The sequence below is a fragment of the Shewanella putrefaciens genome, from assembly GCF_016406325.1.
Lineage (GTDB): Bacteria > Pseudomonadota > Gammaproteobacteria > Enterobacterales > Shewanellaceae > Shewanella > Shewanella putrefaciens.
In genome coordinates this window covers 1153429-1384114 of sequence record NZ_CP066370.1, presented here as the reverse complement: position 1 = coordinate 1384114, position 230686 = coordinate 1153429, and the positions used below count along the sequence as shown (strand labels likewise).

At 43.8% G+C, this 230686-nt stretch carries 195 protein-coding genes, 1 other RNA gene, 7 pseudogenes and 1 other annotated feature (2 of these 204 running past the window's edge); of the genes and pseudogenes, 84 read left to right on the top strand and 119 right to left on the bottom strand.

Going from position 1 to position 230686, the window contains the following annotated elements:
- Positions 1-519 carry the 3' portion of a BON domain-containing protein gene (locus tag JEZ96_RS06225; RefSeq protein ID WP_011790059.1) on the top strand. Its footprint begins 27 nt before the window's first position, so only the last 519 of its 546 coding nucleotides appear in the window; the start codon falls outside the window, past its left edge; its stop codon occupies positions 517-519.
- 161 nt (positions 520-680) lie between these two features.
- On the opposite strand, the gene JEZ96_RS06220 is transcribed toward JEZ96_RS06225, so the two are convergent.
- Complete coding sequence (locus tag JEZ96_RS06220) at positions 681-1469, bottom strand: hypothetical protein (protein ID WP_025007436.1); 789 nt, start codon at positions 1467-1469, stop codon at positions 681-683.
- A 330-nt stretch (positions 1470-1799) separates the two neighbouring features.
- On the opposite strand from JEZ96_RS06220, the gene JEZ96_RS06215 reads away from it, so the two are divergent.
- Positions 1800-2042, top strand: coding sequence for a hypothetical protein (locus tag JEZ96_RS06215; protein ID WP_011790061.1), 243 nt, complete (start codon positions 1800-1802; stop codon positions 2040-2042).
- Positions 2043-2152: 110 nt separating this feature from the next.
- On the opposite strand, the gene JEZ96_RS06210 is transcribed toward JEZ96_RS06215, so the two are convergent.
- Positions 2153-2779: a fumarylacetoacetate hydrolase family protein gene (locus JEZ96_RS06210; RefSeq protein WP_011790062.1), complete on the bottom strand. Its 627-nt coding sequence runs from the start codon at positions 2777-2779 to the stop codon at positions 2153-2155.
- Between the two features lie 171 nt (positions 2780-2950).
- Here JEZ96_RS06210 and JEZ96_RS06205 point away from each other — a divergent pair, with 171 nt between their 5' ends.
- A complete protein-coding gene (locus JEZ96_RS06205) occupies positions 2951-4978 on the top strand; it encodes a methyl-accepting chemotaxis protein (RefSeq protein ID WP_025007435.1) in 2028 nt (675 codons plus the stop codon).
- Between the two features lie 19 nt (positions 4979-4997).
- Here the strand turns inward: JEZ96_RS06205 and JEZ96_RS06200 are convergent, their stop codons facing one another.
- Together JEZ96_RS06200 and JEZ96_RS06195 are read right to left on the bottom strand one after the other, a co-directional pair.
- A complete protein-coding gene (locus tag JEZ96_RS06200) occupies positions 4998-6011 on the bottom strand; it encodes a succinylglutamate desuccinylase/aspartoacylase family protein (RefSeq protein WP_128090130.1) in 1014 nt (337 codons plus the stop codon).
- Positions 6012-6136: 125 nt separating this feature from the next.
- Complete coding sequence (locus JEZ96_RS06195; protein ID WP_025007434.1) at positions 6137-6715, bottom strand: MarR family winged helix-turn-helix transcriptional regulator; 579 nt, start codon at positions 6713-6715, stop codon at positions 6137-6139.
- A 230-nt stretch (positions 6716-6945) separates the two neighbouring features.
- Between JEZ96_RS06195 and JEZ96_RS06190 the strand changes: the two genes are divergently transcribed.
- A complete protein-coding gene (locus tag JEZ96_RS06190) occupies positions 6946-8151 on the top strand; it encodes an MFS transporter (protein WP_061783335.1) in 1206 nt (401 codons plus the stop codon).
- 97 nt (positions 8152-8248) lie between these two features.
- Here the strand turns inward: JEZ96_RS06190 and JEZ96_RS06185 are convergent, their stop codons facing one another.
- Together JEZ96_RS06185 and JEZ96_RS06180 are read right to left on the bottom strand one after the other, a co-directional pair.
- On the bottom strand, positions 8249-8812 hold the full coding sequence (locus tag JEZ96_RS06185) for a PhnA domain-containing protein (RefSeq protein ID WP_011790067.1): 564 nt from the start codon (positions 8810-8812) through the stop codon (positions 8249-8251).
- A 134-nt stretch (positions 8813-8946) separates the two neighbouring features.
- On the bottom strand, positions 8947-11160 hold the full coding sequence (locus tag JEZ96_RS06180; protein ID WP_025007432.1) for a TonB-dependent receptor domain-containing protein: 2214 nt from the start codon (positions 11158-11160) through the stop codon (positions 8947-8949).
- 314 nt (positions 11161-11474) lie between these two features.
- On the opposite strand from JEZ96_RS06180, the pseudogene JEZ96_RS06175 reads away from it, so the two are divergent.
- The 4 genes and pseudogenes from JEZ96_RS06175 (at position 11475) to JEZ96_RS06160 (ending at position 14951) form a co-directional block, all read left to right on the top strand.
- Positions 11475-12189 (top strand): annotated as a pseudogene (locus JEZ96_RS06175) (DUF2461 domain-containing protein).
- A 17-nt stretch (positions 12190-12206) separates the two neighbouring features.
- Positions 12207-12875, top strand: a complete 669-nt coding sequence (locus JEZ96_RS06170) for a glutathione S-transferase family protein (protein ID WP_014610189.1) — start codon at positions 12207-12209, stop codon at positions 12873-12875.
- A 237-nt stretch (positions 12876-13112) separates the two neighbouring features.
- On the top strand, positions 13113-14504 hold the full coding sequence (locus JEZ96_RS06165; protein WP_025007431.1) for an RsmB/NOP family class I SAM-dependent RNA methyltransferase: 1392 nt from the start codon (positions 13113-13115) through the stop codon (positions 14502-14504).
- Between the two features lie 288 nt (positions 14505-14792).
- Entirely contained in the window at positions 14793-14951 is a 159-nt protein-coding gene (locus JEZ96_RS06160; RefSeq protein ID WP_041408228.1) for a small highly charged protein, read from the top strand.
- A 297-nt stretch (positions 14952-15248) separates the two neighbouring features.
- Here the strand turns inward: JEZ96_RS06160 and JEZ96_RS06155 are convergent, their stop codons facing one another.
- The 3 genes from JEZ96_RS06155 to JEZ96_RS06145 form a co-directional block, all read right to left on the bottom strand.
- Positions 15249-15788 (bottom strand): YfaZ family protein, encoded by a 540-nt coding sequence (locus JEZ96_RS06155; protein WP_011918965.1) that lies wholly within the window; start codon positions 15786-15788, stop codon positions 15249-15251.
- Positions 15789-15952: 164 nt separating this feature from the next.
- Entirely contained in the window at positions 15953-16459 is a 507-nt protein-coding gene (locus tag JEZ96_RS06150; RefSeq protein ID WP_198779865.1) for a GNAT family N-acetyltransferase, read from the bottom strand.
- A gap of 59 nt (positions 16460-16518) precedes the next feature.
- Positions 16519-17889, bottom strand: coding sequence for a magnesium transporter (locus JEZ96_RS06145; protein WP_014610185.1), 1371 nt, complete (start codon positions 17887-17889; stop codon positions 16519-16521).
- Between the two features lie 147 nt (positions 17890-18036).
- On the opposite strand from JEZ96_RS06145, the gene JEZ96_RS06140 reads away from it, so the two are divergent.
- Complete coding sequence (locus tag JEZ96_RS06140) at positions 18037-18522, top strand: glutathione peroxidase (protein WP_014610184.1); 486 nt, start codon at positions 18037-18039, stop codon at positions 18520-18522.
- A 569-nt stretch (positions 18523-19091) separates the two neighbouring features.
- Here the strand turns inward: JEZ96_RS06140 and JEZ96_RS06135 are convergent.
- From JEZ96_RS06135 to JEZ96_RS06115, 5 genes are all read right to left on the bottom strand, one after another.
- The gene (locus tag JEZ96_RS06135) at positions 19092-20930 is read right to left on the bottom strand and encodes a M1 family metallopeptidase (protein WP_128090131.1); all 1839 of its coding nucleotides are present in this window, start codon (positions 20928-20930) and stop codon (positions 19092-19094) included.
- Between the two features lie 465 nt (positions 20931-21395).
- On the bottom strand, positions 21396-22367 hold the full coding sequence (locus JEZ96_RS06130) for a PstS family phosphate ABC transporter substrate-binding protein (protein ID WP_128090132.1): 972 nt from the start codon (positions 22365-22367) through the stop codon (positions 21396-21398).
- A gap of 226 nt (positions 22368-22593) precedes the next feature.
- Positions 22594-23892, bottom strand: coding sequence for a phosphate regulon sensor histidine kinase PhoR (phoR, locus tag JEZ96_RS06125; protein ID WP_128090133.1), 1299 nt, complete (start codon positions 23890-23892; stop codon positions 22594-22596).
- 79 nt (positions 23893-23971) lie between these two features.
- Positions 23972-24661, bottom strand: a complete 690-nt coding sequence (phoB, locus tag JEZ96_RS06120; protein WP_011623460.1) for a phosphate regulon transcriptional regulator PhoB — start codon at positions 24659-24661, stop codon at positions 23972-23974.
- A gap of 186 nt (positions 24662-24847) precedes the next feature.
- Positions 24848-25813, bottom strand: coding sequence for a porin (locus JEZ96_RS06115; protein ID WP_011790080.1), 966 nt, complete (start codon positions 25811-25813; stop codon positions 24848-24850).
- Between the two features lie 291 nt (positions 25814-26104).
- Between JEZ96_RS06115 and rdgC the strand changes: the two genes are divergently transcribed.
- Entirely contained in the window at positions 26105-27019 is a 915-nt protein-coding gene (gene rdgC, locus JEZ96_RS06110) for a recombination-associated protein RdgC (protein WP_014610181.1), read from the top strand.
- A gap of 81 nt (positions 27020-27100) precedes the next feature.
- Here the strand turns inward: rdgC and JEZ96_RS06105 are convergent, their stop codons facing one another.
- Positions 27101-28912 carry a M61 family metallopeptidase gene (locus JEZ96_RS06105; RefSeq protein WP_061782685.1) on the bottom strand — a complete coding sequence of 604 codons (1812 nt, stop codon included), beginning with the start codon at positions 28910-28912 and terminating at the stop codon, positions 27101-27103.
- Positions 28913-29046: 134 nt separating this feature from the next.
- On the opposite strand from JEZ96_RS06105, the gene JEZ96_RS06100 reads away from it, so the two are divergent.
- From JEZ96_RS06100 to JEZ96_RS06080, 5 genes are all read left to right on the top strand, one after another.
- Entirely contained in the window at positions 29047-31218 is a 2172-nt protein-coding gene (locus tag JEZ96_RS06100; protein WP_025007429.1) for a tetratricopeptide repeat protein, read from the top strand.
- Between the two features lie 152 nt (positions 31219-31370).
- Positions 31371-32927: a GGDEF domain-containing protein gene (locus JEZ96_RS06095; RefSeq protein WP_011790084.1), complete on the top strand. Its 1557-nt coding sequence runs from the start codon at positions 31371-31373 to the stop codon at positions 32925-32927.
- Between the two features lie 55 nt (positions 32928-32982).
- Positions 32983-34338, top strand: a complete 1356-nt coding sequence (gene ppnN, locus JEZ96_RS06090) for a nucleotide 5'-monophosphate nucleosidase PpnN (protein WP_128090134.1) — start codon at positions 32983-32985, stop codon at positions 34336-34338.
- A 21-nt stretch (positions 34339-34359) separates the two neighbouring features.
- Positions 34360-35148 carry a flap endonuclease Xni gene (gene xni / locus JEZ96_RS06085; protein ID WP_011918957.1) on the top strand — a complete coding sequence of 263 codons (789 nt, stop codon included), beginning with the start codon at positions 34360-34362 and terminating at the stop codon, positions 35146-35148.
- A 110-nt stretch (positions 35149-35258) separates the two neighbouring features.
- On the top strand, positions 35259-35684 hold the full coding sequence (locus JEZ96_RS06080; RefSeq protein WP_011790087.1) for a DUF3192 domain-containing protein: 426 nt from the start codon (positions 35259-35261) through the stop codon (positions 35682-35684).
- 82 nt (positions 35685-35766) lie between these two features.
- Here the strand turns inward: JEZ96_RS06080 and JEZ96_RS06075 are convergent, their stop codons facing one another.
- Positions 35767-38592, bottom strand: coding sequence for a S9 family peptidase (locus JEZ96_RS06075; protein WP_128090135.1), 2826 nt, complete (start codon positions 38590-38592; stop codon positions 35767-35769).
- Between the two features lie 253 nt (positions 38593-38845).
- Here JEZ96_RS06075 and JEZ96_RS06070 point away from each other — a divergent pair, with 253 nt between their 5' ends.
- Positions 38846-39856 carry an isocitrate dehydrogenase gene (locus JEZ96_RS06070; protein WP_011790092.1) on the top strand — a complete coding sequence of 337 codons (1011 nt, stop codon included), beginning with the start codon at positions 38846-38848 and terminating at the stop codon, positions 39854-39856.
- 97 nt (positions 39857-39953) lie between these two features.
- Here JEZ96_RS06070 and rlmM read toward each other — a convergent pair whose 3' ends face one another.
- From rlmM to JEZ96_RS06050, 4 genes are all read right to left on the bottom strand, one after another.
- Positions 39954-41039: a 23S rRNA (cytidine(2498)-2'-O)-methyltransferase RlmM gene (rlmM, locus tag JEZ96_RS06065; RefSeq protein ID WP_014610176.1), complete on the bottom strand. Its 1086-nt coding sequence runs from the start codon at positions 41037-41039 to the stop codon at positions 39954-39956.
- A 177-nt stretch (positions 41040-41216) separates the two neighbouring features.
- Positions 41217-41609 carry a DUF423 domain-containing protein gene (locus JEZ96_RS06060; RefSeq protein WP_011918954.1) on the bottom strand — a complete coding sequence of 131 codons (393 nt, stop codon included), beginning with the start codon at positions 41607-41609 and terminating at the stop codon, positions 41217-41219.
- 28 nt (positions 41610-41637) lie between these two features.
- On the bottom strand, positions 41638-42312 hold the full coding sequence (locus JEZ96_RS06055) for an alpha/beta fold hydrolase (RefSeq protein ID WP_025007427.1): 675 nt from the start codon (positions 42310-42312) through the stop codon (positions 41638-41640).
- Complete coding sequence (locus JEZ96_RS06050; protein ID WP_011790096.1) at positions 42293-43204, bottom strand: transcriptional regulator GcvA; 912 nt, start codon at positions 43202-43204, stop codon at positions 42293-42295. Before JEZ96_RS06050 ends, JEZ96_RS06055 begins: the two co-directional genes overlap by 20 nt.
- A gap of 177 nt (positions 43205-43381) precedes the next feature.
- Here JEZ96_RS06050 and JEZ96_RS06045 point away from each other — a divergent pair, with 177 nt between their 5' ends.
- Entirely contained in the window at positions 43382-43621 is a 240-nt protein-coding gene (locus tag JEZ96_RS06045) for a hypothetical protein (protein WP_011790097.1), read from the top strand.
- An 85-nt stretch (positions 43622-43706) separates the two neighbouring features.
- Here the strand turns inward: JEZ96_RS06045 and thiI are convergent, their stop codons facing one another.
- The 3 genes from thiI to pomA all read right to left on the bottom strand — a co-directional run bounded on the left by thiI (position 43707) and on the right by pomA (position 47072).
- Complete coding sequence (gene thiI / locus JEZ96_RS06040; RefSeq protein WP_011790098.1) at positions 43707-45161, bottom strand: tRNA uracil 4-sulfurtransferase ThiI; 1455 nt, start codon at positions 45159-45161, stop codon at positions 43707-43709.
- Between the two features lie 213 nt (positions 45162-45374).
- On the bottom strand, positions 45375-46301 hold the full coding sequence (locus tag JEZ96_RS06035) for a flagellar motor protein MotB (RefSeq protein ID WP_198779864.1): 927 nt from the start codon (positions 46299-46301) through the stop codon (positions 45375-45377).
- Between the two features lie 3 nt (positions 46302-46304).
- Positions 46305-47072, bottom strand: a complete 768-nt coding sequence (gene pomA, locus JEZ96_RS06030; RefSeq protein ID WP_011790100.1) for a flagellar motor protein PomA — start codon at positions 47070-47072, stop codon at positions 46305-46307.
- A gap of 311 nt (positions 47073-47383) precedes the next feature.
- Between pomA and xseB the strand changes: the two genes are divergently transcribed.
- Genes xseB through dxs form a run of 3 tightly spaced genes read left to right on the top strand, consistent with a single transcriptional unit; the run spans position 47384 to position 50397 of the window.
- Entirely contained in the window at positions 47384-47623 is a 240-nt protein-coding gene (gene xseB, locus JEZ96_RS06025) for an exodeoxyribonuclease VII small subunit (RefSeq protein WP_011790101.1), read from the top strand.
- A 2-nt stretch (positions 47624-47625) separates the two neighbouring features.
- Entirely contained in the window at positions 47626-48507 is an 882-nt protein-coding gene (ispA, locus tag JEZ96_RS06020; protein ID WP_061782683.1) for a (2E,6E)-farnesyl diphosphate synthase, read from the top strand.
- 21 nt (positions 48508-48528) lie between these two features.
- A complete protein-coding gene (gene dxs / locus JEZ96_RS06015) occupies positions 48529-50397 on the top strand; it encodes a 1-deoxy-D-xylulose-5-phosphate synthase (RefSeq protein WP_025007426.1) in 1869 nt (622 codons plus the stop codon).
- Positions 50398-50501: 104 nt separating this feature from the next.
- Here dxs and grpE read toward each other — a convergent pair whose 3' ends face one another.
- Complete coding sequence (grpE, locus tag JEZ96_RS06010) at positions 50502-51122, bottom strand: nucleotide exchange factor GrpE (protein ID WP_011790104.1); 621 nt, start codon at positions 51120-51122, stop codon at positions 50502-50504.
- A gap of 100 nt (positions 51123-51222) precedes the next feature.
- Here grpE and nadK point away from each other — a divergent pair, with 100 nt between their 5' ends.
- From nadK to JEZ96_RS05975, 7 genes are all read left to right on the top strand, one after another.
- Positions 51223-52101 carry an NAD(+) kinase gene (gene nadK / locus JEZ96_RS06005; protein WP_081429782.1) on the top strand — a complete coding sequence of 293 codons (879 nt, stop codon included), beginning with the start codon at positions 51223-51225 and terminating at the stop codon, positions 52099-52101.
- Between the two features lie 846 nt (positions 52102-52947).
- Entirely contained in the window at positions 52948-54591 is a 1644-nt protein-coding gene (locus tag JEZ96_RS06000) for an L-lactate permease (RefSeq protein ID WP_128090136.1), read from the top strand.
- Between the two features lie 79 nt (positions 54592-54670).
- Positions 54671-57475, top strand: coding sequence for an FAD-binding and (Fe-S)-binding domain-containing protein (locus tag JEZ96_RS05995; protein ID WP_011790107.1), 2805 nt, complete (start codon positions 54671-54673; stop codon positions 57473-57475).
- A 312-nt stretch (positions 57476-57787) separates the two neighbouring features.
- A complete protein-coding gene (locus tag JEZ96_RS05990; RefSeq protein WP_011790108.1) occupies positions 57788-58531 on the top strand; it encodes a (Fe-S)-binding protein in 744 nt (247 codons plus the stop codon).
- Positions 58532-58541: 10 nt separating this feature from the next.
- Complete coding sequence (locus JEZ96_RS05985; RefSeq protein WP_128090137.1) at positions 58542-59936, top strand: lactate utilization protein B; 1395 nt, start codon at positions 58542-58544, stop codon at positions 59934-59936.
- A 1-nt stretch (position 59937) separates the two neighbouring features.
- Entirely contained in the window at positions 59938-60507 is a 570-nt protein-coding gene (locus JEZ96_RS05980; RefSeq protein WP_014610169.1) for a LutC/YkgG family protein, read from the top strand.
- 564 nt (positions 60508-61071) lie between these two features.
- Positions 61072-62250: an AAA family ATPase gene (locus JEZ96_RS05975; protein WP_025007424.1), complete on the top strand. Its 1179-nt coding sequence runs from the start codon at positions 61072-61074 to the stop codon at positions 62248-62250.
- A 114-nt stretch (positions 62251-62364) separates the two neighbouring features.
- Here the strand turns inward: JEZ96_RS05975 and JEZ96_RS19660 are convergent.
- The 6 genes and pseudogenes from JEZ96_RS19660 to JEZ96_RS05950 form a co-directional block, all read right to left on the bottom strand.
- Positions 62365-62567: pseudogene (locus tag JEZ96_RS19660) on the bottom strand (hypothetical protein); the annotation flags it as partial.
- A gap of 152 nt (positions 62568-62719) precedes the next feature.
- Entirely contained in the window at positions 62720-63217 is a 498-nt protein-coding gene (locus JEZ96_RS05970) for a GNAT family N-acetyltransferase (RefSeq protein WP_011918950.1), read from the bottom strand.
- A 105-nt stretch (positions 63218-63322) separates the two neighbouring features.
- The gene (locus tag JEZ96_RS05965) at positions 63323-64189 is read right to left on the bottom strand and encodes an alpha/beta hydrolase (protein WP_229781401.1); all 867 of its coding nucleotides are present in this window, start codon (positions 64187-64189) and stop codon (positions 63323-63325) included.
- 559 nt (positions 64190-64748) lie between these two features.
- Positions 64749-65219, bottom strand: coding sequence for a DUF6386 family protein (locus JEZ96_RS05960; protein WP_128090138.1), 471 nt, complete (start codon positions 65217-65219; stop codon positions 64749-64751).
- Between the two features lie 118 nt (positions 65220-65337).
- Positions 65338-66849, bottom strand: a complete 1512-nt coding sequence (gene bdpA / locus JEZ96_RS05955) for a BAR domain-like protein A BdpA (RefSeq protein WP_011918944.1) — start codon at positions 66847-66849, stop codon at positions 65338-65340.
- 244 nt (positions 66850-67093) lie between these two features.
- Positions 67094-68443 (bottom strand): MATE family efflux transporter, encoded by a 1350-nt coding sequence (locus JEZ96_RS05950; protein WP_061782681.1) that lies wholly within the window; start codon positions 68441-68443, stop codon positions 67094-67096.
- A 399-nt stretch (positions 68444-68842) separates the two neighbouring features.
- On the opposite strand from JEZ96_RS05950, the gene JEZ96_RS05945 reads away from it, so the two are divergent.
- Positions 68843-70384 (top strand): MFS transporter, encoded by a 1542-nt coding sequence (locus tag JEZ96_RS05945; RefSeq protein WP_011790118.1) that lies wholly within the window; start codon positions 68843-68845, stop codon positions 70382-70384.
- A 78-nt stretch (positions 70385-70462) separates the two neighbouring features.
- Here the strand turns inward: JEZ96_RS05945 and JEZ96_RS05940 are convergent, their stop codons facing one another.
- Complete coding sequence (locus tag JEZ96_RS05940; protein ID WP_011918942.1) at positions 70463-70984, bottom strand: DUF3087 domain-containing protein; 522 nt, start codon at positions 70982-70984, stop codon at positions 70463-70465.
- A 364-nt stretch (positions 70985-71348) separates the two neighbouring features.
- Here JEZ96_RS05940 and JEZ96_RS05935 point away from each other — a divergent pair, with 364 nt between their 5' ends.
- Positions 71349-72110: a substrate-binding periplasmic protein gene (locus JEZ96_RS05935; protein WP_011918941.1), complete on the top strand. Its 762-nt coding sequence runs from the start codon at positions 71349-71351 to the stop codon at positions 72108-72110.
- Positions 72111-72123: 13 nt separating this feature from the next.
- On the opposite strand, the gene JEZ96_RS05930 is transcribed toward JEZ96_RS05935, so the two are convergent.
- The 9 genes from JEZ96_RS05930 to malQ form a co-directional block, all read right to left on the bottom strand.
- Positions 72124-73206: a CobW family GTP-binding protein gene (locus tag JEZ96_RS05930; RefSeq protein ID WP_025007422.1), complete on the bottom strand. Its 1083-nt coding sequence runs from the start codon at positions 73204-73206 to the stop codon at positions 72124-72126.
- A gap of 114 nt (positions 73207-73320) precedes the next feature.
- Positions 73321-74766: a DEAD/DEAH box helicase gene (locus tag JEZ96_RS05925; protein WP_025007421.1), complete on the bottom strand. Its 1446-nt coding sequence runs from the start codon at positions 74764-74766 to the stop codon at positions 73321-73323.
- 120 nt (positions 74767-74886) lie between these two features.
- Positions 74887-77943, bottom strand: a complete 3057-nt coding sequence (locus tag JEZ96_RS05920; RefSeq protein ID WP_061782679.1) for an EAL domain-containing protein — start codon at positions 77941-77943, stop codon at positions 74887-74889.
- A gap of 108 nt (positions 77944-78051) precedes the next feature.
- The gene (locus tag JEZ96_RS05915) at positions 78052-79659 is read right to left on the bottom strand and encodes a glycogen synthase (protein WP_061782678.1); all 1608 of its coding nucleotides are present in this window, start codon (positions 79657-79659) and stop codon (positions 78052-78054) included.
- Positions 79660-79729: 70 nt separating this feature from the next.
- Positions 79730-80992, bottom strand: coding sequence for a glucose-1-phosphate adenylyltransferase (gene glgC / locus JEZ96_RS05910; protein WP_011790125.1), 1263 nt, complete (start codon positions 80990-80992; stop codon positions 79730-79732).
- Between the two features lie 50 nt (positions 80993-81042).
- Positions 81043-83571, bottom strand: a complete 2529-nt coding sequence (locus tag JEZ96_RS05905) for a glycogen/starch/alpha-glucan phosphorylase (RefSeq protein WP_061782676.1) — start codon at positions 83569-83571, stop codon at positions 81043-81045.
- Positions 83572-83573: 2 nt separating this feature from the next.
- Positions 83574-85781, bottom strand: a complete 2208-nt coding sequence (gene glgX, locus JEZ96_RS05900; RefSeq protein ID WP_014610156.1) for a glycogen debranching protein GlgX — start codon at positions 85779-85781, stop codon at positions 83574-83576.
- Entirely contained in the window at positions 85778-88015 is a 2238-nt protein-coding gene (gene glgB / locus JEZ96_RS05895; protein WP_014610155.1) for a 1,4-alpha-glucan branching protein GlgB, read from the bottom strand. The genes glgX and glgB overlap by 4 nt, the downstream gene beginning before the upstream one ends.
- 64 nt (positions 88016-88079) lie before the next feature.
- The gene (gene malQ, locus JEZ96_RS05890) at positions 88080-90317 is read right to left on the bottom strand and encodes a 4-alpha-glucanotransferase (protein ID WP_128090139.1); all 2238 of its coding nucleotides are present in this window, start codon (positions 90315-90317) and stop codon (positions 88080-88082) included.
- Between the two features lie 512 nt (positions 90318-90829).
- On the opposite strand from malQ, the gene JEZ96_RS05885 reads away from it, so the two are divergent.
- A complete protein-coding gene (locus JEZ96_RS05885) occupies positions 90830-91462 on the top strand; it encodes a peptidylprolyl isomerase (protein WP_025007418.1) in 633 nt (210 codons plus the stop codon).
- A gap of 95 nt (positions 91463-91557) precedes the next feature.
- On the opposite strand, the gene JEZ96_RS05880 is transcribed toward JEZ96_RS05885, so the two are convergent.
- A complete protein-coding gene (locus JEZ96_RS05880; RefSeq protein ID WP_011790131.1) occupies positions 91558-92034 on the bottom strand; it encodes a MarR family winged helix-turn-helix transcriptional regulator in 477 nt (158 codons plus the stop codon).
- Positions 92035-92371: 337 nt separating this feature from the next.
- On the opposite strand from JEZ96_RS05880, the gene yiaY reads away from it, so the two are divergent.
- The 4 genes from yiaY (at position 92372) to JEZ96_RS05860 (ending at position 96641) form a co-directional block, all read left to right on the top strand.
- Positions 92372-93520, top strand: coding sequence for an L-threonine dehydrogenase (gene yiaY / locus JEZ96_RS05875; RefSeq protein WP_011790132.1), 1149 nt, complete (start codon positions 92372-92374; stop codon positions 93518-93520).
- 761 nt (positions 93521-94281) lie between these two features.
- Positions 94282-94653: a hypothetical protein gene (locus JEZ96_RS05870; RefSeq protein WP_011790133.1), complete on the top strand. Its 372-nt coding sequence runs from the start codon at positions 94282-94284 to the stop codon at positions 94651-94653.
- 377 nt (positions 94654-95030) lie between these two features.
- Positions 95031-96329, top strand: coding sequence for an NAD(P)/FAD-dependent oxidoreductase (locus tag JEZ96_RS05865; protein WP_025007417.1), 1299 nt, complete (start codon positions 95031-95033; stop codon positions 96327-96329).
- Positions 96330-96431: 102 nt separating this feature from the next.
- Positions 96432-96641: a hypothetical protein gene (locus JEZ96_RS05860; RefSeq protein ID WP_014610151.1), complete on the top strand. Its 210-nt coding sequence runs from the start codon at positions 96432-96434 to the stop codon at positions 96639-96641.
- Between the two features lie 67 nt (positions 96642-96708).
- Here the strand turns inward: JEZ96_RS05860 and JEZ96_RS05855 are convergent, their stop codons facing one another.
- From JEZ96_RS05855 to aceB, 3 genes are all read right to left on the bottom strand, one after another.
- On the bottom strand, positions 96709-97077 hold the full coding sequence (locus JEZ96_RS05855; protein ID WP_011790136.1) for an acyl-CoA thioesterase: 369 nt from the start codon (positions 97075-97077) through the stop codon (positions 96709-96711).
- Between the two features lie 391 nt (positions 97078-97468).
- Complete coding sequence (aceA, locus tag JEZ96_RS05850; RefSeq protein WP_011790137.1) at positions 97469-98791, bottom strand: isocitrate lyase; 1323 nt, start codon at positions 98789-98791, stop codon at positions 97469-97471.
- Between the two features lie 134 nt (positions 98792-98925).
- Entirely contained in the window at positions 98926-100575 is a 1650-nt protein-coding gene (gene aceB, locus JEZ96_RS05845) for a malate synthase A (RefSeq protein WP_128090140.1), read from the bottom strand.
- A gap of 861 nt (positions 100576-101436) precedes the next feature.
- Between aceB and JEZ96_RS05840 the strand changes: the two are divergent.
- A pseudogene (locus tag JEZ96_RS05840) lies at positions 101437-103881 on the top strand (TonB-dependent receptor).
- A gap of 72 nt (positions 103882-103953) precedes the next feature.
- Here the strand turns inward: JEZ96_RS05840 and JEZ96_RS05835 are convergent.
- The 4 genes and pseudogenes from JEZ96_RS05835 to JEZ96_RS05820 all read right to left on the bottom strand — a co-directional run bounded on the left by JEZ96_RS05835 (position 103954) and on the right by JEZ96_RS05820 (position 108818).
- Positions 103954-105723, bottom strand: a complete 1770-nt coding sequence (locus JEZ96_RS05835) for a monovalent cation:proton antiporter-2 (CPA2) family protein (RefSeq protein WP_011790140.1) — start codon at positions 105721-105723, stop codon at positions 103954-103956.
- Positions 105724-105970: 247 nt separating this feature from the next.
- Positions 105971-107705: pseudogene (locus JEZ96_RS05830) on the bottom strand (diguanylate cyclase).
- Between the two features lie 63 nt (positions 107706-107768).
- On the bottom strand, positions 107769-107981 hold the full coding sequence (locus JEZ96_RS05825; protein ID WP_025007416.1) for a hypothetical protein: 213 nt from the start codon (positions 107979-107981) through the stop codon (positions 107769-107771).
- Between the two features lie 45 nt (positions 107982-108026).
- Positions 108027-108818, bottom strand: a complete 792-nt coding sequence (locus JEZ96_RS05820; protein ID WP_128090141.1) for an SAM-dependent methyltransferase — start codon at positions 108816-108818, stop codon at positions 108027-108029.
- 619 nt (positions 108819-109437) lie between these two features.
- On the opposite strand from JEZ96_RS05820, the gene JEZ96_RS05815 reads away from it, so the two are divergent.
- Positions 109438-109929, top strand: a complete 492-nt coding sequence (locus tag JEZ96_RS05815) for an outer membrane protein assembly factor BamE (protein WP_025007415.1) — start codon at positions 109438-109440, stop codon at positions 109927-109929.
- Positions 109930-110007: 78 nt separating this feature from the next.
- Here the strand turns inward: JEZ96_RS05815 and JEZ96_RS05810 are convergent, their stop codons facing one another.
- Entirely contained in the window at positions 110008-110340 is a 333-nt protein-coding gene (locus tag JEZ96_RS05810; protein ID WP_011790145.1) for an RnfH family protein, read from the bottom strand.
- Positions 110330-110767 (bottom strand): type II toxin-antitoxin system RatA family toxin, encoded by a 438-nt coding sequence (locus JEZ96_RS05805; protein ID WP_011790146.1) that lies wholly within the window; start codon positions 110765-110767, stop codon positions 110330-110332. Before JEZ96_RS05805 ends, JEZ96_RS05810 begins: the two co-directional genes overlap by 11 nt.
- A gap of 274 nt (positions 110768-111041) precedes the next feature.
- Here JEZ96_RS05805 and smpB point away from each other — a divergent pair, with 274 nt between their 5' ends.
- The 7 genes from smpB (at position 111042) to JEZ96_RS05770 (ending at position 117089) form a co-directional block, all read left to right on the top strand.
- Complete coding sequence (gene smpB, locus JEZ96_RS05800) at positions 111042-111533, top strand: SsrA-binding protein SmpB (protein WP_011790147.1); 492 nt, start codon at positions 111042-111044, stop codon at positions 111531-111533.
- Between the two features lie 71 nt (positions 111534-111604).
- Positions 111605-111960: a transfer-messenger RNA gene (gene ssrA, locus JEZ96_RS05795) on the top strand.
- An 86-nt stretch (positions 111961-112046) separates the two neighbouring features.
- The gene (locus tag JEZ96_RS05790) at positions 112047-113837 is read left to right on the top strand and encodes a site-specific integrase (RefSeq protein ID WP_128090142.1); all 1791 of its coding nucleotides are present in this window, start codon (positions 112047-112049) and stop codon (positions 113835-113837) included.
- 1 nt (position 113838) lies between these two features.
- The gene (locus JEZ96_RS05785) at positions 113839-114834 is read left to right on the top strand and encodes a DUF559 domain-containing protein (protein WP_025007412.1); all 996 of its coding nucleotides are present in this window, start codon (positions 113839-113841) and stop codon (positions 114832-114834) included.
- A 372-nt stretch (positions 114835-115206) separates the two neighbouring features.
- Complete coding sequence (gene radC, locus JEZ96_RS05780) at positions 115207-115689, top strand: RadC family protein (RefSeq protein WP_061782667.1); 483 nt, start codon at positions 115207-115209, stop codon at positions 115687-115689.
- Positions 115686-116141: a DUF2787 family protein gene (locus JEZ96_RS05775; protein ID WP_061782666.1), complete on the top strand. Its 456-nt coding sequence runs from the start codon at positions 115686-115688 to the stop codon at positions 116139-116141. The genes radC and JEZ96_RS05775 overlap by 4 nt, the downstream gene beginning before the upstream one ends.
- Before the next feature lie 396 nt (positions 116142-116537).
- Positions 116538-117089 carry a recombinase family protein gene (locus JEZ96_RS05770; protein ID WP_025007409.1) on the top strand — a complete coding sequence of 184 codons (552 nt, stop codon included), beginning with the start codon at positions 116538-116540 and terminating at the stop codon, positions 117087-117089.
- Between the two features lie 8 nt (positions 117090-117097).
- Here JEZ96_RS05770 and JEZ96_RS05765 read toward each other — a convergent pair whose 3' ends face one another.
- The 11 genes from JEZ96_RS05765 to JEZ96_RS05715 form a co-directional block, all read right to left on the bottom strand.
- Positions 117098-118072: a hypothetical protein gene (locus JEZ96_RS05765; protein ID WP_128090145.1), complete on the bottom strand. Its 975-nt coding sequence runs from the start codon at positions 118070-118072 to the stop codon at positions 117098-117100.
- Positions 118073-118790: 718 nt separating this feature from the next.
- The gene (locus tag JEZ96_RS05760) at positions 118791-119645 is read right to left on the bottom strand and encodes a universal stress protein (RefSeq protein ID WP_014610149.1); all 855 of its coding nucleotides are present in this window, start codon (positions 119643-119645) and stop codon (positions 118791-118793) included.
- Positions 119646-119678: 33 nt separating this feature from the next.
- On the bottom strand, positions 119679-121169 hold the full coding sequence (locus tag JEZ96_RS05755) for a SulP family inorganic anion transporter (RefSeq protein ID WP_198779863.1): 1491 nt from the start codon (positions 121167-121169) through the stop codon (positions 119679-119681).
- A 419-nt stretch (positions 121170-121588) separates the two neighbouring features.
- Positions 121589-121864: a hypothetical protein gene (locus JEZ96_RS05750; protein ID WP_011790192.1), complete on the bottom strand. Its 276-nt coding sequence runs from the start codon at positions 121862-121864 to the stop codon at positions 121589-121591.
- 131 nt (positions 121865-121995) lie between these two features.
- The gene (arsJ, locus tag JEZ96_RS05745) at positions 121996-123234 is read right to left on the bottom strand and encodes an organoarsenical effux MFS transporter ArsJ (protein WP_025007406.1); all 1239 of its coding nucleotides are present in this window, start codon (positions 123232-123234) and stop codon (positions 121996-121998) included.
- 5 nt (positions 123235-123239) lie between these two features.
- Positions 123240-124250 (bottom strand): ArsJ-associated glyceraldehyde-3-phosphate dehydrogenase, encoded by a 1011-nt coding sequence (locus JEZ96_RS05740; protein WP_061782664.1) that lies wholly within the window; start codon positions 124248-124250, stop codon positions 123240-123242.
- A 138-nt stretch (positions 124251-124388) separates the two neighbouring features.
- A complete protein-coding gene (locus tag JEZ96_RS05735) occupies positions 124389-124625 on the bottom strand; it encodes a thioredoxin family protein (RefSeq protein WP_011790195.1) in 237 nt (78 codons plus the stop codon).
- Positions 124626-124636: 11 nt separating this feature from the next.
- The gene (locus tag JEZ96_RS05730; RefSeq protein WP_014610145.1) at positions 124637-125635 is read right to left on the bottom strand and encodes a permease; all 999 of its coding nucleotides are present in this window, start codon (positions 125633-125635) and stop codon (positions 124637-124639) included.
- A 91-nt stretch (positions 125636-125726) separates the two neighbouring features.
- The gene (locus JEZ96_RS05725) at positions 125727-126074 is read right to left on the bottom strand and encodes a metalloregulator ArsR/SmtB family transcription factor (RefSeq protein ID WP_011790197.1); all 348 of its coding nucleotides are present in this window, start codon (positions 126072-126074) and stop codon (positions 125727-125729) included.
- Positions 126067-126483, bottom strand: coding sequence for an arsenate reductase ArsC (locus JEZ96_RS05720; RefSeq protein WP_011918920.1), 417 nt, complete (start codon positions 126481-126483; stop codon positions 126067-126069). Before JEZ96_RS05720 ends, JEZ96_RS05725 begins: the two co-directional genes overlap by 8 nt.
- A 97-nt stretch (positions 126484-126580) precedes the next feature.
- Entirely contained in the window at positions 126581-126868 is a 288-nt protein-coding gene (locus JEZ96_RS05715) for an ArsR/SmtB family transcription factor (protein ID WP_025007404.1), read from the bottom strand.
- Between the two features lie 251 nt (positions 126869-127119).
- Here JEZ96_RS05715 and JEZ96_RS05710 point away from each other — a divergent pair, with 251 nt between their 5' ends.
- From JEZ96_RS05710 to arsC, 4 genes are all read left to right on the top strand, one after another.
- The gene (locus tag JEZ96_RS05710; RefSeq protein ID WP_014610144.1) at positions 127120-128118 is read left to right on the top strand and encodes a permease; all 999 of its coding nucleotides are present in this window, start codon (positions 127120-127122) and stop codon (positions 128116-128118) included.
- A 176-nt stretch (positions 128119-128294) separates the two neighbouring features.
- A complete protein-coding gene (locus JEZ96_RS05705; RefSeq protein ID WP_025007403.1) occupies positions 128295-129722 on the top strand; it encodes a glutathione synthase in 1428 nt (475 codons plus the stop codon).
- A gap of 202 nt (positions 129723-129924) precedes the next feature.
- Positions 129925-131208: an arsenic transporter gene (locus JEZ96_RS05700; RefSeq protein ID WP_025007402.1), complete on the top strand. Its 1284-nt coding sequence runs from the start codon at positions 129925-129927 to the stop codon at positions 131206-131208.
- An 80-nt stretch (positions 131209-131288) separates the two neighbouring features.
- Positions 131289-131744 (top strand): glutaredoxin-dependent arsenate reductase, encoded by a 456-nt coding sequence (gene arsC / locus JEZ96_RS05695; RefSeq protein WP_011790221.1) that lies wholly within the window; start codon positions 131289-131291, stop codon positions 131742-131744.
- A gap of 248 nt (positions 131745-131992) precedes the next feature.
- Here arsC and JEZ96_RS05690 read toward each other — a convergent pair whose 3' ends face one another.
- The 5 genes from JEZ96_RS05690 to JEZ96_RS05670 all read right to left on the bottom strand — a co-directional run bounded on the left by JEZ96_RS05690 (position 131993) and on the right by JEZ96_RS05670 (position 135684).
- Positions 131993-132886 (bottom strand): 3'-5' exonuclease, encoded by an 894-nt coding sequence (locus JEZ96_RS05690; protein WP_025007401.1) that lies wholly within the window; start codon positions 132884-132886, stop codon positions 131993-131995.
- 982 nt (positions 132887-133868) lie between these two features.
- Positions 133869-134573 carry an aromatic aminobenezylarsenical efflux permease ArsG family transporter gene (locus tag JEZ96_RS05685; protein WP_025007400.1) on the bottom strand — a complete coding sequence of 235 codons (705 nt, stop codon included), beginning with the start codon at positions 134571-134573 and terminating at the stop codon, positions 133869-133871.
- Positions 134566-135054, bottom strand: coding sequence for a nitrophenyl compound nitroreductase subunit ArsF family protein (locus JEZ96_RS05680; protein WP_025007399.1), 489 nt, complete (start codon positions 135052-135054; stop codon positions 134566-134568). The genes JEZ96_RS05685 and JEZ96_RS05680 overlap by 8 nt, the downstream gene beginning before the upstream one ends.
- Positions 135055-135072: 18 nt before the next feature.
- Entirely contained in the window at positions 135073-135315 is a 243-nt protein-coding gene (locus JEZ96_RS05675; protein WP_025007398.1) for a thioredoxin family protein, read from the bottom strand.
- Between the two features lie 60 nt (positions 135316-135375).
- Positions 135376-135684, bottom strand: coding sequence for an ArsR/SmtB family transcription factor (locus JEZ96_RS05670; RefSeq protein ID WP_011790225.1), 309 nt, complete (start codon positions 135682-135684; stop codon positions 135376-135378).
- Between the two features lie 234 nt (positions 135685-135918).
- Between JEZ96_RS05670 and JEZ96_RS05665 the strand changes: the two genes are divergently transcribed.
- Together JEZ96_RS05665 and JEZ96_RS05660 are read left to right on the top strand one after the other, a co-directional pair.
- Positions 135919-137193: an L-cysteine desulfidase family protein gene (locus tag JEZ96_RS05665; RefSeq protein WP_011790226.1), complete on the top strand. Its 1275-nt coding sequence runs from the start codon at positions 135919-135921 to the stop codon at positions 137191-137193.
- 50 nt (positions 137194-137243) lie between these two features.
- Complete coding sequence (locus JEZ96_RS05660) at positions 137244-137924, top strand: helix-turn-helix transcriptional regulator (RefSeq protein WP_128090317.1); 681 nt, start codon at positions 137244-137246, stop codon at positions 137922-137924.
- Between the two features lie 53 nt (positions 137925-137977).
- Here JEZ96_RS05660 and JEZ96_RS05655 read toward each other — a convergent pair whose 3' ends face one another.
- The gene (locus JEZ96_RS05655; RefSeq protein ID WP_011918912.1) at positions 137978-139579 is read right to left on the bottom strand and encodes an RCC1 domain-containing protein; all 1602 of its coding nucleotides are present in this window, start codon (positions 139577-139579) and stop codon (positions 137978-137980) included.
- Between the two features lie 228 nt (positions 139580-139807).
- Positions 139808-140722, bottom strand: a complete 915-nt coding sequence (locus JEZ96_RS05650) for a DUF368 domain-containing protein (RefSeq protein ID WP_011790229.1) — start codon at positions 140720-140722, stop codon at positions 139808-139810.
- A gap of 237 nt (positions 140723-140959) precedes the next feature.
- Here JEZ96_RS05650 and JEZ96_RS05645 point away from each other — a divergent pair, with 237 nt between their 5' ends.
- From JEZ96_RS05645 to JEZ96_RS05630, 4 genes are all read left to right on the top strand, one after another.
- A complete protein-coding gene (locus JEZ96_RS05645) occupies positions 140960-141451 on the top strand; it encodes a hotdog fold domain-containing protein (RefSeq protein WP_011790230.1) in 492 nt (163 codons plus the stop codon).
- A 134-nt stretch (positions 141452-141585) separates the two neighbouring features.
- Positions 141586-142023: a nucleoside deaminase gene (locus tag JEZ96_RS05640; protein WP_011918911.1), complete on the top strand. Its 438-nt coding sequence runs from the start codon at positions 141586-141588 to the stop codon at positions 142021-142023.
- Between the two features lie 149 nt (positions 142024-142172).
- On the top strand, positions 142173-143369 hold the full coding sequence (locus JEZ96_RS05635) for a DUF418 domain-containing protein (RefSeq protein ID WP_025007396.1): 1197 nt from the start codon (positions 142173-142175) through the stop codon (positions 143367-143369).
- Between the two features lie 27 nt (positions 143370-143396).
- The gene (locus tag JEZ96_RS05630; protein WP_229781397.1) at positions 143397-143825 is read left to right on the top strand and encodes a DUF1294 domain-containing protein; all 429 of its coding nucleotides are present in this window, start codon (positions 143397-143399) and stop codon (positions 143823-143825) included.
- Between the two features lie 81 nt (positions 143826-143906).
- On the opposite strand, the gene JEZ96_RS05625 is transcribed toward JEZ96_RS05630, so the two are convergent.
- Positions 143907-145250 carry a short-chain fatty acid transporter gene (locus tag JEZ96_RS05625; protein ID WP_011790234.1) on the bottom strand — a complete coding sequence of 448 codons (1344 nt, stop codon included), beginning with the start codon at positions 145248-145250 and terminating at the stop codon, positions 143907-143909.
- Positions 145251-145491: 241 nt separating this feature from the next.
- Between JEZ96_RS05625 and JEZ96_RS05620 the strand changes: the two genes are divergently transcribed.
- The gene (locus JEZ96_RS05620; protein ID WP_011790235.1) at positions 145492-145962 is read left to right on the top strand and encodes an FKBP-type peptidyl-prolyl cis-trans isomerase; all 471 of its coding nucleotides are present in this window, start codon (positions 145492-145494) and stop codon (positions 145960-145962) included.
- 70 nt (positions 145963-146032) lie between these two features.
- Here JEZ96_RS05620 and JEZ96_RS05615 read toward each other — a convergent pair whose 3' ends face one another.
- Positions 146033-146818 carry an ROK family protein gene (locus tag JEZ96_RS05615; RefSeq protein ID WP_011790236.1) on the bottom strand — a complete coding sequence of 262 codons (786 nt, stop codon included), beginning with the start codon at positions 146816-146818 and terminating at the stop codon, positions 146033-146035.
- Between the two features lie 365 nt (positions 146819-147183).
- Here JEZ96_RS05615 and JEZ96_RS05610 point away from each other — a divergent pair, with 365 nt between their 5' ends.
- Positions 147184-148971, top strand: coding sequence for an aminopeptidase P family protein (locus JEZ96_RS05610; protein ID WP_128090146.1), 1788 nt, complete (start codon positions 147184-147186; stop codon positions 148969-148971).
- A 143-nt stretch (positions 148972-149114) separates the two neighbouring features.
- Here the strand turns inward: JEZ96_RS05610 and JEZ96_RS05605 are convergent.
- A pseudogene (locus JEZ96_RS05605) lies at positions 149115-149306 on the bottom strand (HD-GYP domain-containing protein); the annotation flags it as partial.
- Between the two features lie 561 nt (positions 149307-149867).
- On the opposite strand from JEZ96_RS05605, the gene JEZ96_RS05600 reads away from it, so the two are divergent.
- Together JEZ96_RS05600 and JEZ96_RS05595 are read left to right on the top strand one after the other, a co-directional pair.
- Positions 149868-151436: a methyl-accepting chemotaxis protein gene (locus JEZ96_RS05600; protein WP_011790239.1), complete on the top strand. Its 1569-nt coding sequence runs from the start codon at positions 149868-149870 to the stop codon at positions 151434-151436.
- A 323-nt stretch (positions 151437-151759) separates the two neighbouring features.
- Complete coding sequence (locus JEZ96_RS05595) at positions 151760-153061, top strand: DEAD/DEAH box helicase (protein ID WP_011790240.1); 1302 nt, start codon at positions 151760-151762, stop codon at positions 153059-153061.
- A 118-nt stretch (positions 153062-153179) separates the two neighbouring features.
- Here the strand turns inward: JEZ96_RS05595 and JEZ96_RS05590 are convergent, their stop codons facing one another.
- Entirely contained in the window at positions 153180-154070 is an 891-nt protein-coding gene (locus JEZ96_RS05590) for a hypothetical protein (RefSeq protein ID WP_025007392.1), read from the bottom strand.
- Between the two features lie 214 nt (positions 154071-154284).
- Here JEZ96_RS05590 and JEZ96_RS05585 point away from each other — a divergent pair, with 214 nt between their 5' ends.
- Entirely contained in the window at positions 154285-154920 is a 636-nt protein-coding gene (locus tag JEZ96_RS05585; protein ID WP_025007391.1) for a DUF2913 family protein, read from the top strand.
- Positions 154921-155018: 98 nt separating this feature from the next.
- On the opposite strand, the gene JEZ96_RS05580 is transcribed toward JEZ96_RS05585, so the two are convergent.
- From JEZ96_RS05580 to JEZ96_RS05560, 5 genes are all read right to left on the bottom strand, one after another.
- Positions 155019-155336, bottom strand: a complete 318-nt coding sequence (locus JEZ96_RS05580) for a ribbon-helix-helix domain-containing protein (RefSeq protein ID WP_011790243.1) — start codon at positions 155334-155336, stop codon at positions 155019-155021.
- A 165-nt stretch (positions 155337-155501) separates the two neighbouring features.
- Positions 155502-156065, bottom strand: coding sequence for a DJ-1/PfpI family protein (locus JEZ96_RS05575; protein WP_011790244.1), 564 nt, complete (start codon positions 156063-156065; stop codon positions 155502-155504).
- Positions 156066-156241: 176 nt separating this feature from the next.
- A complete protein-coding gene (locus JEZ96_RS05570; RefSeq protein WP_011790245.1) occupies positions 156242-156763 on the bottom strand; it encodes a hypothetical protein in 522 nt (173 codons plus the stop codon).
- Between the two features lie 18 nt (positions 156764-156781).
- Complete coding sequence (locus tag JEZ96_RS05565) at positions 156782-158905, bottom strand: aldehyde ferredoxin oxidoreductase (protein WP_011790246.1); 2124 nt, start codon at positions 158903-158905, stop codon at positions 156782-156784.
- 16 nt (positions 158906-158921) lie between these two features.
- A complete protein-coding gene (locus tag JEZ96_RS05560) occupies positions 158922-159566 on the bottom strand; it encodes a 4Fe-4S dicluster domain-containing protein (protein ID WP_011790247.1) in 645 nt (214 codons plus the stop codon).
- 349 nt (positions 159567-159915) lie between these two features.
- Here JEZ96_RS05560 and JEZ96_RS05555 point away from each other — a divergent pair, with 349 nt between their 5' ends.
- Positions 159916-162252: an OmcA/MtrC family decaheme c-type cytochrome gene (locus JEZ96_RS05555; protein ID WP_025007389.1), complete on the top strand. Its 2337-nt coding sequence runs from the start codon at positions 159916-159918 to the stop codon at positions 162250-162252.
- 142 nt (positions 162253-162394) lie between these two features.
- Here the strand turns inward: JEZ96_RS05555 and JEZ96_RS05550 are convergent, their stop codons facing one another.
- Both JEZ96_RS05550 and JEZ96_RS05545 read right to left on the bottom strand, forming a co-directional pair.
- Positions 162395-164167: a flotillin family protein gene (locus JEZ96_RS05550; RefSeq protein WP_025007388.1), complete on the bottom strand. Its 1773-nt coding sequence runs from the start codon at positions 164165-164167 to the stop codon at positions 162395-162397.
- A gap of 36 nt (positions 164168-164203) precedes the next feature.
- Positions 164204-164836, bottom strand: a complete 633-nt coding sequence (locus tag JEZ96_RS05545; protein WP_011790250.1) for a YqiJ family protein — start codon at positions 164834-164836, stop codon at positions 164204-164206.
- A gap of 388 nt (positions 164837-165224) precedes the next feature.
- On the opposite strand from JEZ96_RS05545, the gene JEZ96_RS05540 reads away from it, so the two are divergent.
- From JEZ96_RS05540 to JEZ96_RS05525, 4 genes are read left to right on the top strand one after another with little or no spacing between them, the layout of a single operon-like run.
- Entirely contained in the window at positions 165225-165716 is a 492-nt protein-coding gene (locus JEZ96_RS05540) for a GNAT family N-acetyltransferase (RefSeq protein ID WP_025007387.1), read from the top strand.
- 2 nt (positions 165717-165718) lie between these two features.
- Entirely contained in the window at positions 165719-166069 is a 351-nt protein-coding gene (locus tag JEZ96_RS05535; RefSeq protein ID WP_006082592.1) for a DMT family protein, read from the top strand.
- A gap of 18 nt (positions 166070-166087) precedes the next feature.
- Complete coding sequence (locus JEZ96_RS05530) at positions 166088-166345, top strand: DUF2960 domain-containing protein (protein WP_007646407.1); 258 nt, start codon at positions 166088-166090, stop codon at positions 166343-166345.
- Between the two features lie 46 nt (positions 166346-166391).
- Positions 166392-166901, top strand: coding sequence for an RDD family protein (locus JEZ96_RS05525; protein ID WP_011790253.1), 510 nt, complete (start codon positions 166392-166394; stop codon positions 166899-166901).
- 75 nt (positions 166902-166976) lie between these two features.
- Here the strand turns inward: JEZ96_RS05525 and lptG are convergent, their stop codons facing one another.
- Complete coding sequence (lptG, locus tag JEZ96_RS05520) at positions 166977-168035, bottom strand: LPS export ABC transporter permease LptG (protein ID WP_011790254.1); 1059 nt, start codon at positions 168033-168035, stop codon at positions 166977-166979.
- The gene (gene lptF, locus JEZ96_RS05515; protein WP_011918898.1) at positions 168032-169144 is read right to left on the bottom strand and encodes an LPS export ABC transporter permease LptF; all 1113 of its coding nucleotides are present in this window, start codon (positions 169142-169144) and stop codon (positions 168032-168034) included. The genes lptG and lptF overlap by 4 nt, the downstream gene beginning before the upstream one ends.
- 256 nt (positions 169145-169400) lie before the next feature.
- Between lptF and pepA the strand changes: the two genes are divergently transcribed.
- Positions 169401-170909 (top strand): leucyl aminopeptidase, encoded by a 1509-nt coding sequence (gene pepA, locus JEZ96_RS05510; RefSeq protein ID WP_011790256.1) that lies wholly within the window; start codon positions 169401-169403, stop codon positions 170907-170909.
- Positions 170910-171098: 189 nt separating this feature from the next.
- Positions 171099-171218 (top strand) — a sequence feature (Phe leader region).
- Between the two features lie 40 nt (positions 171219-171258).
- The gene (locus tag JEZ96_RS05505; protein WP_011790257.1) at positions 171259-173238 is read left to right on the top strand and encodes a chorismate mutase; all 1980 of its coding nucleotides are present in this window, start codon (positions 171259-171261) and stop codon (positions 173236-173238) included.
- Positions 173239-173366: 128 nt separating this feature from the next.
- On the opposite strand, the gene JEZ96_RS05500 is transcribed toward JEZ96_RS05505, so the two are convergent.
- From JEZ96_RS05500 to ffh, 10 genes are all read right to left on the bottom strand, one after another.
- Positions 173367-173702: a hypothetical protein gene (locus JEZ96_RS05500; RefSeq protein ID WP_011790258.1), complete on the bottom strand. Its 336-nt coding sequence runs from the start codon at positions 173700-173702 to the stop codon at positions 173367-173369.
- Positions 173703-173843: 141 nt separating this feature from the next.
- Positions 173844-174959: a hybrid-cluster NAD(P)-dependent oxidoreductase gene (locus tag JEZ96_RS05495; protein WP_061782659.1), complete on the bottom strand. Its 1116-nt coding sequence runs from the start codon at positions 174957-174959 to the stop codon at positions 173844-173846.
- Between the two features lie 76 nt (positions 174960-175035).
- Complete coding sequence (hcp, locus tag JEZ96_RS05490; protein ID WP_011790260.1) at positions 175036-176700, bottom strand: hydroxylamine reductase; 1665 nt, start codon at positions 176698-176700, stop codon at positions 175036-175038.
- 217 nt (positions 176701-176917) lie between these two features.
- Positions 176918-178057: a bifunctional chorismate mutase/prephenate dehydrogenase gene (gene tyrA, locus JEZ96_RS05485; RefSeq protein WP_025007385.1), complete on the bottom strand. Its 1140-nt coding sequence runs from the start codon at positions 178055-178057 to the stop codon at positions 176918-176920.
- A gap of 27 nt (positions 178058-178084) precedes the next feature.
- The gene (locus tag JEZ96_RS05480; RefSeq protein ID WP_011918895.1) at positions 178085-179176 is read right to left on the bottom strand and encodes a 3-deoxy-7-phosphoheptulonate synthase; all 1092 of its coding nucleotides are present in this window, start codon (positions 179174-179176) and stop codon (positions 178085-178087) included.
- Positions 179177-179428: 252 nt separating this feature from the next.
- Entirely contained in the window at positions 179429-179782 is a 354-nt protein-coding gene (gene rplS, locus JEZ96_RS05475) for a 50S ribosomal protein L19 (RefSeq protein WP_006080791.1), read from the bottom strand.
- Between the two features lie 34 nt (positions 179783-179816).
- The gene (trmD, locus tag JEZ96_RS05470; protein ID WP_011790263.1) at positions 179817-180563 is read right to left on the bottom strand and encodes a tRNA (guanosine(37)-N1)-methyltransferase TrmD; all 747 of its coding nucleotides are present in this window, start codon (positions 180561-180563) and stop codon (positions 179817-179819) included.
- A gap of 15 nt (positions 180564-180578) precedes the next feature.
- Complete coding sequence (gene rimM, locus JEZ96_RS05465; RefSeq protein WP_011790264.1) at positions 180579-181109, bottom strand: ribosome maturation factor RimM; 531 nt, start codon at positions 181107-181109, stop codon at positions 180579-180581.
- 20 nt (positions 181110-181129) lie between these two features.
- Complete coding sequence (rpsP, locus tag JEZ96_RS05460; protein ID WP_011790265.1) at positions 181130-181381, bottom strand: 30S ribosomal protein S16; 252 nt, start codon at positions 181379-181381, stop codon at positions 181130-181132.
- Positions 181382-181599: 218 nt separating this feature from the next.
- Positions 181600-182973, bottom strand: a complete 1374-nt coding sequence (gene ffh / locus JEZ96_RS05455) for a signal recognition particle protein (RefSeq protein ID WP_011790266.1) — start codon at positions 182971-182973, stop codon at positions 181600-181602.
- A 328-nt stretch (positions 182974-183301) separates the two neighbouring features.
- Between ffh and JEZ96_RS05450 the strand changes: the two genes are divergently transcribed.
- Positions 183302-184090 (top strand): cytochrome C assembly family protein, encoded by a 789-nt coding sequence (locus JEZ96_RS05450; RefSeq protein ID WP_011790267.1) that lies wholly within the window; start codon positions 183302-183304, stop codon positions 184088-184090.
- Between the two features lie 100 nt (positions 184091-184190).
- A complete protein-coding gene (locus JEZ96_RS05445) occupies positions 184191-185462 on the top strand; it encodes an HlyC/CorC family transporter (protein ID WP_011790268.1) in 1272 nt (423 codons plus the stop codon).
- A gap of 64 nt (positions 185463-185526) precedes the next feature.
- Here the strand turns inward: JEZ96_RS05445 and JEZ96_RS05440 are convergent.
- The 12 genes and pseudogenes from JEZ96_RS05440 to rpoE form a co-directional block, all read right to left on the bottom strand.
- A pseudogene (locus tag JEZ96_RS05440) lies at positions 185527-186050 on the bottom strand (Mpo1 family 2-hydroxy fatty acid dioxygenase).
- Positions 186051-186237: 187 nt separating this feature from the next.
- Positions 186238-186621, bottom strand: a complete 384-nt coding sequence (gene acpS, locus JEZ96_RS05435; RefSeq protein ID WP_025007382.1) for a holo-ACP synthase — start codon at positions 186619-186621, stop codon at positions 186238-186240.
- Entirely contained in the window at positions 186621-187358 is a 738-nt protein-coding gene (pdxJ, locus tag JEZ96_RS05430) for a pyridoxine 5'-phosphate synthase (protein ID WP_025007381.1), read from the bottom strand. Before pdxJ ends, acpS begins: the two co-directional genes overlap by 1 nt.
- A 91-nt stretch (positions 187359-187449) precedes the next feature.
- Complete coding sequence (recO, locus tag JEZ96_RS05425) at positions 187450-188160, bottom strand: DNA repair protein RecO (protein ID WP_025007380.1); 711 nt, start codon at positions 188158-188160, stop codon at positions 187450-187452.
- 27 nt (positions 188161-188187) lie between these two features.
- Entirely contained in the window at positions 188188-189204 is a 1017-nt protein-coding gene (gene era / locus JEZ96_RS05420) for a GTPase Era (RefSeq protein ID WP_025007379.1), read from the bottom strand.
- On the bottom strand, positions 189201-189881 hold the full coding sequence (gene rnc, locus JEZ96_RS05415) for a ribonuclease III (protein WP_011790274.1): 681 nt from the start codon (positions 189879-189881) through the stop codon (positions 189201-189203). Before rnc ends, era begins: the two co-directional genes overlap by 4 nt.
- A 1-nt stretch (position 189882) precedes the next feature.
- A complete protein-coding gene (gene lepB / locus JEZ96_RS05410; RefSeq protein ID WP_061782655.1) occupies positions 189883-190800 on the bottom strand; it encodes a signal peptidase I in 918 nt (305 codons plus the stop codon).
- Between the two features lie 172 nt (positions 190801-190972).
- Positions 190973-192763, bottom strand: a complete 1791-nt coding sequence (lepA, locus tag JEZ96_RS05405) for a translation elongation factor 4 (RefSeq protein WP_011918889.1) — start codon at positions 192761-192763, stop codon at positions 190973-190975.
- A gap of 166 nt (positions 192764-192929) precedes the next feature.
- Entirely contained in the window at positions 192930-193403 is a 474-nt protein-coding gene (locus JEZ96_RS05400; protein ID WP_025007378.1) for a SoxR reducing system RseC family protein, read from the bottom strand.
- Positions 193404-193413: 10 nt separating this feature from the next.
- Positions 193414-194346 carry a MucB/RseB C-terminal domain-containing protein gene (locus tag JEZ96_RS05395; protein ID WP_011790278.1) on the bottom strand — a complete coding sequence of 311 codons (933 nt, stop codon included), beginning with the start codon at positions 194344-194346 and terminating at the stop codon, positions 193414-193416.
- Positions 194347-194358: 12 nt separating this feature from the next.
- Complete coding sequence (locus JEZ96_RS05390) at positions 194359-194979, bottom strand: sigma-E factor negative regulatory protein (protein WP_011790279.1); 621 nt, start codon at positions 194977-194979, stop codon at positions 194359-194361.
- Between the two features lie 26 nt (positions 194980-195005).
- Complete coding sequence (gene rpoE, locus JEZ96_RS05385) at positions 195006-195584, bottom strand: RNA polymerase sigma factor RpoE (RefSeq protein ID WP_011790280.1); 579 nt, start codon at positions 195582-195584, stop codon at positions 195006-195008.
- A 189-nt stretch (positions 195585-195773) separates the two neighbouring features.
- Between rpoE and nadB the strand changes: the two genes are divergently transcribed.
- Positions 195774-197387 (top strand): L-aspartate oxidase, encoded by a 1614-nt coding sequence (gene nadB, locus JEZ96_RS05380; RefSeq protein ID WP_011790281.1) that lies wholly within the window; start codon positions 195774-195776, stop codon positions 197385-197387.
- Positions 197388-197423: 36 nt separating this feature from the next.
- Here nadB and JEZ96_RS19495 read toward each other — a convergent pair whose 3' ends face one another.
- The 10 genes from JEZ96_RS19495 to rppH all read right to left on the bottom strand — a co-directional run bounded on the left by JEZ96_RS19495 (position 197424) and on the right by rppH (position 206150).
- On the bottom strand, positions 197424-197864 hold the full coding sequence (locus JEZ96_RS19495; RefSeq protein ID WP_014610119.1) for a protein YgfX: 441 nt from the start codon (positions 197862-197864) through the stop codon (positions 197424-197426).
- On the bottom strand, positions 197845-198093 hold the full coding sequence (locus JEZ96_RS05375; protein WP_014610118.1) for an FAD assembly factor SdhE: 249 nt from the start codon (positions 198091-198093) through the stop codon (positions 197845-197847). Before JEZ96_RS05375 ends, JEZ96_RS19495 begins: the two co-directional genes overlap by 20 nt.
- An 85-nt stretch (positions 198094-198178) precedes the next feature.
- On the bottom strand, positions 198179-199087 hold the full coding sequence (nhaR, locus tag JEZ96_RS05370) for a transcriptional activator NhaR (protein ID WP_011790284.1): 909 nt from the start codon (positions 199085-199087) through the stop codon (positions 198179-198181).
- Between the two features lie 107 nt (positions 199088-199194).
- Complete coding sequence (locus JEZ96_RS05365) at positions 199195-199581, bottom strand: hypothetical protein (RefSeq protein WP_011790285.1); 387 nt, start codon at positions 199579-199581, stop codon at positions 199195-199197.
- Positions 199582-199583: 2 nt separating this feature from the next.
- A complete protein-coding gene (gene nhaA, locus JEZ96_RS05360) occupies positions 199584-200753 on the bottom strand; it encodes a Na+/H+ antiporter NhaA (RefSeq protein WP_011790286.1) in 1170 nt (389 codons plus the stop codon).
- A gap of 116 nt (positions 200754-200869) precedes the next feature.
- Positions 200870-201664, bottom strand: coding sequence for a thymidylate synthase (thyA, locus tag JEZ96_RS05355; protein ID WP_011790287.1), 795 nt, complete (start codon positions 201662-201664; stop codon positions 200870-200872).
- A 2-nt stretch (positions 201665-201666) separates the two neighbouring features.
- Positions 201667-202470: a prolipoprotein diacylglyceryl transferase gene (gene lgt / locus JEZ96_RS05350; protein ID WP_198779862.1), complete on the bottom strand. Its 804-nt coding sequence runs from the start codon at positions 202468-202470 to the stop codon at positions 201667-201669.
- A 39-nt stretch (positions 202471-202509) separates the two neighbouring features.
- Positions 202510-203310 carry a sulfite exporter TauE/SafE family protein gene (locus JEZ96_RS05345; protein ID WP_014610116.1) on the bottom strand — a complete coding sequence of 267 codons (801 nt, stop codon included), beginning with the start codon at positions 203308-203310 and terminating at the stop codon, positions 202510-202512.
- Positions 203311-203368: 58 nt separating this feature from the next.
- Positions 203369-205603 (bottom strand): phosphoenolpyruvate--protein phosphotransferase, encoded by a 2235-nt coding sequence (ptsP, locus tag JEZ96_RS05340; RefSeq protein WP_128090148.1) that lies wholly within the window; start codon positions 205601-205603, stop codon positions 203369-203371.
- A gap of 22 nt (positions 205604-205625) precedes the next feature.
- Positions 205626-206150, bottom strand: a complete 525-nt coding sequence (gene rppH, locus JEZ96_RS05335) for an RNA pyrophosphohydrolase (RefSeq protein WP_011790291.1) — start codon at positions 206148-206150, stop codon at positions 205626-205628.
- Positions 206151-206837: 687 nt separating this feature from the next.
- Here rppH and mutH point away from each other — a divergent pair.
- Entirely contained in the window at positions 206838-207509 is a 672-nt protein-coding gene (gene mutH, locus JEZ96_RS05330; RefSeq protein ID WP_014610113.1) for a DNA mismatch repair endonuclease MutH, read from the top strand.
- Between the two features lie 122 nt (positions 207510-207631).
- Positions 207632-208699: an adenylate/guanylate cyclase domain-containing protein gene (locus JEZ96_RS05325; protein WP_011790293.1), complete on the top strand. Its 1068-nt coding sequence runs from the start codon at positions 207632-207634 to the stop codon at positions 208697-208699.
- A gap of 54 nt (positions 208700-208753) precedes the next feature.
- On the opposite strand, the gene oxyR is transcribed toward JEZ96_RS05325, so the two are convergent.
- The 3 genes from oxyR to JEZ96_RS05310 all read right to left on the bottom strand — a co-directional run bounded on the left by oxyR (position 208754) and on the right by JEZ96_RS05310 (position 211516).
- On the bottom strand, positions 208754-209665 hold the full coding sequence (gene oxyR, locus JEZ96_RS05320; protein ID WP_198779861.1) for a hydrogen peroxide-inducible genes transcriptional activator OxyR: 912 nt from the start codon (positions 209663-209665) through the stop codon (positions 208754-208756).
- 365 nt (positions 209666-210030) lie between these two features.
- Positions 210031-210396: an Hpt domain-containing protein gene (locus JEZ96_RS05315; RefSeq protein WP_011790295.1), complete on the bottom strand. Its 366-nt coding sequence runs from the start codon at positions 210394-210396 to the stop codon at positions 210031-210033.
- A gap of 190 nt (positions 210397-210586) precedes the next feature.
- Entirely contained in the window at positions 210587-211516 is a 930-nt protein-coding gene (locus JEZ96_RS05310) for a TIGR01212 family radical SAM protein (protein WP_025007373.1), read from the bottom strand.
- Between the two features lie 584 nt (positions 211517-212100).
- On the opposite strand from JEZ96_RS05310, the gene gltB reads away from it, so the two are divergent.
- The 8 genes and pseudogenes from gltB (at position 212101) to JEZ96_RS05270 (ending at position 221995) form a co-directional block, all read left to right on the top strand.
- Positions 212101-216549: a glutamate synthase large subunit gene (gltB, locus tag JEZ96_RS05305; protein WP_128090149.1), complete on the top strand. Its 4449-nt coding sequence runs from the start codon at positions 212101-212103 to the stop codon at positions 216547-216549.
- Positions 216550-216555: 6 nt separating this feature from the next.
- Entirely contained in the window at positions 216556-217962 is a 1407-nt protein-coding gene (locus tag JEZ96_RS05300; protein ID WP_011918882.1) for an FAD-dependent oxidoreductase, read from the top strand.
- 212 nt (positions 217963-218174) lie between these two features.
- Entirely contained in the window at positions 218175-218870 is a 696-nt protein-coding gene (locus tag JEZ96_RS05295; RefSeq protein WP_011918881.1) for a 5'-methylthioadenosine/adenosylhomocysteine nucleosidase, read from the top strand.
- A 37-nt stretch (positions 218871-218907) separates the two neighbouring features.
- A pseudogene (locus JEZ96_RS05290) lies at positions 218908-219897 on the top strand (cobalamin biosynthesis protein CobD/CbiB).
- A 55-nt stretch (positions 219898-219952) separates the two neighbouring features.
- Positions 219953-220330: a DUF2721 domain-containing protein gene (locus JEZ96_RS05285; RefSeq protein ID WP_011790301.1), complete on the top strand. Its 378-nt coding sequence runs from the start codon at positions 219953-219955 to the stop codon at positions 220328-220330.
- Positions 220327-220953, top strand: a complete 627-nt coding sequence (locus JEZ96_RS05280; protein WP_014610108.1) for a trimeric intracellular cation channel family protein — start codon at positions 220327-220329, stop codon at positions 220951-220953. Before JEZ96_RS05285 ends, JEZ96_RS05280 begins: the two co-directional genes overlap by 4 nt.
- Position 220954: 1 nt before the next feature.
- The gene (locus JEZ96_RS05275; RefSeq protein ID WP_014610107.1) at positions 220955-221446 is read left to right on the top strand and encodes a nuclear transport factor 2 family protein; all 492 of its coding nucleotides are present in this window, start codon (positions 220955-220957) and stop codon (positions 221444-221446) included.
- Between the two features lie 120 nt (positions 221447-221566).
- Positions 221567-221995 (top strand): hypothetical protein, encoded by a 429-nt coding sequence (locus tag JEZ96_RS05270; protein ID WP_011918878.1) that lies wholly within the window; start codon positions 221567-221569, stop codon positions 221993-221995.
- A 123-nt stretch (positions 221996-222118) separates the two neighbouring features.
- Here JEZ96_RS05270 and tyrS read toward each other — a convergent pair whose 3' ends face one another.
- Entirely contained in the window at positions 222119-223312 is a 1194-nt protein-coding gene (gene tyrS, locus JEZ96_RS05265) for a tyrosine--tRNA ligase (protein WP_011790305.1), read from the bottom strand.
- 126 nt (positions 223313-223438) lie between these two features.
- Between tyrS and JEZ96_RS05260 the strand changes: the two genes are divergently transcribed.
- From JEZ96_RS05260 to JEZ96_RS05245, 4 genes are all read left to right on the top strand, one after another.
- On the top strand, positions 223439-224845 hold the full coding sequence (locus tag JEZ96_RS05260; RefSeq protein ID WP_061782651.1) for a peptidoglycan DD-metalloendopeptidase family protein: 1407 nt from the start codon (positions 223439-223441) through the stop codon (positions 224843-224845).
- A 21-nt stretch (positions 224846-224866) separates the two neighbouring features.
- Entirely contained in the window at positions 224867-225976 is a 1110-nt protein-coding gene (locus JEZ96_RS05255; protein WP_011790307.1) for an anhydro-N-acetylmuramic acid kinase, read from the top strand.
- A 252-nt stretch (positions 225977-226228) separates the two neighbouring features.
- Positions 226229-226609 carry a DUF2750 domain-containing protein gene (locus tag JEZ96_RS05250; RefSeq protein ID WP_011790308.1) on the top strand — a complete coding sequence of 127 codons (381 nt, stop codon included), beginning with the start codon at positions 226229-226231 and terminating at the stop codon, positions 226607-226609.
- A gap of 28 nt (positions 226610-226637) precedes the next feature.
- On the top strand, positions 226638-227081 hold the full coding sequence (locus JEZ96_RS05245) for a hypothetical protein (RefSeq protein WP_061782650.1): 444 nt from the start codon (positions 226638-226640) through the stop codon (positions 227079-227081).
- Positions 227082-227179: 98 nt separating this feature from the next.
- Here JEZ96_RS05245 and erpA read toward each other — a convergent pair whose 3' ends face one another.
- Positions 227180-227530: an iron-sulfur cluster insertion protein ErpA gene (gene erpA / locus JEZ96_RS05240; RefSeq protein WP_011790310.1), complete on the bottom strand. Its 351-nt coding sequence runs from the start codon at positions 227528-227530 to the stop codon at positions 227180-227182.
- Positions 227523-228329 carry a DUF6776 family protein gene (locus JEZ96_RS05235; protein WP_011790311.1) on the bottom strand — a complete coding sequence of 269 codons (807 nt, stop codon included), beginning with the start codon at positions 228327-228329 and terminating at the stop codon, positions 227523-227525. The genes erpA and JEZ96_RS05235 overlap by 8 nt, the downstream gene beginning before the upstream one ends.
- A 73-nt stretch (positions 228330-228402) precedes the next feature.
- Here JEZ96_RS05235 and JEZ96_RS05230 point away from each other — a divergent pair, with 73 nt between their 5' ends.
- Together JEZ96_RS05230 and JEZ96_RS05225 are read left to right on the top strand one after the other, a co-directional pair.
- Entirely contained in the window at positions 228403-230127 is a 1725-nt protein-coding gene (locus JEZ96_RS05230; protein WP_011790312.1) for a chloride channel protein, read from the top strand.
- A 223-nt stretch (positions 230128-230350) separates the two neighbouring features.
- On the top strand, positions 230351-230686 hold the start of the coding sequence (locus tag JEZ96_RS05225; protein ID WP_011790313.1) for an aspartate carbamoyltransferase. 684 nt of this gene lie beyond the right edge of the window; only the first 336 of its 1020 coding nucleotides appear in the window; it begins with the start codon at positions 230351-230353; its stop codon lies beyond the right edge, outside the window.

Sequence of the window (230686 nt, the reverse complement as noted above, 5' to 3'; positions counted from 1 at the left end):
TTACTTATCGGTTCAATCAGCTTAAATGTGGCTGCAGCTCAAGATTGGAAAAATGAAGCCAAAGATGCTTGGATTGATGGTAAAGCAGAAACGACCCTGTTACTCAATACTAACCTGAACTCCTTTGACATTATGACCGATGTAAAAGATGGTCATGTGACCTTAACCGGACAAGTAGAAAGTCGCGTCGATAAAGCCCTTGCAACAGAGCTTATCAAAAGCCTAGATGGGGTAAAAGATGTCGATAACAAGTTAACCGTAATGAGTAAAGATGATGGTACCAGCGATGTGATGAAAACCTTAACCGACTCCAAAGTCGCCACCGTTGTCAAAACCCGTTTATTATTTTCAACCGATGTTTCTGGCACCCAAATTAACGTCGATGTTGCCGATGGTGTTGTGACTCTCAAAGGGGAAGTCGCAAGCGATGCAGAGCGTCAACTCGCGCTGAAAATTGCAGAAAACACCGACGATGTTAAAAAGGTGGTTGATAAAATCAGCATAGTTAAAAAGGTTTGATAAATCAGCTCCAAAACAGCGCTTTCACAAATGATTAACATCAAGCTATAGGACTGAATTATCGGTCCAAAAACAAAACCCGCCTAGGTGGGTTTTGTTTTTATTGTTGGCAGCGGACCCTATTCACACTCTGCAAAAATACCCATAACGCCTCGCACGCTCTAGTTAATCCCCGTTTCAGTAACTGTCAGTTCTAAGGTTTTAACGATTTCAGGATTTTCTGACATAGGTTGATTAGGTGCCCTATCTCTATAGGTAACGGCGATTTTATAAGGTGACTCAAAGGGATAAACAGGTTCAACATTATCAACCTCAATCCTATCTCCAATCAAAACACTCCCCAAATGCTTCAAACTGGAGTGTTCATAATCGAGGTTAAATAATCCAAGATACCAAAACACCCCAGAACCTTGAGTTGTCACAATAAATGGCGCAACAAAGGGCATTGTTTGCGCATTCAAATCCAATTGAATAGGAGCATTACTCTGTGTGTCTGGCTCTAATGCGGGATCAAAATTAAGCGGAGTAATACGCATATAATCGAGCAATACTCGTCCCTTGACGTCACCGTCTTGGTAGTCGCCAATGGCAAACTCTGTTTGCTTAACTTTAATAAAATGCGTTAATGCCACAGGTTTATGTCCTTCGGGTAAATGTACTTCAAAGGGGTTAGCAGTATTAAGCGTAAACAGTTTCAGCATCACCTCAGATGCATTGGCAACTGGTTTTATCTCACTTGGTACGACAAGATCTGTCTCATTAATGTCAACACGATTAGCTTGTACCTTCGCATTCTCTAGAGCCATCGCATCATCAAATGGCATCACTCGCCCATCTTCCACGACCATAAACACATCATCATTCGTCATATTAAAACGATAGATGCCCGCGGCAAGTATGCCGAGTACGACGACTGTTGCGGCTATGGTTAACTTTACAAACGTACTCATTATTTCCCCCAGTCACCCTTTAAATTTCATTTCAGTTTGCAGCAGTATCACCCCAATTTGTAGACAAAAGCAGTATTACAGATAGCACTGAAAAACAAACCTATGAATGAACTGAAATTGAGTTTATTTTTGTATTAGTCAGCCAAAGTTCAGCAAATATCGCAAAAATTGCGCAACCGAGGGGGAAATAAATGTCAATTTATGGATAGTCGTGACTTAGCGACTACACTCACTGACGTTATAATCACCGTCATTCACAGCCATCATCGATGGCACATTAACTCGAACAATGTGGTTTTATTTAACCTTTCGCTAAGGATTTTCGCACCAATGACGACAGCCTCGACTAGCCCTTTTACCGTATTGAACCAAACTACTGCTGCTTCATTCAATGAGCAGAAAAATCTGATTAAACGGGTATTTAAAGGTAAACCAGTCCAATGTCCAAGCTGTAAGCAAACGCTAAAAGTGGTATTACCCGAGCAGGTAAAAGCGGAACAAACTGCGGGGATCTTCTGCGCTAAAGGCTGCACTGATATCGAACTCGATATGGAAGCCGTTGCAGGACTGTAATTATCCAACATTAATCGCACAGAGATAAGTGCTGTTAAACACCTTGAGTTGTGGCGAATGACTCAAACAGGTGAGTCACTCGGCTTCGTGCAACATAATATTATCAGGCGCTAAACACTCAGCCATTGATATTCGAGCAAAGGTTCAGCACCCGCTTGCAGGCCACGGCTCAGCGTGACGTTAAATACACTTTTAGCGGGAATACTTCCCACGCCCTTGGGTGTGCCTGTCATCACAATATCGCCCTCATCGAGACTGATAAATGCCTGTAGCTCGGACAATATGGTTTGAGGTTTGTAAATCATTAAATCGATATGCCCCTCTTGGACTAGCTTGTCATTGATACTCAAGGTGAAATGCAGTGGTGCCTCTGCATCATCAATCGCCACAAACGGACTGAATAACGCTGCACCATCAAAGGCTTTTGCTCGCTCCCAAGGCAATCCCTTAGCTTTTAACTTAGTTTGCAAATCACGTTTTGTGAGATCTAAACCCACTGCAACATGACTAAAACGACCATGCAGGAACATAAAGCAAAGTTCAGTTTCATAATGCAGCGTTTCACCCAAATGTTGTGAGTGAAGCTCGGTCGTTATCGCTGAATTAGGTTTTAGGAATACCACCATATCCTCAGGTATTTCATTGCCTAACTCATGGATATGATCCACATAATTCCGCCCAACACAGATAATTTTTGTTGGCACTACGGCCGACTCACCTAACATTACCGTTTTCATTTCTCTCCTTTCACGCCCATTAAACTGAAAACAAAGTGAGCAACTTTACTCCTGTAGAACTCTGCTACACTTAAATGAATATATCAATAAAAACAGCACCCTAATAATTAATGCCCTAGGATGCTAAATAAATCCACCTAGAAACGGCACTAGCAAGAGGCAATAAGCCCTATGTTAACACTCAGCATTAAACAAAAAATGATCTTAAGTTTTAGCGCTATAGGTGCCCTGCTTATTGCAGGAAGTGGCTTTTTTTATTATTCACTCACCCAAGTGCAAATGGCTTATCAAAATATTGAAACCTTAGCTGTTCCAGTACAAAAACAGAGTAACAGTTTGCAGTTAGTGTTACTCAAAATGTCACGGCTGGCGACACTCGCCTATAGCCAACAGGACAGTTCTGCTTTAACTCAAAGCAAACAAGCTTTTACCGCCCTGCAGGGAAAATACCAAAATATCGAAAATGAATTAGTGCAAAGGGTAGTAGATCAACCGCAAATGCAAACGTCATTGAAAGAAGCGCAAGTAAAATACCAGTCTTACTTACAGCAAACTCAGGCCATGTTTGAAGCTAAACTCGCCAGTGAACAGGCAAAACTGCTTTATCAACAACTTTTTAACCAGCTAAATGAAGCCAAAACTCAAGCCAGTAATGCCATGATCGATCTGGAAACAATTGCCCTGCCAGACAATCCAGTCTTACTCGAAGAAATTATCGGTACAGGTACACGTATCGACGATATGCTTTACACCTTAAGTAATACTATGGGAGAACTTACACACACTAAAACGGTAAATACCATTGATTCCCACCAACAAGATGTTGGTTTACTGCTGGGTAATCTCAATACCAATTTTAGCTTTTTAAAACAACAAACGATGGGAATAGATACCCTAGATTTGCTATCCATTTTTGAACAACAACTCGCCATTATTTCCTCTTTACTCGCGACACCCGCCGAACTTTATCAAACACAAAAAAGGGTCGTTGAGGCACAAACACAAGCTGAACAACATTATCAAAATGCCGACAAAGATTTTAATGCTAATAACCTTGCCTTAGATAAATTAATCACCTTAGCCGACCGCCGATTTAGCAATCTGCAAACCATTGCCAGTAATGATATTCAACAGGGTCAAACCTTAGCGATTGTGCTCACACTGGTATTTATCGTTATGGTGAGTTTTATTTCCTTCTTTACCTCCAAAGCTATGCTCACCCCTTTGGCCCAAGTCAATGGCGCGCTCGCAAGCATAGCTCAAGGGGATTTATCTAAACGTATTCACAAACACCATGACGATGAATTTGGCACCTTGATAGATAATATGAACACCCTAAGTGACGATCTTGCCAAGCTACTAACCAACATCAGCCAAAATGCCCATTTATTGGACAGCTCTGCGACTCTAACCAATGAACAAGGCCAGCGCATCGCCAATGCCGCAACGGCGCAAATTAGCCGCGTCGATGAAACGAAAGCCTTGGCAGAACAGATGTTTACTAGCTCAAATCTTGTGACAGAACAAGCATCAGAATCCGCAGAACAAATCAACCAAGCCTCCCAATACGGTAATCAAGTGCAGCAAATTGCCGATGATAACCGTACGAAAATCACTGAACTCAGTGCACGTTTAAGCCATTCAGTCGAAATCATGTCACGTTTAAGTATCCATAGCGATAATATTGGGGGCATTTTAACGACGATCAGCAGCATCGCAGAGCAAACCAATTTACTGGCATTAAATGCGGCAATTGAGGCGGCTAGAGCAGGAGAACACGGTCGTGGTTTTGCTGTGGTGGCCGATGAAGTGCGATCGCTTGCTTCGCGTACCCAAGCCGCCACCGCCGAAATTCAAACCATGATCACGGCTCTGCAACAAGAAACGTCCACTGCAGCCGATGCGATTAGGACGGGCCAACATCAAGCGAATGAATGTGTTGAACAAAGTCAGGCGCTACATGGTGCTATCGGTCAGATTGAAGCCTCATTGTATTCAATTAATCACATGAGCCAACACATCATCCAAGCCGCCCATGAACAACTTAATTACAGTCAGCGAATTGAGTCGAGCATGAGCGAGGCGGCACAATCTGCAGACCAAAATGCCAATGAAGCCATGGACATGGCCAAACGCAGTAACGAAGTCACTCTGCTTGCCCATTCACTCACCAGCTCAGTAGAGCGGTTTAAATTGTAGGGATGATGGGACCTAGAATCTAGGCGTACTCCATCAGAAATTCATCGAGTTGTTCGTTGGCAATTTCAATCTCGTCACCTTCGAACTGGGCAATATGAAACATCCCCTCACCTTCGTTAGTCACAGGGATATTACTTATTCCGATGATAATACCGTCGGTTGGGGCGCGAATGGCCACACTGTCACCACCGTGAGGACTGACGATATGGGCAATAATATAGCCCTTAGTCACCCGTTGGCCCAGTTTAAGCTTCATATTCACTAAACCATCGGATTCACTGCGAACCCAATAACTGCGAATAGCACTGACACTCGATCCTTTATTGCTCACTCGCCCTTTAAGCATATCTAAACTGCGCATCACATTGAGCACACCTTTAAGGCCTGATTTTATCGACAACTCGCTAAAGCGTAATGCCTCACCAGCCTCATATAAAATGCAAGGAATGCCCTGTTGATTAGCGTAACCTCGCATAGAAACACCGCGCGCTTTAGAATGCATGATCAGCGGTGCACCAAAGGCATTCGCCATGGCGAGCATAGTCTCATCATTCGTATCACAGCGAATTTGCGGCAGATTATCCCTATGGACGGCCCCTGTATGTAAATCAATCACATGGGTTGCATGCACTAATAACTGAGTCGCAAACAGATTAGCTAAACGGCTTGCCAGCGCCCCTTTACTGGAACCTGGGAAACATCGATTTAAATCACGGCGATCGGGTAAATAACGGGATTGCTGAATAAAACCAAACACATTCACTATAGGCACCACAATTAGCGTGCCCGCCAGATTCTTTGGATTGACCCTAGCTAATAAACGCCGACAAATTTCAATGCCATTGAGTTCATCCCCATGAATGGCGGCGCAGACCAGTAAAGTCGGACCAGGTTTGGCTCCGTGAAACACTTCCACATGAATTTCGAGTTGCGTATCGGTATATAATTTTGCGACTGACAACTTGATCCCAAGTTGAGTCCCCGCTGTGACTCGTTTACCTGCTAATTCAAATGCTTCACGTCTTTTTACCATGGCAACTCCCTTGTTCTATCAAATGTTATCCCGTGCGGTTGGCTCATGTTTACCGCATTTTTGCCAAAGTGATCCGCTATTGCATATCAGCCTACTTTAAAGACTAAAGTGGGATTTTAAACGAATTATTGCGGCTCAAATTGATTCAGCCAAGATTTTAAAATCTGCAGTAACACAGGCCTATCTTCAACGCTCACGCCCGCGAACAACGCACTTTGACATTGAATATGCTGAGGTAATGCCTTATCAATGAGCGCCTTACCCTCAGCAGTTAACGAGACATGAACACCACGACGATCTTCCTTACTGTGCTCCCGTTCGATCAGTCCCTTATTTTCGAGTCTGTCTAAACGACTGGTCATAGCGCCAGAACTTAGCATCATGCTCTGATAAAGTTGTGAAGGCGAGAGTGTGAACGGCTTTCCCGAGCGCCTTAACGTCGCGAGCACATCGAACTCCCCCTGACCTAAGCCAAATTCGGCGTGGCATTGCAGCAGTACCACTTCGATATATTTCGTTAAACGAGCGATTCGCCCGAGCACAGCCATAGGGATCAAATCCTCAGTCACCCCTTGCTGTTGCCACTGTTCAACAATTCTATCGAGACCATCTTCTTTGGGATTCGAATCCGCTTTCTTTTTATTCGTAGAACTCGCGTTAGTATCCGCAGGGCTTGCGTGAGTGAGAGTCATTTTAGCTGCCATAGGTTTATCTCAATATAAAGATTCTTTACATCATTCTTTACATCTTAGTCATTTTCTCGCAGAATTAAAATATCTTTACATCAAGATACATCTGAAAGAGATTCTTTTTGAATTGTAGTGATGTGGTTTCAACCTACTGTTGTTGAAAGGAAATCATCATGAGTATGCTAAATGCTGCTACAAATCACTTTTTCAGCAAATCAAACTCAGCTTATTTTTGGAGACAATCCATGCGATCCCCCCAGACAGAGAAAGCGAATTTATTGCTGCTCGGACTCGCGTTCATCCTTATTGGTCTAAATCTACGTCCCATTCTCGCCTCCGTTGGGCCTTTACTGCCCAGCATACAAAAGGATATCAGCTTAAGCTTTACCTTAGCGTCTATGCTGACATTGCTGCCCGTGCTCGCCATGGGGCTGGGTTGTTTTGCAGGCTTTAGTATCGCTAAACGCTTAGGATTCAATACCGTAATGACAGGATCATTGCTACTGCTGATCGCCGCTACTGCAATGCGCTTCTGGGCGATAGATGCCAATTGGCTTATCTGCTCGGCATTACTGGCTGGGGTCGCAATCGCCCTCATTCAAACCATAATGCCCGCCATGATTAAGCTTAATTTCGGTGAACGGGTGCCCTTAATGATGGGGCTTTACGTCACCGCCATTATGGGCGGCGCCGCATTAGCGGCGAGTAGCGCGCCTTTTATCGAGATGCACTTAGGTTGGCGCGCGGGTCTAGGTCATTGGACTTGGCTAGGCATATTCGCACTCGTGCTGTGGCTCCTGATTAAACATAAAGCTGCATTACCTAGCCAAGCAAAAGAGCAAGCTTTGCAGCTTAACTTTTGGCGTTTTCGTCGCAGTTGGTTATTGGCGATATTTTTTGCATTAGGCACAAGCTGTTATGTCTGCGTACTTGCATGGCTAGCCCCCTACGCGGTCGAGCTAGGTTATAGCCAAACTCAATCGGGATTAGTGTTAGGTTTTTTAACCAGCATGGAAGTAATCGCAGGCTTAGTGTTTCCTTGGCTTGCCAGCAAGTCGACGGACAGACGCGCCATCATAGCCCTACTCTGCTTGCTACAACTCATTGGCTTTATGGGACTGGCACTCGCCCCTCAATTATCGCTATTTTTATGGGCGGGACTTGCAGGATTAGGTATTGGCGGGATTTTTCCACTCGGGCTGATTGTCACTATGGATCATCAACAAAATCCTATATTAGCAGGTAAATTAACTGCCTTTGTACAAGGTGTGGGATATACCATAGCGGCTATCTCGCCTTGGATTGCCGGATTAATTCGCGATAATTTCAACAGCTTTAACAGTGCTTGGCTATTACTCGGTGGCTTAAGTGTGATCGCGTGGATATTATCTTGGCAATTTAATCCGCAGGGCTATGCACGCCAATATCAAATCACCCGCTGCGTATCTTAACCATCTAATTTAAAATAAAAAAACGCCATATCGGCTAACGATCATGGCGGTTTTTATTGTGTTGAGCTAAATAAATCGCGCTCACACTAAGCGAAACTTAAGACTTTTTAACGAAGCACGTCAGAATCACAATACGAGTACCGTTAACGCGGCCTTCGATATGCTCTGGGTTGTTGGTCAAAGCAATGTTACGCACAGCTGTGCCACGCTTAGCCACAAAGCTCGTGCCTTTCACGTTTAAGTCTTTGATGATGACCACAGTATCGCCAGCATTGAGCACTGCACCATTACTGTCTAACGTTGGCGTCGCATCGTCACCTGCTGCGGCAACTTCGGCATCACCCCACGCTTTTAAATCGTCTTCAAGGTAAAGCATATCCAGCAAATCTTGCGCCCAGCTTTCGCCATTTAAGCGCTTAAGCATACGATATGACATCACTTGAACTGCCGGTACAGGACTCCACATGCTGTCATTCAGACAACGCCAGTGGTTCATGTCCATGGTATCCGGTGCCGCAATTTGGCCACTGCAGGTTTCACAAATCATGATCTCATTGTCACGGCCATCGGAGGCTGGCAGATCATAAATAGAGAGTTCAAGCTCGCTGCCACACAGTTCACACTTGCCGCCACAGCGACTTAGCAATTCATTTTCAGTCATTTTTCTGTTCTATATGCCTAGTAAAACGCGGATTATGCCATAAAATGGCATTTTTCGGCAGGGGGCCGAGGCAATATAACCCTATTTTTTATGAGCTATATATACCTAGTCCACACAGCCTTGGTGATTTATCTTTAAAATTCATAGGCTAAACTCAAACGGACATCACGCCCAGCTGCGGGTATCCCATCGGAGAGAAACGGTACCACTTGCTGATTGGTGAGATTTTTTACCATCAAACGCACACTTAATCCCTTTAAAATGGCTTGAGGTTCATAGGCAAAATACACATTCTGTAGGAAATAATTCTCGCTGGGTGACTCGGCATTAAAGATATCACCGTGGGGAACATGATCTTGAGCGTCATACCAAGCGCCCTGCCAAGCGATAGAAATGTCATCGGTAATATACATGCCTAAACGCAGGCGAATATCGAGTGGGGCTATGTTAGCTAAGTATTCATCGTCATCTTGGCTATCTCTGAGCGAACCATTGTGTTTACCTTGCAGCCATGAAACCGCAAGATCACTGAACACATCTTGATAGCGATATTGGGCTTCAAAATCGGCACCGTAAATATGGTAACCATCAAGATTTGTGTAACCACTTTGAATTAACTGGGTTTTATCAGACTTAGCTCCGCGGCGCTGGGCAATATCATCACGGCCTAAGTTGGCAAACAGGGTGATTTGCGTCGATAAGGCATCCTCATTGGCAAGTACATGCTGGTGCTGCGTCATTAGGCCTAATTTGAAGGCATGCAAGCGTTCGACATCAATGTTGCGACTCGTGCCAGTGATACTCGCCTTAGCGTATTGCACGGCATAAATTTCATCCACCACAGGGGCTTGCAGACTATAGGCGTAATCAAAGTTTAACCGAGCGTGATTTGTCAGTTGGTAATCTATACCTAATCTTGGTGAGAAACCCGAATGATGGGTCGAGCTATAGTCGTGGCCCGCAGCAATATCGTTGTAATCTGGCGCAATATTTGGCCTACCTATACTGTAGATAAAGTCATATCGCAGCGAGGGAGTCACAGTTAAGTCATTAGTAATATGAATTGCATCGCGAACATAGGCGGCATAGGTGTCTTGGCGACCTTCAGGTTGATAGTAAGGTGTGTACCAGCCAAAGTTTTTCTCAGGATTCTTCTCATAACTCTTGTTAAACACAAGCGAAGTGCGGTCAAGACTACGGTACTGTAATCCAGTGGTGATCTCATGGTCGCCAATCAAACTCAAGTTATTGATATCAATGTAGTCACGTTTGTAATCTAGCCAAGATTCATGGCCGAAGTTGCCTACGGAAACCGTCATTTTCTCCCACGCGATATCGGGTCTTACCCAGTGGCGTGCATTCGCCGAATGGGAAATGACCACTTGGGTATCGATCAGGGGATTACTCGGCGAATAGCGATAATTAGCCGACCAAGTGTTGTCTTCATAAGTGTTGTAGGCGGTTGTGGCATACAGAGCCTGCTCGTAGGAACCGTACTTTTTGATGTTGTAGTCCGAAATTGCAGGCATAGGGCCACGGCGGTTAGCCCAAGGTTTGCGGCCCTCATCAAGATAATGGGTCACGCTCAACGCTAATTGGTGATCGCCCTGTGCGTAATCCATCTTACCTAGGTAGTTATTTTGCTCATAGCCTGAATATTCATACTCTTCACCATTGGCTAAGGTGACGTCCCCCGCATCGCGACGCGTCAGATGCAGCAAACCAGATAGAGATGAATTCACGCGGCCATAAACTGTCCCCGTATAACCCATAGCGTCATTATTGCTGGCGTAGCTGGTTTTGACTCGCGCGCCAAGGGATTGATCATATTTAAGAAAATCATCAGCCGATTTAGTGACAACATACATGGCACCACCAAAACCGCCATTGCCAGAGCGCACATCATGGGCACCTTTAATCACTTCCACTCGCTTGATGAGATCAGGATCGAGGAAAAATGATCCATAGCGATACTGCTCAAATCCCACCGGAGCATTATCCACATAAACATTAAAATCTTCAGTCTCGCCAAAGCCCCAGACATTAATACGTTCACCACCACTGCGAGTGCCGCCATCAATATGGGCGCCGGCCATATCATCGATCACTTCGGCGAAAGTTGTCGCCTGCATCTCCTCGATTTGATCCATGGAAATAATCGCTTCACCGGGTTTAGTCACCGTCATCACACGTCGATACTGTTGTCCGTGAACTTGTATGACTTCAATGGGCTGTACTTTCGGTTCACCCAGAACATCCGATGCAAGTAACGGTAGTGAAGGTAAAATCCCCACAACAAATAGACTGACTTTCGTTTTTAACTTCCCTAATTTAGGCTGATAACACATTCAGCATCTTCCTATTTACGACTCAATGTAAAATTAGGGCGGCATTATAGGCATCAAAACGAAAGATAAGAATAGTTCTCAATTAGCTTTACATGTAAATAGACAAACGATAGGAAAACCTTTCATTGGAAAATTTAAGTGAAGATCTTGCTAAAGACTGGCAGTATTAGTACCAAATTAAACAGCACTTTATCCTCTTGATAGCATTCTTTGGCAGGATAAGTGAAGCATACGGGCGACTCGCCTCTGCTTCGCTTGGTTAACATCTATGCTGTTTGCACTCGTTTTATATGCATTAATAAGGTTCATCGATAATGGCCACTTTAACAACTAACACCCCCATCGCGACGGGTTCAACATTCAGCGCAGCAAGCCTGCAATTTTTAAATAAACTGGCACAAAACAACTCCCGCGACTGGTTTAAAGCCCATCAGGCAGAATACGAAGAGACTGTGCGAACACCTGCACTGCAGTTTATCGAGCAAATGCAGCCCAGTATTCTCGCCCTCTCGCCTAGGCTCACTGCCGTACCGAAAAAAGTCGGTGGCAGTCTGATGCGTCCCCAGCGAGACAGCCGTTTTAGCAAAGATAAAACGCCCTATAAAACCAATATCGGTATTCAATTTCGGCATTTTCAAGGTAAAGATGTGCATGCGCCAGGACTATATTTGCACATTGCCGAAGACGGCTGTTTTATTGCCGCAGGGATTTGGCACCCAGAATCAAAAGCCTTAAATGCCATTCGCACTTGTATCGATGAAAATCCCAACGGTTATAAAAAAGCATTACAAACCTTGCAAAACCATGGATTTACTATGGATGGAGATAGCTTAACTCGCCCCCCCAAAAGGGTTTGATAAAAACCACCCTATGCTCACTGAGCTAAAACGAAAAGATTTTATCGCAGTTAAAAATATCGCCTTTGAGGAGCTCTGCCGCCCAGATGCCGCCCGTTTTTGTGCCGAGCAGTTTGCACATTGCACTCAACTGATGGCCTATTTGTGTTTTGCGCTCGATCTCGATTTTTAAAAATATAAGGAATCATCATGATAGATTTATACACAGCCGCGACCCCTAACGGTTTTAAAATTTCCATCGCACTGGAAGAAATGGGACTTGAATATCGTGTCCATAAATTAGATTTCAGCACCAGTGAGCAAAAACAGCCCGAGTTTATCGCCATCAATCCCAACGGTCGCATTCCCGCCATTATCGACCGCGATAACGAGGATTTTGTGGTATTCGAATCGGGTGCGATTCTGCTGTATCTCGCCGAAAAAACAGGTAAATTCCTGCCAGCCGATCCTAAAAAGCGCTCACAGGTGATCCAATGGTTAATGTTCCAAATGAGCGGCGTCGGTCCCATGATGGGACAAGCCAACGTATTCTTTAGGTATTTCCCTGAAAAAATCCCCGCTGCCATTGACCGTTATCAAAAAGAAGGTCGACGTTTATTCGAGGTTATGAATACTCAACTAGCTACAAATCAATACCTTGCAGGTGACGAATACACGATTGCCGACATCGCCACTTGGCCTTGGGTGCGGATCCACGAGTGGAGCGGCATCAATATGGAAGGTCTGACACATTTGCAACGTTGGTTAGATGAGTTAGCACTCAGACCCGCGTGCCAAAAAGGCATAGTCACGCCACCACCGGTGGAAATGAGTGATGAAGAACGGGCTAAGCAAATCCAAAAGATGGTGACGAAATAATCACCTTCCAAGCGGTAATTGAGCGATAGTCTGCAAATAACCCTTTGTTACTGAATGCACTATGAGTTTCAGTGACTCAACCACAAAAAGCCCCGCAAGTTGATGCGACTTTGGGGCTTTTTTTATGCCTGTTATCGGGCAAAACTGCTACACTCTGCGCCACTTATTTTTCCCTCTGTTACAGTTATGCCTCCTACATAAGGCGCAGCCACAGAGAGCATAATTCAGGCTAAATTTATGGGTAATCCAAGCAGCTTCTCTTCCGACAAGGCATCCAACTCAAACACATCGTCAGCGTTAAATGCAGAGGCGAGCACCCCAGCGCAAAAACGTGCGCTCAGTTACGCCAGTACAATTAAGCAATTATTCGATGAAATTCAAAGCAGTAAAATGCCCGCCGACCGTATTCTGGCCAACTACTTTAGAGAATATAAAAAACACGGCTCTAAAGATCGTAAAGTCATCCGTGAATCTTTGTTTAGTCTATTTCGCTGGTGGGGTTGGTTTCAGCGAATAGGCGATCAACAAGCATCAGCGACTTATTTTGCCAGCCTAAGCGCCAGTGCGTTATTGGAAGCCCATGCTTGGCAAGATATCGCCACAGCTTGGCATGAGTTATCGCAGTCGCCTATCGATTATCAACTGGCTCAAGCGCTTGCCGTTGACAGTCTCGACGACAAACTCACGCTAATGCAGCATTTATTTCCCGCGGCGAAGCTTAAACCACAGGATTTATTACCCGACTGGTTCTGGCAAGTGTGTCCTATTGATGCGGCTCTGCAAACGCAATTAATTGAGGCTATGTCCAGTCGCCCACCAATTTGGGGCCGCGCACAGGGGATCACTAGCCAAGATGCGGCGACACAACTGCAAGCGCTTGGCATCGATGCTAGTTATGGTCATTACTTTAACGATGCCATTAACCTTGGCAGTAAGAGTATGAATCTTAATGAAATCGCCCTGTATAAAGACGGTAACATTGAGATCCAAGATTTGGCTTCACAGGTCATAGGGCAAATTTGCGCGCCAGAACCCGATGCCCATTGGTGGGATGCTTGCAGTGGTGCAGGTGGTAAAACCCTGCAACTGCGCTCTTTGATGTTAGCTAAAGCTGCTGATAACCAAACACCCTCTGCGGGCAGCATCATATCGTCCGATATTCGCTCCAATGCCCTAGAAGAACTGACTAAGCGTGCCCAAAGAGCCCACTTTAACAATATTAGCGTGGCCCGTTGGAAGAGCGATGCCCTGCCCGTGCCAGCGGATCATTTCGACGGTGTGTTAGTCGATGCCCCGTGCAGTTGCACTGGCACTTGGCGACGTAACCCCGATATGCGTTGGTTGGATAGTGTTGAAGCCGTGGCCGATAAAGCCGCGTTACAGCTCGATATTTTAAGCCGCAGTAGCCGAGCAGTTAAAGCGGGCGGCGTACTCGTTTACGCCACGTGTTCCTTGTCGCCGCTCGAGAACCAAGACGTGGTGACGGCGTTTTTACAGCAACATCCAGAGTTCATGCTCACGCCGATACGCCATCCTTTTACGGGTGAACAAACAGAAATGTTGACCGTATGGCCTTTTGAAGCGAATAGTGATGGTATGTTTGTCGCGCGTATGCTGCGCAACAAGTAACACTAACTCATTATTTTTATTGGATCTTCGCGCCCTAGATTTTGGGCGCATATCATCACGCATAAAAAACACTACATTCAGCAAATAATAATACTGATTAGATATCAAAAAGATAAGTGTGAAAAATAACAGGTAAATTCACTGTAAACCGATGAGTATCATGTAAGCAGCTTATTGGACAAAACTTTTCACCATCAATGATGAAAAATTTCGCTTTAGCTTCATCGCACCTTTGGGTAAAAAGATCGAGTGCTGAAAATGGCACAGGTATTTTTTGGAATTTTGACCATGTCACACTCCTATGAATTTGACGACGATGATGCGCCATGGGGCGATAACGTCAAAGGTAAACAAAAAAATAAACGTGTAAAACAGCGACGTAGGGATACAAAACGTCGTTTCTCGGACGATACAGAGGTGGATTTTTATCAGCATAAATCGAAGTAACCTAGCTTTTAAGAATTTGTGTTAACAAGTTCGCGTTTTATGAAATCTGTCAAATCCGAGCAAGTTGGATGCCCTCCAACTTGCTAGTTCACTCTACTGATCCTCTCTCAGCCTTTCTCAATATGTTCAGTTGTAAAATCAATAGATTAATTAATATACTCCGCACTTAGATGATAAATGCCGATTTTGCACTGTAAGCGTCTTAGTGGCTTAATCGATGAAATAAATACAAAGGGTATAAAAAAGCCGACCAAATGTTCACTTTGGCCGGCTCAATAATTAACACAACGCTAAGACTTAAAAGCGGAATTTTCCACCGATATATATACCATCTTCGAAGGTCAAATCTCGGGCATTATCATATTCGAATGCGAGTTTCCGGTAACCGACATAGAGTGCCATATTGGGCGTAAGACGATACTGGACTTTTGAATCCAACTCATAATGACCATCGACATTGCCAAATGATAGGACAGAAGGCGCATAATAAGCCGCAGCGTGGAGTGAAATATTGGGTCCCATGGAAAGGATATAACGACCTCCGACAGAAACAGCACTGCCATTGGGAGCCTCATCAGCCCAAAGTTGGCTCAATTTTGCCCCAACTTCAAAGTGATGAACACCAGTATCATGGGTCATATGCATAGCCCCTTGGGCAATATGACCACTATCATCTGAGTAGATATAACCTAATACTGCATTCGTATCTTTACTCAGTTGCAGTTCTAACTCTGTAGAAACCACGTCATTGTTCAACCCAAGATTAAATTCTGACGCATTCACTTGCAGCGCTGCTGCGCTCAATAATAAAACACTTGCTACTCTGAACTTAGCCATAAAAACACCTCAATAATGACTGTGGGTAATCGACACGGATCATACCGAAGAAACAAAGAAAATCTGCATATTTATGTAATCAAAGAATGTTTTTTACAAATAAGAAACTAAAAAGATCATAATAAAAACATATAAGTGATAAATTCGCTTCACTTACTGATTATTTAACCACCGGTGGGTGTTCGATCCCCCGCCAAAGACTGCATTACAGTTTCAACATTAATACTGTCTTCTAGGGTTAAATAATACCAACCGACAGTATTTCCCGTACCACGGATACTTAAATAATCACGCCAAAATTTAAATCCCGCTTTCAATAGATTGGCTCTGCTCGAGATATTTTCCGCTCGAATGGTTGCAAATAAGATGGCAATCCCCAGAGATTTCGCAACTTCAATCCGTTTTTGTGTCAATCCTTGCGCAATCCCTTGACGTCTATATAAAGGTGATACAACTAAATAACCAAACTCCCCTATTTTGCCTTCGCCAGCTTTAATTGCTGCACAGCCAACAATATTTCCTTGGGGTGTTTTTGCAAGAACCACTGCACGAGAGCGAAAAAAAACTGAGTGTTCCAGTGGGTGAGCATTATCATCGCGTTGCTCTATTAAGCTTGCCGCTAACATCAACTCCTCTGGTTTCTCGCTCAGCACAAACTGAATGCCACTCATATCAAAATTATCCATCAATATTATTTATTGGTTAAACCCCTAAATGCCGCCATGTTCCATTATAAATAGAGTAAGGTTGCCATGCCTAAGAAAGTAAAAAAGCCCACCACATCCGTAACTGTCGTTAAAATGACTGAACCTGATAATGCAGCATCTTGATTAAACTTTTGTAATACCATAGGAACCAGCACTCCTGCTAACGCGGCTACAGCCATATTAATCAGAATGGCACAGGCAATTACAATGCCAATGGTATTGTCACTAAACCACCAACCAGCGACAATACCAATCACGATGGCCCACAAAATACCGTTGACAATCCCTATACCCAGTTCGTTTTTCATTAATGAAAACACGTTACCTACCGAAATTTGCCCCATCGCCATACCACGGATCATCAGTGTCAACGATTGACTACCAGCAATCCCGCCCATAGAAGCGACGATCGGCATCAATACTGCCAGAGCAACAACCTGTGAAAGCACATTTTCAAAAAGCCCGATAGTGGCTGAAGCTAAAAACGCAGTGAGTAAGTTAATACCGAGCCAAACAGTTCGACGTTGAGCGCCTTTCATGATAGGTGCAAATAAGTCGTCTGACTCATCCATACCTGCTGTTGCCATTAATTGCGCCTCATAGTGCTCACGCACTAACGCCGTTGCAGTTCGCAGCGTCACGCGGCCAATTAACTCACCCAGATCATCAATAATGGGTAATTCAATTTCACGGCTATGTTCAATCGCTTCAGCCGCATCCAATAAACTCGTATCGGCGGACAAGGCTCTGCTATCCGCAGCTAGAAGTGAAATTAATAACTCATCTGGATTGTGCTTAAAAATATCGTAACGCCTTACCGTACCTTGATATTTATCTTCATCATTAACGATAAACAGATTGTCATTACAATCGAGTTCTATACGGCGGAAAAAACGCTGTGCCTGAGCAACGGTTGCCTTATCACTGAGAACCAGCATTTGGTGATCCGTATAGCGACCAATTTGATTCTCTGAATATTGATCATATAACTCAAAACGTTGTCGCTGACGCTCCCCCATTTGCGCCAATGCACGGTCAGTAAAACTCTCGGGGAGGTAATCGCTCCATTCAATTAAATCTTCTGGGCTTAATTGCGCAAATAACAAATCCACTTCATTATTTGGCATCCGCTGCAAAATCCCCATACGGGGATCGGCACGCATCAAGCTGAGTACTGTGACACGTTCACTAAACTCAACCTGCTGCCAACGCTCGTAACGCTCATCTAAAGGTAAAGACTCAAGCACCAGAGCAATGGTGCCAGGTTCCGCTTCGTTTAGAATTTCGCTAAAGACCTCAGCTTGCTCTTCACCTTCTACATCAGTGAGTTGTTGAACAACCTGTCCCACATCTACCTGAGTGTTTGTTTCATATTCGGCTTGATGTTCAGTCACATGAACGCCCTTTTTTACAACTAAATTCACGTAACTATATTGATATTTAAGATAATTAGCAAACAAGACAACTGAATTGCACACAAGTATATTGTTATAAATTTATTTATTAATTATGCTATTGTCCTACATAAGGGAGAGATAAACATGACATCAAATATTTACAGCCATACAGCAACAGATATTCAAGGCAATACCGTATCCTTGGCACAGTATCAAGGTAAAGTCTTATTGATCGTTAATACCGCTAGTGAGTGTGGATTTACACCTCAATACAAAGGGTTAGAAGCACTGTATAAACAATTTCAAGATGAGGGATTTGTGGTACTCGGTTTTCCTTGTAATCAATTTGGTGCCCAAGAAAAAGCAAATGAGGAAGGGATCCAACATTTTTGTGAATTGAATTTTGGGGTGACTTTCCCACTGTTCTCTAAAATTGAAGTGAACGGCGAGCATACCCACCCTCTATATCAGTATTTAAAAAAAGCCGCTCCAGGAGTTTTAGGCACTGAAGGGATCAAATGGAACTTCACTAAATTTTTAGTTAATCGTCAAGGTGAAGCCATTGAACGTTTCGCGCCAACGACAAAACCTGAAGCATTAACCAGTAAGATTAACGCTCTGTTAAAATAATTTATTGTCTATCCATCTGAAAATATTCAGTTAAAAAAATAAATTAATTTTTTTAATATAAAATTGAACTTTAACCGTACGCACCACTCAAATGTATTGAGCAGCGAATGTCTTTTTCATGTTCATCATTCTCCCAAGGGCTTCTAGCGCAGCCCCTTGACCTAGGAGTAGGTCACTAGGCGACCGTTTGGTTGCCTTTTTTTATCTCTTCTCTTCACTTCACTTTTACTATGCCCAAAATGTTGCTATTTAGGTTGCTTGAACATATCCAAAAAAATATTTTCTCTTTTTTTCTAAAACGAGTGAACTTTACAAAAAATGATGACTCTGAATATACGTAAGGATTAGCAAATGAGATTAAATGCACACTTGGTAGTGGGGCTTGTTAGATAAAGAGCTTCATTCAAATGATACAGTTTCTGTTTTATCGCATTGAGTCAGGTTGGTTAGTCGTTCATCATCATCTCCCTTTGGGGATACAACGGAAAACACGCTAGCGCACTGAATTCTTTTGTATTCTACTCTGATTTTTTATGGCAACCTCTGGTTGCCATTTTTTTATCTCAAATTTATGGGCATTTTAACGACTTATCCAACTGTACTTGAATCGATGGATGATACCCTTTACGAGCTTTAGCATAAATTTCTTTTAATTCGGTATCATATCCAGCAATTTGTAGTTCAGCATAAAGCGGTCGTACAAATTTACCTCGGCCAATGCGTATCAAATAAGCACTTAAAGCTGGCAAAACTGGATCATAGTGATTACGAATTGCCACTCTAAACCAATCACAGGCAATTTCTGCATTCTTAGATTGGGTGAAATGAAAAGTGTCATCAAGATCCATCAGTTGGACTTGGGTCAAAACTTCAGGTAGTTGACTCAAAAAATATTGCCAGTGGTGAACTCGCCAACCTTTAACGGTTAAATGACTTGCCGCTGTCCCCTGTAAAAAACACGCCAGTGCATCATCCACTTTATCTAAACTCGACGAAGTTGGACCTCTATACCATTCTGGTAAGCCTTCACCATAAACCCACTCAAGCAGCTCTACTTCACTTATTTTATCTGGATATGTTTGTAATATGGTTGCTTGAGCATAAGTGACAAACTCCTCGGTCGTGATGGCTTTAAAAGCAAAATGGCTCACATATTTGATTAAAAATTTATCGAACTCAATCCTTCCGAGTCTATGTTCTAGCTCGTGAACAAACATGGAAGCTTTATCATAGGTAAAGCGATTAAACGCAAGATTGGGATCGTCCAGTTGCACATTCGCAGGTAAGGTTTGTTTGTATTTAGGTAACGAGGTCATTTCCTCTTTTAGGCGGCCAAACTCTATCACCCACTCTAATTCAGCCTGTTCTTTACCATAAACGGCTTCGACAATTCGATTGGTAAAATAGGTGGTAAAACCTTCGTTTAACCAAAGATCCCGCCAAGTTGCATTGCTCACTAAATTCCCTGTCCAAGAATGGGCTAACTCATGGGCAACGGTTGACACCAAACTTTTATCCCCAGCAATCAAGGTTGGCGTTAAAAACGCCAATCTTGGATTTTCCATTCCACCAAAGGGAAAACTCGGTGGCAGCACTATGATGTCATAGCGATCCCACACATAGGGACCAAGTAATGCTTCAGCAACCTCGAGCATATGTTCGGTATCATCAAATTCGGCAACGGCAGCCTTAAGCATACTGGGTTCAGTATAAACGCCACATCTTGGACCTATTGCTTGGAAAGCTATATCTCCTACAGCTAATGCCATTAGGTGAGTAGGAATGGGCTTTTCCATCTCAAATGTAAAGGCGCCTTCTAATGGGGTTTCTGGATGATTCATGGCACTCATTACAGCACGCATCCCCAGTGGTACATGTACCTTAGCGTCGAAGGTAATTCGCACTTTGGGGCTATCTTGCAGTGGGATCCAGCTACGAGCATTAATGGGTTGCGATTGACTAAAGAGGTAAGGTTGTTGTTTACCCGCGGTTTGTTCTGGCGTTAGCCATTGCAACCCTTGTGCATTGGGGGATGTTTGGTATTCAATACAAATCTGATAGCAAGGAGTGCGAGGTAAACGAATACAGAGTTTTTGCCCTAGGATTGGATTGTTTTCTTGGAATTCAAAATCAAGGAACTCTACATTAAGGGGCTCTGCACTAACGGTTGTCACGGCAAGTATGGTTAAATCTCGAGTATCAAGCCAAAGCTCTGCAACATGTGATTGCACAAAGTTCAATGACAGTGTCGCTTTACCCGTAAGGCGCTGAGCATAAAAATCCACCGATAGCTCCAAAGAGACATGGGTCACTTGCACCTGTTCGCTATTGGCAAAAGAATGATAATCTCGGGTCAGATCCCAATCGGTATTGATAAATAAATGACTGTGTGTTGATTCTATCGACATCGCCTCGATAACCTGTATTCACTGTAGCAATTAAGACACATTATCGACTGCAAATTTAGTCAGACGCAAATGGTATGATCAGGATGTATCATCGGATTTTTGTAACTAAGCATATTCTAGGCATTTGCCGTTTAAGGGGGGGAGGTTGATAAAATGCTGTTGTAGAAAGCACCTATTACGCAGTATTAATCTTTTTATATAAATTTTTTTGCTCTTTGTGTGAACTAATTTTCAAACCTTGAGTCAGATATTATGAACCGAATCTTTGCAATGAGTTTCTTCGTTCATCATCATTCTCCTTTAGATGGTTTCTAGCGCGATCATCCCGGTATTCCGATTTGGAATTTATAGCAACCTACTTAGGTTGCTTTTTTTTATACCTTCGTTTGTACTTAAATCTTTCTCTCAAAGCATCCCCATAAAAAAGGACCTCCGAAGAGGTCCTTAAGTGTGATACGACTTAACTTACAAGCGAATACCTAATTGCTCTAAATCTTTAGCAACAACGCTTTTGGGCAAAGTGACATAACCGTCTTTCTCTACCACTTGCTGACCTTGCTTAGACAGCACGTAACGGATGAATTCTTTTTCCATTGGCGCTAAATCTTTGTTTGGTTGTTTGTTCACGTAAACATATAGGTAACGTGATAATGGGTAAGTACCGTTAGCCGCATTTTCAGGTGTCGCTTCGATAAATTCATTGCCTTTCTTGGCAATAGGCACAGCTTTTACACCTGCTGTAACATAGCCAATTCCAGAATAACCCACAGCATTAAGTGATTGAGATACTGATTGCACTACCGAAGCAGAACCGGGTTGCTCATTCACGTTGGCTTTGAAATCACCTTTACAAAGAGCATGTTCTTTAAAATAACCATAAGTACCAGATACTGAGTTACGGCCGTAGAGTTGAACATCTTTTGCTGACCAGTTACCGTCAAGGCCTAAATCACCCCAACGTTGGATATCACTGCCACCACATTTGTGCGTAGAGGAGAAAATACCATCAACTTGCTCTGCAGTTAGACCTTTAATTGGGTTGTCTTTATGTACAAACACAGCTAAAGCATCAATTGCTACGCGAATTTCTGTAGGCTTATAACCATAATGCTTTTCAAACGCTTCAATTTCGTTGGGCTTCATCTTGCGGCTCATAGGACCGAACTGTGAAGTCCCTTCTGTCAACGCTGGTGGCGCTGTAGAAGAACCTGCGGCTTGAATTTGGATATTAACGTTAGGGTACATGTGCTTAAATTCTTCAGCCCATAATGTCATCATATTGGCTAAAGTATCCGAACCTGCAGATGATAGATTGCCTGATACGCCACTTGTTTTCTCATAAGTAGGCAGAGATTGATCAATCGATGCCATGGCAGTGGCAGAGAATACACCAGCGGCAGTAAGAGTCATCGCGCCGACAAGCTTTTTCAGTTTCATTATATGCTCCAGTAGTAAGCTAACTAATTTCTAACTAAGTTTCTTCAGACGCAGCCAGTATCAATTGCTACAATGACAATTCTATGTCTGTGATGTGACACTTAGATGACAATGTCACATTTTTATATTTTTTTGAGTTCACCGTCCTGCAAAGGTGAGATAAACAAAATAAAACAGGCCGTAATGGCCTGTTTTTATTATTAATAAATCCAATATTTTACATATGCTATTTCTTGCGTTTGATTAAATGCAGCGGGATCACAAAGCTAAAAGTACTCCCTTTTCCCACTTCACTTGTAATCGTTAACTCACTATGGTGGTGATTAAGTGCGTGTTTAACAATCGCCAGCCCTAAGCCACTGCCGCCGGTTTGGCGAGAACGAGCACTATCGACACGGTAAAAACGCTCCGTTAAACGGGCAATGTGTTGTGGTGCAATACCTTCCCCCGTATCTGTCACACTAAAAAGCCCGCCCGTAGCCACACTTCGCCACTGTACGGTAATTTTGCCGCCAGGCTCTGTGTAGCGAATAGCATTAGAAATTAAATTAGAACAAGCACTTCTAAGTTGTAACTCATTACCGTGTGAATCGAGTCCTGATTCACAGTAAAAACTCAACTCATACCTATCTTGAGCAAGTGCTTTCGCTTCTTCTTTAAGGACTTCCATTAATTGCGACATATTAACGGTGTTCTCTAAATTTATATCTGCCGCATCTTCAATTCGCGAGAGCGCTAATAGCTGTTCGACCATGGATTGCATGCGTTGAGTCTGCTGCTGCATTAATGCCAGCGGCTTGACATTCATCGAATCAGGCTCTGCCATACTTTGCATCATTTCGAGGTAGCCCTGTAACACAGTGAGCGGCGTTTTAAGTTCGTGTGACACATTAGCGACAAACTCTTTACGCATTCCCTCTAGCTGACGTATACGAGTAATATCCCGCGCAATTAATAACAATTGTCTGTCACCATAAGCCATGATACGGATTTCAAGTAAACGCTTATCCGATACAGGCGAAGGTAACTCCAGCGGTTCTTTATATTGTGCACTTTTGATATAAGCGGAAAAATCAGGATGGCGGATTAAATTATCGATTCGTTGACCATTATCCTGCGGCCACACAAAACCGAGAATCAGTTGCGCTAACTTATTACACCATAAAATATTATGCTCAGAATCAAGCACCACAGCAGCATCGGGTAATGCTTCAGCTCCTTGACGGAATCGTGCTAAAAGCGCAGCAAGTTGCCCCACTCTACGGCGGTTTTTTCCCTGTAGGCGATAAATACCATTAAACACGCCCTCCCAACTACCGCTCCCTTGAGGTGGAGTGAGTTTTTTGTCTCGCCACAGCCAAAAGTTGAGACGTGTCAATTGCTGGTAATGCCAACACAGTAAACCGAGCAGACCAACAACGAGTATCCAGAGGGGCTTCCCTACCAATAAACCAATTAGCAAACAAAGCAGTAAATACACTGCCAAGCGTGTAAACAACCGGCACCCTGAATAAGAGTTAAACATAAATAAACCCAGACATCAGGCTAAATAAGAGAAGGACAAGATAGCCTAAAAGGCTACTTGTGCCTATCACTCATCAGCACTATATGCGTGTTGAAAAACGATAACCTGCACCACGAACCGTTTGGATCAAGCGATCATGACCAGACTCTTCAACGGCTTTACGAAGTCGTCTGATATGCACATCAACGGTTCTGTCTTCAACATACACATTGGTGCCCCATACATTGTCGAGCAACTGTTCACGGCTATAGACGCGTTCAGGGTGTGTCATAAAGAAGTGTAATAAACGGAACTCAGTCGGCCCCATATCAAGAACAGTATCACCCACACTCACCCTATGGCTCACAGGGTCAAGCAATAAGCCTTGTACATCAATGGTTTCTTCTAAACGAGTCGGTGCACTGCGACGCAATACAGCCTTAATACGTGCGACCAGCTCTTTTGGGGAAAAAGGCTTAGTAATGTAATCATCGGCGCCAACTTCAAGGCCTTTGACTTTATCTTCCTCTTCGCCGCGGGCGGTTAACATAATGATCGGAATTTGGCGGGTGAATTCATCTTGCTTTAAACGTTTTGCCAATTGAATGCCACTTCCGCCAGGAAACATCCAATCTAATAAAATCAGATCGGGGTAAGGCTCCTTTAGCAGCGCAATGGCCGAATCAAAATCTTCCGCCGCAGAGGTGGTAAACCCATGCTGTTCCATTACAAAAGTCAGCATCTCACGGATAGCTAACTCGTCTTCTACTATCAATATCCTTGCAGTCATAAGTGATTTTCTGTCAGTGAATGTCAACACGACTATTATTAGTCATTTTTATTACAGATTTATGAATAAGCGCACTATTTAAGCCATACAGTAACAATATTTGTCACAATAAGTTTATATAACTGTTTGTTTATAGCAATAAAAAAGGAGGCAACATGCCTCCTTAATTGAGTCTTAATGTTGAATTTAGAATTTGTGTTCTAAGCCAACACCTATATATTTGTCATCATCTGTAGACGCTTCTAATGAACGGTTCGTGTAGAAAGCGAATAGTTTAGTTGGTTTACCTAAGCTGTAATCCGCACCTACTGACCATGAATCACCAAGGTCTTCCATATCTTGGAACTGTGCTTTTAACGTCACAGCATCAATATCATAGGCAGCGCTTAACAGATAACCATTAACACTATCTGTGGAGACTTCAACAGGTAAGTTAGTTGAGTCTAATTTGTAAGTTTGTTCTTGTTGCTGGAACATACCGCCCAATTTAATACCCGCTAACTTAGCTTGTAATGTGGCACGAACAATCTCATATCCTGACACATCAGAGTCATAGGCAATAGATGCATAAACGGGAGTTTTCTTCAGCTTTGCATCGCCATACATGGCCGCTAAACTAAAGCCGTCTTGAGCAAATTGATCTTTTACAGCATTTCCTTCGGCAACATAGGTCACACCAAAGACAAAATCACCCATTGAAGGCGTGAGGTAAGTCGCCGTTTGAGCTGCGCGAACTTCACCCTTGAATAGTTTACCTAAGTCACCAGAAAGATCGTTGAATTGGTCAACATCACCTTGAGAAATTTTCAACAGGGTATCATTACGACCCACAGAGAACGAACCAAAAGCACCTTTCAAACCAACAAATTGGTTACGTGCAGTAAAGTTATCGCTTGATGCATTACCAGTATCAACTTGATATTCCACAGTATAGAAAGCTTCAAGCGAGCTAGACAGCGCAAAATCGCCCTTCACACCAAAACGAGAAGCATTACTTTGAATAGTTGTTGTAGCATCACCCTTCTCATCATTTGATTGAGCGGTGACATTCAACTTACCATAAACAGTCAGTGGTTCAGCGGCATAAGCTGAAGCCAGAGTTGTAGAAGCTAGCGCAGAAGCAAGTAGAGTTTTACAAAAAACGTTCATCATTTAATCCTTTCGACGTTATGTTCGTCTTGGTTATTGGTTTGGAACGACCGAAAGTGTGCAATGAATCTGTTTCAGTTTTATTTCAAGTGTGACAACTTAGGTGAATACACGGAAAAATAAGTCAGCAATAAAAATTAAATACCATTAATATCAATGATTAATAACTTAAAAACCGGAATGTTACAATTTAATGAATTCTGCATTAGCCCTTAGATTAAGCTATTGCGTGTAGGTTTACCCCGCCCCAACTATGCCGTAAACTGCCACTTTATTTTCCTATGAGCGCCTCTTATGTGGTTTAAAAATCTTACTCTTTATCGTTTTAATAAACCTTTTGCCGTCGAAACTGAAGCACTTGAAACCGCACTTGCAGATTTCACTTTCTCCCCATGCTCAAGCCAAGACATCAGTAAATTTGGGTTTTCCAATGCCTTAGGAAAAAAAGGCAGTTCCTTGGTGCATAGTGCCAACAATCGCCATTTAATTTGTGTGACTAAAGAAGAAAAAATGCTCCCAGGCCAAGTCATCAAGGAAGCACTTGAAGAAAAAGTGGCTCTCATTGAGGATGAAGAAAATCGAAAACTGGCAAAAAAAGAAAAAGATGCTCTTAAAGATGAAATTATCACCAGTTTGTTACCACGGGCATTTTCACGCCGTAGCCAGACTCGCGCACTGATTTTACCTGAACTTGAAATGATCCTCGTTGATAGTTCAAGTGCCACTAAGGCCGAAGAATTATTAGCGTTATTACGTAAATCTCTCGGCAGTTTGCCAGTGATCCCCTTAAGTTTTAAAGCGCCTGTTGAGTCTCATTTAACCGAATGGTTAAAGAATGGCAGTGCACCATTACCCTTTGAAATGCAAGATGAAGCAGAGCTTAAATCAGAAGCAGATGAAGGTGGCATTGTACGTTTTAAGCAACAGGATCTAAAAGAAGATGAAGTGCTCGCTCACTTAGCGACGGGCAAACAAGTTCATAAATTAGCCCTGCACTTTGGTCAATCTATCGCGCTATTGCTGCAATCGGATGCTAGCGTGAAACGTCTTAAATTCTCTGAAGAATTTAGAGCGGGGAACGATGAAGTCGGTACTGATGATCCTATGGCACGTTTAGATGCTGATTTTGCATTAATGGGTAGCGAGTTAGTTGCCTTAATGCACGCACTTGTATCAGCCCTTGGCGGACTAGAAGAAACACAAGACTAACTCTTCACTTAATAACGAGTACATGATAAAAAAGCGCGCTAAATTAGGCGCGCTTTTAATCCAGATAACAACATAAATACGTTAGATTTTAACCGCTAATTCGCCTCGATTATCAAAAGGCCACTCAATACCCAACCATGCCTTAAAGAACGCCTTTTGCTGCTTAGTTGCATTAGCATTGCCCTTTAACATCAGCATACCACTTTGTTGCTCACCCAGTTTCAGAGTCACTTGCTTGATTTTATCGTTGCTAAATAAGGTTACTTCAATGCTATCGCCAGCATTAAAATCTTTTATCCGTTTATTAAAGCCTGTAGCTGTTACCTTAAGACCATTAATCGCGAGGACTTCATCACCCGCTACAATGCCCGCTTGCCATGCGGGACCATTACGCAATACTTGATCTAATACCAAAGATCCATATTTACTGCTTAAGGTCATGCCCGCAAATGCCTCAGCTTTGGAATCCTTTCCATAGGACATAACCAAACCAGCCTGTGCTAACAGATCTGGGTAATCTAGGCTTATAGGACGATTCACATTAGCGTGCCACCAAGGAGTGTAATCTTTACCTGATAAATCTTTTAGAATTTGCTGCACATCATTGATCGTATATCCCTTCGGCACCCGATGATTTTGATATAAACGACGGTGCACATCACGGTAAGAATGCTTCAGTTTAGAGTCTTCGAGAAGTGAGAAGTCTAAGGCTAAAGAGGTTAAGTAGCCCTCGGAGTAAATATTCACACTGTGATTAATCGCATAATCGCCACCCGTACTAGCCCATTGCCCTGCACTGGCCTCGGCGACAGATTGAGTTTCTCGCCCTGGATTAAGTTGGTTTTTTTCAATACGTTTGGCTAAATCGTCGAGAAACTCTTTTGGTGTCATCACACCTGCCCGAAGGAGTAACTGTCCTTGGAAATAGCTAGTTGAACCCTCGGCCATCCATAATAATTCCGTCATATTTTCATGCTGGTAATCATAGGGGACGAGTCCATCAGGGCGATAAGCTTTGACATTCCAAGTGTGGATAAATTCGTGGGATGCCGTACTAATAAAGCGTAAATAATCCCTACGTTCCCGAAAACTAAAACGGGGTAGCTGAATAATAGTGGAGTTTAAATGTTCAGTCGCCCCACTTGCGCCACTGGTAGCATGTACCATATAAACATAACGCTCAAAAGGATAATCGTCCCAAATGGCTTTTGTTTGACGACTTAATGCAGTTAAATCCTTAACTATTTTATCGACGTTGTAATTTCCTTCTCCCCAAAAAACAAGCTCATACTTTTTCCCATCTGCACTGAAGTTTCTATGAGTACTGATGCCTGTTTCAATAGGAGAGTCAATTAACACGTCATAATTGGGCGCAATAAAAGAATGGGCTAAATGACCAGAAGCCATTCCCGAATAGCTTTGCCATGTTTTAGGCACTTTTAACTGCACTTCAACGGGTTCAGCTCTAAATTGCGGACTGTACATAAACACACCACTGGCATCTAAAAACGCATGACTGGCATCAATATGACGAACCCGTTGATCTAATTCATTAGCATATAACTGGTAAGTTACCGTCACACGGGTCGGTTGTTTGAGCGTAACTTGCCATTCACCGCTCGCCGTGCGCTTCCATGGCAGTTCATTACCTTTACTGTCTTGAGCGCTAAAGAGGCGCACGCCATCGGCTAAAGGTAATACTTGATATTTCCCCGTACGCCACACAGGAAGATTAACGGTAAAACTGTGACCACTCGTCTCAGGAAACATGACCCTAACATGTGCCAAATGCTGCTCTGGCTGGCTTAAGTCAATTTCATAGTTTACATCAGCAAATACACTGGCTGAAAAAAATCCACTTAGCATCAAGATTGATAATCTGTTGGGTTTCACTCTTGCTTCCTTCTGTTATTATGCTTCTTATAATTTCCCCAAGTATAACAAGTCGATGTAGCAAGCTCATTAGTCGCTAACAAAAGCTAACAAAATATATTCCTTGCCCTAGGAAAGATGAGATCAGTATAAAAATGCAAAAAATTATTGTTATTTTATTGACGCTGTTAATGTCGGTTTCCTGGAGTGTTCAGAGTCGTGATCTTGAATCTGAAGAAGTTGAACTGCGTGAAACACCGCAAAACATGTACGACACCCTACATAAATCGCTCTCTTTCCCTATTGTCTTTAAAAATCGTGAACAATTCGAGCATGTAGCCCAAGAGCAAGGTTATAAGCCAGCAGAATTTATGCATCTTTTGCAATTACTGGCACGACTTAATATGGAACCCAATGTTAAATCTAAAGTTGGAGTTCAAGACGCAAATGCCATCATAGCGCTACTCGCAAGTATTGCCGAATCGCCCTATGAACAAGCCTTTGTTGCTATGTTGAAGGGGAGGTATATTGGTCGAACAGAACAAAAGTATCAAGAAGCAATAACCCTCTATAACGAGGCGCTCAGCCGTATCAATGACAGCTTTGATATTGAAGCCATGCTGCTTAAGCACACCATTCACGAGCATTTAGGTGGTTTACATTTAGTCATACGCCAAGATGTTCCCGCCTTAATGCACTTTCATACCTATCGTGATATCGCCTATAAGCTACGAAATGATTATCTGATTGCTGCTGCGGAATCAAAACTTGGCCATTATTACAATAAAAATCAGCAACTAACTAAATCATTACAACATTACAGTGAAGCCATTCGGCTCTCTAACCGCTCTAACTATCCCTCAATGAAAACCCACCTACAGCTGCAGTTAGCCAAGGTTTATCGTGATTTAAAGCAATGGGATGAAGCGCTGAAGAATGCCCATGAAGCCGCTGACGGTTTTAAAAAAATGGGCAATGATACTTATCTATCGAGTTGTATGACTGTCATCGCCATGGTGTACGGTGAACAAGGAGACTGGAATAAAGCTATTGATTACTACCTTAATGCCCAGCAATTAGATGCTAAACGCGGTAACTATATTGCCCAAGGTTTAAACTACCATAACCTTGGGCAAGCCTATTCAAATATCAGTGACAACACGAATGCCTTAAAATATTTATTAATGGCAAATCAAATCTTTCAAGAAAAGCAAAGTCATCATTATTTAGTGTATAACGAATTATTGATTGGTGAAGTAGCCAAAACCAATCAGGATTGGCCATTGATGATGAGTCATGCCGATAATGCATTGGTGCTTGCAACCGAACTAAAACTGATGGACGAGCAAAAATCCGCATTAACACTCATCGCCCTCGCGGCAGAAAATTTAGGAGAACAGGGTAAAACCATAGAGACACAAAAGCAGATCATTGAATTAAGTTCACAAGAGCAAAATACAGATAAAGCCCCATCTGTATCACCATCAACGCTCGCAGAGCAGCAACTCAAGCTTGAACTTAGCCTGTTACAAAATAAATTTAATGAAGCTCAGCAAGAAACCCAAAACACCTATAAGCTATTGGTATTATGTGGTTTTATTCTGACATTATTTATTATCATTATGTTGATACAACTCAAATCTCGCCGCCAAATCAAAATCGAAAATAAAGCGTTAGCACAACTCAGTCAGCAGGAAGCTTTTACCCATCACCTAGGATATGCTGCTTTACTTGCACATTTAAGCCCTGGACATTTAAACCAAAAACAACCATCAACAGCCGCACTAGGCTTAATTGAATTTCCAGAGCACGTCACGACGGATCTTCACTATGGCCAATACTTTGCCAATACCATAAACACTAAATTGGCGGCCCTAATATCTGATGCACTATCCCTACCCGTCTATGTTATACGTCAAGGAGTATTTGCCGTTCGATTCAACCATGGGATAGAACCAGAGCAAATTATCAGCCAAATTCGACAGTACCTCGATAGACAAGCATTGACCCAGACGTTTAAGCTCGGATTTATTAACTTACCTCTGCTGGTTAAATCAGAAATGAAAATGGCGCCTCAACTTCAATTTGAGACAGCGCAAATGGCCCTCGCCTGCGCGCGTAGCATACCGACTCAAGGCGATCATTATGTCAGTCTTAGAGCACTCGATTTTGTACCGCCAACGCTCTTTGCAAATCCGCTCTTTTTACATCTCGAGAAGGGCATTGAACGCGGATTGATCCGCGTGGAAACCAACGCAAATAAAGACGATATCCATTGGCCTTGCTGGGAAAATAACCAATATAGACAATTACTGGAAAATATTTGATCAATATCAGTCATTAATCACGGGGACACAGCCAAATCGCATTTGCACTCTACTGTCATTGTTATAACATTAGTAGCATATCGACTTCACAGCTAATCTGGACATAGGATCGTCATGCTTTTTAGCCTTGCAGAGTTAGGAAAATACTCCGGATGAAGGATTCAAACGCAACCGTTTCACAACTTGCATTATTACAACAAAAACTTCACTCGGCCAAACTCGCCTTAGATGAAGTCAATGAAGATAGAAATGCCAAGTTACAAACACTACTCCAATTTATTGGCCATTTAAGCCTAGCCTGTAAAGGGCAAAACCTTGAACTGGATAATAAGCTCGCTAAACTTCGCCATAACTTAAGTACGTTTGAGCGGATCGATGAGGCATTACCAGAATTAGTGGATGTTGAACGCCTATTAAAAGGCCAATATCACCATGTGATGGTACAACTCGAAGAAAGTCGAGCGGGATTAGCCCAAGTGGTTCGTCAGATCCAACGCGTTAACTCTGCACCCGAAAAACTCAAAAAAGAAGTTAACTATTTCAAGCAGGATCTTTCCAAACCTTTCCATACAGTTTGGGAATATATTCCTAAAGTTAAACAAATTATTGGCTTTTACGAAACCATATTACAGCAGCAATTTAGCGAATCAGAAAAGCTTGAAATTCTACCTAAGCACAGACAACTTGCCCATGAACTAGCCCATATGATTTCGGAAATTGAATTCCGTAAAGATCAACGTGATCAAGTGTTAGTCATAAAGGAAATGCTAGCCTCCGATATAGAAATCGATAATTTACTCGAAGCTTATCAAACCATTTTATCTTTATTGCTTGATAACATCGCACGGGAAAAGTCGGCATCCCAAGAATTTTTATACGCCTTAAATGATGCCCTAGCCGCGGTACGGGAAGTGGTCAGTGAATCCTACAACCACACCCAACGCAGTTTTCAGCTAAAAACACAGTTAAACAGAGAGATCAATACTCGGGTTGATAACGCAGGAGCAATCATATTAGATGTTGAAGATGTGGTTGATCTTAAAGCAAAGCTTACCGAACAGTTAAACTCGATCCGCTCGGCATTAGCCCGTAAAGAAGCCTTGGAACAGAGGGAACAAGCACTGTTGCGTAAATCCATGGAAACAATGCGCAAAGAACTCAATGAACTCAGTACCGAAGCAAATACCTATAAAGAACGGTTATTCGAGCAACAAAAACTCAATTTATTAGATAGCTTAACGCAATTACCTAATCGCGCAGCCTTAGAAGAACGCATGGAGTTGGAATACCGTAACTATCAACGTCATAAGAGCCCATTGTGGGTGGCGGTTGCCGATATTGATCATTTTAAAACCATTAATGACAGTTTTGGCCACAGTACTGGTGATAAAACATTGCAGGTGATTGCGATGGCACTTAAGAACTCCCTACGAGATACAGAATTTGTTGCACGCTACGGCGGTGAAGAATTTGTCCTCTTACTACCCGATGTTGGTAACGGTGATATTGTTCAACTTTTAAACAGAGTGCGTGAAAAAGTAAAAAACATTCCATTTAAATTTAAAAATCAGAGAATTACAGTTACAGTATCTATAGGGGCTGCACAAGTTATGGGGAATGAACTCATACATGAGACCTTCGAACGCGCCGATGCAGCACTCTATAAAGCAAAACATGAAAGCAGAGACAGGGTTGTGATTGACGTATAGTTAAGACCGACTATACGCCTCCTCTTATCACTCCTGTCAAACGAAGGAGTGATAAATGATAGTAAAAGTTAGCCCTAAAGGTAGCATGGATCAGCTTTCACAACTTGAAGTTGATCGCCTCAAAAAAAGCGCAAAAAGCGCATTGTATCAACTGTATCGTAACTGCTCACTCGCTGTACTTGCCGCTGGTTTAAAAACCGATAATTCTAAAGCCCTATTTGAACAATACAAAAACTTTGATATCAATGTCCTACAACGGGAACGCGGAGTTAAATTAGAACTCATCAATCCACCCGAACAGGCTTTTGTCGATGGCCAAATTATCACGGGTATTCAAGAACATCTGTTCTCTGTACTCAGGGATATTCTTTATATTAGCGACAAATATGAAACCCTAAAATACATCAATCTTGCCAATGCCAGCCATATTACTAACGTTGTCTTTGATATTCTGCGTAATGCGAGAGCCATTGCGCCAATGAAAGATCCCAATGTGGTCGTTTGTTGGGGTGGACACAGCATTAATGCCATCGAATATCAATATACCCGTGAGGTCGGCTATCAACTCGGACTGAGAGAACTCGATATCTGCACTGGTTGTGGCCCAGGAGCGATGGAAGGGCCAATGAAAGGTGCCGCGATTGGCCACGCAAAACAACGGATAAAGAATGCCCGCTATATTGGTTTGACAGAGCCTAGTATTATCGCTGCCGAGCCCCCTAATCAAATTGTCAATGAACTGGTGATTTTACCCGATATTGAAAAACGCTTAGAAGCCTTTGTACGCCTCGGGCACGGTATCATTATTTTCCCGGGTGGCGCGGGAACGGCTGAAGAACCGCTCTATATTTTGGGCATTTTACTGAATAAAGAAAATCAGGAAACGCCCTTCCCACTGATCCTCACAGGTCCCACGGAAAGCGCCGATTATTTCATAAAAATAGACGAGTTTATTGCCGCAACCTTAGGGGATGAAGCACAGAAAAAATATCAAATTATCATTGATAATCCCGCAGAGGTGGCTCGGGTAATGAAACAAGGTATGGAACAAGTCAAAGCCTACCGCAGAGCAACAGGCGATGCGTATCAATACCAATGGGCATTGAAGATTGAAGCGGAGTTTCAACTGCCCTTTATCCCAAGCCATGATGTCATGGCCAACTTGGATTTACACTTAAACATCGACAAAGCAAAACTTGCCGCCAACCTACGAAAAGCCTTTTCGGGTATAGTAGCGGGTAATGTTAAATCGGATACAATCAAACAAATAGAGCATTTGGGTCCCTTCCAATTGAAAGGTGATCCAATACTGATGGATATGATGGATAACCTGTTGAGTGCGTTTGTGCAGCAACAGAGAATGAAACTTCCCGGCACAGCTTATGTACCATGTTATCAGATAGTTAAATAAGGTCGTTAGCAAACCAAGCCAATGAATAAGTTTTTAATCATCGATGGTCTCAACTTGGTTCGCCGTATTTATGCGGCGATCCCCGATGAGAACGATATGGAAAGCCTTAAGGAGCGCGTCACTTCGGCATGCACTAAATTGCTGCGCGTCCACCACCCTTCCCATATAGCTATCGTGTGGGATGGAGATGAAATTTCATGGCGTAAACAACTTTACCCCGACTATAAAAAAGGCCGTAAACCTATGCCTGAGCCACTTGCACAGGGACTCAGAGCATTACAGGAGCATTTAGCCACACTTAATATCGCCTCTATCTATGCCGCCGCAGAAGCCGATGATGTGATTGCCACTCTTGCGGTGAAAACGGCTAAAGCACAAGGAGAAGCCATAATCGTTTCCACTGATAAAGGCTTTAGCCAGCTCAATCATCCACGCATTACTCAGTGGGATCATTTTAATCAGCAATACCTAGATATTGCTGCATTAGAACAAAAACTGGGCGTTGACCGTAGCCAGTTTCTCGATTTAATGGCGCTGGCAGGAGACAGCGGTAACAAGATCCCGGGTATTGCAGGCATAGGTCCAAAATCGGCGGCAGAACTTTTAAAGACCTTCAGGACATTAAGCACACTCTTTTCATCATTACCTAACTTGGGCGCTAAACAAGCGAAGAAACTGGCCGAGGGTAAAGAAATGGCGCGTCTCAGTTATAAGCTGGCGCAATTGCAAACGGATTTGCCTCTCAATATCAATTTAAAAGACTTCCGAGCAAACAGCACACCTCATCCAGCCCCCAATATAGAGCAATAAATGTATTGTTAACACTAAGTTGCAATAAACACATTTACCTTGGTGTAACAAAAGCGTATTTTATGGTCGAACTAGGGCGATTCATTCGATGAGGAAAGGGATTAGTTTAAATGAAATCAAAAACTTCAGTAATTATCGGTAGTATTTTTGCTGCTTATGTTGCGTTTGTGGCCGTGATAGTCCTCGTATATGAACCCACTCCCGATGAGATGAATTGGGAAGATAGACAAGCCTACTTGAACCAAAAAGTTAACGATCTAACCCTAGGGCAAGATATTACCGAAGTGAGAGCAATGTTAGGCAAGGCTGATTTTTCAGAGGCTAAAACACTTGATACACACCAACTTCAAGTGCTTTTTTATCGTACTCACCATGAAAAATCAGATGGAATAACAACGAAAGGGGAATGTACTCCGCTGATATTTAAAAATAATAAACTTATCGCTTGGGGGACTGATACTTATAAACAGTACCTTGAGGCAGGGACAGATACCAGTTTAAATACCAGTAATGAAGCTCGTTTAGCCAATGAGTAATAGATGCTTGAATCTATTGAATAAAAACGCCACTGAATAAGTGGCGTTTTTGGATCATACTCAATATCCCGAGGGCAAGACTTTATTCACCAGTCTGATATTCTATATAGGCTTCACCTTTACTGAGCCATTCTGGTGCAGGTTTACCCTTCAAATAATGGTCGAAATATTCCATCATGCGAATACTGTAATCGAGCTTGTTTGGATATTTTTTCAAATGATGCGGTTCATCTTCATATTGCAAAAACACCACCTCTTTACCCGCACGGCGCATCGCTAAATACATTTCAATACCTTGCTCCCAAGGTACTGCATCATCCTTATCGCCAAACATAATCATTAAAGGCGTTTGAATACGATCAGCATAAAATACTGGTGAGTTTTCAATGTATTTTTGTGGTGCAGCAAACAAACTGGCACCAATACGACTCTGCCCAGTTTCATACTGGAACTGGCGTGCAAGCCCTGTACCGTGGCGAATACCGCTATATCCACTGATCATATTAGCAACTGGTGCTCCCGCCACAGCAGCCTTAAACATCTTAGTTTGAGTAATAGCAAATACCGTTTGATAACCACTCCATGAATGACCTTGCAAACCGATGGCATTGGGATCGGCAATCCCGATATCGATTAACTTTTGTACGCCAGAAGTAAGTGCTTGTACTGAACTTGCGCCAGGATAACCAATATCAAACCGAATATCCGGTAAGAAGATGGCATAACCATTATCGGCATACCAAGCAAAATTGGGCCTATGGTTGATGTGCATCGATGGAAATGCATGCAATCTATCCGTCATCACTTGGTAGTAATAAACCAGTACTGGATAGCGCTTACCTTGTTGATAATGGGTCGGCTTTATTAATACACCATCTAATGGTTTACCATCACCATTAGTCCAGTGGACTAACTCGGATTGACTCCAATTAAAGGCTTGTCGCTGTTTATCTAACTCGGTTTGTTTCACTGCATTTTGTGGTGCGTTATAGCTCGCAGTATATAAATCGGGGAATAAATCAAAACGCTCCTTTGAAAAAAGGAGCGTATCGGCGTCTTTACTGCGCCCCAAGACACTGAGTTTATACTCACCTTGCATCAATGTGTTAACACCAGCGGTGCCAAGCGTTGCTTGATAGAACCCATCGGCTTTAGTTTTATCGCTGTAACCATGAAGTAATACAGTCGCATTATGTGAAAGCTCGGTCGGCTCATCGGGATTATCCACTAAACCTTCGATCCGATATTGGATTTTTTGTGCGCGCCCTTGCCCCGCGGTTAACACAAAACCCGCTTTAGACTCAGTATTAAACTGCCAAACATCGTATTTGTCATAAACTAAAAAGCCCGCATCATCTTTTAGCCAAGGGCCAAAACCATATCCCGGTGCGCTAGAGGGATAGTCATGATCTTCATCGGCAAAACTAACCTTTAAAGATTGAGTCAGATTAGTGCGACGCCCCTCTGCAATATCATAAAGATAAACGTGACCCTGCTGATAATAAGCCACATATTTACCCTTCCCTGAGAGTGTTGGCTCTGCATCACTTGGCTGCTGCGTTAGAAATAACACCTTACGACCAGTATTAATATCAACAAGATAGTAATCTTGATAGAAGCCAGCCCAGGTTGTCATCTTACGATAGGGTAAATCTGAACTCGCCAACATAAAGCGTTTATGTTGTGAAATCGTCACATCGGGAACAGTTTGATCGCCAAGCTGTACCACATTATTCGAGCCTAAATGTAAAACGGCAAGATAAGTACGTTGTTGTTCTTTCTCATATTGTTTGATTTCATTAGGTTTAATTCGCGGGTCATCACCATGCCACACCTTAAGCCCACGCAGACCTGTGACAATTTCTTTATCGTACAGATCCTTTTCTTCGGTAATTTTCTTCAGGCTTAGCTGCTGACTAACCTCAGGGACACGGCCGAAAAAGAGTCGCTCACTGTCTAATGAGAAGCTTAAACTAGTGTAGCGATTGAGTTTCCACTCGGATGAATCAGGGACTTTACTGAGTTTGCCCGACTGCAGATCAACCAGCGATAACTGATAGCTGCGGCCATAAGGTAACTCGCTGTCTTTGCCCTGCGTAAATGCAAGCCAACGACCATTTTTTGCCAATGCCAAAGCACCAATCTGCTGACTATTCGATTCAAAAACCGTAGATTGCTGCTGGGAGGTTAAATCCACTAATCGCAATTGATGTCGCTGATTAGCGATATCATTGATTGCCAGTGCAAGTCTGCGGCTATCTTTATCAAGAACATAGGCCGTAACATGCTCTGCATCAATTCGTTGTGCTTGGTTTTCTAAATTGATCAAACTAAAACGTCGGCCTTGATCAAACTTATCCACTTTGGACTTTTCGGCCTTAACAGGGCCTCCCGTTAATATTTCTGCGGTTTCAATAGCCTCTTTGGGATCTTTTGGCGTTTCCTCATCAGCCTCAAACCAAATTGCGAGATGGTTACCCGCATGACTAAACGCAAATTCCTTCACGCGTTCGAAGCGAGTCAGTGTGCCCGTTTGAGTATCGAGCAATACCATGTCAGCCTTGAGTTGCTTCTTTGTCTTAGCATCAGAGGTTTCAACGGTAAGTAAACTAGGTTTCACCACCATAGCCACATAACGACCATTGTGACTAATCATAGGTTCTGAACCACCCGCGATATTATAGTCTTGGCCAGTGTGTACATTTTTTATTATCGTATGGCTATCGCCCCGATCAGGAGCTGACTCCACCGCAAATACTCGACCATTATCGGCAATAACAGGCTTGCCGAGAGATTCAAAATGCATGATGTCCGTTAAGGTGAGCGGCTTAGTGCGGGTTTCGGCCTGCACCGCAGATAATGCCCCGAGGGATAACAGAACCAGAGATGTGATAGGGAGTAACTTCAATGTCTTCCTCTTTTATGTATTTGTTAGACTAAAGTAGACTTTTTTAACTATTGGCCCTCCATCATCGTTATAACCCAGTATTTTTACAAGTTTTAGCACATAAAAAATCGTGATATCGCTCACTATTTCCTGTGAAGTTTGACCAAAGGTGGTTAAAATAATGGGGAGAAAAATACCAAATTCATAGTCCTGCTATCCAGTTAACACTGGGGCAGACAATTGCAGTAACGACGAACCGTGGAAGGACTTCTCCATGTCAAAAAGAACGATAACCGTAATTCCAGGTGATGGAATTGGCCCAAGTATTATTGATTCAGCCTTAAAAATTCTTGATAAAGCAGGTTGTGATTTTGAATATGAATTTGCCGATGCTGGTTTAACAGCACTCGAAAAACAAGGCGAGTTACTTCCACAGCGTACCTTAGAACTTATCGAAAAAAATCGCATCACCCTCAAAGGTCCACTCACAACACCAGTAGGTGAAGGCTTCACTTCTATCAACGTGACATTACGTAAAAAATTCGGCCTGTACGCAAACGTGCGCCCAGTATTGTCCTTCAAGGGAACCCAAGCCCGTTACGAAAACATTGATATCATCACAGTACGTGAAAACACCGAAGGTATGTATTCTGGCCACGGTCAAAAAGTGTCAGACGATGGTTTAACCGCTGAAGCCACCAGTATTGTGACTCGCCAAGGCGCAGAGCAAATCGCCACTTTCGCCTACGAACTGGCCCGTAAAGAAAACCGTAAAAAAGTCACTATCGTGCACAAGGCCAACATTATGAAGTCAACTTCAGGCTTGTTCCTGAAAGTGGCCCGTGAAGTGAGCCTACGCTACCCAGACATCAAAACCGAAGAAATGATCGTCGATGCAACCTGCATGAAGTTAGTCATGAACCCAGAGAACTTCGATGTGATCGTGACCACCAACCTATTCGGTGACATTTTATCTGACCTGTGTGCTGGCTTAGTCGGTGGTTTAGGTATGGCACCGGGCGCAAACATTGGCCGTGATGCAGCGATTTTCGAAGCGGTTCATGGTAGTGCACCCGATATCGCCGGTAAAAACCTCGCCAATCCAACCTCCGTCATTTTGGCCTCGATTCAAATGCTGGAATATTTAGGCATGGCTGATAAAGCGGAACAAATCCGTAAAGCAGTATCTGCTGTCATCGAAGAAGGTGACCGTACGACTCGCGATTTAGGCGGCACCCACGGCACCACAGACTTCACTCAAGCGGTACTCGATCGCCTAAGTTAAGATTGAAGCGAAACTCATTAAACTAAAAAGCCCCAAGGTTTCCTTTGGGGCTTTTTGTTTTTTTAATAAGCAGTGGTGTTAGCTCACACCCGCATAGTTAATTCCACGCGGTATTAGGACGTAGCCATAAATGCACTGTTACTTCATCACGGTCGTGATAAAGATGCTTACACTGTACTTTAAAATCAGTCACACCATTCTCTTTAAGAATCGTCTGCATGGTCTCAAGAATGGCAGTCACTTCTTTATAGCGGCTCTTCATCGGTAATTTAAGATTAAAAATCGCTTCCTTAAACCAACCGTTAATCGCCCAAGCTTCAATCAGTTCGGCAACGCGCGCAGGTTTCTCAACCATATCACATACTAACCAATAGATATTTTTGCGCTGCGGCTCGAAACGGAAACCGTCTTCACGGTAATGTTTCACTTGACCCGTTTCCATCAGTTTTTCATCCATGGGGCCATTATCAACCGCTGACACAAACATACCACGGCGAACCAATTGGTAAGTCCATCCCCCTGGGCAAGCGCCCAAATCCACTGCATTCATGCCACTGCGAATACGTTCTTCCTGCTCTTCCTTAGGCACGAATTGGCCAAAGGCTTCGTCGAGTTTCAAACTAGAACGACTCGGTGCATCCGCCGCCATTTTAAGGCGTGGAATGCCCATAAAATGTGGCGAACTGTTATTACTGTAGGAATAACCCACATAGGCACGGCCGGGGCCAATAAAACACACGTGGATAATCGGACGTTTGGGATTTTCCTGCGCAAGCAAACTACCTGATTTTTTCAAATGCTGGCGTAACGGCACAGTGAACTTACGGCAAAAAGCCGAGAGCTCTTTCGCTTCGTTCGTATCAGGTGTTTCAACCCGCACTTCACCCGCTTTGCTGACGTCACTGAGCGCCGCAACGATTGGGCTTATTCTGTCATTTTCAGGCAAGTCGACTAACAAGTCGCTAGCAGCAAACATCTGGCGGGCGAAAATGAGCGAATCTAAAGGTAATTGTTTGACTAATGTATCGGCAGCGTCTTCTTCAAAACATTGGTATACAACATAAGCGTCGTTATTGTTGGCTTTAACAAAGCCACCCACATTGAGCTCACCGGCTCGCTGTTGGATTTCTGCAGCGCATTCTTTTTCAAAACCTGCGCGGCAAAATAAAAATAGGTTTTTCATGGGGATCCCTGAGAAATCCAAGCCAAAGCATTGGCTGACTATCGATTTGGGCGCCAGTATACCAATTTCAATCCACAAATGCCCTATTTGCCTACTGCAGAACCTTGAATTGCGATTAGAGAAATAAAAAAGGCTTAGGTGCGCCCTAAGCCTATTAACTCACATAAGCATCAATGATTAAGACTCATGACCATCGATAACTTTGTGACGCCATACCGCGGCGGCAAATAATAACCAACCGAGTAAAAAACAACCACCACCCATAGGCGTAATAGGACCTAACCACTTAGTCCCAAACAAGGCTAGCCCATATAGTGAACCCGAAAACAGTACTATGCCTGCGACAAAGAGATATGCCGACCAGTCCAGTAAACGCGAGGTTAGCCATTGGCCCGAGAAGGCAACCATGATGAGGGCAAAGGTATGGTAGAAATGATATTGCACACCTAAGTTAAAGACTTCGATTAAGTTTGGTGGCGCGACCGCTTTTAAACCATGGGCACCAAAAGCCCCTAAGGCGACGGCTAAGAATCCGCTTACGGCGGCGAGTAACAATAAACCTTTACGCATTTAATGCTCCTGCTGGAATGGGATTAACTCATTCAACATTTATTCGCTCAACATTAAGCTCACGAATAAATTCACTTGATAAATCAATAGCACGTGCAAGGTTAGCGGCTTCACTGGCGCCTGACGACTTTCTTGGGACAAAACTATGATCGCCGTCGGTTATCCAAGCCAATCCTATCTCAACTTTCAAGGGCCAGCTTGGGATCTGCGCTTTGCCACCAAACTTATCCCGCTCACCCTGTACGACTAAAACTGGGACTTGGCATTCATTCAAAGGTTCCAATCTAGGCTCGCCGCCTTTGAGTGGCACAAAAGGATAACCTAAACAAATCACCCTATCGATGCGCGCCGCTAATGCAGGATCGCAGGCTAATAGGGCCGCCATACGCCCGCCCATGGATTTCCCCATTAACACTACACGTTCAACTTGTGGTTGTGAGTGGGCGATATCGAGCATCTGTGTAAAACACGCGAGCAATTTAGGCGCACGGTCCGGTGGACGCCGTTTGCCATCTACAGCATTCGCCTGCATATAAGGAAAGTTAAAGCGCATCACTCGAAAGCCCTGAGCAGCTAATCCCGCCGACATGGCCTGCATAAAATCAGAATCCATGTTAGCACCCGCACCGTGGGCCAATAAAATCAAAGTACTCGCAGGCTCCCCTTCCAATACATAACTCGGCTTATCCGGGCAACAACTCACTGCGAGACTCCTCGGCAAACATATCTAACATCCATTCGCGAAACGCCACCACTTTACCTAGCTCAGCATGATTTTGTTGGCAAACTAAGTAGTAAGCATCTTTACTGACCAAGACTTCTTGGAATGGGCACACAAGCCGCCCAGCTTTGATATCGGGACGTGCCAGCACGCTGTAACCCAGAGCAACCCCTTGGCCATGGGCTGCCGCCTGCAATACCAAAGACGAATGACTAAAAATAGGCCCTTGATTCACATTAATATCGGTAATCCCACATTGCCTAAACCATGCCTGCCAATCGTGACGACTCATATCATGCAGTAGCGTGTGATACTTTAAATCACTAGGTTGAGATAGAGGTTTAGGACCGTTGAGTAGCAGCGGGGAACACACAGGAATTAATACTTCATTTCTCAGCTTATCGGCACGAAGCCCTGGCCAATTACCAAGACCGTAATAAATAGCGACATCCACATCGTCCGTTAAAGAACTCGCCTCGCTATCGACAGCTTTTATACGTACGTCAATATCAGGATTTTTCTCACTGAACTTAGCAAGCCGAGGTACTAGCCATTGGATGGCAAAACTGGGCGACATACTCACAGTTAAAGAACCAATTGCACTTCGCGCCAATAATCTATCTGTCGCATCGGCAAGCTGGATAAAGATATCTTTAATATCGAGGAAGTAACTCTGCCCTTCTTCAGTTAACAACAAAGAACGATTCTTTCGGCGAAATAATTTTAATCCGAGAAAGTCTTCTAATGCCTTTATTTGATGACTCACCGCAGCTTGAGTAACAAACAATTCTTCAGCGGCTCGAGTAAAGCTCAAGTGCCGTGCGGCGGCTTCAAATGCTTTAACCGCATTAAGCGGTGGTAATCGTCTTGACATAGTGATCTCTATCTCAATTTTTAATTAGTTTTTCTAATCCGTATTGTTACATTTAATCGTTTGTAAAGGCCAGTGATTTTGGTTAAATTTTGCGCCAATGAAACACCTTGGTTGGACAATCTCGAGAACGATGATGGGAATGTCTGACAGCGTTACTTTGTCAGCCCGGAGGCGACTATGTTCAATTTAAAATCTGTGTTTGCGTTTGTGTTAGTTTCAACACTCAGTGCACATGTGAGTGCCAATGCGTTTGTTGACGAAATCGTCATCGACACAGCAGATCTACAAGCAAGTATCAGTGCAGACTTGACAACAACAATGGAAAAAATGCACCAAGAAGCTTTAGAAGAAGCCACTCTGCTCATTGCCGATGAGAAAGAAGCGACACCAGCACAACAAGTTGTTAAAACCAAATAATCCTCTCATTCCACTCGATTTGTCCATCAATTGAGGGAACCCAGAGAAAAGCCGCATCAAAATGCGGCTTTTTTGTGTACTAAATTTATGGGCGATACACTTTTACGTTGGTATATCCCTGTTCAATTAAATATAGCGCCTGCAGCTTACTCATGACACCTCGCTCACAGTAGAGCAAATAGGTCTTTTGCTTGTCGAGATCGGCAAACTGGGTCGCTAATTTAAAAAATGGGATTCGCTTTACCTCAACACCTTCAATATTAAGAGGTTTATGTTCCTCTTCTTCTGGTGCTCGGATATCGATAACCACTTCATTAGTCTCAATGGCGATGACAGTTTCAGTCTCGGTAATTCGAGTGTCCATTTGTTCTGCTATCTCTCTAATATCAATAGTGACGGCCTGTGCGACAATTTGGTCGATTAAATCTTCAGAGAACTTCTTCTCTTCCGCTTCAACCTTGGCGAGTACTGCCTTGACGGTGGGTTTTTGTGAGATAACACCACAATACTCTGGCATTGATTTAGCAAAATCTTCGGTACCGATCCTGCGACTTTCGTTGATGATATCCTGTTTATCCATTGCGATTAATGGGCGCAAGATCAGCAGTTCAGTACAACGATCAATGACGTTCAAGTTGGTTAAGGTTTGACTCGATACTTGGCCTAAACTTTCACCGGTAACCAAAGCTTGGATGCCAAGACGTTCAGCAATTCTTGCCGCGGTGCGCATCATCATACGTTTCAATACAACGCCCATTTGACCATTGTCGATTTTCTCTAAAATTTCGGCAACCACAGGCTCAAAGGGGACGGAAACAAATTTAACTTTATGGGATTCACCATAGGTTTTCCAAAGGTGATAAGCCACTTGCTTAACACCTATTTCGTGCTGCGCGCCACCTAAATTGAAGAAGCAATAATGGGTACGAGCACCCTTTTTGATAAATTGATAGCTAGAGACACCTGAGTCAAAACCGCCGGATATCAAGGACAACACATCTTCTTGTGTTGCCATAGGGAAACCACCTAAACCCTCGATACGCTTAGTCACCATGTAAAGTTTGTCGCGGTCAATTTCCAGATTAACGGTGACATCAGGATTCTTTAAACGCACCCCAATCGCATCGGTAAACTGATTTAAACCGCCCCCCACATAACGCTCCACATCAATGGAATTAAAGTCGTGATCGCCAGTCCGCTTAACCCGTACACAGAAGGTTTTACCGGCAATTTGATCGCGGTAAACCGGTAGAGCTTGTTGATAAATATCATCCACGGATTCAAAGCTATACTCATCAACCTGTACGACGTGAGCAATTCCAGGAATACAAGCAAGACGCTCACCAAAGGCCTGAGCTAATTCAGGCTTATGCTTTGGCACCATCACCATAATTCGGTCCCATTGACGCTGCACTTTGGCATCTTCGTCAACTTTTTTAAGCACATTACGGATATTAGTTTCGAGCATTTTGGTGAAGCGCATCCGCACAGGTTTGCTCTTCATCATGATTTCTGGATACAGCTTTACAATAAACTTCATGGGATTTCCGCGGGCAATTTTGAAAACAGCAAAATTGGTTTAAAAAGAATAATCGGAGGATTATAACAAACCCGCTGCTATTGACGCACCTATTTCAATCAATCCAATATTCTCCTCTGGCATCAAATACTCGAACTGTGACAACACGCCCTAAACTCAAAGAATAAAAAACCGCGTGAAAGACGCGGTTTTTTATTCTTTGCTCACCGAGTGTTAAGGTGAATTTTTGAGCTGAATTTCTTCAGACTCTTTTGCCTTACCTTGTTCGATCGCAATTTCAACTCGGCGATTACGGGCACGATTTTCTGGTGAATCATTAGGCACTATCGGATTGTTAGAAGCCATACCAACCACTTTCATGCGTTTAGAGTCAAAACCTTTCACCTGGACTAACTCGTGAGCCACCGCGACAGCGCGTTTACTGGATAAATCCCAGTTAGAGCTATAGAGCTCATCACTTATCTGCATATCATCAGTGTAACCTGCAACGGTAATAACCCCCGGTACATCTTTTAATAGCTCCCCCACCGAGCGCACTACAGGTTTAAATCGAGGTTGAAGAAATCCAGATCCCGAAGCAAAAGAGCCTTTTTCACGAATACGAATAATGATTTGCTGCCCGAGTGATTCAATCTCAATCGCACCATCGATGATCTCTTTATTTAATTCCTGAGCCATCTTCTTCACTTGCTGATTGATTTTATCCTGTGCAGCAGCCGCATCCGCTTTAACTGCCTCTGCGGTTTCCTGAGCCGTAGAGCTTGCCTCTCCACCACGCTGTTCACCCTGTTGCTGTTGAACCCCACCAGCACTGTCATCCTCTCCAGCTTGAAAATCGAGCACAGGCTCAGTCATTTCATTCGTTTGCTGATTAATAATTTCAATCGGCGTTGGATCGGGACGCCCGGGGCGAAATTCCAGCGCAATCACCGATGTCCCCTTAGGGATATCCTTCACTTCAACCTTATTTTGCACACCGAAAGCAAACTTCATTGACCCTGCGATCTGCTTAAACTTCAATACATCCATTTCGGAAAATGATAATAACAATACGAAGAAGCACATCAATAGGGACATCAAGTCAGCAAATGTTGCCAACCAGAGCGGCGCTCCCGGTGGTGGACACTTGCACTTCGCCATGAGCTACTCTCCGTCCGTCGTATCAATTTTCCGCTGTTTTTCAGCAAGATAATTCTTTAGAAAACCTTCAATGACACGAGGATTTTGACCATCTTGAATTGCTAACACCGCATCCATAATTAAATTACGATTCAGCATTTCTTCTCCCATACGTAGGGAAAGTTTATCTGCGATAGGAATAGCGACCATGTTAGCTAACATAGCACCATATAAAGTAGTTAAAAGAGCAACCGCCATCGCTGGCCCAATGGATTTAGGATCTGACATATTAGAAAGCATCGCGACGAGACCGACTAAAGTCCCTATCATCCCCATTGCTGGACCCACGTCACCAAATGCTCTGAAAATGGCAATACCATTACGATGACGCTCTTCGGTTAAATCAATATCCTTTTCAAGGGCGGCACGCACCACCTCGCCGTCATGACCATCCACTAACATATCCACGGCTTTTTGCATAAAACTGTTGCTAATTTGCGCTTCCTCTAGTGCGAGGAATCCACCTTTGCGGGCAGCATCTGCCATAGTCACAGATTGTTCAATCAATTCTTCAGGTTTATCAATCTTAAACATGAAAGCTTTAACCGCAATTTTTACTGCACTGAAGAATTGTTTTAAATTAAACTTCATCATTACAACGAAGAAAGAACCACCAAATACAATAAAAATCGAAGGTACATCAAAAAAAATCATCAGGCCGCCGCTGGTCACCATAGCGCCGAGGATAAAAGCAAAGGCCCCCACTAATCCTATTAATGTAGCTAAATCCACAACGGCTCCTCAATATTTGTTATCGACGACATCATACTGACTCTATTGATAAAGTTATACTCGCGTTATCCCAAAAATATAACACTTTCATCTTCACTTGAGACTTATCGTTGATGTTATCACTTGATTACAACCTAGCTAGGCCTATTGTCCGTTATCGGACAAGCACTAAGCAAGTTTAGCGGTAATTTATATTTTCTGAAAAAAATTCAGCGACAAAGCGTGCTATTGAGCAAATATCCGTCGTTGGAATTTGACCCTTGAGCCGCCCTGATATACCTTGTGTCCGCTAAACCAAAGGAAGCATAGACGTGGCGAAGAAACCCGAAAATCTCAGTTTTGAAGAATCCCTTGGTGAACTCGAGCGAATAGTCTCAGAGTTAGAACAGGGTGATATCTCTCTCGATGACGCGTTAAAGCAATTTGAACGTGGTATTAATCTTGTTCGCAATAGCCAAGCTAAGCTCGAACAAGCCCAACAAAAAGTGGCCATTTTACTAAAACAAGATGAAAATGCGCCCCTATCTCCCTATGCCGTTGAGGGTGAATAAGCGTGTTAGCCAGTACAATTCAAGAGTATCAACTGCGAGTTGATACCCAATTAAAACAGCGTTTTAATACGCTTGAAGATACCGCCCCCCAATTGAAAGCGGCAATGCAATATGGTGCCTTGCTGGGAGGTAAACGCATTCGCCCCTTCCTTGTTTACAGTGTGGGGCAAATGTTCGGGGTTACTTTAGAAAAATTAGATGCCTGTGCTGCTGCTATTGAGTGCATTCATGCCTATTCTTTAATCCATGATGATTTACCGGCAATGGACGATGATGCGCTGCGCCGTGGTCAGCCTACCGTTCATATCGCTTTTGATGAAGCGACGGCGATTCTTGCTGGAGATGCGCTGCAAACCTTAGCCTTTGAGATTGTGACTGAAGCCGTTCCAGGAATAAGCAGCGAGCAGCATATTGCCATGGTTAGGGCCCTAGCAAAAGCATCAGGTTACCGTGGTATGTGTGGCGGTCAAGCAATCGATTTAGCCTCAACCGATAAACAAATTGATCTTAAGGCATTAACTCAGCTACATAATATGAAAACGGGCGCACTTATCAGTTGCGCCGTTGAGTTAGCCTTGATCGCCGCGAATGCGCCTAAAGATCAATATCAAACCATGATGACATTTGCCCATGCGGTAGGACTTGCCTTCCAAGTGCAAGACGATATTCTGGATATCATTGCGACTACAGAAGAATTGGGCAAACCACAAGGTTCGGACACAGAATCAAATAAGAGCACTTTTCCACAACTGCTTGGACTACAGGGAGCGAAAGACACAGCAGCACAACTGATCCAAGAGGCACTATCAGCGCTGGCTAAATTGCCATACAATAGCCAGTTAATTGCAGACTTCGCCCGCTATATCATTGAGCGAAGAATATAATAAGAGACGAAGTATCTCGCTATGAGTTTGGACATTTCTCAGTTTCCCGTGTTGGCACAAGCCAATACCCCTAATGAACTCCGCCAACTTCCTCAGGCCCTTTTACCGCAAGTGGCCGATGAATTAAGGGAGTTTCTACTTAAGTCTGTTGGCATGTCCAGCGGACATTTCGCCTCTGGGCTTGGCACGGTAGAGCTTACGGTTGCCTTGCACTATGTCTACAACACCCCATTTGATCGATTAATTTGGGATGTTGGGCATCAGGCTTATCCCCATAAAATCCTGACTGGTCGTCGGGATAAAATGCACACTATTAGGCAAAAGAATGGTTTACATCCTTTTCCTTGGCGTGAAGAAAGTGAATACGACACTTTTAGTGTCGGTCACTCAGGTACCTCAATCAGTGCTGCCCTTGCCATGGCCGTTGCCGCAGAAAAAGAACAGGCAGGGCGTAAAGTTGTTGCCGTGATCGGCGATGGCGCTATGACTGGCGGCATGGTGTTTGAAGCCATGAACCACGCGGGCGACTTGCACAATGACATGCTCGTGGTACTGAACGACAACGAAATGTCGATTTCAGAAAATGTCGGTGCCCTCAATAATCACTTAGCACAACTCATGTCTGGCCGTTTCTATACCACACTACGTGAAGGCGGTAAGAAAGTGCTCAAGGGTATGCCTGTCATAAAAGAAATGGCGAAACGGACTGAAGAACATCTTAAAGGCATGGTTGTTCCGGGCACTTTATTTGAAGAGTTAGGTTTTAACTACATAGGTCCAATTGATGGCCATGATGTAGACGCATTGGTTGAAACTATGCGTAATATGCGTAACCTCAAAGGCCCACAGGTACTTCACATCATGACCAAAAAAGGTCGCGGTTACGAACCTGCGGAAAAAGATCCTATTGGCTGGCACGCAGTACCTAAATTCGATCCAACACAATTTAAAAAACCCAGTACAACCCCTGGTTTACCAACCTTTTCACAGGTATTTGGTAAATGGTTATGTGATATTGCCGAACAAGATGACAAAGTATTAGGCATTACGCCCGCCATGCGTGAAGGCTCGGGAATGGTAGAGTTTTCCCAGCGATTCCCTAAGCAATATTTTGATGCAGCCATTGCCGAGCAACATGCAGTAACCTTAGGCGCTGGTTTTGCCTGTGAAGGCTATAAACCTGTTGTAGCAATCTATTCAACCTTTCTGCAACGTGGCTATGATCAGCTGATCCACGATGTTGCTCTGCAACGTTTACCCGTGTTATTTGCCATTGATCGTGGCGGTATCGTCGGTGCCGATGGTCCAACCCACCAAGGGGCGTTCGATTTAAGCTTTATGCGCTGCATCCCCAATATGGTGATTATGGCGCCGTCGGACGAAAACGAATGTCGCCAAATGCTCTATACCGGCTATTGTTACAATGCAGGCCCGAGTGCGGTGCGTTATCCAAGAGGCAGTGCAACGGGGGCTACTCAAGTGGAAGCCATGACAGCACTTCCTATTGGTAAAGGTGTCATAAAACGTGTAGGTAAGCGTATTGCTCTGTTAAACTTTGGTACAACACTCGCCTCAGCTTTAACTGCGGCCGATAACTTAGATGCCACGGTTGTCGATATGCGCTTTGTCAAACCACTCGATGTCGAGCTAGTGACGGAAATGGCGCAGACCCACGATATCCTAGTCACAGTAGAAGAAAATGCCATTATGGGCGGTGCGGGTTCTGGAGTACTTGAATTGCTCCAAAAACTCAAAATGCCAAAACCTGTGCTGCAAATCGGTCTACCCGATGAGTTTATTAAGCACGGTTCACCAGAGGAAGTCACCCATGACTTGCAACTGGATGCTGAAGGTATTTTGGCCCAAATAAATGCTTATTTAGCACAGTAGCTAAAACTAAAGCTCAATTAAGATAATTGTTCCCCCAATAAAAAAGGACTGCCGTTGCAGTCCTTTTCGTTTTATCTCTTGGATAAGCCTACCGAGATCTCAGCTTACGCCTCAATATCAATGGTCGCCGTTTCTTGGCTAGGGCCGCCCTGCGATACCATTACCATAGCAGGACGCAGTAAACGACTATTTAGCTCGTAGCCCTTTTGCATCACTAACATCACTGTATTTGCAGGAAAATCCGCACTTGGCTGCATTCCAATGGCTTGATGTTGATCAGGGTTAAATGACTCACCTTGTGGATCAATTTGTTTAACACCAAATTTAGCCACTGCAGTAAGTAAGCTTTTTTGCGTTAACTCAACGCCCTGATAAATTGCTTTAGTCGCTTCATCTTCTGGGTTTGTCCCCATCAGAGCGCGCTCCATATTATCAAGCACTGGTAACAATTCATTGGCGAACTTTTCCAATGCAAATTTATTGGCCTTTTCCACATCCATGGCGGCACGGCGACGAATATTATCGACCTCGGCGGCGGCGCGGATGACGGAATCTTTCTGCTCTTCAACTTTCGCCAAAGCGTCAGCGAGTAACTGTTCCAACTCTTCAATACGGAAATTGGCCTGGGTAAGCTCATCAACAAGACTTGCTTCTGCGGTAGATACTTCAGACTCTACACCCTCTTGGATCAGATCCTGTTCTGCTTTAATCGATTCGTTGCTCATTTTCACTCCAGCTAAAAATGCTTTGTTTCTGAAATACTCTGGGCATATTATGGGGATCAATTTTGACGTTTCAAGGCCTAAGGCCAGATCTAGCATAAATATGACCACAAAGTTTCATACCATTGGCCTTATTGGCAAACCGCATCACCTAGGGACAAATCAAACCTTAAAACGCCTACACCATTGGCTGACGATGCAAGGCTATGAAGTCTTAGCAGAAGAGCGCGTTTCCACCGAATTAGGCACCAACATTGAAGCTGTCGATTTATTGGAAATTGGTGCACGCTGCGATTTAGCCATAGTCGTCGGTGGTGACGGTAACATGCTTGGCGCAGCAAGAGTATTGGCCCGCTTCGATTTGGGCGTAATTGGCGTTAACCGCGGTAATTTAGGCTTTTTAACAGACTTACCACCCGATGCCTTTGAAGAGGCACTCGCCAGAGTACTTGATGGGGAGTTCGATACCGAGCATAGATTCTTACTCGAAGCCGAAGTCTATCGCCACGGTATGCTAAAAGCGAGCAACACCGCCGTCAACGAAGCGGTGCTCCATCCGGGTAAAATCGCTCATATGATTGAATTTGAAGTCTATATTGACGATCAGTTTATGTACAGCCAGCGTGCCGACGGCATGATAGTGTCAACGCCAACAGGCTCTACTGCCTACGCCCTCTCGGCTGGAGGCGCTATTCTAACCCCTAATCTGCAGGCATTGATTTTAGTTCCCATGTTTCCACACACTTTATCTTGCCGTCCGATAGTAGTCGATGCATGCAGCACGATTAAGATGGTCGTGTCACCTGAAAATGGCGAGAATCTTGAGGTGAGTTGCGACGGTCATGTGCATTTGGCCGTGTTACCCGGCGATGAAATCATAATACGCCGCAGTTCTGAGCGTTTAAGGCTAATTCATCCCAAAGGGCATAATTATTTCCACGTATTAAGAACCAAATTGGGCTGGGGCAGTAAGTTATTTTAACGAGTCAAAAATAACAACTAACCAGTTTGATAAAAGTTAAAACAGAATTTACCCAGTCAACTTAAGAATTTCAGGGCACTTTTGGGGGACTGTTCTCTGAATAATATTCTTTAACTTATTAGATGTTCATCATTTTTTAACATTGCTATTGACGTATTACACAAACGACACTCTTGAATAATGTTGATTGTTCGCCCAAATTAAGTGAAATTAACTTTATTAACAGTTATTAACTTTCAAAATAAAACATAATTAATTAAGTGATATTCATCACACTAAATTTCCGCATCATTTAAAAGGTGATCTAAGTCACTAATAAAAAACACAAGAAAACCATTAAAAAAACCTTACATACAATCAGTTAAGCAAAAACCTCATTAGTGCAAAAATTCACTCACCTCAATACATGCGACCTTAATCACATCTTAAAAATGTTCAAAAAATCCATTCAATGGTCATTAATGAAATAAATGGATCAGTTAATTGCAATATTGGCAGCTAATCTGAGTAATAGTTCTATTTTTAATAACCAAAATCATCATTGAATTAAACATATATAATCAAAACTGATATCCACACCACAAACTAAGTGATCGAGATCACAGATAGAATAATCCTATGAGAGAAGCGCCCCGCAGCCCTGTAAATTAGCATTTCATTTAACACCCAAGATGATCTAGATCATATTAGTCAGACCCTGAATAGCGTCTAGTACACACCACAGAATGTCGTGACCATGATAATTGACAGTCCATACTGCGATATCTTGGTCTGAGAGTCGACATGAAGGCAAAAGCAAGAATCCAATATAAATAATAAGTCAGACCACTTTATGAAGAGGCAAGCATGACAATACTTCAACTCCTCGCTAGCTTGACGCCAGTGCTCAGTGTAATGCTCTTTTTGGTATTACTCAGAATGCCAGCATCTAAGGCTATGCCCATCTCTATGGTAGTCACGGCGCTCGCCGCCGTGTTTATTTGGCAGATGGATACCACATTACTGGCAGCATCGGTCCTAGAGGGACTGTTATCAGCCATTACACCATTAACCATCATTTTTGGTGCCGTGTTCCTACTCAATACCCTGAAATACTCAGGTGCCATGGACACAATCCGCGCAGGCTTTACTAACATCAGTGCCGATGCCCGTGTGCAGGTCATTATCATCTGTTGGTTATTTGGAGCCTTTATTGAGGGTAGTGCAGGTTTTGGTACTCCCGCAGCGATTGGCGCACCACTATTGGTATTGCTGGGTGTACCACCCGTTGCCGCAGCCGTTGTGGCTTTGATTGCTGACTCTGCCTGCGTATCCTTCGGTGCGATTGGTCTACCCGTACTCTTTGGGATGGAACAGGGTCTGATCCAAGGTGGTGTAAGCATGGCTGCTGAGCAGTTTGCTGCCCATGGCGGTACCTATGCTGGTTACGCTCGATATATCGTCATGCATATGATCACTATCGACTTAATCACGGGTTCATTAATTCCGTTGGTTATGGTGACTATGCTGACAGGATTTTTTGGCCGCAATAAATCCTTTAAAGAAGGCTTAGCAATTTGGAAATTTGCCCTTTTTGCGGGTCTTGCCTTTACCGTCCCCGCATGGATCATCAACTACCTTGCAGGCCCAGAATTCCCTGCCGTTATCGGTGCATTGATCGGTATGGCTTTAGCGATCCCAGTAGCACGTAAAGGCTACTTACTCCCTAAAACACCTTGGAATGATTTTGCAGAGAATGACAACCAAGAAGGTGTGAAAATAGACGCGAAAGCCAAGTTTTCACAAATTGCCGCTTGGACACCGTATATCATCATGGCCGCGCTGTTGGTGTTATCTCGTACAGTTATGCCGCTTAAAGCATGGTTATCAAGCTTTAACATTAGCTGGACAGGCCTAATGGGCACTGAGCTTAAAGCGAGCTTCGCGACGCTATATGCACCAGGTGCCTTCTTTGTTGCAGTGTGTATTCTCGGTTTCTTCCTGTTCAAAATGAAAAGCCCAGCGATTAAGCAAACTGTCGGTGTTTCATGTAAGTCCATGTTGCCAACCATTATTTCACTAGGTGCGTCAGTGCCTATGGTGAAGATCTTCTTAAACTCAGGCGCTAATGGTGCAGGCCTTGCCTCAATGCCTGTCGCTTTAGCGGATATGTTGGCTGGCTCCATGGGCGCGGTATGGGCATGGATGGCACCTATTGTGGGGATTTTTGGTGCCTTCCTATCAGGTTCAGCCACTTTCTCGAACATGATGTTCTCCAGTCTGCAATACAGTGTGGCCGACAATGTTGGCATGAACCACACACTAGTATTGGCACTGCAAGGTATCGGTGCAAACGCCGGTAACATGATGTGCGTAATGAACGTGGTCGCCGCAGCAACGGTCGTGGGTATGGCAGGTAGAGAATCAGAAATTATTCGTAAAACAATGCCTGTTGCCATTGGTTATGCCTTACTGGCAGGCACGATAGCTACCCTATGGGGTGGATTCTAAGCCGTTTTATTTAATTGAGTGCCCGAAGCCACTGAGTGTGTGGCTTCGGCTTTAATCTATTAATAAAGAGAGTGATGCTATGTCGATTAACTATAAACTGGTCATCGATGATCTAAGAACGCAATTAGGCGATCATCCGGTAACGGATGATCCCGTCCGCCGTTTTGCTTGGTCTACCGATGCGAGCTACTTCAGAATCGTACCTGAAGTCGTCGTCCATGCAGAAACCCTAGAACAGGTAAAATTAACTTTAGCCGTTGCCCGAAAGCATAATGCACCTGTGACCTTTAGGGCTGCAGGTACCAGTTTATCTGGTCAGGCTATCGGTGAAGGTATTCTGTTAATCCTTGGCCATGATGGATTTAGAAAGATTGAAGTCAGTAGCGATGCCAAACAGATCACCTTAGGTGCTGCTGTTATTGGTTCAGATGCTAACGCAGTACTTGCGCCGCTTAACCGCAAAATAGGCCCAGATCCTGCCACCATCGGCTCAGCCAAAATCGGTGGTATTGTGGCAAACAATGCTTCAGGCATGTGCTGTGGTACTGCGCAAAACAGTTACCAGACTATCGCTTCTGCAAAACTCCTCTTTGCCGATGGTACAGAGCTCGATACAGGCTGTGAAAAATCAAAAGCGGCCTTCGTACAATCCCACGGAAAAATACTGGAAGCACTGACAGAACTGTCGCATATGACTCGTCATAACACGGTATTGGCAGATCGGATCCGTAAGAAGTATTCCATTAAAAATACCACGGGTTACGGTATTAACTCGTTACTCGATTTTACCGACCCATTTGACATCATTAACCACTTAATGGTGGGCATGGAAGGTACGCTAGCTTTTATTAACGAAGTCACTTACCACACGGTTAATGAAGCTAAATTTAAAGCCTCTGCCATGGCCGTATTCCACAATATGGAAGATGCCGCACGTGCCATTCCACTGATTAATGGTGAAAGTGTTTCTGCGGCAGAGCTGCTCGATTGGCCATCAATTAAAGCGGTAACGGGTAAGCCAGGCATGCCAGATTGGCTGTCTGAACTCCCTGCCCTATCAGCGATTCTACTCATTGAATCCCGTGCTGATGATGCTCAAACGCTCGAAAACTATACCCAAGATGTTACTGCAAAACTTGCAGGTTTTGACTTTATTCGCCCGATGGAATTTAGTACTAATCCTGCGGTTTATGACAAATATTGGGCAATGCGCAAAGGATTATTCCCGATTGTTGGCGGTGAACGTCCAAAGGGAACCTCAGTTATTATCGAAGACGTAGCCTTTGAACTAGAGCACCTTGCGGCTGCGGCGCACGATATCACAGAGCTTTTCCATAAGCATGGTTACCCTGAAGGCTGTATCTATGGCCATGCGTTAGCAGGTAACTTCCACTTTATTATTACCCCCACTTTCTCGACTCAAGCCGATATCGATCGTTTCCATGCCTTTATGGATGATATTGCCGATATGGTGATTAACAAATACGACGGTTCAATGAAAGCCGAGCATGGCACTGGCCGTGCTGTTGCGCCGTTCGTTGAAAAGGAATGGGGACAAGATGCTTACACTTTGATGAAGAGCATCAAGCAGATATTTGATCCACAAGGTATTCTAAACCCTGGCGTTATTCTTAACGATGATAGCAATGTCCACGTTAAAAACATCAAGCCTTGCCCAGTGGTCGATGATTTTGTCGATAAATGTATTGAATGTGGTTTCTGTGAAAAAACCTGCCCGACATCAGCCCTTAACTTCTCACCACGTCAGCGTATTGCCACCCTGCGTGAAATTGAGCGTTTAGAGCAGTCCGGTGATAAAGCTGCTGCAGCCGAAATGCGAGCCGCCGCAAAATATGATGTAGTAGATACCTGCGCCGCTTGTCAGCTTTGTACTATTGCCTGTCCCGTTGATAACAGCATGGGTCAACTGGTGCGTAAACTGCGCACGCCTTATATCACCACCACAGAGCAAAAAGTATTAGATTTCCAAGCTAAACACTTTGGCGCAGTTAACCAAGTGATCAGCACAGGTTTTGACATGCTTGGCGTGATCCACAAGATCACCGGCGATGGCATTACTGGTGCGCTGATGAAAACCGGCCGTTTAATTTCAAAAGAAGTGCCCTATTGGAATCCTGATTTCCCGAAAGGCGGCAAACTGCCAAAACCATCACCAGCTAAAGCCGGCCAAGAAACCGTGGTTTACTTCCCTGCATGTGGCGGCAGAACCTTTGGCCCAACACCAAAAGATCCCGATAACCGCACTCTACCAGAAGTCGTTGTGACGCTACTGGAACGCGCTGGCTATAACGTCATCACGCCAGAAAAAACACGCGACTTATGCTGTGGCCAAATGTGGGAATCAAAAGGCGACTTTAAAAACGCCGATGCCAAACGCCAAGAGCTTATCGATGCAGTGAGTAAAATGACCAATGGCGGCAAGTTGCCTGTACTGGTTGATGCGTTAAGTTGTACCTACAGAACCTTAACAGGTAATCCTAAAGTGCAAATTATCGACCTTGTCGAATTTATGCATGACAACCTACTTAACAAACTTAACATCAGTAAAAAGGTCAATGTTGCCCTGCATTTAGGCTGTAGTGCCCGTAAGATGAAACTTGAACCTAAGATGCAAGCAATTGCCAATGCCTGCTCTGCTCAAGTGTTAAAACCTGCGGGAATTGAATGCTGCGGTTACGCCGGTGAAAAAGGGTTATATAAACCTGAAATTAATGCCAGCGCCTTACGTAATATCAAAAAACTTATCCCTGTGGATATTAAAGAAGGCTATTACGCTAACCGCATGTGTGAGGTAGGTTTAACTCAACACAGTGGTATTTCTTACCGCCATTTAGCCTATTTACTGGAAGAATGTAGCCGATAGTCAATGAGTTAATATGTTACAAACGGGGTGATTTTTAGCCCCGTTTATTTAGCACTGTAGACTTTTCTCATTAATTATTTATTTGGTTGTTTTATTACAAAAAAACAGCCCGCAAAAACCACAAATAACCACTTAAAATCAAACAGATATAACATTTTCATTTTTGAGAAAATCTACAAGATCATTTTCTAAATTAGGACTACTTATTTCGCTAAGATAGGCCTATATTTGATCAACTACCTTAGCATTTGTGTGGACTTTGGGGTCACAGTGCAAGGCAATGTCGCTCACTAACAAGAAAGAGAAAACACAATGAAAATCGCACTTTTCATCCCGTGTCTAGTCAATCAAATGATGCCAGATGTCGCAATTGCTACCTTGGAATTATTAGAGAAACTCGGACACCAAGTGGTTCTACCCGCGGGTCAAACATGCTGTGGCCAGCCAATGACAAACTCGGGTTGTTTCGACGAAGCACGCAGTACTACCCTTAAATTGCTCAATGCCTTTAAGGGTGTGGAATGCGACGCTATTGTTTGCCCCGCCGCTTCTTGCTTAGTGGCCGCCAAAGAGAATTTCCATGAGTTTGATAGCAGCCCAGAAGCCCAGGCTGTGATCAACAAACTCTATGAACTCACCGAGTTTTTACACGACATTGCGCCGATCCCCGCCTTTACCAAGCCCTTCGCGCATAAAATTAGCCTACAACTCAGTTGCCATGGCATCCGGATGTTAAGCCTTGCAACACCAAGTGAGCAAATGGGGCCAAGATTCAATAAAGTTGAAGCCGTATTAGCCAACATTGCAGGCATCGAAATTGTTTATCCCGATCGCCGCGATGAATGCTGTGGCTTTGGTGGTACTTTCGCCGTTGATGAAGGCGCTGTATCAGCAAAAATGGGTAAAGACAAAGCCCAATCCCATGCCGCAACGGGTGCTGCTTATGTGGTCGGTTTCGATCCCTCATGCCTATTGCACTTAGATGGCATGATCCGCAGACAGCAATTGCCGATTGAAATTCGCCACATAGCGCAAGTGATCAACGCGGCGCTTTAGGAGACTCACCATGGCTTACCAACATAATCACGGGGCTCATGGCTCCCAAGTGCATGCCCACAAAGCAGATATATTTTGTCGCGATGAAGCTCGTGTCGACTGGCATTCAAAGGCGCTTTGGATGCTCAGAGAAAAACGCGACCGCGCTGCGGGTAGCATCCCAGAATGGGAACAACTGCGTCAGCTTGGTTCAGAAATTAAGCTGCACACGCTAACCCATCTTGCCCAATACCTTGAAACCTTTGAACAAAACTGTATTGCTAATGGTATAAAAGTCCACTGGGCAAAAGATGGTGCCGAGCACAATCGTATTGTCCATGACATTTTATCCCGCCACAAAGTCAAAAAATTGGTGAAATCTAAATCGATGCTCACCGAAGAATGTCACCTTAATCCCTACCTCGAAAAACAGGGTATTGAGGTCATAGACACAGATTTAGGTGAGCGCATTATTCAGCTCGCCCAAATGCCACCATCGCATATTGTGGTGCCCGCTATCCATATGAAAAAGGAAGAAGTCGGTGATCTCTTCCATGAAAAACTCGGCACTAAAGCAGGGGCAGCCGATCCCTTGTATTTAACCCGCGCCGCCCGTGCCCACCTGCGTGAACAGTTCCTTAGCGCCGATGCCGCGATGACAGGCGTGAACATGGCAATCGCCAATACAGGTACTGTCGTTGTCTGCACGAACGAAGGTAACGCCGATATGGGCGCTAACCTGCCTAAGTTGCAGTTGCACTCAATGGGGATCGACAAAATTGTCCCTGATATCGACAGTGCTGCCGTTTTACTGCGAACACTGGCGCGCAATGCCACCGGCCAACCTGTCACAACTTATAGCGCCTTTTACCGTGGCCCACAGCCCGAAGGTGAGATGCACATTATTATCGTCGACAATGGCCGCACTGAGATGCTCAAGGATAAAATCCTCGCAGAATCATTGAAGTGTATTCGTTGTGGTGGCTGTCTCAATACTTGCCCTGTGTATCGCCGCTCCGGTGGTTATAGCTACAACTACACCATTCCCGGCCCTATCGGGATTGCCGTTGGCGCTAAATTGGATGACACTAACTCGATTGCTTGGGCCTGTACCTTGTGTGGTAGCTGTACTTTTATCTGCCCGACTAAAGTACCGCTCGATAAGATTATTCATCACCACAGACGCCTTAAGGCTGAGGTCCGACAACTCCCTTATGGCAAAAATAGTTATATGCCATTAGTGGGTAAATTTATGGCCAGTGAAACCATGCTAAATTGCTCTATGAGTGTGGCAAGAACCGCGCTACGCATTTTACCCGGTAGTCTACTCAAGCCATTTAGCGGCGCATGGGGCAAATACCGTGAACTCCCAGTCGCCCCCAATTCCAGCTTCGAAGCTTGGTTTAAGAAACACAGGAGCCTATAAGATGTCTAGTAAACTTGAAATTCTCAATGCGCTCAAACTGTCAGCCTTAATCAATCACCCAATGCCAAGCATCGAAGTGGAACCAAGGCTCGAAAACCTCGTCGGACAGTTTGAGACTAACCTCAATACTGTGGCAGGCACACTGCACAAAGAAGGTGGTCTTGCTGCCCTACAAGCAAAAGTGGATGAACTTATCGCCCAAGGGTTACAAGTGATCTCCTTAGTTGATGGGATAAAAGCCAATCGTGAAATGCCACCCACCGCCCACGAGCTTAGGGATATAGATTATGCAGTGATCCCGGGTGACATTGGCGTTGCCGAAAACGGTGCCATTTGGGTTAACAATAAGAATCTAGGCCACAGAGTGACACCCTTTATCTGTGAAAACCTTATCTTAGCCTTGCCAGCGAATAAGATTGTGCCGAACTTACATCAGGCAGCTAAAGAAGTCACGTTAGCCTCAGGTGAGTTTGGGGTGTTTATCGCAGGTCCATCAAAAACTGCCGATATCGAACAAGCTCTCGTCGTCGGCGCCCACGGTGCCTGCAGCTTGAACGTGTATTTGCTCTAGAACCACGAATGATGAAGTAAAGTAACCTAGAAAACGCAAAGGTTACGGGACAATCGAAACACAAAAGCCGCCTTTATCGGCGGCTTTCTTATTTAAACTTTAGCATAACGATATTTAAGAGATTTGATTTGTACGGGTTATGTTACCTACAGATACAGACTTGTTATGGCATTCGCTCGCCGACTCGGTGAATAGAAATCGAGGGGTTCTACGCTTATGAACGAGAGCCATATATGGCAAACTGGCAGTTAAATACGGATGTTGTTCAAGTCAGTCTGTGGATGCGTCCTGCTCTTTGATGAGCGGGCGCTATCCCTGATATTTACCAACGTACTTTAAAATGAATGCTTAAATGTTTTTTATGTTAAAAGCCTGATTTCCTACAATATCGCCGCTGCCTAAGGCGACAGTTAGTGATAAATAGGGGGCTCGTCAGGCTGCTTTATCAAGTCGCTTTAACCACGTGCGATAGCGCACATACTGAGGATACCTTGATAGTATCCTCGACTCGGTTGATAGTATTCTCGACTATGTCCATGAGGCATTTATAGTAAAGGTGAGTAAATGAACGAGGTATTACTACAAATAAAGGCGCTCACCAATGGTGATCCTTTGTTGACGGCTGTCATTGTTGGAGTATTAACATTTACGTTAATTGGACTCGTAGGCTACATGCTAAAAGATGTCCCCGCAAAGCTGTTAAGTTGGCTCAGTAGTCTGCTGTTTGTGCGGCTCACTATAGACGATAGCCATCAGGCGCGCACAGAGGTATTCAATAAACTGTCCTTTTTGATCAGTAATACTACTATTCCATTTTTTTCACGCTCTATCTCTGAGGCCGTGTACTTTGACTATAGTGTGAGTTACGACGGACGTGTCAGTGTTAAGTCTATCGGCTACGGTATGCACCTGTTTAAATACGCTGGTTGTTTTATGTTGGCAACCCGCTCTAAGGTCGATAGTACGATGGCATACGATACTATTACGGTAAGTGCACCATGGTGGGCAAAAGATAAACTATATCGTTTTTTAGAAGATACTCGTGGAGACATCTCTACTGAGCCGAAAGTGAATATTTTCGAAGAAACCGAATGGTGTCGCTACGGCACATTGAAATCATCGGGTTTTAGTGAATTAGTGCTAAATGAAGGGTTTAAGCAGGAGTTGATGAGGGAAGTTGATAACTTCGCCAGTAGGGGGAAATCGGTTGTAAGTAAGCTAACCATACTGTTACATGGCAAAACGGGTACAGGTAAGACGGGTATAGCGAGAGCCTTAGCTGTTGAGTATCATCGCGATCTTTACATATTGAATCTATCGACTGTCAATGATGCCACTATTCATAAGGCTATTAGAAAAGTGCCACCCGGAGCTATGTTGTTAATAGAGGACTGTGACTGTGTAAAGGCTACGGTATCACGTGCTGCTGAAAGCAATGTAGACAACCCACCACTCACTTTAGGTGGCGTTCTAAACGCGTTAGACGGAATCGTTCCTCTTGATGATTGCCTTGTCATAATGACCACAAATCATCTTGATAATCTTGACCCCGCGTTGATACGTAAAGGTCGTGTAGATGTCAATATTGAAGTACCACTTATCAGTGCAAAACAAGTTAATGAAGACTACTTTGAGCGTTTTGGCGCAGTTCTTAATAGAACTGAGCCATTGTTAGGTTGTGAAGTCTATGAACTCCATCGCAGAGCGAGCTTAAGATATGGAGTGTGTTGTAAGCCAGTGTAACCCTCCTCCGAAATAGACTCATTCAACGGTCAACGCTATTTGGCTATTGCTTTAACCGAGTACTTATTAGGGTCTGAGTAAACCTTCCTCAGACCCTTTAACTATTAATTACACCGCAACATCGATAGCAAAAACCGCTTCAAGTTCAAATAATAATGACTCAACCCAACCTCATCGTTTTTACCCCAATAGGCATCATCACCCACTTTTTATTCAAAAAGTAACGCACTGCGACAGCAAGGACCAGAATTCAGATAATAGGGAGTGATTTTAAAGAGGGGTTCAAGACTTATCTGGATTCTGCGGGGGCGAGATATAAACCACCTTGTTCAATGCTAAACCCAAGCATAGTCGGAGGTTAACTACTGCGCTATTAAGGTTGGGTGTCTATTTAGACTTACAACAACCGTAACCACCGCGGCTTGGGACTGGAAACGCTACGCGTTGACAGTCCCTCTTGAGGCGTTTGTCATGCATGTGCCACAACGCGAGCCATATGGTAAACATCAACGTAGCTACCATTTCTGAACGCATAAGCTTTCGACTCACCTTCAATTTCAAAGCCGAACTTCTTGTACAAATTGATCGCTCGTTCGTTATCCACATAGACCGTCAATTCGATTCGTTTCAAATTAAGCCAGTTATCTGCCAAATCGATAACCGTTTTCAGTAAAGCACTACCAACACCTAGACCTTGAGCATCGTCTTTTACGCCCATGCCGAATGTACCTACGTGACGACGTCTCGGATTGGTACATAGCTCAAAGCCCAAATTACCGACGACTTCACCGTCCACTAGTGCCACATACGCATAAACATGATCAGGAATATTCTGGAAACGTTTTTCCCACATATCGGAGGAAGGAAGTGGAAGTTGTAATGTGCCAGTGTAGGCATTTGGACACTCATAAATTCCTTTTATCGCTTTAGCATCTGATGGCTCTGCTCGCCTTACTTCAACAACCATAGTTTCTCTTTTCCCAAAAAATGCATAACGCCCACATTTAGCGCGAAAAACCGCGCAGTGGATTGACGTCGCAGCCAGCGCTTTTTGCTGGCGATAAAATTTTTGTTAACTGCCTTTGCTTTTTCTTGGAATTGCTTTTTGAAGGCCATCCGTTAATAACACTGCAAAAGCACTGTGATGAGTCAACCCTGGCAATACTTTGGATTGAATGCTTAAGCCTTGATAATTTCGTGATTTTAGCTGATTCTCAAATGCCAACATTTGCTCAACCATACTACCCTCTTCACTGCCAATATACATAAACACACTTGCTTTCATACCCTTATTACTTTTTGCATAGTCACTTTCCATCCGAAACATCACTTTGTTGTCATACCAGAACGATGGGCTACCTAAGATGTAGTCATCAAATAACTCGGGATTAGTCATTAGGATGTGAGCTCCAAGCAATCCGCCATATGAATGGCCAACAAATATTTTTTTATCCTGTCTGATTCGATATGTTTGACTAATCAGAGGTAAAACCTCGTCTGAAATGAAACTAATGTACTGACTGGCTTTACCTGAATACTTCTGAACTTCGAGCGAATGTCCCCTTTTTTCATTTGGGGCATATGTTGGTGTGTAGTCTCTTGTGCGACTAAGCAAAGGGTTATGCCCTTTGGAATATGAAATCCCTACAATAATGACATCCTCGATATCCCGGCCTGCCATCAGATGCACAATGCCGCTCGCCACTGCAACTGAATAACCTGTGTCATTTAATAATACCAACGGGTATTTTTTGTTATTTTCTGAGTAATCGTTAGGCAGGCGGATATACAGTTCGTACTCCAATCCGCTTACTTCAGATTTTATTTGCAGGGTATGCGTATTTCTAATTTTAAATTCAGTGCTTTCCTTGGCACTTAGTGGCATAGAGAAAAAAACAACAATAGCAAAAGCCAACTTAATAAACTTAAAAAACATCATTTTCCTTAAATGTGCGAAGGTTAAACTCAGCTAACAGTGTATTACCCGTACTTCGAATAAAACCTAATTCAAAAGGAGTTGAATATTGATATGTAACGAGTAAACAATACTAATTTTACAGAAACTTAGCACCACCACGATATGTTTCCAACAATTTTTTATGTGGAAAATCGAGATCTTATTTACCAAGAAGTATTTTGCCGCGGTATGCTAATCCTAAAGCTGAAAAAGTTAATTAACTTCAGTTAGTTAAACTTACCCCCAAAAAATAGAAAACGATACGGTTTAGCTCAGTCTTTCCCAAAAACTTTCAGTTTCCTGCTATACCTGTACATATACAGTGATTAGCAGGACGTGAGTTGCGCCTTTTAAAAAACATTGAGGAATTCGAAACGACAAAATGATAAAAAATTTTAGTGTACCCAAACAACATTTCAGTGTTGTTATGTAAACAAGTAGCTCACTTTGGGATAATAACAAATGACATTTACACAAAAGCCGCCTAGGGTCGGCGGCTTTTTACTGGGGTAGATAAATAGACTGCAAATAAATAAGCCACTTAAAGTGATGGGCTAGACGTAAACTCGTTTAGTGCATCTTCTGAGGTTGGCTCATATTCCACCACCAGTTTATTAGGTGTCAGCCGATAAACTCTCACCTCAATATTCCCTCGCACAGCATAAATTAAAGCGCCGCCATAGGTTGTTTCAGGCCCAATATCTCCCGCAGGAACCTGCTCGGCGGCGCCAATATACAGGCACCCTGACAATACTGTTAAGTTTGCAGAGAGATAATTCGAATTGAGTCCAGCCTCACCTAGCTTGCGGAAAATTTCAACCTCATAACAGCCATCGGCACCGAGTCCCACAAATAGCACATGACCTTGATTGATTTCCAAAATTTCGTCACTCGGCACAGACCACCAATCAGCCGCATCTTCGCAGCGATGAGTTAATGCTGCGGGATCAAATATCGCCATTGTGGCGGTATCGGTGTCAAACCGAGTTGTTGTATAGGGTTGATTCATCATCCTTGCCTACTAACAGAATATGATTCTGACTACCTGCTTTATTCTTGATAACCCAAAACCAAAATAGAAAAATCGCCATAATTTTAGGCCGTTACTACCACTTACTTACAACAATCCGCTACATAAACGCTTTGGTAAACGCTTCCTTCGACTGGCGAATATAGTTACGTGCACTTTTAGCGTGTTGCTCCCATACAGCGCGGTCGCTTGGGTCGGTAAAGGGGTTTTGTTCAGTGGCAATTGATCGTTCAAACTTATCGTAAAAGGTCAACATCGCCGAGGTAATTTGATTAAAACGCTCTTTGAACTCTTGGAATTCATCAATTTTTTCAGTGGTTTTAATCATATATTGCACTAACTCAGCATTGCTGTTTGATGCCAGTAATGCCTCCGCTTTTGCGCTAATATTGGCGCTCGCCTCGCTAATCACCAGTGCACGAGTCTGCTCATCCTTGCTCATCACTCGACTGTAGTTTTCTGGTGTGCGGGCAATACTGGCATGCTGTAAATAACTGCGTAGATGTCCGTCGAGGTCTCGACGGAACGTATCTAAATTCTTTTGCATACTGACTAAATCATTATCGAGGGCGGTAACCTGTTGCAGTTCTTTCTCGATTTCAGACATAAAACGTTCAGCCTGCTGATAAATTCTAAGGCCATTTTCTTCGGCAAACTTTTTATCACTGCGGCTTAAGTCACTATTGTCATAGTTAGAACGGTCAAAGGTGGCCGCTAAAAATGATTTGAACGGTTCGGCAAAGGCAGAATAGGCACCTGCGCTCACTACGTTTAATGTCGCGGTTGCTAAGTCACCAAAGGGTTTGACCATAGAGCCTAGACGCGCCTGCTGTATGGGAGATGCTACACGCTTGGTATCGTTTAATACCGACCTAAAGGTATTGTAGCCCAGCGGGTTAGACATTTTATTACGCTCAGAGGTTGCAAGCACAAAGGTAATACTGGAATAAATCGCATTCGAGTATTCAAGATATTGTCTTTGGCTTTCAAGTTGGGCGGCGTAGTTTTTACCTAAAGTTCTAAAGGACTCTGCTTGAACTTCGTAGTTTTTATCTTCTTTTAGCTTATCTAAAATGCCACCGATAATTTTTTGCTCATTTTTTTGCAGGGCAATATCGAGGCGAATTTTATCTAAGCTGAGATCATCCAAGCTGATGGGGCCATTAATGGCTTCAATATCGAGGCGAATATACTGGCGGCTGGGATCATCAATAGACACCCGATGGGCTAAATACTCTTTTGTACCAGGAGTGATATCAATCAAGGCAACATGTTGCCACTGGGCATCCAGTTTTAATACTGGCGAGGTTAATACATTGATCCGATACTGAGTTTGGATATTTTGAGTCTTCACCCAAAACTCCAACAGACCCGCTTCCGCGACAGGGTACTTACTCACAATGCTGCTATTACCTTCGGCACACAGCAAAGCACTTTCACCGCTGTGTGGCTCGGCGCCTTCAAACTGACACCCCATGATCCACGACCAAGGTTGCGCTAAGCGGTTGCCTTCAAAATCGCTAGCAAACACTAACTCATTGTCTTTAGCACTAGCATTTACGGTATTGAACACGCCGAACAACAGCATAAAGATGACTGTAGTGGTGCGCATAAGAGCCTCATCAAACAAAAAAACAAAATCAACGGGCCGCACAATCAGCCCAATATCCGGTTGTATCTACAGCCAAATGACGCCTAGGATAGCAGCATTAAGGTCGTTTATTCGTAATATGACCTAGGATTCACTGTACTACTTAATGAGCCATTTTTTAGCAAGTAGATTAAACCAGCGAAATGTATCAGAGCACATCATCCCACGCTAGTCTTAAGTCAATATACTCTTTAAAGATATCTTACTAAGGTAAACGGTTATCCACCTTCTTCATTGCATAGAACATCCATAGGGTCAGCAAAGAACTGCAAGTCGCGAGCGATATCCAAACCCCTATAACCCCAAATGCCCAAGCAAAACAGTAAATAATGGCCGCGATCAGGACAAGTTTAGTGCCAGTCAAGATAGACGCCTGTTTTGAACAATTAATGGCTTGGAAAAAACTTGCCCCAACTAAGATTAACCCTTCCATAGGTAAGCCCCAGAAATACCAACGCATGCCTTCAATGGCTACAGGTGTTAGGTTCGGGTTATCACCAGCAAATAAATACACTAACCACTCAGGGCGAGAGTAAATCAAGGCAAGCCCTAAGGCTGCTGTAAGTAATGTCATCGTAAAGGCGATATTGCGCGCTTGTTTAACTCTGTCAAAACGCCCTGCACCCGCGTTGAAGCTATAGATAGGTTGAGTGCCAAGGGCTATGCCCTCAAAAATCAGATAGAAAAATGCTTCGGTGTAACTCACCACCCCGTAGGCCGCCACGTGCAATGGCCCACCAACCCATAAAAATGCCGTGTTGTGCAGAGTGAGCACAATTGATAAATAAAGGTTCATCAAAAAGCTAGGTAAACCCACGCGGGCAATATTCACACAATTATCAAACTTAAGCTTCATTTGCTCTAAGTTGATTTTAAGCTGGGTACGAGAGCCAAAAAAATGCTGTAAACACAGTAAGCCCGTCACAGCCTGCGCTAACATGGTCGCAATCGCGGCGCCCGCCAAACCAAAGGGAAATACCACGATAAATAACCAATCTAAGAAAGTGTTGAGTACCCCCCCTAAAATTAACACAAAGGTCACCATAGATGGCCGACCATCATTACGTAAAAGTGTGGTAAAGGCCATTGAGATGATGGGGAAATGGCACAGGGCGAAATACCAGAATAAATATTGATTGGCATTTTCGAGGATATCCCCTTGTGCACCAAGGGCAATTAAAATATCCCGTGAAAATAATCCGCCCATAAGGGCAAAAAATCCACCTGCCAATAAACACAAACTAAAGGCATTACCCAAGAGTTTGCGGGCTTTAACCACGTTACCTTGACCAAGATTGATTGACACTAATGCTGCACTACCCATGCCTATCATAGCGCCGATGGCATATAAAATGGCCCCGACTGGGTAAGCTAACATCATCCCTGCTAGCCCCGCTTCACCTAAATAGTGCCCCACGAAAATCCCATCAATGGTCACATACACGCCCGTTACCAACATGGAAGCAATGGTGGGTATGGTATAACGCCAAAAAAGCTTAGAAATCGGCTCTTGGAGTAAATGTTGATCCGTCTGGGGTTGGGATACTGCTGTCATTACCGTGTCTCACTATCATTAGGAAAAGGCGCGCATTAGAAAAGTAAATCTATAACGGACAAAAATGCGGCAACGGATTGTACCTAAATTTGACAAGAATACAAAATGCATATTCATCATTTTTAAAGTTAAAAAAACAATAATCACAACAACTTAAGCATAAACACTTACATTCCAGCCAGACGACATTATGCCTACAACTAAGCAACAGTTGTGGGCTAACTCATCATTTTTTGCTACTTTTTTGGCGTTTTAAGCTGAATTAGGTAAAGTGGGAGCTTAAATCAACCCAAAGCAGTTTAGTGCTGAACACAAAGCATTTAACTAAAATGTTTATATGTATTTATAAACAATGAGTTATGTAAAAATAGATCAAATAACAATAATAAAGGGAAGAATATGAGTCAAAATAGCCCAAATGCAGAGAACGATCTGCGTGAAGTCAAACAGCTGGGAATGTGGGCTTCCATCACGAGTTTAAGTTATATTTTTTGGCTCGTTGGGGGGATGGAACTGGTTGAGCGAATCGCCTATTACGGCGTAAAAGCCAGTGCGGGCCTTTACGCAAAAGCACCAGAATCGGCAGGTGGATTAGGGATTAGCCTAAGCGACTACGGCATTATTATTTCCCTCTGGGCCATTATGCAGACCTTTGTACCTGTATTTACAGGGGGCGTTTCCGACCGCGTTGGTTACAAAGAAACCATCTTTGGCTCCACCATCATTAAAATCTTTGGCTATTTAGTTATGGCATTTTTCCCCAGCTTTTGGGGGTTCCTCGTTGGTGCATTACTGCTCGCGATAGGCACCGGGATATTTAAACCCGGCATTCAAGGCACCTTAGTACTCAGTACCCAGCGTAACAATACCTCTATGGCTTGGGGGATTTTTTACCAAATAGTTAACATTGGTGGTTTCCTCGGGCCCTTGGTTGCCGTACATATGCGTCAACTGTCATGGGACAATGTCTTTTTTGCCTGTGCCGCCATTATCTCGCTCAATTTTTTATTTTTACTTACTTATACAGAACCAGGTAAAGCAGAGCGACTAGAGCGCAATAAACACATTAAATCAGGGGAAATTAAGCAAGAAGCGCTCTGGCGCGATGCTTGGCGAGAGCTAAAAAAACCAATTGTGATCTACTACATGCTGGTATTTTCTGGTTTTTGGTTCCTATTCAACGCGCTATTTGATGTACTGCCTATCCATATTTCCGAATGGGTTGATACCAGTGTAATAGTGACCTCCTTGTTTGGAACCGAAGGCACCCGCAACGGTATTCTGCAATTCTGGCTTGGCCTTAATAATGAAGGTACTAAGGTCATGCCTGAAGGCATGCTTAACCTCAATGCGGGTTTAATTATGACCTGCTGCTTTATTGTCGCCGCACTGACAGCGAAGTATCGGATCACCACAGCAATGTTCGCAGGTTGTTTACTGAGTATTCTGGCCTTTGTGTTTATTGGCGCTTTCCATGCCGCGTGGTTTATCGTACTGGCCATTGCCATGTTTTCCATTGGCGAGATGATGATAAGCCCGAAGAAAAACGAGTTTATGGGGAATATTGCCCCCGAAGGTAAAAAAGCCATGTACTTGGGATTTGTTATGTTACCCCAAGGAATTGGCTGGGGATTAGAAGGCTATTTTGGCCCTAAACTCTATGAGATTTATGCATCAAAGGAGCTATTTTCACGGGATTTATTGCTAGAACGCGGCATGAACAGCGCAGAGGTCAGTGCCATTCCACAGGGTGAAGCCTTTACCACTTTGGTGAGCTACACAGGTGAAAATGCACACGATCTTACCCAACTGTTGTACCACAGCCACAATATTGGCATGGCATGGTACATCATCGCCGCCATTGGGACTATCTCGGCGGTGGGCATTTATATCTATGGTAAGTGGTTACTTACTCTGCAAAAATCCCAACAGTACGCCTAACCGCCGAATATAAGATAAGCAGTACAAGATAAGGCCACAGTCTCATTTTGTACTGTTTATCTTCCCATCATAAAACCATCAAAAAGCACGTAACAGTTCAGCGGTAAACTGATCAGGCGAGAGCAATAAACCTAAGCTCTCGATTTGCGTATTCAACCGATTAAGATCTTGAGTCAGCGCGGACAACGTCAGTGTATTGTTATCCAGTAAATACACTTGCCTTAGACTGGTGTAATAAAAAAGCAGCGTAATCAACGCATTCACATCATTCTGCGCCGCAGCAGCTTTAATCTTTATCAATTTGCGATAGATACGATTATGAAGTTGTTTCAATTGCCACACATAGTAAATCTCAGTGAAAAAGGGTCGATCCTTCAGGTGATAAATCACGGCGCTACACAGACCCAGACTGAAAATCACCCCTAAGAGATTCCAATGAAAATTACCTGTTGGCTCACCTGGGACTGGCGTCGCACCAAAGAGTGCAATTAATCCAGAACCAAAAGCCAGCGACAAAACAACTAGGCTTACAACTAGAATAACAATGAATAAATTCATGTTCTTACGATATAAAGTTTTATCTATTTCCTGCAGCTTCATAACATCCCGCTCAAATAGCCCATCCAGCATTGGCGTATAAATTATTTAGCGTCAAAGCATACCTGAAATACAGCGTGAATACTCACAACCAATGATACAAATTGAAACCAATAGGTTTAAGCAAATAGGCTCATGTAAATAGGGTGAATCAATCTAAAGATCATCTACTTATACACCTTCAAGTTAAGGGTAGAAAACAACCCATTCATTTATCTCAAGATATAAAAAATACGCTAGTGCGCCAAAAATAGGCGTAAAATTTGCTAACCTTAACTCTAAAGTTAAAGACGAAATTGTCGCCTTATATACCTGATACACAATACAGTGCTCTTACCCTCCGCATTCAAATCACTCAAGGGATGACATGATATTTAGCAAAGTCAACGCACTCGTTGCTCTTTTGGTACTCCATGGCCTTTGCTTAACGGCGCAGGCTAAAGACCTACTTGCTGTTGGTACTAGCTTTAGCCAAATCTTTGAACAAAAATCGAATGGTGAATACACAGGTTTAGGTGTCGATATTTTGAATCGCTTCGCAGAGCAAGCCAATGTGACCATTCACTATCAAATTACGCCTTGGCGCCGCGCGCAATCTATGGTCGAGCGTGGTCAAGCCGATATCCTTATTGGGCCTTACCACACGAAAGAAAGGGAAGCATTTTTAGCCTTTTCTGAAAAAGCATTCTATCGTGATGAAATCGTGTTTTATGCCCGTAAAGATAAGATAAACCGTTGGAATGGTGAGTACGATAGCATTAAAAATCAGCGCATAGGTAAAATGCAAGGCTGGAGTTATGGCGCCACATTTACCGAGCAAACTCAAATGCTCGCTATTAATGAATTTGTCGATCTTAAGAGTGGTATTGAACGTTTATCTAGGGGCGATCTCGATTTACTTGCCACCAATCGCCGCAATACTGATGCTGAACAATTAAAAATCACAATCTCACATACGATTGAACCTATAGTTCCCATCATTGATATACAAGATGGCTTTATGGCTTTCCCTAAACAGGGCGAATTTATCCCATTACGACTGCAATTCGATCATTTTTTTAATGACATGATAAAAACAGGGGAACTCCTACAACTGAGTAAAACCTATGGTGTCGCGATTCCTCCTTAGGTTTGTTATATCATCAGGATATCACTAAGCACTCGATTAACTGCTGTTCAATCTGTTCCCAATCCAGATCTTCCATAGCAATCATTTCTAATCTTGAATCTAACGTATCGTCTAAGGCGATGACATTAAACTCCTTATCTACCCAGTTAAATCCAGCGATACCATCGGTAGTGATCATCACTGCTTTTAACCTCAGTAATGTACTCCCAGTCCCTGACAGTGGTGTCTGGCGCTGAATAAAGGCCATTAACTTGTTAAAATCAAACTCTTGGCTCGGCTCAAAAACCCAGCCACAGCTAAAACAGCCTTCCCCTTGGTTTTGCTTTCTCAACATGCCACGCGGATCAAATGCTAATGTTTGCTCACTTGCTCCTTCCGCAAAAAGACTCGCTTGCGCTAGAGGACGTAACAGCCCTGAGGGTTTTGTGACTGGAGTAGGTTTAACCTTAAGGACTTGATGAGTACGATTCAAATATGTTGATAATGCCGCAGGCAATTCCTGTTCGAAACTGTGGCGAATAATGGGAATATCCGTTTTCGATAACATGTGCAGATAAGCTTGAAGTTCTGTCATCACATCTGAAATATGTGGAAGTGTGGGCTTTGGATATAAATCGGCTTTAGTGGCAATAACAACATCAGCGACTTGTAACTGCTGAATAAAATTAGCATGTTCACTGTAGCGTGGATCGCTTACCTTTCGGGCATCAACTAAACATAACGTGCTACGCAATGAAATCACATTCTGATAATGGGGTGCGGACAATACTTTGATAATCTCATTAGGATGACCAAGCCCTGTGGGTTCAATCAATAAACGGTCGGGTTTAATACGGGCAATTAATTGATTTATGGCGACTTGAGTCGGCACCCCTGCCGCACAGCACATACAGCCACCAGCCACTTCACGAATTTGGATCCCTGAGTCACTATTATTGAGTAAGCTTGCATCAATCCCCACTTCACCAAACTCGTTCACCAACACAGCCCAAGTCTCTCCCTCGGGTTTAGTTGCCAATAACTGCTTGATTAAAGAGGTTTTTCCGACACCTAAAAAACCGGTAATGATATTGGTAGGAATGGCTTTTACTATCATAGATAAGCTCACTTGGCGCTAACGAGGGAGAGTTGAAAGCGTGAGTGTATGGGCATTATCCTTTAAGCTCAACAAAAAGCGCACGGATAAAAGTGCGCTTTGTGGCAAGTGAGGCTAGCCGTTTTTCTTACCGCGAGATACGCCAAACCCAGAACGACTCCCTGAGTGAGGTTTTGGTTTAGTCGTATTAAAAGGTTTGCCCGCAGATCCTTTTCCTTCTGCACCATGCGCCTTATCTTTCGCATACTTTCCCTCACGAGTCGGGCTTTCTCGCATCGCATCGCGCCCGATGTTCTGACGAGAACGAGCTTGGCTTTCGCTGGATTTACCGATAGCACGATCCTTTGGCGCTTTATAACTCCATTTAGCGGGTTTGGTCGGCGATGCAGGAATATCACGATAACGAGCGGGCAGCGGTGTACCTTCCTCATAACCGGGCTGCACTGACACTGGCAGTTTCTGCTCAATTAAAGCTTCAATTTCAGTCAGCATCTCATCATCAGAGGGCGAAACAAACGAAATCGCACGCCCCGCTAATCCCGCACGCCCTGTTCGGCCAATGCGGTGGATATAATCTTCGGCAAAAAATGGCAACTCTAAGTTGATAACCAAAGGTAGTGCTTGAATATCTAAGCCGCGGGCGGCAACATCGGTCGCAACCAATACACGCAACTTACCTAGCTTAAAGTCTTCCAATACCCGATTACGGGCGCCTTGGGTTTTATCACCGTGGAATACACCAGCGGCTATGCCATCAAGCTTTAATTCTTGTAATAAATGCTCGGCGCTTTCCTTAGTGCTTGCAAATACGAGGACTTGGCGCCAATTGTTACGGCCAACGAGTTCTGACAACAACTCGGCTTTACGGCGCTTATCAACCCGATACACTTCTTGAACAACGGTAGATGCGGTCGTCGTGTCGGCAACATTCACCCACTGAGGCTCATTTAGCATCTTTTGTGCAAGCTGTTTGACTGCATCACTGTATGTGGCCGAGAACAGCATGGTTTGGTGCACGGGCGCGATTAAGCGTTTCACTTTTTCAATATCGCGTACAAATCCCATATCTAACATGCGATCGGCTTCATCGATCACTAAGGTTGTCACACTCGACAAATCTAACTGGAATTGGCCGATAATGTCGAAGAGTCGACCCGGTGTCGCCACGAGGATATCAACGCCCTGCTCCACCCCTTTACGCTGGGGATTCATATTGGTGCCGCCGTAAACTGCGATTGTTTTCAGTGGCAAGAACTGGCTGTATTTCTGGATATTGTCACAAACTTGAATAGCCAGTTCGCGGGTGGGGGTCATCACCAAGGCGCGTAAAATCGGTTTGTCGTTGCCATCACTAACTAAAATCTCAGCCGCTAACTTTTCAAGTACGGGCAGAGCAAAGGCTGCCGTCTTACCCGTACCCGTTTGGGCGCAGGCCATAATATCTTTGCCTTCAAAGGCTAGTGGGATCACTTTCTCTTGTACTTGAGTGAGTTGCTGATAGCCACACTCAGTTATCGCATTCAAAATAGGAGAAGATAGACCGAGTGTTTCAAATTTCATAGGAACTCTTTAGATAAGTGGCAGAACAGTAATTCAAGACGAGACTCAATGTGCCCAATGCGGGGCGCGGAGTCTACCAAAATTCTCGGCGGTTTTATAGGCAATTTTCGAGTTAACGCCTTACGCTGGCGCCAACTCAGAAGATAGATTTTTAGGTGTGGCTAAATACTTTTGTGCAAAATCAATCGCGGCAATGGGTTTAGAAAATAAATAGCCTTGGCCATAATCACACCCCGCAGAGAGTAGCACTTGGCGCTGAGCCTCGGTTTCAACCCCTTCGGCAATGACTTTCATCCCCAATTTATGGGCCATGACAATAATGGCCTCACACAGTATCTGATCATTGGTGTCTGTATCTATATGCCGAGTAAAGGATTGATCAATCTTAAGGTAATCAATATCAAACTTTTTTAAATAAGCGAGCGATGAGTAACCTGTGCCAAAATCATCTAACGAGACTTGAACCCCTGCATCACGGTAAGCCAGCAGTTTTTCAGTGACCCCCATACTCGCATCCAACAATAAACCTTCAGTAATTTCGACACAGACCCCTGCCCCAGTAATATTTAAATCCTGAAGAAGCTCCAACCAGTTGTGTAATAATGCACCTTCATCGCGAAATTGGATGGGTGATTTATTCACACTGATTTGAATATCAACACCTAATTCATCACGCCATGCTGCACTTTGTCGTGCAGCTTGCTCAAATACCCAGTTACCAATTTCAACGATCAAGCCCGTGTCTTCGGCAACGGAAATAAATTCACCGGGCGATACACTACCGCGTTCAGCATGGGTCCAACGGATTAATGCCTCCGCTTTAGCCACCTCTCCCGTTGTGAGCGAAACAATTGGTTGATAATGGAGTTCAAATTCCTTATTGCTCACCGCTTGACGTAAATCCTGAATAAGTCGCATCCGGTATTTAGCATATTCCTGCATCGACGGCGTGAAATAGTTAAATCGATTACGTCCTTGATCCTTCGCGGCATACATGGCTTGGTCCGCATGTTTAAGCAAACCTTCAATACTTGTAGCATCATCTGGATAGAGCGTAATACCGATACTTGCAGTGATATAAGCCGTTTCCTCCCCCAGAAGATAAGGCTCAGCAATGCGTCTGAGAATATGCTCAGCCACTCGTTCAATGCCCTTATGATCCGCCATAGCACTGAGTACAACAGTGAACTCATCCCCCCCAAGACGGGCCACGACATCAGCGTCACGCACACAGGATTTTAAACGGCTAGCAGTTTCAATCAGCAGTAGATCCCCCATTTCATGCCCTAGGGTATCGTTCACTTCTTTAAAGTAATCTAAGTCTAGAAATAATAATGCAAAATGATCTTGATTTCGGTCTGCATTTTTAATCTCTGCCCCGAGGTATTCCAGTAACATTCGGCGATTAGGTAAGCCCGTTAATGTATCGTAGTTTGCCTGTTTCCATATCAAATGTTCGTTTTGCTTTTTATCGGTAATATCAGAAAATAAGGCGACTCGGCGATAGGGCATGCCCTCTTTATCTTTGATGGTATTGATGGTTAACCAAATAACATATTCTTCGCCATTTTTACGCCGCTGTAGCATCTCACCTTGCCACTGGCCTTTTTGATTAATGGCATTATTCATCTTGTCATAAAAATCGCGGCCATTAATATCGCAATACAAGAGACGAATATGCTGACCACAGACCTCTTTAGCCTTGTAGCCTGTGATATCACTAAAAGCGGCATTCACTGTGATGATTACGCCCTTTTCATCAAGCACACTCATGGCCTCGGAACTATTGTCATACACCAGAGCTGAGAGCTTTAATGATTCTTCAATCAGTTTAGCCTCAGTGATATCAGTGTAAGTTCCGCACATCCTCAGTGCATTGTTGTTGGCATCTCGACTCACAACTTTACCGGTATCAAGGATCCAACGAACCTGACGATTGAGCGTATTTAAGCGGTATTCCATCTTATGCTGTGGTGTTTCTCCGCGGATATGCGCCTCTATGGAATGCAGCACTTTAGGCCTATCTTCGGCAACAATCGCATCCATCCATTGGCGGCTATTAGCATTAAGCATATCAATATCACAGCCCAGAATATCAGCACTACGGGCGTTGCGTTCGATACGGTCATTGCGAATATCCCAATCCCATACCCCAAGATCGCTACTGCTTAACACCAGTTCAAGTTGCTCGCGACTGGCAAGCACTTCTCTATCGGCCAAAGTTTGTGCAGTCACATCCAAGTAGCCCGCAATCACTAAGAGCACCCTATTATTGGCGCGTTTACAAGCGACCGTCATATGGGTATAAACGATTGAGCCATCCTTAGCGATAAAGCGTTTATCCATTTCATAATTATCAATTTTACCCGCTAGCATTAGCTCAAATTTAACGATATCAGCTTCAATATCATCAGGGTGAGTGAGCTGCTTCCATGTCATATTTAGCAGTTCATTCTCAGTGTATTTGAGCATCTGACATAAATGTGGATTCACTTTCATCCATTTTTGATCGATACCCGTTATCGCAATACCGATATTGCCAACGGTAAATTGACTACGAAATAGGAAGTCATCCTGAAGGCGAATTTGTTCATCACGCTCAAGCTCAAAGCGTCTGGACAACAAGCGGCTCAACAGCCAAGTGGCAAGGGGATAAACCGTCAGTACAGGCAAACTGAGTTTCGCAAGTAAGGGCAATGCAGCAGGCAGCGGTAGTGTAAAAAACCACAACAACATGACGATATGCACTGTATAGGCAAAGCAAAGCATTTCCTTCGCCGAAATATTAGCAAGATAAGACTTACGATATTGGCGCCATATCACTCCAATTAAACCAGATGACACTATCACGGCAACACCAATCCACATGGCATCACCACCGATACTAAGACGGTAAAATCCAGTCAGCGCAACTGCAATTAATGTCGGTAAACCACCAAAGAAAAGACCTGAAATACACAGGAGAACGGAACGGGTGTCAAAGATAATGCCGGGTTGATACATCCAAGGGGTACTCATAATAGTGATACCAATACCACCTATAAGAAACCCAATAATGACACGCCACAGCAGAAAATATTGCCGCTGATGTTTTTTAGGGATCGCGTCATACAAAAAAACTAATGCCAGTAACAATGCCGCATTTTGTACTAACGGAAAAAAAATGCTGTTATCCATGGATAAAGGCGCAACTCCAAAAGTGAGGGAACTGGTAACAGGTTAAAAAGTTCCCCCACTAGTGTAGCAGAATTGCTTACAAATCATGCCCTAATTACAGGAGTGATATCACAAATTGTTATAGAGTTGATCCCGATAAACTTGAGCAACAGAATGCCAGTCAAAACGCTGCGCAATTGCTGCGGCGCGAATAATAGGCCAATCACCACGTTCAAAACTGGCCATGGCCTCGGTAAACCGTTGTAAGAACGCCTCCCCTTGCGCTGTTAAACTATTGCCATTAAACACAAAACCATCAATACCATCCCGCACAGTATCCTTTAAGCCACCAACGCCATGCACAAGACAGGGCTGGCCTGCTCGCATAGCAAGCATTTGGCTAATACCACAAGGTTCAAAAGAACTTGGCATCACAAATAAATCACCGAATTGGTAAAGGCATTCGGATAAAGCCTCATGGTATCCCTGCAGAAAGAGGAAATTCGTATATTTAGCCGCTAAGGTTTGAAAAAACTCAGCAATACTCGCATCACCACTGCCGAGTAATATAAATAATGCATTAGGTTGGGCTTGTTGTAATGCTTGTAATAACGTCTCCAATACTGATAATCCAGAGGGCAATAAATGGCGTAAAATCAGCACTTTTTGATCCGTTAATCGACCAACAGAGGTGAGCAACAAATCTGGTACTCTTCCTAAACTCGCTTGACGCCAATGGGCTTGAATACGCACAAAGGCCATCATATCCACGGCACTCACTTGCGTTTTATTTCCTTGCCATAACACTAATGCGGCTTCGATAGTGATAAGAAGTTTTTTAAAGTCATCCTCTTGTATGCGAGCCAAAGACTGAGCTATCGCTTTAGCCTGTTTAATATCAGGGTAAGTACAACCGTTTAAGATCCCAAACACTTTTCCCTGTTCGGCTTTTGTCTGTAGATCCTGTTCTAACCCTTCACCGCCAAAAAAGCCCGCTTTAGGATCCGAAGGCAATAAGACCTCTTTAGCATAAGTGGGCGATACAAGATGCACTTTATCACTGAGCACTATGCCAATGCGCATCGGGTTAATGCAATGGGGATAACGAGGATCAACAATTGCTTGCTTTTGCTCGGGTTGAAGTGATGCAAAAAGCTCGGGAAACCATGCTGCTAAGGAGGAGGAATCATGGCTAAGTGGTCGAGTACCTTGCAGGGCAAGATTATGAATAGAGTACACGCAGGCTATCGATTTAAGGGCGCTAAACTCAGGTACAAAAGCACGAAGCATTGCCAAAAAACCCGCATGCCAATCATGTAAATGCAACACAGTCGGCATAGGAATCCTTGAGGTAACCAAGGCTTGTGCCACGCAGACAGATAAAAATGCAAACTTAGTTGCATCGTCCGCAAAGGGCCGCTCAGCACTACCTTGGCTATAGATTTTACCCGGCGTAGACAACCAAAGCCCATCTTCAAGCAAGTAAATATTTGCCCCTTCAACTTTAGGATGGGGTATCACAAACAAGCAGACTTTTTCAGTTCGCCCCCCAAAATGGACCTCAAACTCACCTAAGTCTTGCGCCTTGCTTGATTGAGAGGCCAAAAAACCATAACTTGGCATAATCACATCAGTGCAAATATCAACCTCAGCTAAGGCTTCGGGTAAATCACGGATAACATCCGCCATTCCCCCCACTTTAGCGCCCTCAAGGGCGCCGTTTTCCGCTGCCACCATTAATATGCGTTTCACTTAAATAGACACTCCCACTCGTTAACAATGCCATCTAATGATTTAAATTGAGTATCTACTCATAACCCACTGGTAATCCCAACATATCGCGGGTCACTAAAGTGACGCCTTTTTCCGAGACCCTAAATCCCTTCGCTCTATCGTGGTCATGGTTGTAACCTATTACCGTTCCCTCGGGGATAATACAACCTCGGTCAATGATGGCGTTTTTGATCTTACAATGGCGCAGCACAACCACATCGGGCAATACGACCGAATCTTCCACTACGGAATAAGAACAGACGCGCACTTCATTAAAAAGCACGCTCCTACGCACTGTTGCCCCTGAAATAATGCAGCCGCTAGAAACAATAGAGTCTAGCGCCATGCCACGCCTATCATCGTCATCAAAAACAAATTTGGCTGGGGGCAATTGCTCTTGAAATGTCCAAATGGGCCACTTAGCATCATATAAATTCAAGGCTGGCGTAGGCGATAGTAATTCCATATTGGCTTGCCAAAACGAGTCTAATGTTCCCACATCCCGCCAATAGGCCTGTTCATTCGGGAATGGACTCTTAAAGGGATAAGCGAACACATTATGTTTTTCGATGATCGAAGGAATAATATCTTTGCCAAAGTCACGGTCAGAGGTTGCGTTTTGAGAGTCTTTTTTGAGCTGCTCAAATAAAAACTCTGTGTTAAATACATAGTTGCCCATGGATGCTAAACACATTTCTGGGTTATCGGGGGATGGTTTAGGCCGCTGCGGTTTTTCTTCAAAACCTAATATCCGCATATTGTCATCGACCTCTATCACCCCAAAGGCGCCTGCAGCTTCGGCGATGGGCACTTCAAGGCAAGAGACCGTCATATCCGCACCAGATTCAGCATGGGCGGCTAAAATCCCTGCGTAATCCATGCGATAAACATGATCACCGGACAGTACCATTACATATTTAGGCAACTCATGGCGAATAATATCGATATTTTGAAAGACAGCATCCGCAGTGCCTTGATACCAGTTTTCAGAAAAACGTTGTGATGCAGGTAAAATCTCCACCGACTCCCCGAGTTCTTTCTTAAAATGGCCCCAGCCACGCATCACATGGCGGATTAAGGAATGGGACTTATATTGGGTAACGACCCCCACACGGCGAACCCCCGAATTGATGCAATTTGATAGGGGAAAATCAATAATGCGAAACTTACCACCAAAATAGAGCGCCGGCTTAGCGCGCCAATCGGTCAATTCATGCAAACGCGAGCCCCGCCCGCCAGCCAGAATCAATGCATAGGTTTCACGAGTTAAATTACTGATATAACGTACATTAGACATAGGCTTTACTCCCCATATGGCACATTACTGCCGATAAATTCATTTGATGCTTACAACTTCCAAATCTCATCGCGATAACCGGCAATCGTGACATCACTTGAAAAACGGCCACTGGCGGCACTATTACGAATACTCATTTGCGTCCACAGCTTGGGATCTTTATAAACGCGAGCAACCGCTTCTTGGGCTGTGCGATAACTATCAAAATCCGCCGCCGTCATCCAAGGATCATCTTCACTCTCGATGGACGCGATAATAGGATCGAAAATCCCAGGTTCGAGTAAATTGAAATGGCCGCTTTTCAGCAGCGCCATGACGTCAGATAATGCCGGAGAATTAGCGATAATTTGCTTAGGTTGGTAATGACTGCGCATCTGTACGACTTGCTCGGCATTGAGTCCAAAGAGGAAAAAATTGTCCTCACCGACTTCTTCAAGCATCTCGATATTCGCACCGTCTAAAGTGCCTATAGTCAGGGCGCCATTCATCATAAATTTCATATTGCCCGTACCTGAAGCCTCTTTACCCGCCGTCGAAATTTGCTCAGACAGATCGGTCCCTGGACAAATTTTTTCCATGGCACTGACGTTATAATTGGGTAAAAATGCAAAACGTAAATAGGGGGCAACCACAGGATCAGAATTGACCATATGCGCCACATTACTGGCGAGTTTGATGACAAGTTTTGCCATAAAGTAACCGGGAGCCGCCTTACCACCGATCAAGACGCAGCGCGGTACCATATTGTCGATGCGACCTTGTTGGATCTGATGATAAAGATGGATCACATGTAAGATATTGAGCAGTTGACGTTTATACTCATGGATACGTTTTACCTGCACATCGAACAACATGCTCGGATCAAACTCGACCGCACATTCCTTCAATATCATATTCGCAAGCTGCACCTTATTAGCTTGCTTAACATCGCGCCATTTTTGAATAAAGCTCGCATCTTGGGTTAAGGCATTCAATGCCGTCAATTGACTTAAATCCGTCACCCATTGATGCCCTAAATGGGCCGTCAATAGCTTTGCAAGTGCAGGATTACAATAGGCTAACCATCGTCTAGGGGTAACACCATTAGTACGATTATTAAACTTATGGGGCCACAGGGTATAAAAGTCATTAAAGAGACCTGACTTCAACAGTTGCGTATGCAATCCCGCCACACCATTGACAGAAAAACTCGCCACAATCGCGAGATAAGCCATGCGAACGTGAGGATCTGGACCGTCTTGAATTATTGACATACTCGCCAATTTTTCACTGTCCCCCGGCCAATGGTGGGCAACAATATCTAAATAACGAGCATTGATTTCATAAATAATTTCCAAAATGCGCGGCAACATTAATGCCATCATTCGCACAGGCCACCGCTCTAATGCCTCGGGTAACAAAGTGTGGTTTGTATACGCCATAGTGTGTGTCGTAATAGACCAAGCAGCCTCCCACTCCAATCCATAGTCATCCACCAGCAAACGCATTAACTCTGGGACGGCAATGCTTGGATGGGTATCGTTCAACTGGATCACGTTTTTGACCGCAAAATCACTAAAGTCATTACCATGGTGATGAACCCAGCGCTTAAGCAAATCCTGCAAACTGGCGGAGGATAAAAAGTATTGCTGACGTAATCGCAGTTCTTTGCCGTTTTCGCTTGCGTCATTGGGATAGAGCACCATAGTGATCTGTTCTGCCAAGTTTTTACGGGCCACGGCCTCGGTATAATCACCTTGATTAAATTCAGCTAAATCAAAGTCATCGGTCGCTTCGGCCTTCCATAACCTCAGGGTATTAACGCGACCATTACGGTAACCCGGCACGGGCATATCATAGGCAACGGCAAGTACATCTTGGGTGTCGACCCAAATCATATGCCTGCGTCCTTGCTTATCAACATAGGATTCGGTGTGACCAAAAAAAGGCACGATAACATTGTGGTTGGGTACTCGCACCTCCCACGGGTTACCCTCACGTAGCCAGCGATCTGGGCGCTCAACCTGATACCCATCAACAATTTTTTGGGCAAACATGCCATATTCATAACGAATGCCGTAACCCGTTACGGACAAGTCCATGCTGGCACAACTATCAAGAAAACATGCGGCAAGTCGACCTAAGCCACCATTACCTAAACCTGCGTCATGCTCGGCTTCTTCCAACTCCTCAAGTGTGACAGCATACTTGCTGAGCGCATCTCTGCTTTCATCTTGTAAATCAAGGCTTAATAACGCATTCCCTAACGCCCTACCCATTAAAAATTCCAGTGATAGATAAACCACTTGCTTACGCTCAAAACGACTGTCATTCAATCTGGTTTGGCGCCAGTTATCGAGCATTTGCTCCTTAACACTAATCGCTAGTGCTTGAAACAACTCACAACTCACGCCTTGACCACGGCTTAAGCCATAACGGACGTGGCGTTCAAAGGAGGCCGGCAGTGCATCGCAGGGCTCACAGGGCACTGCAGTGGATTTAGTTTTCCCTCCCGATACCTTAGTCGTCATCGCCTTTGTGGCACGCTTTGCCACTTTGGCTTCGCTGATGTTTTGGCTCAATTCACTGTTATTACTCATAGTTAATTCCTTATAAAATCAGCATAAAACAGCATAAGACTGCGATCTTCTAGCAGGTATCGCATCGATGAGTTCTGAGCATCCAGCGGCTCAGCTTGAAGCGGGGATGGCATCTCTAATTGGGTATGGATAAGACATTGCCACGGACTTAAATGGGCGAGTGTGGGCGGTGTAAAGACCAAGGGATTATCATCGGCATTGACCATTAGTAGCAGTGCTTGCTGGATCTCAACGCCATCACGACAGCCCTGTAAATCACCGGACAAGACAACACAGAGGCTACGGCACATGGATTCACTCCACAGACTCTTAGTCATTTGTTCACCTTGACGGCTAAACCAATCTAAACGGGCACCGGATGCTTCTAAAGGTTTAGCGAGTAACTGCTCATGGATAAAGCGTTTAGCACACAAGAGGGGGAAGCGTTTACGCAGGGCAATTAGCTTTTGAGTAAAACTTAACAGTGCTTTATCCATCCCGGTCACCGACCAATCGAACCAATTGAGCGTGTTGTCTTGGCAGTAGGCGTTATTGTTCCCTAACTGGGTGCGGCCAATTTCGTCACCACTAAGCAACATAGGTACACCTTGGGATAAAAATAAGGTCGTCAAAAGATTGCGTTGCTGACGGCTGCGAAGCGCTAAGATGTGCGGATCTGAGGTAGGCCCCTCAACCCCATAGTGATAACTTAAGTTTTCTTGGTGACCATCCCGATTATCTTCCCCATTAGCAAGGTTGTGTCTCTGGGTATAACTCACTAAATCTTTTAGGGTAAATCCATCATGGCTGGTTAAAAAGTTAATGCTGGCTGCAGGCGGACGCCCACTGTGTTCAAAGAAATCCCCCGAGCCATGAAAACGCCGCGCAAATTCAGGCAACATACCGTGATCGCCGCGCCAAAAGCGTCGCATCGTATCCCGATATCTGTCATTCCATTCACTAAAAGCCACGGGGAAATTGCCTAACTGATAACCGCCGGGACCTATATCCCAAGGTTCAGCAATCAGCTTCACATGGCACAAGATAGGATCCTGCAGCAGTGCATCGAAAAAGCCTGAACCGGGGTCAAAGCCATAGGCTTCTCGCCCAAGGCTGGCGGCTAAATCGAATCTAAAACCATCTACTCCCATAACTTCGACCCAGTAACGCAGAGAGTCGAGCACTAACTGCAACATACGTGGATGATTGATATTTAACGTGTTGCCACATCCAGTATCATTGATATAAAAGCGTTTATCATTTGGGTGCAAACGGTAATAGCTAAGGTTATCGATACCACGAAAACTAAAAGTGGGACCGAGTCGACTGCCTTCAGCACTGTGGTTATAGACCACATCCAGGATGACTTCTATGCCTGCGCCATGCAGTGCATCCACCATAACGCGAAACTCGCCTATATCATCGGAAGATAAGTAACTGGTCTCAGGTGCAAAAAAGCCAATGCTGTTATAGCCCCAATAGTTAGTTAACTGTTTTTCAAGCAAAAAGGGTTCAGTAAAAAAGGATTGCACAGGAAGCAGTTCAACGCAGGTCACTCCAAGTTCAACTAAGTAATCAATAGCTGGCTGGGAGGCCAAACCGGCAAAAGTACCCCGCTGCTTTTCATCTATTGTTGGATGCGATGCCGTAAATCCCTTAAGGTGCATCTCATAGATAATGCTTTGCTCTAACGGTTTAGGCTTAAAGTCGCGCGCAAGCGGCTGGATTTCAGCCGTTGCCATCAAGGACCGAATATCCACCACTTTACATTTAGGCACATAGGCTGCGTTGTCTAAGGTGCTGAATGATAAATCTTCATTGATATTATTTAACTCATAACCATAGTTAGCATCATGGTGTTGATATAGGCCAACTAATTGGCGAGCATAGGGATCTTGCAGCAGTTTATAGGGATTAAATCTGTGCCCAAGCTGCGGCTCATAAAGACCATAAACACGATAACCATAGAGTTGCCCCGCCTTTAAACCATGTACATAGCAATGCCATATCTGCTGGGTTTGCTCACTAAAGGCAATACGATAAATTTCACTGTCACCTTTATCGTCAAATAAGCACAGTTCAACCCCTGTTGCATTAGCGGAAAATAAGGCGAAATTAACGCCATGATCATCGACGGTCGCCCCTAATGGAAAAGGTTTTCCTGCCGCAAGTTCAAATGGCAAATGAATACTCGTCGCAGGCAAAGGTGTGACTATTTGCCTTGCCGTCATCTTCTTTTAGCCTCAACCTGATTGGCTGCAGGGCCAAGGACTAAACAGCTAAGGGGTGGTACCGTAATAAGTGCACTCGACTCCATCCCCTGCCATGGTTGGTTTTGGGCAACCACAAGACCTGCATTACCTTGGTTGCTACCACCATAAAAATAGCTATCGCTATTGAGGTACTCACAAAAATCCCCCGCTTGGGGTAAACCGATGCGAAATCCATGGTGAACACTGGGTGTCATATTGATGACAAAGACGAGGGGTGCATCCCCCGCAAGGCCATAGCGCACAAAGGTAAAAATACTGGCACTGCCATTATCGCAGTCAAGCCAACGAAAGCCTGCGGGTTGGTAGTCAAGCACTGATAACGCAGACATGCCTTGGTATAACTGATTCAGATCCTTAAGCCAGCGTTGCACCCCTTGGTGTGGTTCAAACGCTAATAAATGCCAATCCAAGCTGTGGTTATGATCCCACTCATCCCGCTGAGCAAATTCACTGCCCATGAACAGCAACTTCTTACCGGGATGCCCCCACATAAAACCGTAATAAGCGCGCAAAGTAGCAAATTTTTGCCAATCGTCACCGGGAATTTTATGCAATAGTGAGCCCTTGCCATGGACCACCTCATCATGGCTCACTGACAACATAAATTGCTCGGTATAGGCATACATTAAACTGAAGGTCAGTTGATGATGATGGTATTGACGATAAATGGGATCACGGCTTAAGTAACTTAAGCTGTCATTCATCCAACCCATATTCCATTTAAAGCCAAAGCCCAAACCATGATGATCTGTCGGTTTTGTGACGCCCGCAAAGGCGGTGGACTCTTCGGCTATCATGCAAATACCGGGAAAGGCTTGATACAAGCGTTGATTCAGTATTTGCAGAAAACTGATGGCTTCGAGGTTTTCTCGACCACCATAGGCATTCGGTAGCCATTGACCCGGCTCACGGCTGTAATCAAGGTACAACATCGACGATACCGCATCGAGCCTCAAGCCATCAAAATGAAACTCACGTAGCCAATAGCATGCATTGCTCAGTAAAAAGCTACGCACTTCGCCACGCCCATAGTTGTAAATTAACGTGTCCCAGTCAGGATGCGTGCCCTTGCGCGGATCTTCATGTTCATACAAACAAGTACCATCAAAACGCACTAGGCCGTGGGGATCCTTAGGGAAATGTGCCGCAACCCAATCGAGAACCACACCGATATCCGCCTGATGGCAGGCATCCACAAATGCCTTAAGGCCGTTAGCATCACCAAATCTATGGGTCGGGGCATATAGACCTACAGGCTGATATCCCCATGACCCATCAAAGGGGTATTCACTAATGGGCATCAATTCAATGTGGGTGAAACCTTGGGCTTTGACATAGGGAATAAGTTGTTCAATTAAATCTTGATAATCAAGATATTGCTCACCATTATCGCCCTTACGTCGCCATGAACCTAAGTGAACTTCATAAATCGCCATGGGGGCTTTATGCCACGCCGTTACTGCTCGCTTGTTCAACCATAATGTATCTTTCCAACTGTGTTTGGATTTTTTAGGAACAATAGACGCATTATGCGGCGCACACTCCATTTGAGTCGCCATTGGATCCGATTTTGCGTGGCGTTCTCCATTTGGGTGGACCAAATCAAATTTGTAGTGCGCACCTTCCGCCACGTTGGGCAGAAAAATCTCCCACAAACCATTGGCCATATGTTGGCGCATCACATGCCGAGTATCATCCCAGTGGTTAAAATCACCGACCACAGAAACCCGTTTAGCATTAGGCGCCCATACACAAAAATGTACTCCTTCAATACCTTCAACATCGCGCCAGTTCGCTCCTAAAAATTCGTATGCTCGCTCTGCACTCCCTTCACCAAACAGATATAAATCATCGGCATTGAGTAAAGGACCAAACTGATAGGGATCGACAATTTCTATTTGGCTAAGCGGATATTGTATTCGCAACAAGTACAGAAATGGCTTAACTCGCCGCCCCATAGTACCTGCAAACAAGCCCGCATCATTGACCTTCTCAAGACCCGCTACCCTACGACCATCTTTAATGCTAATCACATCAACCTTGAGCGCATTGCGTAAAAAACACCTAACAATTAACGATTTTCCATCTTCAGAAGTGTGCATGCCTAAGAGTGAAAATACGTCCGTATATTGACCGTTGAGCAGCGCCACATCGGCACCGTTATAGAAGTAAGCATTGGCTTGAGTCATCATTTTGCTTCCGTTTATCAATCAATGGTTCAATCAGGCAGTCTGTCGGTTTTGCTGCATTACATTGTTAGTGAGGCAACTGCCTAGCAGCGGCGATATGTTGTAGCCGCTGCAGGAGCTCTGGCATCTTTGCCGCCTGCTCAATCCCTTGGGGTAAATGCCTTTGCCAATTAGGGTATTCGAGCCAAGTCCCCGGAATATTGACCGCATAGCTATCGGCTAACAAATCGCACCATTGCACACTGTAAAGCGCACTGTTACCCGAGGCCCCTAAGGTCATCCATGCCGTTAATAAGCTTGGTATGTCTATCTCCTGAACACTTGTTTCACCTAATAGGCCTTGGTGCACTAAAAGAGAAAGTAATTGCTGTTTTTCATGCGCTCGTTCAGCTAAGGCACTGGCTAATTGATCGTCGGTTTCAAACAGAGATAATTGCCGCCTCAGGTGCAAATCACTGCCACTCCACCAAGCGACTAAAGTGGGCACATCGTGATTGGCAAGCATCATTAAACTTTGGGGTTTGTACTGACTGGGAGCTTTAAAACCCTGATGGTCGCGGCAAAAATAAAACAACTCATTCCCGTAAATACCTGCGTTATAGAGTCGATGAATAATATCAGGAGGCACTAGCCCTAAATCTTCCCCAATCACGACACAGCGGGCTCGTTGGCTTTCAAGGCAAACAATGGCAAGCAAGGTTTCAACGGGGTAATAAACATAGGCACCCTTACCTAAATTTTTATCCAGCGGCCACCACCATAAACGCAGCAATCCCATCACATGATCAATTCGCAGTGCGCCGCAATGTTCCATGTTGGCGCGCATAAGTGCGATAAAATGCCGAAAATTATCTTGTTTGAGTTTGATAGGATCTAATGGCGTTAGTCCCCAATTTTGCCCTTGTGGTGCAAAGGGATCAGGCGGTGCACCTATGCTCACATTCAAACAAAATTGCGCCACATTGGCTTGAACTTCTACGCCATGAAGTGCGGCGCCAACGGCAAGATCGCGAATGAGGCCAATCCCCATTCCCGCTTCTTTCGCTTTTAATTGGCAAAGTGCTAACTGACTTTGTGCGACAAATTGTAAGTACAGATAAAATCCTGCGTCCTGCACAATTGCCCTTGGACTTCTAAGACATTCCGCTTCGGCAAATTCCAGCAGTGCAGCGCCCTGCTCAGCCACAAAGTCATGGAAATGTTTTGCTCTGGGGGTTTGTAGTGTTAAATGCTTTTCACAGAATAGGCAATATAAACGAGCAAAAGCTCGGTATTTCAGATCGGTTATTTTAGGGTAATTAAGCCAATTATCTTGATGTAGTACATGAATCGCCTCTTGCCAGCTCGATGAAGCAAACTCTGTGGCGAGTAACTCGTACTCGGGTACGCTTTGCATATGAATATAGAGAGGATTGAGTCTACGGCGATCGCAAGGACTGTATGGGCTTGAGTGTTCAGGTGCGGCAATATCAAGGGCATGCAATGGGTTAAGTTGAATAAAATCAGCGCCCTGTGTTGCAACTAAAGTGATAAGCGCTTCAAGATCACCAAAGTCACCTATTCCCCATTGGGTTTCACTACGTAAACTGTAAAGTTGAATACTCACGCCCCATGGTTTATGGCGTTTTCCTTGGATAGCAGTACTTAGCACGCCTTGATATGCCGTACGTGGCGCCACCATTAGCGTGCCATGGAATACCTGAGCCTCTAAAAGATCATGACTGACAAGCGCCGTTGGCGGTAATACAAAAGTAATTGTATGGTAACCTAAACCCAATACTGGGAAATGATTGAGTCCTTCATCGGCCATGTTTGTTTGAGTGTAAAGTGTGTTGTTTTTGACACCATACTCAATGAGATCAAGTCGATATTGTATATACTGACGTTCTCCTTGAGCCTCTGGGATCCGATAATCTCCAATCACTTTCAGTGTAGAAAATGGCACATTTAATAGGATCGACTCTCCATCCTCACAATGAATAGTGATATTGATATCAGTTTTGTAACTATATGGAAGATAAAGGCTTATCCAAGGTTCATCGACAAAACACCATTGAAACTCAGGCAACACTTGGGTCCAAGGAAGCGCATCAAGCTCATAAATTTGTTGTGCGATTGACTCATCACTCAATAACGCCTGCGCAGCAGATGCGAACTGGGGATCGCCATCAGTAGAGGCATTATCCAGCAACATGCACGTTAGAATGCCTTGTCTATCGGTTTCAGAAATGCGGATATACTGGCCAAAGCAATCCGTAAACTCTGCTCCAACCCCTCGCAAATACAGCAACTTCTCCAGCCCCATATTTGTCGCCTCCGCGACTGCTCATCCATAGCTTTAGATACGCAGTAACCATGCCAGCATAAAGTAACAACATGACGACAGATTTATTTCAGCCATATGACAGGAAAGATAATTGATAAATCAGTCAGTTGGTCATTTATTTTGCTTAAAAACACAAAATGAACTGACGTTGAAGTAGATGTTAAATACTTTAAGTGCACTAAATTGAAGCGCTAAATGATTAAAAAAGGTGCAATGCGCCGAAAATGCGCGTGGATATAAATGAGAGGAAAAAACCTAGATATTGCGAGAGCGCATCCTAATTCACCTTCGATAGCAAAACCGAATCACCAACCGATAAAAAGCTGCAACACTTTGTATCAAAAGTACTTTCTAACTTGAACTCCGATCATATTCTCTGTCACCATTCAATGTCGATATCAAAAAGAAACATCAAGCCATTCGAGTTCGATCAACGATCTTAGGCTCTAAATCTACCTGTAACGAAAATAACTCAAGATAAGGATATTAGGATGAAAATGTTAACAGGATTCGTTTTAGCTGGCAGTTTGACCATAGCATTAATGGGATGCGGTGGAAGCGATGATGAAACAACGACGACACCCCCTACACCAAATCCAATTCCTCCCTCGTTATCTGCAGATATTTGTTATCTTATGAACACTTCTAAAGGTGAGTTCACGTTGGCCATCGATCTCACAAATATGCCCATCACTGGGAAAAACTTTAAACACTATGTTGATAAGTCTTTCTATAATGGAACTTTATTCCATAGGACCGTCAATAACTTCGTCATTCAAGGCGGCGGATTTACCACTGGATTAAACGCTAAATCTACAGACGCACCGATTAAAAATGAGGCATCTATTGGGATAAGCAATAAACGCGGCACTCTCGCTATGGCTCGGACCAAGGCATCAAACTCTGCGACCTCTCAGTTTTTTATTAATATCTTGGATAATCCACAACTGGATGCGTCGACTAACAGCTACGGCTATGCGGTATTTGGTAAAGTAGTAAAAGGTATGGATGTGGTCGATCAGATAAGCATAGTGCCAACAAAAACGGTTGACGGTTTTATTGACACCCCTGTACAAGAGATTTTTATTAACACTGTGTCCGAAACCCACTGTCCAACAGATTAAGTGCTATAGGAGTTGTACCTGCTTTTAAGTCAATACAGCACGAAAGTGAAATAGCTTAAAAATGCTTAACTTAACCAATATTGGCGGTATGACTCTCACTCATCCCCTTGGATTTTTCCCACTAAAAGCATAGGTGCGGCATCAATTTTATCGGCATCCATCATCACCGCTATACGCTCAACCGCCGAAAGCAATTGGCTTTGCTCCCATTCTTCAAGATTTTGATAACGCTTGATAAAGTGATCTTGTAACGGTTTCGGTGAATCTTGTAATAAGCTCCGCCCAGCATCACTTAAAGATAAATGCACTTTACGTTTATCTGTATCACTCCGTTTGCGTATCACTAAACCACGCCCCTCGAGACGATCAATAATGGTGGTCACTGTCGCAGGACTTAACGTAATTTCTTCAGCAACTTGTTTTGCAAGGGGAGCATCTAGTTGAGCAATTTTTTGCATCACCATCAATTGTGGCCCAGTTAAACCTGAATGTTTGTTCAATTGGCGAGAATGAATATCGATAGCGCGGATCACCCGGCGCAGTGAAATCAATAGTTGTTCGTACTTTTCCATATAATCCTACCCTAGTTATCTTCAACACCTTACCAGAAAGTGAGATTGAACTCATCCCAGCACTTTATTTCAGTAAAATGAGGCATGTTAAAGATAAAATGTGGCTTTTTGCCTATTAAACTCAAGCTGTATAAATCTCTTCAAAATCATATCGTATATCTAGCCTAATTCTCGTCATAAAAGACCACAATTTAGTTACCGAGCTCCAACTTTAGTGGGAAATCACTTACAAATAAGCCTTCAATTCGATCTGTGTCACAAATTACCCCCAGTCAAGTTGGTAGTTTAGTAACAAGAAAAGAAAACAACTTTATATCACAAGTAAATAGGTGACTTTATGGCTGCTAAATTTTTTATTCCTTCTGTCAATGTATTAGGCCAAGGCGCAGTAGACGATGCTATCGGAGATATTAAAACCTTAGGGTTTAAACGTGCCTTGATTGTCACTGATAAACCCCTTGTTAAAATAGGTTTAGTGGGTGAAATTGCAGAAAAACTTGGTAAAAATGGCATAACTGCAACCATATTTGATGGTGTTCAACCAAACCCAACTGTCACGAATGTTGAGGCAGGTTTAGCATTGCTGAAAACAAATAACTGCGATTTTGTGATTTCATTAGGTGGTGGCTCACCCCACGATTGCGCAAAGGGTATTGCCCTTGTCGCTACCAATGGTGGCAGTATTAAAGACTATGAAGGTCTAGATAAATCCGCTAAACCACAGTTGCCATTAGTCGCTATCAACACAACCGCAGGCACTGCCAGTGAGATGACCCGCTTCTGTATCATTACCGATGAAGCACGCCATATAAAAATGGCAATTGTCGATAAGCACACCACCCCCTTACTATCCGTTAACGATCCTGAGTTAATGCTGAAAAAGCCCGCCAGTCTAACGGCAGCAACAGGAATGGATGCATTGACTCACGCGGTCGAAGCGTATGTATCTACGGCAGCCAACCCAATTACCGATGCCTGCGCGATCAAGGCCATTGAATTAATTCAGGCAAACTTAATCAACGCAGTTGAAAACGGTCAAGACATCAACGCCCGCGAACAAATGGCCTATGCTCAGTTTCTTGCAGGAATGGCCTTTAACAACGCCAGTTTAGGTTATGTACATGCCATGGCACACCAATTAGGTGGTTTTTATGATTTGCCCCACGGTGTCTGTAATGCGCTACTGCTGCCCCATGTGCAAGAGTATAATGCGCAGGTTGTACCCGCTCGTTTAAAAGATATTGCTAAAGCGATGGGGGTTGATGTCTCTGCGATGACAGATGAACAAGGTGCCAATGCTGCGATTAGCGCAATTAAAAAGCTATCCGTTTCAGTTAAGATCCCAGAAAACCTGACCTTATTAGGTGTAAAAGCAGAAGATATTCCAACACTTGCAGATAACGCGTTGAAAGACGCCTGTGGCTTTACTAACCCAAAACAAGCGACACACGCAGAGATCTGCCAGATCTTCACTAACGCGCTGTAATTTGCGTGAGAAACGATTCGCTGTCATGCGCATAAGTCAATGCGACATCATTCTTCAATGAATTCATTTACGCCTCAATAGTGCACGGATGATCCGCGCGCTATTGAGGCTTTCCTATCACAATTTCTATAAGACAATTAGATATTAAAAATTGGGCAACAAAAAATAACATAAAAGTCAGTATCTATGCGCTTTTACACTGACAAAACACTCACAAATCAGCATATTTAAGAAGAAAGGATCTGAGACTCAAATATTCATAGCGAAATGATATAAAAAACGTGATCTCGGTAGGTTACAGACTGTAACAGATCCGATAGACTTGCCCCAGTTCGCTTTTTCCCTGCAAAAGATGAAGCCAGCTGAGGGGCCCATTCTAAGGAATGGGCCCCTGTCCATTATTAAGTGCCATTTCTTAGCTATCTTATCCAATTTTCTCTAACCTCCATCAAGCTAATCATGTGTTGCCTATCAATATGCAACGGCAGCTACCATCACAACATTCCAATATTGTTGCTTTATTCATCAGTAATTCAGTAAATGCGAAACTTACCTTAAAACTGAGATCTAGCACAAAGTTATTGGTAAAAAACTCATGCTAAATAGCACCATAACCAATCTAAGTAACAGGTTAATTTCCATACAAAAACAAACCTTACCACTGTAAAAAAGCCAACAAAAAATAGCCATAATTAATGATTGACCGAATTCAAAAACGATGCCTATGATGGCAACAATATCCTCGAACAGGTAGGTACGCTATGACAGCAATCACTCACGTATATAACTACACCGTTAGATGTCCACATTACAAAGATCCTGAACATCCCGTTACTTGGTTAAATCATATTGAAATGAACCAATCCTGTGAAATTGCATTAAATCGTATTACCAAATGGCATGAACTGTCGGGCAATAAATCCTTCGAAACCAGCAAATTTGTGGTTCGTAAAGCTGAAAATGAAGACGCCTACTTTTCAATGCAGAGTGATAGACTTAAAAATGATGGTCATGCCCTTGTCACTTTTAAAATATTTTTAGATGAATGCTGTGATGACGCCGCGCCAGAAGAAATTATGCAGCACCTGATTGAAGATTATCAGCAACGATTAGCTAAGTTAGAACAAGCCTAGCGAACTCTGCCTGCCGTTATACCAACGCCAGCCCTAAATCGCTGGCGTTTTGCTAAGTTGATTTCAATAAAACAGCCTTGTCGCCAAAATCCAACAAAACAACAAGGTGAGCTAGTGCACATTTACAAACTTACCACCAAGCGCCAGATCACATTTCCTTATCAAGCCAATCGTTAGCAATCATAACTATTGCAAACCTATAAATATAAAAACCTTTAAAATCATAAAGAAATAATACAAAAATTCAGATTTCACACTATTAACCTCAAATTTCAGCTCAATTGCCGAACCTGATGACCACTGTTACTATTTTGTGACGCAAAATTCTTTAGCTCACTCACCCGATAACTTTACCCCACATAAATAGGAGCTTTACCATGACCATCACAAACATAGTCATTGTCGGGGGCGGTGCTGGTGGGATGGAGATTGCGACGAAATTAGGCCATAAACTAGGTCGTAAAGAAAAAGCCAGAATCACTTTAATTGATTGTGCTGAAAGTCATATTTGGAAACCCCTACTACATGAAGTCGCAACAGGCGCACTTGATGTCGGCATTGATGCACTAAGTTATCGTAGCCATGCCGCTGCACATGGCTACCATTTCCAGCAAGGGGCAATGACTAATATTGATAGGCAAAACAAACAAGTTATCCTCTCCGCCATTTGTGACGATAACGGCGAGATCTTATTACCCGCTCGCCGCATTGACTATGATTACTTAGTAATTGCGATTGGGAGTATCGCGAATGATTTCAATATCCCTGGCGTACGAGAGCATTGTCAATTCCTCGATAATACCGAACAAGCGATGGCTATCCGTAAAATTTTACTCAATAAGTTTCTTCGCTATGCCAGCCACAGCCTACTCGCCGACAAGATTAAAATTGCAGTGGTTGGCGCGGGAGCGACTGGGGTAGAAATGTCTGCAGAAATGCATCATGCGGTGGTTCAATTACGAGGATTTGGTTACAACATAGATGCACATCTACTCGAAGTGACGTTAATCGAAGCGGATAAACGTATTCTGCCTAAAGTTGAAAAAGTAGAAATATCAGATTCTGTTGCGAAGGAACTCTCAACGCTTGGTGTAAAAGTGATGACCAATACACGGATCAATCAAGTCACCGCAGATGGACTCACAACAACGGATGATGTTTTTATCCCTGCTGATATGGTGATTTGGTCTACGGGTGTAAAAGCCCCGGATTTTTTAAAAGAAATTGGAGGATTAGAAACCAACCACATCAACCAGATTTTGGTAAAACAAAATATGCAAACCAGCCGAGATCCCCATATTTTTGCCATTGGCGATTGTGCGGCATGCCCTCAGCCCAATGGCACTTGGGTACCTCCCCGCGGACAATCGGCAAGACAAATGGCACTGATGACGGCGGACAATATTGTGCTTATGCTTGAGGGTAAACAAGCAATACATCAATATATTTACAAAGACTTAGGCTCACTGGTCAATCTTTCTAAATTCCACACTGTTGGAAACTTGATGTCTTTTATCGGAGGTGGTGTGATGGTCGAGGGCAAAATTGCACGTTTTGTTTATACCTCTCTGTATCGTAGACACTTAATTGAGCTACACGGCATCGCTAAGGGAACCCTACTCATGTTTGCTAAAGGCATAAGCCGTATTATTCACCCGCACCTAAAATTACACTAAAAGCGACACAAGCATCCTGATCAGGACGTTAAACAAATTGAAACTATCTGTTATATTGGCTTCAGTTAACGTTAGGGACTCACTTTAAGGATGGATATCAAGATGAATAAAGCGACTCTCATTATAATCCCGCTATTGCTTGCCACAACGGCCTGTGCGGATTTAAAAGACGCGGGACGTGCCATCGGCACAACGACTAAAGAGGTCACCACAGAGATAGGCCACGCCACTCGTGACACCACTAGGGCGATTGGACACGCATCAAGAGATGCGGTGAAATCGGTAAAAGAAGATTTAACAAAAGAAGACTAATCACAGTGACGCCTTGGTGTCACTGTGTATTTCAAAACTGTAGATGTTCAAATATACCCAAGGCTGATTAAGCTGCATTAGCACGAATACCGTGTGGCACAGGTAAACCTTGAGCATTGACATTTACAAACACCATCTTATCGATGCTCACCACTGGAGCCTGTGTCATCTTATTACGTACCTGACAGCTCACTGTGATAGAACTGTGTCCAAGACTGACTAACTCTAAACCAAATTCAAGTACATCCCCTTGGCGCGCTGGTGTCATAAAATTGATTTCAGAGATCAACTTAGTGACATGGCTAGTCGTCTTCATCTGGCAAGCCGCAAAGATGGCTGCCTCTTCATCAATCCAACTTAGTAACTGACCACCAAACAACGTATTTGCAGGATTTAAATGCTCGGGTTTAACTAAACGGCGGCTGTAATATTTCATAGCGGTGACCTCAATGTGAATGCCAACAAATCGCTTTGTAGCGCAATAAACTTCAGTATTCACACCAGCATTATTTAGGCCAGAATTGATAGCCTTTTAATAACAACACGATAGCAATAAGTCACTGTAAAATAGTCTAAATACTGCACTAAGTTAGATCAGAATTGCACCATAATAATCACAGTAATGAAGATGAAAAAAATAGCGACTCATAGAGTCGCCAAGCTCAGGCAAGCAAAAACTTACTGGGTAGGAAGTTAAGTCACAAGTGTTGACTTAAAAACCCGTGCAGCTCATGTAGGCGAACTGCACGGGGGTACAACAGCTGCAATGCAGCTAAACAGGGTTTACATTGACAACATCTTACGGGTAAATCGACCTTAGCAATCGCTTAAAACTGCTCTTCTTCGGTAGAGCCAGTCAGCGCGGTAACCGATGAATGACCACCTTGAATAACCGTCGTCACTTGGTCGAAATAACCAGTACCGACCTCCTGCTGGTGGGCAACGAAGGTATAACCCTTCTTGGCCGCAGCAAACTCAACTTCTTGAACTTTCTCAACATAGTGCTTCATGCCTTCGCCACGAGCATAGTCGTAAGCTAAATCAAACATGTTGTACCACATGTTATGAATACCAGCTAACGTGATGAACTGGTACTTATAACCCATGTCTGACAACGCCTGTTGGAAGCGCGCGATAGTGGCATCATCTAAGTTTTTCTTCCAATTGAAAGACGGTGAACAGTTATAGGCGAGCAGTTGATCTGGGTACTTAGCATGAATCGCTTCGGCGAAAATTCGCGCCTCTTCTAAATCTGGCTTGGCTGTTTCACACCAAATCAAATCGGCGTACGGCGCATAGGCTAAACCGCGAGAAATCGCTTGGTCAAGGCCGGCTCTAACCCGATAGAAACCTTCAGTAGTACGTTCTCCAGTGACGAAATCACGATCGTATGGGTCACAATCTGAAGTCAGCAAATCGGCTGCGTTCGCATCCGTACGGGCAATAACCAAGGTTTCTACACCGCTCACATCTGCCGCTAAACGGGCGGCGACTAACTTCTGTACCGCCTCTTGGGTTGGTACTAATACTTTGCCGCCCATGTGACCACATTTCTTCACTGACGCTAACTGATCTTCAAAATGAACACCGGCAGCGCCTGCATCGATCATCGATTTCATCAGTTCAAATGCATTTAATACACCACCAAAGCCGGCTTCGGCATCGGCAATGATCGGCAGGAAATAATCTACAAATGCTTCATCTTCTGGATTGACACCATTACCCCATTGGATTTGATCTGCACGGCGGAAAGAATTATTAATCCGTGATACCACAGCCGGAACTGAGTTAGCAGGGTATAAAGATTGATCTGGATACATAGTACCGGCTAAGTTAGCATCCGCAGCCACTTGCCAACCTGAAAGGTAAATCGCTTCGATACCCGCCTTGGCTTGTTGCACCGCTTGACCACCGGTTAATGCACCAAGTGAATTCACATAGCCTTTTTTTGCCCCGCCATTGACTAATTCCCATAACTTAGCCGCACCACGCTTTGCGATAGTGTTTTCTGGCACAATAGAACCGCGCAGTTTCACTACTTCTTCCGCCGTATAAGGACGACGCACATTTTTCCAACGTGGGTTTTCTGCCCAGTCTTTTTTGATTGCATCAATCTGCTCTTGACGTGAATTCTGCGTTGCCTTAGTCATTGTCTCACTCCTTTATCTTTCAGGTTGTAGCTATCATGAAACTGCCCCACAGTTTCACTCTGCTCATAGGTTTAGATGGCTTTTATCCCACCACTGCACATTCCGTATTACATAAACAGTACAAAATTTTTATCTTAAGCCGTTAGCATCTCGTAACCGGGTAAAGTTAAGAAATCGACCAACTCATCAGAGGTAGTAATATCTTCCAGTAACACCGCCGCTTGGGTGAATTTGCCACTGGTAAATCTGTCACTTCCCACTTCTTCCTTCACATTCGCGAGTTCTTCCACCAACATGTCCTTGAAGAGTTGCTTAGTCACAAGCTTGCCATTAGAGAGTGACTTACCATGTTGGATCCATTGCCAAATTGAGGCTCTAGAAATTTCGGCGGTAGCCGCGTCCTCCATCAAACCATAAATAGGTACACAGCCATTGCCACTAATCCACGCCTCTAGATACTGCAACGCAATACGAATATTAAGACGCATACCTTGCTCTGTACGCTCACCATCACAGGTTTTAAGTAACTCAGCCGCTAGAATGGAAGCATCTACATCACGGGTAATATGTAATTGATTACAATGATCTTGACCTATATATTCGTTAAAAATCCCCATCGCGGTATCAGCAAGACCGGGATGGGCGACCCAAGTACCATCGTGGCCATTACGCGCCTCAAGCTCTTTGTCCCGACGAACCCGCTGCAATACTGCTTCGTTCTGAGCGGGATCTTTTGCTGGAATAAAGGCTGCCATACCGCCCATCGCTAAAGCACCGCGTTTGTGGCAGGTCTTAATCAGGAGTCTTGAATAAGCACTTAAGAAGGGTGTATCCATAGTGACAGCTTGACGATCGGGTAACACTCGGTCGCTATGGCGTTTTAATGTTTTGATATAGCTGAAAATGTAATCCCAACGGCCACAATTAAGTGCCACAATATTAGACCGCAATTCATAGAGAATTTCGTCCATCTCGAACACGGCAGGCAAAGTCTCAATCAAGCAAGTACATTTGATTGTGCCTGCTTGAAGACAAAATCTTTCCTCAACAAAAGCAAACACCTTTGCCCACCAGCGAGCTTCAATATGGCTTTCTAACTTAGGAATATAGAAGTATGGACCACTGCCCTTTGCTAAGAGTTGGCGATAGTTGTGATAGAAATACAGTGCGAAATCGAACAGTGAACCAGGAATAGACTCACCGTTAAATTGCACATGCTTTTCTTTCAAATGTAAGCCGCGAACACGGCAAATAAGTACTGCCGGATGAGGGCCAAGTTTGTAATGTTTACCTGTTTCTGGCGCGGTATATTCGATATCACCACGAACAGCATCACGTAAGTTAATTTGGCCTTCTACCACTTTTTGCCAACTTGGCGCTAAAGAGTCCTCGAAATCGGCCATAAATACTTTTGCGTTAGCATTAAGCGCATTGATCACCATTTTACGTTCAACGGGGCCAGTAATTTCGACTCTACGGTCAAGAAGATCTGTTGGGATCCCGCGGATTTGCCACGCACCATCCCGAATAGCACGGGTTTCAGGTAAGAAGTCTGGTAATCCCCCTTTATCGATGCGAGCTTGCTTTTCTTTACGTTTAGCAAGTAGCACAGGAACCTCGCCAGCAAACTCGCGGCAAAGAGATTCGAGTAAGGCTACAGCCCCGTCGGTAAAAATCACCTCTTGTCCAGGAATATCAGGCCCCACAATATCAAGTGTCGCGTTTGGTGCGGCTTTACCCAGTGTCGAATTCAATTGCTGCTCACTCAAAGTGTGTTCCGTCATCTTGATGCCCTCCCAAGAGGCTCAACTATTCACAGGCTTAACGCTGACTTCTAAAGCAGTAGCATCCCCAATCACCACGGCTTATAAACTCACCAAAAAACCATCAAATGTTTGTTTAAGACTAAAACCTACCGACAAATGATTGTATTTGCAACAGTCAAAGATTAGCAAAAATGCGCATTAACCTAAGTAAACCTTATGCTAAAATTGGTCAGACCAAACAGGGAAAATAAGCATAAGTCAATGATATAATTCAAATTAAAAATCTTAACAACTGAGGTTGATTTCAGTTAAATGAAAATTGTCAGACAACTTTACCAACCGACACTCAAAGTAATTATTTACGTAATTAAAAAACATTACGTAAATTTATAATTACATGCATATCACCCTATTAGACCTAAGTAGAAAATACTCAATGTTTTGAACTAACCTAGAGGGAAGTAAGCTAAATCCATATAAATCATACTGATAACCACCATTGCTATCACCACACATTAAAACGACCGTTTAATTTTTACGTTTACGTAAACGAGATGCATATCCTATATGATTCAAGCTAAGTACCTGGTTGCGTTTCCCGATCAACAAGGTGGGATGTGATGGTTAACTCAAAAAATAAATCACTTTTTTATAAAAAAAATGAAACAAATTCGCCATAACAACGGGAGGGAGCTTAGACGCAATTTTTTATAAGGCTTTTCTTCTGTGAGAACCCATCTTTTACTTCCTCAAATATACGCCTTTCGTAACACTTATTCGCAGCACTGCATATTTCAACCACGACATCTGAAACATATGTTGCCAACTTAAATACAAATCATTACTATTCGCGACCTATTTATTTGGGGGGAACCATTAATGAAATCATTCCGTTTGTCACTAACTGCACTCGCCTGCCTTTCCGCTTTATCGCAAACGTCATACGCTGAAGCTAACTCGGTATCAGCCAATTCTGAAGCCAACATTGAGCGCATCACAGTTTATGGCAGACAGAACTCAGTGGTGAAAAATTCGGGGTTAGCGACTAAATCCGACATGTCTCTCATGGAAACCCCAGCTGCGGTTGTGATTGTTGACCAAGATCTGATCGAAACCCAAGGTACAGATAATCTGCAGGATTTGATCCGTAATATTAGTGGTGTAACTCAAGCGGGTAATAACTACGGTATTGGTGACAACATAGTCATCCGTGGCTTAGGGGCTAATTACACCTATGATGGTATGTATGGTGGTGCAGGCCTTGGAAATACTTTTAATCCAACACGTTCATTAACAAATGTCGAATCTGTTGAGGTACTAAAAGGACCTGCTACAGGGCTTTATGGTATGGGCAGTGCTGGCGGCGTTATCAATCTTATTGAAAAGAAACCGCAATTCGAGTCAAAAAACAAATTTATCGCCGAAGTTGGTCAATGGGATACCTACTCACTCGCACTCGATAGCACTGGGGGATTAACAAATGATGTCGCTTACCGTTTAGTCGCTAAAACCGCTCGCAGTGACGGTTACCGTGATATAGGCACAGATAGAGATGAAATGTATGGCGCCTTGAAGTGGGTATTAACTGATAGCCAAGATCTCATGCTTTAAGGTGCTTACATTAAAGACGCTATTGCGGTTGATTCTATTGGCCATCCAATTCGAATTTATAATGCTGACTCGGTTGGTGGAAAAACGGCGGGAGAAGTCACTTGGCAAGACTTAATTAACGATCCTAGCGGTAAAGGTTTACAACTCACCGATGAACAACGCCAACAACTGGCCGCCTCTCTCTCGAGTGGTGATGGTCTAACGCCTTATTCTTTTGGTGATGCTGGACTGATTTCACCAATGGCAAAAGATAATGAAGGTGAAGAATTAAGATTTAAGCTCACCCATAACATCTACTTCAACGACAATCTTTTTTTGAATCAGCAAGTGCAGTATCGTGATTATACTTCAGGCTTTGCTCGCCAAACGGGTGCTTATAACTATGTTTATTGGAAGCAAGGAAAAAACCCAATAAACACTGAGCCCCGCGCACCTTTGGTTGAGAATGGCGTACTTTACCCCTTTGCCGCCAGACGACAGGAATACCGCAAAGTTGATGCCGATGAAACTTCGTGGCAGTACTTTGCCGACCTACGTTATGACTTCCAAATTGGCCATATAGACAACGAACTATTGATCAATGCCAACTATGAAGATCGCAATATTCGCTTTAAGCAATATTCAATCTACGATGCAGATCAAGTCTTTAAAGACAAAGATGGAAAAATCACTTATCAAGGCTCTCTGCCTTATATTTATGACATCCGTCATCCGAATTGGGGCACAGGTAAATTTGAGGACTATGATCCACTAAAAACCGCTAACTATAACAAGACTGTCAGTGCCTGGGGCTTGGGATTACAACATGTTGGTTATTTAGGCTACGGTTTTACGACCCGGATTGGCATTGCCTTTAATGAGATAAAACAAAGTTATGAACACTTAGGCCTTGATCCTCGCTATAGCATTAGCCAATCCCAAGCGACTCCAGAGGCCGATACCACAGATAACGGCATGACCTATAACTTAGGCTTGACCTACATGCCGATAGAGGATCTATCATTCTTTATCAATCACTCAAAGGGACGCACTGCCTACAGTGTGCTCGATGTAGTAAAAGATAATGCTACCAACCGAGATGATTCTGAATCAATTAGTAATGATTTAGGTATGCGCTTTAAGGCATTTGAGGATCAATTACTGGGTTCACTAGTATTGTTTAAAAGCTCGCGCACTAATGTCGCCTATAACAATCCTGATTATACCAATGGCATATTAACCCCTAATATTCCCGTGTATTTTTACGACGGAAGTGAAGATACTCAAGGAGTCGAACTCGATCTCAATGCCCACCTGAATGATCAATGGCGCGTTAACCTGAATGGAATGTACCAAGATGCAAGGGATAAGCAAAACCCGAATGACATCGCAAATTACGACAGCCGTCAAAAAGGTGTTCCCTATGTCACCGCCAGTGCATGGGTAACTTATGGCGCAAACTGGTTTGCATTATCAAGCCCGATTGAACTGAGTTTAGGTGCTAAATATGTGGATGATAGAAGTACACACTCAAGTTCATTTGGAATTCCTGATGGTTATGTCCCTAGCTATACCGTGATGGATTCAGCAATAAGTTACACTGCTGACTCATGGAAAATCCAATTTAATATCAATAATCTATTCAATAAAGACTATTACAATAAAGCGATGTTCTTAGGAGGAATGCCGGGTGAAGAGCGCAATGTGAAACTGCAATATAGCTATAGTTTCTAATCTTTTCATTTAAGCCCATAAGCGACAAGAGAGCCGTGAAGCTCTCTTGTCGCTTTTTATTGCTATAAACACTTAGCTCACGTTTTCCCTATCGCCACGCATTAATGATTCCAACTCAGCCTTGCCTTTGTTCGATAGATCAATCAAGGTGGCCAGATCATTTTGGTGAGCGGCACTGGCAATCACCAGCTTTTTATCGTGCTCAGCAAAAATTTTAACTCGTTCATTAGCTTGCACCTGTGATAAACCGAGACCTTGAAGAATCTTTTCACTGGCTGATAAAGCCGAGCCAAAGGTTTCGCGAAACACATCTGTTACCCCAAGACTCATCAAACGATAAGCATGGTTACGATCCCGAGCTCGCGCAACAATATTAACGTGAGGAAAGTGAGTTTTGACTTGTTGAGCTATTTCAATGGAATCCTCAACATTATCAACAGCAAGCAATAATAACCTTGAGCGAGCAATTCCTGCCGACATCAACATATCTAAACGCCTAGCGTCACCAAAATAGACTTCACCGCCATATTTACGAATAACATCAACATGGCTTGCATCTTTATCCAAGGCAACAAAAGGTATCCCAGATGATGCCAATATACGCCCCGTGATTTGCCCGACACGGCCAAACCCCGCAATCACGACCTCAGATTCGGTGACATTAATAGTATCGGGTAATCTTGTATCCACCACTTTGGCTTTAGTCGCACGAAATAGCGTAAAAATCATCGGCGTAACGGCCATAGACAAACCAATAGCAAGCACTAAAATCTGTGCGATCTTATCCCCTACAACGCCAGAAATCTGAGCCTGAGATAACAACACAAAAGCAAACTCACCACCTTCAGCCAAAATCAAACCGAGGGCAATACTCGGACGCCACTTATGGTGGCGTAAGCGACCAAGCAACATAAGAACAATCGTTTTAATAAGTAACATGCTTATTAAAATAAATAAAATAAGTAGTGGTTCAGTTAACAGTAACGAGAGATCCATGCTCATACCGACAGCCATAAAAAAGAGCCCCAACAGCAATCCTTTAAAGGGTTCGATATCGGTCTCAAGTTGGTGTCGATAACTCGAGTTAGCAAGCATAATACCCGCCATAAAGGCCCCCATACCTGCGGATAATCCGAGCCATTCCATTAACTCTGCACTACCCATGACGAGCAATAATGCAAAAGCGGTAAGCACTTCGCGTACACCACTACTTGCGACCAACTTAAGTATACGTGGGAGTAAATATTTGCCGACTAATACAAAACTCACTAAGGCCAAACACGTCCAATACCAAGGTACTGCATGATGTTCAATTGGTGCAGAATTAGGTGCTAAGTAGGTCGTTAATAACAGCATAGGAATAACGGCAAGATCTTGCATCAACAAGACACCAAAGGCATCACGTCCTAGCGGAGTTGTTAATAATCGATGTTCACTCATTAATTGCACGGCAAAAGCGGTTGACGATAAAGATAAAGCAGCGCCAACGACTAAAGCAGCCTCTATAGATAAACCAAAGGTCCAAGCCAATCCACCAATAGCAGCCCATGAGAGTAACAACTGACCCGTGCCCAAGCCAAAAATCGCACTTCTCAGTTCCCACAATTTACTGGGATTAAGCTCAAGGCCGAGCACAAAAAGCATCAGCACCACACCAAGCTCAGCAAAATGCAATACCGCAGCAGGATCAGATACTAACGCCATACCACCCGGGCCTAAAATGACTCCCGCTGCGAGATAAGACAGGATGGGGCCGGCACCAAAGCGTTTACCCAAAGGCACAAAAATAACCGCGGCTAATAAAAATAACAGCACAGAAGTGAGTAAACTCGACGGTTCCATCAAAGCTCCAACAAAAATATAGGTATCGAATAACGGCGCACGCCTTAAGCTAGGCATGAGTGTGGCAATTATCCCTAATCATACCTTATTAATTTGTTAACAAGCTCAAGGCAATTAAGGCTAAGAAAAATAAATGGGATAAAAAAGGGGATTACTGAAAAATGGTAAAAAGGAAGATAAGGTGTCTGTATAAAAAATCTTATCTAAGTGTAGTAGTCAATCGTCCGGACTTAATCCGTCCACACTCTTACGACATGCTGGCAAAATGATTTCCCAAACTGGTCGCCTGCTTATCTGACTTTAATATGTCAGAGTAACAATAAACAGTATTTCGCCCATTAGATTTCGCCGCATAAAGGGCCATATCCGCACGGTGCAACAAGGGATCGAGGCTCAAATCATCTGCCATCAATCCACTCACACCAAAACTCGCAGTAATGTTAAAATGGTGCCCAGAGTGCTGGGTGTCAATCGCTTCTATTCGCGCCCGACATTGCTCAGCCACTTCCATTCCTTTTTCTTCATTAGCATAGGGTAATAAAATAGCAAATTCCTCGCCACCAATACAAGCAAATACATCACCGTTACGGATTTGGGATTTAAGTGACTCAACAACCTTCTTCAGCGCCCAATCACCTGTCCCATGACCATAGGAGTCATTAATTCGTTTGAAAAAGTCTAAGTCGAATAAGATTACACAAAAATCACCACCACGCGCGGTAGCCTGCACAAATAAGTTTTCACCTAATTCTTGTCCGGCGCCACGATTGAGTACCCCCGTCAAGGCATCCATTCTTGCCATCCGCATAAACTTGCGTTTTTGTAAACTTCCCACGACTAATAAAATGCCGAGAAAAAATAGCCCCCCCTACCAATATAGTCAAAAACATCAACATATTAGTGTATTCACGCTCTTTTACCATTTGCTGAGCAATATAAAGTTCCCGCTCTTTATTGAGTAAATTGATTTCACGCGACTGCTCGTCGGCGTTAAATTGGGCAGCTTGATAAGCGAGAGTCTTCATCTTGGACTCATCAAAAATCAACTGATTATAATGTTGCTCTTTTCTTGAGTATTCATAGGCTTGCTCGAAATTTTTATCTGCTGCCATCAGTTCAGCAAATACCTGATACGCAATATGTTTATGCTCTATATAGCTATTTTCATCAGGAAAAGAGAGGACTTTAACGGCGTGAGTTTTCGCTTGAACTCTATCACCCGTTGCAAAATAATTTTCAGCGAGCAATGCATGCACATGACTGATTTCTAGCTGAAACTTAAATGCTTCATAACCTTTAAGTGCATTTAATAATAATGGCCTTGCCGCTTGATAATCACCTTGTTCCTGAAGGACTAAGCCCTTACCTTTAAGAGAAATTGTTGCTAGCAGAGGGAATTGATTTAGTTCACAGTATTGGCGACTATCTTCGAAAGCATCAAATCCTTCTGTGTACTTTTTTACCCCTAAAAAATAAATTGCATACAGAACCTTTGCATGACAAATATCCCTAACATCGCCTACCTTTGCTAGCTGTAATACTTTATAGGCATAGATACCCATATCATTAAGAGCATTCATTTGATAATAAAGATTTGCAATACGCAGATAAGCATGACGTTTAATACTGATATCATCAATACTCGTTATTAAAGCAAGCGCCTTGGAAATAGAGGATAAGGCCTTGTCATAATCTCTCATACCGATATAAGCAGTTGATTTATAACTATAGACTGATGACAATAGTTCAGAAGTGCTCACTAAAGATTCAGCCTGATTCAAATCTTCTAAAGCTTTGGCGTAATCACCTGTAAAAATATAACTGATAGAACGCCCAATTCTTAACCTTCCCAATTGGAGAGCCGTTAATTTACCAACATTCTTCTCATACTCTGCTAATTTATTCTGTGCTGCCGCAAGATCTGATTGTAACAATACATCAAGCTCATTAAGTGCTTGATCATAATCCACTGGAGTAGCCATCGAAGGTGTAGAAAGCAACGCTAGGATGGCTAACGCGGTGCAAAATAGTGACTTCAAGATGAGTTAATTATTACCGTGATTGACCAGTAAGAATGTCTTATAGTCTCCATCACCACTCAGACTTTTTAGTTTTTCCAAATCGCCCGACATCACTGTGTCAATTTCTTCATCACTCAAACCATGAGCGCGCATCACTGTTTCTGGATTTTGTAGGTATTCTTCCATTAACAATGCATCTTGACCTAACAATATAAAAAAATCCGATAATGCAGACATACTTTTTCCTTATTGGTTATTAATGACTCAATATCACACTACAATTTAGCCCAAATCTTCGGGGCCAATCCCTAACTTAGTCAAAATAGCATAGTTGTATTCCAACTTTTTTGCTGGCGGAATTAACAAAGTGCTAATTGGCGTTAAGTGCGCTTGGGGTAAACTCGCAAGCGGTATACGTTCGATACGGGGGAGTTGTATCGGCAAATTTGCCGCCTCATAAATAATAACTTCATGGTCAAGGGGATACCATTGGTTAAGCTGCTCCACGAGGATCTGTAATCTGTCGCTCGAGGTATGGAACTGCGTTAAAGTATGTTCGCCCGCAATGGCAATTTGCCAAAGTAATAAATGGGTGGTGGGATCGGGGACATGATTAAAAAACATAAACTGACTGGCTTCAAAACTTTGGTGCCCAGAGTTACCAGGGTCGATACCCAGATCAGCCCATAAACATGCTTCAGCAGAGATCCCTGGCTCCATCTTGGCTGAAAAACCTTCAGCACGCGCCCGAGAGATTGCTAAGTGAGAAACGCAAGCAAATACTCCAGGATGACCATAGAGTGCACAAACGGTTTTCTTACCCGACCTGACCGCCTCTAAAATGGCATTAACCATTTGTTCATAGGTGTCTCTGCGATTTTTTATCTCACCATCTTGCGCATAAAACTGCTGCAAATTAATGACATTCGGATTGATTTTTGTCAGCCAGCACTGTGAAAAACCATCAGGAAGAAGCGAAAACACGATATCAGCATGCTCGATATAACTGCGACTAATGACACTAATGTGCCCTGCAAGCTGCAAACCTGTTCCGACACAGACAAGAGTTCCCAAGTCACAATGCTCCCAACTTCATATTATTTATAATCAAACGACAAGTTAATGAAATGCCAAACACTACATAGTTAAAGGGATACTAAAACGCGCACCAACCCGCAAAAAACGAAATCACAACAGAAACAAATAACAATCGCAACTTTAACCCCTTTAGCACAACAAAACCACAACTCACTTACACTAAAGTCCAGATAACATGAATAAATTACGTATATTTCACTGGCTTTTACGCAAAGCAAAGTCCGTGCTATGTAGTTATTTTATATAAAGGGACGATAACGCAGCAGAAACACCAGCCAAGTGCAACCCGAAGGATTCGTCTAGCAAAGTTCTTACTTTCTTTTTATACGAGCCACTCGTCATTTGTAGAATAACGACACGCCACTCCTCGTTTCGCAATATTGAGCTTACCAGAGCGTAACAACAGTTCATCTCGAAACGTCAACACGCCCTAGCCTTTGAAATAAATATCTCAATATTATGAGAACTAACACTCACAACCTAGGTCGAAATCAGACACAATTCGTCTATAACGGCAGCAAAAACCAATTGCCCTTGTCATAAGGGGGAATGCTTGGGTATTATGGCCGCCAGATTTTCAGAAGTAGCGCATACAATGATCAATAAAAAGCAAAGTCTTACCCTGCTGAGCGCTGTGGCGCTCTCGGTTTCGCTCAGTGCCTGTAGCGTATTTGATTGGTTGATTTATAAACCTGACATTCCGCAAGGTAACTATATGGAACCGCAGCAAGTTGAAAAGTTACGTATAGACATGACTAAAGAGCAGGTCGAGTATATTCTTGGTCGCCCTGTATTGCGCGATAGCTTTGCCGATGATACTTGGTACTACGTATACCACTACAAAAGTGGTCGTGATGCTAGCATCACTCACAAGGAATTGATCCTGCATTTTACTGCAAGTAAGTTAACGGCGGTAACAGGTGATTATGAACTGAGCAAAGAATTTGATACACCATTGGAACAAAGTAAATTACCAATGGCAACCGTGGCAGAAACAGATCCACTTATCCCAGTTCAACGTCCAGATGAAAAACCTTTGGTAAAAGAAAATCAGCCAGAAGCACAGGTACAGAAACCAATAAAGTAATATTTATGCCTCTTTACCAGCTAAAAAGCGCCTATTGGCGCTTTTTAGCATTAAAACGGCAAGTATCTACTCATAAACCTAAGCCCGCCCACCTGTCACTTTATTTGCCCGTCCTTCATCTTTGGCTTTATCTGCTCGGCGACGGCGAACATCCTTAGGATCTGCAATCAAAGGGCGGTAAATTTCAACTCTTTGCCCCGGTAAAATAACTTGGTCATGTTTTACTAGGTTGCTGAACACCCCTAATTTCACCGTATCCAAATCAATCTCAGGAAAAAAACTCACTATATGGCTTTGGCGCACTACCTCGATTGCAGAAGTGCCAGGATAAATACTCACTGGAATAACTTTTTGTTGCGTAGGCAGCGCATAAATTACATCAACCACAAACTTATCTGCTTCATTTACCACTATAAATTACCTTAGCGCGGCTCGTAAATGCCGTCACCATTGACATCATAAGATCATTAAACACTTTACCAAAGGCCATATCAACCAACGAACTTGAGAACTCAAAGCTTAAATCAAACTCAACCTTACAAGCATCCTCGGTTAACTCCGTAAAACGCCACTGTCCGAGTAAATGTTTAAAAGGGCCATTTTCTAGTTTTAAATCAATGCTTTTCCCCGGTACAACTTGATTACGAGTCGTAAATGTTTTGCGAATACCAGCCTTACTCACATCAACCGAAGCTAACATGGTTTTACCATCAAACTCTAACACTTTACCACCAACACAACCCGGCAAAAACTCTTTATATGACTCAACATCATTAACTAAATCATACATTTGCATTGCACTAAAACGGACTAATACACTTCGAGAAATTTGCGGCATAGGGCATAACACTCTTCATAAAACGAATTCATACGAACTGATCAAAACTAAGAGCAATAATCAAAATTTGAGCGGGATTTTATCACGATACACAAAAAACGCACCCATTGCCCAAAGCCCGCAGCCATCATTAATAATATTGATATAAAATGTCCCCCAAAAAGCACCAGATACGTTCAAAAAAACAGCAATGAAATAATGAAGAGTTGAAATAAGTCAAATAAACCCTTATATCAATTCCAAATTGATTCACCGTGCGTATAATGGCGCCACTATGGTAAAGAAAAAATCAAGCAAAGCCGCGCCTGCGACTATCGCACGTAATAAGCGCGCAACCTTCGAATACCGATTCGAAGAGAAAATGGAAGCTGGTCTATCCCTTATGGGATGGGAAGTGAAATCTATCCGAATGGGTAAGGTCAACTTGTCCGACTGTTACGTATTCCTGAAAAATGGCGAAGCCTTTATGCATGGCTGCACCATTATTCCCTTGAATACGGCATCGACACACGTTGTCTGCGATCCCCTGCGCTTGAAAAAGCTGCTACTCAGCCGTAAAGAGCTAGATAAACTAGCGGGCTTAGTTGAGCGCCAAGGCTACTCTATTATTCCTATCTCAATGTACTGGCGTAAAGGTGCATGGGTGAAAGTGGAGATTGGCCTAGGTAAAGGTAAGAAAGATCACGATAAGCGCGAAGATACTAAAGCGCGTGAATGGGAAGTTGAAAAAGCCCGCGTGATGAAAAAAGAAAAAACGCACGGATAATGAACAAACGATTGAACTTGAAGCAAATGATGCTAGGTGATCATAGTGCTACGGGTTACAATCAAATTCTTGGGGGCGATTCTGGATTCGACAGGATTCACGAAACCCTGGGAGCATGCCGAGGGGCGGTTGGCCTCGTAAAAAGCCGCACAGTTATAGTTGCAAACGACGATAACTACGCTCTAGCAGCTTAGGCTAGCTAGCCATCTGACACAGGTCTCTCAAATGGGCAGTGTATACAGATGGTCATCTTACATTTGATAGCGAGGGAACTCCGTCCGGGGGTGAACCGCGAAATAGTACCGGACTCGCCCGATGAAATCCTGTCTTTCGGAGTTTATTCGGGTTAATTAAAAGAGAGACTAAGCATGTAGTGCCTTGGATGTAGGTGTTCTGGACGCGGGTTCAAGTCCCGCCGCCTCCACCAAACAACATAAAGGACTGATTCCGTTAAGGTTTCAGTCCTTTTTTATTATCTGCATCTGACACGACTGTGCTACAGGAGTGTGCTACATGCGTCCCATCATCCCCACCTACCTTTATCAACGCGGTCATATCTTCTGGTATAGACAACGACTCCCTATGAGCGGTATAAATAGCACGCTGAGAGTATCGTTGCGAACATCTGATCCATTAACAGCCAGAACACTAGCGTTACTCATAGCAAATTTTATAAACAGACAAACTGCTGGATTATCGAGCAGATTTCTGAAGTCTTTGTTAGTTGCCACTGAAAGTGGACCACAGGTTACGAGTGAACCAGTGGGTATAGAGTCGCCATGCCTCGAGACCATGGTTCTATCAACAACAAAGGAAACAGAGATGACGTCTCGCTATGAAATACTTAAAAATCAAACACAACTTATCATCCATCATTACCACCAGATGGAACTGGCCGATTGGCAATCGCAGCCCAGATCTGAAGGTGAATATGTCAAATGGATGAATTCGTTACGCCTATTTAAAAGTGTGACTAATGAAGCCGCTAAACTGAATGACCTGCGTCAATCGGAGCGGTTAGTTAATGACTTTTACACCGACACACAGTCTCCCCTCCCCCCACCAGAAGATCTCGCCCCCATTGTTAGGATAGTTTGCGACTGTCTACCAAATATTTACCAAGCCCTGCTCGAAAATCAGCCGTCCATACTAACGTTTCCCCAAAAAACCTCTCTCGATTCAATTCCCAATCAGGGAACTGAACCCGCGTCCAATGAAAAACCGCTTGCTGAGGCAATAGCGGCATACCTTACCGAAAACCAACGTAAGGGATGGAAAGCAAGAACAATAAACCAGTATCAGCACTCGCTAGTAGTTGCATACTCGTTCTTTGGAGAAGTCTCAATAGGTTCTCTAACCCGTGAACATGGCCGCTCACTTAGGGAAACCTTGCCAAAGCTAATCAAAGGAAAAACTCAAGATGATCTCAATAAGCAAGGAATAGCTGGTTGCATCACTAATGATATCCATTTGCAGATTAGCTCTATTACCGCCAACAACCACATGAATAGGCTTAGAGAGTTTTTCCGCTGGAGTGAGTCAATGGGCTACATCAGCCGTAACCCCCTACCAGATGACAACATTCCAGCCCCTAAAGTATCAAAGCAGGCCAAGCGTGATCCGATTACTGATGACCAAGCCAAGCTGATTTTCGGTCATTCATTATTCAGTGAGCATAAAGGAACTAAAACTAAAAAAATCCAACACGCAAGTCACTTCTGGCTACCGTTGATAGCAGCCTATAGTGGTATGCGACTTGGTGAGATCTCTCAGCTAAGCGTACAGAATATCCGCAAGATAGGTGAACATTGGTGCTTTATTGTTGAGCAATTCACTGAGAACCAATACTTAAAGACTCCTAATGCTGTCAGAGCAGTCCCTATTCATAACGAACTGATACGAATTGGTTTTATGGAGTTTGTTGACTATATCAGAGCCAATAATGGTGCGCGTTTATTCGAAAATATCCGTCTCATACAAGGTAACTACAGCAATAAACCAAGCGAATGGTTCATCAAACAATTCAGAGATGCTCTTGGATTGCCTTTGCACGTAACTCCTCATGCATTCAGACATTCAGTCAAAGACAAACTCAGCCGAGTAGAAGCCAATCCAGAAAACATTTCACGTTTATTAGGCCATGCAGGAGGTCAATACGGAGGATTAGTCAGTGACGATGTATCGCACTTAGCTCCACTGATAAACGCCATAGATTATGGTGCAGCTACTGCCCATATTCAGCCCATACAACCCGCTATTTTCCATTGTGACCCAGTTCCCACCCCTAGCGATATGGAGGTGTAACATGAAGTTCAAGCTGAGAAGTAAGCATATTCTTATTAACGATGAAGATTTATTTCATCTCTTCGGTGAAAAGTGGCGTTACCCCAAAAATATTGAATACTCCACTATCGAGGATAAATATCAGCAACTGAAAGAGTACAACGAAGATAAACCACCAATTATCAACATGAAAAGACTCTATCGTTATACCTACAACAGTAATGGACGATATACACAGTGGATGACAAGGGCATTGACTGCGGCTATCCGAGCAGAAGCATTATCTCAACATGATATAGACGAGAGAAAAATAAAGTACATAAAGTTCCTTCATGTTAGTCAGGCTATGGTCTTACTAACCTATGGTGCTAATGCAACCCGTAACCGTCAGTTGATTATAGCTTTATCTAACTACACGGGGGTTCCCATACCTCCACCGAAACGAACGAGGGCTGAAGATAGTTTCGCATTAGATTTAGCAAAGGAAATCAACAACATGGATGGGCACTACAATTATACATTAGAGCAACAGGTAAAAATTGGGGAGCATAAAGTTGATTTTCTGATAACGGTCCTACGCAGATTAACTGTCATTGAGCGCTTTATCCTTGAATTTGATGAGGCTTACCACCAAACAACAAGGCAGCAGCGAAAAGATAAACAACGGGATAATCAACTGAGAGAACTTGGCTATAAAATCATTCGAGTTAACGAAAGTGAAGCAAAAAAGTGGTTAGATATTAGTTGTGGGCTCAACTATCCATTCCATCGAGCTAGCGTTATCTCTGACTGCATAAACGATGCAATCAAGGTGCATCCAAGAACCAAAAAACGGTACATTTCGACAGAATCTGCATTAGCATCAGTTAATAGTGCAGTAGAAACAGAGATTATCGATGACACAAAGCAAACTCTGAATCAAATGGCTAAGTTACTTGATATGCAAAAGATACCCTATTTAAGAACAAAAATGCTTGAAAATGGTAAAGAGAAACGAGTGTTACGTCTAGAAAACTAGTTGTTCACTTTATGAGTAATCGTTTCGGTTGAATTGAAGATTATTGGTACAGCCGCAAGGAAGTGGAGGAAGTACATACCTTAATAATCAATATGTTATGAACATGGTGTGCCAATACCACGATCTGTTTATGATTCTACACCATATAGCCCTATATAACTCGCACGGGTTCTTTTATTTATAAGAGTAATTTTATAGAAAAGCCCTATTAGAGAAAGAAAAGTAAATTTTCAGCAAAACCAAATGTGTCCGACTTTATGAGCGTTACGTTAACGAAGTCAGACACATTATATTGCTTGTACCACATTCAACATCTAACACTGATAAAGGCATAAGAATCCTGAATAGAAACAACTACTCAGGAGTATAACTATGTCAATCCAAGAGCACTATCCAATACCCAATCCTCAACAAGACTCCGTTATCAGAGAAGCCTTAGCCATACTAGATGCTCGTTACGGGCAATGCTCGACAAAACTACAGATATTTTCTACAACAGCCATCACTAAGGACTATCTTCGACTGAAGATGGCTGGATACGAGCGGGAGGTATTTGCGGTATTGCTACTGGATAGCCAGCACCGCTTGATTGGCTGTGAAGAACTCTTCTTCGGCACGATAGATGCGGCCTCAATATATCCACGTGAAGTGGTAAAACTGGTTCTGCACAGAAACGCTGCTGCCGTGATATTTTCCCACAACCATCCCTCAGGCATACCTGAACCCTCAGAGGCTGATAAACGCATTACAGAGCGTTTAAAAACAGCCTTAGCGACGATTGATATTCCAGTGCTAGATCATCTGGTCGTTGGTCATCAAGACGTCGTTTCGTTTGCTGAGCGGGGATGGATATGAACACTCAAACAGAACCCAATTGCCTTATTCAGATTGACCTTCACTCAGGTAGGAGATTACTGCCTATTACACTCAGTTTGGCTCAAATCCTCAAGCGATTGCTGGTGGACGCTAACAAACCAACCAATAGTAAAGGCGTTACGATTAACTTCCGTGATCCTAACTATTCTGCTGAATCTGGCGGCTTTCATCCGGTAGAAATCCGTTTGGAATATTCATTAACCACCAGCATGTGGCAATTCTGCTATATCACTGACTTTGCCTATCAGGGACGCTACTACCCAGAGCTAGAGAAGGACATCGACTTCAACTTTACTGAGGCTTCTGGGTATCAGGCTTATGTTGGTCATCATCCGCTAAGTCACTTCAGCGGCCTCTACAGGCTATGGGAAGCCAACTTCAGAAGCTATCTGGTAGATGCTCTCTACCAGATAACCATCAACTGGGATTAACCCGCCAACAACATTAAGGTAGCCAGCGTTTCACTCATGGATTCATGTGGTGGGCACTCGGCCGCCTGAATAACAATCAGGAAGGAGAAACATCATTAACGAGTTACTGAAGAAGGTCGCTAAAGCCGCACTGTTGACCGTAGTGCCAATCCTCATCCAAGCCCTCGCTGAGAAATATCTATCAGATGAAGTGCCTTGGGTTAACCAACCAGAACCAGATAGTGAAGATGAAGAAGATCAGGTCATTTCCTAGCAACTCATCTACTTGTCAATAAACCAAGCCCATGTGACACGGTGAGAAATACCTCTAACACCATGTCACATGGGTTCCATTTCGACTTTTGACACGATTGGTCAGTGAACCTAGACCCTATTGACCAACTAAGGATAACCATTATGGCAACGATTGGATACGCCCGAGTATCAACCACAGGGCAAAGCCTAGACGCCCAGCTAAACGCTCTGAGTAACTGCGATAAGATATTTCAAGAGAAAATCAGTGGTGCTAAGGACGACAGGCCGCAGCTTCAGCTTATGCTAGAGTTCGTGCGAGAAGGGGATTCGGTAGTCGTAACTAAGCTGGACAGATTGGCAAGAAACACCCGTCACCTGCTAGAGATAGCTGAATTACTCTCGCATAAGAAAGTCGCTTTGAAAATCCAAAACCTCGGGATTGATACAGGGACGCCAACCGGAAAGCTGATGCTAACGATGGTAGGTGCTATAGCCACCTTCGAGCGGGAACTGATGCTAGAGCGGCAAGCTGAGGGGATTGCATTAGCAAAACAGAAAGGAAAGTATAAAGGTCGAGCACCTACAGCAAAGGCCAAAACTGATCAGGTAATTTATCTATTTAAGGAAGGATATCCGAAATCTCAAATAGCGGAAAATACGGGAGTATCCTTATCAAGCGTACAAAGAATTATCGCGAGTTATATGAAGAAATAGCGGCGTTTTCATCGATCTAAGGCTGCGACAATCTCAGCTTTACAATGAGAAGGCCCATCGATGAAAGTCCCCAAGAGATAAAATGCTCCATTATTATCTCTTTTAACAGGAATCCTACACGAATACACACCGTTTCCTGTTGTAATTTTCTCTTCGAAGATCCAATATCCTAAATTGCCATGCTCATTTTGCTCATAACTTAACAACTTCATTTTCTTACAAATATGTTCATAGTGATAATTTGCATCAACCAGAATTGCACATGGAATCAATTGGCCTGAAAAACTGACACGTAAATCGACCTTAATGACCATATAATCGAGATTGGGGACATCAACATCTGCCATAGTTCCGAAATACAATCTTGCTGACATTTTCCCTCTAAGACTTGATTGTTCTTCATACCCTAATGCCAATCTAAAAAGTGCAGTTATATCAATTAAGTTAGATCCATCAATGCAAAACCGCCGCTCATTGGCACTAACTAGCTCAGATTTTAGTGCGTATTTTTCTATCATTCCTTTTTGTACCTTAACCCTGACAGAAGAACCATCTAGCAAGGAAAAATCATGGTAATCAATAAAAAATCTAATGAAATCAGTAGGAATCTCATCAGGCATTGCTTCTTTTATATGCATTAAATATACTTTATTGCCTGCTTGTTCAGCCTTTTCTTTGACCGATAAAGGAAATTGTCTCCTAGACACAACCATTAAGTGTTGGGCGCCCACTTCATCAACTTTATTTAGCCAACCACCAAAAGTATTGATATCTACAGCAGAATTTCTATCTTGGACTTCAACAATGGTGAGCGTTTCTCTAGGAGGTTTTCCATGCCTGATAGCAACATCAATCTGCCTAGTTCTACCAGACTTTGATGTTAAAACTGGTAGAAAGATATCATGCTCAACAACCGCATCAGGACTTAAGCCCTTTTCTATCGCAGCTATTACAAGTTCTAAATCCTTACCTTTCTTCATCACACCCCATTCCTCGAAAGATTTAACTAATAGAAAATCGAATTATTACTAAGACATTGATGATGTAGGCGGAAACGAGTTTGACAAATAGTTCGTGAAATCAGTTACCCATTTGCTGTAGATAGTAAATTCAGGGAACAAAAACGAAAGCCAAAACCCCTTAATCATAATAAGTCCTTTAAGTAAGTAGCTGTTTAATAGTAACTTATAATATTAACAACTCTGATTTCCCCAACTATACTACAATGTTGAAAAATTGGGGATTAAATGTGCTACACTCTGTGCTACATAAACCCGTCAGGTTTAGATAAGAATCAGTAAGTTAGTGAAGTAGGCTCAACAAGTGCCGCCTCCACCAATTTTACCAGAAGGGCTTAACCGCAAGGTTAAGCCCTTTTTGTTTGTAATGGCGGCAGCGAAAACCGAGACTTGGTGTTGTTTGCACCGTGCGGTTTCCAATCCCATTTGCTGCCCTTGCAGTGCATCTATACGCGAAAGACGCCCTGTCGTGATTGGTCGAGTTCAACCACTTGAGTATCATTGGGTTGTGCAGCTATCTGCATCAACAGGTTTTGATACATTTGCTGTAATTGTAAATGCAGTTGCTGTTTTAGCTGTTCGTTTGTCCCACCTCCAAAACTTAAGTGTCAGACTCTCCCCATATGATTTGTACCTATGAGTGTCTATGACTGACACTCATAGGTACAAATATCAACAGCTGTTAGCGCAACAATAACAAGGGGATATGGCTTTTACTGATCATTCGTGTGGTATTACTGCCCACGAAAAACTCCCGAATACGCGAATGTCCGTAAGCGCCCATCACCATAAGATCGATTTGGTGTGTAACTTGATAAACCTCTAATGCTGCTTGTACTTCTCCCTGGCAAACGGCGGTAACCACATTGAAATTCGCCGCCATCAGAGACTCGGCCACCAACGCTAGTTCAGCGGTCGCCTGTGATTGATCATCAGACACCATCACCAAATGACATTCGAGCCCTTTAAGTAGTGGACTGCTTACGACTCGATCGAGGGCTTTTCTTGCGGTCACACTGCCATCATAGGCGATCATAAATCGAGTCGGTGCAGTAAACTCGTCCATCACCACTAAAATAGGTTGCTTAAGCGTACGAACAACATTTTCTAAGTGGCTGCCAATGGCCTGCGTCTGATCTTGATGCTGCTCCCCTTGGCGCCCCATCACCACCAGTCTGGCCTGGGATTCTTGCTCTAACAGGGTTTCGACTAAATCGCCGTGACGCTGCAAGGTTTCAACCACGACAGCGGGTTGTGTCTCCACGATGCGCGTTTGCGCATCCTGCAACATATACTTACCCTGCTCGAGTGCCAGCTTGCCCCGGCGCGCTTCAAGCTCAACCATTTCATTGAGCAAGTGCTCCCGTGTACCTAGGCCAATATTTCCCGACAGATCTGACTCTATCGGATAGGCTGACTTATCCAATACATGTAATAGGATTACAGGGGAATCCAGTTGCAAGGCGGCCCAGCCACTGGCATCACATACGGCCAGTGTGGCTCTTGAACCGTCAATACAGGCAATCACATTTGTCATCGTTATTTTCCTTATTTCTGTGTTGCTAGAGGATTAGTGACCAGACATCATTTTTTCGACTTCTTCTGGCTTATCGTGAACCCCAAATTTGTCGACTATGGTTGCACTGGCTTCGTTAATGCCAATCAACTCCACTTCAGTCCCCTCACGGCGGAATTTAATCACTACCTTGTCGAGGGCCGATACCGCGGTAATATCCCAAAAATGCGCTTGAGATAAGTCGATCGTCACCTTATCAACCACTTCCCTAAAATCAAATGAATTACTGAACTTATCAGCCGAAGCAAAAAAGACTTGGCCAATAACCTGATAATAACGACCAGTATCTGCAGTAGCCATTGCACTCTTGACCACCATAAAGCGTCCCACTTTATTAGCAAAGAATAAGGCTGCGAGTAACACCCCAACAAATACCCCCTTAGCTAAGTTATGGGTAGCGACTACCACCACAACTGTGGCAACCATTACAAGGTTGGTTGACATAGGATGATGTTTAAGATTACGAATTGAATCCCAAGAGAAAGTACCGATAGACACCATAATCATCACGGCTACCAATGCCGCCATAGGGATAAGCTTTAACCATTCTCCAAGAAAAACGATCAAAATAAGTAAAAATACCCCCGCTGAAAAGGTCGATAGTCGTCCGCGACCACCCGATTTAACGTTGATGATCGACTGACCAATCATAGCGCAACCTGCCATACCACCCATTAAACCCGCGCCAATATTGGCGATACCTTGGCCCTTACATTCACGATTTTTATCGCTAGCAGTATCTGTTAGGTCATCAACAATAGTGGCTGTCATCATAGATTCCAATAAACCCACCACAGCAAGACCTGCCGAGTAAGGGAAGATGATCATTAGCGTTTCAAAAGTCAATGGCACTTCAGGCCAAAGGAAAATAGGCAAAGTATCAGGCAGTTGTCCCATATCGCCAACAGTGCGGATATCGACCCCCATATACACTGCAAATGCAGTTAATGTCACAATACAAACTAAGGGGGAAGGTAAAGATTTACCAATCACAGGAATAAGTGGAAATAAGTAAATGATGCCTAGACCTGCCGCAGTCACTGCATACACATGCCAAGTCACATCGGTAAGTTCAGGCAATTGGGCCATAAAGATGAGGATGGCGAGCGCATTCACAAAACCTGTCACTACAGAGCGGGACACAAAACGCATCAAGCTACCGAGCTTTAAGTAACCCGCGACAATTTGCAACACGCCGGTTAATAGGGTCGCCGCGAGTAAATATTCAAGACCATGCTCCTTCACTAAGGTCACCATCAACAGTGCCATCGCGCCTGTTGCGGCAGAGATCATGCCAGGACGGCCACCAGTAAAGGCGATAACCACAGCGATACAGAATGAAGCATACAGGCCGACCTTTGGATCAACCCCTGCAATAATAGAAAAGGCAATTGCCTCAGGAATTAATGCCAGCGCAACAACAAGGCCAGCTAACAGATCTCCACGTATGTTGGAGAACCATTCTTTTTTCATGGTTTGTATCATTTCTCTCACTCTGTTTAAATTTAATCATTTATTCCAATAGGATAGACTAACGCCAGCCATACACCTGAGCGTGCAAGGTCAGTTTTTATCGTCAATCGGACGAATCAATATTGGATTTATGGAGGTACAACAAAAACTACCCAGAAGGTAGGTACGACAGACGGACCTTAGTGATCCAAAAAGGAGGGTTAAACTAATGCGGCTTAATGCTTATCACTTAAAGATAACCTTGTTAATGTAAGTAAACTCAGATTTGAATAATGCGCAAATACAGTGCCATGTAACATAGAGAAAACACCTTTTACACAGCCCTGCATAAAACCGACCGAAGTATAAAGCGATTTATGATCGAAATCAAAGTGCCCCAAAGAAAAGAGGGGATGGCACAAAGGAAGCCTCCCCTTTTTCGCGTCATACCATTAATTAGCTTTTACTTTAGCTAAATATTCATCCAAGGTTTCTTTGTCGGCTGACTTAACCGTCATTCCCTTAGGACCAGCGCCGATCACTGTAAATTGCTTTGCTGGTTCACCATGCTGTTTAAACTCAGTTAACTCAGCCGAATTCTCTTTAAACACCCATAAGCGGCCGTCTTCAACTTCAGTAACAAAACCGGGCAAATCGAATTCACTCGCGTGGGCAACACAAGCAAATAATCCTAAACCTAGTAGTGACATTAACGCTGTTTTTTTCATATTGATATCCTCATTTGGCGACATAGGTGTCATTTAACTGTCTTTATGTAACACCGCCAGAATACATATGAAATATTACATATATGTTAATTCAGATGTAATTTATGACATTTTTTCGCGTTTAATGCCTTTTATATCGCTCTATGTCTTGGAAGCTTAATTGAGATAAGCGCCGCTAACGCAATAAATGCCGCCGATATCCACAGGCACGCAGCCATGCCATACACTTGATACACCCAGCCAGACAGCACTGTCCCGATCAAGCGTCCCATCGCATTCGCCATGTAGTAAAAACCCACATCTAAAGACACGCCGTCTTCATCGGCATAACTGACGATAAGATAGCTGTGTAATGAAGAGTTGATCGCGAATAAGGCCCCAAACAGCATCAGTCCCCAAATCAGTATATTCGCGGCATGAAAGTCATAACTTATCGCCAGCGCAATGCCTGCCGGCACTATGCTCAATATCGCCGCCCAACCTAAGGCGCTACGTCCATCGGGAACCTTGTTTTGGCTCGCCGACTTTGTCCCCGTCAAGCGAGGTGCAAAGCCTTGCACTATGCCATAGCCTATCACCCAGAGTGCGAGAAAACCGCCGACATACCAATGATCCCAACCAAAGGCTGAGGCCAAATAAACGGGTAAAGCCACCACAAACCACACATCCCGCGCACCAAATAAAAACATCCGTGCGGCTGAAAGTGTGTTAACCGATGAACTCTTGGAAAAAATTTCCGTGAACTTAGGTTTGTTTTTGGCTTTACCTAAATCACGCTGCAAACTTAACAGACTAAAAATCCACACCAGCAATAGGCCAATCGCCATGCCTAACAAGGCCAGCTGGAATCCAAACAGGGTCAGCAAGGCGCCGCCCAAGAAGAACCCCGCGCCCTTTAGCGCATTTTTGGAACCAGTGAGCATAGCAATCCACTTATACAGCTCACCCTGAGCATCATTGGGCACCAACATCTTGATACTGCTTTTTGCACTCATCTTATTGAGATCTTTAGCGATACCCGACAAGGCCTGCGCCGCCATTACCCAAGCAACCGTCAGCATACCGCTAGGCACAAGCAGCATGCTAAGGGCAACAATCTGCATAAATAGGCCGATATTCATGGTCTTATTTAAGCCTAAACGTGCCCCGAGCCAGCCGCCAACTAAGTTAGTGACCACCCCAAAGATTTCATAGAAAAGGAATAGCATGGCAATTTGCAGCGGGCTATAACCTAAGCCATGAAAATGGAGCACCACTAACATACGTAATGCGCCATCGGTAAGCGTGAATGCCCAATAGTTGCCTGTGACCACCAAATACTGACGGATCTCGGGTGATATGTTGGACAAGAACCCTGTCAGCTTAGCCATAAAGCTTATGCCTTATCCATTAAACCGACCATGCGAGCCAGTTCGGCGGTACGATTGGCATAACCCCACTCGTTGTCATACCAAGCGTAGAGTTTGACCTGAGTGCCATTGATAATCATGGTCGATAGCGCATCGATAATGCTCGAACGCGGATCGGTTTTATAATCGACCGAGACTAATGGACGTTCCTCATAACCTAAAATGCCTTTTAGCGGCCCGTCCGCCGCTTCTTTTAACAGGCGATTAACCTCAGCCTCCGTTGTTGGGCGACTCACCTCGAACACGCAATCGGTTAATGAGGCGTTCGCTAATGGCACCCGCACGGCATGGCCGTTGAGCTTACCTTTGAGTTCAGGGAAAATATGGGTAATGGCCGTCGCAGAGCCCGTTGTCGTAGGGATAAGGCTTAAACCACAGGCCCGCGCCCGGCGGAGATCTTTATGCGGCGCATCTAAAATAGTTTGAGTGTTGGTAATATCGTGAATAGTCGTCATGGAACCATGCACTATACCGAGGTTTTCGTGGATCACTTTAACGATCGGCGCCAAACAGTTAGTAGTACAGGAGGCCGCGGTTACAATCGGGTGAATGGCTTTGTCATAGAGTTGATGATTCACTCCCATGACAACATTTAACACGCCCTCTTCTTTAACAGGCGCAGTAACCACAATGCGTTTAACACCTTGATCTAAATAGGCTTGTAGTACTGCTTTGGTTTTCATCTTACCCGAGGCTTCAATCACCACATCACAGCCAGACCAATTGGTTTCCCCAATGGTTTTATTGCGAGTACAGTGAATACGCTTGCCATCGATAATAATGTCATCGCCATCGCTGATCGCCTCATGTTGCCAGCGACCATGCACAGAATCGAATGTCAGCAAATGGGCTAAGGTCGCCGCATCCCCTGCGGGATCATTAATCTGCACAAACTCAACCTCTTCCCAGCCCCAAGCAGCGCGCAATGCTAAACGTCCCATACGGCCAAAGCCATTTATCCCGATTTTGATTGTCATACCTGCATCCTTCACACTCAGTTTTATATTAGGTGTTTTATATTATTTGTTTAAGATTAAAGCGTTATCTGTTCGATATAGCCGCGCTAATGCACATTGGTTAAGGGCAAAATATCAAATGGATGTGACAGTTAAGTGTTATTCCACCAACCAGGATTCAATCATATCTCTATGGGGAATTGAGCCCCAATGTACTAGCTTCTCATCAATCACCACCGCAGGTGTGCTCATCACCTTATAATCCATGATGACTTCAGGATTGGTTTCCTTTACCAGAGAAATACTGATGCCCTTCTCGTTTGCAATGGCCGTAATGATCTCTGCGGTTTTAGTGCATTTAGCGCATCCACTACCTAATACTTTGATGTTTAACATTTTTATAATTCTCACAAAATGGGGCTGATCCCGTTAAATATCCAACCTATTAAGGTGAATGAAATCAGTAAAATGGCAAAAACGGTGGCCAGCAAACGCCATTGCATCACCTGCTTGAGCAAAATAAATTCGGGGAAACTAGCGGCAACCGTAGACATACAAAATGCCAATGTTGTCCCTACGGGTAAGCCATTAATGATAAGGCTCTCCATGATAGGGATAACCCCTGTGGCATTGGAATACAGGGGAATGCCAATCAATACCGCCGCAGGAACCGACCACCATTGGCCATCGCCTAAGTGGGCTTCAATCCAACCATCGGGAACGAATCCGTGGAGGGCGGCGCCAAGCCCAACCCCAATAATGACCCATTTCCACACTCGACCAAAAATCTCTAGGGTCTCACCTTTCGCAAACTCATGTCGCTCGATTAACGTCATGGATGTTGATGTCATACCCTCGCCATTATCGTGGTTCGCTTGCGCCTTACCTTTTTCGAACGCTTTGGCGGCAAAGGACTGTAGCCAACGCTCGGCGCGAATCGAGTCTAAAAAAGCGCCCGCTAGCATACCCACTGACATACCAACCAGCACGTATACCACAGTAAACTTCCAGCCCAGCAGACTCACAAGCAACAGAACGGCGACTTCATTAATTAACGGCGACGTGATCAAAAACGCCATAGTGATCCCGACGGGGATCCCCGCGGAGGTGAAACCTAAAAAAACTGGAATGCTCGAACATGAGCAAAATGGGGTGACGGCACCAAAGCCCGATCCCATAAAATAACCGACAAAACGATTTTTACCCGCCAAGTAATCCCGAACGCGCTCAACATTGAGTGACGCCCGCACTAAAGCAATGGCGTAAATCATCAGTAACAGCAGTGCAAAAATCTTAGTGGTATCTTCAATAAAAAAATGGATGGCGTCGGCCAGCTTAGTATTGGGATCGAGGCCCATCACCCCAAAGGTTAACCAACTCGCTAAATCTGAAAATATTTGCAGCATTATTGCGCCACCTTAATATTAAGCAAAACTTTAGACACACAAACATATGAAAAAACGTATATTTGAGGTTAAATTTTTTGCTGCTAGTCTGCTAGCAGCAAGCTTTAGCCCGCTCTGGACGCCCGCCCATCTTACACAGGTTACGCATATTTTCTTCAAGGAAGACAGTGTTTTGACTGGTGACTTCGCTCAACACCAACTTACTCCACTCGGGTAAGTCATTGCTAATACTATAGAAAATCCATTGCCCCTGACGACGGTCTATTAATAAACCACATTTACGTAATTGTGCTAGGTGTCGTGAAATCTTAGGTTGGATCTCTTGCAACGCTTCTGTTAGCTCGCAAACACATAACTCCCCCTCTTGTTGAATTAGCATTAAACAACGTAAGCGGGTTTCATCGGCTAAACATTTAAAAAACTGGGTCGGATTAATCATTGGTGTCCTTCGACTGTACTAGTACAAACATTTTAATCCTTTCGTTCAACTCTCTAAAGGTGTATTCAAACCCACGAGTGCCCGATTCGATCCTAGGATCGGGATAATCCCATGCAATGAGTTTATCCGCTAAGGGAAAACTCTGACACTCTTGAGTCGATTTTTCACAGAGGCTGATCACAAAATCAAAGGATTGGCCACTAAACTCACTGACGGATTTTGAACGTAATCCATTTGTTTGCAAATTATTTTTTTGCAAAATATAAAGCGTTCGCTCGTCTATAGGTTCAGGCTGCGTACCCGCACTGAAGACCTCAAACTGCCCATGAGCTTGATGCCTTAGTAATACCTCAGCGAGTTGCGAACGAGCAGAATTACCAACACAGAGAAAAAGTACACGTTTTTTCATGGGAATGGGTCCTGATAAAAGATATCAACACTATATATGATTTATCATATGTGTAAATATCCATATAAAAGGATGTATGAGTATTTAATACAATGCTTCACTGGCCACTACAACATTGATCCTGTAAAAAATGCACTAACCCTTGCAATAACTCATAATCAGGCACGCAGTACAACACCCTTCCTTCACGCCGCTGGGAGATAATTCCCGCCGACATCAGGGCGCTAATATGGTGTGAGAGTGTCGAGCCCGGGATCTGTAATGCTTCCTGTAGTTGACCGACAGCAACACCAGTATAGCCACCCTTGACCAATAACCGGAACAGGGCGAGGCGTGTCGGATGACCCAACTCTTTTAATACCTTAGCTGCATTCTTTACATTCATATCAGCTACATTCATATCGGCTATGTTCATATTGGCCTCATCTTATTAAGTAATTCGATAATACCAGAAATATCTATACCCACGCGACATCAACATAAATAGCATGCAAGCAATCTAGGCTAGGAGTTGTATTTACACATCAACACTGCATACCCAAATATTTCCATAATTCCAGAAATTAAGTATTGAAAACATCTCACTTGGACACTATTGTTCTGGAATATTCGAAACTAAATACCACAGAGGTAAAAATGAATCCTGAAACCCTAGCCATGCTGAAAGAAACGGCAAGCATGTTCGTTTTTCTTGCCGTTGAACTTACGCTACTATTTCTAGCCATAAGTTATCTAGTGGGCATTCTACAAGCCTTTATCACCCCGCAAAAAATACAAGCGCTACTAAGCTCGCGCAATGGAAAAGGTTATGTGGTGGCTGCGCTACTTGGGTCTATTACCCCATTTTGTTCTTGCTCCACTATTCCGTTCTTAAAAGGTCTACTTAGGGCACGTGCAGGTTTCGGCCCTATGATGGTATTTCTATTTGCTAGCCCATTACTCAATCCGATTATTATCGGGTTATTTGTCGTCACCTTTGGATTTAAAGTGGCATTATTTTATTTTGTCATCGCAATGGGTGTGTCTGTAATAGCTGGTTTTGCACTTGAAAAACTAGGATTTGAAAAGTATGTTCGTGAGGAAGCCTATGAACAAAGCGATGTGATCGTACCTTGCTGTAACACTGACCCTGCGCCCGTTATCTCTTCTTGCTGCTACACAAAACCAGCCCCCGTCACCTCCTCATGCTGCAATACCCCGATAAATTCACTACCACAATCAAAAAGTCGTTGGTTACGGATCTGGCAATCAACTTGGAATGATTTCAAAAAAGTACTGCCCTATCTTTTTGTGGGTGTTTTACTCGGTTCATTAATCTATGGCTTTATCCCTACAGATTTTATTGTTCACTATGCAGGTGAAGCAAAATGGTATGCAATTCCTGCTGCTGCGTTAATTGGGATCCCACTCTATATTCGAGCGGAAGCGGTTATCCCTCTCAGTGCGGCGTTAATCCAAAAAGGCATGGCGATGGGCTCTGTGATGGCATTAATTATCGGCAGTGCGGGGGCCAGCCTGACCGAAGTGATCCTACTGAAAGCGATTTTTAAAAATCAGATGATTGCCGCTTTCCTCGCAGTCATTTTAGGTATGGCCATCGGCTCTGGGTTTCTTTATAGCTATGTATTTAGCTAACAAACAAAATCATGATCTAGCTCGAAGTGTGACTTATTGTATGCCATTAGAGTAGCGGCCCAGAGGCGTCTACCCCCTAAACTACATAATTTAAAACTAAAGCAACTAAAACTAAGCCGTCTAACAAACAACTTACTGTTATTCGCAAGAAACTCGGCTCGCTTAAGAGAAGCATAATGAACTCACAAACTAGTCTAAAAGCCAAAGATGACGCTATAGAATGGGCGCTAACCCATGGTATGGCGTTTAAACAATCCCCCTATTCTGCCCGCCATGCCCCCTTTACTTTAACACCGAGTTTAATCAGCCGAACCCATTATCAATACTTAAAAAACTCGGTGCATCTGCTCGGCAAACTTATTCACTATCTATCTGAAGAACATGCTTTTTTAATTGATGCAATTCAACCTATCACAGTAAGTGAGCCTTTTTTTGCCGCCTTGCTCAATATGCATCAACAACTCCATGATACTCAGTCCTCAGTACAGAGAATGCCGTTGCTGATTATGCGTAGCGACTTTATGGACGATAAGGACTTAGGACCAAAACTAGTAGAATTTAATGGTATAGCCGCAGGCATGGGTCCGTTTGGTCAAAGAGTCCACCAATTGCACCATTACTTGCAGCAATGGCATCAACTGCCTATGGGAGAGCTGGTTGATAATCATGCTATTGAGCAATTATCCGCAGGCATAGCTAAAGCAACCTTTAAAATAAAACAAGAATTCCAGGACGCGGGGCCAGCAAGATTTTTGATGATAGTGCAAGAAAATGAAGACAATGTATTTGACCAACATTTACTCGAGCTTGCGTTGCAACAACGAGGGATACAAACTATTCGCAGAACTTTTAGTGCACTACAAGAACAAGTTACCACAGGAGAACAACATAGACTGATACTCGAAGGCATTGGCACCATTGATACAGTTTATCTGCGAGCAGGCTATCAATATGCAGATTATGAATTCTCTGATATCGACGGCAACAAAGATTGCCACGCCTTGATGGGGATCCGTGTATTGATAGAACAACATCGCGTTGCCCTAAATGCCACCATAGGCCAACAACTGGCGACCAGTAAACGAATGCAAATGTTGCTCTCATCGATGGATGAAATGTCGTTGACTCAGTTTGGCTTAACATTGCAAGAAGCCCAAATCGTCAAATCTCTTCTCGGTGAGATGCGCCCTGTCACCGCAGAAAGCATCAAGTTAGTTGCCGACTCCCCAATCGATACTTGGGTGCTAAAAAATCAAGGAGAAGGGGGTGGTCATTGCCTGTTTGGTACTGATATTTCACGTAAATTAACCGAGCTTCAGCCTACGCAATATCAAGCATGGTCGCTGATGCGCCGTTTAAAACCAAGACCCAGAACTACCCAAACCTTAGTCGTGCGTAACGGGGAGATACAAGCCATAGATGACATGATCCCTGAAATCGGCATGTTCACCGTCCACATTGATGGCGAGCCCGCGATGGAGAATAGATCCGATCATAGCCCCAGCTATTCGGGCTATTTAATTCGCAGCAAATCTGCCATGGTGACTGAAGGTGGTGTCCATAGTGGCCAAGGGGTATTAGATTCTTTGATGTTTAGTGATTAAGGCACTGTCAGTCACGTTTATTCTCTATTTGGGCGACAAACTTCTAGTTGTTGTTTGACTCTGAATTTTTCCAAGATAACATATACGAATATTCATATATAGATAGTTCATTCAAGCCCACGGGTATAACAGCACCAATGTATCCTTATGGGCATTATTTTATGGTTACGGGTAGACAGTTGCTGCCCTTTAAGGAGCTTGTATGTGGTTAGCTGGGGCAATTTTTGTTCTCACCATCGTGTTAGTAATTTGGCAGCCTAAAGGATTAGGCATAGGTTGGAGTGCCACCTTTGGCGCCGTCTTAGCCTTACTGCTCGGTGTGGTGCACTTAGGGGATATTCCTGTGGTATGGAATATTGTCTGGAATGCGACCGCCACCTTTATTGCCGTGATCATCATCAGTTTATTATTAGATGAGTCGGGATTTTTCGAATGGGCCGCGCTGCATGTGGCCCGTTGGGGCAAAGGTCGTGGCCGTTTACTCTTTACTTACATAGTGTTACTCGGCGCTACTGTTGCTGCCTTATTCGCTAACGATGGTGCGGCGCTGATCCTCACCCCGATTGTCATTGCTATGCTATTGGCACTGGGCTTTAACGCCGGAGCGACCTTAGCCTTTGTGATGGCGGCGGGGTTTATTGCCGATACCGCGAGTTTGCCGTTAATTGTCTCTAACCTAGTCAATATTGTTTCGGCAGACTTCTTCAACATAGGTTTTAACGAATACGCCTCTGTGATGGTGCCCGTCGATATTGCGGCTATTAGTGCCACCTTAGTCATGTTGCATCTGTTTTTCCGCAAAGATATTCCCGCGACCTACGACTTGCAAAAACTACGCGAACCTAAGGCCGCCATTCGCGACCTCAACACCTTTAAAACCGGTTGGGGCGTATTAGTCTTACTCTTAGTGGGCTTTTTTGGCTTAGAACCGCTCGGTGTGCCCGTGAGTTTAGTGGCTGCTGTGGGTGCACTGATCCTGTTTGTTGTCGCGAAAAAAGGCCATGCCATAGATACCACTAAGGTACTTCGCGGCGCGCCATGGCAGATAGTGATCTTTTCACTCGGCATGTATCTGGTGGTTTATGGTCTTCGTAACGCAGGCTTAACCGATTATCTCTCTAATGTATTGAATTATTTGGCAGAACAAGGGCTTTGGGCCGCCACTATGGGCACAGGCTTCTTGGTCGCCTTTTTATCGTCCATGATGAACAACATGCCCACAGTGTTAATTGGTGCCCTGTCGATAGACGGTAGCAATGCAACTGGCGTGATTAAAGAAGCCATGATTTACGCCAACGTGATTGGTAGCGATTTGGGGCCAAAAATCACCCCCATCGGCAGTTTAGCAACCCTGTTATGGCTGCATGTACTGGCGCAGAAAAATATTAATATTACCTGGGGTTATTATTTCCGCGTCGGCATAGTGATGACGCTACCTGTGCTATTTGTCACCCTAGCGGCACTGGCACTGCGCCTCTCCCTCTAATCTATGCCCATAGGCACTCAAATCATCCATTTAGTGCCTATGGATCAATTTATAAGCGATTATTTATCAGAGACTTGTTTATGGCTACTGACAACCATCTTGAAAAACACAACAGCATTAAGATTTATCACAATCCCGCCTGTGGCACATCACGCAATACCTTAGGTCTTATCCGCAACACTGGGATTGAGCCGATCATAATCCTCTACCTTGAGACCCCGCCGAACCGTCAAACATTGCTACAACTGATTGCCGATATGGGCATTTCGGTGCGCAGTTTACTTAGGCAAAATGTCGAGCCTTATACAGCCTTAGGCTTAAGTGAAGATAAGTTTAGCGACAGTGAATTAATCGATTTTATGCTCGAATACCCGATCCTAATTAATCGCCCCATCGTCGTTACACCATTAGGCACGCGCCTGTGCCGTCCATCAGAACAGGTATTGGATATTTTACCCAAGCCCCAACTGGGCGCTTTTACCAAGGAAGACGGTGAAGTGGTGATTGATGCTAATGGGCAGAGAGTTAAAAAATAGCACGCAAATAAAAATTGCCTAACGACTCAGATGGCACATCCATGTGCTCCCGCCTTAGCCATCATCCATGATGTAGCCACGGCATTTTTATCTTAGTATTTCGACAACTTCGCAGGGGGATGGCGTATCCTATGGTTTGGTGCTGCTTGCGAGTCCTTAAAAACAAAAAGAGATCTGCCTGTTCTGCCTTTTTTCAGGAGGTTAACTACCGTACCATTAAGGATGGGTGTTCATATTTTCAGCTATTTTTATGCGATCAAATCCATAAACTGATCTTCATCTAAAATCTGAATGTCAAAACCTTCATCAATAAGCGCTTCCGCTTTCATCTGTTTGCTTGATATGCCATTTGGGCCAACTAGGTTTTCATCCTGTTCGCCCACAACCAGATAATCTGTCTTTTTAGATACACCTGATTTAATTTCAAGCCCTAGTTCAGCTGCGGCTTCAAATGCTTCAGATCTAGTCATTGATAGTTCACCTGTAAAGACGATAGTTTGTCCATAAAGCTCGCCAAACTCATTCGGCGTATAGGCTTTATGATCAGCCCCTTTGTGGTTTGTGAAAGCGGTTTTTGGTTTGATTTCGTTGATATGCCCTAACGTCACAGCTGCACACATAAATACCCGCCCAGCTGCAATCGCATCGGCTTTAGCCCTATGAGCATCTTCCAATGCTATTGCGCAGTGCTCAGCAACAGTTGTTAATTTGTAATTAGGTAAGTTGAATGCGGCCTTTGCTAGATTCAATGCACAGTGGTAGTGGTTATTCAGTAGGATGCCAACATTAGCGAACTCAGCATCTAAAAAACCTTTATCAAACTTGGCGTTGTAGGCCACTATTGGCAGATCACCGATAAATTGCTTTAAGTCTTGTGCTAAATCTGCAAAGGTTTCTTGGTCAACTAACATCTTATTAGTGATCCCAGTAATACTGGTGATCTTGCGCGACACTTTTACATTGGGATTAATCAATGCTTCAAATACAGGATGGTCGTTAGATAAGAGATCAAATTTGATTGCAGCAATCTCGATAATTTTATCGATACCAGCCTCAAGCCCTGTTGTTTCTGCATCTAACGCGATAAATTGAATGGGGATAAAAGGGTGTTTAGCTAAAAAATCAGCTGTCATTTTGTCCATTTATACTATTCCTTAGTTTTAAATTTCACCAATAGCAAATCAGGCCATCCATTTTAAATCAAAAACATAATGCACTTTTGGTTTGCCTTCAACCAGCACTGGCAAAAGTTACTTTAACGAGGGTCATTAAAAGCTGCAGGATGGCAAATGGACACAAAATAGCGCTAATTCATTCACTAATTTACCAAAGAGTGGCGCATTTCAGCTTTGGTAAGCCATTCCGTAGTGCTTAAGACAATAGAGACACAAATCACAATAGGATTGCTACCCGTTAATTTGAAAATGCTGACACTTGTGGCAAAAAGAAAAAAGAGCGGCAGGCATAACTTTTATACCTTAATCATTTACCAATAACACCGGAGCCCAAGGAATACACAATCCCCTCAAAGTTGCCACAGGGCGAATAGAGCTTTTGATTTAATAAAAAATGCGTGAGTCTCGGTATGGTCATTCACGTATATCAATGCACTTCACGGTATTCAGGCATCCTGCCTATCAGATGGCAAGCAAGCTTTTGCAGAGGCCGGGGTGAATGAAAATCGATGATTCTCGCGCTTATGAACGAGAGGCAGGCATTGTCGAACTGGGGTGAGATCCCAAGGCTTTGACTTTAAATTAAAGATCTCACTCATAGCTCGCGATTTCGTATTGGTATGGTAGTGACCGCATGTGGCATGGTCGCTTACTCAGATCTGGCCGACAGGGATATGGGGAATGTCAGTATGATGTCTGGAACATCATTGACCCTATGATCACGACATTCGATTCTTGTTATAAATCTAGCCATATACAGCAGATGCGACCGTCGAGCCCTCAAGGATACTTATTTTAAAGAAACAGATGGTGTGTCACTGGAGTAACAGTGTGAATTTAATGTGAGTTTCACTTCAAATAAGGATGGGAGGCATAGTGAATTAATCAATTCTATGCTCGAGGTTATCAAGCAAAAATAGGTAGCAAGAACTTAATACTGTTATCGCCCTTAACGCTGGCTCAGAAATGGCGCGAAAATATTAACCCAAGCGTAATAGCTGCCAATAATGATAAATACCACACCAGTGATTTTTCTGGCCCAATGCTCGAACGCCAATATATGGTTATAGGCTTTCGCGACGCGATGGGCGCTAACACCTAATAGGATCGCAAAGACTAAAACTGGTAGCCCAGTGGCTAAGCCATAAATCGCTGGCAGTGCAATACTCGATTGCGCTTCTAGTGCGAGCGGCAATAGCGAACCGAAAAAGAGTGCCGCCGACGTGGGACAAAATGACAACGCAAATAACACGCCCAGTAGCAAAGCCCCTAAATATCCCTGCGGGTTGATTTTGGCCTTTAATTTTTCGATTAAGGCGCCATCACCGGGTAAGCGTAATGTCAGTAACTCCAGCAAAAACATCCCTACCAATATCAAAATAGGGCCTAATAATAGGTTCATATATTTCTGAAGAGTGACGGATAAGGTGACGGTCGAGAGCAAACTACCAACTAATATGACGCCGAGCACCAAATAACTGAGCATGCGCCCAATCGTGTAGGCAAGCCCTGTACCCACGACCCGATAGGGCGATTGTATCCCTTTACTGATATAGGAAATCGCCGCCACATTGGTCGCTAATGGGCACGGACTGATAGAGGTTAGAATGCCAAACCAAAAGGCGGACAGCAGCATAACTGCCCACTCATCCATGGGTTTGACCCAATATAGCTTCAATTTCTTCGGTCAAATATTGTTGGAAAGCCACCTCGTTATTAGCCAGCTCCCAAATTTTATCTAAACGACGCCACTCAGTTTCAACACCATCCTTTGAGGTTGAAATGACAACCGATCTAAAAATCAGTTCATAATCCTCGATATAATGTTGGTTCTCAGCTAAGTCGACGTTGACCAGATTGAGTTGCATCTCACCATCGCGCACTTCCTTAAGAAAATTTTCCATCAAGGTTTTTTGAGTAAACTTTTCCATCCGCACGCAGGTTGTACAGCGTTGATTACCATAAAAATAATAAACATTTAGTCCATCTTTTAACTTAGGAGATACAGTGGTAGTGACATCAATATTCTCTGACGCATTAAATACTGAAGCGCCAAATTGCTGATATCCCACCAACGCAAATCCTAAACAAACAATACTGAGCAGCAGGGTTCTGACGATTTTTTTAGCATTCATGCCGACTCCTAAAGGCTATTACTCTGCATGGGCTTTAAGTAACGTCATAATCTCATCAACACTGGCGAGGCGGCCCGAGAGTTTGACTTGCTCATCAACCACGAGCGCAGGTGTAGACATCACGTTATAATCCATAATTTTTTCAATATCAGTGACTTTAGTTAACTGATAATCAAGATTTAGTGCATCTGCCGCTGCTGTTGTTGCTTCTGCCAACTTTTGACACTTAGCACAGCCCGTACCTAGAATTTTGATATTCATTATCGCTCCTTAGAACATTGATTTGTCATTTTGCCATTTGACCAAATGATAGGTGCGAAATTAGTCTATTAATGCGATCTGCTTCTGAATTTGGTGATCCAATAGCGTATCAATGCAACTTAACGAATTAAGTAGGCAAGGGAGAGTTAAACGATAAAAAATCTGCTTTCCGCGTTTATCCATATCGACAATTCCTGCATTACGGAGTACTGACAGATGCTTAGAAATAGTCGAAAAATCAACATCTATTACCTCTACAAACTCACAAACACACTTTTCACCCTCCGCGAGTTGCTCAACAATCCACAAGCGGGTCGGATGACCCAGCGCCTTGAAAATATTCGCTTTTACTTTGATTCTCTCTTTCATATTTCCCAACTTAGTGTAAGAAACTCCACCAATAAACCATCAACCGAGTCTATCCTTGACCGAATGAAAAATCCAAGCCCGCCATCCCAAACTATCAATATGCCCAACATAGGTTAGCCTTGTCCTCAGACGAAGGATTAATTAAAAAATAATTGCAAAAAAAGATAAAATGCAAATAATGTTGCATATTATGCCGCATATGGCATTCAAAGATTCAAATAAGGTTATAAGCGCATGAACCCCCTATGGCAGCAGTATATTCAAATCCTCAACCAAGTTGTAAAGCCAGCATTAGGCTGTACAGAGCCCATTGCTGCCGCCTATGCATCTGCTGTTGCTCGCACTTTATTAGGCATAGTTCCTGAAGCTATCTCAGTACAAGTCTCTGATAATTTATATAAAAACTCTATGGGCGTATATGTTCCTGGCACAGGTAAAATCGGCCTTGCTATCGCCGCTGCCGCAGGTGCTATTGCCGGTAATGCAGAGGCAGGTTTAGAAGTGCTTGCCGCTATCACCCCAGAACAAGTCGCACAAGCACAAGATCTTATTGATGCTGGTAAGGTAAAAGTTGAACGAACTGAAACAGAAGAATTTATCTATTGCTGCGTCACCTTAAAAGCGGGTGAGCAAGAAGCCTTAGTTAAAATTTGTGGCGGTCACACCTTAATTGCCGAAAAACGCCTTAATGGTGAGCCCGTTTTTACCGCGGATAACGCCCAGAGTGCCGCCACAGGCTCTATCTGTGATGGCATCGATATCAGTATTAAATCAATTTATCAGTTCGCTCAAGAAGTCCCCTTCGATCAGATCAAGTTCATCCTTAAAGCCTCCGAATTAAATGGCAAGTTATCCGATGAAGGCATGGCAAAGCCCTATGGACTCGAGGTGGGCCGCACCATGAAAAGTGGTATTGCGGCAGGAATAATAGGCGAAGATTTACTCAATAAAATTGTGATGTTAACTGCTGCTGCATCCGATGCGCGTATGGGCGGCGCCAATCTCCCCGCTATGAGCAATTTAGGCAGTGGTAATCAGGGAATTGCGGCGACGATTCCTGTGGTATTAACTGCGCAATGCTATAACGTCACCGAGGAAAAGCTCGCCCGCGCCTTAATAATGAGTCACCTAGGAGCGATTTATATCAAGTCCCACTACCCACCACTTTCTGCATTCTGTGGTAACACTGTAACCAGTGCAGCGGCCTCTATGGCCATGGTATATATTGCTGGCGGCTCCTTCGAGCAATCCTGTTTTGCGATTCAAAATGTCATTAGTGATAGCTCGGGCATGGTCTGTGATGGTGCAAAAGCCTCCTGTGCCATGAAAGTCAGTACATCATCCAGTGCTGCGGTGCGGTCATTTTTAATGGCATTAAATAGTCAAAATGTTTCAGGCCAAGGCATCATCGCAACCGATGTGGAAAAAACCATAAAAAACATTGGTAAAATGATCCTTAATGGTATGTCATCCACCGATGTCACCATTATTGATATAATGTCAACGTAATAATTTTAACCTAATGATTTTAAATAAATTAATGATAAAAGGTTGAAATGGTGAAGCTGATAGATTTAACCCCAAATGATTGGGACATACTCAAATCAATCGAGAATATCGTTGATGGCATTGCTGCCATGTATGGCCAACATACTGAAGTGGTGCTGCACAGTTTGGATGCAAAACACCCGTCTGTAGTCAAAATTGCCAACGGCCATATTACTGGACGTGAAGTAGGTGCCCCCATTACCAATCTTGCTTTGCTTAAACTTAAAGCGGGTCAGGATATTTCCGATGCTTACCTAACAAAATGTGCCAATGGTAAGACGCTCAGATCCATCACCACGGTTATCCGTAACAGTAAAAATCAGCCAATAGGGCTTTTATGCATCAATACCGATATGGATGCCCCGCTGCAATCGATACTACGCACTATGATGCCAGAACACTTGTTTAACCATGAACTCACCAGTTCACCCGAGGTATTTGCCCGTAATATTGATGAAGCACTCCATAGCACTATCGATAGTATTAACCATGAAGTACGTTCCAACCCTACCGTATCAACTTCACAAAAAAGTCGCGAAATTGTCAATCAACTCCATGAATTAGGGATTTTCGAGCTTAAGGACAGCGCCCAAGTCGCGGCCACTCGATTGGGTATTTCGGTGCATTCGATTTATCGCTATCTGCGGGAAATCAAAGCCAATCAAGCGGAAAGTGAGAAAAGCCTCGTCTAAATAGAAAGGGCTAAAGTGTAAATAACCTTAGCCCTTTAGTTTTATTGTGCTTGTTATTGGGTAGCTTGCTCGCTAAAGCCCATCATATTCCATGCCTGAACTGTGCCATCGGCCATTAAAGCAATGGCATCAAGCAAATTACTGCGAATATCGCGCATTTGGCTCAAATCAACGGCTTGCTTATCTAGCGTCACCGCAGAATCGTCCCCCATCCATACTGCAATCGAGCCATCTTGGTGTTTAACCGTAAATCCTAAACCCGTGGGAAAAATATCCGTTGCTTGAGTAATGTCAGTTTTGGGCCCAGAGTGACCATCAACCACAGTGCCATCCTGCTTTAAAAAGGCAAATTCCCGTTCGTAGGTCACCACTTTGCTCACCTGAGTGACCTCTTGATAACGTGGCTGCTTTTCTACCAATTCCCATCCTTCCCAAGCGATAGCCGTATTATCCCCACGTAGCGCGACAAATCCCTTATCAAAGGGATAAACCTGATGCACGCTTTGCAACTTATCCTTAAGAACTGACGTATCAGCACCATGGAATTTATTACCCCAAACGATAAGTTGTCGACTGATGGTTAAGGCGGCAAACGCGTCATGATTTGCAAAAATATCAATCACTTTATTGGCGCGATTTGGGTGAGATAAGCGAGCAGGAAATGGAACATGATATTCTGTTAACTCCCCCTCCCCCCATGTATAAACACTGCCATCCGCCAACAGCGCCGCAAAGCCATTATCAGTATTAACCACTTTTACGGCTGGCATTAATTGGCTAAGCTTTGCCACTTGCTCACGGCCTTTTTGATCCGCTCTTACCCTACCCCATGAGACCAACCTGCCCGTCGCTGTCATCGCGGTAAAAGCATTATTGTTAGCATAGAGTAGTTTCACATTGTTAAGCTCTGAGGCCACTTGGCGACTATCGCCACCATAATCAGCCTGCCCCCATGTCACTACTGTCCCATCCCGTTTTAAGGCGGCAAAAGCACGATAGTTAACAGATACAGACACGACATTCGTCATCGCAGGCGCGGCGTGTTTACCAGAGCTTAGCTCGGCAGTAGCTGCATCTTCAAAAGACCAACTTACGACACTTCCATCTTGCTTAATGGCTGCATAAAGCCCCTTAGCCATAACAAAATCGCGCACATCATTCAGTACAGGTCTCACTCCTCGAGTCCAGGGCATAAATTCATCCCCCATTCCCCAAGGGATAAGTTTGTCGTCATGGGTTAATGCTGCAAAGCCGCAGGTATCCTCAGCCGCATACAACCGTTTTACATTAACCAGAGGCTCTTGGGCGTTATTGATATCGCCACCACAGTCTGCATCGCCCCACGCCACCACAGTGCCATCTTGCTTGAGCGCCGCAAATGCACTGAGATTACTGTAGATTTGACTCACTTGGGCTAACTTGGTGGGCATCCGGATTTTGGTCGAATCGTCAGCCACCTGAAGATTATCCGGAGTAGCAGTGAAGAAGTTATTCGCAGAGGATGGTGGTCTGTGAGCCAAGATCGTGTCGGAAATTTGCTGCTTTAATTCGGGCGATATCTCAGAATCTTGCTTATCGATGATTAAGTTAACCACATGACCTAAGGCAAAAATTGCCAACGCCACACCAACCCACGAGACCTGTTTTTTTTCCACAAGTATATCCTTATCGTAACTGCAAACTCTCACTGAGTTTAAACTGGAGCATAACGTCGACTGAGTACGCTAACTATGAACTGCGGATTGTAACTAAAACAGGCCTAAAATAACATCGCTCTAAAGTCGAGATCTGACCTGATTCAAGTAAGATGTGCATATGCACAAAAAACAAAAGCAGCGTATCTCGCTGCTTTTGTTGAATATTAGGTTGCGACAAACAAAGAGTTAATCCCGTTTACCGACCTTTTCTAAGCCCCAGACCAAGGCGATAGCCGCTAACATGCACCCAATGGCTAACATCAATTGTGAAGGCTGACCAGTTACCTGCTCAAAATTAAGCGGCGAAATATTTTGCTCCAGCAAAGGCACTTGTTCGCCATGGGAGTTGGTACGCCAAGTTAACGTTTGTTTCCAAGGCCAAATTTTGCCTAAAGTGCCAAGCATTAATCCGGTTAAAAATACGATAGTGGCATCATGGTATTTACGCAGTAGCGCCGACAATAAATGGCTAAATGTCAGTAATCCCATCACAGCACCCACAGCAAAACACGCCAGAATATCCAGTTGAATATTTTTCGCCGCTGCTAACACAACAGGATATAAGCCGAGCAATAATAAGATAAAACTGCCAGAGATCCCTGGTAACACCATGGCGCAAATCGCAATCGCACCGCCAAAGAAGATATTAAGGTAACTGGCTTCCACTGACACAGGATTGAGCACAGTAATCGCCCACGCTGCCAACACGCCAAGCACAAATAAACCTACACGCGCCAGCGTAAAGCCACTGACCTGCTTAAGCATATGCACAACAGAGATAAGGATTAAGCCAAAGAAGAATGACCAAATGGGGATCGGATGCGCCACCAATAACCATGAAATCAGCTTAGCGAAGGTAAAAATACTGGTCAGGATGCCCGCCAATAAACTCACTAAAAACCCACCATTGATATGTATAAAGGCGCCTTTTAGCCCCTGTGACTTAATCACGCCCCAAAGGGATGGATTGATGCGCTTAACGCTTTCAAGCAAGGTATCGAGAATACCGGTAATAAAGGCGATGGTGCCGCCCGAAACCCCAGGCACCACATCGGCGGCCCCCATGGCCATTCCCTTAAAATAGGTCAGTAAATATTTCACTGTGAGTCCTTGTAATTAAATCAATATGGTTTGTCTTTAATGACAAATTTGCCGCGATTATACGGTGTTAGCCTAAAAACCGCGAAATGAAGTTTGCTTAATTCAGCCGACTGGCAATGATTGTTACCTCAATGTTACACTCATCCGACCAGAAAAAGATAACCACGCCACTAAGACCTAACATCGTCACTGGCCTAAGATTATCTTCCCTAGTTTGCACTCCGATGAAGGATAAACATGAGTACCTACGAAGAAACCCGCACCCAACCCAATAAGGTTCTTGCGCTTTACCACAAGACCCAAGGTTTACCCTTTGGCCAAAAAATCTTCTCTATGATGGTGTCACGCATGGCACCTTATTTTGGCACAATCAAACCACTGATCACTGAATTGCGCCTTAACTACTGTTCTTGCTTGATAAAAAAACGTCATGCCGTTCATAACCATATAAAAACTGTGCATGTGATTGCGATTTGTAATGGCCTCGAAATGGCGATGGGCGTGATGGCCGAAGCCTCGATACCCGCCCATTTACGTTGGATCCCTAAGGGAATGAGCGTGGATTACACCGCCAAAGCGGGCAGCGACATTTTATGTGTTGCCGAAGTAACGCCAGAGCAATGGACGCCTGGCGATATGCTGGTGCCCGTGACCGCCTACGACACCCAAGGCGTTGTGGTCGTGAAGGGACATATCAAATTGTGGATTTCAGAAAAGCCGCAAAAATAAGTTAACGCCAGCGAGCCAAGGTTAATCTTTAAGCAAGCAAAGGTTAATCTTTAAGCAAGATAGTAACTTAAGTTGTCTTGCTCAATGTTTGCAGGCTGCTATGCTAAGCCAAACAACCTAAATTGGGGTGCAAGATGGATGAATTTTTACAGGCCGCCATTGATGAAGCCAAACAAGGATTAGCCGAAGGCGGTATTCCCATTGGCTCGGTATTAGTGATTGACGGTAAAATTGTCGCTCGTGGCCACAATAAGCGCGTTCAGCAAGGCAGCGCCGTGTTACATGCGGAGATGGACTGCCTTGAAAACGCCGGCCGCCTAAGCGCCGCCGATTATCAAAAAGGCACCTTATATTCGACCCTCTCTCCCTGCGATATGTGTAGCGGCGCCATTTTACTCTACGGTATCCCCAAGGTAGTGGTGGGTGAAAATATCACCTTCCAAGGTCCTGAAGCCTATGTCCAGTCGCGCGGCGTTGATGTGACTGTGGTCGACAACCCTGAATGTAAGCAACTAATGCTGGACTTTATCGCCAATAATCCCAAACTCTGGAACGAAGATATCGGCGAATAATTAGTCTACAGTTTTCTCTGCCACTTTATATGTCACCTATATTGCACTTTCTACACTATCTATATTTCATTGAGGGTTAGTGTCAGCTAGCCTTCCTTAATCAGAATGAAAAGCCGAACATATCTACAAGCGAAAGGAACTCAGCTAACGTGCAAGCAAACTTACCTAACGACACTTGGTCAAGATCAAACTCCACACAGCCTCTTAGCACAGTGGCGACATCCTCACCGCGTAACGCCAACCTTGATGCCATTCGTGGCTTAGCCGTCTTGGGGATATTTTTTATGAATATCTACTTTATGGGGATTAGTTTTTATGGCTATGCGCCCCATGAAACGCCGCCGCAGTCGGATCAAATGATCAAAGTTTTTAATCATTTTTTTATAGAAGGTCGCTTTATCAGTTTGTTCTCTATCTTGTTTGGTGTCGGACTTTTTATTCAGTATCAGCGATTTAGCGCCAAAGGCTTAAACGCTTATCCCCTACTTCGCTCACGTTTAGGCTGGCTGATGGTATTTGGCCTAATTCATGGCATTATTATTTGGCCAGGTGACATTTTATTCACTTATGGGATCAGTGGTTTTTTAGCCATTTATTACAAAGACTTAAGTATTGGCGAACTTAAACGCAAAGCGAATATTTTTATTTTTGGTGCCTTAGTTATTATTACGCTGGTTAGCCTTGCAGGCAGCGATGAACCTTTCACTCGAGAATCGAGTTTATTTGCACTGCAATACAGTGCATGGACCTCAAGCTATGCAGACCAACTGTTCCTGCATTTGATGCAAGTCGGCTATATGGCGCTCGTGATCCCTTTTACCTTAATGTGGTTTACTGCGGGCTTGATGTTGCTCGGCATGGCGTTATATCAGCAAGGAACTTTTGAGCGCGGTTTTAGCAAATCGGTACTGGTGAAATTAGTGCTAGCAAGCGTAACGCTATCACTGCTCGATACCGTCTTAGGTTTAACAAAAAATACCATCCTCGTGGCGTTTTCAGATGTGCTAATCATGCTAAGTGCTATTCCTATGGCGCTGATTTACATCCATATAATGGTTATAATTTGCAAGAACAATCCTAACAGACTGACGTCACTACAAAATGTCGGCAAACTCGCTTTTAGTCTCTATATTCTGCAATCCATCGTTGGCGTGTTAGTATTTAGGCATCTTGCCCCCGAATTGCTTTTAAGTTTGGACAGATGGGGCTATATGCTAATGGCAATAGTCTATTCCGTGGTACAGCTGCTATTAGCCAGCCTTTATTTACGCTATTTCAAGCAAGGACCGTTGGAGAAACTTTGGCGCCGCCTCGCGTTTAAAAAGCACTTACAGCAACAAAAATAGACTAATGATATAAAACGACTAAACAAAATGACCAATAAACGACCATTTAAGCGAATAAACAACCGAGCCCCAAAGACCAGCGTATCCAATACAAAGTTTAGCCTTATATCACTGTTATTAGTGATTATTTTCTTAACGCTAATGATAGGTGCCGCATTTTGGCATTTACTTCCCGTTGGAATAGTGGGTATGTACCTCACACTCAGTTTTCTCACCTTTATTGCCTATGCCATTGATAAATCCGCCGCAAAACGTAATAAATGGCGAACTAAAGAAAGCACATTACACCTGCTCGCCCTTATGGGCGGTTGGCCCGGCGCTCTATTTGCCCAAAACCTGTTAAGACACAAGTCCGTTAAAGCCTCATTTAGAAACGTCTTTTGGCTCACCGTTGTCGCCAACTTAGCCGTGCTGGGTTATGGCATAAAAACGGGTGCCGTAGATATGTTTATCTAAGTTCATTCATCGCCAATAAAAAAGGGCAATCTCATATTGCCCTTCTACTCTCTAAATGCAAAAGTAGCTGTCGCTAGGCCTTTAGAACCAGCTCAACGCGATACTAATAATCACGCCAGTGATCATCAATTGCATTAAACAAAAGCCCATAATATCCCGCGCTTTTAAGCCTGCAATCGCCAGCACGGGCAGTGCCCAGAAAGGTTGAATCAAGTTAGTCCACGCATCGCCCCAAGCAACGGCCATTGCGACCCGAGCGACATCTGCACCTAAAGCCTGTGCGGCGGGTAACATAATCGGTGCCTGCACGGCCCATTGGCCACCTCCCGATGGCACAAAAATATTCACAATTCCTGCACTGATAAAGCTCCAAAATGGCAGACTCTCGGCGCTAGCAATCGCCACAAAACCTTCCGAAATACTTTGAGCTAAACCCGATTGCACCATCACAGCCATAATGCCCGCATAAAAGGGAAATTGGATAACAATACCTGCGCCGCCTTTAATGGCCTCGTTAAGACTCATCAGCAAACTGCGTGGTGTTTGATGTAACAATATGGCGAGAAACAGAAATAAGAAGTTCACTACGTTGAGGTTTAGGCTGCCGCCCTGCACCCAAAAGTAATAACCTAAATATACAAGCCCAGCACCACCGACACTCCAGCCGAGTAATCGACTATTTTCTAACTTATCCGCAGGACGGCTGTCGTTCAAATTGGCGTTATGCATCTCCAGCGTTGTACTCGCAACCTCACCATCTTTTTCATCGAGAGTGCTTGGGTCGATATAAATACTGTCTTTTTCTCCTGGCAGCATAAAGCGATTCACTAATGGCATGGACACAAACAGAATCGCCACTAACAGTAAATTAAAGCCCGCGAAAATGGTGTCACTGGTGGGAATAATGCCAATTTGTGATTCGGAGAAATGTCCCGCTGTCGCTATGGTTAATGGGATCGAACCCGCAAGCCCACCATGCCAAACCACAAAGCCTGAATAGGCGCTGGCAACCAACAGCCGATAATCGACTTTCACTTTTCTCGCGAGGGCTTTAGCAAATAACGCCCCCACCACTAGCCCAAAACCCCAGTTAATCCAACTGGCAGCGAGGGAAACTAACGTCACTAAGATAATGGCCTGAGGGGCAGACTTGGCGAGTCCAGCAATGGCATCGAGCAATTTTTTAATCGGCGGCGAACTAGCCAACATAAATCCTGCCACCAGCACTAATAGCATTTGCATCGAAAAACTTAACAGGGTCCAAAAGCCATCGCCCCAATAATTGATGACTTCCAGCGGGGTTTTATGTTCAGCGACCACAGCAGCAATTAATACGACTAAGGTAAGTAAAAGCACGAAAATATAGGGATCGGGTAGATATCGGTCGACGAGTTTGACCAAAGGTTTTGCCGCTTTGTTTAACATAGACTTTCCTTGTTTATTATCTGAACGAAAGCGTCAAGACGCCCTAGTTCTTATTTGTTTTTATTGAATTTTTATAGAGTCTTAAGTCTACAGGTTAAGCGATCTCTAAAGCGGGATAAAGTCTTGATGGGATGTTTAGCTATGGCCAAATGTAACGCTAATCATCCACTTAGTTGCTGTAAGTAGCTTCGCAACCGAAAAAACTGCTAACATGGCCCAAATTAACTTAAGGTGTTTTTATATGAAAATGTTACTTGCTGTTGTTGTCATTGCTGGGGTGATTTTTTACTTTTTTACCTCAATGAACGGCCAAAAAGCGGCGCAAGAAAATATCCGTTTAGGCAATGAGTTTTTAGCACAAAACAAGGCTCAAGAAGGCGTCATCACCACAGCTTCAGGTTTGCAATATCAAGTACTGACCAAGGGCGACGGCACTATTCATCCTAAAGCCAGCGATACGGTAACAGTGCATTACCATGGTACTTTGCTCGACGGTACTGTGTTTGACAGTTCGATTGATCGTGGCGAACCCATAGCGTTTCCGCTTAATCGCGTGATAAAAGGGTGGACCGAGGGCGTACAACTGATGGTTGTTGGTGATAAAGTGCGTTTCTTTATCCCCAGTGATCTCGCCTACGGTAACCGTAGTACGGGCAAGATTGGCGGTGGTTCTGTATTAATCTTCGATGTGGAATTACTTAAGATTAATTAAAACAAGACATATCCACGACAGTCACGATAGTTAAAGCCCAGCATTTACACTGGGCTTTTTATTTACAGGGTTAAGTAAGTGAAACATCCCGCGCTAAAATAACAGATAATCCTCGACAGACTAAGGTTTCCATATCATCGACTCGATGAATTTTCATTTCAGCTAAGGGGGCACTCAATGCCATTCGTTTTAAATTATCGATGCATCCTTTGTAGTAAGGAGTGCTATTCATCATACCGCCCGCTAACCATATACGATTAGGGTTTAGCAAATTAACCGCCCACGCCAACCCCATACCAAGATAACTGCCAGCACGATACAAATCTTCCTGAGAGGTGATGTTACGACTACGCACAGAATCACCGCTAGCAAGTTGCTCTAAACGAAACTCACCTGATTCAGACATGATACGGCAATGCCCTAACTCACCCGCAACGCCCGTTGCCCCAGAAAAGACCTGCCCATTGAAAGCGATAGACATACCAATCCCAGAGCCACACATAACCAACAATTCACAGGCATATTTTGCATCACAGAGAGCTTGCATACCTGCATCAATATCGTTGCTGATAATCTTAAGCGTTCCTTGGGTTTTTACGGTATCTCTACTTAATCCATTAAGTCCGGGTAAGGATTTACAAGCAACCAAACGATGATGTTGTACCAGTCCAGGTACAGCTATCGCTAATTGGTAATCCTGTAAATCGTAATCGCGTTCAAGTGCAGCAATTTGGTTATTTAACTCTTCAATTTTAAAGCCTTCACCTGTGGGGATTTTATATTGTTCTGTATGCCCCGCGAGCTGAAGTTCGAACAGGGCTTTACTGCCGCCCACGTCTATTGTTAATGTTTGCATCGCCAACTCCACTGATACATATGCTCCCCTCTGACCCCGAGCGGAGATGGCGAATGCTAGCATAATGAGCAAATACTAGCGATTGAATAAAACTTAACTTGCTAATTTATAAGGATCAATCTTTAGACTTCCATCTCAACCATGAATGCATTTTCAACCAAGATCACACTCAATCTTGGAGTAGTTGATAATTCTCTAATATGGTTTATTCACGATTGTATACAAAATCCCTTATCTGGTGCCCTTGCATCCCTATCATTCAGCTTGCGATAATCCTCACTCGTTAGTTCATCCATAACAACACCAAATTTAGGCGAGCCACGCCTAACCGACTCGCAGTGAATGCAGTCCAACTTGGAGCCCTTATGTCAAACAAGATAGCCAGCCGCCTAGATGCTATTCGTCGCGAACTCACCAACACCCATTTAGATGCGTTTATCATTCCACGTGCCGACGAATATTTAGGCGAATACGTACCAGAACATAACGAGCGTTTATACTGGGCGACGGACTTTACGGGTTCTGCTGGTATGGCCATCGTATTGAAAGATAAGGCCGCTATTTTTACTGATGGCCGTTATACCGTTCAAGTGCGTTTGCAGGTCGATGCAACATTATTCAGTTATGAGAGCCTAACAGACACACCGCAAATTGAATGGTTATGCGACACGCTCCCAGCAGGTTCCCGTGTGGGGTTTGATGCCCGTTTACACACTCTAGCTTGGTATGAAAATGCCAAAGCCACCTTAGGCAAGGCGCAAATCGACTTAGTCGCAGTTGAGCAAAACCCAATCGACAAACATTGGCAAGAAAGACCCGCACCATCAAGCGCACCAATCACCCTGTTTAGCAACGAGAGTGCAGGCAAAACTAGCCTACAAAAACGCACCGAAATCGGTGCCTTGGTCAAAAAAGCGGGGGCCGATGTTGCGCTAATCGCCGCCTTAGACTCTTTCTGCTGGCTACTCAATATTCGCGGTAACGATGTACCTCGCCTTCCTGTCGTACTCGGCTGCGCCCTGCTACACGCTAATGGTGACATGCAACTATTTACCGATTTAAACAAACTCCCTGAAGGTATTGAGGCGCATGTCGGTGCTGGCGTGAGCTTTAAAGCTGAAGCAGACCTTGCCGACACACTCACCAGCTTAACAGGCGTAAAACTGCTAGCCGATCCTCATTCAGCCAATGCTTGGGCACAAAATCTTGCCCGTAATGCGGGGGCTAACTTAATTGCCGGAATCGATCCGGTTTCGCTACCTAAAGCACAAAAGAATGCCGCGGAACTGGCAGGTATGCGTGCATGCCATATCCGCGATGGCGTTGCAGTAAGTCGATTCCTCGCATGGCTCGATGCCGAAGTTGCCGCCAATCGCCTGTACGATGAAGGTACACTTGCCGCTAAGCTGGAAAGTTTCCGCCTTGAGGATGCGCATTATCGCGAGCCAAGTTTTGATACCATTTCTGCAGCGGGCGCCAATGCCGCAATGTGTCATTACAATCACAACAATGGCACACCAGCCATGATGACGATGGATAGCATCTACTTAGTGGACTCTGGTGCTCAATATATTGATGGCACCACGGATGTCACCCGTACCATAGCCATAGGTAAAGTGACTGACGAACAAAAGAAAATGGTCACTTTAGTGCTTAAAGGCCATATTGCCTTAGATCAAGCTCGCTTCCCTAAAGGCACAACAGGTCAACAACTCGATGCCTTTGCCCGTCAATATCTATGGCAGCATGGATTTGATTACGACCATGGCACAGGCCATGGCGTGGGTCATTTCTTGAGTGTGCACGAAGGTCCACAGCGCATAGGTAAAAATGTCAACGCTATTGCACTTATGCCCGGCATGGTGCTTTCCAACGAGCCAGGTTACTACCGCGCAGATAGTTTTGGCATTAGGCTCGAAAACCTCGTCGTCGTCCAGCACTGTGAAGCGCTAAAAGGGGCTGAGCGTGAAATATATGAGTTCGACGCCCTAACCTTAATCCCTATGGATGCGCGCCTTATTGATAAGCGTTTGTTAACCCAAGGCGAAATTGATTGGTTTAATGCTTATCATCAGCGAGTGTTTAATACACTTTCCCCGTTAATGTCAGGTGATGAATTGGCTTGGTTAGCTCAAGTGACTACAGCCATTTAGCACTCCGCTGGTAAGTAGTAACTAACGTCATCATTTAAATCAGTTACATGCTACAAAACAAAACGTCCAAGGCAATTAGCATTGGGCGTTTTTTTAGCGCTATCAGTATGTTTAAAGCCCCCTTGATTTCAAAACACGATCTAAAATACCGCCATAAACCAAAGATCGGCGATGACACATAGATACACGCTGGTGATATACACAGGTACGCAAAGAAGCGCCAAAAAGCCAAATAAACGTTCAAAGATCAAACGTCGCCAATGTGGCAATGCAGCTCCAGTTCCCAATGACGCTGTAGCTAATTGAGTTACGCTACGTCTAAATGATATCGCCATGGGAAGTTCCTCTTATGTAGCATTCCCGCTTTAGCTAATGAACTAAAACGGTGAAATACAGATACACCATGGAGGCAAGGAAAAATAAGCTATATACCCAATCAGCCATCTTTTGTTGCCCATTAAAGAATAGACTAAGCCCAATAAAGCGCTCGCATGAGTACCGTGATATCAGGCCTAATCAAAGACATTAGTCCAATATCACTGAACATGATTTACATTTAAGATAACCAAGGAAAACGCACTCAACAAACGTACTTCACATCTGAAAATAATAACCCTATATAAAATACTGAAATTAACCATTTAACAGGATAAACGCTCGTTTAACACTACATTCTCAGCACTTAAAAAGATTATATTTTGCAATAACTTACAAATAAGGCAAAGGATTGATTTTCACTAGTAAGCCATGAGAAACCGCTCTCCTATACCCACACAAAAATGATACCATTATCACATAACAAGCTCACTCCGATGAGAGTCAGCGCAAGAAAATTAGCGCCTAACACCGCGCCCTGAACCCCAATCAACCATATCGGCCCTGAATGGACACACTAAATGAGCCAGAGTAACCCAACTGCAAGTCAATTCATTAACATGGACAGTACAGTTCAAGAAATACGTTTAACGCCACAAGATGAACTCATTTCGACCACGGATACACGCGGTGTGATTACCTATGTTAATGAGCGCTTTGCCGAAGTTTCAGGCTATAGCACTCAAGAACTGATCGGTAGTCCCCACAATATGGTGCGCCATCCAGATATGCCAAGTGCTGCTTTTAAAGAAATGTGGGGAAAGCTTAAAGCTGGCCAGTCTTGGCGCGGTATTGTCAAAAATCGCTGTAAAAATGGAGGATTCTATTGGGTTGATGCGTTTGTCTCGCCGTTATTTGAAAACGGAAATATCGTAGGATACCAATCAGTTCGTATCCAACCTAAAGCGCCTTATATCACTAAAGCGACCCATATTTACCAAAGACTTAAACAAGATAGAGCTATTTATAAGCCCTTAAGTTTGATGCAAAAACGCTTAGTTTCTGCTGTGGTTGCCTCCACAGGCTTACTGATTGCAGGTTATTTTTGGGGCTGGGGCGTGATTATTGCTGGAGCCGTGTTGATGACACTCAATTTAGCCATCTTCTATGATGAGGCTTTTCGTATTCCAGCTAAGCTAATGGAAATGCAAGAAAAATATGACTCTATCAGCCGCTATATTTATTCTGGTGCAGATACTTCATCAATTCTCGATTTTCAGCTCATTATGTTGCAAGCCAAAATGAATGGTGTACTTGGCCGAACACAAGATCAAGCTAATCAGTTACATATCATTTCAGATCAATTAGTTGTCACAACAGAACAAACCTATGTGAGTTTAGATCAAGAGAAAAACCAACTAGAACAACTTGCCAGCGCGATGGAAGAAATGAGTTCAACCATCACCGAAGTTGCCCAAAATACCCATCTCACCTCTACCAGCATCAATACTGCCTACGATCTGTGCCTTAAAAGCAGTGCCAACATGAAGGCCAATACCCAAAAGGTGGAACTATTAGCGAAATCCGTCGCCGATGCAGCCAATAACGCCCATCAATTAAATAAAGAAGCTGAACAGGTTGCCAATGCCATGGGAGAAATTGACGCTATCGCAGAGCAAACTAATCTGCTCGCACTCAATGCTGCAATTGAGGCCGCCCGCGCGGGTGATCAAGGCCGTGGTTTTGCAGTCGTTGCCGATGAAGTTCGCGCGCTATCAAGCCGAACACAATTATCAACCAACAGCATTTCTCGTAGTATCGATAAAATGTTTAACATGCTGAATACTTGGGCAAAAGAAATGGAACAAAGCCGTAAACAAGCTGAGCTTTGTGCCAACGACATCCAAATTTCAGCCGATAATGTCAACATTATTTATCAAGAGGTAAGCGAAATTCACAACTTTGCCCAACAAAATGCCGTTGCAGCCAATCAACAACGTCAAGTCGTGAATGAAATCACACGTAATATTCATTCAATCACCCAAACCAGCAGAGAAAATCTCGCGGCAACACATCAAATTAGTGATGCTGCGCATCATCTTAAACACAATGCTGAAAAAGCCCGTGGTCTACGCCGCGCCTTTGGTTAGGATGTGCAAGCGGCCCCAATATTTTGTCTGGAATATTGGGGCCATAACGATTAATAAATCAAATTGCATACTATTTTCGTAGCGATACTGGAACACAATAATTCCCCAACGACACGTCACAAAGCCACAAACATTTGCAGATAAAATACCAACAGGTTAAAAAGTACAGGTTTTAGCCTAAAATTTTGCTATACTCCGCGCCCGCCATTTTTCTTATAAAATCTGTGTGGAAGAATGAGCCAGCCAGTGCGCCTCTCCTTAAATAAGTGATAAAGAGGCTGCGGCGCTTAAGCGTTTGAATAAGTGAATGATAGGAATCCAAAATGAGATTTGAATCTTTTAGTTTTTCCCCCGAGATTTTGCGCGCTATCTCAGATTGCGGTTATCAACAAATGACGCCTATTCAGCAACAAGCGATACCCGCTATTCGCCGCGGCCAAGATGTGCTCGCCAGCGCCCAAACGGGTACAGGTAAAACTGCCGCCTTTGCCCTGCCCATTCTGCAAAAGATGGTTGAAAAACCAAGCGAAACTTTAAAGTCGAATACAAGAGTATTAATTCTTACTCCAACCCGCGAGCTTGCGGCTCAAGTGGCTGACAACGTCACGGCTTACTGTAAATATTTAAATTTTAGCGTATTAACCATTTATGGCGGCGTAAAGATTGAGACTCAAGCGCAAAAGCTCAAACGCGGTGCCGATGTTATAGTCGCGACCCCAGGTCGTTTACTCGAACACTTAACCGCCTGTAATGTAAGTTTATCAAACGTCGATTTTTTAGTGCTCGATGAAGCCGATCGAATGCTCGATATGGGTTTTAGTGCCGACATCCAAAAAATTCTGCAAGCGGTAAATAAAAAGCGTCAAAACTTACTGTTTTCAGCGACCTTCTCCAGCGCAGTCAAAAAACTCGCCAACGATATGATGGTCAAACCGCAGGTGATCAGCGTCGACAAGCAAAACACGACAGCAGATACCGTAAGCCAAGTGGTTTACCCTGTGGAACAACGCCGTAAACGTGAATTACTATCAGAACTTATTGGCAAGAAAAACTGGCAACAGGTATTGGTATTTACCGCGACCCGTGAAGCCGCTGATACTTTAGTTAAAGAGTTAAATTTAGACGGTATCCCATCAGAAGTGGTCCACGGAGAAAAAGGCCAAGGTAGTCGCCGCCGCGCCCTACGCGAATTTGTGGCGGGTGATGTGCGCGTACTGGTTGCCACTGAAGTAGCCGCCCGCGGCTTAGATATCCCAAGCCTTGAATACGTGGTTAACTACGATTTACCTTTCCTCGCCGAAGATTATGTTCACCGTATCGGTCGTACTGGCCGTGCAGGTAAAACAGGGGTCGCCATCTCATTTGTTAGCCGCGAAGAAGAACGTACCTTAGCCGATATCGAAAAATTGATCGGTCAAAAAATTCGCCGCGTCACAGTTCCAGGCTATGAAGTGGGTAGCCGCGAATTGCTATTAAAACAACTGCAAACCCGTCGCAGTTTTGCTAAAAAACAACAAAGAACCGACAATGCTGGCGCCCAAGTTATTGCAGAAAAAAGCATGCAAGGTCGCCGCGTAAAAGTGAAGGTTGGCCAAGCACCAAGTAAAGCCAAAAAACTTAAATAATCACCTATTGATTTATACCATTAGTATTTATCAATGTTTATAACAAAGCTATTTTAAAAGCGTCCATTACTGGACGCTTTTTTATACTGACTCAATTATATCTTTGACCAATTTTATATCACCGCATAATGTTGCCAAATAATGCTTGAAGCCTAGTTTCATTTATACTCTTTTCCCCTCGCCAACCCGCTAAGGGAAGAATAATATCCGAGCGAGTACTCCCAGGATATTTCACGCTACAGATATCGGCAAAATGAGTAAAATCATCATATAAAGGTTTTATATAAGGATTTGGCATAACACCTAATTCAGCTAATACCATTAATTGTCCGCGAACATGATATTTTTCATAGTGAGGAATAATCTTAGCTTTTTTGATACGTTGTTCTAATTTTCCTGGTGTTTCATCTTGAGGTGCGTGGCGGATCATCTCGATCAAGGCTTTAAATATACTGATATCCTCAGGGGTAGGAGTACAGGGAGGAATAGTCATAAACTCTGCTAATTCAACAAGATTACCACACCATCTTTCATTCCATACATTCCCAGCATAGCAACTAAATATCTTATATCCTTTTTCTATCCAAACATTTCTTCTTATTGAGCAAATGGGACAAACATCCCCCTCTGCGTGCATGGTATGCTGTGGAACTGCTTGAGCAAATAAATAACTCAATATAGGTTGCCTTCCTCTCGGAAAACTTGAAAAACCGCATATATATGCAGAAAGCACATTTTCAATCGATAAATGAGGATGCTCAAGCAACGTTTTATATGCGTTGATGCATTCATCGTGACTATATTTGACAATCTCATTAACAGGATAACCACTTTGCTCAATTGTCAATATTTCTGCACTAGACAAACCGTCATAAGAATAATGTGTTGTCCCTGACTCGTAATCAAACTTGTCCCCATTATCTATTCTTTGCATATATCCATTTTCATCTTTGATATATGCCTTTTTGAAATAGACTTTTTTCAAAATTTTAAATAGTCCCTTATCCATTTACAGCTCTCCAATCGAAATCATATTTGTGCAGTTCACTAAGCACTATTGTAAACATTTATGCGATCCAAGTTTAGTGGTTTCTACGTAATAAGTTGAGCCACCTGTAAGAATCATTATCGATTTAACGACTGCTTTGTTAAACTAACGCCGCCGCAATCAATATCGCCCAAGTTCAATAAGATAAATCCCTTTAGCCTGCGGTGGAGTCATAATGAATTCTCAAACCTATAATCAAGCTGTGCTCGAACTCGCCCTTGCAGGTATTGCCGATTTAGCCACATCAGCGCAAACCAAAAAAGCACAACGCACAGCCGCACAGGAAAGCCATTTTTTGTGTAATTGGATGGTCGAGTCCTTAAAGGAAAAACGCTTTTCTAAACTGGTTGCTGATGACCTCACAACATGGATACGCTTGGCTCGCAGCCAAGGTGCGGGCGCCGAACTCAAGCGTTTACTAGAAAGAATAGTATTTCAATATCAATCGGTTGAAAAAAATGAACCTACTTTAGGCATCGCATTAAACGCAATGATAGATGAACTTAAACAGGACAATTGGCTGGTATTTACTGATACTGAAATCAGTGCCAAGCTAAAACTCGATGGTGATGGTCAATCTAGCTTAGTCATTGATGCCAAAGAGTTTAATCAACATATCAAGGATAATCAGCTTATTAAACCAATCAACTTATATGTCCGCGCCGATGAACAGGCCCTCACCCGTATCGCTTTATCCCATGGATTATTGCTTAGCCAAGGCAATAAGAAAACCAGCTTGATTAAGCACCACAAAACCTATCAAATTTATCCTAATAATCAGCTGCCAGCATTGTGCCAACTATTAAATTAAGGTCATCAACCTTTTAAAAATAATCACTAAACTGTCATTACTGCTAACAATCCTGCATTGAACTGAGCTATCAAGGCTTGAGGAGCCCCCGTAGCTCCCTAAGTATTGCTCGGTTTGTTGGCTGAACTGACCATTTTAGGCTTCAACACTAATCGTTTTCCCTCATTTAAGTAAGTGGTACACGCCACTCTCAGCAAAGAGGCAAAATTAGCGACTCGCCCATGACGAGCTAACACCTCTCGATAGATACGGGTTAAAAAGACGGCAACACTGAGTTCGGCGTCATCGGCAATATCTTCGATTATTTGCCAGAAAATGGCCTCAAGACGCACACTGGTGACGACGCCATCAATTCGAATTGAGCGGGTTTTAAGCGCGAACAGTTCGGGTTCGGCGCCAGAATAAATTTCACACACCTTTATGCTCCCCTTTACATGTCTACCCGAACTGTTATGCCATAAAAGCACGCTAAATCCTATTACGTTAACAAGGATTACGTTAGCAAGGATGTGTTGATATTTCAGGATGCATTAATCTCGCAATATCACACACTACACTTAGCCACATTACACTTAGACACATTACACACTAAGCAACTTATTAAATTGTGCGAGCCATGCAGGATGCGCAGGCCAAGCAGGTGCGGTGACAAGCTTGCCATCGGTAATCGCTGCCGTTACTGCAATCTCGCAATATTCAGCGCCCGCTTGACTCACTTCAGGAGCACATGCTGGGTAGGCTGAAACCTTTTTACCACGTACAACATCTGCCGCCGTCAGCAACTGCGCACCATGGCAAATAGCCGCCATGGGTTTATCTTGCACCGAAAACGCTTTCACTAAATTCAGCACTAACGGGTTTAAACGTAAATATTCTGGCGCTCGACCTCCAGGTAACAACAAAGCATCGAAATCACTGGCACTCACCTTTGCAAAATCACCATTTAGAGCAAAGAGATGCCCTGGCTTTTCGCTATAGGTTTGGTCGCCTTCAAAATCATGAATTGCAGTTTTAATCGTTTGTCCTGCTATTTTATCGGGGCAAACAACAGTCACTTGATGCCCTACCATTTGCAACGCCTGAAATGGCACCATTAACTCGTAATCTTCGACAAAATCACCCGCGATGATCAAAATTTTTGCCATGGTAAACTCCTTTTATTGGGATAGTTTGAGAGAGAAAGTTTGGAATATCACTCCGATTAACCATTCCACTTTACTCCCCTCACAACGACAAAGGTAACAACCAAATACTACAGATTAGCGCCAGTAAAAAAGCGCCCGTAGGCGCTTTATGAGATAAAGAGGAGCAAAACCAATTATCAGTATGACCACTCATAGGGATCGTAATTCGCTAACACTTCAGCATAACTGTGACTCAATCCTTGGGTAGAGTAATAATAACCTTTACCCTGATTATCCACGGCGTAAAAAATATCCTCGGTTCCAGCCTGCTGAGGCAACTGTTCTTGGATACTCGCCAGCTTAAGTTCATCATAATGGTAGGGTGCAAAGGTCAGTACACTTTCCTCAAACACCGCAGTATGACGGCAACTGTTACGCCTAATCTGAGCGGCAATGGCCTCAAGTTCCTCCCCACGATTAAGGGCTAGCCATTGTTCAGCATAGCGTTCAACGATGTACTTTTCGGAATAAAAGTAATGATCTTTACCCGATAATCGCATCTGAATATCCGCGTAATCCCTATTGAGGATTAAGCTGATATAACAGCTAACCGTTTGGCTACAATCCCACTCGAGTCCAGCCACGGCGGCAATTTGCTCCGCCGTGACTAAACGCCCGTGTTGACTGAATACTCTGATATATCCAACAAGCTCAATCATAGTGTTCAACTATTGTATTCAACTCGGTAATAAGCCCTTTGCAGCTAATCTATCTGCTACAAACCCTAAGCCAAACTTATTGAGCGTCGCTCGAGTCGGGGCTCCGGTTTGAATATCCCAGCCAAAGGCTTCATAGAACATATCCAGTGCTTTTTGCATATCAGCACGATCCATCTTGATGGTGCCCTGATCGCCAAAGTTTTTATCTGGATTCAAATCATAAACCCAATCACTGAGCACATCATGCTCTTCGCGCATATTGCTTTCATTCATTTGCAATACGGTTAAAGCACGGTGTAAATGCAGCACTCTTTCCGCTTTAAAGTCCAATTCAGCTTCAGTGGTTTCAATCCCTGTCACTAAACTAAACATCTGCGATTCGATAGTGCTGTCACCCTCATAGTTACGATTCTTATCCGGTGATGCCAACAATGGGAACATCCAGTTACACAGTGTCAGCGAATCGTGTAACACGTTTTTCACCAGCGACCATTTGGCAAAACGGATCTTGGCCGCATTGATTGGGGTATACCAATTCACCTTATCGAATGCACCTTCACCCCATTTTTTCTCGGCAATCGCCACTGTCATATCATGTGGCAAACCACTGTTAACAATATTGATGTGGGAATGGCACTGGGCATCACGGTTAAAGACCACGTTAATTAACGTACCAACCTGACCCGCGGTTTCACTGGCATGGTGCACGGCTGCATTGGTTTTCTTGTTAAATACTTTCGTTGCACTTTCTTTATGGATATCCCAGTAACCTAATGCGGGATTGGTTCCATCTAATCCCCAACGCTTAATCAAATCATATAAGCCGTCAGCCATGTGGGAGATTTCACCTTCTTTAAACGCCACTCGGCGATAAAAATCAAGTAAGAAAGCAGGATCTTGGTTATCCCAAAGTGCCCAAGGAATACTGTTAAATTCATCCTCAGGTAATAAATGCTTAAACATATCCTTTGTTTTTAAGAATTTAAATAGATGAGAAATAGATCCATAGTTACACCAAATACCATAGTCATCGAGAATATGTGCCCCTAAAGCGCCCGCCATCGCGTGTGCTTCTGTACCATTTTTGGTGCCCATTAAATACTGTGGTACAAGGAATCCCATACAGACGTTGGATATGTGTTCGGTTTTGCGGCCGTATTTACTCTTAAGTTCAGGGACTTTAAGTTCACAGAAACAGCGAATAGGGCATGAATGACAGCCACCAGTTCGCTTCATCCATTTATTGGCATATTCCACACCAATATAACTTTCAGCCATCGAAGTACGGAAACCGATACGGTTACGTTCGTTCCATGGCACTTCACCTAATTCAATTTCTTGATCGGCAGCGCCCCACTTGAGCCCTGGTCTAGCCTTCCAACGACTGATAGGCGCTGAGTACTCGGCCCACGATTGCGGTGTTGAAGGAACAACACCGTTATTATTGGCACCGATAATCCCTAAAATATGGTCATCTAATGCGCGCATTTTTTCATTGTTAGCGACAATTTTGACCGAACCAGTACCAATAATACCGATCCCTTTACAATTTTTAGACCCCATAACAGAGCCATGACCACCCGCTGAATGCCCGCCTTGCGTCATTATCACTGAAAGTGGTACTTGGTTTTCCCCTGCTTGACCAATCGCGGCAACCTGAGCATTAGGCCCCATCATTTGTGCTATCATCGCATGGGTATCAAATATGCCTTTACCCCATAGGGCATCGGCAGGTTCAATCGTGACCTTATCATCCACAATTTTAAGCCACACAGGGCTGCTGGCTTTGCCTTCAATAGCAATGGCATCGAAGCCTGCAAATTTCATCGCAGGTGAAAAATGCCCACCAAAATGGCCATCAGCAATCAGATGTTTTTCAATTACGGGACTACGGGAAGTAATGGTTGTTCGTCCGGTACAAATAACACCTGAACCCGTTAATGGGCCTGCGGAAAATACAATAATATTATCAGGGTCAGTTGCCGTTATATTGTCTTTATGATTGTCCCATAGAATTTTATATCCTATGCCCATACCACCAATATAATCATAATATTTATTGATTGGTTCATACCATATATGATTAGTTGTTAAATTAACTCTTAGGACTTTACCAGCCCACCCGCCTATTTTATCACTCATATTACTTCTCCTGAATTTAAGAAACTAAGCCGGTATATTTTTCATATTGTTCTAATGCAGCTTCAGCCTCTTCCCAGTTATAAAATTTAATTGCACCTGTAGGACAAACTTGCGCGCATGCAGGTTTACCGTTACATAAATCACATTTCACTGCTTTCATTTTGCTGCGAACAACTTTAATGACTTGCTGAGGGCACTTATCTGCACAATAACCACATCCAACGCAACGCTCTTCATCAATGACTTTGGCGCCAGTTTGTTGATTTGTTGAGATAGCTTGCTGCGGGCACACTTCAGTACACACTTCACAGTGACGACAAGTTGAAGGCACAACGGTTCTGTCACCGCATTCACCTCGCTGTATTTCATAGTCAAATTGCACGCCATGTGGACCATAGTTCATATTTTTTTCTACTTTGACACGAGCGAGTGTGGGACTGCTATCCCCTTCATGGTTCCAACCACAGGCTATTTCACAGCGTCTACAACTCACACAAACTGTAGGGTTTACCACCATGAGTCCACCTGGCATGACTTCTACTTTTTCTTGGCTATTACTGTCACTGCCACAACCGGTAAGAAAACTCACCAATGTTCCGCTATAGACTGTACCGACAGCAACGCCCATACTGCCTTTAAGCATTCCTCTTCTGGTAATCATATTTGATCCTTTATTAGTCAAAGCAATATAATTAAAATATGCATACACTTTGATTCCCGACAATTTATGCTAAAGTAATTATCTATTTGATTTTTAACCTGCGTCACATTTACCCATATTGACCATTTATTAAATCAATAAGCAAGACTTACATCAAAGTAGCTTATTTAAGAATTAAGAATATCGAAAAAACCAATAAAGCCTTAGTTCAAGTTATCAACATATAAAGCCAAAAATATTCATTAATTAATATTAATTAAGTGCAACTCCACTAATATCCGAGTTAATATTTAGAGCGCATACATTCCGATTAGAGTCCCGACAGAATCTAATTAAAAAGGAATGGAAAATGATGAAAACGAATACCCGTTCTCAGTGGATAGCGTTTACGCCGATCGCAATGGCAGTCTGTCTAATGACAGCCTGCTCCGATGGTGATGATGGTAAAGAAGGCCCACCAGGTACAGTGGGCATTACCATTGAACAAGCTAACTCCCTTAAAGCAACGATTGAAAATGTAACAATCGATAGCAAAACCCAAGTTCAAGTTGATTTCTTCTTGAGCAATGCCAATGGTATTGCCGTTACAGGCTTAGAAAACCTTAAAGATCTCGATACCTTAGGTGTAGGCATTGCTAAGCTGGCGCCTCCACAGGCTCACTATCAAGCCAAAACAGCCATAAGCACAGAGGCTACGAGCACGACAGATCCTGCACTGCAGTGGACAAGTTACATCAATAAACTGGTAGAACCCGCTACAAATGCTCAAGTAACGGCTGCGACACAATGGCAAGCAGGTATTGAAACGAGCTGTAAAAGTGACTGTTTAACCTCATTGGGTAACGGTCAATACCGTTACACTTTCAGTCAACCTCTAACGAGCTACCCTCAATTTTCAGGGTTAGATACTCAATATGCACCCGAACGCACCCATAGGATCTATCTTGAGTTAAAACCGCTTGCAACTAGCCCTATCGAAACTCACTTAATCAATACGGTATATGACTTTGTTCCGGCAACAGGACAAGCTGCAAAGGCAGATGAAGGACGAGTAGTTATCGCACCTGAACAAGCTTGTTTTCGCTGCCATAATGATGACCTAGCCAATGCGGATACCCGCTTGTTAATGCATGGAAGTAAGCGATTTGCCTATGAAGGCTGCGTTATGTGCCACACAAGCTATTCGGGCGATCCAGAAACCGCTAATAGTCTGGATATGGCAACGCTAACGCATCAGATCCATCAGGCAAAATATCAAGTGGTGGGTTATAAGGGACAGTTATATGACTTCTCAAATGTTACCTACCCAGGTGATATGAAACAGTGTCAGCAGTGCCATATTCCCGGTGCGACTGCCCAAACTGATAATTACAATATTCCGAGTAAAACAGCCTGTCTTGACTGCCATAAAGGGCAAATTCCCGCCGACTGGAATGGTACTGTTGCAGGCCTGTTCCACAATCGGGAAATTTTTGCAAACGCATGGGCATTGAGTTGCAGTGGTTGCCATCCTGATAGTAACAACCCTCAAGGTGTTGGCTTATTCCATAACGCGAAGACCAAGACTGCAGCAAAATTAGCAAGTGATTATCAAGTAAAACTATTGAGTTCAAAGATAAATACTGATGCTCAATCCCTTGAAGTCACATTGCAAGTGCAGCAACTGGATCAACTGCCTGCCACTCAGCCTATGATAAAATCCTTCTGGTTGATTGCGACAGGTCAAGCCGATAGCACCAATCTACCGGTAAACAACGGACAACGTAAAGTATGGAATCTGTTGGCAAATGACCCAAATGTTTCATTAAGCATCATGGGAGCCAATCAACTGAAAGTGACCGTTACTCAGCTTTCAACTGCAGATTTTGGTCATTTAACCCAATCCAAGCTCTACAGTAAGCTAGTGCTTTGTGCTGATAAAAATACCGGATATGCCGTTAATTGCGATATAGCTAATCAGGATGTCAGTCTCAGTGCTATTAACTCGCTGACATTGTCGGGTGATGCGGTTACCACTAAAGCCAAAGCTGACGAAAACGCTTGTCGCCAATGCCATGACAAAGGCTTAGAGGATAGAGTGCTTTCCGCACATCAGTTAGGCAGTATGTTTGAGCCTAATAGCCAATGTGGTACATGTCATGCGCCTCAAACATCAACCGCATTAACCGATGGACAATGCCGTAGTTGCCATAATAGTGAGACAGTGATGTATCTCAATGCCAACTTAATGCATACCCCAGGATCGGATCAAATCAAGCCGTATAGAACGCTTAATAACACCTTAAGCTATAGAGAAATGGTGCACTCACTGCATGCAGGGACTCGGACTGTTGAAGGTTTTGGTAAACCACGTCCAGAACTGACCTATCCCAATTCTAAAAATGGTTGCAGCTCATGTCATAGTAAAGGTCAATTAGATCTTAGCGGACTGAATGAGCAACAATCACTCTTAGTTGCCACGCCAGGTGCCACTAACAAAGGGCAAATTGCAGAATACTCACCCACGTTAGCAACCTGTAGTGCATGTCATACTAAACTTGATAGTTTAGCCGTCCATGCACGAGGCTTTGGTGGTGTTTATCAAAGTGATGCCAGCGGTGGTCGAATTTATCAGCCAGGACAAGAATCATGCGCAGTTTGTCATGCCGAAGGCCGATCTTCTGGTGTTGATAAGGTACACAAGTAAAAGACGACATCTTAATCTAGTCAGTCACGGCGATTAACTTTGTCGTTATATTGCCAAGATTACCGCTAAAATTTATTGTTAATGAAAATAGCCGCTCACCATGTGAGCGGCTATTTTTTAGGACGATGATTTAATCATCAGACTAATCACGCTGTTGACTATCAACAACCAGTGTTTGGCTATAACCATTGAGTCCAGTGTTAGCTGACTTAACGACATTTAAGGCTTCTGTAGTAAGCGCATTATTGCCATTTAAGAGATCGTTTAACGTCCCTGATTCACCATTTACTAAGCCTAACTCTCTTAACATCGCATCCACAACGGGCGCATTTGCGCGATAATTTAACGCGGCACTAGTCACTTGTTCAGCGATACCGCCTTGATGTTGAACGCCTTCGCTACCGGCAGTAAATTGATTACCTGTACCATAACCTTGAAGAATTTTAATCCCTTCAATGTTTTCCAGCGGTTTAACGGCTTGTGCGACAATTTCTGGCAGAGCTTTAAGAATGGCAAGGGATTTTTGCAAGGCAATTTGTTCATCACGCAGCACGTTTTCTGCTTCATATAAGGCTTGTTTACCCGCAGCTTCAACGGCATACACTTTTTCATCCGCTTCTGCTTGCAGTTTTTTTGCATCGGCGCTGGCGCGTGCCTCAATCAAAATGGCACTCGATCTGTCTTCAGCGGCACGTTTTTCAGCTTCCGCTTGCACTGTCACACCTACCGCATCACGTTCAGCTTCTTTACGGGCATCAATCACTTCAATTTCTTTACGACGATTGGCTTCGGCTACTTGGCGCGCTGTAATTACCGCTTCTTCTTTCTCAACTTTCAGTTTTTCAGCTTCGGCAGCACGGGCACGGGCTGCGGATTCTTCTTCAGATTTAGCCGCCACAGCGATACGTTTTTCCTGCTCAGAAACTTCAATATCCCGTTGCTGTTGAATACGTGATTGCTCAATGAGCTTATATTTTTCAATCTCGCGGGTTTCGATATCTTTGGTTTTCTCGATTTCTGCGGTTTCGATAGCACGCTCTTTGGCAATCTCGGCTTCGCGTTCTTCACGGGCCTTATTTTCTTTCTGCTTGATGATTTCAGCTTTCTGATCGGCGCGTTTAAATTCTAAGGATTGCTGCTGGATCAAGCGGGCTTCTTCTTCCGACTTTTCAATTTCCAGCGACTCTTTTTCGGCCTCTAAATTACGCTGTTCAATCTTAATACGGTTTTCCTGCTGAATATCGTTGGTCTCTTTACGTTTTTCTTCGATAATCTTCGCCAAACGAGCACGACCTTCAGCATCGAATGCGTTGTTTTCATTAAAAAACTGTAGATCTGTTTGATCAAAACCCGTTAATGAAACCGATTCGAGTTCGAGACCGTTTTTCTCAAGATCGTTAGCCACGTTATTCTGTACACGCTGTACAAAATCGGCACGCTGCTCATGCATCTCTGTCATGGTCATTTCTGCAGCCACGGCACGCAGCACATCAACAAACTTTGATTCCATCAACTTTTTAAGCTCTTCCACTCGGGTAGTGCGCGTACCTAAGGTTTGCGCCGCCATGGAGATACCTTCTGAATTGGGCGCTACACGTAGATAGAAATCGGCTTTCACATCGACCCGCATTCTGTCCTTAGTGATAAGGGCATCTTTTTGGGTTTTCTCAACTTCAATACGCAAAGTATTCATATTGACGGCAATGGTTTCATGCAATACAGGAAGCACAATAGCACCGCCATCTTTTATAATTTTCTCACCACCAAAACCTGTACGTACAAAAGCCATTTCTTTCGTGGCACGCTTATACAGCTTGGCAAAAATCAGCCCGATCACTGTCAGACCGACCACAACCATGGAGGCAATCAGCAAGAAAAAGTAGCTTGAGTTCGTTACATCATTTAATACATCCATTTGATTTCCTTCTCGATTAAAATATGACTTTCAAGATTAATTATCAAAGCGTGTTGCAGACCATACTCGGCCTTCACGTCTAAGGAGCACCACTTGGGTGCCTGAGGCAAACTCGATCCCTGAAGTTTCAGGTTCGACTAAAACATAATGTTTTTGTTGATGTTTATCGCGGACAACCGCTTCGGAGGGCATGCCTTTTATGGCACAGCCTAAAGTGATAGTGCCAACATAACCACTAAGATCATCTAGCGATATCGCACTTGATTCATTTTTAGGTAAATGGTCGGCAAGTAATCGTCCTAGATATCGGCAAGCAAAGGCACTTGCCACGACAGCAATTGGCAGTGTAAACAGTTGTGGCAGAAGAACGCCCACGACACTTAAACTGATAAAATTGACGAGATAGCCCGCAATGGCAAAACTGGTCAGTGCAAGCACAAACCAAATCAGCAGAGGGAGCCGATTGAGGCATAACCAACCAGCAATTCCTGTAAGGCCGCCACCCATATCGGGATGATAATCAACATCGGTAGGTACCCATTGATCCAAGGCGCTTAACATGCTTAAACCAATTAAGAGGGCTAAAGCTTCAAACACCCCCAGAAAAAGCACACAGGCAAAAGCAATGGTGTAAGGTAAATTTGGCTGCTCAACTAAAAACGCCCACATAATCATCTCCTTGAACAATACAGCATTCCATTTATGTCACTGTAATTATCAACTTGTGAACGACAGAATAGCAAGATACGAATCGTTTCTAAATTAAAAATGAACGCTAAAATGGGTTTATTCCTTCCATTTTATGCACCAATGCTATTGCAATTATCCCTGTACATTCTCAGTCATGTTGAACGAATACAATCAAAACTGACTTAGCCACTTGCTCTGCAAATCGTCGCAATGACCATAGGTTACGTAGTTGTCATTTCGACAGTAACGATAAATGGCCTTATAAAGTACGTTAAATCCATACTCAATTCTGCAACTTAAGGTTGTTTGGGTATATAATGCCGAGCTTATTTTAATCGGGACACTTTGAACGGGATAAATATCGGCCATGTTACTGCGTGCAATCACCCCACTGGATTGGGATGCCATTTTAGCGATCCAAGACGAGTGTTACTCACAACTGGATCCTGAGCCACTGCACGTACTGCAAAGTAAATGGCAAGTATCACCCCAGTCCTGCTTTGTATTTGAAGTCAATGAGTCCGTTGTTGGTTATTGTTTGGCTCATCCTTGGACCACAAATATGCCACCGGCGTTATATGAGCCTATTACCCATTTACCTAAGGCTGATACCTTATATCTACACGATATTGCGATTTCAGCCAAAGCCCAAGGTTTAGGCGCGGGGACTAAGGCGCTCACCCGATTAAAACTATTAGCGGATCGTTTTAACCTCAACTCATTGTCCTTAGTTGCAGTGCAAGGCGCCGATAGCTACTGGCGAAAAATGGGGTTTAAACCTCACACCATTGATAAGTGTCTTGGCTCTTACACCCATGATGCCATGTACATGATTTATAAAATTAATCATAGAGATTAAAAATGAATCCCACCCTAACAACTATTGGCTTACTCTGTCTTAGCAATATCTTTATGACTTTTGCTTGGTATGGCCATTTAAAAACCCTAGGCTCAAAACCTTGGATTATTGCAGCCTTAGTGAGCTGGGGGATCGCCCTATTTGAATACTTACTACAAGTACCTGCTAACCGTATCGGTTACACGGTAATGAATGTCGGTCAGTTAAAAATTCTGCAAGAAGTCATCACCTTAAGTCTGTTTGTCCCCTTTGCCTATTTCTATATGAAAGAACCCTTAAAACTCGATTATCTGTGGGCAGGCTTGTGTATTCTAGGCGCAGTGTATTTTATTTTTAGAAGTGAATTTAATTAATTTCAGGAGTTTTCCCCCATGGCTCGTCAAGTCACTTATACCTTCAAAGGTCAGACTAAAACTATCGCTTTTAGCTACGACAAACACCATGATTTATATGAAGCCGTCGCCGAAGCGGAAGGCATTGACCTTACGAAGTTTTTAGCCATGGAACAACAAATTGCCATGACCTCACGCAAAGGCGCAAAGGCGGAAAAGGATTTTAGAAAAGTTGAATTTGCCCGTTTTGGTTTTAGTAATATTCACTTTGTTCGTGATGAAGAGCCCGAAGCATAAGTATCATTATGCTCTAGTAACACCTTTTTGAGACTAGGATTTGCCAATGTTAAACAGTGAACACGCCAACTTTCCACGGGCAGGCTTTTTTCGCCGATTAGGTGCGGCCATCTATGATCTGTTATTAGCCCTTGCGGTCTATATGTTTGCGGGTGCTATTGGTTTTGGAATATTTTTCGGTCTAACATCTTCAGGGCTGGTCAGTATGAATGGCTTTGAGCATATTTCAGACGCCTTAAATGGTACGCCAATTTACCATGGTATTTATCAATTATGGCTCGCCCTGTGTGTTGGTACTTTCTATGCGCTATTTTGGAGTCGAGGTGGGCAAACCTTAGGTATGCGCGCCTGGCGCCTTAAAATCCAACATCCTAACGGCCAAAATTTAAGCCTGATCACTGCCTATGCTCGCATCATTTGGTCACTGCTTGGCGTTGGTAATTTATGGATTTTGATTAACACAGATAAATTAGCCTTGCAGGATATGATGACACGCTCCGAAGTGGTTGTACTATCAAAGGAAGCCAATCAAATGCGCAACTGGCACGGGGCTTAACCTCCCAGAATCTAGCCAAAATAGCCCATAAAAAACGACGCTTATGCGTCGTTTTTTATGAGCTAAATAGAGGTATCATCGCCGAATAAAGTAGAAGGCAATCCCGGTAAATAGCAAACTCGGCGCCATCGCCCCGACATACGCGGGTAGCTCATAAACAATACTCATAGGGCCAAAGATTTCATTGCTGATGTAAAAGCTAAAACCCGCGACAACACCTAATAATACCCTAGCGCCCATAGTCACAGTACGTAAGGGGCCAAACACAAACGACAGCGCCACTAACATCATGACCCCAACCGTGACAGGCTGCATCAGCTTACGCCCTAACGCTAACTCATAACGACTAGGATCTTGGCTATTGGTTTTAAGGTAGTCGAGATAACCGAGTAAACCTTGAATGGATAGTGCTTCGGGTTTAACAGATACAACACTGAGCTTATCGGGTGTTAAACTCGATTGCCATATATCTTCCTCAAGGTGCTCTAAGGTTACTTGATCATAGGTCAAATCGGTTCGCTTAACATCGAACAAACGCCAACTATCGCGAGTAAATACAGCCCGCTCAGCATGCACAACCTTAGTGAGTTTAAGTTCACTATTGAACTTATAGAGCGTGATATTGTTAAGTTTGGTGATATTTTCCACTTCACCTATATTGACAAACAAATCGCCATCCTTCGCCCATATACCACGGTGGGATTTAATCAAACTACCGCCGGATAGTTTTATCGCTTGCAGCTCGTTAGCCTTTTGCTCTGCAACTGGCGCTCCCCACTCACCAAGAGCCATCACCATGAGCATCAGTGGCACAGCAGTCTTCATGGCAGAAAGGGTAATTTGTAAACGGGACAATCCAGATACCTGCATTACCACAAGCTCGGAGTTAGACGCTAACATTCCCATACCAATCAAGGCACCAAGCAGCACAGCCATGGGGAAAAACATTTCAATATCACGGGGGATTAAAAAAAGCACATAAATACCTGCGTCCATCATGGTATAAGTGCCACGTCCCACCAAGCGCAGTTGGTCAACCCACTTAATAATGCCAGACAACCCCGTCAGCACCAGTAAACACAAAGCAGATGTGCTTAAAATCACTCTGGCAATATAAAGGTCTAAGATCTTCATACGGCCACCTTCTTACGTGCCATAGCAGTAGATAAACGTGCAAATAAAGGTCTATCTTTACCCAATAAAAATATTCCCATAATCAGTGCCGATAAATGTATCCACCACATACCTAAATATTGTGGAATAACACCATCTTGTAATGCTTTACGACCTGCTACCATCAATCCAAAATACCCCAAATACAGCAGTACTGCGGGTAACATCTTAGCAAATTTGCCTTGACGCACATTGACCCTTGCTAAAGGCACGGCAATCAACGTCATGATGGGAATCGCAAGGGGAATAGCAAGCCGCCAGTGAAATTCAGCGACTGCTTCTGCGCTTTCAACTTTAAGCAAATCGGTAACGGTTAATGCCGATAATTTACGGCGCCGCTCATCCACCTGCTGCTCTTTAATCTGCATTTTATAGCCACCAAATTCGATCATTTGGTAGTCCTTTAATCTTGGGCTCCCCTGATAACGAACACCGTTATTAAGTTGTAATTGCTGAGCGCCCATATTGTCTTCTAATACGCGACCGTTTTTAGCCACGACAACATTTGTCACCCCCGTTTCATCGGAGGGATCAGGTAGCTGAGCCACAAACACTTTTTCTAATTCATTATCTTTGCCAATACGCTCGACAAACAGTACCGCACGGCCGTTAGGACTTGCTTGAAAGCGTCCTTGAACTAACGCGGCAAGTCCAGCCTCAGATTGTGCTTTTTCAAGCACTTGATTTTGTTGTTCCTCTGCCCATGGCGTTACGTAAAGCGATAAGTACCCCGTAAACAACATATTCACTACAGCCAGAATTAACGTCACCCGAGTGACATACCATTCACTCACGCCTACGCCATGGAGGATCACCATTTCATTTTCAGAGTACATGCGGCCGTGAGCCACCAAAATACCCAAAAACAAACTTAAGGGTAAAACCAAAACGACTAAGGCGGGAATGTTAAGTCCAATCAGGGTCACAATTAATGAAGCAGGAAATTCGCCATCAGAGGCGTCGGCCAGTATGCGCACAAAATGCTGGCTAATAAAAATAGTTAACAGCACCAAAAGTACGGCAATTTGTGCCTTAAAAACTTCTCGAATAAGGTATCTAAATACAATCACAGGCAGGATCCGGTCTCTAAACTTATCTTTTTGCTGGTAACAGACTAACTTTCATGTAAACTGTCTACTTTTGATAGTTTTCTGACCAGCTTCAGGGGTTCTTGGTAAACTTAAGTTTAATTGCTGTTTAACAAAAACATGCGACTCAAGTACCGAGAATAAATCACCTTTGGAGTAATAACTTAGGCCCTTTTCGGGACAAGCAGACATTATCCAATAAATATAAAAATTTGTCTTTAAGAATCTAGGAGTGCCCATGGAGTTTAGCGTAAAGAGCGGTAGCCCCGAAAAACAACGCTCAGCCTGTATCGTTGTCGGTGTTTATGAACCCCGTCGTCTATCGGGTATCGCGGAGCAATTAGACAAAATTAGTGAGGGTTACATCAGTAACCTGTTGCGTCGTGGAGACTTGGAAGGAAAGCCTGGGCAGATGTTATTACTGCACCACGTCCCTAACGTACTAAGCGAACGCGTATTATTAGTTGGCTGTGGCAAAGAACGAGAACTAGACGAACGCCAATATAAGCAGATCATCACTAAGACGATCAACACATTAAATGAAACAGGTTCAATGGAAGCTGTATGCTTTTTAACTGAATTACACGTTAAAGGCCGTGATACCTATTGGAAAGTACGTCAAGCCGTTGAAACGACTAACAGTAGTCTGTATAGCTTCGATGCCCTAAAAACCCGTAAAGGGGAAACACGCCGTCCTTTGCGTAAACTCGTTTTCAATGTCCCGACTCGCCGAGAATTAACCTTAGGCGAACGCGCCATTGAACACGGTATGGCAGTATCTGCCGGTATGCACTTGTGTCGCGATGTCGCAAACATGCCACCTAATATTTGTAATCCTGCTTATTTGGCCTCTCAAGCGCGTCAACTGGCCGAAGTGCACGAAAATCTACATGTTACTACTATCGGCGAAGAGCAAATGGCCAAACTGGGGATGAACTCATACCTCGCAGTTGGTCGTGCTAGTGCGAATGAATCCATCATGACAGTGATGGAATATAAAGGCGCAATCGACAGCACTGAAAAGCCGATCGTATTGGTTGGAAAGGGGTTAACATTTGACTCTGGCGGCATTTCATTAAAACCTGGCGAAGCTATGGATGAGATGAAATACGATATGGGTGGTGCAGCGGGTGTTATCGGCACAATGAAAGCCATTTGTGAAATGAATTTACCCATCAACGTCGTGGGTGTACTCGCAGGCTGTGAAAATATGCCTTCGGGGAATGCTTATCGCCCAGGTGATATTCTGACCACAATGTCAGGCCAAACCGTTGAAGTGCTTAATACCGATGCTGAAGGTCGTTTAGTACTATGTGACGTATTAACCTATGTTGAGCGTTTTGAACCTGAGCTGGTTATTGATACAGCGACCCTCACAGGGGCTTGCGTGATAGCCTTAGGTAAGCATGCTTCTGGCCTATTCTCATCGCACAACCCATTGGCGCACGAGCTGCTAAATGCAGGTGAACAAAGCGGTGATCGCGCTTGGCGCATGCCTCTTTGGGATGAATACCAAGATATGCTCGACAGCCCATTTGCGGATATGACCAACTTAGGCGGTCGTCCTGCGGGAGCCATTACTGCAGCTTGCTTCCTATCGCGCTTTGCTAAAAAGTACAATTGGGCCCATTTAGATGTGGCAGGCACAGCATGGAATAGTGGCGCCAATAAAGGCTCGACGGGTCGTCCTGTCCCTCTTTTGACTCAATTTTTGATCAATCGTGCTGGCGTTGAATTAGGCGAATAAACTTAATTCAAAGCTAACATATAAACAGGCGAAGATAATCCTCTTCGCCTTTTTTATCTCCTTGAAAATAGAGTTTTTATGATTACTCCTAAGGAACATTAAGCTATCCCTGATTGTTATTTGACAATCCCTCATATTAAACAAGTTTTGATTGACAGCCGCGCCCTAGCCCTTTAGTTTTAACCCCATGAAAACAATGACAGCAACTTTTTTTACTTTCTTTTTTACACCCCCACTCTAGGAGGCGGATTTACTGTGTAAAAACGAAAGTAAAAATCCAAAGCCTCCCAAATGGGAGGCTTTTTTGTCTTAAACGATTGATTAATACACGGCGGCAATTGAGGTCATCATGCATAAACCACAGCCTTTAAATCAAACTCGAGAGCAAATCACCCATCTCGATAATGAACTTCTCTCATTACTCGCCGAGCGCCGCCGCTTAAGTTTAGAAGTTGCCCGCAGTAAAGAGGTTGATGTCAGACCGATTAGGGATACACAAAGAGAAAAAGAACTCCTCGCTAGGCTGGTCAAAGCAGGGAGAGAAAAAGGCCTCGATGCCCATTATGTGATCTCACTTTACCAAAGCATCATTGAAGATTCAGTATTAAATCAACAAGCATATCTGCACGGCCGTGCCAATCCAGAGACACAAAAACAGCAATATTGTATCGCCTACTTGGGTGCTCGAGGCTCCTATTCTTACCTTGCCGCAACGCGTTATTGCCAGCGCCGTCAAGTCGATATGCTGGACTTAGGTTGCCAAAGCTTCGATGAAATAGTGCAAGCAGTAGAATCAGGGCATGCAGATTACGGTTTCCTACCGATTGAAAACACCTCATCGGGTTCCATTAATGAAGTTTATGATGTACTGCAACACACTAGCCTTTCCATCGTCGGCGAAACGACTATCGAAGTCAGCCACTGTCTGTTAGCTAAAGCCGGCAGTAAAATAAGCGACATTAAAACCGTTTACGCCCACCCTCAACCAATTAGTCAATGTAGCAGATACCTAAGCCAGCATAAGGACTTAAGGCTAGAATACTGTTCAAGCAGTGCTGAAGCGATGGAGAGGGTCAATCAGAGCCCAGACAATAGCGCCGCAGCTATTGGTAGCGTCGAAGGTGGTGCGTTATACCAGTTAGAATCCATAGAAGCGGGACTTGCAAATCAGAAGATTAACCAGAGCCGCTTTATTGTTGTCGCCCGAAAAGCCGTTGCCGTGCCAGAACAACTGCCTGCAAAAACCACTTTAATTATGGCAACGGGCCAAAAGGCGGGGGCATTAGTGGAAGCCCTGTTGGTATTGAAAGCTCATCAGCTAAATATGAGTAAACTCGAATCAAGACCGATTCCCGGAACCCCTTGGGAGGAAATGTTTTACCTTGATATTGATGCCAATATTTCTAGTGAAGCGATGCAAGCAGGATTAAAACAATTAGAGCGGATCACTCGATTTATCAAAGTATTAGGTTGTTATCCCTGCGAGACGGTAAAACCAACCCAACTGAGCAACAGCCAGCTATTAATTGAACCTAGCACCTCGAAAACCCAAGTGATTAGCGATACCGTTCCCGATGCTAATCCATTTAGATACAGTAAGGCCTACAAAGCACAGGCAAGCGAGATTAACTGCGGCCCTTTCTGCATTGGTGCGGGTAATATCGGCGCAATAGCTAAGATAGTGCTCACACACGAGCAGTCTCACTTAGCATTAACGCAGTTTGAACATAAAATAAAACAGCTTAAAGAAGCGGGATTTCAAGCCGTTATTTTGGACAACATTAACCAGCTTGTCAGTCCAGAACTTATCTTGCCAAAGCTTCGCCAAACGTTGCATCAATACGATCTGTTATGCATTATCGCCATTGAGCAAGCAATTGATATAGTCCTAGCAACTCAGCAGGGCGATATGCTGTTTTTGACAGGTAAACATATGTTTAATCAATCCTTACTCACTCAAGCAGGGACTCTGCCTATCCCACTATTACTTGAACGTAACGATATGGCGAGCTATGAGGAGTTTTTAGCGGCAACGGAAGTCATTTTAAGCCAAGGGAATCAACAGTTGATCCTCTGTGACTCGGGCGTTCGCACCTTCAATAACGCTAATCTTCCTACATTGGATTTAACGAGCCTTATTCAGATAAAAGCCACCAGTCATCTTCCTATCGTCATCAATCCTTGTTACGCCATCGCGGATGAAGCACTGATCTTACAAACCAAAGGTATTAAACAATTAAAAGCCGATGGTTTAGTGCTTAACTGCAACCTAAATGACAATGATTCACTTAAGCTGATGAGTTCAGTTGTAAGAGAACTGTACAACTGACAGGGAAATGTCCCTCTGATAAAGCGTAAATGACCAACTCGTTTGCTGGTCATTTACAGCTATCAAAGCATAAAGCTAACAAAAAAAGTGAACCAAACTCGAAAGTGCAAGTAGACAGGAGAGTACAACTAAACTTCGATGCCATCGATAAGGCCCAGCCAGCCTTTAATAATACGATGGCAAAACCAAATAATACCAAACAGATAAATCGAAAGACTGAGCCAAGTTATCGGCACCCAATAGCCAAGCACTAATAAGCCAATAAAGATAAGATTAGAATGTCGCTGCCAACGCAAATGCGATACCAAAAGTGCATTCCCATGAGATTGGCGTTGAGAGAGATTAATAAATAGGCTCAGTAATACAGGCAGTAAAAGTAAGGGAAAGCCCGACATCAATGCATAAAGCAAATGCCCAAGGCTGCGATCTTCAATTTTTGCGGCATAAGTGGTTGTCGTTGTCATTGAGAGACTCCAGCCAGACGAATAGACTAGGCGCAAACAACTACGCCCTTGTCTTTAACCTTACGTTCTCACAGCAAGAATCGCAACTCAGGAGTTAAAATATTTCTGTGTGATGAAAATATATCCTTGGTATTTTTGCGTTCAGAGAACGAGCGTCACATCCGATGTTAGTTTCGTTGAACAGGCCAAAACATAACCCGCTTCAATTTCTGCAGGTGTTAAGGTCATGGTACTACTCGACTCAGTCGTTCCTTCTACCACTTGGCATTTACAAGCCCCACAAACGCCTGAGCGACAAGCGGCAATAATAGGCAAACCTTCGGCTTCAATACCTTCAAGCAAGGTTTGCTCAGGTAATAAGGCTCGCGTTTTATCGCCGATTGATAACATAAAAGACGAACTGGCATTTGCGTGTTCTACATCCAGTACTTCAGCTTGTTTGACTCGGCTTTGTGCCTCTTTAACCGCAGTAGCAAAACTCTCATGGTGCAATTGGCTCATATCAAACTGAAGCTCGTTAAGGATGCTTTTTACCGATTGCATATAAGGTTCTGGACCACACAAGAATATCGTTCGCTCAGCAAAATCGGGCACTAAATTGCGTAAACTTTCGGCATCTAATCGGCCTGTATCATAGAATATAGGCTCGTTATGCCAAGGTTTGGTGGTAGTGACAGATTCCAACATATAACGAAGTTTAAAACTGCGGTGACGTTGAGCCATGGTTTCTAAGGAGGATTTAAAAATGATATCAACTTCTGTTCGAGCGCTGTGTAAAAAAGCGATATCTGCATCCATTTGACTGTCAGTTAAATATCGCGACATAGAGTACATGGGCGTAATGCCACAACCTGCACTCAAAAAAAGATATTTCTGTGCAGGAATATCAAACAGATTAAACTGACCTGTAGGTGGTAACACTCTGACACTCTGACCAGGCAAAAGATGGTCGATAAGATAGTTAGATACAAGCCCACCAGGGACACGTTTTATCGTTACCATTAAGGAATAAGGCCTCGAAGGCGAAGATGACAAGGTATAACTACGGCAAGCCTGTTCCCCATTAATCTCAAGCACAAAGGTCATAAACTGCCCCGGCTTGTAATCAAACTTCATTGGCTCGCCCGCCTGAAAACGAAAACTCACCACATCAGCAGTTTCTTCCCAACGCTCAACACACACTAAATGATTGAAGCTCTCCTTTAGCTTGGGAGCAATAGATAAAGCCTCTGCTTTCGATATTACACTCATATTCATAGCAATTTTACCCACGAAAAACTGCGGTTTTACCCATTCAGCTAAAACCGCAACTAACCAATAGTTCTAGGCTGAGTTAAGCCACGTTTAGCATGGTCTTTAAGTCCGCCTCAACGGTGGTCGTGTTTCTTAAACCAAACTTATCTTCTAAAATTTTGGCTAAGTTTGCCGTTAAGAAAGCAGGAGGTGTTGGCCCTGTCCGGATATTTTTAACGCCAAGAGAAAGCAAGGTCAGCAATACAACAATGGCTTTTTGCTCAAACCAAGAAAGCACTAAGCTCAGAGGTAATTCATTGATATCACATTCAAACACTTCAGCTAATGCAATCGCTAACTGGATCGCAGAATAAGCATCGTTACATTGACCCACATCGAGCAAACGCGGAATACCGTTAATATCACCAAATTCGAGTTTATTGAACTTATACTTACCACAACCTAGCGTCAGGATTATTGAATCCTTAGGTGTGGATTTAGCAAGTTCAGTAAAGTAGCTTCTGTCGGCTTTATCACCGTCACAACCACCCACAAGGAAAAAGTGTTTTATTGAACCATTTTTCACATTTTCAACCACAGCAGGGGCTGCCGCCATTAACGCATTGCGAGCAAAACCTATAGTGATTTTGTGCGGGATCTCATCGTAATTAAAACCCTCTAAAGCAAGTGCTTTATCAATTACTGCCGAGAAGTCATCACCGATGATGTGCATAACGCCAGGCCAGCCAACGATGCTGCGAGTAAAAATACGATCGCTATAACTGCCCACATTTGGATCAATAATGCAGTTTGATGTCATCACCACAGCGCCAGGGAAATTGGCAAATTCCTTCTGTTGGTTCTGCCAAGCGCTGCCATAGTTACCAACAAGGTGAGGATATTTTTTAAACGCGGGATATGCCAGTGCTGGTAACATTTCACCATGGGTATAGACATTAATGCCCTTACCTACGGTTTGTTCAAGAATAAGCTCTAAGTCCTTCATATCATGGCCAGAGACTAAAATCGCCTTGCCTTTAACTGACTTAGTATTCACCACCGTTGGTTCGGGGTGACCGAAGGATTGGGTTTCACCCGCATCGAGCATCGCCATAATACGGTAATTTAATTGGCCAATTTCCATCGCTGTGGCAAATAACTTATCCCCATCAACACTCGACTCACCTAAGAATGCCATGATTTCGTGAAATCGGCCCGCAACCTCAGCGTCTGTTTGGTCAAGCACGCGAGCATGCTCCATATAGGCTGCGGCGCCTTTAAGGCCATATAAGCAGAGTAATCTTAAACCAAGAATATCTTCATGGATTTCATGCTTGTCTTTATTCAATAACGCGATAGGTGCCTGAGAGAGCATTTCAACTTTACTGGTGCCCAACACTAACTGTGCCACTTCTGGCACTTGCTCTGCCACTTTTCCCGCTCTTTCACAGGCTAATTCATAAGCCGCTTTCAAACTAGCGCGGTATTTAGCAGCCTGCTGTGCATAAGCGACTATGCGCTCATCATCAAAGTTAACGTTAGTCAGAGTAGAAAAGAATGCTTTAGGTACGAAACTATCGATTTCGGCATCGACAATACCTAACTCACGGGCCTTAACCGCATACACTGAAACCCCTTGCAGCATATAAATTAATAAATCCTGCAAGTCAGATGTCGCGGCCAACTTGCCACACATACCTTGAGAATAGCTACAACCATTACCTGCTGGTGTACGAATAGTTTGCTCACACTGAATACAAAACATGGATAGACTCCTAATTTAAATTCATGCTTTATTTATGCATGTTTAAACTTAGTCTACCGAAACCCTGTACAAGCGATAGATATTTTTAAAATCCTCTCTCAAATTTGCGAGGGTTATCACCTTAAGTGATTGCTAATACTCAATGTGACAACGTCGATGTTGACATAACAAAACGCCCATCAATGATGGGCGTTTTTATGGCGTAACATATTATTAATTAATTGGTTTTCATATCATTGACCGATTGCAGCATAATACGACTTTCGCGCTGAAATTGTGGTGCAAAATCCCCAAACCACTGAGCAACAGCTTGGAACTGCTTAATAAACTCGTTCCTGTCACCCCGTTTGAGCAGATCTAGGGCTTCACGGTAGTTATCTAAATAATCGCCAATTGCATGCTGACTATCTTGCTGAGCAAAAATAATATCAGCGTAAAGCTCAGGACTTTGGGCAAACAAACGCCCTACCATAGCGAGCTCTAAACGATAAATCGGCGAGCTAAATTGCAGTAAAGTATCGATATCCGCCTCTTCCTTGCACAGATTCAAACCGTATACAAAAGTTGAAAAATGACGCATTGCCTGCACTAGCTGCATCGCACTATCATGGCGCTCAGGTTCGGCTTCGACAATCCTCGCCCCCCATATTGCTATTTGCTCAAGTAGCCATTGATACTTTTCTGGTGAGCGACCATGGCAAACAACGACAACCTGTTTCGCTAGGCTGCCAACATCAGGACCAAACATAGGATGAAAACCAACGACGGGACCAGAATGCGCCTCAAGCATGGCTTTAACTGGCTCAGTCTTGATAGAGGTCAAATCGGCCAAAATGCAATCTGCTGGTAACTGAGTCAGTTTTTCACGAATAAGCTCGCAGGTAATCGCTATCGGCACAGTCACTAATACCATGCCCGCATCGGCAAATAAGCTATCCGCCTGTTGCCAATCGTCTTTATCGAGCAGGTTTACTTGGTAGCCAGATAAGGTCAGCATTTGTGAAAATAGTCCACCAAGCTGGCCTTTACCACCGATAATCACCACAGTTCCTAGATCTTTTTTGACTTGTTTAAAGCCAACATCTTTCTCATTAAGATAAGACTCACGCATCAAACGACGCAAAATATCTTCGATCAACTGCGGCTCAATTCCTAGGGCTTTTGCTTCATCACGGCGTTTAGCTAGCATGGCAGCTTCACGCTGCGGTGCATAAATGGGTAAACCAGCGCCGTGTTTCACCGTGCCCACTTGTGCAACGAGATCCAAGCGCTTACGCAGTAAATGCAGTAATTGCTGATCGACACCATCAATTAAGCTTCGAAGATGTTCTAATTCGGCCGTTGTTTTTTCATTCATACCTGAGTCCATTAAGCTGTTGCCAATTTAAGCGTTAGCGACCTTAAGCATATCGAAACGCGTTGGAAGTATTGAAGATAACTTCGCAGCGCCTTGACGTAAAACAGTTTCTGTTTTTTCCCAATTAATACAAGAATCTGTCACAGAAACACCGTAAGCTAGCTCGCTTAATGGCCTATCACAACTTTGATTGCCTTCATTTAGGTGACTTTCTAACATCACCCCGATAATGGACTTGTTACCATTGTAGATCTGCGCAAAAACATCTTCACACACAGGTATCTGCCGCGTGTAATCCTTAGAAGAATTGCCATGGCTGCAATCGATAATAAGGCGGGCATTAAGTTTGGCTTTATGAAGCTGCGCCTCACATTCTGCCACACTCGCCGCATCATAGTTGGGCATTGCACCACCACGTAAAATCACATGTCCATCTGGATTACCTGCAGTTTGCAATAGCGCTACTTGGCCCTGTTGATTTATGCCCATAAATCTGTGGCTACTGGCCGCCGATTTTAGCGCATTAATCGCTACATCGAGCTTACCATCGGTGCCATTTTTAAAGCCCACCGGCATAGACAGACCCGATGCCATTTCCCTATGGGTTTGCGATTCAGTGGTGCGAGCGCCAATAGCAGACCAAGTGACTAATTCAGAAATGTATTGTGGGCTAATAGGATCGAGTGCTTCAGTGGCGACGGGCAGCTCAAGCTCGGCGAGCCAAATCATCAGTTCACGCGCCATCTTTAAGCCTTTTTCGACATCGAAGGATTCGTCCATATCGGGGTCGTTAATCATGCCCTTCCAACCGACCGTAGTACGCGGCTTTTCAAAGTAGACTCGCATTAAGATGTAAAACTCATCACTGAGTTCATCGTGCAGAGTTTTAAGCCTTAAAGCATATTCTTTTGCAGCGGCGATATCATGTATGGAGCAAGGTCCCGCCACAATCAACACACGGTTATCACGTTTATGGACAATATCAGCCACAGTTTTACGGGCATTAAGAATATAACGATAGGCATGCTCAGACAGTGGCAAGGCATTTTTAAGCTCTTGCGGCGTGATTAAGACTTTCTCTGAACTGATGTGTACGTTGTTAATCGTATCCTGCTGCATGCTTACCACCTGAGGCTATTAATTCGGAATAATTTGGAGCACAAGTTCAAATCACTCAATGTCCATGAGGAATAAGGAAAAGTATTCCCTACCCAGTCGCAATACTGTAACGCTACACCATTACAACAAGGCGACAACTATGCCTGTAAACAAAATTAAGATCAAGGAAGAATTAAACAGTAAAAACAAAAAACCGCCACTAGGGCGGTTTTCTGTGCGAACACTACGTCTTGTTTTCTGTAACTGGAACTATTATTTAGTTGCCAATTTCTCACGGATACGTGCAGATTTACCTGAACGATCACGTAAGTAGTACAGTTTGGCGCGACGAACGCGGCCACGACGCTTAACTTCAATGCTTGCGATCAGAGGGCTGTGCGTTTGGAATGCACGCTCAACACCTTCACCATTAGAGATTTTACGTACTGTGAATGCAGAGTGCAGACCACGGTTACGTTTAGCAATTACAACGCCTTCGAAAGCCTGTAAACGCTCTTTGTCACCTTCTTTAACACGAACCTGAACGACTACTGTATCACCAGCACCAAACGCAGGAACGTCTTGTTTCATTTGCTCATCGTTGAGCATTTTAATGATGTTGTTCATAACTTACTCCGTTCTAGAATTAACTGAGCTACGACTAAGCATGCTTGTCCATTGCTTCAACGAACTGCGCTAAAAGAGTCGATTGTTCGTCAGTCAGAGCTAGATTTTGCAATAATTCTGGTCGTCGCAGTAAAGTCCTACCAAGGCTTTGCTGTAAACGCCAGAGTCTAATTTGTTCGTGGTTGCCACTTAGCAGCACTGCGGGTACATCGAGTCCATCAAGGCTTTCAGGGCGAGTGTAATGAGGACAATCCAGTAAACCGTCGGAGAAAGAATCTTGCTCCGCCGAAGCTTGTTTTCCTAGCACACCAGGAACCAATCTCGATACTGCATCTATCATGGTCATCGCAGGTAATTCGCCGCCCGAAAGCACGTAATCCCCAACCGACCATTCTTCATCCACTTCCGTTTGAATGATGCGCTCATCAATACCTTCGTACCGACCACACACCAAAATCAACCGGGATGATTTAGCCAACTCAGTCACGCCTTGCTGATCCAGCTTGCGTCCTTGAGGTGACAAATAAATCACCTTTGCCTCTTCGCCTGCAGCTGCTTTCGCAGCATGAATGGCATCGCGTAAGGGTTGCACCATCATCAACATGCCGGGACCACCGCCGTAAGGCCTGTCATCTACCGTATTATGTCTATCATGGGTGAAATCACGGGGATTCCACGTGTGCAACTCAAGCAGGCCGTTTTTCACGGCTCGACCCGTAACACCAAAGTCTGTAACGGCACGAAACATCTCTGGGAACAGGGTTATTACCCCTAACCACATCTGTTGTACCTCGACTTAGAAGTCAGGATCCCAATCCACTAAAATCTGTTTACCTTGCACATCCACCGTTTTGATGAATTGCTCAGGGACAAAGGGGATCATACGTTCCACTTTGCCGAAACTATCTTTAGCGTTGGCTTTAACCAGTAATACGTCATTCGATCCTGTTTCCACGATCTGATCGACGATCCCCATGTTATAACCTGTTGTATTGACCACTTCGCAACCGATAAGATCACGCCAATAGAATTCATCTTCTGGCAATGCATCCATCTGTTCCGGTAAAATCGCTATCTCACAATTTGTGAGCATTTGCGCTTGCTCCCGGGTATTGACACCTTCAAGCTCGGCAACAACTGCCTTACCTTGGTATCGCCACTGAGTGACCTTTACTTCCCGCCATTCACCATTTTCTTTAATAAGCCAAGGTGAATAATCAAAGATACCTTCAACAGAATCGGTATAGGCGGTGATTCTCAGCCAACCTTTAATGCCATGACAGGAGCCTAATTTCCCCAGTACGACTGGCTGTTGGTTACTGCTCATCAATCTATACCTTAACGCTATTAAGCAGTTGCTTTACGAGCGTCTTTGATCAATTTTGCTACACGTTCTGTTGTAGCAGCACCGTTAGAAACCCAGTGCTCAACGCGTGCTAGATCTAAACGTAAAGTTTCTTCTTGGCCACGGGCCAATGGGTTGAAGAAACCAACACGCTCAATGAAACGACCATCACGAGCGTTACGGCTGTCAGCAACAACGATGTTGTAAAATGGACGCTTTTTAGCGCCGCCACGAGCTAAACGAATGGTAACCATGCGTTTTCAATCCTCTAATGATTTGCTTGAAGCAAAAATAAAAACTGGAACCCCGTGTTCGCGAAGAGTCCCAGATAGAAAGCCGGAAGATTTTACCTGACTTTTCAACGAATGCAACCCAATCTGGCGATTATTAAACCTGCCCCTTTGATGCCTTCGTCATCATAGTCAGAATCAACCAACTGATAATGCATTAACTTTAGTAAAAATAGGTAGGATTAACGTCCTGGAAATTTCATACCGCCCGGCATCATGCCACGCATTCCGCGCATCATTTTTTGCATGCCGCCCTTGGCCGACATTTTTTTCATCATCTTTTGCATTTGAGTAAACTGTTTCAATAAACGGTTTACGTCTTGAATTTGCGTGCCAGAACCAGCAGCAATACGACGCTTGCGTGAGCCCTTAATTAAATCAGGGTTTTTACGCTCCTTGGAAGTCATCGAATTAATGATAGCTTCCATTTGGCCGGTCATCTTGCCATCTTGAATTTGCGCGAGGGCTTCAGGCGGCAACTGACCAACACCTGGCAGTTTTTCCAGCATGTTCATCATACCGCCCATGTTTTTCATTTGCTGTAACTGTTCACGGAAATCTTCTAAATCGAAACTGCCACCTTGCTTCACTTTCGATGCGAGTTTCATGGCCTTTTCTTTATCGACGCCACGTTCAACTTCTTCGATAAGCGATAACACATCGCCCATGCCCAAAATGCGTGAAGCGATACGGTCTGGGTGGAATGGCTCTAACGCGTCTGTCTTTTCACCCACACCAAGGAATTTAATCGGCTTGCCCGTAATGTGGCGAATCGATAACGCCGCACCACCGCGGGCATCACCATCGACTTTGGTTAAGATAACCCCAGTCAATGGCAAAGCTTCATTAAAGGCCTTAGCGGTGTTTGCCGCATCTTGCCCTGTCATCGCATCGACAACAAATAGTGTTTCGATAGGTTTAACCGCAGCGTGAAGTGCCTTGATTTCATCCATCATGGCTTCGTCGACGTGTAGACGACCCGCCGTATCGATGATCACTACATCAATAAATTTCAGTTTTGCGTGGGCAATAGCCGCTTTCGCAATATCTATCGGTTTTTGACTCACATCCGATGGGAAAAACTCGACATCGACCTCAGCGGCTAAGGTTTCAAGCTGCTTAATCGCTGCTGGACGATATACGTCTGCACTAACGACTAATACGGATTTCTTATGGCGAGTGCGCAGCAATTTACCAAGCTTGGCGACGCTAGTCGTTTTACCGGCACCTTGCAGACCCGCCATCATTAATACGGCTGGCGGTTGAGTGGCTAAATCGAGGGCTTCGTTCGCTTCGCCCATGGATTTTTCAAGTTCGCTTTGAACAATCTTAATAAAGGCTTGACCAGGGCTTAAGCTTTTAGCCACTTCTTGGCCAACGGCACGTTCTTTCACATTGTTAACAAATTCACGCACCACAGGCAGGGCAACATCCGCCTCCAGCAGTGCCATACGCACTTCGCGCAGGGTTTCCTTAACGTTTTCTTCGGTTAAGCGACCACGGCCACTGATATTTTTCAGCGTGCGTGACAGTCTGTCGGTTAGGTTCTCAAACATCGTCCTGTTCTATACCTTTAAGAATCTCGATTAATGCCTGTATTATAACGATGCGGGCGCATTATGCTACTGCCACAAAAATCTTGATGGCACTTGCGTATTTTACTCGCACAGACTCATGTTTTAGTGGTAATTACGAATTATTTATGATTAACAACAAGAATCTGCTAAATTTTGCAACTCAAGTCACTGCCCATTTACTGGCAGCCCATGTTATTCTAAATAAAATTTTGATCTGTCTGCCCAGTTAATACCCAAACAACCTGAAGATGCAAGATTCAGCGGGAATTTAAGGCACCTTTAACAACACAAAATAGGTTAATTACCCATGGTCATCTTTTCTGCCTCAGCCATGTTTTTTTATTGCATTGCGTTGGTATTAGTGACAAGCCGACTTTTTCATCCCGAAGGTCCAAATCGTAGAGCCGTTGCAGGTGTCGCATCGATTGCCGTGATATTGCATGCTGCAGCCCTTTCGCAGGGAATTTTCACTACAGACGGCCAAAATTTTAGCCTGACGAATGTCATCTCACTCGTAAACTGGATTATCGCCTTCACTTTCACTGTGTTGATGTTTAGGCTTAAAGTGATTGTTGTCGTCCCCGTGGTCTATGCCTGTTCTGTGTTATCTGTAGCCCTACTTTGGCTATTACCACCTAAATTTATCATCCATTTTGAACTTTATCCCGAAGTGTTAGCTCACGTTGTCTTGTCACTTATGGCCTATAGCGCATTAATGATTGCCGCTTTGTATGCAATACAACTCGCCATGATCCAAAACAAGCTCAAGAAAAAACAATTGATGCTAAGTCCCGGTATTCCCCCACTAATGACAGTTGAGAAACAGCTTTATCATCTCGTGATTATTGGGGTGATTTTGCTCAGTTTATCGCTAGCGACAGGGTTCATCTTCCTCGATGATATGTTTGCCGATGGCAAAGGCCACAAAGCCATACTGTCAATAATGGCGTGGTTTGTGTATATCACTATGCTGTGGCAACAATACTGGGTCGGTTGTAAAATTCGTACTGCTGTCATTTATACCCTTACAGGTGCAGGCCTGCTGACGCTCGCTTATTTTGGAGCACGAATTGTCAAAGAGTTGATCCTCAGTTAATAATGTTAAGTCAGTTGAGATCGTAAAGGTCTTAACTGACTTGACACTTTTTTAAATATCGGTATCTACTTAAGTTTACTGGCCATATTGGAGCCTATTTTTGGACGCTATATCGACAAGCGCACTCCTTATTTTCCTACTAGTGCTCATCATGTTCTCCGCCTATTTTTCAGGCTCAGAAACCGCCATGATGACCCTCAATCGTTATCGTTTAAGACACCTCGCCTCCAATGGCCATAAAGGCGCTATACGGGCATTAAAATTGTTAGAACGACCAGATCGACTTATCGGCCTTATCCTGATCGGCAATAACTTAGTCAATATATTAGCTTCTGCTATTGCGACTATCATAGGAATGCGACTTTGGGGAGATTTAGGTGTTGCCATTGCAACAGGGGTGCTCACCTTAGTCGTGTTAGTCTTTGCCGAAGTTACGCCTAAAACTATCGCCGCCTTGAATCCTGAGCGGATTGCCTTCCCATCCAGTGTACTCTTACGTTGGTTGTTAGTCTTATTAGCACCATTGGTAAAGGGAGTTAATTTAATCACCTCCGGATTTCTACGTTTAATGGGCATTAAAACCGTTAATAGCAGCGATGCCTTAAGCCAAGAAGAATTACGTACTGTCGTACATGAGGCCGGAGCACTTATCCCCCAACGTCACCAAGAAATGTTGTTATCTATTTTGGACTTAGAGAAAGTCACCGTTGAAGATATTATGGTGCCACGCTCTGATCTCTATGCGATCAATGTGAATGATGAGTTTAAGGTTATCAATCGCCAAGTTATCCAAAGTCCCCATACTCGAGTATTGGTGTACCGCGATACGATTGACGATGCGGTGGGTTTTATCCATTTACGCGATGCATTACGCCTACAATCAAAAAAACAATTTAGTAAATCATCACTGCTCCGCGCAGTAAAAGAGCTTTATTTTATTCCAGAAGGAACACCGCTTAATGTCCAACTAGCTAATTTTCAACAAAATAAAGAACGGATTGGTTTGGTGGTTGACGAATATGGCGATATTCAAGGCTTAGTAACGCTGGAAGATATCCTAGAAGAAATTGTAGGCGATTTCACCACTTCGATGGTTACAGCACCAAGTGAAGATATTACTGTGCAGCAGGATGGCAGCTATTTAGTGGATGCTAGCATTACAATTCGTGATTTAAATAAAGAAATGAAGTGGGATTTTCCAACAGATGGGCCTAAGACACTTAATGGGCTAATTTTAGAATACCTAGAAGATATTCCTTCAGAAAACACTAGCTTACGCCTCGCAGGCTATCCGATAGAAGTCATAGAAGTTGCCGATAACATGGTAAAAACAGTGCGCGTTATTCCTCTACATTACCATCCACCTCGTTAGCTTAGCTTTCATCAATTAAACAAAATCGGCTTAATGGTTTAGCCGATTTTGTGCACCACGAAATTTATTTGCTTTTTTGCGCCTCAAGCATACGACGCTTTTCAATTGCGACTGCCGTGATTTGCTCATTAAGTGACTTTTCTAGTCCAAGCATAAAGTAGACTTCTGCCATTAAAAAAACGGCCCAATTAATAACTGATTTAAGTCATCCACAAATGCAGGCTTAGCTTTTTCATATCGATGACCAATTAATTGAAATATCCATCCGACAATAAAGAGGGCTAAGGCTAACCAAACGGCATAGGAAAAATGAGCAACAAGCTCAGTAGTATAAAGCACTGGGATCAAAAAAAGAGTCAAGCCTAGTGCCAACTTAACATGTAGACGCACATAATAAACCAGCACGAGTCCCCCTAAAACGAGACCTAAACTGATGTCACCCAAACTCCCCAATGGTATGCGGATTGTCGCCAATAATAAAAAAGCAGACCAAATAATCAGTGGGATACCCACAAAATGGGTCTGAATATTACGATGATTTAGATGCACACTTTTGTAGGTTGATAACTGCTCTGCGGCGGATTTCATCTTGGGCTCCTTTTGCTCTGTCCCTATACGTTTCTGGTTCCTATAAATTTGCGCCATACATGACGCCTAGACCATAAACTAGCCCAAAAATAATCGACTGAACAGCATAAGTAACAAAAATATTACAATCAAACACAAAGCAGTAAAAAGGGAGCATAAAGCTCCCTGCATCATCAAACATAAGATATCAGCACGATTCGAGGATCACAGTCGCAATGGCATAGGACTTTTCATCCGCGATCGAAATATGTCCAAAAACACCATTGAGGAAAGCCAAACGCTGCTGCGCTCCATCGGTAAAGCGAATAGTGGGCGCACCATCTGGCGTATTACCAATATGAATGTGTTGAAAAGACACTCCACGGCCAATACCGGTCCCTAACGCTTTAGCGGCTGCTTCTTTTGCCGCAAATCGTTTAGCAAGATAGCGATTCGGCTGACTATGGGCGATATAAATCGCCAATTCAGCCTCAGTCAGCACGCGTCTAGCCAGCTTGTCGCCAGAACGCGCAACATGAGCCTCAATACGCTCAATCTCGACAATATCAGTGCCTAGGCCGACTATCGCCATTATTCGCCTCGGCGACCTTCAAGCATTAACGCTTTCATGTCTTTCACTGCCGTAGCTAAACCGTCAATGGCAGCACGTGCGACAATCGCATGACCGATATTGAGCTCATATAACTCAGGAATCGCCGCAATCGGTTTCACGTTGTGATAATGCAAACCATGGCCGGCATTCACCACTAAGCCTTTGCCATGGGCGTATTTAGCCATTTCGCTGATACGCGCTAACTCAATAGCTTCTTCCGCTTCAGTTTTAGCATCGGCATAACAGCCCGTATGAATTTCAATAAGCGGTGCACCAGAAGCAACAGCGGCATCAATTTGGGTTTTATCGGCATCGATAAATAAGGAGACTTGAATACCCTCAGCAGTTAAACGAGTCACTGCAGCAGTGATTTTATCTAACTGCCCCGCCACATCTAAACCACCCTCAGTGGTGACTTCTTGGCGTTTTTCTGGCACTAAACAGACATAAGTCGGCTTAATTTCACAGGCGATGTTAAGCATTTCTTCGGTCACCGCACATTCAAAATTCATGCGGGTTTTCAAGGTTTTTGCCAACAGATATACATCGCGGTCTATGATATGGCGTCGGTCTTCACGCAAATGGATAGTGATGCCATCGGCGCCAGCATGTTCAGCAACGGCAGCTGCATGCACAGGATCGGGATAACTGGTGCCACGGGCTTGGCGCAGAGTAGCAATATGGTCGATATTCACGCCCAATAAGATACGGCTCATCGGGAACTCCTTAATGTTTAACGCTGATATTGCGGCCTATTGTACTTAGGCTCACACAAAAAAACACTGAAGCTCACGCTAAAAACAGGAGTTAGGGCGAATTATTCCCATCAATCTTAGTTGGCGCGGCAGAGCTCACGAACAATTGTCGACTGAGCAGAGGTTTAGTCCCGAGTAATGGCGTTAACAATGAGCGCATCAATAACTTAGCGCTCAAAAATTGCGCCTCTGTGAGTTGATTATCGTTAAGCGCCATCAGCATGGCACCTTGATAGGCGTTGCGAGCACGGGAGTTGAGCACAAATTGAAAGCCTAATTCAGGCACGAGTTGGTAATAATCGTCAGGAACCAGTGGCTCCCCCAAAGTATCGCGGCTAAGGGATGGCATTGCGCCTAACTCTTGCAGTAAGGCGAGTTCAATATAACGCAGCTGGGATTGGCAAAACCTCGCGGCAAGGCCGACTAAGGCTCGATGATAAATGAGAAATAACGCTTCAGCGTTGTGCTGCACAGATAACGTACGTACCAATAACTCATTGATATACATGCCAGCAAACAGGCTCTGACCGGAAAGAGGCACGGCAGGCGCTGCGGCTTCGACTTGAGTTAAGGTTTTTAATTCAGACTTACCGCTAAATTCAAAGATCAGCGGTTGAAAAGGTTGGAGAATGCTCTTGATAGAGCGCTTACCGCTGCCCGTTCGGGCAACCACATCAACCCGACCAATGCCATCAACTAAAAGGTTAACTAAGACACTGGACTCTCGATACGGACGATGATGCAGAACATAGCCACGTTTCATCGATAAGCGCACTCAAAGGTAAATAAATTAATCGTCACCGTAACCTAAGCTACGTAGGGCACGTTCATCATCGGCCCAACCGGATTTCACTTTTACCCACACTTCGAGGAAAACTTTGTTATCAAATAAGGTTTCCATATCGAGGCGAGCTTGAGTCGCAATAGTGCGAATACGTTCGCCTTTGCTACCGATCACCATACGCTTTTGACCTTCGCGCTCAACAAGGATCAAGGCATTAATCTGATAAACGCCATTTTCCATCATCTTAAACTGCTCAATTTCAACTGTCGCATCATAGGGTAATTCATCCCCTAAGAAGCGCATCAGTTTTTCACGCACAATTTCCGATGCCATAAATCGCTGCGAGCGATCTGTAACATAGTCTTCAGGAAAGAAGAACGGGTTTTGTGGCAAAGATGACGCTGCTAATTCTAAAATGCGCTGTACGTTGGTGCCTTTGCTGGCTGAAATCGGCAAAATTTCATCGAAGGGATACTTCTTCGCCACTTCTTCCAAATAGGGAAAAAGCGCTTCTTTATCTTTGATACTATCCACTTTATTGATGGCTAGAATGGTTTTACGTTCTTCACCGCCACGGCGTAGTTTGCTTAAGACCATTTCATCATCAGCAGTCCACGTCATGCCATCAACCACAAAGATCACCATAGCCACATCGGCAAGCGAACTTGCTGCGGCGCGGTTCATCAGACGGTTAATCGCCCGCTGCTCTTCAATATGCAGTCCTGGCGTATCGATAAACACGATTTGCTTAGGACCATCGGTATGAATACCCATAATACGGTGACGGGTCGTTTGTGGCTTTTTAGAGGTAATGCTTATCTTTTGGCCAAGCAAACGATTGAGCAAAGTTGATTTACCCACGTTAGGGCGACCAATAATCGCTACCATACCGCAATAAGTGACATCGTATTGGGCCGACGGCGTTGGCGCAGCCGCATTCATCCTTGCCAGTAATTCATCTAAACTCGGCTCAGTTGCAGCTTTTGCAGCATCGATACCTGGCAAGTCTGTTTTTTTTGTCATTTCTTTAGTAACTCCAATACTTGAGCGGCCGCGATTTGCTCGGCTTTGCGACGTGAACTCGCCACACCAATCACGCTTTGACTCAAGTCTTCAATACGACACTCAACGGTAAATGTCTGATCGTGAGCATCGCCTTCTATGTTGATAACTTGATAGTCAGGCAAGGGCTTTTTCAACCCTTGTAAATATTCTTGCAGTAAGGTTTTGGCATCCTTTTGGCTCACACCCGGTTGAATCTCAGCTAAACGCTCGGCATACCAAGTTAGCAGTAATTTTCGGCACACTTCGAGATCAGAATCGAGATAAATTGCACCAATAATGGCCTCTACCGCATCGGCAAGAATCGATTCACGGCGAAATCCACCGCTTTTTAATTCACCGGGGCCGAGATATAAATAATCGCCGAGTTTAAACTCCTGGGCAATGATCGTTAAAGTATCACCACGTACTAAAGTTGCACGCATGCGGCTTAAATCGCCCTCAGTCGCCTTAGGAAACTGATGATAAAGTGCGTCGGATATTACGATAGATAAAATCGAATCACCTAAAAACTCTAAACGTTCATTGTGCTTATTTGCCGCACTTCTATGGGTCAAAGCTTGAGTTAAGAGTTCAATTTGAGTGAACTCATAGCCCAAAGTACGACACAAACGAGGCAAATTTTTAATCGGTTCCATGCTATTTAATTCCACCTACACGCTCAAAACGCACGCCGCTTGGCACCCAAGTAGGCAGCAAGCCAGCCTGTGAACGGTCAAATTCAAAACTGATCCAAATCGCTACCGCTTTACCTACTAGGTTTTCTTCAGGCACAAAACCCCAGAAACGACTGTCGGTACTGTTATCACGGTTATCACCCATTGTGAAATAATGGCCTTCTGGCACGACAAATTCACCTGCGGGTAAATTACCTTCACGCTTAAAATATCCCAGCATGTCAGGACGGGTAGGATTAATTAAAATATCGTGGGCAACATCACCAAGTTGCTCGGTATAACGCAATAAAGGCACACCATCTTGACTAAAATCACCACGGCTAACCTCGGTACGAGCCACGACTTCGGGTTCAGCACAATTAACTTGCTCTGCGCCACAGGCTTTTTGAAGCATTAACTGCTTATTGCGGTAAATGATGCGATCACCCGGTAAACCAATTACACGCTTGATGTAATCAATTTGCGGATTTTCAGGATATTTAAACACCACCACATCACCACGCTTTGGCTCGCCTGTTTCGACTAATTTAGTGCGCCATACAGGATCTTTAAGACCATAGCTAAATTTTTCCACCAAAATGAAATCACCCACCAAGAGGGTTGGCATCATAGAACCCGATGGAATTTGAAATGGCTCATAAATGAATGAACGCAGGATCAACACAAAGGCAATCACAGGGAAGATAGAATGCGCAGTTTCGACTATGGTCGACTCACGAATAATTTGGTACTCAGCTTCTTCAGTTAAATTGGCCTGAGAAACCTTTGCTAACGCTAAATTATCGCGGCGCTTAGGGGCAAAAACCAACACATCTACTAACCAGATAAGCCCCGAAATAAGGGTTACCAATACTAAAATAATCGAAAAATAGGCTGCCATTGCTTATTGAACTCCTGCCTGAAAAATTAAAGGTTCCTAACTCAGCGAATATCGAACTTTAGTTAACTTACCGCATTTATCTAAAAACGTCACAGAATCATGCAATAACCTAACTAAAGCGCCGCAAACTGCGGCGCAATAGTCAACTAAATTATACTGCTCACGGCCACGATTACTCGTTGAGCTTAAGTACCGCTAAAAATGCCTCCTGTGGCACTTCAACGTTACCGACTTGTTTCATCCGTTTTTTACCCTCTTTTTGTTTATTTAAGAGTTTTTTCTTACGGGAAACGTCGCCACCATAACATTTTGCCGTTACGTCTTTACGTAGGGCTTTAACGGTTGAACGAGCAATAATTTGGCTGCCCACCGCTGCTTGAATCGCAATATCAAACATTTGACGGGGAATTAGCTCTTTCATCTTTTCAACTAAAGCTAAACCACGGTGACGAATATTGGATCTATGGATAACCATTGCAAGCGCATCAACACGGTCGCCGTTGATAAGGATATCTAAGCGCACCATGTCCGCAGGATCAAAACGAATAAAGTTATATTCGAGTGATGCATAACCACGACTGGTTGATTTCAGACGATCAAAAAAGTCCATGACCACTTCTGCCATTGGCAAATGGTAAGTCACAGCTACTTGGTTACCGTGGTAAACCATATTGACTTGAGTACCACGCTTTTCAATACAAAGGGTAATCACGTTACCTAAGTATTCTTTTGGCACTAAAATATTGGCCTCAACAATCGGCTCACGCATTTCTTCAATATTGTTGATCGCGGGCAAATCAGACGGGTTATCGACGTAAATCGTTTCACCGTTGGTCATCACCACTTCATACACTACGGTTGGCGCAGTCGTGATCAACTCTAGATTGTATTCACGTTCTAAGCGCTCTTGCACGATCTCCATGTGGAGCAGGCCTAAATAGCCAATACGGAAACCAAAACCGAGTGCAGATGAACTTTCTGGTTCGAAGAATAATGATGCATCATTCAAACTGAGTTTGTTCAGCGCATCGCGGAAGTTCTCATATTCATCGGTCGAAATCGGGAATACACCCGCGTATACCTGCGGTTTAACCTTTTTAAAACCAGGCAAAGGCTTATCCGCGCCATTTTTTGCTAAGGTCAAAGTATCACCCACGGGTGCACCGTGAATTTCCTTCAGACCCGCGATCACAAAGCCAACTTCACCAGTTTTAAGTTCAGTCTTATCGGTCTGTTTTGGCGTGAAAATACCCACGCGATCCGCAGTATGATTTTGCCCGGTGGACATCACCTTAAACTTGTCACCTTTTTTCAGGCTACCGTGTTTAATCCGCACTAAAGAGACTACGCCTAGGTAGTTATCAAACCAAGAATCGATGATTAAGGCTTGTAGTGGTGCATCTGGATCGCCTTCTGGCGGTGGAATTTTGGCAACAATGACTTCTAAAACATCGTCGACACCGACACCCGTTTTAGCCGAACAACGCACCGCATCCATAGCATCAATACCAACAATATCTTCAATCTCGGCGGCAACACGTTCTGGATCGGCTTGTGGTAAGTCAATTTTGTTTAAAATAGGTACCACATCCAGATTCATATCCAGCGCGGTATAACAGTTTGCCAATGTCTGAGCTTCTACGCCCTGACCCGCATCAACCACCAGCAAAGCGCCTTCACAAGCAGCTAAGGACCGTGACACCTCATATGAAAAGTCAACGTGGCCAGGGGTATCAATAAAATTGAGTTGATAGACTTGGCCATCTTTGGCTTTATAATCCAAAGTGACACTTTGTGCCTTAATCGTGATACCACGCTCACGCTCAAGATCCATAGAATCGAGCACTTGAGAATCCATTTCACGGTCGGTTAAACCGCCACAAACCTGAATAAGACGATCTGATAGCGTCGATTTACCGTGGTCGATATGGGCAATAATTGAGAAGTTTCTAATGTGTTTCATTATGCTGCAATGACTAATACTGAAAATGGATACGGTTCAAAGGAGCGAAATTGTACCTGATTGCGGTTTTAATACCAATCAGATTCACTCCTCGTTATATTTATGCCAAAAAATGGCAATTAACACGAATGATAATTGCCATAAATAAAACTTTAATCAATTGAAATTAATCGGATAATTTATCTAAACTAACACCTACACCTAAATAAGCCAAAATCACAGGATGGGCATCAACTTCAAGCTGTTTAGCTTTATCTCTACCAAATGACCACGCAAGTAACGCGCCAAGTGTGGCTAATGCTATTGCAAAAAGATTAGAATCAACATCAAAAAGATGGCCTAAAAACTGCCCTAAAGCAGCGCCAATGAATAATCCAAATAGTGGAATAAGGTATATCAATGCTGCTGCTTTTAGGATAACACTCTCTGGAAGCCCTAGCTTCAATAGCTCGCCAGGCTCACAAACACGCTCACTTTGAATAGAGAATTGCTGTGTTTTTGATGAAAATGCCTGAGCAATTGCTGAAGTACCACAGGATTCACTGCCACTACAACTTTTACAGGTACTCTTAAGCTCTACTTCTACGGTCAACCAACCATGCTTATCAGCACTAACGACTCTCGCCACTTCTTCCATCATAGCCAAGCCCCTATTGCAATGTTAGGCTTTTAGCAATGCGAGCGAGTGTCGCGGTAGGAACTTTACCGACGGCAACAACTTCTGCATTACCTACCTTTTCAGAAACAAGCGATAGGCCATTACGGGTAATCAACTCTTCCGGCAATGGGCTTGTCCCTGCTCGAGCAACGTAAACTGAAATATTGGCAAGCCCATCAGTCAATGCGATATATTCAACCGCCTCATGGCTACCAATTAAGCGATGATGATCTCGAACAACCACTGTAAATCCTGCCGGTAACCAAGAAAATTGCCAATTCTGACCATCTTGACGTTCTGCTTGATCAATAACCGCGGGCCACTCTTGCTTATAAGCTTCCTGTAAGATAGAGGGAGGCTCACTAAACTCAATCAATTCAATCACCATAATCTGCTCAAGCAATTGTTTATCTTGAGTCAGCATGTCGTATCTCAAAGGGAGAAATGTATCCATGTCGAGCCAAACTTGAAAACCATAACGATATTCATCATTAGGTAATAAACGGATCATTTGTCCAGGACGCCCAGCAATCCGAGTTCGACCACCCAAAACAAACTGGTAACCGACTTCTAAATCTCCCGTATTGGCAGAAAATACGGCGGGCCAAACACCCTGAATATGGTTAGATATGATGCTATAGGCAGGTTGGTCATGCTCAATAAAAGTGACTCTATTACCCACTCGAACGGCATTTTTAGGTGGGCCATTAAGGTACTCTAGAAAAGCAACTTCTTGATTATTAACCTTACCATGGATATAAACCAAAGGCCGAATATGATCGGCCTGAAGTTGAATAATTGATGCTTTAAACTCTTTTTCTTTTAAAGCCTGACTCATTTTTTCGAGCCAGACTTTGGCGGGCATATCTTCCTGCGCAATTGCAGGAAATACCAAGGCTAATAAAGCCAACAGGATTAGACGCAAGCTAACTCCTTACTACTTATTAACAGAAACGGGGGTAACCTCGTTATTGTCCTCTAGAACTACACCTGTGTTCAATCGTTGTTGCAACATATGATCTTGGATATAAGTATTAATTCTGCGACGTTGCTCATTCATCTGCTCATTAGTATAGCCTTGACTCTGTTGCACAGGGCCAGTTTGCAAGCTCACAGGCGATGCACTGCCAACTAATGGGCGAGTCATTAATACCGGAGATGGTGATGCCATATCATCAACATTTTGATTGTAATTTTGTACCCCCACAATCGCAAACATCGCAACGGTTGCGGCAATAGCATACTGCCCAAATTGCTTGAATAATGGTACAACGCGACTACTACCTGTATCTACCGAGACTTGCGCAGGCGAGCCGATTTCAGGAGCCGTAATTCGAGGGGCGACAATCGCAGGTTCAAGCTCAATTGCCGCAGCAATGTTAGCGGAAAGATCTAACACAATAGTCTGAGGTAACTCACCTCGCATAGCATCCCCTATCATATGATAGTTATGCCACTTACTATGCGAATGCGTATCGGCAACTAATTCTGCCATGGTATGCGCATCAGTCTCTCCATCGACCGCGGCAGATACCCATTCTTGACCTAATTTGTCCATTGTTCACCTGTCTAAATATAAGGGTGTTACTCTTCCAGTAGAGGCTGGAGTTTTTTATCGATAGCCTCTCGGGCACGGAAGATACGCGATCTTACGGTCCCAACGGGGCAATCCATGACTATGGCAATATCTTCGTAACTCATACCATCGAGTTCACGCAACGAGATAGCCATTCGCAATTCTTCTGGCAGTGTTTCTAAGGTATCGAAGATCACTTTTTTGATTTCATCCGATAACATTAGCCGTTCTGGGGAGGCGAACTCCTTCAGTGCATCACTACCTTCATAATATTCGGCATCTTCTGCATCAACGTCATTTGCAGGCGCTCTACGCCCCTGTGATACGAGATAATTTTTTGCAGTGTTTACTGCAATACGGTACAACCAGGTATAAAACGCACTTTCTCCACGAAAGTTTGGCAAAGCTCTATAGGCTTTGATAAACGCTTCCTGTGCTACATCGGCAACGTCTGCTTGATTACGCACGTATCGCGAAATCAAGCTGATAACTTTACTTTGATATTTAAGCACTAACAGGTTAAAAGCGTTTTTATCTCCCCGTTGTACGCGCTCAACTAATTGTTGATCACTTATTTGTCCACTCATCCGAGCCGACTTCTCCCAAATCTAAAATGCTGATTTCTCAGTCGCTCGAATCATATTCACTTATGTAGACTCGCGGGCTTTGAAAAAGTTCTTAAAATTATACAAAAAAAGTAAGGATAAAAGGAAAGTACCCATAATCCGTCAGTTGGTTTACCATAGGTGGTACTCTCAGTCACATCATGATACCCGATGAAACAAGTAGTTGAACACCAATCTGACATATTAGTCATAGGTAGCGGTGCCGCAGGTCTGACACTAGCTTTGCATCTTGCTGAAAAAGCGAAAGTAATTCTGCTCTCAAAAGGCCCACTCTCTGAAGGGTCGACCTACTACGCTCAAGGCGGTATCGCTTCCGTCTTCGATGAAGGCGACACTATCGAATCCCATGTCGCTGATACTTTGATCGCTGGAGCAGGCTTGTGCGATAAAGACGTTGTGACTTTTACCGCTGAAAATGCCAAAAGTGCTATGCAATGGCTTATCCAATGCGGTGTTGCCTTTGATAAAGAAGAAACAAACGGTGGCAACGCTGCGGACGCTCCCTATCACCTCACCCGTGAAGGTGGTCACAGTCACAGACGTATTTTGCATGCTGCCGATGCCACAGGTAAGGAAGTGCAAACAACCTTGCAAGCTCGTGCACTAGCCCACCCTAATATTCAAGTATTAGAACGCTATAACGCCATTGATTTAATTACGACTCGCAAACTAAATCGCCCAGGGAATCGCGTTCTAGGGGCTTATGTGTGGAATCGTAATGAAGAGCATGTTGAAACTGTAAAAGCTAAATTTGTCGCTTTGGCAACTGGTGGCTGTTCAAAAGTTTATCAGTATACATCTAACCCGGATGTTGCCAGTGGTGATGGAATAGCCATGGCATGGCGTGCCGGTTGCCGAGTGGCAAATATGGAGTTTAATCAATTTCACCCCACTTGTTTATACCATGCCGATGCTCGTAACTTTTTGTTGACCGAAGCCCTTCGCGGCGAAGGCGCTTATCTACGCCGTCCTGATGGTAGCCGTTTTATGCCAGATTTTGATGAACGTGCCGAACTCGCCCCCCGCGATATTGTTGCTCGGGCTATCGATTACGAAATGAAACGTCTCGGGGCTGACTGTGTATACCTAGATATCAGCCACAAAGACGCTGATTTTATTGTTAAGCACTTCCCAACCATCTATAGCCGTTGCTTAGAATTAGGTATTGATATTACTCAAGATGCGATTCCGGTTGTTCCCGCTGCACACTATACCTGTGGCGGTGTGATGACCGATTTGCATGGCCAAACTGATCTCAATGGTCTTTACGCGATAGGAGAAGTCGCCTATACAGGTCTTCATGGAGCCAATCGCCTTGCGAGTAACTCGCTTCTCGAATGTTTAGTGTTTGCCCGTGCCGCATCCCATGATATTGAAAGCCAATTACATAAAATTCAATTACCTGGGCAAATTCCTCCTTGGGATGAGAGTAAAGTCTCTAACTCGGATGAAGAGGTCGTTATCGCCCATAACTGGCATGAGCTGCGGCTATTCATGTGGGACTACGTAGGAATTGTTCGCTCAGATAAACGCTTAGAGCGGGCACTGCGTCGCTGTTTAATGTTACAACAGGAAATTCAAGAGTATTACAGTAACTTTAGAGTGAGTAATAACTTGTTAGAACTGCGAAATTTAGTGCAAGTAGCAGAGCTTATAATCCGTTGTGCCATGGAACGTAAAGAAAGCCGAGGACTGCATTACAATATCGATCATCCAGAGAAACTCGACTCACCTCGTCCAACTATTTTACAACCTATTAAGTAAGCGAAAATTTATCCGTTCAGACATTCATTATGCAAGCTAAATTTCAGCCTGAGATTTAGCTTGCAACATTTTAGCCTTAAGCAATAATCGGCATAAATGTCTATAGTCAACACCCGTAAACATATCGGCCCAAAGCAATACTAAACGCGTTTTTTCTTCAACATCGATGTATATCATACATACGAATGGGGTAACCCATGTGCGCCTTAAAATTCTGAAATGTTCTCCCGTGGATAATCGACCGTCACCTTTACCATTAAGCATAAAGCTTAAACGCCAGTCCTTAAGCCTCCACAATTGCCATATCAAAAAGCTAACGGATAACAAAAACAATCCAAGCCGTAGCAGCGCCACTAACCAATGTTCTGTATAAGGCCAAATAAGGAATGATGAGGAACAAACGCACATAAAAACGACCAACGAGAGCCGTTGGTCGAACGAGGCTTTTACGCTAAAACTATGGTGCTGCTCTTCCACGAACTTTAACAACCATGCGAGCTAGCTCTGCATCAGGACAGGCTTCGTGCCCCATAAACCAAGCAAACAACTCAGGATCTTCACATTCTAATAATCGAATAAACGATGCTTTATCTATATCTGACAAATCTTGATAAATATTCTCGACGAAAGGTTGAAACAGCACATCCAATTCCAACATTCCACGACGACATGCCCAACGAACCCGTGCAATATTCATTAATTCCAAGGTATTTCTCCCAAAGTAGAGTTCGCATTAGTTTATCAGTAGCAGTGTTGGAGTGTCGATGAAACCAGTCTGAATTACACAAAAATTAGCATTGCTGAACTTGTGCATCTAGACCAGCAAACAAATCACTAAAATCCGTTTCGAGCAATCGCTTAACTGCGGGATGTTGGATCATACGCTCAGCAAACATCACGTGATACTCCTCCTTCACATCATGGGTTTCACCAAGCAGATTCATACCGTGGGAGATAACTTCTTGGCGATAAATGGACGGTGTGACAAATATACCGCGTTTAAGGTAGCCAAAAGCCTTCATCATCGCAGCATCATCAAATTCCCCGAGAATTTTTACATTAAGATTTTGCTCGTCAAACCAGCGATATAACTGCTGTCCAAGAGAGGTTTTACGTCCAGGAATCAATAGGCGACCTTGTTCTAAACATGCAGGAAAGTCGGCACTGTAAGTGTCTGCTGAAAAAAAACTGACGCCACACTCTCCCAATTTTTTAGATAAAATCTCTGGGTACTTTAGCGACTCTCCAGCACAATCAGATAGGATCATATCCAGTTTATGTTCACGTAAACGTGCCATTAAACTCTCATGTGTCGCCTCATAACAGGCTAAATGCATTGAGCTATCACTAGGTACTACAGATAATAAAACTCGACTAACCAACGCTTTAGATAGAGCATCAGCAATACCCACTTCAAAGAGAATGGCATTATCTTTTTGGTAGTTCAGTAGATCGAGCATTTCATAGCTTAAGCTAAACATCTTATCTGCATAGCGAAAGACAAGCTCCCCGAGTTCAGTCGCCTCAAGACTACGCCCAACACGCTTGAATAAGCTACCATTAAGCCGGTCTTCTAAGGCTCTGATCTGACCTGTGATTGTTTGTGGAGTCAAGAAAAGGGCCTCAGCCGCCTTAGCAACAGAGCCCTTTTTTTTGATCATCCAGAAATAATATAAATGGTTATAATTGAGATGCAGCATAGCCGCTTGTTTTCCCTTATCGCTAAACGTGATCTCGATACAACGAGAATCATTACCGTCACAAAAGCGCCACCATAGCATTCACCATGGTGGTTCATTCATAGAGTTTATTTTAAACGTTGGCAATCTAATAAGTTAACGACAATACCCTGTAACTGTTCTAAATCCGCAGCGGTACCAGTACTGACTGCCTCTGTGACACCTAAAACTAGGCTATTACGGTCAGGAATACGACTAGCGCAATAAGTTCGATTAGCTTCTTGGAAACGCTTACCCCCGCGGTATTTAAGTGCTCTGGACTCGTAACCGTTAGTTTCAAGTCTTGCACCTAATGATTCAGGCTTAAACATCAGAGCACCATCAACAATCCCCTCAAGATAGCTTTGGCAAGTCAATGATGTGACGTCCTTATTACAAGCCTCTATTTGCGTCGCCATTGCAGTTGATGATAAAGAAAAGAATATGGCCATTCCCAACAGCTTAATTTTTATCATAGTTATACTCCTTTTTTAGGTAATACTTTCGACAGCCAGAAATATCCAACCAATGCCGCAATAAACGAACCAATTAGAGTTCCTAGGCGAGCCAAATCACCGTACATAGGATCAGCTTGCTCAAAAGCTAAGGATGCAATAAACATCGACATGGTAAATCCAATACCACACATAGCCGCCACAGGTGCAATTTGCATCCACCCAACATTATCGGGTAATCGAGCTAACTTTAACTTAACCGCAATAAAGCTAAATAACATGACTCCGATGGGCTTACCTAATATCAAGCCTAATGCAATACCGATAGGAACAGGCGAGAGCAAGGTATCTAAACTCATATTTCCTAGAGCAACACCCGCATTCGCAAAAGCAAACACGGGTAAAATGAGAAAATTACTCCATGGATGTAAACTGTGCTCAAGATGTTCAGAAGGTGAACTTCCATCTTTAGCACGCAGTGGTATACAAAAGGCAATAATGACACCCGCTAGAGTGGCATGAACACCAGATTTAAGCACCGCAACCCAAAGGATCAGGCCTAAAATCCCGTAAGGCGTCAATGCTGTAATGCCTTTACGGTTTAACCCCACAAGACCAAGAATCGCGACACTAGCAATCGCTAAACTAATGGTTGATAAGTCACTACTATAAAATAGGGCAATAATCACAATAACACCCAGATCATCGATAATCGCGAGTGCTAAAAGAAAAACTTTTAATGCAACAGGGACTCTATTACCGAGTAAGGCCATAATCCCCAAAGCAAAAGCAATATCAGTTGCAGCAGGAATTGCCCATCCCGCTTGAGTCACTGGGTCGCCATAGTTAAATAACAAATAAATACCAGCAGGAACTAACATCCCACCAATAGCAGCAAAACTAGGCAGCGATGCTTGGGCAACACTTGATAACGCCCCTTCGAGTAACTCACGCTTCACTTCTAACCCAATCAGCAGGAAGAATAATGCCATTAGGCCATCATTAATCCAGAGTAATAAAGGTTTATGAATATCTAACGCACCCACGCGAACTTGGACATCAGTCCCTAAAAAACCTTGATAAAGTCCTGATAAAGGAGAATTAGCCATCAGCATAGCAAAGACAACAGCAACCAATAATAGGATGCCGCCCGCTGACTCTTGGCTTAGAAAATTTCTAATTGCTTTTTCCATCTTACACTCCGAAAAACCATAATGTATTGAGTGTAGACGAATAGTAACAACTAGTATAATCGTAAGTTTCGACAAAACACCTCGGCTATTCCGAGGTGTTTGCTCGAAAAATGTACCTAAACGGCGACAGGAGCTTTGATGTGAGGATGAGGATTGTAATTTGTCAGTTCAAAATCTTCGAATTGATAGTCGAAAATAGATTCAGGTTTACGCAGAATCGTCATTAAAGGTAACGGTTTGGGTTCCCGGCTCAATTGCAGCACCGTTTGTTCCATATGATTGGAATACAAATGCGTATCCCCGCCTGTCCACACAAAATCACCAAGCGCTAAATCACACTGCTGGGCAACCATCATCGTTAGTAGTGCGTAACTAGCAATATTAAATGGTAAGCCGAGAAAAACATCACAACTGCGTTGATAGAGCTGACAGGATAACTTGCCATCAGCCACATAGAACTGAAAAAAAGCATGGCAAGGGGCTAAAGCCATTTTATCGAGTTCACCAACATTCCATGCAGAAACGATTAAACGACGAGAGTCTGGTTGAGCTTTAATCTGCGCGATAACTTGTGATATTTGGTCAATAGCATCACCACTCTGAGTTGGCCAGCTACGCCATTGGGCGCCATAAACCGGACCTAAATCGCCATTATCATCGGCCCATTCATCCCAAATACTCACTTTATTTTCACGAAGGTAAGCAATGTTAGTCTCACCTTTCAGGAACCACAGTAACTCATGGATAATAGAGCGCATATGGCATTTTTTAGTCGTGACTAAGGGAAATCCTTTACTTAAATCAAAACGCATTTGATATCCAAATACTGAACGAGTTCCAGTACCGGTACGATCCGATTTATCCACACCCTCAGCTAAAATGTGCTTCATTAAGTCTAAATACTGTTGCATTACTACTTACCCTGTGGACGAAAAATTAAATATAAACCGAACAAAATCATTGGTACAGATAGGATCTGCCCCATGGTCATCATGCCCCAATAAAGCCCCAGTTGCTCATCAGGCTGCCTTACCGTTTCAACGACAACCCGGAAAATACCGTAGCCCAATAGAAACATACCTGACACTGCACCCACTTTTGTTGTGCGTTTGCTAAACCAATAAAGAATAATAAATAACGCAACGCCTTCTAAGGCAAACTGGTATAGCTGTGAAGGATGGCGCGGTGCTGAGCCGCCCGAAGGAAATACCACCCCCCAAGGCACGTCGGTCACCCGCCCCCAAAGTTCACCATTGATAAAATTACCAATGCGCCCTGCTCCCAAACCAATAGGGACGACAGGTGCGACCATATCCGCAACAGCAAAAAAAGGACGATGTTGCTTCCAAGCGATATAGAACATGGCACTAATAACGCCGATTAGTCCACCATGAAAAGACATTCCGCCTTCGGAAATCTTAAACAAATACATTGGACTTTCGAGAAAATAATCAAAATGATAGAAGAGCACATATCCAACGCGTCCTCCTAAAATCACCCCTAAAAAACCATAAAATAAAAGATCGGATACCTGTTCTTTTGTCCAAACACCCTTAGAACGCTCTGCATAACGGTTTAACAGCCACATTGCAGCCACAAAACCGATTAAATAAGTAAAACCATACCAACGTAAGGCAGGCTCAAAAGTTTGTCCTAAAATATCAAACGGGCCAAATTGTACGATCACCGGATCGATATCGGGAAAACTTAATGCCATAAAACATCCATAAACATCGTCAAAAAAGCGGCTCTGAAACTAGGCCAAAATTAACTTAAGACCAACACACAAAAGTAAGAGTGCAAATATTTTTTTTAATACAGGTGTCGGCAAAGTACTCGCGGCTTTTACGCCTACTGGCGCCATAAAAATAGAAGTGATAATTAAACCAAACAGGGCGGGTAAGTAGATAAAACCAACGGTACCATAAGGTAATTCAGGAGCGTCCATCCCTGCGATAATATATCCAAAACTGCCAGAAAGAGAGATTAAGAAGCCCATCGCAGCAGAAAAACCAACAGCTTGACGCATCTGTAAACCATAAAAAGTCAAAAATGGTACAACCAGAATACCGCCGCCGATTCCCGTTAATCCTGCCAATACCGCAATAAAAGCAGATGCAATAAAAAGCACAAAAGCATTAGGTAACTGGCGATTCGACTCAGTCTTAAACGGATAAACCATCTGAATTGTCATTAAAATCACAAATATTGCAAAACCTCGCTGCAGGGTATCAGCGGGAATGCGTTCAGCAATAAAACCAGAAGCAAGCGCTCCAAGCACAAGCCCTGGCAGCATAGATTTAAATAGAGACCAAGGTATATTGCCACGCTTATGATGGGCTCTAGCAGAGGAAATGGAGGTCAGAATAATTGCGGCCAATGAAGTCGCAATAGCGATATGTGGCAATTGAGATGAGCTAATCCCAACTGATGGCAAAATATAAAGTAGCGCTGGCACAACAATTAAACCGCCACCGATCCCTAATAACCCCGCCATAAAACCGACAAATGCACCTAAAGCTAAGCAAATAAAGAACACTGTTAACAAACTATCCACACGAATACCTACAGCGCGATAAATTGAGGTCTTAGCTTAAAGCAAAAAACGCCATTAGTTAATTAAGAATTGTGACTAAACCTTGCTCATTCAAATATTCTTTAACCAGCTCACGTACTTGAAAACCATTTGATAAACTTAACGCCTGCGACAGTAACTGATCTAAATCAGCACGAGCAACACGGCGAAGTAAATAGTTTATCCGTGCTAAGCTACCTTGATTCATACTCAATTGGTCATATCCCATCGCCACCAGCAAAATCGCCCCCATCGGCTCACCAGCCAACTCGCCACAAATGCTAATATCGAGTTTATGATAGAGACAATCGAGGTGAGCTTGATGTAGCGCGCGTAAAATGCCCGGGTGGTAGCTATCAAAGAGAGAACTAACCCGTGGATTATTACGATCAACCGCGAGCAAATATTGGGTAAGATCGTTACTTCCTACAGAAACAAAATCGACCCGTCTAGCCACTTCATCTAATTGATATAACAATGCAGGTACTTCGAGCATAATGCCAATTCGCGGCATCACAATCTTGTTATTAACATCATGTTTTAGCTCAATATATGCCTGATGTAAATATTCTAAAGCTTGATCAATCTCATCCAAGTTACTGACCATTGGAAGTAAAATACTTAACTGCTTACCTTCACCACCAGCCTGTAACATCGCCCGTAACTGGACTAAAAAAAGCTCTGGATGATCAAGGGATAAACGAATACCACGCCAACCGAGGAAAGGGTTATCCTCTTTAATTGGAAAATATGGCAGAGGTTTATCCCCTCCCACATCTAGAGTTCGCATCACCACGGGACGATTTGAGGCAGCCAATAAAACCTGCTGATAGACTTTGACTTGCTCTGATTCACTCGGGAAGCGTTGTTGCAACATAAAAGGAATTTCTGTTCGATAAAGCCCAATACCATCGGCACCCTCGGCTATTTCAGAGGCGACACCACTGAGTAATCCTGCGTTTAAATACAAACGAATACGTGAACCATCTATGGTTACCGAAGGTAAAGACAACTCTTGGGCATACTGACGTTGTAATGCTTTTTGCGCTGAAATCAAACTGCGATACTCGCTGACAACGGCTGGAGATGGCGATACCATCAGTTGTCCACGGCTCGCATTCACGACTAATAGCTTTTGATCTATATCCGCAGACAGTAATTGCTCAACCCCCGTAATCGCTGGGACGCCAAGAGCGCGGGCTAAAATTGCCGCATGGGAGTTTACACCACCAAGCTCCGTGACTATTCCTGCAAGTTTTTGCCTTGGAAATTCGGCTAACATAGTGGCGTCAGCTTCGCGGGTCACCAGAATGACGGGCTTATCGGGTTCAAGTTCAAGACGCTCAGGCTCGATTAGCTGACGTAATACCTTTTGACCGAGATCGCGAATATCACTGGCGCGTTCTTTAAGATAGGGGTCTTCCATTGCAAAAAACTGTTGGATATAACGCAAAGATACTCGACTTACCGCCGACTCTGCAGCCCACCCTAATTGCACTTCACGGGTGTACTCACCACCCAAACTAGCATCATCGAGTAATAATAGTAACGCATTGAAAATAGAGACGACTTCGTCATCTTGCTCACGATCAAATCGTTGAGATAAGGCACCAATGGCGTCTTTACAACGTCCCATCGCAGCCGCTAATCGGCTAGATTCAATGGCGATATTTTCACAACGCACATCGGGCTGCTCAAGGGCAATTTCACCACCAAGTACGAATGCATGAGCAATGGCAATACCATTAGATGCAGAAGTCCCTTGAAACAAAATCTGTTGGTTGTGCGAACTCACCTGAGCTTTTTGCTTCAACCCGCGTATAGCCATAGCAAGTTGGGCGGCAAGCGTCATTAAAAACGCCTCTTCTCCCTCGCTAAACTGACGAGCACTGGCCTGCTGTACCACTATCACACCAACAACAGCTTTCTGATAGATAATAGGTACAGCTAAAAATGCACGGTATTCTTCTTCTGCAACCTCGGGGAAGAGTTTAAACCTTGGATGAAGCCTAGCATCCGCTAAATTGACGGCCTCTTCACGTTGGGCGGCAAGTCCAACTAATCCCTCTGTCAGCGGCATACGCACCCGACCAACAGCACTTTTTTCAAGGCCATCGGTTGCCGACAACACAAGTTCTTGCTCTTCTAATATGTAGATGGAGCAACATTGAGTGTCCATTGCCGCTTTAGTGGATGAAACTAAGACTGCTAATGCGGTTTCTAAACTGTGGGCAGATGCCACGGCCTGCGTAATATCCCTAAGCGTATTTAACACTGTTTTCAATCCTCTTTGAAAATCAGCCTGTCGTTTTTTGCCTTCCCCGCTTCCTCGGAATTTCCTGGGTTTGGAATGACAATGCCGTTGCCGCAAACTCTTTCATCACTTTTCGATATACATCACGCTTAAATGAAACGACTTGTCGCACGGGATACCAATAACTTACCCAACGCCAATCGTCAAATTCAGGATGCCCTGAAGAACTTAAATTAATCGCACTATCTTGGCTTTTCAATTGTAACAGAAACCATTTTTGCTTTTGCCCAATGCAGACTGGTTTACTGTCTTGCCTCACTAAACGCTTAGGTAGACGATACCTTAACCAAGAACGAGTCGAGGTTAATATATGTACATGTTCGGGTCTTAGGCCGACTTCTTCATATAACTCACGGTACATAGCCTCCTCTGCTGACTCACCATCGTCAACACCACCTTGAGGGAATTGCCAAGAATGTTGGCCAAAACGTCTAGCCCACATAACTTGACCATATCTGTTACAAATTATTATGCCCACATTTGCGCGAAAGCCGTCGCTATCAATCACATGGACTCCGAATAAGGATAATTTTAATAATCCGATTGTTTCATAAAGCCAGTCTCTCAGCAAACCTCTATTTTAAGTGGTACATGGGATAAATTCCTCTATATGGATTATTTATCAACAAACAGAAGAAGGCATTCTCAAGGATATCCACATTTTCTGTGGATATCCCTGTTTGAAACTCCCTTGAACTTGTTATAACGTCCAAAAAACAGAAGTTCCAAGGTTCAGTACACTGTTGAAGCAGAACGAAAAAGCTAATATATATCAGCATGATAAAAAATATTTTTAAAACCATCAGTAAAATAAACAATTTAAGGTTAATTTTTAACCTTAAAACTTAATAGTGATTCTAGACTAAATTACAATAAAGGTTATGCACAGGACACTCTGAAAACTATCCACATTTCGATAAAAAACACCGAATTTTTGCATTGACTTGCATTTTTCATTAGGTTAAAGGCATTCACTTTAGGAGTTATCCATAATATCTGTGGATAAGTATGTGAGGAACGTAAGGGAAAGCCGAGTGTAACTTTTAGCGCCTTTAAAAAGATATCTAAATACTGAAGATATAAACATTAAAATCATTAACTTAGCAGTTACCCTTTATAAATGTTATCACCGCCAATCCCCAGAGCATTTTTTAACCACTGTTGCTAACGAACTATTTTTAAGTAAAATTCGCCCATGAAAGCAATTATCCCTCCAGAAAATCTCACCGAATTACTCGAGCGCGCCAATATGATGGCTGGCGTAAGTTTGGCACAAATTGCTGCTAATAGAGGAATAACCGTCCCCAAAAATCTTAAGCGAGATAAGGGCTGGGTTGGCCAACTCATCGAAATGGAATTGGGTGCAACAGCGGGCTCTAAACCTGAACAAGACTTTTTACATCTAGGTGTCGAGCTCAAAACCATTCCCATAAATGCACAAGGAAAACCGTTAGAAACAACCTATGTATGTGTCGCGCCGCTCTCGCAAATTGAAGGACTTACTTGGGAAAACAGCCTAGTCTGCCACAAACTACAGCGCGTGCTTTGGGTTCCCGTCGAGGGTGAAAGACAAATATCTGTCGGTGCTCGCCGTATTGGCACGCCTATTTTATGGCAACCAGATCCCGATGAATTACGTCTATTACAACAAGATTGGGAAGAAATAATGGAGCTTATTGCACTAGGAAAAGTTGAGAAACTCACAGCCCGTCACGGCGAAGTATTACAGCTACGGCCAAAAGCAGCCAATAGCAGAGCATTAACGCAAAGCATTGCCGAAAATGGTAGCCTCAAAATGACCAATCCTCGTGGCTTTTATTTAAAGACCGCTTTTACCGCCATGATACTAAATAAAGCTTTTGGTTAAATTTTAGTAACGATATGGACTTGTATTGATCCAGATCACAAATTTCACTAGCACTTTGGTGATGATTTTCTATAAACTACGGCATCCTGAAATAACGGTCGTATTCGGATAAAAATCGAGTCGTGAGAGCACGTAGACAAGCGAAAAAACTTCTTTTTGCGATATTAGCTTGGGCTATTGCCATGGCTGCTTTCGTGTTTTTTCGATATGCACAATCACCAGAACTGCCCCAGTGGGCGGTGAGCTCAGCCGATCTTGCGACCCTCGCGGTTTATATGGGGATTATCTTTGGTAGCCTACATTGGATGTCAAACTTAATTGCCGATTTTAGCGCAATCAATCGCCTTCCCTATGTGTTTTCAGTTATTTTCAAAGGGTTGTTCCTATTACTAGGTGCAACAACCTTGGCCTACATTACTCAATTTTTAAATATGTGGGCAATAGAAAACCATATGTCTACGCTAAGGCAAATGCTCACAGCACATATTTTGTACAGCCCTTCTTTTCAAGCACTCATTGTCTACCTTGTTGTTGTTCGAGTCAGTTTAGCCTTTGTTGAGCAAATGGCATTATTAGTAGGCCCACGTATTTTACTCAATATCGGTATGGGTAAATACCATAAACCGAGATATGAACAGCGTTTGTTTCTTTACTTGGATATGGTTGCCTCCACCACACACGCTGAATCACTCGGTGATTATCGTTTTAGCCGTTTAATCCAAGATAGCTTTAGCTTATTGTCAGACACAGTAACGAATAATGAAGCCGAAATATATCGTTACATGGGTGATGCCGTCCTTATCCATTGGCCGTTAGAAGAAGGCGTGGTGCATGATCGTTGTATGAATATCTATTTTGAATTTAGCCAACAGCTTAGCTGGCAAAGACACTACTTTGAGGAACACTACGGTTTTGTGCCTAAATTTAAAGCCGCAGCACATTGTGGGCAGGTAGTAGCAGCGGTTGTTGGGGTACAAAAACAAGAAATTAGCTTCTTTAGTGACGTACTCAATACGTTAGCAAGGCTGCAAGATCAGTGTAACCCCCTTGGACAACGTATGTTAGTGTCTGGGGCTTTAGCTGGACGCTTAGATAATCCCAATAGTGAATATCGCCTAACCAACCTAGGCCCAATCAAACTAAAAGGGAAACAACACTCAATAGAAGTATTTGGTGTTTCCCCACTCTGATCTTGACTCAATTTAAGCTGTAACTAGACGTCACACTTTGCTGTTGCCGCAAGTTTAATCTTCGTCTTTAGTGAGTAACTTTTGGATCATTAAACCTAACGTGCGGAAAGTTAAAATTCGGCTGGTAGTTTGTCGCCAAACGAGCCCTATATCTCGGTAAGGAGCCTCACCCGGTGGTGTCATTACCACTAAATCGGTATCGTTTAGAATGCCAGCATCAATTGCCATTTGTGGTAAGAAGGTCGTCCCTAATTTACTGTTTACCATTTGTACTAAGGTATGCAAACTGGTCGCGGCGAATGGGTTTACCTTGGCACTATCCCCCAACTGACAGGCAGTGATTGCATGGCCTGTTATGCAATGTTCACTTTGCAATAAAAAAATACTCTCATCCGGTAAGGCTTGATAGTCGATCGGTTGATGAATTTCTCCAGCTAAATCCTTATGGATGACCATTTTGAATGGGTCAATGCCAACCTTCATACTGTGATAACCACTAGTATCAACTGGTAAGACAAGGATCAATAGATCTAACTCTCCTTTCCCTAAAGCATCTAACAAACGGTCAGTTGTATCTTCTTTCAGCAACAAACTCATCGCAGGATAAGCTTGCTGGCATTGGCGCACAACGCGACTCAATAGGAAAGGGGCAATCGTAGGAATACAGCCTAGGCGAATATCACCCGTCATTGGCTCGCCTTGATTTTTAACTAGCTCAACTAAGTCGTCGACATCGGTGAGGATCTTACGGGAACGTTGTACAACTTCTTCACCAATAGCAGTAAACATAAATGATTTGTGATCACGTTCGATCAATTGATGACCTAGTTGCTCTTCTAAATTTTGGATCCCACTGGATAACGTCGACTGACTAACAAAACACACCTTAGCAGCGCGGTTAAAATTTTGCTCTTGATGGAGATTCACCAAATAAAATAAATTCTTGAGGCTAGGTAAACTTTTCATTTTATCGATTGCCAATAAGGTTATGCATTAATAAATTAAATCTACTCTAGCATAAAGTATCAACAATAACGCGGCATTAGTTATCAAGAGTGTGAGCCGAATCGCCATTCCGTGGATTGTACAACGGCTCAATAGATCAAACTGAGGTGTTACGATATTTTGAGGTTACATTTTGTTCGTGACGGCAAGTTCGAACGGTGTTTCTGCTGCGTTTTCATCTATTGATAAAAACTGGCTCAAGTTTGCACTGGTGACTCAGCGTGCTCGAAAACATCAAACACGCTCTCGCTTATCAATAAATAATATTATCTAGTCAATGCTGCAGCCATCTCTTTTGAACAGACACGCCATAGTTATAACTGATGTTATATTTTTGCCTGAAGAAACAGCTTTAGCTGTTGTAAATCTGCGCTCGCAAACTCAACAATCTGAGCAACCCAAATACCATGCTCTACTGCCCAGCGATCTTCTTCACCATGTTGCAATAATTGAGCAATTTGCTGAATACGTTTCAAACCAACAGAGCCTGCGGCCCCCTTAAACTTATGAGCCTCAGAACACAGGGTATCTTTATCTTCAGCATCGTTAGCCTTTACTAGATTACCCACATATTCAGGCATGAGTTGCTCAAATAGTACAACACTCTTCAAGAGGGTAGCTGCACCAATAGCACTACAGTACTGTTCCAAAGTATTGAGATCTAGGATTGCTTCTAATTCAACTGTGGCCATCGAGGCCTCCCTTAAGTAGTTCAATGCGTAAATCAAATTCAGGACATGATACCCTCAAAAATTGACAGTGCAACTTATAGCAGTATTTACAGTCCAAAACAAATTTATCTATAACAAATCAAAAGCTTGCTATTAACACCATCCAACATTTACCACTATGGATGGTATCTAAACCGTGCTGATATTGCGACTATCGTCCCTCTAATGCTTCCCCTTGTCCACCATAAAGCGCCAAATTATCGACAATCGCCACTAATCCATCCCAACGATAAGCACACCAATCGGGTGCCAGTAGTATTGGTTTTTTAGCGTAGGCAGTAACTCGATGGAAAATCACTTCTTTTGGAGTATGGCGGATCATCTCTCCGACACTGCGGGCATAATCCTCAAGACTCGATAAAGGTAAGCGACCACTTCGCCACGCTTTGGCCATAGTGCTACCTTCGACAATATGCAAAGGATGCAGCTTCAAACCATCAACGCCCTGCTGCAATACAGCTGCTAAAGTCGCCATATAATCGCTGTGAGTTTCGTTGGGTAAGCCAAGAATAAGATGAGTGCATACCTTTAGACCACGGGCTCTAGCCCTAGAAACAGTGTCACAATAGCAGGCGAAATCATGGCCACGGTTAATTCTACGCAGCGTTTCATCGTTGGCAGTTTGTAGTCCAAGTTCTAACCAAACATCGACACCATCGGCCTGATAACGCGCCAGCAAATCCAATACATTATCCGGCACACAATCGGGGCGAGTTCCTACACATAAACCGACTATCTCATCATCTTTAACTGCTTCATCGTATTTAGCCATCAACACTTGATACTCATCGTAAGTGCTGGTGTAAGCCTGAAAATAAGCAATAAATTTATCGGCTTGAGCCTGAGGTTTCGCCTCACGATAGCGACTCTTTCCCTGTTCGAGTTGCTCAGTAATACTCAATACATCAGCAGTTTGATGGCTAAATGACGCCACATTACAGAAAGTACAGCCTCCTCGCCCCAAAGTGCCATCACGGTTAGGGCAAGTAAACTTGGCATCTATTGTCAGTTTACGCAATCTTGTGCCGTATTTTGCCTTACAAACTGCGCCGAATGTGTTGACGTATGCATCAAGCCCCATTACAACACCTGCCTAACGTGATATGGCTTCATTTTTAATAACCAAGATAAAATTACAGTAGAAAAGAAAAAAGTGATTGGACGAAAGGAAAAAGCGTATTGTAAACAAAGTTAGCCTGTTTTTCTTTGCCGTAAATAAAACTCCGAATAGATAGTCACAACTATTGTCAAAAATGTGCACTCCCCCTTGCATTTAACTTACATTTAGCGATCTACCTCACAAATGCGAAGAATAAAAATTCACTTATTATAATTTTTTATACCTTCACTGTATTTGCAATAAAAATCACTATTTGTAAATCAAAAACAATCCCACTCCATGTTACACTTTAGTAAATCATCAGTTTTATCCTTTTTAAAATTCTTTTTATTCATAATGTTATACAACGTATTTTACTGTTGACGTTAACGTAACGCCATTGTGTTTTGTGTATGAAATATGAATTAATACCCATATTTTATGCAAATTTTTGGTTTGACCTTTAGTGAATCTCAGGCTAATTTGGGTGGTTCGGGTGCATATATAGAAAGTCTTTACATTTTCTCCCCGAGAAGTAATCAGTTGAGGTCTAGGGAGGTTTTTGTATGAGCTTATATCATCCCAGTTTTGAGCGGGACAATTGTGGTTTTGGGTTGATAGCACAAATGGATGGCGAAGCCAGTCATCGTATCGTGCGTACGGCTATTCATGGCCTTGATCGAATGAAACATCGTGGTGGCATAGCTTCCGACGGTCGCACTGGCGATGGCTGCGGTTTATTAATGCAATTACCCGTGCAATTTTTTGAAGCAATTGCCGCAGAAAATGATTGGCATTTAAGCCGCAAGTTTGCCGTAGGTATGCTGTTTTTAAGTCAAGACAATGAATTGGCCGACCAAGCTAAGTTTATCCTTGAGCGTGAACTCGAACGCGAAACCTTAAGCATTGCTGGCTGGCGCAAAGTACCAGTCAATCCCGACGTATTAGGGGAAATCGGCAAGGCTAGCCTGCCACAAATCTACCAAGTGCTGATTAACGCGCCTATCGGTTGGCGTGAAAAAGACTTAGAACGCCGCCTTTATATGGCGCGTCGCCGCTTAGAACAGCAGATCATTGATGACAAAGACTTCTATGTCGCGAGTTTGTCTGGCCAAGTTATCGTCTATAAAGGCTTGATGATGCCTGTAGATTTGCCCGCGTTTTATCCCGATCTCGCGGACATTCGCTTAAAAAGCTCTATCTGCCTATTCCACCAGCGTTTTTCAACGAACACATCCCCTAAATGGCCATTAGCTCAGCCGTTTAGATATTTAGCCCATAATGGTGAAATCAATACTATTACGGGTAACCGTCAATGGGCCCGTGCCCGTGCCTATAAATTTAATTCACCGCTACTGCCAGATTTGCAGCAGGCCGCTCCCTTTGTGAATGAAACAGGCTCAGACTCTTCATCTTTAGATAATATGCTGGAAATGCTGTTATCCGGTGGCATGGACTTATACCGTGCCATGCGTCTATTGATCCCGCCTGCTTGGCAAAGTAATCCAGAAATGGATGATGAATTAAAAGCCTTCTACAACTTTAACTCTATGCATATGGAGCCTTGGGATGGTCCGGCCGGTATTGTGATGACCAACGGTCGCCATGCCGCCTGCGCCGTTGACCGTAATGGTCTGCGTCCATCACGTTATGTGATCACAAAAGATCGTATTTTGACCTTAGCTTCCGAAGTTGGAATTTGGGATTACGCCGCAGATGAAGTGATCGAAAAAGGCCGTGTTGGGCCTGGTGAATTGCTGGTACTCGATACGTTAAATGGTCGCCTATACCAATCCTTTGAAATCGATAACGATCTTAAACGCCGCCACCCTTATAAAGAATGGATGGCAAAAAACAGCCGCACTTTGATCCCAGCAGAGCAACTCACCACAGAGCAACATGGTGCTAGCGAATTAAATCCAGAACAATTGCTGCAATATCAAAAGCAATTTGGTTATACCCGCGAAGAGCTAGAACAAGTTATTTGGGTATTAGCAAAACAAGGTGAAGAAGCCACAGGGTCAATGGGTGATGATACACCGATGGCGGTGCTGTCGAAAAAGTCACGTTCGCTGTATGACTATTTTAGGCAGAAATTTGCTCAAGTAACGAATCCCCCCATAGATCCATTACGTGAAAAGCATGTCATGTCCTTGGCGACTTGTATTGGTCGCGAGCAGAACCTGTTTAATGAAACCACAGGGCACGCTTACCGGGTGATGTTCAACTCGCCAATTCTATTATTCAGTGATTTTAACCAATTACTGGGATTAGATAGCACTTACTATCGCGCTAATATCGTCGATTTAAATTACGATCCTAATGAAGGACTCGAAAACGCCATCCGCCGCATCACAGCCGAAGCGGAACGTTTAGCTCGTAGTGGCACCACCTTACTCATTTTATCCGATCGCGCCGTTGATAAATCTGCACAAGTGATCCCCGCAGCCATGGCGGTCGGATCTGTGCAACAAATGCTGGTGAATAAAAGCCTGCGCTGCGACACCAACATCATTGTTGAAACTGCATCAGCACGGGATCCACACCACTTTGCCGTACTACTTGGCTTTGGTGCCACTGCCATTTATCCATACCTAGTGTACGAATCAATCTCCGATCTTGCGAAACGCCATGGTTTAACCGATACGATTGCATTAATGCTGAACTTCCGTTACGGCATCGAAAAGGGCTTGCGTAAAATTATGTCCAAAATGGGCATCAGTACTGTCGGCTCTTACCGTTGTAGTCAACAATTTGAAGCCATAGGCATTGCCAGCGAAGTCATCGACTTATGCTTTAAAGGTGTAGTTAGCCGTATCGAGGGCGCCGGTTTTGCAGAAATCGCCCAAGACCAAGCAATACTGCACAAAGCGGCCTACCGTGCCCATGTGCCATTGCCGCAAGGTGGACTGCTAAAATACGTTGAAGGCGGTGAATATCACTGCTTTAACCCAGATGTAGTCAACACCCTACAGGCATCACTGATCGATAAAAACTTTGCTACCTATAAAAAGTTTGCCGAACTGGTCGACAATCGCCCTATTGCCACACTGCGTGATTTAATCGGTATTAAGGGAGCTCAAACCTCGATTGATATCACCGATGTAGAAGCGGCATCAAATCTATTCTCACGTTTTGACAGCGCTGCTATGAGTATTGGCGCATTAAGCCCTGAAGCCCATGAAGCGCTGGCTATCGCAATGAACCGCTTAGGCGGCCGCTCAAACTCAGGTGAAGGTGGTGAGGATGCTCGCCGCTTTAATACTGAACGAAATTCTGCAATTAAACAGATTGCCTCGGCCCGCTTTGGTGTCACTGCGCATTATTTAGTTAATGCTGATGTATTGCAGATTAAAGTCGCCCAAGGCGCAAAACCCGGTGAAGGTGGTCAGTTACCCGGCCATAAGGTGAGTGTTGAAATCGCCGGACTGCGGCATGCTCGTCCTGGTGTAACGCTGATTTCACCGCCACCACACCACGATATTTACTCTATCGAAGATTTAGCCCAGCTGATTTTCGACTTGAAGCAAATCAACACTAAAGCGCTGATTTCAGTTAAATTAGTGTCAGAGCCAGGTGTCGGCACTATCGCCACGGGCGTAGCCAAAGCCTATGCAGATATGATCACCATTTCCGGCTACGATGGCGGCACAGGTGCTAGCCCAATCACCTCAGTGAAATATGCGGGTAGCCCATGGGAGCTAGGTTTAGCCGAAGTGCATCAATCTCTCGTGGAAAATGGTCTACGCCATAAAATTCGCCTGCAAGTCGATGGTGGCTTAAAAACCGGTACTGATGTCATTAAAGCCGCGCTCTTAGGTGCTGAGAGCTTTGGTTTTGGCACTGTGCCTATGATCGCCCTAGGTTGTAAATACCTGCGTATTTGCCACTTGAACAACTGCGCGACAGGCGTAGCAACTCAAGATAAAAACCTGCGCGATAACCATTACCACGGTCTGCCAGAGCGAGTGATTACTTACTTTGAGTTTGTGGCAGAGGAAGTGCGCGAATGGATGGCGACCCTTGGGGTCAGTAAATTTGAGGACTTAGTTGGCCGCAGTGAGTGGTTGTATACCCTTGAAGGACAAACCGCTAAACAACAGGGCTTAGATCTTTCACCGATTTTGTATCAACCCAAAGTGCCAGCGACCTCATCACGTACTTGGCAAGAAACCAATCCACCGGCAGATTTAGGGCTACTTAACCAGCATTTATTAAACGAATGCCAAAGCGCCGTCGATAAGGGCGAGAGTTTCGATGCGGCTTATAGCATCAATAACACTGACCGCTCCGTTGGCGCAACCTTGTCAGGCTATATCGCGAGCACGCTCGGCGTGAAAGGCACTAAAGCGCCCATCAAACTGAGCTTTAACGGCAGCGCAGGCCAAAGTTTTGGCGTGTGGAACAGCCCAGGACTTGAGTTAAAGCTCTGTGGCGATGCCAACGACTATGTGGGTAAAGGGATGTCTGGCGGTAAGATTGTGATTTATCCACCACTGGGCAGTCCATTCCAAAGCGAGCGCAGCGCCATTGTCGGGAACACGTGCCTTTATGGTGCGACAGGCGGCAAGTTCTTCGCCGCGGGTCAAGCGGGCGAGCGTTTTGCAGTACGTAACTCAGGGGCGATTGCTGTGGTCGAAGGGCTTGGCGATAATGGCTGCGAATACATGACTAGCGGTATCGTGGTTGTCCTTGGTAAAACCGGGGTGAACTTCGGCGCGGGTATGACAGGCGGCTTTGCCTATGTGTTCGACCAATTTGGCCGCTTCAATCGCCGTGTGAATACTGAACTTGTCGACACTCAAAAACTGGAATCACCGATCCATCAACAACATTTAAAAGGCTTAATTGAAGCCCACGTGGCCGAAACGGGCAGCGAACATGCCAAGATGATCTTAAGTGATTTTGGTAACTGGTTAGATTGCTTCGTATTAGTGAAACCTAAAAATATTGCCGTGGCCGATCTGCTCAAACTCGAGCAATCGAGCCCAGAATTAGTTGTAAAAGCGGGGTAATGGCGCATGAGTAACGATTTTCAATTTATTGAAGTGGGTCGTAAAGACCCCGCTAAACACCCTGCAGCTAAACGTGCGACTCAGTTTATTGAGATTTATCAGCCTTTTGCTCAGCCTCAAGTAGCCGAGCAAGCGGACCGCTGTTTAGATTGCGGCAATCCTTATTGTGAGTGGAAATGCCCGCTACACAATTATATTCCTAACTGGCTCAAGCTAGCGGAACAAGGCCGCATCATGGAAGCGGCAGATTTAGTGCATGAGACCAACACTCTGCCCGAAATCTGCGGCCGTGTTTGTCCACAGGACAGACTCTGTGAAGGTGCTTGTACTCTGAACGACGACTTTGGCGCTGTCACTATCGGTAATGTCGAAAAATACATTACCGATACCGCTATCGCCCAAGGCTGGCGCCCCGATATGAGCAAGGTCACGCCACGCCCTGAACGAGTGGCGATTGTTGGCGCCGGTCCTGCGGGTTTAGGCTGCGCGGATATTCTGTCTCGCAACGGTGTTAAAGCTGTGGTCTTTGATAAATATCCACAAATTGGTGGGCTACTCACCTACGGTATTCCGTCTTTTAAACTCGACAAAGCCGTTATGGCGACCCGTCGCAGTGTATTAGAAGGCATGGGCATTGAGTTCAAACTCGGGGTCACTGTCGGTAAGGATATCCCATTTACTCAACTGCTCGAAGAATACGATGCCGTCTTCCTCGGTATGGGCACTTATACTGCCATGAAAGCGGGTCTTGAGGGTGAAGATGCCCAAGGCGTATACCAAGCCCTGCCCTATTTGATTGGTAACACCCATCATTTAATGGGCACTCAAGATGCGCAAACGCCCTACCTGAACCTTGAAGGTAAACGTGTGGTGGTATTAGGCGGTGGTGATACTGCGATGGATTGCGTGCGCACCGCCGTCAGACAAGGTGCCAGCAGCGTAGTCTGTGCTTACCGCCGAGACGAGGCCAACATGCCAGGTTCACGCCGCGAAGTGCAAAATGCGCGCGAGGAAGGGGTTAACTTCCTGTTTAACCGTCAACCTGTGGCGATTAAAACCCAAGATGGCAAAGTGATCGGCATTGAATGCGTCGAAACCGCCATGGGCAAGGCCGATGCAAGCGGTCGTCAACGCGCAGAAGCGATTGCAGGTAGCGAGCAGTTGCTCGAAGCCGATGCCATTATTATCGCCTTTGGTTTTCAACCAAGCCCTGCACCTTGGTTTGCCGAACACGGTATCGAGCTCGATCAATGGGGCCGAGTCAAAGCAAATAAGTTAGATGAAAACCCATTCCAAACTACCAACCCGAAAGTGTTTGCCGGAGGTGATATGGTGCGCGGTTCAGACTTAGTCGTGACAGCCATTGCCGAAGGTCGCGATGCAGCCCAAGGTATTCTTAACTACTTAGACTAAGCACTATAAATTAAGCGCCAACGTATTTTTATCACTAAAAACTGTTTTACCACTGTCGTTTAACAAGCACTCCAATGGCTGGACTCATGCAAACGAGTTCAGCCATTATCAAGCAATCCCAATCTCGCCATAACGACTGCATAAAACTGTGTGGTATATTAGCCAGCATTCCCGTGTCCCACTCTTTAAGTGTTGAATCAAAAAGGTCTCCCATGAAAATTGGAATTATTGGCGCAATGGAGCCAGAAGTCGCTCACCTGATCGCCGCCATGACAAACGCAACATCGCAAACCATTGCTGGTATTGAATTTATTGCGGGTACTCTCGCGGGTAAAGACGTAGTAGTAACTCGCTCTGGCATAGGTAAGGTGGCTGCAAGTATTGCGACCACGCTGCTCATCGAGAAATATGCGCCGGATGCGGTGATCAACACAGGTTCTGCCGGTGGTTTTGTTGATACGCTGGCCATTGGCGATATCGTGATTTCTTCTGAAGTGCGTCACCATGATGTGGATGTCACGGCTTTTGGTTATGAAATTGGCCAAATGGCACAGCAACCTGCTGCGTTTATTCCTGCCGCACATTTAGTTGAAGCTGCCAATAAAGCGATTGCTCAACTGGGTGAAGTCAAAGCAATTGAAGGTTTGATTTGTACTGGCGATAGCTTTATTTGCGATCCTGTTCGCACCCAAGCCATGCTCAAAAACTTCCCGACTATGGCTGCCTGTGAGATGGAAGGCGCTGCCATTGCCCAAGTATGTCACCAGTTTGGTGTGCCATTTGTGGTAATCCGCTCTTTATCGGATAACGCCAACAATGACTCGCCAGTGGATTTCGACTCTTATATTGTCAAAGCGGGTTACCATTCAGCGCTAATGGTAATGCTGTTACTTGAGCAGCTAAAATAGTCAATCTTGAGTAGCACCTTAAGCGGAAAAGTATCAAATGCATAGTTCTTTTTATCAACGACTTGTTGAGATTGATGGTGCTTTGTTTGAAGGTTTTTTGATACTTTTTTGCGCTTTATTGCTCGCACGTTTAGCCCCTTTACCGCGAGAAATGCAGCCGCTAATTTGGTTTACCCATTTAGCAAAACAGCTCGCCGCAAAAGTGAATCGTTCAGAACGTCCAGCAAGCCAACAAGCCACCGCAGGCTTGCTAGCAATGTTATTATTGGTATTTCCATTTTGGGCCATTATTACTTTTTTACTCGAACTAGCTGCTTTTCCTTGGTTTTTTGAGTTTTTAGTGCTTTATCTCTGCCTGAGTGATGCATGTTTCAACCAAGTGGCTGCTGAAATCGCTCAGGCTCTCAAGCGCCAAGATAATGCAAACGCCAAAAAACTGCTTCAGCCTTGGGTTGTCCGTGATACCGATAATCTATCTGAAGTCGGACTGGCCAAAGCCACCATAGAAAAACTCGCCACAGCGCCTATTTACGGGACGGCGGCAACCATTTTCTTTTTTGCCATCGCTGGAGCGCCCATGGTGCTTGCAGTGCGAATGATTAAGCAACTTGAACTCAGTTGGCCACCAATACAACCGAAATACCAACATTTTTGTAGCACAGTCAATAGCCTATCAACTGTATTATTAGCTATTCCCGGGTGGCTTTGGAGCCTATCCATTGCTATTCAGGGTGGACCTAAGGCAATGACAAGCCTTTTTCGATTACCTAAACATCATCCTGCTTTACGGGGTTATATTCTCAGTGTGGATTTGGTGGCCAGAATTTTACATATTGAATTAGGCGGTCCACAAAAATTTTCAGGTCAACGTATCGATGTGGCCAAAATCAGTTACGGCCCACAACCCACTAGCAACAATATAGCCTCAGCGATTCAACTCACCTCCCGCGCGAGTGCTATATGATTTAGTTTTGTTATTGTACTTCCCCTGTTATGGGCAGGTTTACGTTGGCTACAAAGCCTGTGATATGATGCAATTTCCCTTAGCACTTAGTTAAAGGCAGGCCCTCTTGTTTGAAAATATGCATGTTTCATTAACAACCCCAGCGTTGTTATTTCCAGCAATTTCCCTGCTATTACTCGCGTATACCAACCGATTTTTTGCACTGGCAGCACTGATCCGTCAGTTGAGTAACGGCGACAAACCCGTACATAAGGATCAAATTAAAAACCTCAGCCAGCGGATCCGCATCATACGAAGAATGCAAGAAGCAGGTGTTTCCAGTTTTGCGCTGTGTGTTTTATGTATGATTTTTATCTATATTGGTTTAAATAAAACGGGATCTGTTATCTTCGGTGCTAGCTTATTACTACTGCTCTACTCACTGATTTTATCTGTGATCGAAATTCGTATTTCCGTGGATGCCTTAAATATCCATATCAAAGAGATGAGTAAATGATCCATTGGATCTACTTTTTTGACTTATGTGGCACAGCCGTTTTTGCCTTATCCGGCGCACTCGCCGCCGGGCGCCATAGAATGGATCCATTTGGTGTCATTGTCCTTGCCTCTGTCACCGCTATTGGTGGCGGCAGCATCCGCGATGCGCTCATAGGTGCAACACCCGTATTTTGGATCCGCGACCCAAACTACATCATAGTGATCCTCGCGACCGTGCTCGCCTGTTTGCTATTGGTCCGTCGGCCTCGCAAGGTGCCCGAGTACATTTTACCCGTCGCAGATGCCTTTGGATTAGCCCTGTTTACTGTGATTGGTGCCGAAAAAGCCCTCAATATGGGTTTGAGTGGCATGATTGCCGTGGTAATGGGCTTGATCACAGGCGTGGGAGGAGGCATTATTCGAGACTTACTCTGTAGGCAAATACCCATGGTGTTACGCACAGAAATATATGCTACGGCTTCAATCATTGGTGGCATAGGTTATACCGTCAGTTTAACCTACGGTATGAATGAAAAAACGGCGCTGTTTTTGGCGATGACCAGTGCCTTGATTATCCGCTTAAGCGCCATCAAATGGCATCTATCTCTACCAGCCTTTGATCTCAAAACTAAGAGGGAATAGTTTGCGAATATTGTGTCTTATTTTATGTCTTATGTTTGCTTCTCTCGTGATTCCTGTATCGGCACAAGCCAACTCGGGAGAAATGCCACAGGAGCAGCAACTCGCCGTAAAGTACATGGATGCACTAACCGAGCACGACTACAAAACTCTTATCACATTTTATAATCGCGACAGTATTTTCTTCGATAAAACAGCTAACCGTAAATATACTGGAGGGCGATTTATCATCGACTTTCTAGAACGAGCTCATCAAGGTGTACTCGAATATGATTTTAATATCGAGCATATGTATAACGCAGGCTCTTTAGTGGTCATGATAGGTAACTACCATTTTAAAGGACCCGGTGAACAATTCGGCAAACCCGGTAAAATTATTGATGTGGCAATTCCTGCAGTCACCAGTCTAAAACTCGATATGCTCAACCGTAGAGTGACTGAACATGTCGATCTAATTGATTACCAAACCATGTCAGACCAATTGGCGATGCAGTAATCACAAAATTTGTGCCTCCTTGAAACTTGAGACCAAGATACAGGTCGAAGCTAACAATGAATCAATTTCCAGAATGTTATGCATTCACCAGATTTACAGCATTGTTGCAATGAGGTTTGTATGAAATTTTTTGGATTATGTGCCCTAGTCGCCTTTTATAGCCTAATGCTGTCGCCCCAAGCACAAGCACAGCAACCCATTATTGTTTCTTATGCAGTTCAACCTGTTAATCACTTCAATCAACAATTACGCATCGCGCAGGCGCAACAACAAGATTGGGCAAAAGATCCTAGCAAAATCAGTAGCCAATATGCAGGTAATAAATTTACCTTAGTGCGCACTCAATCGCATAAAGGCAGCATTTTAACCTATCAAGTGAGCGAGTTTTCCAAGCAACATCCACAAATGCTGTTGATTATCTCCCTGAAACAAAATGCCAAACAGTGGCAGGTCAGTTCGGCTCAGTTGGCGTGGAAATGCAGTGGTGGACAACACTTTGGTACCGACAGATGTAATATCGCCGAGCATGAGCTAAACACAGCGCCTTAATCTTGCTGTGTAGAAAAGCATAAAAAAAGAGCGCCCTAAGGCGCTCTTTTTATTCGTTTAAACTTCTTGAAGTTTAAACGAATAAATTAAAATGACTTAACCTAAACCCACTGACCAACGTCACTATACCAAAGTCACTTTGGCAAACTTACGTTTACCGACTTGGAATACAGCAACAGTACCCGCGAACAAAGTCATACGGCTATCTTCTAACTTTTCGCCGTCCATCTTCACCGCACCTTGCTTAATCATCCGCATCGCTTCTGAAGTCGATGCCACTAAATCAGCATCCTTCAACAGATTGGCAATCGCAATACCTTCACCCGCTGCTAACTCGATTGCTTCGATATCGTCAGGGATCATTCCCTTAGCACGATCGACAAAGGCTTGATGTGCGCTTTCGGCAGACGCTGCATCATGGAAACGGGTGATAATTTCCTTCGCTAAAGCAATTTTAATGTCACGTGGGTTAGCGCCATTAACCACATCTTGTTTGAATTGTTCAATTTCAGCCAGAGGGCGGAATGACAGCAACTCAAAGTAGCGCCACATCAAATCGTCCGAAATTGACATCAGCTTACCAAACATTTCGTTGGCGGGTTCACTCACACCAATGTAGTTGTGCGCCGATTTAGACATTTTCTTCACACCGTCTAAACCCTCAAGCAGTGGCATCATAATCACAGCTTGTGGTTTTTGACCTTCGGCTTTCTGTAACTCACGCCCCATTAACAGGTTGAACTTCTGGTCAGTACCGCCTAATTCAACGTCGGCCTTAAGGGCTACTGAGTCATAACCTTGCAGCAGTGGATACATAAACTCATGGATGGCAATCGATTGACCTGAAGCATAACGCTTCTTAAAGTCATCACGCTCCATCATACGCGCAACGGTTTGTTGTGATGCTAAGCGGATCATTCCCGCAGCACCTAAAGGCTCTAACCAACTTGAGTTAAACTCGATGCGCGTTTTTGCGGGGTCAAGGATTTTATAGACCTGCTCTTTATAGGTTTCAGCGTTGGCTAATACTTGCTCACGAGTCAGTGGTGGACGGGTACTATTTTTACCACTCGGATCACCCACCATACCGGTAAAGTCACCAATTAAGAAAATGACTTCATGACCTAACTCTTGGAATAATCGTAATTTATTTAAAATTACTGTGTGTCCAAGATGGATATCCGGTGCAGTAGGATCTGCGCCTAACTTAATACGAAGTGGACGTCCTTCTTTGAGTTTTTCCAGCAGATCCGATTCGAGTAAAATCTCATCGGTACCACGTCTAATTTCTGCTAATACTTGGTCTAAATCAGCCATCTCGGCAGGGACTCCTAAGGCCATGATCATAAAATGAGGAGACTTATGTTACTTGTTAGCCAGCACAATTGAAAGTGTGTACACTAACGGGATTATTCAAGCCTCAGGTTATCGGTATCGGCGTCAATGGGAAAGGTTATTACGTTATTTAAATTGTTGCCTAAAAAGCATCAAATTCTCCTCAGCATTCTTTCTGTTATCACTATGATAACCATGCTCCTACCTTCTGAAGAAGCCCAAGCTTCAAGGCAAACCGCAGGCATGAGTGAGCAAACACAAATTAACACCCGTTATGATGTTCCTCTCGCCTTTCGCTCACCACAACGCCCTGAGTCAATAGAGGGTGAATCGAGTGATGTTCCAGCAAATGCAGAGCCATTATCCTCAACAGATGCGCTAGCCGCAGGAAATGCCAATAATCAAGCTGTCGAGTCCATTGAAAGTGCACTCCATAGGGATGTAGAGCACTTTAATGTTAAAAATGGCGATACCTTAGCAGCGGTATTTGACCGCGCAGGTTTAACGAGTAAAGATGTTTATGAAATCACCCAGTTGCCTTTAGCTAAGCAAAATTTACTTAAGATAATGCCTGGCGAAGAAATTGTGATATCAAAAGATGCCAAGGGTGATTTAACTGAAGTACGCTATCGAATTAATGCTATTTCTACGCTCGTGATCAGTAAAAACCAAGAACAATATCACGAAAAAATATCTGAGAAGGATGTAGAAATTCGCACGCATTTTACCAGCGCGAAGATTAAAAGTAATTTTTGGAACTCTGCGGTTGATGCGGGCTTAAATGCGAACCAAATCATGCAACTATCTACAGTGTTTGGTTGGGATATCGACTTTGCATTGGATTTACGTGAGGGCGACAGTTTCGCGATTATCTATGAACAAGAATATGCAGAAGGTGAGTTTTTACGTAACGGTAATATCTTAGCTGCTGAGTTTATTAACCAAGATGAGCGTTATACGGCGATTCGCTATACGGACGGTAACTACTACTCAGAAAATGGTACTAGCATGCGTAAAGCCTTTTTGCGCTCACCGGTTGATTTTAAATATGTCAGTTCCAACTTTAACCCAAAGCGTTTGCACCCAGTCACAGGTCAAATAAAAGCCCATCGAGGTGTTGATTATGTTGCCGCCATAGGCACGCCAATTAAAGCCGCGGGTAGTGGCCGTGTGATCGAGTCGGGCTATAATCAATTCAACGGTAACTATGTGTTTATTAAACACAACGATACTTACACGACGAAATACCTACACCTCACCAAACGTAATGTCAGCAAAGGGGCAAACGTTAAGCAAGGGCAAATCATCGGCACTTTAGGAAAAACAGGACGAGTTACCGGGGCGCATCTACACTACGAATTCATCGTTAATGGTGTACATCGCAATCCAAGAACGATCACTTTACCTAAAGCCGAATCCATTGCACGTAAAGAAAAACCGCAATTCGATGCCTTGAGTAGACAATTAATGGCGACCATTTCGCAGAACAAGCAAACACAATTAGCAATGCAATAACGACTGGACGGACTCCTCCCGATGAAAAACGCTTATTATATTGGACTTATGTCTGGCACTAGCATGGATGGTGTTGATGCGGTATTAGTCGACTTTTCGGGCCCACAACCGCAGCTGATTTGCAGCCATACAGAAGCCATTCCGAGCCATTTACTCAAAGGGCTACAGCGTTTATGTTTGCCCGGTGCCGATGAAATAAACCGCCTTGGACGATTAGATCGCAATGTAGGACAATTATTTGCTTTGGCGGTCAATAATCTACTGGCAAAGTGCAATATTGCGAAAGAAGATATCATCGCCATTGGTAGCCATGGCCAAACGGTGCGCCACATGCCAAACCTTGAAGTGGGTTTTACCCTCCAAATAGGCGATCCTAATACTATTGCGACGGAAACAGGCATAGATGTTATTGCCGATTTTCGCCGTAAAGATATTGCCCTCGGCGGCCAAGGCGCCCCCTTAGTGCCCGCATTCCACCAGCAAACCTTTGCCGAAATCGGCAAAAAACGCATTATTTTGAATATCGGTGGTATCGCCAATGTCACTTACCTTCCTGGAACAAGTGAACATGTACTGGGTTTCGATACCGGTCCAGGCAATACGCTTATCGACGCTTGGATCCAGCATGTAAAAAGTGAACCTTTTGATAAGAATGGCGAATGGGCTGCGTCCGGCAAAACCAACCCAGACCTATTAGCTCAGCTATTATCTCATCCTTATTTTTCGCTTGCTTATCCTAAAAGTACAGGCCGTGAATTATTTAACCAAGCGTGGTTAGAACAGCAACTATCGCCCTTTAATCATTTAGATGAAGAAGATATCCAATCGACACTTTTAGATATGACTTGCCATAGTATCGCGAGGGATGTCATCAAATTATCGCCGGAGGGAGAGCTATTTGTCTGCGGTGGCGGCGCGTTTAATACCCAACTAATGCAACGTCTCGCCGCTTTATTGCCGGGTTATAAACTGGATACTACCTCGGCTCTTGGCGTTGATCCTAAATGGGCCGAAGGTATCGCCTTTGCGTGGCTCGCCATGCGTAACCACTTAGGTTTACCCGCAAATCTTCCTGCTGTTACGGGCGCCTCCCGCGAAGCCGTACTCGGCGGACGATTTAGCGCTAAATAATAACGGTTTAAATTACCTGAATAAAAGCTTCATACTTTGAGGCTTTTATTCTAAATAATACTTGGCAACCTCAGATTGGCATTCATGTATAGAGATGAACAGCACGCCATAAATGTATCCTACTGTACTGTTGTTCTTTTTCTCATCCCACTCTAATGTTACCATTTGACTAACTGGTGATTTTTGCTTTGCCCTCATTTTTACATTGGGACACAACAAGCATCACCCTATTCCAGCAAAAGAGATATTTTCATGAGCAAGACTGTTAAAACCCTCGCTGAAACAGCAGCGATGACACCTGAAGGTCGTTACGATTACCTTGTTGAACAAGTTAAAGAACATAAGGTTCTTTGGACCTTGCAGGATCAAGACGGTTGCGTAATGCTGACCACGGAAGAAGAAGATTGTATTCCTATGTGGCCAACGGAAGATGCCGCTGAATCTTGGGCTGTGGATGAGTGGAGCGACTGTCAAACATTAGCCATTCCCTATGATGAATGGCATGAAAGATGGGTTCCAGGCATGGAAGATGATGATCTGTTTGTTGCTGTATTTCCTGTACAGGATGACTTAGGCGTGGTTATTCCCCCTTACGAGTTAGATCAGCGTTTATTGCCTAAACAAAGCCACTAATCGCCTTAACCCTGATGCGAGAATCTCGATGAGTGAGCAAGGATCTCCTTCACTAACGCCTGCAATAGCGCAAGACACGCGTTTGCCAAAACGCTTAATTGTCCTGCTGTTACTTTATGTTGTGGCTTCAATAAGTGGCTTAATGGCAAAGCAAGGCGTGTTATTTTGCCTATTAACACTCTTTATGGTGATTGCAATTATTGGTCGTCAGAAAGCAGGGCTTATTATGTTGCGCGGTTATACTCTGGTGCAATTAGCTTTGGTCAGTATGTTGCCAGTAATACTATACGATCCTGATAATCTCATTGTTGGCCCAACAACGGTATATTTAGGTGAATGGCAGGAAAAACTCCCTGACTATATGATTTTTATCGCCTTGATAGCCTTATCATTACTGCAAGTGTGGATTGCATTTAATGGTAAAGTTAAAGCATGGTTTAAACCTAAATTAAACCTAAACATTATGAACTAGCTCATTGTTATTATAGTGAAAATAATAAAAAGCCGTCATTACGACGGCTTTTTTAATCTCATTTAAGACTCAATATGCTCGCGAAAAATAAGCAAAGATTAAACGGAGAAACTGGCTCCACAACCACAGGTCGTGGTCGCATTGGGGTTTTTCACAAAGAAGCGTGAACCCTCGAGCCCAGAGGTATAGTCGACTTCACCGCCAACAAGATATTGTAAACTCATTGGATCGACGACTAATTGGACACCTTGTTTTTCAACTGTAAAATCGCCTTCGTTGACCTTTTCATCAAAGGTAAAGCCGTACTGAAATCCAGAACATCCGCCACCAGTTACATAAACACGCAACTTAAGTGCTGGATTTTGCTCTTCTTCTAGCAAGCCTTTTACCTTTGCTGCAGCCGCATCGGTAAATTGGATTGGCATTGCTGCATCAGCTTGTTCAGTCATTACTACCTCTTACATCAGTTTTCTGGGGCAAATTATCCGTTACCTGACTATTTTGTTCAAGTATTACCCGTGGTTCTTTTTCACCCTGCAATAATTCAGGGACACTATAAACACGTTCTGTCTGTGAATTCTTCGTCCAACGGCTTGATGGGACAACCACTTTCACTTTGACTTGCAATAAATTAAAGCCTGCTGGCACTGTCACTTTGGTATCTATGACCTGAAAATAGCGAAAATCAAATTCGAGCTTAGAACCCGTGAGTTTGTTCACACTTAACTCAACAGATTTCCCCTCTTGCACACCGATAAGGGTTAATTCGGCTCGACCTTGAATGGCTTGTTTACGCTTTTGTAACTGAGTCAAGATAAGCTTTAAGTTATATTCATCAGCTAAGGCGCCAGGCGTCATCTCAAGTCCGTGAATGGCAATACCTTCAGCATTATCATCAGGCGACATAATACTGCGATAAAACGCTAACTCATACTCAAGATCTTTTTGCTTTTTGATTTGCTGACCAAACATCTCCTGCATTTGAGCATTTGCCTCGCGCTCAATTGATAGCTCTAAATTTCGCGTTGCAAGCAATTGGGTCTGCTCTTCCAATTCTGCGGTTAATCTTTGAGATTTGTTACTGCCAATGTGTTTAACTACGGACTCATCGCTACTTAAGATGCAAAAACTTATCCAAGCACCTAAAAGAAAAGCAACTAACACTAAAAGTAATAAATACACTGAGGATGAACGGTACTTGCTGTCAATTCCTTGCAGCCAATCTAGCCAACGATGATAATTTGGCATTAGGTAACAGCCCCTTATATAAAATACAATCAACTCTAGACGAGTTCGATACAATACAACTCAGGCCAATGCAGTGCAATTAACGATAAAGAAAGTTGCTATTCAACATGCCATAGTCACAGCCAAAAAGTATTTAACCAATGAGCTACGTGACCATTTATCCCAAGCCCGCATCAGTGCACAACTGTGCATACTGGCACTGTTATTTGCGATTTTTGCATCCTGCGTGATCTTACTGTTTCGACTCTTGCTCGTTTGGGCTAATCATTACACCCAAATACAAGCGCTGGATTTTACGGGGAACGTCGCCGACTGGCGAGCCTTGTTACCCCTTTTAGGCGCAATATTAATTTGGATTGTGGCGAAGTTGGGTTCCAAACGCTACAAACGTATGGGAATAGCCTATGTGTTACATAGAGTTAAACTGCACTACGGTAAAATTCCGCTGCAATCCGCCGCTGGGCAGTTTTTTCAAGCACTCTTTGCCCTAGGCACCAATTTCTCCGTCGGCCGTGAAGGTCCTGCCATTCATCTGGGTGCTGTCAGCGCCAGTTTTCTCGCCGAAAAATTCAATCTTCCCGATAACAGTGTGCGCATCATGTGCGCCAGTGGTATTGCCGCAGGGATTGCCGCCACTTTTAACGCGCCCTTGGCGGCGGTGATTTTTGTACTTGAAGTGATAGTACGTGAATATAAAATCCATTACTTTTTCCCGATTATGCTATCAGCAATTTGTGGCGCAGTTTCAAGCCAACTGGTGTTTGGTAATGTGCACGAATTTGACCGTATTCAAGTGATCCACATTCCCCTAGATCACTACCCGATTCTCGCCATTGGCGGCTTAGTATTAGGCTGTGTTGCCGCTTTTTTTAACTACTCACTCATAAAAGTCACCACTACGAGCCAAAAATGGCCACTGATTTTCCGACTATTATTGGCGGCTGTTATCACGACGTTGATCGGCTTAGTCTTACCCCAAGCGCTTGGCACTGGTGATTTAGCTATCAGCGAAGCCATCAGTGAACACCCAAGTTTATTACTCTTAATCGCCCTGCTGGTAGCTAAAATCATCGCAACCATTGCGGCGATAGGCCTTGGCATTCCAGGAGGATTAATTGGACCACTCTACGGCATAGGTGCCTTGATTGGGGCTATTTTAGCCCTCGTGAGCGCAATACTATTTCCGTCCATAGCCCCTTATGTAGGGCTTTACACAGTGATCGGCATGACGGCCATGATGGGCGTGTGTTTAAGTGCGCCGCTGGCCGCCTTGGTCGCCCTATTAGAAATGACTAATGACGCCAGCATTATTTTACCGGCAATGTTTGTAACTGTTCCGGCTTTTTTAATTGCTTATCAGGGTTTTAAGACTGACTCCATTTTCTTTAAGCAATTAGAAATTATGGGACTAGGTTATAAGGTCGCCCCCGTGAATTTAGCACTACAGAAAAAAGGCGTGCGAGCCTTAATGGATAAACGCTTTGTTATCGTCAATAACAACGATGAATTGTTGCTCGAAGTGCTAAAACGCGCCGAAGGTCGACCCGTGCTAGTCCGCAATGCCGATGGCATTATCGAAATGCTTCGTCTTGAAATGCAGTCCTATGATGACAGTACCACGCTATCGCGCCATCCCATGCAAGGGCTAAGCGACAGCACCACCCTCAATGAAGTCTATTCACTATTGTCGCCCAAACGTAACGGTGAAGTGTTTATCTATCAAGATTCGCCAGACAATGTGGTCGGGGTAATCAGTTGGTCGAACCTGCAACAAGAGATTCGTTCAGGCCAAGCCTAATATCGCTTCAAAACCTAGTTGCTATTAAAAGATTCAAAACCTGAGACGGCAGATTAAAAGCTTTTTGGGCTTCATCGCAAAAATCTAACACAGTGACAATGGGCTATTTCGTTGTAACTGTGCTTCTGCTACAATCGCGCCTCAGCCACCCTACATAACATCAGGGCAGATAAGCGCGATACCGCAGCTTAAAATGCCCCCTAGCAAATTGGAAAACAGGCTGATGAATCAGTTCGAAGGATCCCATATCCTCTCCGTAAACCAGTTAGATCTTGACTCAATCCAAACTATTTTTAATGTCGCTAGCCGCATGATGCCCTATGCACTTCGAGAGAAGCGCAATAATGTGCTCGATGGCGCCATTTTAGGTAACCTGTTTTTCGAACCCAGTACCCGTACCCGCGTCAGTTTTGGTTGCGCCTTTAATTTACTTGGCGGCCATGTGCGTGAAACCACAGGTATGGCTTCATCGTCTTTATCTAAGGGTGAGTCCCTGTACGATACGGCGCGGGTGTTATCCACCTATTCCGATGTGATTGCGATGCGTCATCCCGACTCT

Coding starts and splice junctions, on each gene's coding strand:
- JEZ96_RS06220 (WP_025007436.1), bottom strand. CDS start 1,469: ATGAGTACGTTTGTAAAGTTAACCATAGCCGCAACAGTCGTCGTACTC.
- JEZ96_RS06215 (WP_011790061.1), top strand. CDS start 1,800: ATGACGACAGCCTCGACTAGCCCTTTTACCGTATTGAACCAAACTACT.
- JEZ96_RS06210 (WP_011790062.1), bottom strand. CDS start 2,779: ATGAAAACGGTAATGTTAGGTGAGTCGGCCGTAGTGCCAACAAAAATT.
- JEZ96_RS06205 (WP_025007435.1), top strand. CDS start 2,951: ATGTTAACACTCAGCATTAAACAAAAAATGATCTTAAGTTTTAGCGCT.
- JEZ96_RS06200 (WP_128090130.1), bottom strand. CDS start 6,011: ATGGTAAAAAGACGTGAAGCATTTGAATTAGCAGGTAAACGAGTCACA.
- JEZ96_RS06195 (WP_025007434.1), bottom strand. CDS start 6,715: ATGGCAGCTAAAATGACTCTCACTCACGCAAGCCCTGCGGATACTAAC.
- JEZ96_RS06190 (WP_061783335.1), top strand. CDS start 6,946: ATGCGATCCCCCCAGACAGAGAAAGCGAATTTATTGCTGCTCGGACTC.
- JEZ96_RS06185 (WP_011790067.1), bottom strand. CDS start 8,812: ATGACTGAAAATGAATTGCTAAGTCGCTGTGGCGGCAAGTGTGAACTG.
- JEZ96_RS06180 (WP_025007432.1), bottom strand. CDS start 11,160: ATGTGTTATCAGCCTAAATTAGGGAAGTTAAAAACGAAAGTCAGTCTA.
- JEZ96_RS06170 (WP_014610189.1), top strand. CDS start 12,207: ATGATAGATTTATACACAGCCGCGACCCCTAACGGTTTTAAAATTTCC.
- JEZ96_RS06165 (WP_025007431.1), top strand. CDS start 13,113: ATGGGTAATCCAAGCAGCTTCTCTTCCGACAAGGCATCCAACTCAAAC.
- JEZ96_RS06160 (WP_041408228.1), top strand. CDS start 14,793: ATGTCACACTCCTATGAATTTGACGACGATGATGCGCCATGGGGCGAT.
- JEZ96_RS06155 (WP_011918965.1), bottom strand. CDS start 15,788: ATGGCTAAGTTCAGAGTAGCAAGTGTTTTATTATTGAGCGCAGCAGCG.
- JEZ96_RS06150 (WP_198779865.1), bottom strand. CDS start 16,459: ATGAGTGGCATTCAGTTTGTGCTGAGCGAGAAACCAGAGGAGTTGATG.
- JEZ96_RS06140 (WP_014610184.1), top strand. CDS start 18,037: ATGACATCAAATATTTACAGCCATACAGCAACAGATATTCAAGGCAAT.
- JEZ96_RS06135 (WP_128090131.1), bottom strand. CDS start 20,930: ATGTCGATAGAATCAACACACAGTCATTTATTTATCAATACCGATTGG.
- JEZ96_RS06130 (WP_128090132.1), bottom strand. CDS start 22,367: ATGAAACTGAAAAAGCTTGTCGGCGCGATGACTCTTACTGCCGCTGGT.
- phoR (WP_128090133.1), bottom strand. CDS start 23,892: ATGTTTAACTCTTATTCAGGGTGCCGGTTGTTTACACGCTTGGCAGTG.
- phoB (WP_011623460.1), bottom strand. CDS start 24,661: ATGACTGCAAGGATATTGATAGTAGAAGACGAGTTAGCTATCCGTGAG.
- JEZ96_RS06115 (WP_011790080.1), bottom strand. CDS start 25,813: ATGATGAACGTTTTTTGTAAAACTCTACTTGCTTCTGCGCTAGCTTCT.
- rdgC (WP_014610181.1), top strand. CDS start 26,105: ATGTGGTTTAAAAATCTTACTCTTTATCGTTTTAATAAACCTTTTGCC.
- JEZ96_RS06100 (WP_025007429.1), top strand. CDS start 29,047: ATGCAAAAAATTATTGTTATTTTATTGACGCTGTTAATGTCGGTTTCC.
- JEZ96_RS06095 (WP_011790084.1), top strand. CDS start 31,371: ATGAAGGATTCAAACGCAACCGTTTCACAACTTGCATTATTACAACAA.
- ppnN (WP_128090134.1), top strand. CDS start 32,983: ATGATAGTAAAAGTTAGCCCTAAAGGTAGCATGGATCAGCTTTCACAA.
- xni (WP_011918957.1), top strand. CDS start 34,360: ATGAATAAGTTTTTAATCATCGATGGTCTCAACTTGGTTCGCCGTATT.
- JEZ96_RS06080 (WP_011790087.1), top strand. CDS start 35,259: ATGAAATCAAAAACTTCAGTAATTATCGGTAGTATTTTTGCTGCTTAT.
- JEZ96_RS06070 (WP_011790092.1), top strand. CDS start 38,846: ATGTCAAAAAGAACGATAACCGTAATTCCAGGTGATGGAATTGGCCCA.
- rlmM (WP_014610176.1), bottom strand. CDS start 41,039: ATGAAAAACCTATTTTTATTTTGCCGCGCAGGTTTTGAAAAAGAATGC.
- JEZ96_RS06060 (WP_011918954.1), bottom strand. CDS start 41,609: ATGCGTAAAGGTTTATTGTTACTCGCCGCCGTAAGCGGATTCTTAGCC.
- JEZ96_RS06050 (WP_011790096.1), bottom strand. CDS start 43,204: ATGTCAAGACGATTACCACCGCTTAATGCGGTTAAAGCATTTGAAGCC.
- JEZ96_RS06045 (WP_011790097.1), top strand. CDS start 43,382: ATGTTCAATTTAAAATCTGTGTTTGCGTTTGTGTTAGTTTCAACACTC.
- thiI (WP_011790098.1), bottom strand. CDS start 45,161: ATGAAGTTTATTGTAAAGCTGTATCCAGAAATCATGATGAAGAGCAAA.
- JEZ96_RS06035 (WP_198779864.1), bottom strand. CDS start 46,301: ATGGCGAAGTGCAAGTGTCCACCACCGGGAGCGCCGCTCTGGTTGGCA.
- dxs (WP_025007426.1), top strand. CDS start 48,529: ATGAGTTTGGACATTTCTCAGTTTCCCGTGTTGGCACAAGCCAATACC.
- grpE (WP_011790104.1), bottom strand. CDS start 51,122: ATGAGCAACGAATCGATTAAAGCAGAACAGGATCTGATCCAAGAGGGT.
- nadK (WP_081429782.1), top strand. CDS start 51,223: ATGACCACAAAGTTTCATACCATTGGCCTTATTGGCAAACCGCATCAC.
- JEZ96_RS06000 (WP_128090136.1), top strand. CDS start 52,948: ATGACAATACTTCAACTCCTCGCTAGCTTGACGCCAGTGCTCAGTGTA.
- JEZ96_RS05995 (WP_011790107.1), top strand. CDS start 54,671: ATGTCGATTAACTATAAACTGGTCATCGATGATCTAAGAACGCAATTA.
- JEZ96_RS05990 (WP_011790108.1), top strand. CDS start 57,788: ATGAAAATCGCACTTTTCATCCCGTGTCTAGTCAATCAAATGATGCCA.
- JEZ96_RS05985 (WP_128090137.1), top strand. CDS start 58,542: ATGGCTTACCAACATAATCACGGGGCTCATGGCTCCCAAGTGCATGCC.
- JEZ96_RS05980 (WP_014610169.1), top strand. CDS start 59,938: ATGTCTAGTAAACTTGAAATTCTCAATGCGCTCAAACTGTCAGCCTTA.
- JEZ96_RS05975 (WP_025007424.1), top strand. CDS start 61,072: ATGAACGAGGTATTACTACAAATAAAGGCGCTCACCAATGGTGATCCT.
- JEZ96_RS05970 (WP_011918950.1), bottom strand. CDS start 63,217: ATGGTTGTTGAAGTAAGGCGAGCAGAGCCATCAGATGCTAAAGCGATA.
- JEZ96_RS05965 (WP_229781401.1), bottom strand. CDS start 64,189: ATGATGTTTTTTAAGTTTATTAAGTTGGCTTTTGCTATTGTTGTTTTT.
- JEZ96_RS05960 (WP_128090138.1), bottom strand. CDS start 65,219: ATGATGAATCAACCCTATACAACAACTCGGTTTGACACCGATACCGCC.
- bdpA (WP_011918944.1), bottom strand. CDS start 66,849: ATGCGCACCACTACAGTCATCTTTATGCTGTTGTTCGGCGTGTTCAAT.
- JEZ96_RS05950 (WP_061782681.1), bottom strand. CDS start 68,443: ATGACAGCAGTATCCCAACCCCAGACGGATCAACATTTACTCCAAGAG.
- JEZ96_RS05945 (WP_011790118.1), top strand. CDS start 68,843: ATGAGTCAAAATAGCCCAAATGCAGAGAACGATCTGCGTGAAGTCAAA.
- JEZ96_RS05940 (WP_011918942.1), bottom strand. CDS start 70,984: ATGAAGCTGCAGGAAATAGATAAAACTTTATATCGTAAGAACATGAAT.
- JEZ96_RS05935 (WP_011918941.1), top strand. CDS start 71,349: ATGATATTTAGCAAAGTCAACGCACTCGTTGCTCTTTTGGTACTCCAT.
- JEZ96_RS05930 (WP_025007422.1), bottom strand. CDS start 73,206: ATGATAGTAAAAGCCATTCCTACCAATATCATTACCGGTTTTTTAGGT.
- JEZ96_RS05925 (WP_025007421.1), bottom strand. CDS start 74,766: ATGAAATTTGAAACACTCGGTCTATCTTCTCCTATTTTGAATGCGATA.
- JEZ96_RS05920 (WP_061782679.1), bottom strand. CDS start 77,943: ATGGATAACAGCATTTTTTTTCCGTTAGTACAAAATGCGGCATTGTTA.
- JEZ96_RS05915 (WP_061782678.1), bottom strand. CDS start 79,659: ATGGTGGCAGCGGAAAACGGCGCCCTTGAGGGCGCTAAAGTGGGGGGA.
- glgC (WP_011790125.1), bottom strand. CDS start 80,992: ATGTCTAATGTACGTTATATCAGTAATTTAACTCGTGAAACCTATGCA.
- JEZ96_RS05905 (WP_061782676.1), bottom strand. CDS start 83,571: ATGAGTAATAACAGTGAATTGAGCCAAAACATCAGCGAAGCCAAAGTG.
- glgX (WP_014610156.1), bottom strand. CDS start 85,781: ATGACGGCAAGGCAAATAGTCACACCTTTGCCTGCGACGAGTATTCAT.
- glgB (WP_014610155.1), bottom strand. CDS start 88,015: ATGATGACTCAAGCCAATGCTTACTTCTATAACGGTGCCGATGTGGCG.
- malQ (WP_128090139.1), bottom strand. CDS start 90,317: ATGGGGCTGGAGAAGTTGCTGTATTTGCGAGGGGTTGGAGCAGAGTTT.
- JEZ96_RS05885 (WP_025007418.1), top strand. CDS start 90,830: ATGAAAATGTTAACAGGATTCGTTTTAGCTGGCAGTTTGACCATAGCA.
- JEZ96_RS05880 (WP_011790131.1), bottom strand. CDS start 92,034: ATGGAAAAGTACGAACAACTATTGATTTCACTGCGCCGGGTGATCCGC.
- yiaY (WP_011790132.1), top strand. CDS start 92,372: ATGGCTGCTAAATTTTTTATTCCTTCTGTCAATGTATTAGGCCAAGGC.
- JEZ96_RS05870 (WP_011790133.1), top strand. CDS start 94,282: ATGACAGCAATCACTCACGTATATAACTACACCGTTAGATGTCCACAT.
- JEZ96_RS05865 (WP_025007417.1), top strand. CDS start 95,031: ATGACCATCACAAACATAGTCATTGTCGGGGGCGGTGCTGGTGGGATG.
- JEZ96_RS05860 (WP_014610151.1), top strand. CDS start 96,432: ATGAATAAAGCGACTCTCATTATAATCCCGCTATTGCTTGCCACAACG.
- JEZ96_RS05855 (WP_011790136.1), bottom strand. CDS start 97,077: ATGAAATATTACAGCCGCCGTTTAGTTAAACCCGAGCATTTAAATCCT.
- aceA (WP_011790137.1), bottom strand. CDS start 98,791: ATGACTAAGGCAACGCAGAATTCACGTCAAGAGCAGATTGATGCAATC.
- aceB (WP_128090140.1), bottom strand. CDS start 100,575: ATGACGGAACACACTTTGAGTGAGCAGCAATTGAATTCGACACTGGGT.
- JEZ96_RS05835 (WP_011790140.1), bottom strand. CDS start 105,723: ATGGAACCGTCGAGTTTACTCACTTCTGTGCTGTTATTTTTATTAGCC.
- JEZ96_RS05825 (WP_025007416.1), bottom strand. CDS start 107,981: ATGTCTGCATTATCGGATTTTTTTATATTGTTAGGTCAAGATGCATTG.
- JEZ96_RS05815 (WP_025007415.1), top strand. CDS start 109,438: ATGATCAATAAAAAGCAAAGTCTTACCCTGCTGAGCGCTGTGGCGCTC.
- JEZ96_RS05805 (WP_011790146.1), bottom strand. CDS start 110,767: ATGCCGCAAATTTCTCGAAGTGTATTAGTCCGTTTTAGTGCAATGCAA.
- smpB (WP_011790147.1), top strand. CDS start 111,042: ATGGTAAAGAAAAAATCAAGCAAAGCCGCGCCTGCGACTATCGCACGT.
- JEZ96_RS05790 (WP_128090142.1), top strand. CDS start 112,047: ATGCGTCCCATCATCCCCACCTACCTTTATCAACGCGGTCATATCTTC.
- JEZ96_RS05785 (WP_025007412.1), top strand. CDS start 113,839: ATGAAGTTCAAGCTGAGAAGTAAGCATATTCTTATTAACGATGAAGAT.
- radC (WP_061782667.1), top strand. CDS start 115,207: ATGTCAATCCAAGAGCACTATCCAATACCCAATCCTCAACAAGACTCC.
- JEZ96_RS05775 (WP_061782666.1), top strand. CDS start 115,686: ATGAACACTCAAACAGAACCCAATTGCCTTATTCAGATTGACCTTCAC.
- JEZ96_RS05770 (WP_025007409.1), top strand. CDS start 116,538: ATGGCAACGATTGGATACGCCCGAGTATCAACCACAGGGCAAAGCCTA.
- JEZ96_RS05760 (WP_014610149.1), bottom strand. CDS start 119,645: ATGACAAATGTGATTGCCTGTATTGACGGTTCAAGAGCCACACTGGCC.
- JEZ96_RS05755 (WP_198779863.1), bottom strand. CDS start 121,169: ATGATACAAACCATGAAAAAAGAATGGTTCTCCAACATACGTGGAGAT.
- JEZ96_RS05750 (WP_011790192.1), bottom strand. CDS start 121,864: ATGAAAAAAACAGCGTTAATGTCACTACTAGGTTTAGGATTATTTGCT.
- arsJ (WP_025007406.1), bottom strand. CDS start 123,234: ATGGCTAAGCTGACAGGGTTCTTGTCCAACATATCACCCGAGATCCGT.
- JEZ96_RS05740 (WP_061782664.1), bottom strand. CDS start 124,250: ATGACAATCAAAATCGGGATAAATGGCTTTGGCCGTATGGGACGTTTA.
- JEZ96_RS05735 (WP_011790195.1), bottom strand. CDS start 124,625: ATGTTAAACATCAAAGTATTAGGTAGTGGATGCGCTAAATGCACTAAA.
- JEZ96_RS05730 (WP_014610145.1), bottom strand. CDS start 125,635: ATGCTGCAAATATTTTCAGATTTAGCGAGTTGGTTAACCTTTGGGGTG.
- JEZ96_RS05725 (WP_011790197.1), bottom strand. CDS start 126,074: ATGATTAATCCGACCCAGTTTTTTAAATGTTTAGCCGATGAAACCCGC.
- JEZ96_RS05720 (WP_011918920.1), bottom strand. CDS start 126,483: ATGAAAAAACGTGTACTTTTTCTCTGTGTTGGTAATTCTGCTCGTTCG.
- JEZ96_RS05715 (WP_025007404.1), bottom strand. CDS start 126,868: ATGAATGTAAAGAATGCAGCTAAGGTATTAAAAGAGTTGGGTCATCCG.
- JEZ96_RS05710 (WP_014610144.1), top strand. CDS start 127,120: ATGAATCCTGAAACCCTAGCCATGCTGAAAGAAACGGCAAGCATGTTC.
- JEZ96_RS05705 (WP_025007403.1), top strand. CDS start 128,295: ATGAACTCACAAACTAGTCTAAAAGCCAAAGATGACGCTATAGAATGG.
- JEZ96_RS05700 (WP_025007402.1), top strand. CDS start 129,925: ATGTGGTTAGCTGGGGCAATTTTTGTTCTCACCATCGTGTTAGTAATT.
- arsC (WP_011790221.1), top strand. CDS start 131,289: ATGGCTACTGACAACCATCTTGAAAAACACAACAGCATTAAGATTTAT.
- JEZ96_RS05690 (WP_025007401.1), bottom strand. CDS start 132,886: ATGGACAAAATGACAGCTGATTTTTTAGCTAAACACCCTTTTATCCCC.
- JEZ96_RS05685 (WP_025007400.1), bottom strand. CDS start 134,573: ATGGATGAGTGGGCAGTTATGCTGCTGTCCGCCTTTTGGTTTGGCATT.
- JEZ96_RS05680 (WP_025007399.1), bottom strand. CDS start 135,054: ATGAATGCTAAAAAAATCGTCAGAACCCTGCTGCTCAGTATTGTTTGT.
- JEZ96_RS05675 (WP_025007398.1), bottom strand. CDS start 135,315: ATGAATATCAAAATTCTAGGTACGGGCTGTGCTAAGTGTCAAAAGTTG.
- JEZ96_RS05670 (WP_011790225.1), bottom strand. CDS start 135,684: ATGAAAGAGAGAATCAAAGTAAAAGCGAATATTTTCAAGGCGCTGGGT.
- JEZ96_RS05665 (WP_011790226.1), top strand. CDS start 135,919: ATGAACCCCCTATGGCAGCAGTATATTCAAATCCTCAACCAAGTTGTA.
- JEZ96_RS05645 (WP_011790230.1), top strand. CDS start 140,960: ATGAGTACCTACGAAGAAACCCGCACCCAACCCAATAAGGTTCTTGCG.
- JEZ96_RS05640 (WP_011918911.1), top strand. CDS start 141,586: ATGGATGAATTTTTACAGGCCGCCATTGATGAAGCCAAACAAGGATTA.
- JEZ96_RS05630 (WP_229781397.1), top strand. CDS start 143,397: ATGACCAATAAACGACCATTTAAGCGAATAAACAACCGAGCCCCAAAG.
- JEZ96_RS05625 (WP_011790234.1), bottom strand. CDS start 145,250: ATGTTAAACAAAGCGGCAAAACCTTTGGTCAAACTCGTCGACCGATAT.
- JEZ96_RS05620 (WP_011790235.1), top strand. CDS start 145,492: ATGAAAATGTTACTTGCTGTTGTTGTCATTGCTGGGGTGATTTTTTAC.
- JEZ96_RS05615 (WP_011790236.1), bottom strand. CDS start 146,818: ATGCAAACATTAACAATAGACGTGGGCGGCAGTAAAGCCCTGTTCGAA.
- JEZ96_RS05610 (WP_128090146.1), top strand. CDS start 147,184: ATGTCAAACAAGATAGCCAGCCGCCTAGATGCTATTCGTCGCGAACTC.
- JEZ96_RS05600 (WP_011790239.1), top strand. CDS start 149,868: ATGAGCCAGAGTAACCCAACTGCAAGTCAATTCATTAACATGGACAGT.
- JEZ96_RS05595 (WP_011790240.1), top strand. CDS start 151,760: ATGAGATTTGAATCTTTTAGTTTTTCCCCCGAGATTTTGCGCGCTATC.
- JEZ96_RS05590 (WP_025007392.1), bottom strand. CDS start 154,070: ATGGATAAGGGACTATTTAAAATTTTGAAAAAAGTCTATTTCAAAAAG.
- JEZ96_RS05585 (WP_025007391.1), top strand. CDS start 154,285: ATGAATTCTCAAACCTATAATCAAGCTGTGCTCGAACTCGCCCTTGCA.
- JEZ96_RS05575 (WP_011790244.1), bottom strand. CDS start 156,065: ATGGCAAAAATTTTGATCATCGCGGGTGATTTTGTCGAAGATTACGAG.
- JEZ96_RS05570 (WP_011790245.1), bottom strand. CDS start 156,763: ATGATTGAGCTTGTTGGATATATCAGAGTATTCAGTCAACACGGGCGT.
- JEZ96_RS05565 (WP_011790246.1), bottom strand. CDS start 158,905: ATGAGTGATAAAATAGGCGGGTGGGCTGGTAAAGTCCTAAGAGTTAAT.
- JEZ96_RS05560 (WP_011790247.1), bottom strand. CDS start 159,566: ATGATTACCAGAAGAGGAATGCTTAAAGGCAGTATGGGCGTTGCTGTC.
- JEZ96_RS05555 (WP_025007389.1), top strand. CDS start 159,916: ATGATGAAAACGAATACCCGTTCTCAGTGGATAGCGTTTACGCCGATC.
- JEZ96_RS05550 (WP_025007388.1), bottom strand. CDS start 164,167: ATGGATGTATTAAATGATGTAACGAACTCAAGCTACTTTTTCTTGCTG.
- JEZ96_RS05545 (WP_011790250.1), bottom strand. CDS start 164,836: ATGTGGGCGTTTTTAGTTGAGCAGCCAAATTTACCTTACACCATTGCT.
- JEZ96_RS05540 (WP_025007387.1), top strand. CDS start 165,225: ATGTTACTGCGTGCAATCACCCCACTGGATTGGGATGCCATTTTAGCG.
- JEZ96_RS05535 (WP_006082592.1), top strand. CDS start 165,719: ATGAATCCCACCCTAACAACTATTGGCTTACTCTGTCTTAGCAATATC.
- JEZ96_RS05530 (WP_007646407.1), top strand. CDS start 166,088: ATGGCTCGTCAAGTCACTTATACCTTCAAAGGTCAGACTAAAACTATC.
- JEZ96_RS05525 (WP_011790253.1), top strand. CDS start 166,392: ATGTTAAACAGTGAACACGCCAACTTTCCACGGGCAGGCTTTTTTCGC.
- lptG (WP_011790254.1), bottom strand. CDS start 168,035: ATGAAGATCTTAGACCTTTATATTGCCAGAGTGATTTTAAGCACATCT.
- pepA (WP_011790256.1), top strand. CDS start 169,401: ATGGAGTTTAGCGTAAAGAGCGGTAGCCCCGAAAAACAACGCTCAGCC.
- JEZ96_RS05505 (WP_011790257.1), top strand. CDS start 171,259: ATGCATAAACCACAGCCTTTAAATCAAACTCGAGAGCAAATCACCCAT.
- JEZ96_RS05500 (WP_011790258.1), bottom strand. CDS start 173,702: ATGACAACGACAACCACTTATGCCGCAAAAATTGAAGATCGCAGCCTT.
- JEZ96_RS05495 (WP_061782659.1), bottom strand. CDS start 174,959: ATGAATATGAGTGTAATATCGAAAGCAGAGGCTTTATCTATTGCTCCC.
- hcp (WP_011790260.1), bottom strand. CDS start 176,700: ATGTTTTGTATTCAGTGTGAGCAAACTATTCGTACACCAGCAGGTAAT.
- tyrA (WP_025007385.1), bottom strand. CDS start 178,057: ATGAATGAAAAAACAACGGCCGAATTAGAACATCTTCGAAGCTTAATT.
- JEZ96_RS05480 (WP_011918895.1), bottom strand. CDS start 179,176: ATGCAGCAGGATACGATTAACAACGTACACATCAGTTCAGAGAAAGTC.
- rplS (WP_006080791.1), bottom strand. CDS start 179,782: ATGAACAACATCATTAAAATGCTCAACGATGAGCAAATGAAACAAGAC.
- trmD (WP_011790263.1), bottom strand. CDS start 180,563: ATGTGGTTAGGGGTAATAACCCTGTTCCCAGAGATGTTTCGTGCCGTT.
- rimM (WP_011790264.1), bottom strand. CDS start 181,109: ATGAGCAGTAACCAACAGCCAGTCGTACTGGGGAAATTAGGCTCCTGT.
- rpsP (WP_011790265.1), bottom strand. CDS start 181,381: ATGGTTACCATTCGTTTAGCTCGTGGCGGCGCTAAAAAGCGTCCATTT.
- ffh (WP_011790266.1), bottom strand. CDS start 182,973: ATGTTTGAGAACCTAACCGACAGACTGTCACGCACGCTGAAAAATATC.
- JEZ96_RS05450 (WP_011790267.1), top strand. CDS start 183,302: ATGGTCATCTTTTCTGCCTCAGCCATGTTTTTTTATTGCATTGCGTTG.
- acpS (WP_025007382.1), bottom strand. CDS start 186,621: ATGGCGATAGTCGGCCTAGGCACTGATATTGTCGAGATTGAGCGTATT.
- pdxJ (WP_025007381.1), bottom strand. CDS start 187,358: ATGAGCCGTATCTTATTGGGCGTGAATATCGACCATATTGCTACTCTG.
- recO (WP_025007380.1), bottom strand. CDS start 188,160: ATGAAACGTGGCTATGTTCTGCATCATCGTCCGTATCGAGAGTCCAGT.
- era (WP_025007379.1), bottom strand. CDS start 189,204: ATGACAAAAAAAACAGACTTGCCAGGTATCGATGCTGCAAAAGCTGCA.
- rnc (WP_011790274.1), bottom strand. CDS start 189,881: ATGGAACCGATTAAAAATTTGCCTCGTTTGTGTCGTACTTTGGGCTAT.
- lepB (WP_061782655.1), bottom strand. CDS start 190,800: ATGGCAGCCTATTTTTCGATTATTTTAGTATTGGTAACCCTTATTTCG.
- lepA (WP_011918889.1), bottom strand. CDS start 192,763: ATGAAACACATTAGAAACTTCTCAATTATTGCCCATATCGACCACGGT.
- JEZ96_RS05400 (WP_025007378.1), bottom strand. CDS start 193,403: ATGATGGAAGAAGTGGCGAGAGTCGTTAGTGCTGATAAGCATGGTTGG.
- JEZ96_RS05390 (WP_011790279.1), bottom strand. CDS start 194,979: ATGGACAAATTAGGTCAAGAATGGGTATCTGCCGCGGTCGATGGAGAG.
- rpoE (WP_011790280.1), bottom strand. CDS start 195,584: ATGAGTGGACAAATAAGTGATCAACAATTAGTTGAGCGCGTACAACGG.
- nadB (WP_011790281.1), top strand. CDS start 195,774: ATGAAACAAGTAGTTGAACACCAATCTGACATATTAGTCATAGGTAGC.
- nhaR (WP_011790284.1), bottom strand. CDS start 199,087: ATGCTGCATCTCAATTATAACCATTTATATTATTTCTGGATGATCAAA.
- JEZ96_RS05365 (WP_011790285.1), bottom strand. CDS start 199,581: ATGATAAAAATTAAGCTGTTGGGAATGGCCATATTCTTTTCTTTATCA.
- nhaA (WP_011790286.1), bottom strand. CDS start 200,753: ATGGAAAAAGCAATTAGAAATTTTCTAAGCCAAGAGTCAGCGGGCGGC.
- thyA (WP_011790287.1), bottom strand. CDS start 201,664: ATGCAACAGTATTTAGACTTAATGAAGCACATTTTAGCTGAGGGTGTG.
- lgt (WP_198779862.1), bottom strand. CDS start 202,470: ATGGCATTAAGTTTTCCCGATATCGATCCGGTGATCGTACAATTTGGC.
- mutH (WP_014610113.1), top strand. CDS start 206,838: ATGAAAGCAATTATCCCTCCAGAAAATCTCACCGAATTACTCGAGCGC.
- oxyR (WP_198779861.1), bottom strand. CDS start 209,665: ATGAAAAGTTTACCTAGCCTCAAGAATTTATTTTATTTGGTGAATCTC.
- JEZ96_RS05315 (WP_011790295.1), bottom strand. CDS start 210,396: ATGGCCACAGTTGAATTAGAAGCAATCCTAGATCTCAATACTTTGGAA.
- JEZ96_RS05310 (WP_025007373.1), bottom strand. CDS start 211,516: ATGGGGCTTGATGCATACGTCAACACATTCGGCGCAGTTTGTAAGGCA.
- gltB (WP_128090149.1), top strand. CDS start 212,101: ATGAGCTTATATCATCCCAGTTTTGAGCGGGACAATTGTGGTTTTGGG.
- JEZ96_RS05300 (WP_011918882.1), top strand. CDS start 216,556: ATGAGTAACGATTTTCAATTTATTGAAGTGGGTCGTAAAGACCCCGCT.
- JEZ96_RS05295 (WP_011918881.1), top strand. CDS start 218,175: ATGAAAATTGGAATTATTGGCGCAATGGAGCCAGAAGTCGCTCACCTG.
- JEZ96_RS05285 (WP_011790301.1), top strand. CDS start 219,953: ATGCATGTTTCATTAACAACCCCAGCGTTGTTATTTCCAGCAATTTCC.
- JEZ96_RS05280 (WP_014610108.1), top strand. CDS start 220,327: ATGATCCATTGGATCTACTTTTTTGACTTATGTGGCACAGCCGTTTTT.
- JEZ96_RS05270 (WP_011918878.1), top strand. CDS start 221,567: ATGAAATTTTTTGGATTATGTGCCCTAGTCGCCTTTTATAGCCTAATG.
- tyrS (WP_011790305.1), bottom strand. CDS start 223,312: ATGGCTGATTTAGACCAAGTATTAGCAGAAATTAGACGTGGTACCGAT.
- JEZ96_RS05260 (WP_061782651.1), top strand. CDS start 223,439: ATGGGAAAGGTTATTACGTTATTTAAATTGTTGCCTAAAAAGCATCAA.
- JEZ96_RS05255 (WP_011790307.1), top strand. CDS start 224,867: ATGAAAAACGCTTATTATATTGGACTTATGTCTGGCACTAGCATGGAT.
- JEZ96_RS05250 (WP_011790308.1), top strand. CDS start 226,229: ATGAGCAAGACTGTTAAAACCCTCGCTGAAACAGCAGCGATGACACCT.
- JEZ96_RS05245 (WP_061782650.1), top strand. CDS start 226,638: ATGAGTGAGCAAGGATCTCCTTCACTAACGCCTGCAATAGCGCAAGAC.
- erpA (WP_011790310.1), bottom strand. CDS start 227,530: ATGACTGAACAAGCTGATGCAGCAATGCCAATCCAATTTACCGATGCG.
- JEZ96_RS05235 (WP_011790311.1), bottom strand. CDS start 228,329: ATGCCAAATTATCATCGTTGGCTAGATTGGCTGCAAGGAATTGACAGC.